The sequence below is a fragment of the Vibrio sp. TMPB1044 genome (assembly GCF_030442075.1).
GTDB classification, from domain to species: domain Bacteria; phylum Pseudomonadota; class Gammaproteobacteria; order Enterobacterales; family Vibrionaceae; genus Vibrio; species Vibrio satsumensis.
This window is the reverse complement of the sequence record NZ_JAUJED010000003.1, coordinates 57672-288357: the sequence shown is the minus strand read 5'-3', so window position 1 is coordinate 288357 and position 230686 is coordinate 57672. Positions and strand designations below refer to the sequence as shown.

Below are 230686 nucleotides of genomic sequence, written 5' to 3'. Positions count from 1 at the left end.
CATCATTTTTTATCAGTTCTCCTAGCACAGCTAAGTCATTACCTAGGTCAACCGAACCAGCCAGTCCAGTAGCAATCCCCTCAACAACGATAGTTTGAACATCATCCCCTCCATTGATTGGAATGGACAACGCAATATCTTCTCCGTCGACAGAGACCTCTATCGCATCAAGTAGCTCTGCCATTTGAGTCTCATCTTGAGGGTCTTCGACCAAATCATTGAGGTTGATCAGGTCCCCAGAACCACCTGTATAAAGCTCGAAATCTTTAATAATATCAGTACCGTTGTCGAGCGCAGAGTCTAGCCAAGTGAAAATGTTGTCTCCGCTATCTCCAATCAGTAAATCGTTACCTGACTCGGCATACAAGGGTTCATTACTCGCCGCACTAATAACGTTATATTGCTGCGGAGCTTCGATATCTATGGTGACCGTCTCTACCGTGCTTTCTGCACCATTAGAGTCGACCGCGACATAATCAAACTGCGGGTCTTCAGTTACCGCCTCGTTACCTTGAACATAGCGTAACTCCCAACTGCCCCCTGTCGATGACAGCTCCATCCCAACAATCGGATTGTCTGGTGAAGAATAACTAAAATCATACAGAATTTGGCTATTCCCTGTATCTCCTGGATCTTTTTGATATTGCTCCGTCTGAGTAGTGCCATCAGCAAAGGTATAGAGCACTTCAACATAAACGTTACTATCAGTGTTAAATGAACCACCCAAACCATCTAAACCAAAGTCAACAACCTCTAATGGATTATTAGTAAAGTCGAGGACCAAGGTCTCCTGTTTGTTCATGCCGCTACCATCGGTATCACCGATACCAAAGCCGACATGAGGTTGTTCACCTTGATACTGTTTCAACGGTTTATTATTGTTATCTTCGATCGTTAGTGTAATCGTATTACCGTTATCTAGCGTAATAAGTCTCTCTGTTGGTGAAACTTCTACACCCCAATTATAGAAACCATCAACAAGATCTGGTATATCCTCAGGATCACCACTGAAGCCCATTTCAAACATCTCTCCAGGCCCAGCTACAAAACTGATATTGTTCGGAACAAACAACACACCGTTATCGACATCAGACTGCATGATTTCTCTCGTGACGCCATTTTCATCGGTATACAAAAGGCTGCCGTTGGTTGGCAAACTTTCTATCCGAATATTAAGTGGAATGTCGTCATGGTCATCTTCTACATCTGAGATGTAATCTGGCATACCACCATCTTCAGAATCGAAGAGGATAGGTATGACCGCGTCCTGATCATTAACGACCGTAAAGCTGGTCGCTTCAGGTGCGTCATTGACACCATTGATTGTTATCTCGATAACATGCTCTACACCATCAATAGCGGTTACCACATATCGCTCAATAACCACGTCATCATCATTCAAGTATTGAACCGCATCGTTATCAACGACATAACTCCATGCCCCCTCAGGAGTAATAGTTAACATGCCCAGAGCAAGTGCATAAGTAGACCCAATAGGGGTAAACACACCATTAGGTTTAAAGGCGGGCATATCGCTGGTATCGACATCAGTAATCGTTAAAGTACCTGAAACTGAAAGTTCGTTGGTATCAGGATCGACATCGACATCTTCCGTCACCTCACCCATATCAGAATCACCTTCACCAACGGTAATCTCGGATGGATCATCGGCACCGTTTATGGTGATGGTCACTTCACTTGTGGTTCCGTCAATCGCAGTAACCGTGTAAACCTCGGTAACGAACTCATCGTCATCGAGATATTGCACGTTGTCGTTGTCTACGACATAAGTCCATTCACCATCGTCGGTAATCGTCAACATACCCAACGCAGTATCATTGGTTGAGCCTTCTGGGTTAAACGTGCCGTCCGGTTCGAAAGCTGCAACATCATTGTCGTCGACATCGGTAATGGTTAAAGTACCTGACGTCGTTAAGTTGTTGCTCTCTTGGTCAACATCGACATCCTCAGTCACTTCACCTGTGTCTGAATCACCTTCGCCAACGGTTATGTCAGATGGGTCATCGGCACCGTTAATAGTGATCGTCACTTCGCTTGTTGTGCCGTCATCTGCCGTCACCGTATAAACCTCAGTAACGAACTCATCGTCGTCTAAGTACTGAACATCATCGTTGTTAACGACGTAAGTCCAAGCACCATCAGGGTCGATGCTCAATACGCCTAGCTGTGATTCGTTTGTTGAACCTACGAGGTTAAACTCACCATCAGCTGAAAAGGTGGGAGTGTCGCTGTCTACATCTGTAATCACGATCTGACCAGACGTTACCAATTGATTGGTGATGTCATCTACATCAATGTCCTCAGTTACACTGCCTGAGTCATCAGTGGCAACAGCCGCATCATCAGTACCAATTATCGTTACAGTGATGACTTGTTCGCCTCCATCGGAGGTTTGTACTGTCGTCGTATCTTGAATTTGCTCGCCATCGGCAAGCTCATCATAAGGGCTATTGGCCACGAAGGTCCAAGTACCATCTTCGTTTACAACAAAGGTCCCGAGCTCATTATCTCCAGCGACCTCTTTGCCAATAAAGGTAACGTCCGGATCATCGCTGGTTAAAGCGCCACCTGTCTCAATTGGTTCATCCTGCTCAAACTCAATAACATTAGTTTCACCTGAAATAAGCGCAAAAGCGATGATATCAAAAAGAGCAATACTTTGAGTTTCTGACAATCCTTGAGACTCAAACCCTTCAGTTTCAAAATTCGTGGCAGCTTGAGTTTCAGCCCCAGTACGTTCAATCCTACCGCTGTTGGTCAAACTCGAGCCTTCCTCACCAGCAGCAGTATCAAACTCATCTCCTAGTTCTGTTGGATCAAATCCTTCTTCAATAGCACGCTGAACTTGAGCGACCGCGTCATCAGTATCTAGCACATTTTGTTGGCCCTGATTATCTACAAAACGTGCAGAAACACTTGGCACACTCTCTTCACTAGTATCAAAACTGATAATTACGTCGCTAGCGGCTGGTTGTTCGCCCGGAGACAAACGTCTAACTTGGCCTTGAGCGTCGAGCACTACACTCCCGCTAGCAAGACCTAGTATATTTAGGTTGATATTTCCCATATCCATATTCCCACTTCTACCCAGAACACACCAAACGCGGCTCCAATACCACTCTGCGCTGTGGCTATTTCCTACAATAAATTTAGTAGTAGCACTATTGATAATCAACTCACTAAAGTAGTACAACCAAAGCGCTTTTCAAATTAGTCAATGGCAATAGCGACTTACATTCAAAAAAAACCAACAAACTTCGCATTTTTTTGCAAATGTCCTAAGCTTCGTTTAATACCATTCACTCAATTCAGCGGTAAACGTAGGTTGGGAAACGGATGAAACATTGAAAGTAGAAGGAGAGCTACTTTGAAATTGTTCAAATTATCCATCATGTGTTGCTTAGTTGCTGCAACACCACTCGCCGCTCAAACTCTGGAACAGTCGGTGGCTATTACTTTGGCAACCAATCCTGAGATAAAAAGCATCTTTAACGAATATGTGAGCGTGAAAAAGCGTAACGATGCATCTGGAGGTGCATACAAGCCCAGTATCGATCTTGACGCCGGTATTGGTTACGAAGGCATAAACCCTGCACCAAACAACGGTCCAGATACCGATCTAACAAGAAAGGAAGCGACGATTTCCCTCACGCAATTGCTTTGGGATGGTTCCGCGACTCTGTACGACATTGATCGTACCGCCGCAGAAGCCGAGTCGGTTCGTTTACAATTGATTGCAGATGCCGAAGACAAAGCGCTGGAGGTCACTCAAATCTATTTAGATGCAGTGAAAGCCACTGAAGTGCTGGCACTGTCAGAAAGTAATCTTTCGATACACAAGAAAATCTACAAAGACATAAAGAAACGAGCTAATTCAGGCATAGGTTCAACCGCGGATGTATCTCAGGTAGAAGCTAGGATTGCAAAAGCTCATGGTAACTTGTTGGCCGCACAGAATAATTTGATCGATACACACACACAGTTCAGACGAGTAGTTGGCCAAGAACCCCTAGGCTTAATTTACCCACGAGCCGATATTTCGAGGATTCCTTTGTCGTTAACGGACGCCATTGTTGATGCCTTGGACAAACACCCCGTTATAAAAATCGCAACGGCTGATGTCGACGCAGCACATTTTCAATACAAACAATCGAAAGGCGTGAACTACCCTACGTTCTCTATTGAAGCATCACAGTCGTGGCGTGATGATGCGGGAGGCGATGAAGGCTCTAGTCAAGAGACCCTCGCGATGCTACGCATGCGATATAACTTGTACAACGGCGGAACAGACAGTGCTAATTCCGAAGCAGCTGCTTACCAATTGAATAAAGCAAAAGATCTGAGAGATCGCGCTTATCGCCAAGTGGAAGAAGGCCTTCGCCTTTCATGGAGTGCCTTAGATTTAACACTGCAACAAAAAAACTTTCTATCTGACCATGTTGATTCAGCTTCGGAGACCGTTATCGCTTATGAAAAACAATACCGAATAGGCAAACGTACTCTGCTTGACTTGCTCAACACAGAGAACGAACTATTTGAAGCCCGTAAAGACTATCTAGATGCGCATTACTCTGAGCAGTACGCTAAGTACCGTGTGATGAACGCAACCGGTTCTTTATTGAACGCTCTACTGGTCGACATACCAGAAGAGTGGACAACGGCCGTGGAGTATTAATGATGAAAATAACTTACTTATTACTTCCCGTATTAACGATGACTCTATTCGCCTGCTCTAGTCAACAGGAAGAGGCCTACATCGAGACACCTGAAGCGGAGCAGATTGCAGACCTGCAAGATGATGACAAAGATGGTGTGGTAAACGCACGCGATACCTGCCCAGGAACGCCTGAAGCATCACAAGTCGATAATGATGGCTGTGGTGAAACGATTCGTGCAGAAGAAGTCAGACAGCTAAATATACTCTTTGCTCATGACTCATTTGAAGTGAACCCAATATTTTCTGATCAAATCAGCACGATGGCAGAGTTCCTTGAAACCTACAAAAGTGCTTCTATCGAAATCCAAGGTTACGCGAGTAAAGTGGGTTCCAATGAGTACAACTTAGATTTGTCAAAGAAACGAGCGAATAATGTGCAAGACGAGTTATTGTCGAATGGTATAGAACCAGAGCGTGTCAGAATTGTTGGCTATGGCGAAGAACGCTTAGAAAGCGATGGTGATGACCCTACTTCACACGCACTGAACCGAAAGGTAACGGCGACCGTAGTTGGGTTAAGTGAGCAGATCGTTGAAGAGTGGACTATTTTTACCACACTAGAAAAGTAGCGTGACATTGTCACCGTACTTGCAAAACAAGCTATCTTACAAATAGTAGCTTAGCAACATGATCAATAAAGCCGTGATAGGGTTACCTATCACGGCTTTTTGTTCTTTGTCGTCACATAAATCGTGTGGATGACTCTGTGACTCTTCTTGCTACTCAGAAATTGACTTGTTGCTCAGGAATTGGTTCGATGGTTAATCGAACCAATTACCGATTATAGTTTTACTTCTTGATGCTTAGTTTTCGGTAGAGAAATACTTAGCAGGAAGTAACCTAAGATAGCTGCAGTTGTTGAGCCCATCAGGATACCTAATCGAGCAAGCGTATCAAAATCTGCGTTCGTTGGACCAAATGCCAGTGACGAGATGAAGATAGACATAGTAAAGCCAATGCCACACAACACAGATACCGCGAAGATGTTCATGAAGTTCACACCTTCAGGAAGCTTAGCTACACCCGTTTTCACAGCGCCCCAGCTGAATAGGAAGATACCCAGGGGCTTACCAACCAATAGACCCATAGCAATACCAAGCGGTAGCATGCCTGTAAGGTTTGAAAGTGATATTCCTTCCAGTGAGATACCTGCGTTTGCAAATGCAAAGATTGGCAAAATAGCAAAAGCTACATATGGGTGCAGTGCATGTTCTAGGTGTTTCAGCGGAGAATGTTCTCCTTTATTACCTTTTAGTGGGATAGCAAAACCAATGACTACACCAGCCAATGTTGCGTGAACACCAGACTTCAATACAGCGAACCACAGGATCGCGCCAACAATTAAGTACACGCTCAGCTTAGTTACATGCTTGTTATTTAACATGAACAACACACCAGTCGCGATGAAGCCAACCGTCAGAGCAAGCGTTGATAGGTCGCCTGAGTAGAACAGTGCAATGATAACAACAACACCTAAATCATCGATAATTGCCAATGCTAATAAGAATACCTTCAAGCTTACCGGTACACGGTTACCAAGAAGAGCCATGATGCCCAATGCGAATGCGATATCCGTTGCAGCAGGGATAGCCCAACCTTGAAGCGCTTCAGGGTTACTTGAGTTAAATAGCACGTAAATAAGTGCAGGAGCTAGCATACCGCCCACAGCAGCGATAGCTGGGAAGATTGCCGTCTCTTTAGACTTTAATGCGCCTTCTAAAAGTTCGCGCTTAACTTCTAAGCCGATTAGAAGGAAGAAGACAGCCATTAAGCCATCGTTAATCCAGTGAGACACAGACATACCAAGAACGTAACTATGAAGTACACCTTGGTACATTTCGTTCAGTGGTGAGTTTGCTACAAACATTGCGATCGCCGCAGCGATGACTAGGATGATGCCGCCAGCAGATTCCAATTTAAAGAAGTCACGGATGACGTCGGTCATGATTTCGCCCTTATATTTATTATTTAAATAAACGAATAACAAAGAATAACCCAGAGTTTATATCCAAGCTTTATCGATAGATAATCACTTCTTCGGATGTTTAACTTCGGTTTTTCCTACAAATACTAAACAATACGTCGTATATTCCATAATATTATTATGCGCCATAAAATAAGTATAGATGAGATCACCAAGGCTGTATGCACAAATAATTCGAGTCTGGTAGGAATCGCAAACATAAAAAAAGGCTATCAAATGATAGCCTTAGGTGTTTTTTAGTAGCCTGTTAACTGCATAAAGCCTGTTGCTTCATGGCTTCCGCTCGCCATAATTGGCCCTTCCCAATAGGGTATGACAAAAGGCAGCCACATATCCCTGCGCTTGATACGCGTCGTGAGGTTGATATTGTGTTGTGGCACATTAATAATCCATTGGAGTGGCATTCTTCTGCCATTCAGTAGCGTCGTATTCTGTAAAGGCTTAATAGAAATATCGGAGTCCGTGAGCTGGTACACTTTACCTGAGCGAGTGGCCAATGTTCCGAAAACATAAGGTAACTGTTGATTATGGCGGTAGCGGTTAATGCTCAGTGCTGTGCCATCATCAAGATTAAACACGAACCAATCCCAGCCTTGCTGGCCCACTCCGAGTAAGCCACTACCCCACTCTTTATGTACCCAAGCAGTGCCTTCAACTTCCTTGGCAACACCGTCCAAATTCAACACGCCACTTAGAGACAGGAACGGAGCGCTGAAGTTATAAGACGCAACAGGTAATAAATCGTGCTTTTTCTGATAGCCGTTATCGCCGTTGAGCACGTATGGGCCTTTCGCTATAGTGTCGAGTTCAAGGCCAAACGTATCAGTTTGCACTTGAAGTCGACCTGGGAATGGTGTGCTACCGAGTGCGCGCCAGTTCCAGTTATCAATCCAAATCCTAAACGGACGACTGGTCATTCCCGCCTGGCCTATGCCACCACGCGCTAAACGTTGCTCTTTCCAAACTTTGGAATCAGAGGAGATCACAACATTTGAAATATAGACCTGAGGACTTTGCCACCCTGGAGTCTCACGTTCATCAGTGGCTATACGGAAGAAGCTCCACTGCACTGAGTACTTTTTACCGTCATCCCCTTTTAGAGATGCAAAGTAATGCCACCATTCGTGTTGGAATTCTGGGTGGAACTGAAAGTCACGAGGCAATGAAACGCTGCGGTCAGGTAGCACAGGCTCAAACACATTGAAGTGTTCGCTAACAAGTACTGAGTTAACCTCGTTAACCCCCTTTTCACCAACGTCAACAAAATAAGAATAGTACGCCCAGATACCTAAAATAGTGCCAAAGAAACCAATCAGTAATAGAGAGGAAATAAATCGGTGTCTGAGTTTCGTTGAGCCGTTTCGTTGAAGCATATTAAAGCGCATCCCTCAATGATTTCATCGGGGTATTCCGAATCATTCTCATCACTGGCAAAGCACCAGCCAACATCAATGCAGCCATGGCCCATGCAAATGTCTGTAAATAGTCCCAAGGAATCACTTGTAACTCGAGAGACCAGCCAAAAGACTGCTTAATAACGATATCAACAATCAAGCTTGCTAACGCTAAACCGAGCGGAATCGCAATCAAGGAGGAAATAAGCCCAAACACAAACAACTGTAAGCTACCTGTCAGAATCAGCTCCTTCGCCGATACACCTAAACAGCGCTGCAGCGAGATATGCCTTTGTCGAGACACTTCACCAGCAACGGTTGCGAAGAAGATACCAAAGACTGCGATAACCAATGTGATGTTACCCAACGTATCAGCGATCGCGAACGTTCTATCAAACACACGCATTGCTTGACTGTGGATATTGTTGTTATCAAAAACTCGCTCAGAACCAAGCCTGAATACACTTTCCAGTCGGCTGCGAAGTCCTACTGAATTGACATCATCTTTGAGTATCACGCCAAGGCCCACATTGCCGCGCCCTGCAAATCCATAGAGCCAGTTTCGATGTGACATCATGACCTGATGGTAAGGGTTTCCATAGTCGTAGTAAACACCGACAACCTGCCAACCGGAACCGAGGTTGTCATAAAGGTCTATGTAGTCGCCTGGGCGAATCCCCAACTTAAGAGACATCGACTCACTGATCAACACACCTTTCGAGTGATGTAAGTGATACCAGTAGTTCGGAATACCTAATTTGATGGTCAGAGCTTCTAGTTCGCCTTCAGAAGGACCAGTACTGACCACTTGAATACTACCCACTGGAGAAGCTACGTCTTTTTCCCAACGCCACCAAACTGAGTCCACTTCTGGTTGGCCTGACAGCCAGTTACTCATGCGAGCAGCGGCATTGTTGGTTGGGTAGATGTAAAGATCTGCAGCCAAACGCTGTGTTAGCCATTTATCAGTGGTATCCCTAAAGCTACCTACCATGGTTTCTACACCAATGTTTGCAGTCAGCGCCAACATAAACGCCATTGTTGCTACGCCACGGTAGCTCATACTTGACGCAGCATCAGCAAAGAACCAACGAGCACGAACCCAGCGCAATGAATAAGAGAGGCTATTAAATAGCTTCCACATCAAGAATGGCGTAAACAGAGCCACACTGACGAGCATCAACGCGATAATCGCAAAACCAGACTCTTGAGTCTGAGGGGCTTGATACACAGCGACAGCTGCAACCAAGAAGCCACACCCAATCAATGCTTGCCATGTGAATTCCGTACCCGCAAAGCGCATCAAAGATAATCGAGAGGTCAAACGAATAGGTTGTGATCTAAGCAAACGAACCAGCGGCCAAGCACACGCTAAGAAGGCACCAAGTAGTGCCATTAACAAGCTGTAACCGCTCCATCGCCAATTCCAGTCAATCGTTAAACCAACATTGGCGTCATATAGGTCACCTAAGCTTGAAGATACTGCCGGTAACAATTGATTAGCCAACATGACACCGAATACATTACCGCAGATCCAGCTCAGTACTACCAATAGCAACAGCTCTAAACAAAGCGCTTTCGCCAGTTGCCAGCCCGATACACCTGTTTGTCTTAAGATTCCGACTAACGGTTGGCGCTGAATAAACGACAGCGACATCGCTTGATAGAAAATAAACAAGCCAACCACAAACGACAGCATACCCATCGCTTTAAGATTTAAGTGAAAAGCACTGGTCAGCGACTCTAGCTCCGCTTTAGAACTGCGGGTGATCGTCAGCCCATTCGGCAACATATTTTTTAGGCGCTCAAATTTCTCAGTAGACATGTCTGAGCAAGCAATCACTGAAAGTCCTGCACTGCGTTTAAGCATGCGGAGCAAGGAAATATCTGCTATTAACCTGGTGCCATTAATCAGGTTGTTTTGATCGACAACCACAGGACCAAGCTCAGAGCCATCCATCAGAGGAATGTAATCACCGTTGTTCCACTCCATGTGTTCAGCGAGATCATCACTTACAAGGATTGGATATGGCGGTTTCATGAGGTTTAAAGTGGTGAGATCTTTTAACGCAATACCCGGCTGCAATTGAAGCATAGAAACAGGGTCTATGCCGATAAGCATGAAGTTCGCGCCGTTTTCATCAGTGATACGATGGTGGTCAAAAGGAGAGCACTGTTGAAAGCCTTCACGGCGAAGCTGGATATAAAAACCTTGTGGGATCTTATTAGCGTTGTGTTTTGGACGAATACGGTAAGGAAGAGGATTCGAAAAGAGTTTTTCGCCATGTGCATAGCTTTGCTTGGCGTGTTGATTGATAGCAGTAACACCAACCAAAAGTGATACGCCGAGGGTTAAACCAAGCCATACCAAAATAATCTGCAGTGGGTAACGTCGATAGTGACCGAGTAGTGCCTTAACTACGGGCCATAACATGCAGTTGCCCTCCTTGTAGACGGATCCTGCCATCCATGTGCAGTGCTACTTTTTCACTGTGTGTCACCAGCAACAAGGTACATTCTAATTGGCGAGCCAAAGAGGTCAGCAAACGCATTACGGCTTCTGCATTACGCTCATCTAAACTACCGGTCGGCTCATCGGCCAGCAATATTTTTGGTTCCATATACAGCGCACGCGCAATTGCCGCACGTTGTTGTTGGCCACCAGACGCTTCTTCCGGGTAACGGCCAAGCAAAGGCATAAGGTCTAAAGCAGAAAGAATCTGCCTCCAGAGACCTTTGTCTTCAGGTAAGCCTTTTAACTGACGGCAAAAACGGATGTTATCGGCAATATTTAGCGTTGGCAGTAAGTTGAACTGCTGAAAAATATGGCCAATGTTGTTTCTACGATAAGCAGTGCGATCACGCTCGGTTGAGTCGTGCATATTGAAGTGAGGGAAAGCGATTTCACCTGAATCCGCAAGGTCTAAACCCGCGATAAGGTTCAGTAAAGTGCTTTTACCTGATCCGCTTTCTCCCATTAATGCTAGCTGGTCACCTTGGTTTAATGTTAATTCAGCACCTTGCAAAACAGGGTGAAACTCCCCCCCATCGACATAGCCTTTACATAGGTCTGACAACTTTAACATTAAACAGCTCGCATTAGTTAGAATTTGGAAGGAGAATCTACACTAATTCCCTGTTAGGAGGAAGTATTTTGAAAGATAGATCACACACCAATGATAAAGTGACGTGATTGGTGCGTCCTACTTCAACTTCCTATCAAGTTTTTAATCCATTTTCTTGTTTTCATGCGATAGAGCGACCCGCCCCACTTAATCACTTCTTCGGTTAGGAAAAGCAGATATACACACTCCGGTGGAAACTTAAGATAAATAGCAGCAATAGCCGCCAGTGGAATACCAATCACCCACTGAGCAATCAAGTCTTGATAGAGGCAGAACTTCACATCACCGCCCGCTCTCAACACACCAACAATCACAGTCAACGGTACCGAGCGAATAATAATACCTACACTTAGAATCAGAATAAACTTTTCTGAGAGGGCTCTGGTTTCTTCAGTCAATGCGCTAAAGGCATTAAGTATTGGCGTTTGAACGAAGTAGAGAAAAACGGCCACTACGATACTGGTTAAGAAACACAGAATCGTTAAGCCCAACGCTTGATAGTAAACCGCTTCATTGTTTTTCGCGCCAAGTTGGTTACCCACCAGAACCGCTGCCGCATTTGACAAACCAATCAATAGGCTCAATGAGATAGACTCAACCGGCGTCATTACTGAAAGTGCAGCTAAACCTTGAACGCCCGATTGTCCCATGATCGCATGGTAAGCAAACAAGCCACCCGCCCATGCTAAAAAGTTGAACGTGGTCGGCAGAGACAACTTCAAGAAGCGAACCACCTTTTCGATCGAAGCTGCCGCTTTAATATCGCAGAACTTGAAAGCTAATAAATGCTTAGATAAATAGAGATAACCAAACAAAGTCGCGACTTCAATTGCGCCACTCAGTACTGTTGCAATTGCTGCGCCTTTGATTCCAAGTGCTGGAAAACCCAAGTTACCGAAAATCAGCACCCAGTTTAAGAATATATTAGACAGGATACCGATACCGCTGAAAAAGGTACTTAGTCCAGGTTTGTGCATCGCTCTCAAACCCACAGCCATACTGCTTACGCACGATACCGCTAGCATGCTAAATGAGGTAATTACGATGTATTCAACGCCTAGGTTGATGACCTCTTGAGAGTCGGTCGTCACGCCCATGATTTGTGCAGGAAATGAAACGAAAAATGCAATGGTCAGTAACGCAAATAGGGTCGAAACCAGCCACGTCAGTGCGGTGCTTTCTCTCACACCTTGCCTGTTACCCGCTCCCCAATATTGAGCAGTAAGAAGCGCGCCGCCGGTGGTGACACCCACCAGCATAATGGTCGTCACGAACATCGCTCGGCTCGCAACACCCACAGCCGCAATGTCTGCTTCGCCAAGTTGGCCCAACATCAACACATCCACTAAGCCTCGGCTTGAAAACATAATGCTCTGCAAAGCAATAGGCAAAGCAATCGCAATAAGCCTGCGAACAAAATCACCTCGAGTATGATGAATAATTGAAGAGAGCAACATAGAGATACCTAAACGGAACGTATTGATGAATAAAGGAAAATATCCCGCCATTATATCAACGTTCGGTTTTTAACCATACATAAATAACGAGGTGAACATGAATTCCCACATAGCATCCTAATTTATGCATCATTCACTTGTTCAAATGTCAAAACTCGATTAGCCAGACAATAGTGACATAATCTTGTTCTTTACTCACCGAACTAGCAAAGCACATTCACTCAACCACTCTCTCGAACAAGGCGGAAATCATCAAATCAGCATTATTAACACAGGTGCACATATCAAAAAACACATTTGACGCTATAGGCAGGTAAATTGATTGAAATCAAAGTTAGTAGCGATCGGCATCGCGTTGTATTTGTTGCCATTTTTAACAAGCTAACATAACCAAATGAATTAAAAGGTTTTATTTCGTTAAATTATTCTCCATCTAGTTATTCGATTAATATTGATTCCTTTTTGTCATTTCATAAAGTCGCTTAAATTCAATAACTTCCTAGCCAATTCACTAGGGAGTTAAAAGATGAATAATAAAAAAATAATATTAAGTTTAGTTGGTTTAGGGATATTGGCTTATTTAGGCTCGGTGTATTGGGTCGACAAAAATGACCAAAAACTGGCCGAGCAAAACTTGGCGCAATTCTCATCACTCGATAAGTCATCTCTTGATTATCAAGCGATGAAAGTACTTACAGATAAGGGATGTAGTTATTGCCATACAGGCGACAGCGAGATGCCTTTTTATGCCAACTGGCCAATCGCTAAAAACCTTATGGATAAAGACCTTCAATCTGGTATGAAACACTTTGAAATCACTCAGCTCTTCAATGGGGTACAAGGTAAAGAACCAATATCTGAAGTGGCATTAGCTCGTATCGAAAAAGTGCTTTATGACGATTCCATGCCACCAAAAATCTACCAATCGATGCACTGGTCAGCGGGAATTTCGAAAGAAGAAAAACACACGCTTCTTAGATGGATTCGTCACACTCGTGCCACTCTTCACGCCAACTCACCGGTGCATGACGAGGGAAAAAAGCTCGCTTTGCAGCCTATCTATTCTAGCTTTGACGTTGACGAAGACAGGGCTAAGTTAGGTAAGGCCTTATATCACGATACGCGCCTGTCTGGAGATGACACCGTGTCTTGTGCATCATGTCATGGCCTCGATACGGGTGGAGTAGACAACCTCGTTGGCTCGATCGGCATTCATGGTCAAGTGGGCGGAATCAATGCACCAACCGTCTTCAACTCAGTGTACAACAAGCTCCAATTTTGGGACGGTCGAGCAAGTGACTTACAAGACCAAGCTGGCGGTCCTCCATTCAACCCAATTGAAATGGGTTCTGAAGGTTGGGATCAGATAGTTGACAAGCTTAGCCACGACCAAGAATTAGTGGCTATGTTCGACAAGACCTACGAAGGTGAAATCAGCGGCCACACAATCACTCACGCTATCGCTGAATTTGAAAAGACATTGACGACACCCAACAGCCGTTTTGACCAATACTTAACGGGTAACGTCGATGCTATAGATAGCCATGAAAAATATGGCCTAATGCTTTTCAAAAAGTATAGCTGCGGTACATGCCATGCGGGTGAAGCCATGGGCGGTGAAACCTTTGAGGCAATGGGCCTCAAAGCGGATTACTTCTCTGACCGTGGTTCTGACATCACACCAGAAGATATGGGGCGTTTCAACGTAACAGGTATCGAATCGGACCGACACAAGTTTAAAGTCCCTACACTGAGAAACATCGAGCTGACAGCGCCCTACTTCCATGACGGACAGGCAGAAACTTTAGACAAGGCGATTTTCGATATGGGTAAGTATCAAGTAGGTGTTGAAATGAGCGACCAAGAAGTTGATGCGATTAAGGCATTCCTCAAGACACTCACTGGTGAATATAAAGGTCAAAACCTTAGCCCAACCTCGTAAGTAATACCTTATGTCGCTCGTTCTTAGATAAAAGAGCAGGCTGCTCTTGAAGCTCAAAGCCAATAGGTTAATTCTATTGGCTTTTTTACATCCATCACTGGTAAATTGGTGTATAAGCAAGTTAACGCAGTTACCTTGAGTAACGTGTCCGAACTTTGAATAGCACATTACATGGAGTAACAATGAAGAAAGTACTGGTTTTAGGCGCTTCTGGATATGTTGGTTCGCAACTCCTCCCTCTTCTGCTTAAGCAAGGCTATCAAGTCACTGCAGCAGCAAGGCATATCGAGTATTTAAAGGCACGGACCGAGCCTCACGAAAACTTATCACTTAAGTATCTTGACCTGGCTGATCAAGCCGCAACACAAGCCTTAGTCCCCGATTTTGATCTTATCTTCTTCCTTGTCCATGGAATGGCAGAAGGCCACGACTTTATTGATTATGAGTTAAATCTAGCTCGCAACTTTGTCTCTGCACTTGGCCCTAAAAACCAGCACGTTATCTATCTAAGCTCGCTTCAGCCTCAAACCGGCGACTCAGAGCACCTTCAAGCGAGAAAGAAAACCGGTGAGCTACTTCGTAAAGGACCAGTACCGATAACCGAACTTCAAGCAGGCGTGATCATAGGCCCAGGCTCTGCGGCATTCGAGATCATGCGAGACTTTGTGTACAACTTGCCGATTATGATTGCGCCAAAGTGGGTCGATTCTAAAGCCAACCCGATTGCATTGCAGAACCTAAACCACTACCTACTGAAACTTGCACAAGAAACGCCTAGCGAAAGCCAAACCTTCGAGGTTGGCGGGCCGGATATTGTCTCTTATCGAAATCAATTTGCTCACATAGCCAAAACAGCCGATCGTCCACTCAGGCTTTGGGCGACATCGCTACTAACGCCGTCAATCGCTTCATATTGGCTGGGCGTGGTAACCTCTGTACCCTCTAACATAGGCAGAGCGCTTCTCGCAGGCTTAAAACACGATTTTATCGCCAGTTCGACCACCATTAGAGAAAAGTACCCTCAGAAGCTTATCTCGTTCGAGAATATGGTTGAGCAAGCTATTCATTCTGAGGGCAACTTCGTAAAGAGTAATGTGTGGGGTTTTGACAAAACCGCCTTCAAACGCTGGCAAGCTGGGTATGGCTATTACCCGAAGAAAACAGGCGCAAGTATCACCTCAAGTGCACCACTAGAATCGCTTTGGCATGTTGCTCAGCAAATCGGAAGCCCGAAGCAAGGTTACTTCTTCGCTAACACTTTATGGCGCACACGAGAATGGTTGGATGTTCTTTTCGGTGGCGGGGTACCTGTTCGTCAAATGCCAGAAGGCCCCAACCTAAAAGTCGGTGACAAAATCGATTCATGGAAGGTCATTCGCTGTGAAGAGAATCAGTTTTTATCTCTGCTTTTCGGTATGAAAGGCCCCGGTTTAGGACGACTCGAAATTACCGCCTCTGACCACGGAGACTCTCGCGAGCTGAACATTTCAGCGTGGTGGCACCCTAAAGGCTTTCTTGGATTACTGTATTGGTTCGCAATGATGCCAGCTCACCTATTTATCTTTAAAGGCATGGTGAAGGCGATTGAGAAGCAAGCAAAAGAGCAGATGCGAGATTCGAGTGTCGAGATGCGAAAAGACTAAAAGCAGATACGGGATTCGAGTGTCGAGACGCGAATAGATTAAAACGGATGCGAGATTCGGGTAACGAGATGCGAAAAGACTAAAAGCAGATGCGGGATTCGAGTGTCGAGATGCGAATAGATTAAAACGGATACGAGATTCGGGTAACGGGATACGAAAAGACTTAACAGCAAATTAGCGACACGCGCTATGATAGGCAAAAAAAGAGCGGATAATTCCGCTCTTCGTATCTCTCATCTCGTATCCCGAATCCGCTACTAGCCAATAACGCTAATTGGGATCTCAGCCAATTGGTTGCCTTGATTAGCAGGGTAAACGATGTATTCACCGTGATACTTCACTGCAGACTTATAGTCCGTTACTTTGTGAAGCATGAACCCCGCTTCCATCGCCGCTTGGATGAACTCAGCGTGGTTACCACGAACAAACCAGTTCATAGGCTTAACCATCAACTCACCGTCAAAAGAGTCGTCGCACTGTTTGCCACACAAGGCAAAAGAGTGCTCACCATCGGTGAAGAATTGGATCTTGCCGCCAGTCGTTAGCTCGTCTTCACTCGATACGCTCCACCCCATCTCGTACATTTTGTCCATGAACGCTTCAACATCACTGTCTTTTAGTGCTTTAGGCTCTTCGCCTTCAGGGAAAAAACGTCCGTAAAACGCAGAAATACGTTTAAAGGTAAAAGTTAAATCAGAGTTGTTGCCTTTTGAGCGCCCCTGTTTCTGCCAGCGAACCAAGTCTGGCACAATCACACGATCATACGCTTGAGACTTAATCGCTTTTGTTACCCAGCGAACAAGGTAAAGGTTGTTCGCGATAGGCGCATCGATCGCTTTACCTGACTTATGTAGAGCATACAGTTCGCCTAACGCATCGTTCACTAACTTCTGAATTTCAATATAGTATTTTGACATTATGCCTTCTTTCCTAATGTCCAATATAGTAATGCTGACAGTATTGCACAAACTGCCATCACCATAGCCATTGGCCCTGCAGTGTCACTTGGTAGCATTGCAACAATTGCCCCTACCACAGAACCAGTACCAAATCTTAATGTGCCCGCAAGCGAAGACGCTGTGCCGGCCATATTCGGGTATCCGCTTAAAAGCAGTGCCATTGAGTTACTACCAATAGTAGACAGTGTGCCGATAAACAGCATCACAAACGGCACAATACCCCACAAACCGATATCCAGCATCCAACCGACGAGTAGGCCTAAGCCAGCAAATAGTTGAATGGTTAAGCCCACTCTAAGCATGGCATGAGAGCCCACTTTCTTAACGATTCGACCATTGATGCTCGTCATCAAGATCATCGCAACAATGTTCAGACCGAACAGGTAGCCAAACAGATCAGGGCGAACACCATAGATATCAATGTAAACGAATGAGCCAGCCGTTAAGAACGCAAACATGCCTGAAAAAGAGAATGCACCAGAGAAAATCAAGCCCATCGCCGTTGGGTTCTTACACAAACGCGCGTAATTACGAATCGTTGTTTTAAAGCGCAGTGGCTGTCGCTTTTCTGCGGGGAGCGTTTCAGGGATCTTCATCGATACCGCTAGAATTACGATCACAGAGAAGATAGCCAGCACCCCGAAAATAGAGCGCCAACCGAACCACAACGCTAAGTAGCCGCCAATCATCGGAGCGACCAATGGCGCTACCGTCATCACTAAGGTAACGAAAGACATGGTTCTCGCGAAATCTTCACGATCGAACATATCTCTTACCACCGCTTGGATAATAACCGCTGCGGCAGCACCAGCAAAACCTTGAGCAGTACGAATGTAAGTCAGCGCTTCAATGCCGTGTGTTGTCGCACTCACCATAGACGCAATAGCAAACAAGAACACACCAATGAGCAATACAGGTTTACGACCGTAGCTATCCGCCAACGGCCCATGCAGCAACTGCCCCAGTGCGAAACCCGCGGTATACGCTGTTAGCGTAATTTGTACCTCACCCGCCGTCACACCAAGATCTTTGGCAATGGTAGGCATCGCAGGCAGATACATATCAATGGCGAGCGGAGTCAGTGCACCAATCGCACCTAGAATCAAAAACAGCACTAAGCCTAATTGAGGGGGGTCTGGTTGGGAGCTTGGGCTCTGTGGGGGCGATGTTTGCATAACTCTCCGGCTAAGTACTAGGTTTTATTTGTGCACGAGCATGCACGCAGCAATATACGAATACGCACAGTGATACACGAATATGCGCACACATACATGAACATATAGTAATAATGGCTGAAACTGTCCTAGTACCAGTCAAAATAATCAGCCGACGCTATCCTTGGTCGGCTACATCCACGATAGAAAGGATTACTTCCAGATAGAGTCGACTTCTTCTTGCGTTAGGTAGCGGTATTCACCTAGCTCTAAAGATTCGTCCATTTCAATTTCGCCAATACGTTCACGGTGCAGCGCTTCTACCTTATTACCAAGTGCAGCAAACATACGTTTAACTTGGTGGTATTTGCCTTCATGAATCGTTAGCAATACTTCGCGCTCTGCACGAACTTCTAGGTGTGCTGGAAGTGTTAGGCCATCTTCGCTCTTAAGCTGAATGCCTTCTTTGAATTTTTCAACGTAATCGTCTTCAACCGGTTCAACCAACCACACACGGTACGTCTTCTCGCACTTATGCTTTGGTGATGTGATACGGTGAGACCACTTACCATCATCAGTAATCAACACAAGACCCGTTGTATCAATATCTAGACGACCAGCGAAATGCAGCTTATCCATTTTGATTTCATCGAGTAATTCAAACGCGATACGATTTGCGCCATCTTCATGCGAACAAACAAAGCCTTCTGGCTTATAAAGCATGATGTAACGAGGGCCATGCACATTCAGTTCATTGCCTTGCCATTCGACAACACACTCTTCAGTTACCTTGAGTGAACCGCTTTTTTGAATGACATCATTAACTGTCACTGCCTTGGATTTTAATAAGTGTGTTGCTTCTCTTCGAGTGACGCCTAATGCATCGCACAGAAATTTATCTAAACGCATGAATACCTCAACTAATCTAAGTCGGGTATTATAGTCACCTTTGCTCAATTAGTTGAGCTATTTCACACTATTTGTTTTCCACCTTACAAGACGCGATATGTATACACTCCGCCCGTACCAAGCTGATTCCGTAAAATCAGTGATTCATTACTTCAGAAAACACCAAACTCCGGCTGTTCTTGTGCTTCCGACAGGTGCTGGAAAAAGCCTTGTAATTGCAGAACTGGCAAGGCTTGCGAAAGGTCGTGTACTGGTACTTGCTCACGTAAAAGAGCTGGTTGAGCAGAACCATGAAAAGTATGAAGGCTACGGGCTGAAGGGTTCGATCTTCTCTGCGGGTTTAGGACGTAAAGAGACCGACCAACAAGTCGTGTTTGCTTCGGTGCAATCCGTCGTTCGAAACCTCGACTCATTCTCTAACCAATTTTCACTATTGGTGATCGATGAGTGTCACCGTGTCCCCGATGAAAAGACCAGTAGCTATCAAAAAGTAATCACTCACTTGCGTGAGAATAACCCGGGCATCAAGGTGCTTGGATTAACCGCTACCCCTTATCGTCTTGGTATGGGGTGGCTTTACCAATACCACACACGTGGACAAGTTCGATCTGAAGAACCTCGCTTTTTCAGAGACTGTATTTTCGAACTTCCAATTCGCTACCTGCTCGACGAAGGCTTCTTAACCCCTGCACGTATGATCGATGCGCCAGTTTTAAGCTATGACTTTTCACAGTTAAAGCCAGCGAGCACTGGTCGCTATAAAGAAGCCGAACTCGACATGGTGATCGAGCAATCTAAACGCGCTACTCCACAAATTGTCGACCAAATCATTGAACTGGCCAAAGACAAACTCGGCATCATGGTATTTGCTGCGACGGTTCGACACGCACAAGAGATCCTTGGCTTATTGCCAGAAGGCGAATCATCAATTGTAATTGGTGACACGCCTACGCTAGAGCGCGATCAAATCATCAACGATTTCAAAGAACGTAAGATCAAATTCTTAGTCAACGTATCGGTATTAACCACAGGCTTTGACGCGCCGCATGTCGATTTAATAGCGATTCTACGCCCAACTGAATCCATCAGCTTGTACCAGCAAATCGTTGGTCGTGGCTTACGTTTGTCTCCTGGTAAAAAAGAGTGTTTAGTGCTCGACTATGCGGGCAACAGTTACGATCTATACCAACCTGAAGTGGGTGACCCAAAACCCGATTCTGACAGTGAGATCATCACCATTCCCTGCCCTGCTTGCGGCTTCAATAATAACTTTTGGGGTAAATTAGACAGCAACGGCTTCTTACTTGAACACTTTGGTCGTAAATGCCAAGGCTACTTTACCGACGAAGACACAGGGGAACGCGAGCACTGTAATTATCGCTTCCGAGCGAAATATTGTGGTGAATGTGGGGCCGATAACGACATTGCCGCGCGTATTTGTCATGAGTGCGATGCAACCTTAGTCGACCCAGACAAAAAACTTAAAGAGGCACTGAACCTAAAAGATGCTTTGGTATTCGAGTGCTTAGAAATGGACCTCAACGTGCTTAAAGATGATAAAGGTAAATCACAACTTAAAGTCACCTATCGCGGTGAAAACCAAGCGCAAGTGCATGAGTTTTGGTCATTAACCACCAAAAAGCAGAAGCAGAACTTCAAAGACCAGTTTGTTCGCCCTCACCTTGCAGACAGACACCGCCCTTTTGAAGAAGCGTCACCAACGAAAGTGGTTGCTCACCAACACAGATTCCGGCCACCTCAATTCGTCATCGCACGTAAAGTCGGACGCTTTTGGAAAATGAGAGACAAGATATTCGAAGACGAGCTTCAACAACGCTAGATATTATGTTCTTAACACTCAATGGTTAGTCTGCTGTTATCAAGCCTTTAACCAATAAGTTTGAAGTTTTTAGGTTCAAATTCTCATTATTAATCAGGTTCACTTTCTGTTCAGAATTACTTTTTTATACTGAACGCTATCAACCTTCTCTAGGATTCGCTATGTTTAGTAAAGCTATGATTTCTTTGTTTTCTATAAGCTTAGGCTTATTTGTTTCTGCTGGCGCATGGGCTGACTCACATCATAATGGTCACGACCTAGTACAAGACGTTCACAAAGCAGGAACTCGTATCGAATTTGAAGAAGATCAAGACGAAGTCTATGAAGCGGTTCGAGAAGGTTATATCCGCCCTTTCTCAGAAATGTATGCAGCGGTTGAAAACGATCTTCATGGTCGAATTATTAAAGTAGAGCTAGAAGAAGATGACGACATTTGGGTGTATGAACTAAAAATCAATTACCAAAACAACATCATCAAAGTCGAATACAACGCTGAGACGTTAGAAATGCTCATGATTAAAGGCCGAAACTTTAAAGACGCAATTAAGCACGGTGAATAAGTAAGAGCCGCAACTTTAAAGACACCATTAAGCACAACGAACAGTCATTACAAGAATTAAGAAGAACAATTATGAAAATTTTAGTCGTTGAAGACGAGCCTCGTTTGGGCCAACAAATTATTGAAACACTTGAGGGAGCCGACTGGGTTCCAGAGCTTTCTCAAGATGGTATTGATGCACTCTACCGTGCAACATCAGAAGAGTGGGACGCGATTGTTCTCGATTTAGGTTTACCTAAGCTTGATGGCCTTACCGTATTAAAAGGCATTCGAGACGAAAACATTAACACACCAGTAATTATCTTAAGTGCTCGTGACACCCTAACTCAGCGTGTTGAGGGCTTGAATGCAGGTGCAGATGATTACCTAACTAAGCCATTCGAAATGGTTGAACTTATCGCCCGCATTCGTGCTCAACTACGCCGAGCGTCAGGCAGTGCGGCACCGATACTTCAAATTGGTGATTTAAGCCTAGATACACGCAGTTCTAAAGTGTTATGGCAAGGCCAAGCCGTCAGCTTGACAGCATTGGAGTACAAAGTTGTTGCTTACTTCATGCATAACCAAAACAAGGTTATCTCGCGCACTGAGTTGGTTGAGCACATCTACAAACAAGACTTCGACCGCGATTCAAACACCGTGGAAGTGTTTATCGGGCGTATTCGTAAGAAAATCGCACCTAAGATCATCAAAACCGTTCGTGGCCTTGGCTACCAACTGAATGCTGAATAATGCTGTATTTAATTAAGCTAAGAGCAGTCGTCAATTTAAGCACAACCATCAATTAAGTGGACAGCCTGTGCTGACCATCGTTGTTCTCATAGCAAGATGAGCAAAGACAGGCTGATAACGTATGAATCTAAAAAAACGAACACTTAAAAACGTCAGTCTAAAAAGCCGCTTGCTCCTCGCCGCGGCTTTTTGGCTAGGTGCGATGATATTAGCAGCAGGCGTTGGAATACCTAAGTTGGTTAACGATTACTTGGTCGATGACGTCAAGCAACAGCTCAGCCTAACCATGGACGAGTTAACCGCCAACATAGAAACCAATGACAATGGTAACCTCATCATGGCAGAGCGTCTGTCTGACCCTAGGTTTAACCAACCCTACAGTGGTATTTATTGGCGAGCTGCTACCCAAGACCAGATTATTCGAGCTCGATCTCTATGGGACAAAGACCTCACCATCAAGCGTTCTCCTATCCACACATCGGTCAAAGGGCCACAAGATGAGAAGCTGATTTACATTGAGCAAGACATCTACTTACCTGAACTAAATGAGCCCGTTACCATCACCATAGGTATTGATGAAGACCCACTAGAATCCACATTGACCGAGCTTACTAGTCAAGTATGGTTGATTCTGATGTTGTTGTTTGTGGGTGTGCTACTGCTCATCGGCATTCAAGTCAGTTGGTCGTTATTACCACTCAGCAAGATGCAACGTGAACTGGTAATGTTAAGAAACGGCGAGCAACAAGGGTTAAGCGATAACTACCCGAAAGAGGTTTCTCCGCTAGTTTCTGACCTCAATGCCCTACTCTTCCACTATCAAGAGTTATTGGAGCGAGCTCGCAACCACGCTGGAAACCTATCTCACGCGTTGAAAACACCGCTTTCCGTTCTGAAAAATGAGATAGAGCGACTGCCCGAGGATGACAAAGCACTGCTGCAACAGCCCATTCATCAGATTCAAAGCCAAATAGATTATCACCTTGGCCGAGCGCGTATGGCCGGTGCAATGAACATTCTTTCTGTGAAGTCTTCACCTTGCGAGCGTGTTGAAGCTATCTCAATGGCGTTTGATAAAGTGTATGCCGCCAATGAAGTCACCATGATTAACGAGCTAGACTCTGAGATTGAAGTGGCGGTAGAAAAAACCGATCTTGATGAAATGGTCGGTAACCTACTCGAGAACAGTTACAAGTGGGCGAGCAGCATTATTCGAGTCCATGCAAATGAACTCGACGATGGCAACATAGAATTGGTGATTGAAGATGATGGCCAAGGCATTCCTGAAGAGAAACTTGAGCAAGTGACCAAACGTGGCGTTCGACTCGATGAAACCACACCAGGAACAGGCTTGGGGCTTAACATCGTAAATGAAATGGCGCACAGTTACCGAGGCAGCTTAACGCTCGGCAAGAGCTCAATGGGCGGATTAAAAGCCTCTCTGGTACTTAAAATAAGTAAAGGCTGAACAAGCTAAGTAAAAGTTAAACACAATAAGCCCTAACGTAATGCTAGGGCTTAGTTCTATCGACCTTATATACAACTCTATATATCGTTCACAGCGACATCCCAAGCTTGGGAATCATCACTCAGGGTCGTTGCTCCAATCATTAAAATTCTACCATCAGTATAATAATCATGATCTTCATCGATCACTTCCACAGTTGCCAATGGATACTTATCTAACTCAATATCAGGCAGTAACGTACGAATCTGATTAGCGAGCCTATCTCGCTCTTCATCAACATTAGGGTCAATGTTGTGAAGTATGGTCACAATACCTGAATAAGGAGTGACTTTAAGGCCATCATCATAGCTGATTGCGCCTAACCATTGAGGCTGATTAGTTTGAATATCAACACCAGCACGCCACCAGCGAATATGGCTGCGCTTCATCAGGTTACCCGGCAATTGAAACGCCATATCTTGCGGCTTGTCTCGCCAATATAAATCGGACACTGGCGGCGTTTTGTCTCTGAGCAATGCGAGATAACCAGCCCATTCAATCTCATTTCTAGAAAAGGTTTGATTCTCTATCCAGCCTAATTGCTGCATTAAATCTCTTGGGGTTGAGCCCACATAAATCACGTTGATCGCTTGTGCTGAATAGAATGACGATTTCCCTGGGAATGCTTTATAGGAAACCGAGTTCCAATCTACTTTACTAATTTGAGCCGTACCTTGTTGATTCTGAAAATCATCGGCCTTCCAGAAAAAGTGTGCGTAATTTGCAAACAATACCCACGCCAACAACAGCGCACTCGACTTAAGAACCAAGCGTCGCCACTTCATTCGGTAACCGATAATGGTGAAGACCAATACCGCGAACACACCCACGATCAAGCTATTATGCTCAGAGATAAATATCTTAAGGCTATTAAGCCACGGAAAGCTTTCAACGCCATGCGCCAGCAACATGCCCCAAGCAATGAACTGTCCACCACCAAGAACCAAACCAGTAAAGGCCAACACACTGAAATTGCGCCACGGTACACGATGCGAGCCAGCAATAAATGGTACAACCCAAGCAATAGGTCCTAACAAACGAGCAAAAAGAATGATATATGTACCTTTGCGAGCAATCAGGTAGCGGCAGCGCGCAATTAATCTTTTGGTTTTAGGGCGAAACTTAATGAGCCTTCGTTGCGCCTTAGCACCGTATTTATAACCTATAAAATAACTGAGTTGATCACCAAGCAAGCCACCTAGCATCACTAAAACTAACGCCATCCATGCACCTGAATACAATTGAAAGCCCGCTGCGATAAAAAAAGGCTCTCCCGGTACAAATAGGTTTGGGCCTATGAGAGCATCACCCAATGCTCCCAAAAACAGCCCTAATCCATCAAACATAACAACCTCAATGCTTACTGTTCTTTATAGTGACCAAACTTGTAATTCATCTCATTGTTACGCATTTCTCCTTTAAAGAAGCGTCTGACATTGGCTTTAAGGTAAGTTGAGCCTGTCTTCACAACGCCATCTTGATCTAATCGACGTGGGTCAAACCCAAAGGTCAGATTTAGAAACCTAAAGCGCCATGTCTTGCTTGCACGTTTAACGTAGTCACAATCTTCACACAGTACGATCTCTTCATCGAAACCACCGATTTCTTCATGTGCTCGTTTCGTCGAGAAAATACACGCGCCAATCGCCGTAGGAAAAAAGAACTGGGTAGTAAACAGGCCTGCGTTAAATAGCCCATAACCAAACTTGTGCACAAGCGGCAAACCTTTCGAACTCATGTACACACCTGCGACCTCAAGCTTGTTCTCTTCTAGTTCATAAAGCGCTTTTGCAAGGAAGTTTCGAGGCAAGCTCACATCGGCATCTAAAAAAAGGATTCTGTTGTACTGAGCCAAAGAAGCGCCAGTATTTCTGCCAAGGCTCACACCACGATTTTCCATATGATGAACAGTTAATTTTGGCAACGCGCTTTCATAAGCTTGTGCCACTCCTCTTGTGTTGTCTTCACTGTTCGAGTCGACAACAATCACTTCAAACTCTTGGTGGGTTTGCACGCTCAACTCTTCCATTAAGCGGCTAATACGTTTCTCTTCGTTTAGTGTAATAACGACAATGCTGACCGGTTCCATATTTTCACCTATTCATTCTGCTGTTTAATTAACACTAAGATTAACTAACCAAGCCTTAACCAAGCCTTAGCTAAGCATTCATTTTCCGTTCATTAACTTGATGATTTAGCAGCGATATAAATAGATAAGAATGGCGATGTAATAGGGGCTAAAATGGGCTCAACAAGCATTAGCGAACGTTTTATCTCCAAACGAACCCGTTATTGAAGGAAATTCACTTTGAGGTGGGCTTCTGACTTGCTCATATTGGAATGTGATGTTAGTATCCGCGCTCGCTTAAGCATGAACTCGTTTATGTCTAGGCATTACCACATACTCAAGGTCGCATTGAGGTGTGAAGTTAATTTTTACTAATTTGAGAGTAAAACTATGAAATTTGAAGCAGTAGTACGTACTGAACTAGGTAAAGGTGCGAGCCGCCGCCTACGTCACGCTGGTAAATTCCCAGCTGTAATCTACGGTGGCGAAGCAGCAGCTGTAGCTATCGAACTTGTTCACGCTGACGTGATCAACCAAATGGATAAGCCTGAATTCTACGAAGCAATCACTCTACTGATTGACGGCGCAGAAGTTAAGGTTAAGCCGCAAGACGTTCAACGTCACGCGTTCAAGCCTAAAGTTGAGCACATGGACTTCATCCGTATCTAATTCCCTACCAAGGAATAAGATTGGATTAATCCAAGCCTTCTGCATAGAAAAGATAATCGATCTTACCAGTCGAGAAATCTAGAAATTCGAAACCCCGATGCTACCAACATCGGGGTTTCACCGTTTTTGGGCCCTCAAAAACGTCTTAAACATGTTATCGAATCCAAACTAAAGATAACTACCCACTCGCTCCACTTCTCTCAAAGCAATACCATCGGCCGCTATACCAACAGGAGCAGTATTTAGCGAATACCACGCGATGCTGTCAGCTTCTTGTGCGATTATCTCCCCTTCCCATTGGGTTACCACAAAGTAATGAATCAACTGGGTCTCTGTTGTTGGGTGGTAAAGTGAACATAAGAACGTGTATTCAGTAGGAGTAACGTTGAGCTCTTCTTTAAGCTCACGAAACAACGCCTGTACCTGACTTTCACCGCGCTCAATATGACCGCCAGGTATGGTAATCAAGCCCGGATCCGTCTCTTTAGACTCGCTGCGTTTTTCTAACAAGACTTGTGATTCATTAAGCAAGATAAAAGAGACACACTCATGGACGTCCATCGATTTATCCTTAGGCCGAAGTTTAGATAATTAGACTTTCTTTACGACAACAGAGCCCGCAATGAAATCATGAATCGCTCTGCGTTTATGATTAAATAGCATGGAGATGAACTCTAAAAGAACCCATCCGATCATTGCGTACCCAACAAAAATAAAGGCCCGGCCTTGCTCTAAACTTTCCCAAGTCTGGCCGTAAAAAGACAGTTGCGCGTAAGCATAGAGACTAAAGGGTATAAGCATGATTGGGACAATATCTCTCATACAAGACTGTTTGAGGGTTAGGTTTCGACTTTCAGATACATCGACTACTTTCACTCGGGTGACCATCTTACCGATTGTTTGCCCAAATTTAGCATGCATGCCAACGTAGTAAGTGACACCAATTAGTGAATTCACCGCTCCCCAAGCAAAAATACCACCTGAACTTATCACGCCAGAAAGTACATAATCATCTATCCACTCCAAAGGTAAAAATACGATTGAATCTATCCAGATAGCGAAGAAGCGTCTCCAGAAATTAGAATACTTATTGGCATACATTTTTGTTCCTTGGTCTCTATTGGCAATAAAGCACAGACCTTACAACACATCAGTTTTTAATACATTCAACTGGCTATGATTTATAAAACAAATGCGAAGCGGCATGCATATGCCAATGATTTACCCCACCGATTTTCAGGCTCACTAAGCTCACGACAAATTCTTGCTTAGCCTTTCATACAACTCCAAGGCTTCAACTTTAGAGGTTAATTGCCCGAGAACGTATTGGTGTGCTAATTCAATATCGTCACTTTGTTCTGAATAATGACGCTTGGCTACAGCAGTACACTGGCTCAGGTTGGTGTACCAACTGCCGTCTTTCTCAGCGACAAAGTAGTACGCCGCCCGCACCAACTTCTTGCCAATCACCTTAGCGACATCCGCATCAGTCATTGTTTTAAAGGTCGAACTCATTTGATCCAGAAATGTAGACAAGTCGCCATTGAGAGCTTGGGCTATTTCACTACTAGGTTTGTAACGTGGAAAATCAATAGCTAGATCATTACCCCAAATACAACAGCAACAGTGCTTGAGCCAAAACTGCCAATGGAATTTTTCTTGTGGTTGCAACACTTCTGAAAGAAAGCCAGGGTCGATATCAAGCTTACTGACTTGGGGATATGCTTTGGGAATGGTGTCATAAAGGTGCTGAAATAGTCGCTTCTCTTTTTGACCAATAGGTGTATTGAGTACGATAGAAACATCCAAATCCGAGCGACCAACAACCGCCGTTCCTCTCGGCACACTTCCGTATAGATAGATACCATCAATTTGATTCGGAAGGCCACTTAACAACGAATCAATAACGGCACTCACAACCTCTTGGAATTCGGGAGCGATATTCTTATGAGAGTATAGGTTTTCGATGAACCCGTCTTTGTCGAGACCTCTAGTTTGATTCAGCATGCCACTTTCCAGCTAGATTAAGATCCGTTTCACAGCCCGAGATCGTACATAGAACAATGCCACTCTCTTTTGAGTTTGCACTGATCACGAGCTCTCCTTGCGAACTCCAAACCGAGCTCTTGCCACACGTTTCCCAACCTCCCGTCATAGAGATATGGTTACTCAGTAATACTGGTATACCGTGTTCCGACGCAATTCCAGATAAGATTTTAGAATCCGGATCAAAGCCATTCTCAGAGATTAAAGCGCTCGCTAAATAGATATCAGCATCTAGATGTTTAGCTCGTTGGGAGTGATCCGCCTCTATGAAGTCAGCACATATTGCTAGCGCGATTTTATGCCCATTCACATCAAATACATAATCAACATCGCCAGCTGAGCAGTATTCACCCTCACCATCATGCAGGTGCTGTTTAGAGTAGAACTCAACTCTGCCATCGGGAAAGCAAACAACGGCGCCTATGGTGGGATGGGACAAGCCAGGAACTCGCAAGGGACACCCAGCCACAACAATCATCTCACTTTGAACTGAAGCACGGGAGAGTTCTTCAAAATTTGATGGCTCAAGAGACAATGCAAGTTCTTCAGCCAAATCAAGCTCATAGCCAATCAGTGATAGCTCGGGGAAAACAACCACATCCGCATTGTACTTTGACGATTGCTCTACCATTTTTAGATGTTGCTTAAGGTTTTCTCTCCAGTTGCCTCTTACGATAGGAATTTGGGCCAAACTGATAGTGACACTCATTTCAAACTTCTCCAAAGAACAAAAATCGCTACAGAAATCTCAACATAGTTAAATGCGGTTTACGTTAAGGTGTTGTGGTTATAATTTGGCTTCAAACACTGCTAATCAAAGCGACATTAACTCTCGCTTAATTTCATTGTCCAACTTTTCAATCGCGTAACGAAAAGCCACTCTTGGTATTGCGGCATGCTTAGCATTCAGATAACCAATAACCTGTTGATGTTCTCTTTGACTGAGTACTTTAAGCATCCAACCATATCCTTTCTGCACTAAGTCATGGTTATCTTCGAGCAATAGATTCGCCACGCGAAACGGATCCAACGCAGAGTATCGATTCTTATTGATAGGATAAATTAAGATGACCGCAGCGGCCCTGCGTACAGCAAAATTCGAATGCTCGACCCATTTGGTTGTGAGATCAAACAAATCATTGTATTGAGACAGTAACTCCCCAAAAGCATGAGTACAAAAGTCGTCACAATCGCTCCAGTCTGTGACGAACTCTTTTAACCAACGCTCAAAAACAGGAAACGTGTCTCTTGAATATTGTTTTCTTACTCTAAAAGCCCAATCGTACGCGATAACTCCTAGCGCCCAATCTCTTTGTTCCAATAATTGAGTACACAGAGACAACACGTGAGAAATATCTTTGTCTTCAATAGTCTTAAAAATCTGAGCAGAAATGGAACGAACCTGAGCTGTTTTGATACCCACTTTTGGATAACCCACTTCTGAAAGATGCCGCTTTACCGTTTCGACCATATTCACTACAACAAACTCCTTGTCTATCTAAATTCAACATTCAAGTGGGATATCCGGCACTTAAGTTATGTCTCAATTGAGTTTTATAAAATAAAGCCATGTAAATCACAACATTCATAATTGGTTTATAAAATCACCCCTGAAATATAGAAATTTCCTTTGGCAATAGTCACTTATGGTGCATACTTGCCGCCTTCAAAAGAGGTGCATAATGAAAAAGAACGGTTTTACAATTATTGAGCTTGTTGTCGTTATTGTGATTCTTGGAATAATCGCCGTTACGGCAGCGCCCAGATTCCTGAATGTGAGTACAGATTCGCATATTGCAGCCGTAAAAGGTACTGGCGCTGCTTTCAAAACAGGTGTCGATCTTGCCTACTCAAAAAATTTGACCTTAAACGGTGGCGGTCCATCTACGAATATTCCTATCTATGATGATTCTGCCACTGGCCAGCTTGACTTCAATGAATGGGGATACCCAGTACAGCAATGGCCTTACGCAGAAGATTTTCCAAGGTTAGATAATCCGGAAGACTGTATTTCGGTATGGGGGGCTCTCCTGATTGATCCACCGAGCGTTTCTAGTTTCAACTCACCGACTGATACTGACTATATCGCTGAGTACATCCATACCGACCAATGCCGTTATCATTATCGAGTCGTACCGGGGATATCTATTTACTACAACTCGATGAATGGCGATGTCACCGTGGATGACGAACCAGACAACTAAGCTCTAGTTTAATACTCAACGTGTTGTTACACACAAATAAACTTAGAGAATGCCACGCATCAAGATTCAACCATCCCAGAAATTAAGATAAGCACGTTTTGGCGAAAACCAGCGTGCTGTTTAGCTTACTTGATGGCAAACACCTCACATTCGCATAGCGCACTTCTGCAGGTGACCACATCATTCCCACTCTGAGCGAAGCATTGCTAATACAACGGTATCCCACCACTTATTTTTGAAGAATCGGTGCTCTTTAAAGCAAGCTTCTTGTCTCATTCCAAGTGACGTACACAACCTTATCGCCGCTAGATTCTCACCAATGGTTTCCGCATAAATTCGATGAACCCCTAACTCTGAAAACCCAAAACCAGCCAGAGCTTTGGCCGCTTCTATGGGTAGCCCTTTCCCCTGAATTTCTCTCGCAAAAGCGCAGCCCATTGAAGCTTGCTTATTATCTTCAAGGCGTAAACACACGGTTCCGATAAACTTCCCTGACTCTTTACTTTCAACAGCTAATTGATAGGACTGGCGAGGCTCTTCCTCAGCCTGTTCAACAAACAATTGGGTGAGTTGATGGTATTTACTAGGCTCACAATCAGTCTCATCATAGAAGCGCTGATATTTAGCGTCTTGAGACATGGTAACAAAGGCGATCTCATCTTGGAGTGTCATGTCTCGAAGAATCAGTCTGCTGGTTTCGAGTTTGAACATCAAAATTCCTTTTTCACGTTAAAACAAAACGAGTTGTCACTTACTCGTATACTTTCCCATTATGCTTTAACCAACCATGAGCATGATGATTGCGAGGATCTTTGTGCGTCCAGTGCATTACGCCACCTTTCTTGTTCCATTCATATTCACCATAAAATTCAACTCGATCGCCCTTTGCCAGATCCTGAACACGAGGAGCTAAGTCAATATTATGTGCGACTAACAATGTTTGTCCGCTATCAAGTCGTAAAATGAATTTCTGATGCCGAGAACCTTTATTATCATCTGGCAGTAATCGATACACCGTACCCGATCCGCGCACCTGAACGTCGCTGTGGTGATTTTCGTAAGCTTGCTTAAGTCGCGTATCATTCGCTTGAACATGACTGATGCCGAAGCTAAGCAGCACTAAAAGTAGAGCACAAAATTGTTTCATTACCTTCATTTCTTTCATTCCCCATATCTGAGTATTGATTTGGGATACTGACTTGGCATCCCCTCTTTTAACGATGCTTGTACTGAGTTGGACAATAACCTCTCGACACTTCAGAGCTACGAAGTTTTACATGTTTTGTCGCACGACCTGCGACGCGAGCGCGCCACAATTTGAAGCTACCCGGCTTCATATGGCTACGCATAAAACGAATCACCTGTGATTCATTTAAACCAAATTGGTGTTCTATTGCCTCAAATGGCGTTCGGTCTTCCCACGCCATTTCAATAATTCTTGATTCACTTTCTCTCGATAACTTCATTGCACACTCATCCTAGTTAAACTAGACAAAAATACGCTCGTTCTCGATTTTTAGATCAAAGAGTTATCCGTTATATTTACAAGTCGTTAATGGCGTTCCAACCACTCACAACGCAACAGGCCATACTTAACTGAATCATAATACTCGCCTTTATAAAAGCGTACTTTTCTTAGTCTCGCTTCCTGTTGAAAACCCAACTTCAACGCCAGTGACATCATCCGCGGATTACCCGACCAAGTCGTTAAACCCACACGCTCTATCTGCTTATTTTCGAATAAATAAGAGACCCAAAAAGGAAGTGCTAACGCTGCAATGCCCTTACCCCAATATTTAGAATCATAAATAACAACGCCAGCTTCAAGCCAATGGGTCTCTTCACACTCCCAATAACAATTGACGGTTCCTACAGGCACACCGTCTACAACCACCAACTGTAAATCAGCTCCATTGAGTAACCGTCGGAACGAACAACTTTCAAACTGTTCAAATGATGGGTGGGAATACGGGAAATAAGGGCCGTTAAACTTCGTCCACTCATCGTTTGAGGTGACCAAAGCATAAATAGCGGCCAATTCACTTGGCATTGCTGGTCTTATCGTTATGTCCATTCACTTTCCTTATCCTGTTTTCAAACGCCATCGTACTATTTGATTATTCTCGGCATTAGCTCGACTAATTTTTGTTGGAGTCTATTAGCTTTAAATGAGTATTTGCGAACTCTCTAAGCACTCTCGCATTATTGTGATGCGCGTTATCTCCACATTGCTGTCCGTTCACTCTAATTTCAGGACTAGAGTAGGCAGGAATAATATCACGCTCATAAGACATTACAGTGCCTCTCTCTGCACATGTAGCACCGAATGAATATGCGGGCGCTTTCGGGTACCTGTCAGCGATAAAATGTTCAATAGTCGCGTAATCTTTCAACACCGTTTTATAGTCATGGTTAGCACCACTCAAATGACCAACTTCATGTTCCATTGTCGAGTCTGGGCAGTTTATCGCTAAAGAGAAAAAATAGGATACTGGAGATGAGGTACCACAATATCGAGACTCGAACGCAGAATGATAATTAGAAAACACAACCCCTGAAAAAACAGGATGACCGTCTTCTGTGATTTCTTTAATTGGCTCTTCCATCGATAATTTGAGTAGCCTCTCTGCTGCGCTCAAATCTTGAAACCAGAGGCTATCGATTACCGAGCTATAAGTCACCTTGGTTACTTTTCTCGTCATAGGAATGCATGAGTTTTTCAACACCAAATTCGAATAGCTTTCCCATGTCGCTATTTTAGAGGCTATAAATTCTTTGGAATATTCGTCTAACACCGATTCATCAACATAAAGGTGGATCTCTGTATTCAAAACCTCGCTCTGTACACAAGTAGGAAACTCTATGCTTTGAGCATGGGTCAATCGGCTAAAACTCGACACTATAATCAAAGCGTAACCAACTAGCCGGATAAGTCTCGTTAAAAAACTCTTATTTACTCGCGTATTCACCGCCACCCTCTCCCTAAGTTCAAAGTCCTAAAGACCACTATAAGTACCGTGACTTAAGATTCATAAAGATCACCATTACCAACATCGTCGTTGGCGTACAAAAGTAACCTGCTCTATCTATGTTTTTCAGAAAATAAAAAGCTCGCCAACGAGTGACGAGCCTTGTTTATTATTGAACCTAACTTTTTACGACACTCTGCTTACTAAGAAACTTGGTCTCGTAACGTCAATTCGACGTTTTTCAAAATTTTGAACTCTTCGCGAGTACAACCACGAGCCACTGATACCCAATGATCACCGGTTTCGTCTGCCCCTTTGAACTCTGCACGCAACTCGTATTTTCGCCATGAGACAAAAGCCAAAATAAAAGTCAGCGCAAGCATAGGCAGTCCAAACTGAGGAACAAACGCCCAAGTCGCAGCGGAGAGTACTAAAGCCAGTGAAACGATATTGATAGCGTTTTCTTTGAAGCCCAATTGACGAATTTCTAACTGTTTAATTTTACGCAAGCTATAAACATCTTTCTTAACTCGTAGTTCATTAGAACTGACAAGGAAGTCTGTTGCCTTATATGGTTTACGAAATCGCATTAAATTCGCTAACCCGTTGCGTGTTTGGTTCTTATTCATCGCCTTTCTCCATGTTATTTAAAGGTTAGTAAAAACTAATATAATCATGAAGTTATTGATGCGCAGAGAATTTATAAATCAAAGGAATGTTAAAATCAAGCTTATGCAATTAATAACACTTATAACAATACCCACCTAACATTGACAACCCCGATAGATACTACCGGTCGTGAAGCTTAGATTTCACCTCGAACGATAAGTTCTAAGTAGTTCGCTCCATTGATTACGAGAAAGAAGCAAAGCAAAAAATTAAGTAATGCCTAGCCGTTTTGTAACCACTTATTTCAATCCAATTTGGGTAAGAAATAACTATCGTAAAAGTTGTTGAAGCCTTGTCACAGAACACCGCCGTAATCATAACCACTGTAATGACAGGCTTTCTCGTCCATTAGCTATTTGAATGATCAAATCATTCATCCAGAGGCATTAACGCGGCTTATGAATTAAGCAATTGATCTCATAATGTAGAGTCTGTACGCTTACACTATGCACACGGTTACCTAATGGAGATCACGATGAACGAACTACTGACATGCGCAATGGAACAGAAACAACGAACAACGGTGACGAGTCTGTTCGCAAGGAATGGATTTAAGATAGCAGCTACTGACTTTGATGATGTGACTTTCGAACGTGAAAGTGTGTTGGTCAACGTTCGATTTGATTCCTCTTCTAACGTCGAATCGATTTCGGTTTTGAACGAATAACGTTGATAGACATCGACGCTAGATTACAAGCAGGTCACAGGACTCAATAGAAGGTGTGACTATCAGCACCTTCTACTATGACGAAGTACAATCACACGATAAAGCCGGTCGCCTGATCGTTCGCCCATCCCCTCAAACAATTGAGTTACAAACTCTGAAATAGCCTGAATTGGTGTACCTAACGCCTTTTCTTAGCTTGATCCTCATTCTTACTTCGCCAAAATAATATCGTTAGTGATATTTTTACCAATAATTAGCAATTCCATGAGCTTGGCTTATATTTGTTAATACCCTTTGAACAAAAATCGAAGTGATACCTATGCTCCTAACTCGGTTGATTTATGTCAGCACACTTTGCGAAAGTTGCGACTCCACGGCTTTAGACGACATCCTCAAGATTTCACACGACCGTAATAAAGAAAGCCACTTAACAGGACTCCTTAGTCACAACGACAAGTATTTCCTACAATGTATTGAAGGCTCAAGAACCGCAGTGAACCACACCTACAATCATATTCTGAATGACAAGCGACACAAAAACGTCATGATTTTATATTTCAAAGAGATCGATTGTAGGCAGTTTGGTGATTGGTCTATGGGTGATATTCCTCAGTCGAGCCTAACTGAATTGGTGAACTTACAGTTTTCGACATCGAACCAATTCAATCCATATGAGATGTCTGGAGAAAGCGCTTATCAAATGCTTCTAGAGTTAAAGCAGAATTTACCATCACAATAAACCGTTCGCTCAACTCGCCGATAATTCAAACAATAAATAGCCCCTACGTATGGGGCTTTTCGCTCTTAATCCAATTGCTACTTATCAATAAATCACTTAGCTTCACGCGCAGTTTCAATATTCGCAGCTTATCTTAGCGATCAGACAAGGTTTACTGCTGGCTACCTGAGAGCGTTTGCTGCTCAGCAGTAATATCCGACTCTTTAAACACGATAAACGCTCGACGGTTTAACGCATCCGCTTTATCTGAACGTTCATTGATTGCTGGCTGCAATTTACCGAACGATTTGACTTCCCAAATGAACTGCTTAGGGTCGAGTTTGGTTTTGAGGTATTTCACCACGCTTTCTGCTCGGCGTTCCGCTAACTTCTCGTTGTAAGAGACCGAACCGGCTTGGTCAGTATGCCCTGCCACCATGATGTTGCCTTGTAAGCCACTCAATTGAGATGCAAAGTCATCTAACTGAGTTAAGTCCTCTGGTTTTAGCACTGACTTATCAAAATCAAAGTGCGGTGTGATCGCCATATACACCTTACGTTCGGGTTTTGGTGGCTCACAGAAAGGCATCTCTTCGTATTTCTGCGCCTCTTCAAACACAATAAATGCACGGCGATTTTCCGCTCGGTCTTTATCGGTTTTACCCAACAACAGAGGCTGCGTTTCACCGAGGTGTTTCACTTCCCAATCGTAATTCTTAGGATCCAAATGCGTCTGAAGGTAGTCAGCCACTGACTTAGCGCGTCGCTGTGAAAGGCGTTCGTTATATTCCAGAGAACCTTTGTAATCAGTATGGCCGACAATCGTGATGCGCCCTTTGAGGCCTCTGATCTCTTTAACAAAGCTATCTAGGTTGATCTTGTCGAGGTCGCGTAGCTTGTACTTATCAAAAGCAAAATGCTCTGCGATAGCGATATGCACCTCACGCTCTGGCGCCAAACACTCGCTAATTAAAAACTTAGATACGTCTATGCCAGCAAACTTGTCTCGGTTCTCCTGACTCACGTACGTGTCGGTTGCACAGCCGGAAAGCAACAAAGTACTCATCACTGCGCTTATTAGGAAAATAATTGTTTTCATCTTACTCTTAACTGTCACTTCGAATTCTCAACTCTTAACTTTCAACCCACTTTTGAGCAGGCTTAGATCTTACCGACTAAGTTAATAAACACACCGGATGCGTCGTAGTCGTCATCATTGGTTAGATCGCTATCAAACGCAGAGAAGTTATAACCAATCCCCATTTTGAAGTTCTCGCCGATGTGCTTATTCACCGAAACTAACGCGCCGTGCTCTAACTCATCATTGAGTGTGTCAGTTTTCCAGTGATATTCACCCGTTACATCCCACTCTTTCATCACTCGGTAAGAAGCACTAAGTCCGTATAAATCAATGTCGCTTTTCACCATCTCATTCGCACCAGAAGCACGCTCGAAGGCCTGCTCTTTATCTTTATGCGCATACTTCGTGCCGACATCCCAGTGCTGGTCGATTGAGTAGATCGCTTCAACTTCAATGATCTGGCTGGTTTCGTCTTGATAATCCACATCGCGATCCAGTTGATCGAAGTCTGCAATATAGGTGTAACGGCTCAGTAAGTTGAGTCGATCGTTGTAGATCGGACGATACGCTAGCCCACCCGTCGCCTCGGTAAATTGCGCCATGGTTTCGCCAGTGGTTTCACTCTCTGTGATTGAGTAGTTATACTTACCAAACAGCGTGTACTCTTCCGTTAAGTGATGCGTATAACGGTTGGTCGTCACGATTTGTTGCAGCTCACGCTGTGCTATCTCTGGGTCATCTTCACTCTTATCCACTCGGTATTCAAATTTGTGGCTTAGGGTGATGTCGTCTAGGTCAATCGATGCATTGAAGCTGATGGACTCACGCTCTGTGGTGATGTTCTGGTCATCTTCAATTTCACCAAGCTGATAACCAATGCCCATCTCGACATCTTCCGTCACGTCGTAACCAAAGCCATAAGAATCGATTCGACCGTGGCCATCGTTTTCATCAACGAATTGGTTCTCTTGGTAGAAATCGACACTGCTGGTGAGGTCCGCACGTTGCCCGACAATCACGTTATTTTGGCCTTCATAATTGTCATCAACATAAGTAAGGTACGTAGAGTGATCATCCGACACATCGTAAGTCACAGTCGCTTCAGCAACTTGCCCGCGGTCACCATCGGTATATTCACCACCTAACGACAAATCTTCCAACACTTGGAACTCAGCACCAATCGAGGCACTGTCATTCTCGTCGTAATCATCCGACTGTGCGACTGTGGTTTGGCCTTTAATGTAAACGCTGTTATCGCTGTCCCACATGTATTCCAATCGCACACCCGCTAAGGTCGCATCACTTTGTTCATCATTTTGGTTGAGCTCTTCGGTTTGTTGCCCGGCCGCAGAAACCTTGATGTGCTGAGTGATTTTGACTTGGGTTTCGATCTCAATCGTTTCGGTATCTGTTTCTAGATTGCCGTCAACATCACGCTCTTCGTTGGTGGAAAAACGAGAAAGTACCGCTAAACGGTCCGTCGCTTGCAAACGAAGTTCGGCGCCATAGGCTTCTTGCTCTAGGTCATCGCTGCTGCTCGCGTAGCTGTACCCTGCATCTTTGTCTCGATACCAAAGCTTCAGGTCATTACCTACTGCGCCAAAGATGGTTGGAGCAAGGTCATAAAGGCTGGTCACCGCGGTGATTTGAACGCTGTCGCCTTCACGATCTTCTAGCGTGTCACCAATCGGCGTAAAGGTTAAACCGCCATCGATAGAGACAAAGTTAGACTCGGTTTGAGTACCTTCACTGTGGGCAAACTCGGCTTTAATGTAAGTACCTTCCGTCGCACGCAAAGTTAGGTCAGTGCCGTAAGACTCGTAATCTTGGTTATCTTTCTCTTGCGTTGCGTAAGTGACACCCACACCAACGTAATCACTGATCCAACCTTTGGCACGACCACCGTAAGACATCGCATCCAGCGAGTCTGAACCTTGTGGGACATACTCATAATCAACGACCAGAAAGTTTTCGTAGTCGTCGCCGTTTTCAATCACGCTACCGAAACTGTCAGACAAGATATTGTCGAGTGGTTTAGTCAGAATGATGCGGCCTTGGTACGGGTCGAAGTCATAGTCAACGCCCGGCTCAAGTGGGACTTCATTCTGCACTAGGCCAGATTCATCTTTTACTTTTACGTAAACTTTGTCACTTCCCGGTACCGCTTCACCATGACGAAGGAAGTACAGAGAGCCGCCCGTACCTAAGAACTCATCGTGTGCATATAAAGAGTCAGCTTCTGCCGTAAAACCAACTATATTCAATCGGTCTTCACCATATTGTGTGGTATCGCGAGTACGGTAATCAGCTTTGAAACCATAGAGGCTACGGTTGTAATCGTTGTTCTCGGTGCCTGTTAAACCCGTGTTGTAGTTACCCCACAAATATTGAGACTTATCGTATTCAACATTGAGGTAAACCTTGCCCTTGGTGTTAACCACTTTTTCGATGTTTGAGCTATCACCATAGTTGCCGTAATACAGCTCATCGTCGTCTTCGAGAATATCGAACACATCCGAATCGTCTGATGCGAACGGATGTTTAAACATGTCTTTTATCTCACTTTCTCGAGTATCGAAGTGAGTGGTCACGCGAAGCTTGTCGCCAAATTTACCCTGACCAAAGTACGCTAAACGGCCTTGGTTATAGATGTCATCTTGGTACTGGTCATCGACGCTCAGCGCACTGTTATTACCAGACACATTGTTCTTACCAACATAAAGATCAGCCAAACCCGTTTGTGCGTAGTACGTATCTGGAATACGAACGTACAGCTTGTAACGACGTTCATCACCGTTATCAAACACAACCTTGGTTGGGAAAATGTAGGAGTCTGTAGGTAAGTATTGTTCTGCGTATAAGTTGCCGTCTTCAACGTCAAATTCGTCTTCACCGATGATGACTTTATCAACGCCTTTCAAACCGGTACCAATGAACTTTGCTAAGCCCGCATTGGTCGGAATGTTGTGACGCATCAACTTAGCTTGGCCATAGCTCTTGTCTTTGCTCTCTTCATCGTCGTTATCGTTGCGATCGATATCGACTTCAGAGTCAGGCTTCACCAGATCTGTCACACCAACCGTGGTCACATCCATGTTGCCATCTTTGTCCCACGCTTTTAGGCGGAACATCAGCTGCTCACCGACTTCAAACTGGTAGTCAATATCAGTTTGACCATCCCAATTGATGTCAGAATCGTTTGCCAGTTTATCGCCATCAAGCACAGCGATTGGCTCAGACAAACCAAAGTCACCCACACGGTACACTTCCAATTGGTATTTTTTGATGTAGTAACCATAGTTGGTGGTGATGGTGAAACCGACGCTGTCACGCAGTGTGCCTTGTTCCACTTCTAACTCATCGCTGACGCTAACATCTAATACTGGGTCAAAGCGAGTGATGTCGCGGCTTGCCCAAATAGCACCTTGCTCTAGGTATATACGCGAGCTGTCCTGGTCTTGGTTCGGCTTAGTGATTTCAATGCCTGTCGTCTCAGAACCGAGTTTTTCAAGCTTACCTGTGTCTTTCGCTACCGCCATCACAGGGATGGCAGCCAACACACACGTTGCTAAACGAGACTTACTAAATACTTTCATACAATTTCCAGATACGGTTCCAATGGCTTACTGCTGTTCACTTTCTTGGTCTTTGCGATGAACGCTAAAGTTGAACTTGGTGAGCTTGTTCGGGGTAATTCGCAACACTTTCGGGTTTTCGCTCACCACTTCCATGGAGGTGGATAACGAATCAGTGTCCAACTTCACGAGGAAGTTCTTACCTTTCTTATTGAGTACCCATTGGTCGGGCACGTGGTAACGACCGTACTGGTCTGTGTAAATAACGATTCCCTCAACCGTCATTAACTTAACGCCCGGAATACCATCTTCGTAAATACCTTTGTTTTCGATAACGATTTCCCACAGGTAATCCTCGCCATCGCGATACAGGTTTCTGGTTACGTTGAGGTTTTCCGCGCTCAGTCCCTTCTTCTTATCGGATTCATGCTTAAATTGAATCTGACCTTGTGCATCAAACTCGATACGGGAGCCCGCATCGGTCGTGACATAGAAATCAAAGCTCTGTTGTGTGCGAGTCTTGAATTGAATCACCACTTTGCTGGTTTCTGGCAGCGTTCGGTTGACTGAGTGACCCCAAAGATCACCAAGGGCCAAGCCCTTCTCAAGCGCCGAGGTTGCTGTGCCAATTAAATCTTTATCTCTAACTGCAATCTCCTTACCATCTCGGAGAACGATTGTAGAACTAGCAATGTAATCCTGAGTAGGCAAACTGGCTGTTAGCTCAACATTAAATGCCGTTGCATCTGCTTGGAATCCATCTTTGTTGTGATCTTCAAAGACTTTGCCGATTATCGATGAGGTATCGAACACCTTGTCCGGTTCTACGGTCACTTTGGCGGTGTCTTCATTGGAAACTATCGCTCCATCCACTTTCGCTACTGCGGTGTTGATGTAATCACCAAACGTTGCTCCTACCGATACTCGCAATAAGTAACGAATACGCAGCTTCTCGCCCGGATCAAAGTTCAGCGACGTGAACATAAGCTTGCCGGTGTCTGACGGCTCTTGAGAGATCACTTGATCGTCTTGTGTACCAAACTCACCATCAGTACCGCTCAACACGATTTCTGACGTGTCCACGATATATTTCAGACCACTTGGGTAACGGTCCTCTACAGTCACGTTCTTAAAGTAAGATTCATTGTTGTTCTCTACGATAATCTCGTATTCAACCGCGTCACCGACTTGCGCGGTATCTTGCAACGCAGATTTCGTCAACTCGAGGACACCAGAATTATCCGGAATTTTTTTTATGTGATTGGTGACGCTATCACTGGTTTCGGTACCGTCCGATTCCTTCGCGGTGAAGGTATTGGTGATGTCGTCATCCAAACCTTTACCCAATGTACCCACAACTTCAAACGCGAAGGCATTTCGCTTTTGAGACTTAAGATTAACGGTGGTGTCTAGGTCTGTGCTTGATGGGAAGCTATGACGTTGAATCACTGCGCCCGTTTCATCAACTTCGACCCCTTCAATGGTCCAATCGGTAAACACTTCGTTGCCAGCGCTGTTTTGCAGTTCGCTGATTTCATCGGTTAGGCGAACGTTCGCAGCATTACCCAAGCCGTTATTAGTTACGGCTAAATAGTAAGTCACACTGTCATCATCTTCGGTGTATTCAGGTTTATCAGAACGCTTTTCAACAACCAGATCAGCACCCACTGGCGGTAGATCCAGAGCTGATACTTGGTCTGCTACTGCCTGCATCGAGGTTTCTGATGCCAACATGCCTTTCGATCGAGCACGCATCGTTGGGCTGCCGGTTAAATCAAGGTAGTAACCAAGCACATCGATGTTAGTCAGCATGTCTTCATTGACCGTCAATGTGAACGTGTAGTCAATCTTGCCGCCAGGCGCGATGTCGACCAACGTGAAGATATCTTTATCGTTATCAAACGTACCCGGTTGGGTTTCAGCTCCTTCTGATGATGCAGTTAGTGTCCAATCATCAAAGGCATGGCTGTGTGAACCATCAATATGGTCACCCATGGATTCAGAAAACTGAGTATAAAGCGCGACATCTTTGGCTATACCACGGCCAATGTTTTGCACCACTAAGTGATACTCAACTTGCTCACCCGGAACGTAATACGGAGCATCGGTAAACAGCTCGGCTTGAACCACAGCCGCCACAGTGTGAACTGGAGGGCTGACCACATCACCGCCGTCTACTTGCGCGGTATTAATAATGTGTCCAGTCGCGATATCGACTACGGTGCCTTTTGAGCGGAACACAACTGTGCCGTGTGGCGCGATATCTATGTTGTATTCCGTCGGGCTAACTTGCTCGGTGGTAGTGCCTATTGTGGTTGAATCGACCACCAAAGAGGTGGAACCAGCCACAAAAGCAGGCCCCGTCGAACCGTCGTAATACGACACCTCAATAGATTCCATGTCATCAACAACACTTAAGTCACTGATGTAGTTGTTCGAGGTGTTTTCTATGGTGATCAGGAACTCCAGCTCACCACCCGGCTCATACTCGGTTTGGACATTGGTTTTGGTCGCAACAAACTCAGATTCTTTCGGTGTGATCGTAACGGTAGAGTCTTGTGGGGCACCGTTGTAAGTGATGGTTGCCGTATTGCTGATATCACCAATCGCTGTCGTGCGAATTAACGCCTTAACATGGAAAGTCACTGTGCTCTGTGGCGCAACATCCATACTCACATCGATGTCTTCACTCAAGTCGAACGTCTTTGGAGTTACAACGGAGCGATCATCCGAGGCGTCAAAGCTCACTTCCCATAGTAGGAATGCCGACTCTTGTTTATCAGCCGTCGTGTCGACTTGAATGTCACTGATGATGTCTTGAAGTTGCACACCAGATGCAAACGCATCAGAGCTATTGATTACGGTGATGTCGTAGTTAATCAGCTTGGTTACTTCATACGATGGCGTATCAACCGTCTTCTTGACCGAAACCGTCGCCAACACTGGTGAACTGGTAGCACTTCCATCAAATGTTGTGCCGTCAAAGGTCGCTGATGCGATGTTAGTAATATCACCTGTCGCCAACGGATTAGTCGTCACTTGAATCGTGAAAACAATGCTGTCTTGAGGCGCAATATCGAGCGTCTCATTAAGATCTTTACCACTGGTTGCATCCGGTACTGGGGTTTCACCCGTTGTCGATACCGCAGATATTTGGATTGAAGCAGGGTCAAAAGCTTGCTCAGTCGCACCGCCTGCAATCGTGGTTTCAACCGACTTAAGCGCATCTTCAATAGCCACATCTTCAGCCCAACCTAAGCCATTATTCTTAACGGTTACTGTGTACTGAAGCGACTCTCCCGGAAGGTACTCTGCTTTATCGACGTCTTTAGTGATCTCAACTTGCGCATCTTCTGGAATGTAGGTCGCGTCTGCAGAGTGCTCACCGTCGTCGCTATCAACTTTAACGACGTTAGTGATCTCGCCTTTGGCTTTATCATTAACAGTGTTTGTCACGACAAATGAATAACTGTCACCCGGGTGAATGCTGTAAGTCGCACTATAACCCTGCGTGTTATTAACCACATCTTTGCGAGCGTTCAGGACTGGATCGCCACTGCCATCAAGCTGTTCGTCGCTAATGACCCAATTACCTGTCAACGCTTGTTCTTGATCTGGGCTGTTAGCCACCTCTGTCATGATGGTGTCGATACGATCGGTTAGGACTTGATCGACAAGGTAACCTTCACCCGTGTTAGCCACAGTGATCTTGTATGAGATTGGTTGACCTGGTTGGTATTTGGCATCGGGTTCTGCAATTGGCGTCGTTTCTTTGGTGAGCACCAATTGACCCGGTTTCGGAGTGATAAAGCCTTCACGTAAGCGAGCGATCTTCGAATCGTCCAAACCATGTCGTAGATAAACCGTATTGGTAAAACGTCCAATCGCGTCATCACGAACCTTGCCTTGAACGTGAATACGGACAACTGTGTACTTATCGCCGCCCCCCGTACCTGCATCGTCACGCCCAGCCATCTTGATCGATTCAACAGGTAAATCGATGTCTGGGCTATTTTGACCTACTAGCTTGTCGAGCTCAGAGAAATCATTAGCGTTAGGATCTGATGGCGCGGAGTTATAAAGCACATCATAATCAACCGTCCACTCCGTGAGTGCGGTTTTCATTGAGCCATCGACAATTTCAACTTCAAAGCTGCTAATGATGTCACGAATCGAGAACAAGCCAGTGTCCACATCGTTATTGGTTATATCGATGTAGTAATTAACCATTCCGCCCGGCACGTACTCAGGCGTATCTGTCCATTTATCTATCAGGATATTCGAGCGACCCGGATCAAGTATGATGTCGTTGGTGTTGCCGTTATTCACTTGTGCCGTGTTGGTGATTGTGCCTGTCGCTGATGCCGAGACCGTACCTCTCACATCAAAAACGATACGCTCACCGGGGCGAAGGTCGACAGTTGCATCCAATGGTACGCTGCCGCTGTAACTACCTTGCACGTCATAGGTACCAACAGGTTCGACCGCAATAGCCGTTGTCCAGCCAGAGAACGCATCGTCACCATCTTCGGTTTTGATTGCGTGAATAGCGTCAATAACAGGTACATTACCGGCGATACTGTCTCCGATATTCTCTAACGTAACTTGATACTCAACATCACCACGTGGTGCATAAGTACAACCGCTACCATCGTCTGAAGGAACAGAACACCCTGCCGATTCACCATCGGTATACACCAAGGTTTTGAAGTAATCGAGCTCGGCATCTTTAGGAGGAATCTCTTGCGACGTCGCTGAGTCACTTCCTGCTGTCACTCGGTTGGCATCAATAGTGCCTAAAGCATCGTCGCGAACAATACCCGTTAAGTTAAACGTCAGCACTTCTCTCGCGGCAATATCGGTTTCAATATCAAGGTTGCCACTTGTGTTGTAGCTTGGTACATAGGTATCAATATTGGCATCAATACCATTGCTAATCTCATGAGAAACATCACTGGAAACAAAAGCTGGCATTCTCTTATTATTCCCAATAACCTCGACTTCAATATCCGTTATTGTGTCTTTGATCTGAACATCGTTCGCCCAACCGTTTTCTTGGTTAGTCACAACAAATTCATACTCAACTTCGTCACCCGGAAGATAGGTATCACCATCACTGAACGGGTTGCCGTTGATCGACACCACTCGTTTTTCGACATTGGTATTATTTTCAAGCGGCAATAAATTCGCACTTTGAACACTACCGTCGTAAGTCGCTTTATTTTGAATGTCACCCAATGCATCTTCACGAATTTGAGCATGAATAGTGAACATTAGGCCTTCTTGAGGCGCGATAACAATTTCGTTATCAATATTTATGTTATTGCCCGGTACAAAATCAATCGCGTCAGTAATAGAGCCTGTCGCAGCGGTTTTATCTAGGCTAACTTCCCAGCCAGCTAAGAACGGTTGACCAACAGGATCTCCAGCTGAAGTGGTGCTGTCTTCTGCAATACGAGTTTGAATTTCCGAAATCACATCTTCTAGGCGAGAACCATATTCAATACCATCACCCGTATTCTTAATCTCAACGCGGTAGTAAACCTCACTCTCGCCAGAAGCTTGGGAATATTCAGTTTTTTGCGAAGAGAACCCAGCGTCATAAAACGCTTTTTTAGAGAACGTGACTTCAGGATCCGCCATCGTTGATGGTGGTGATACCGCGATCAGTTCATTACCATTGTCTTCATCGATGAAAGCTTTGTTGATAAAAGAACCAACCGCTTTCGGACTGATCTTGGCTTTTATGACATAGCGGACAAACGCTGCCGATGCAGCTCGGCCAAAGTTGTCTGCCGAAATATCGAAGTGAGTATCAATCGGCTTATTGTCTTGGATTGAGTTATCAACATCTGGGTTGGAAATACCTGAGCTATCAGTGAATGTTTCAATCGTCCAGCTATCAAATGCAGGGCCACGCGTTCCATCAAAGTATTGAGTGTTAATTTGATCGATGTCATCACGCAAGCTCATATCATCAACGTGGGCGCTTGCGATGTTCTCAATTAGGATTTCATATTCAACGTACCCCCCTGGCATATAATTGGTTGCGCCAACCAGTTCGTTACCATTCGTGTCGTAGTACGCCAGAATGTTTTTCTCAAAATCGACTTTACGCGCTTCTTGCTGAATATCATGAGAAATGGTGTCACCATCGACGGTTAAAACGTTAACCACGTCTCCATTGGCTTTGTCATTAATGGTCGCTACAACTTGGTACTCAAGCTTAGCGCCCATCGGGATATCGGCTTCAACATCTAGGTTACTGTTGGTTGATGTGTAAACATTGCCAGCACCTGCGCCCGCATCCACATACTCAGAATCGGTTCCGGTTGCGATCGATGTAATGGTCCAATCTGAATACGCGGGTCCTGTATTACCGTCCACTAAGCTGACCGTGATATCTTCGAGGTTATCGACGATTGGAATATCGTGAGCGTTACCTTTGCCATCATTCTCAATCACCAAGTGATAGGTCACGGTTTGAGCTGGCTCGTACACCACTTCATCGGTCGTTTTATCAAAATCTAGATGATAGTCATCGGGAATAACGACGGTATCTCGATAATGAATATCACCGACCGCATCCGGTCTTACTGTACCTGTAACTGTGTAAGTCACGTCTTCGCCAGCATCGATATCAATCGAGGTTACGATGTCAGTGTCGTTCGCAACATCACCGTCTTTGGTACCATCTGTTGTTCCTGAGTTCGCAGGATCACTCTTAGCAACCGCAACCGTAAACTTGTTTAAGCCTACTGAATCATCGAAAAATGGATTGCCTGAACTGTCATCCTGTAACTCCACTGATATCTCATTAATCAGTTCATTGACATCAACATTGTTGCGATAACCGCGCCCGTCTTGAGAGTTGTACTTGATGGTATAAGTCAACTCATCACCCGGAGAGTAACGGTTAATATTGGTTGTACGAACAACGCCACCGTTATTGTGTACCTGATGGTTTTCAGCCACAGCGCGTTTAAAATATTCGCAATCTGTCGTACACCCAGAATCTCTACTATCGAGGAGTAACGCTTCATTACGAATAACATTTAACTCATCCGCATCAACCCCATTTGACACCGCATTCTCTTTAACAAGGGCATTAATCTTTATTGTCTTCAATTCACCGGGAGCGAGTGACAGCGGAATTCTTACATCATGGGTAGATTGACTTCCATAGCCACTCCCAGTATCTATCAACCAATGCTCGAATGCAGGCTGGTTTTCTACGTCCTCAACATACGCATCTTTATCATTGGCAAGTGTTGTGAAGACCTTCGTTAGTTCGTCTCTAAGCTCAACTTCAGCGAAGTTTTCTTCATCATTGTTCTTGACCAAAATAGTATATTCAACATATTCACCAGGCATATAGCGAACTACATCCGTCGTCTTTGTAAGTGAAACATTGATATCAAAAAGGCTATCTGCGTTATCAATTTGCGCGGAAGAACTATGATCTCTGTCTGTAATCGGATCATAGACATCTACACGGTTGGATACTTGATCATGTGGATAATCGGCATTAACAATACCGCTCACCTCATAGTGAACCCACCCTCCGGGAGTGATATCAACGTCGGTATCGATGTCAGTGTCGTTAGCAATGTCACCGTAACGAGAACCCGGTTTATCTGTATTGGTCGAACCGACAATCGTCCAACTATCAAAGAACATAAGTGCTGAAATACTGTCCTGTACCGTTGCATCATTTGCGTAGCCGATGCCGCGGTTATAGATATAAATATCGAACGTAGCACGCTCTCCGACCACAAAGTCTGTATGTCGAGCAGTCTTAGCAACAACAAGGTTTGGTTCATTTGGGTAAGTACGAACCGTATCAGATAGATTGGTTTCTGGTCCCGTCACTGTTGCAGTATTGTTGAACGCTCCCCAAAGAATCTCATTGTCATCACTGCGATCCAGCTGTCCAACAATGGTGTAGGTGATAGAAGCTCCGGGAGGAATTTGTGCCGTTGCATTAAGGTCATTATTATCCGAAAAGTCACCGGGGTCGGTTACCGCTAGCACCCAAGGAGACGCCGCTTCTCTTTCAGCACTGATGGTCCATGATGAAAACACCGGCTTAGTTTCTCCCGACTCATGAAGTAACTCAGCCTCTATCGTACTGATTTCATCTTTAACATTGATATTCGATGCGAAACCATTCCCTTCTGGGTTGGAAATACTGATCGTATAGGTAATTTCGGTCGTCGTGTCGGTATAGGCATTTTGTTCATTGTGCCCATCTACACGCTTGTCCAGAGTGAGGTAATAATCACGGGGATAAGCACCTCTATCGGAATAGAGCACGCTGTCTACCGTCACTTCATTTCGAATCTCATCATCAGCAATTGGGTTTACGATCGCGGCAATGCTATAAACGATCTTATCGTGTGGGGCTAACTTAGCCTTCTCGTCTAAGATCACTTTATTATTTTGATCACCTTCAATTTGGCCAGTAAAGCCAGGATCACTGTTTGTCGAGATAGAGCCGTCAGAAGCATAAGATTTCGCAGTAATCACCCAGCTCAAATACGCTTTAGTCGGCGTATCATTAATAGACTGAGTCATGACAGAGACTAAATCATCGTAAACCGGCACATCAATCGCGTAGCCGTCACCGTTATTCTCTACCGTGATATCGTAGTTCAGGGTACCGCCAGCTGAGTAGTAACGAGAATCCACTTCCTTTTGGACTTTTAATTTCGAGTTTGGCATTTGTACACCAGAGCCCGACTCACCTAAGTTATCTCCCAAGCACAAGCCTACATCTGAACCATCATCAACAATCTGACCTACACTAGTATCAGCCACTTTTGCGGTCAACTTGTATTGAACAAAGCCCTCTGGCGCGAGGTCGACTTTTAAATCGATGTCGTTTTTAGTCCAAGATCCATAGTTAAATGAACCGTAATTAGAGCCATCACCACTTCTATCAGCGACTTCAAGTTTCCACTCGGAAAATGCTGAAGCGTTAGAGCCATCCGCTTGCTGTGTAACGATACAAGCAAATTTATCGACAACTTCAACATCGTTCGCGAAAAATTCAGCGTCCTTGTTTGAAATAACAATGTCATAGACCACTTCGTTATCACCGGATATCCCCGGTACATACGTAGTATCTGTTGTGCTCTTATTACGGGTAATTTGGCTTGATGAAGAGTTCAATACTTGTTGTGTATCTAGAGGGGCCGTTAACACATCAGTAGAACCTGCTGTGCCTTCTGCATCCACTACCCGTGCGATAACTTGAGGAATGACGCCAATTGAGACTGGGCTTACATCAACCTCCACCGAATACAGGACTTGTTCGCCAGGATAAATAGAAATTGTGTCGTTTAACGACTTATTGGATTCAATCCCAGTATCGTTCAGTTCAGAAATGCTGTTAGAACCAATAGTAATAACCTGATTGGTCCAAGACTCATATGGGTTGCCCATTGTATCGTCAGCATTCTTGTTATTGCTGACATCATTACCTAAATCGGTTTCAAGATCAGCGAGAAACTGCTGAACCGAATAATGGTAAGCAATACCCGAGTTTGCTTGGTTGGCAACCGTGACCGTATAGGAAAACTCATCATCGACTAGGTAGTTATCCGATTGGTTCAAAGTATGTGTCAGGGTGATACTAGGCTCAGTGGGTGGAGTGATAACCTCATCAACTGTGACCAAGTCATCGCGTGTTTCAGCGGTTATGTTGTCATTAACAATGTCGCCGACTAAATTGTCGGCAACGGTCGCTTGAATTTCGTAAGTCACAGACCCGCCTATATCAATCGACGCATCACTTACTGATAAGTCCCCTGATTCGGCGAAGGTGCCTGGTTCGCTCTTGCTGCCTTCAACCTTGCTGACTGAGTTAACGTTGTCAGTAAAGGCTTGTTGCAAAGCCCCTTCAATATTGAGTGCCTTTATGTCTGAAAGGATATCTTGAATGTCGAGCGTCTGAATAAACGTATCGCCAGTGTTCGAGACCTTAATCTTATAGGTGAGTTTGTTATTGAGTTGATAGCTCATCTTATCGACCGAAACAGCAACATCATGTTGGTACACACCACGCTGAATGGATTCTGTATTTGAGTCCATCGAATCCAATAGCCCAGAACTCGCCGTCGCGAAGTTATCAATCGTTCCCGCAGCCTCATCAGAAACCATTGCAGACATTGTGTAGGTCACCGAACCACCAGCGACAACACGCACGTCAGTTGCTTCTAGGTTGCCAAAACGATTAAACGTACCCGCAGATGAAAGCACCGTCGAATGCGCTTGGATCGTAGCCTGAGTAAACGCGTTAACGCTCTTGCCTTGGTCATCTGTCGTCAGAATATTGAGTAGCTCATCTTTAACGTCAAAGTCACTAATGGCTTTGTCTGACCCATTCGTTAAAACAAGCGTGTAAACCACCTCTTGTCCATTGTCATAAGATGCACTATCTACGGACAGATCCATTTTTAGCCCTGTAGTGTCAGCTTGGGCGGAGAATGGGATCAATAAAATAGATAAGAAAAAGGCAAGGTTGTATCTGAACATTAACGCGCACTTCACAGTAGATTGACAAGTCTCCAGGCTAAATGCCATAGATTTGACGTCACTAATTTGGCATTTCGCCTTTTTAGGGACATGCGCAACATACCGATCAATCAACCCAAACAATTAACATCCGTAAAAAACAAATTACCGAAGATGTTAAATAGAGAGTCTGATGTCTAAATTAGAATCGAGACATTGAGTTAATTATCAGAAGGTTAATGTTTTAATGAGTGAGTTTTCACAGTTGTTACGTAACTTCAGAAAGGAACTTCTATTTACGCAAAGAGAGTTTGCAACCTACTTAAATCAGCTGGACGATGAATTTAATGCGGTTGACGTCGTAACGATAAATCGTTGGGAAAACAATAAGGTAAAGCCAAGTACATACAAAGTACTCAAGATCTTACAGTATCTTGGCGGAGATTTGTTTGAGACAATAAAGAGCTTCAAGTCCGAACAAAAAGATACACTAATCGAAGCGTTTTTTAACGAATCCCACGGCTCATTTCAAAGTCGAATTTCAGCTCTAGCAGGCCTCAATAAAAAACAAGGCCAACGAAATTTTAAGTCACAGCCTTTAATGTCAGAGCCGTGTGACACTAGCGTTATCGACAGAATCAAACTACTTTCTAAATTCACAAAAGTCGACATTTCGCCACTGGACCAAATTGATTTATATCTCTATTACCGTGAGAAAAAAGCACACGGTCACAAGCTCATCAATACAGATGGTGACATTGTGAGTCACAACGTAGGCTTTTTCTTTGAAGACCATCAATTTGAGATATTAAAAACTCAAGAGCTAGATCTCAGAATGGCCTGCTCTTTAAATTCAGGCAAAAGCATAAATTATTTTAATATAAGCTCACACTCAGAGACAAAAGATCATGTTATTGAGCATATAGTTTCAGATATACAGTTACTTTCTCAGAACAAAAATATTAAAAAATATTCTGTTTTAGTAAAAGATCCCAACATGATGAAACTCTTGAAGGGCCTAGGGTTTGAAGTGTTTAAATTTTCAGAACCTTCTGCTAAAAAATGTAATATCACATTCAAAGATAAACATTATAGCTACTGTATATTAACGATTGATAAAATAGACTATCTGACGAATCGGAACGTAATGTCACTAATCAAAGGTGAATACTCTACCATGATGAAATTTCCGAAATTACTTCGCGAAGCGCGCAAGAAATTGAAGTTAACGCAAAAGGATTTTGCGGCATACATTAATCACTTAGATGATGAATTCAGCTCTGTAGATGTCGTAACGATAAATCGATGGGAAAATAGCAAAGTAAAGCCAAGTAACTACAAAGCCCTAAAGCTATTGGACTGCCTTGGTCTAGACTTGTATACAACGTTGAAGTCCTTTGATTCCGAAGAGAACGAAGACACTGCACTACTTGAAGATTTCCTGAGTGAACGGTTTTTTTCATTTCAAAGCCGAATATCATCTATCACTAAAGGGGATATTGAAGAAGGCTGTAACTGTAAGATCATGCCATTGATGACAGATCAGAATGACAAAGCAGTAATAGATAGAATAAAGCTGATTTCACAATATACAAAGGTGGATCCTTCAGCCCTCGATACTATCGATCTGTTTCTCTATTACAGTGAAAAAAAGGCGCATGGCAGAAAACTGGTCAATGTTAATGGCGATATTGTTAGTCATAGCCTAGGTTTTTTCTTCAACGAAGAGGTATTCGAGCAATACCAAAATAAGCATCTGCATATTAAGCAAGCCTGCTCTTTAGATTCTAATCATAACTTAAATTATATTGTGGTTAGCGGTCACTCTGAGAAGCGCGAACAATCTATTGCGAATCTAATTTCCGATATGAAGCTTCTTGCAAGAAATACTAAGATTAAAAAGTATTCCATGATCATCAAGAACCCAAGTGCATTGGAACTTATGAAGAACATCGGATTTGAAATATGGAAGTTTTCAGAACCAACAGAAGAAAAGTCGAACATCAACTTCAAAAACAAAAACTACCGCTACTGCGTACTGACTATCGACAAGATTGAATTACTGAGCAATAAACATGTTATTTCTTTTATTAGTAAATATGGTTAAACACCGGGTATTAATAGCTATGCTAAGTTCTGCTTGAGCTTCTCTTCCAACGCTTGAACACACAATTGGATAGTGATTGGCGTATTTGAAGTAAACGGATTCAATGCATAAACCGTGTTAGTGGGTAATTGAAAACTAGGAATAATGTCGACCACCTCATCGGATAGCTGATGAAGGTAGAAATCTGGAATCACACCGATGCCAACGCCCGACTTGATCAAGGCAAGGCAACTGTGAAAAGAGTTGGTGGTACAGCTGGCTTGCTGTTGGTAGACAAAGTCTTGTTCATTTTGAGAACTAAAGTGATGAGTCACCTGTTTCCCCTGCCAAGAATTTGCGATGTAAGGGATAGATTCAAGCTCTCTATCTTGCATACCTTCAACACCACACAACACATCTTTGAACTCGCCTAAGCGCTTCTGCTTAAGGTTACTGTCACGGGAGCTGCCTACTCGAACTGCGAGATCAATATCATGTTCCATGAAATCTAAGTGCTGATCATCACTGATCAGTTCTGGTTTTAGCTTTGGGTATTGCTTCATCAGCTCTGCAATAACAGGCGCAACCAATAGATCCATCAACGCATTCGGAGCCGTAATTCGAATTCGACCTTGTGGCTCTTCTAACTCAGCTTTGGCCATATCCCAAGCCGAGTCTGCAATCACGTTAATGTCTTTGCAACTTAAATAGAAACGCTCACCCATACTGGTCAGGGTTTGTCTTCGTGTTGTGCGCTTGAGAAGTGAAGCACCTAACTCTTGCTCCAAAATTTTTAGATGCTGACTGACAACAGATTTAGACAACTCTAGTTTTTCAGCCGCGGCCGATACTGAGCCTTGCTCTACGATATGAGCGAAAATCGACATCTGCTTTAGCTTACTCATTCTATTGTTCTCTTTTTACATACAGTATTTTCTATTATCTCTGTTTTTCAAATCAATTTCCAAGACTAAACTCAATCCAACTTATCGAGACACCCAAATCAAAGACACAGTGTTTGAAAGAAGACTGCTATGGAGAAAAGCAATGTTAAACAACCAAGTATTAGAAGCATGTAAGCAAGGCATTAACGCATGGCAGAAAGCATTCAACAGCCAAGATGCAAAAGGTTGTGCGGATCAGTACTCGGAGTCGTGTGTAATGGAAGCTCGCCCATTTGGTACCTTTGAAGGTCGTGAAGCGATTCAAGCGTTTTGGCAAAATATCATAGACCAAGGCTTCAAAGACGTTGATTACACCGATGTTAAGTGGGAAGAGCACCCAGAAGGCGGCTACATTCTTACCGCTAGCTGGACAATGAACAAGGCGTTTGGTGTTGTACATCGTGAGCACTGGGCACTGGAAGCGGATGGCTGCGCTCGTTTAATAAGTGATGACTTCGAAGTTCAAGGCGAACGCTAGAGCTATAACTAAAAACTAGAAGCTAGAAGCTAGAAGCTAGAAGCTAGAAGCTAGAAGCTAGAAGCTCAAGAATAGAAACAGAAAACAAAAAGCCAGCAATCTAAATTGGACTGCTGGCTTTTTTAATGTTCACTCTGTCGCCATTTCACTTGATTTGAAGGTGATTGAGTGACTCTACACAATCACTCAACACGCTCATCAAATCAAAATGTCTTGTAAGACAGAGCAAATACAAGTCAAAGTTACAGCGCTGCTTTCTTCGCTTCTGTAATCCAACCATCGAACGTACTTTGGTTCGCTTTGATCCAACCGTTTACGTGCGCTTCGATATCCGCAGAGCTGTTTTTACCTTTGCTCATCATCATGTTCTGAGCACTTACATCATTGATGTTAAGTTTGATGATTTCAAAAAGTTTAGCCGCTGATGGGTTGTTCTTAGCAAACTCTTTGTTCGCAATAATGCGCATTGAGTTCATTTCGAAGCCGTAGTTTTTACCATTAGACAAAGTAGTATCAACATTCGCACGCTCACCTGGTAGTGAAGAGAACGGAACTTCTAGCCATACTACATCTTCGTTAGGCACCAATACGCCACTCACCCAATAAGGTGTCCACGTGTAGTAAAGGATTGATTCACCTTTCTGGTAACGTGAAATTGTGTCGGCAATGATCGCCGCATAGTTACCTTGATTATGAGTTACCGTATCGTCCAGCTTGAATGCCGATAGTTGGTGTTCGATAACCATTTCACAGCCCCAACCTGGGTTACAGCCCGTAAGATCTGCTTTCCCATCACCGTCAGCATCAAACAGCTTGGCGATTTTTGGATCAGTCAATTGACCAATATTAGTGATGTTGTACTTTTCTGCCGTTTTCTTATCGATTAGGTAACCTTGAGCGGCACCACTTACATATTGGCCTTCGCGGTAGAATTTGTCATCGCCGCCCGCCATTTTGTATTTATCAGCATGAAGGGGGAACCAACCTACCGTTAGGAACGTCGCGTCACCTTTTGCGATAGAGGTGTAACCTACATTGTAATCCACTTCTTGCGTAGATTTCACGTCGTAGCCAAGCTCTTCAAGAGCGCGGTTAACAATCAACGTTTGGAATGTTTCTTCCGCAACAGACGATTGAACTGGCTGAACTGATACACCTTCACCCGGTAAGCTTGCTGCCCACACGTTCGTTGATACTGCTAATGTAGAAACGATGCTAACTGCGAGTTTGCTCTTCCATGAATTATTCATTGGTGTTTTTCCTTAGTTATAGTTCTGATTGTTTACCGCGATTTAAAGCTTTTAGCACAAGAGAAACAGGCCCCATGTGATACCAGCGTAATTTTGTATTGCCTGCATTTACCCCAAGAACTTGGGTAATGCGGTCAAGTAGGATTGCCAAAATAACAATGCCTAGACCACCAACAGCGGCCAATCCCATATCTAAACGGCCGATACCTCTCAGTACCATTTGACCTAAACCACCTACCGCGATCATTGATGCGATAACCACCATCGATAGCGACAACATTAGTGTTTGGTTTACGCCTGCCATGATGGTTGGCAACGCCAATGGCAATTGAATTCGATATAGCATCTGCTTTTTGCTTGCGCCGAATGAGTGACCCGCTTCGATCAAATCTTCCGGCACCTGTTGAATACCCAAGATAGTCAAACGTACAACAGGAGGAAGTGCGAATATGATGGTCACCACGACACCCGGAACGTTACCGATACCAAACAACATTACGATGGGTACAAGATAAACGAAGGCTGGCGTCGTTTGCATGGCGTCGAGAATTGGGCGTACGAATTTAGCCGCAGTATTACTACGCGCGAGCCATATCCCCATGGGCAAACCAATCAACAGACAGAAGAAGACCGACGTCATAACCAGTGAAAGTGTGGTCATCGCTTCAGACCAAGCGCCAATCAAGCCAATGAACGTCAACGATACTGCGGTAGCCACGCCAAGCTTCAGATTTGAAAACTGCCATGCGACGAGAAACAAGATGATCAACATAAACGGAGCTGGTGTAGACACCAACGCCGTTTCAAATGAACTTAGGATGAAATCGATAGGCACACGTATTGCTTGAAATAACGGACGTCCGTGTTCAACTAACCAATTTAATCCAGACTCAACCCAAGTATCAACAGGCAGAACTGCTTCTGCAAATGGGTTAAGTGGATCAAAAGGTGTCGTTTCGACGGTTTCGCTGCTTAGCCAATCTGCAGATGGTGAAGTATCAGCGGCTTGGCCCCAAGGATCACTTGCAGGTTGAGCGGCAGGAGTAGACTGTGACCATGGGTCATTATTTGTTTGTTCAGACGACATGATCTATCCCTTATCTAATGTTTGTAGCAGTCGTGACTTAGTCACAACGCCAAAGTAATTACCTTGCTCGTCCACAACAGGAACGGAATAAGGCACACCGCCAACAAGGCCAAGCACATCATTGATTGGTAAATCAGGGTTCAGCGTTAAACCATCATCGAGCTGCGCGCTGACGAGTGATTTGTTTTCTTTATGGGCTTTACGAAGGGAATCAATAGAGACGATGCCGGAGTAACGACTGGTCTTCTCAACTACGATGCCGTATTCGCGGTCGTTATCCATCAAGATTTGTAGAGCGGAAGCTGGGCCGTCGTGCTCTGATTTCTTAAATACCGCAGCTGGCTTCTTACGCGCAATGTCTTTCACAGTAAGCACGCTTGCTACGTTTACACCACGGAAAAAAGCTTCGACATAATCGTTAGCTGGGTTATTAAGAATATCGTCTGGAGTACCTACTTGAACCACTTCGCCATTTTGCATAATTGCAATTCGGTCACCGATACGCATCGCTTCATCCAAATCATGCGAAATGAAAACAATGGTTCGTTTATCGTCATTTTGCAGGCGAATAAGCTCATCTTGCATTTCAGTACGAATCAAAGGATCGAGTGCAGAAAAGGCTTCGTCCATTAACAGAATATCAGGGTCGCAAGCTAGAGCACGAGCCAAACCAACACGCTGCTTCATACCGCCAGACAATTCATCAGGGTAAGATTCTGAATACGCGCCAAGACCTACTCGCTCTAACGCTTCGAATGCTGACTGTTTTCGCTTATCGACTTCAACACCCGCTAGCTCAAGACCAAACGCGGCATTTTCAATTACTGTCATGTGAGGCATCAATGCGAAGTTTTGGAAAACCATTGAGATGTTGTTGCGGCGGACTTCGCGGAGTTCATCTTCTGAGATGTGGGCAATGTCTTTGCCTCGAAGAAACACATTACCTTTGGTAGGTTCAATCAAGCGATTAAGAAGGCGTACTAGGGTTGATTTGCCAGATCCTGACAGTCCCATTATTACGAAAATCTCGCCTTCTTGAATACTAAGAGAAACATCGTTAACGCCAATCGTTAAACCTGTTTCTTCGAAAACTTTATCTTTGTTCGCGCCTTCATTAATCATTGTAAAAGCACGGTCGGTGTCTTCACCAAACACCTTGTACAGTCCCTTAACTTCCAGTATGGGATCCATGTAATCTAATCCTTTCTCAGTTATTTAAACTTAAAAATGGTTATTTAAACCCGAAAAACGATTAGCACTCTAAGTAATTAACAAGTGTAAATCAAGGAGCTTCGTTCGGCAAAGAAAGGAGATAACCAGAAACCACACCAATAATGCCAAGTTCAAAAAACAAGCCAATATACGACAAGATATTGATAATTAAAAGAATAAATTAAACAAACATACGACCAATATTATGTATTGCTTACTCATAGATTATTGAATATTAATTTTACATTAGAGCAATTAATAGGCTGGATGAACCAAGAAAACCCACAATTAGTTCGTGCACAAATAATTCGAATACAAACTATTTATTAAGCTTTCATGGCGTTTCAGAGGCGAAAGTTCATTCGGCAACAAAGCTAAAATCTACTCTCAATCTCTACCTAAAAACCAAAGGTCAACCGGCTAAAGTCAGCGAGTCTAAATCAAATTTTTCAACCAAGAATTTTAATACACCACACCAACTGTGATACTTGCTGAAAACTCTCAATTGGTGATTACCTAAGCTGGACATCAACTTGTAGAGTGCTCATTGCTGAGCCATTCTTTATAAAAGAAATAAACATTTTCCCGTGACGAAATAGAGAAAAAGACAAGGAATTCGAATGATAAAAATGTTGGTGTGTGACTTTGACGGTACGCTTGATGGTGGTTCATCTCACGGTGTTAACCAGTTGTTTGATTACCTCACAGAGCAACCTGATATCCGCTTTATCATAGCGACGGGAAGAACATTACCTTCGATTCGAGTGGGTTTAGAATCGGATAACTACCCGAAACCACACAGTATTATTAGCGATGTGGGCACGAAAATTCATCATGTTCATTCCCAAAAACCAGACCATGTTTGGCATAACCAACTGGAAGCTTCTTGGAACAAATCAAAGGTAGAGACGGCTCTCGCACCACTTGATTTTATGGGTGAGCGCTTCGAAAACCATCAAGGTGATTACAAGATTACTTTTGAAGGGAAACTGTCTGATCCTCAACATGAGTTGATCGAATCAAGTTTGGAATCGCACGGATTGGATGTACATCTCACCTACTCTCACGACTGGTATCTGGACATCACCCCGAAGGGCGTCAATAAGGCTACCGCGATTCATCATCTGCTCAAACAACATGATTTGAGCGTTGCGGAAGTGTGCGTAGCGGGTGATTCTGCTAACGACACCTCGATGCTCACCATTGAGGGCGTAAACTCGATATTGGTCGCTAATCATTATCCTGAGGTTGCTCACCTATCGGATAGAGACAACGTATACACGAGTAGAGCAACACATGCTGAAGGTGTATTAGAAGGCCTTAAATACTGGCAAGGGCGTGCGTCGAGTATCCGATAAACGCCAGTTCGCCATTAACAACAGATTAGAATCAAACAGGCTTCTAGCCCTACTTCCAACCTGGGAGCCAATTTTGATTATCAGTAAGCTCTCGCCAATTGATGTTTTCTTCTCGTTTAGTCATTACTGCCTCTATCATGCAGCGCACTACTTCCCCTTCATCAAATTCAACTTCTGTGACCATAAAGTGCTTTTCTTTCTTCAAAGGGCTAACGGCCGTCCATTTACTGCGAAGTAGTTTCTTTGGATTGATTCGATTCATTGGTTCTGTCCTGTCTTAGTTTTTTAATACTTTATCTATAATCCTCAAAGAGTTAAAAAGATCACTTCAAGTTAAAAAAGCCCACGCTTCAAACCCAGGTAAGTCATAACTAAAATCAATAAAACAAATCGTAAACTCGATACAATAGTTGTCACCAGAACAGAAACCTACTTCCCATGAGCCAAACAGAATTCCAACAAAAAATAGCGAGTTTCACTGCCATCGAACAAGCGCTTGATTACTTTGAGATTGGCTTTGATAGCAAGTTCATCGACCAAAATAGAGTCGAGCTTGTGAAACGCTTTAATGGTTATCTGATTCTTGCGAAACCTGATGATTGGTTTTCTGGACGAAGGGCATTGAAAAACGCTTATTGCAAGGTGCAACGTAGCAAGTTAGATCGCCACACACGTTCTGCCTGTCGCGGGTGTACGACTTGTCAGCGCCGATAGATTGGAAGTAATTGTTCAAAATAGACAACTAAAAAGTAGATAGTTGAAATAACATCTCATTACGATTTAGTTAGTGGTTTGCTCGAAAAAAAGTGTGCTAGTCTTACGGCAACTCAACTACGAGATAAAAACTACAATGAAAATTTTCAGCAATTTCGAAAGCGGCAACATTCACGTCGTTTCAGCAGATTCACCACAAAACATTCAACTGACTATCCCAGCAGACAACCAGACTGAAATCTCTCAGTGGTTTCACTTCCGTTTAGAAAGCGATGCTCAACAAGCACACCACTTTGAAATCGGCCAACTGGCAACGTCTGCATACCCTGAAGGCTGGAAAGATTACGATGTGGTTGCATCGTATGACCGCGAAGAGTGGTTCCGTATCCCATCTCAATTCGATGGCGACACACTAAGCTTTGATATCATTCCAGAGCACGATTCAATGTACTTCGCGTACTTCGCACCGTACTCATATGATCGTCATCAAGATCTTCTGCACAGTGCTCAAACGCACCCGGCTTGTAAGCTTGAAACTCTGGGTCATACGCTAGACAACAACGACATCACTTTGCTAACTATCGGCGAGCCAAGTGAAGAGAAGAAAAATATCTGGGTTATTGGTCGCCAACACCCTGGCGAGACTATGGCTGAATGGTTGATCGAAGGTCTACTTCAACGTCTGCTTGATGAAACGGACACGGTAGGTCGTTCACTGCTAGACAGCGTAGTATTCCACGTTGTTCCTAATATGAACCCTGATGGCAGTATCCGCGGTCACCTGCGTACCAACGCGATCGGCGTAAACCTGAACCGTGAATGGCAATCACCTTCTATGGAACGCAGCCCAGAGGTATTCCTTGTTCGCGAGCGTATGCTAGAAAAGGGCGTTGACCTATGTCTAGACATTCACGGCGACGAAGCAATCCCGTATAACTTTGTTGCTGGTAGCGAAGGCACACCTTCATACAATGAGCGTATTGCTAAATTAGAGAACCACTTCAAGCAAGCGCTACTGACGATCACGCCAGAGTTCCAAGATGAGTTTGGTTACGACAAAGACGAACCAGGCAAAGCGAACATGACCGTTGGTACAAACTGGATTGGCGAGCAGTTCAAGTGTTTGGCTTACACGGTTGAGATGCCATTTAAAGATCACATCAGCCACGCTGACGAACTTTACGGCTGGTCGCCAGAGCGTAGTGCCGCATTTGGGCACGACATGCTAGCAGCAGTTTGGGCAACAGTAGACGAGCTATAGATTAGCCATGCTCTTTATTTGACTCTCTATCTAGTTTGGTCAATATAACAAAGCCCAGCACTTATGAAAGTGCTGGGCTTTTTAATCTCTGCTTAGAATAAGCTATTTGCGCCTTAAGGAACTTACGTCAGTCGCTTTTAAGCCACTCTCAGGCTTGCAAAAAATACCGGGTATCTTTGCCTAATATGCCTTTGTTCAGATACCATATCTTTGAAGCTGGGGCCTTGTGATAGCTGAACGATCACTTCATCGCCCTCTTGTCTCAATACAGCACCACTAATATCGACACTGTTGTTGTCATGCAACCTCAAGGTGCCGGCCATTGAAAAGCCACGATAAACCGGAATGATGTTGCGCATCATCAGGCGTACACCTTTTTCAGACACTTCACTGACATGAAAAAGCTCATCCTTAATTCGCATCACCGGGCGTGCCTTTTGAGGGTACTTTAAGCGGTAATATTTGCGTTTCTGGGTGAATGAATCTTCACGCATTAATGACTCCCTGTCTCGGTTATTCGGTCAAGCAATAAACTTTAGCTTCAATTGGTTTCAAACAAACACATTCACCAAATTGATAGCTGATTATTATATCGACTTGCCGGGATAATGCTTTAGAGATTTATACAGAGAAACAAGGATTGCTTAGCATTCAGTAGAAAATGAGAACTGAGACGGAAATCAGAACTGAACCGATAGCTAAATAGCCAATTCTTCACGTCGCCCCCTAAAGCTGAAACAACGCCAACTGGATGCTGAAGCCCACGAATAGAACACCACAAACGATGTTCATCATTTGTGAGGTTCGCTTTTGAACCAACAAGCGCTTAAACGTATCCGCCATTAAGATCAGAACCAAGAACCACATCGATACCACTGACGCCTGAATCCCACCAAGCATGAGACTGTCTGCCACAATCGCATCTTTTGAAACAAATGGAGGAAATATAGAAAGATAAAACAGGACGATTTTAGGATTCAGAAGATTAGTGAGGAGCCCTTTGAAAAATTGGTTATATAACTTACTTCCCGATGCACTTACCACTGAAAGTACGCCCTCTTGAGCGCGCAGTGCCGCACGAAAATGGTTATACCCAAGCCAGACAAGATAAAAAACCCCAGTCCATTTTAGCCCTTCAAAGGCCATGGGGGTGTTCGACAGTAACAGACTTATGCCGTTGGCCGAGATAAAGGCATGAAAAAAGAAACCACATGACACGCCCAACACGTTCACAAATGCGAACAGCTTCCTTTGAGTTAAGGCTGTGCTTAATACCAATAAAGCATTAGGCCCCGGAATAATGGCAATAAAAAACACGATAACAATAAACAGCCAGATACTGTCCCAACTCATTTCGATCTCATTTCATGAACATTTTTAGGGCGGACATTGTACGTCCATTCATTGCCATTACAATATGACAAACGCTTAATTATCACGTATGGCTAACATATATAATTCGCGCGTATAATCAATACGTTTATCGTGTAACGTACAAAACTGATTCTCTAACATTTGCAGCCCTGTTAGACTCCACATCCCTTTTGATACTTGGTTCATTTATGTCATTTGATAGCCTAACCCTTAACGCAAAAACCGTGTCCGCGCTCCCATCTCAATTCAATAAGCCGACAGAGATACAGCAAGCGGTAATTCCTACAATTATTACGGGGAAAGACGTACTTGCATTGGCTCAAACGGGTAGCGGTAAAACATTGGCCTTCGGCTTACCTTTGCTGAACAACATCAATCATGATGTAAATGAACTGCAAGCACTTGTTATCGTTCCAACACGTGAACTTGCGTCTCAAGTCGCTGAGTCTTTAGAACCCATCGCAACTGCTCTTAATATCAGAACGATTACGTTAACTGGGGGTGTGAACGCAGATGACCAACAACAGCAATTATTAACGGGGCCACAGCTTGCTATCGCAACACCGGGCCGATTGCTGGCTGTTATCAAAAGTGACGAATTAGAGTTAACTCAATGTGTGTCATTGGTTCTTGATGAAGCAGACCGATTGATCGACATGGGCTTTTGGCCTGATATTCAAGCGATCATCGAAGCTCTGCCAGCGAAACGACAGTCACTGCTATTCTCAGCGACACTTCCTCCAGAGTTGGTCAATCAGGCTGAAGCGCTTTTATCAAACCCAGAGAAGATCACGATTCACCAAGAAAACAGCGTTGTCGAAACCATTGAAGAAACACTGTATCTCGTGAACAAAGGCAACAAGGCTCAAGCACTGATTGCCCTACTTAATCAAAACCAATGGCCGCAAGTGTTGGTTTTTATTGGCGCCAAAGACAATGCAGACGCATTAACCAAGCGATTGAACAAAGCCAAGATCAGCGTAAGTGCGTTACATGGCAACAAGAGCCAGGAAGAGCGCATACAGGCATTAGAGAGTTTCAAAAATGGTGAAACTCGCGTGCTTATCGCAACCGATGTGATGGCTCGTGGCATACATATTGATCAGCTACCTGTTGTGATCAACTTTGAATTGCCCTCTCACTCAGCAACTTATGTACATCGCGTAGGAAGAACGGCGAGAGCAGGAAGCGCAGGCTGTGCTATCTCGCTGGTTAGCCACAGTGAAAACGAGCACCTCAATGCGATTCGAACTCTGACTAATAAGCCACTTCCGTTGCAATCGTTGGAAGGTTTCCCTGTAACTGATAAACCTGCATCAGAATCAACAGCTCGTAAGCGTCCGCCAAAAGACAAAATGGCCAATCGAAGAACAGCCAAAAAGAAGAGCATTAAGCAGTTTAAAAGCAAAACAAATAGCTCAAAGTAACCAGGAATAGCTCTAAGCAATCAGAAATAGAATGGTCAGCTCAGTTTGCACTGGGCTTTTTTATATGCAACAAAACATAAATCCACACCCAAAAACTTCCCTAAAGCTGCCAACTTAAATGACACTTTTGTGAATTACGATGCCAACGTATTGATTCTTGGTTGCTCAAAAAAAATACTATCAAATCACGTTGACGCCCCTATATCTGGCAACTAGATTTTTCTATTAGTGTCTACAACAGGAGGTCATTGAAATGAAACGTGCTAGCTCTACATATCGATTACAACTGATTAAGGAAGTGGCAACCCGCCGAGATCGTCAACGTTCCAATGACCCGATGGCAAACTACATACAAACCCTATTAGATAATAAAGATGATTGTGATACCTCGGTGGAACGCAACCAGAGGTTCAGTGGCAGTCATTTTGATGAACACATAGGTGGCTGGGTAAGCGACCACTGGGGTAATAAGTAGAACAATAAGAGTAATCCAACCAGCATAGCCGCTGTAGTATTTATCTCCGCATTAACCTATCATCTGCAACAATTCCCTATCCTAGAGTAAGCAGAAAGTGTCTGAGTTAAAAAGAGAAAAAGAAGTGATGGTTGCCTTCCAAGTAATACCTCGCGTTAAAGAAGGCAACAACTTCGAAGTGGTTGATAAAGCCATTGAAGTTGTGAAAGCATCCGATGTGCCGTTCCAGGTTGGTGCAATGGAAACCACGATGAAAGGTGAACTCAACCAATTACTCGATATCGTTAAAAAAGCAGAGCAAGCTTGCTACGATGCAGGGGCTGTTGAAGTGATCACAAACATTAAGATTCACAGTAAAACCACCGAAGCCGATGATACATTTTGCACGTATCATCGTGGTGTAACGAAAGCGAATCACATGTTTGTTTAATAATATGTTTATTTCAGAAAGCTGTTTATTTAAGAAAACAGGGGGTTAAGAAAGACTCTGAAGAACCAGTGGTGTTATTGAAAAGGCATGTCTGAAAGGTGAGAAAGGATTTCCATTCGTTCTTCTTCTGACATCGAATGCCAATCACGCGGAGCCTCTTCAGGGTCATCTTTCGCCCCGATCGTTTTACGATCCAGTGCTTTGACTGGCTCTTTTTTGAGTTTTACGTTCTTTTTATTCATACCGACACCACTCCTTCAGGTACAAAAGTACCTATCTTAATATTACACCCCAACCATTATGTAAAGTAATAGTTACGTCGGAGTTAAATAAAATCTTAATACATCCTCTTTAGCCAAAAAGATCTCTTTGGGGACTTGTATTTCCCTCTTCGTCGACCGACTTACCAACCAAGTTTTTTTGCTTCATTATTTTTCGTCTATAGCGCTGACGACACAGCTTTATCACGTGCAATTGTTCTGACGGTGTCATCGACATCCAATTAAAGCGCTCTTCTCTCTTGCGCATACAACCATTGCAATAGCCTTTGTCATCGCTTGAACAAACCCCAACGCAAGGGCTTGGAACTTGGAAAAACTCTAACTGCTCCACCGTGCCTCCTTACACATTCAAAATTACGCTTACTATCTCAAAAATAAGCGATTAATTTATCGCCTAGCTCATGAAATCCATACTAAACTATGACCTTATACTGACACATATAGTGTTTTGTAAACTATACTTTGAACCCATCAAGTTACACTTATTCGGTAACTTCGTTCTTTCCTTTGGAGCCTTATAATATGAAGTTTAGTTCAAAAAAATTACTAGCAGTAGCCGCTTTACCTATGATGCTAGCAGCATGCACAACAACAGGTGACAACGCGATGCAAGTAACACCAACCGATCTACAGCACCATAATTGGGAACTTGCGCAAATTGATGGCAAGGACATTGTGAAAAGCGAAGACCAAGCAGCTCCTCGTCTAGAGATCGGCGAAAAGATGACTGCAAACGGCATGGCTGGTTGTAACAACTTCTTCGGTCAAGGCGAGCTGAAAGACGGTCAATTCCGTATAAAGCAAATGGGCATGACAATGAAAATGTGTCACGGCTCTGCGATGGAAATCGAACAGTCGGTTTCTGCTACTCTAAGCGAGTGGAGCGACGTAACCCTAACAAACGATACGCTAGTACTGAAAAACGATGTACACACGCTAACGTACACAATTCGTGATTGGGTAAACTAATCCGTTCTCGAAATAGATATTGATTAGAGGAGCCTTCATGGCTCCTTTTTTATTGCCTTCTTACCCTCACAACACCTTCAAAATTAACACTCATCGACTACTTTTCGTACCAACCTCCAATAAACCTCAAATATCTCTCATTTAGATGCAATAAATTCACTGGTTTATCGGTCTATTGCTAGGATGGTAAGAGCCTAAAGTCTGTCGAGCTTTCGAGACGATCGCATATCAAACAAACTCAACCGCGAACTCCCTGCCTGTTCTCAAGTAATTGATTGAATTTACTGTTGAATTAGAATTTATTTGAGAAACGGATAGAATAACTATTAGGGCGTTCGAAAACACAATGCTCTTGCCCGTTCACTACCAAATGGAAAAGTTTATGAACAAGATAGTAAGTACGTTAGGAATCATGGCAACCGTTGCATACAGCGCAACCACTTATGCTGATGAAGCAACATCCACCGACAGTTGGAACCAAATAGAACAGCAGGCAGAGGGAGAAACTGTCTACTTTCACGCTTGGGGCGGTAGCCAAGAAATCAATCGTTACCTACAGTGGGCGGGCAAGAAATTACAAAGTGAGTACGGTGTTACCTTAAAACATGTGAAAGTAACCGATATTGCAGAAACTACCACTCGCTTACTCGCAGAAAAGGCGGCAGGAAAGAACACTGAAGGCAGTGTTGATATCGTTTGGATCAATGGCGAGAACTTCCGCTCAATGAAAGACAACGCTTTGTTGTTTGGACCATTCACTCAAACACTTCCAAACTGGCAGTATGTCGATAAATCTTTACCGATTGATGTCGACTTCTCTGAACCAACAGAAGGCCTTGAAGCACCTTGGGGCGTTGGGCAACTTGTCTTCATCCACGACCAAGAAACACTGCACAATCCGCCACAATCGTTTTCAGAGATGTTGAGCTACGCTCAGGCTTTCCCGAATCGCTTAAGCTACCCGCGCCCACCAGAGTTTCATGGTACGAGCTTCATTAAGTCTCTACTGATTGAGCTAACAAACAACAGTCCTGCGCTTGCTAAACCCGTTTCAGAAGATACCTTCCAAGAAGTTACGGAACCACTGTGGGCTTACTTAGATAAATTCCATAAAGTGGCATGGCGAGGCGGAAAGCAATTTCCTGCAGGTACATCTGAAAGCATTCAACTTCTGGATGACGGACAGCTCGACCTCGCGATTACGTTTAATCCAAACTCTGTTTATTCAGCACAAGCAAGTGGTCGCCTAGCGGAAACCACTAAGGCTTATGCTCTAGATAGCGGCGCTCTATCTAACATTCACTTCCTTGCGATTCCTTGGAATGCCAATGCAACCGCAGGTGCTCAAGTGACCATTAACTTCTTGCTGAGCCCAGAAGCACAGTCTCGCAAAGGTGACCTTAATGTTTGGGGCGATCCTTCGATTCTGAGCAGCAAGTACCTCACTGGCAGCGCTAAAAACACCCAGCAATTTAAATCGATTGATGAACCGCATCCTAGTTGGCAAAACGCGCTCGAGAAAGAGTGGCTTAAGCGATACGGTAACTAACCTCCATGCTACGCGCTCTATATTTTGTTGTTATAGCTGTGTGCATTATCCCAACCATCCCTGGGGTAGCGGGAGTCGTGGCTTCATCACTGAGTTTCATCCCGCCCCTAGGTTTAGATGAGCCAACACTCAACGGTTTTAGCCAAGTCTTTCAATGGGAAGGGGCTTGGCACTCTATTGGCTTAAGTCTAGGTTCAGCGATTGCAAGCAGCTATATTGCCTGCTTCCTGACCTTTTGTATTCTTCAAGCCTCTTGGGGAAACCAATTTTGGAGAAAGATTGAGTTAACGCTATCGCCAATGCTTGCCATTCCACATGTGGCTTTCGCCATTGGCTTTGCGTTTTTATTTAGCCCAACAGGCCTTGGCGCAAGAGCCGTACATCACTTACTTGGTGAATCGGCTACGAGTTCTGAATTAGCTTTGTTGGTCAAAGACCCATACGCATTCGGCCTCATCATCATGTTGGCGCTTAAAGAAGTCCCTTTCTTATTGTTGATGAGCATATCGATACTTCAGCAAATTGATGTAGAGCGTATCACTAAGGTCAGTGCATCTCTGGGTTATAGTCGTGCTCAGATCTGGTGGAAATGTATTTTCCCACAATGGTTTACTAAGCTTCGATTCCCAATGTTGGCGGTACTCGCCTACAGTGTATCGGTTGTCGATATTGCTCTGATCATTGGCCCAACCAACCCGCCGACCTTTGCCGTTTTAGTATGGCAATGGTTCAACGATCCCGATCTTAATCTACTCCCGCGAGCTGCTGCTGGTGCTATCGTTTTGTTTGGCTTAGCTTCATTGATCATCGCCTTGGCGCGTTTAGTTGAATGGGCAATTCTTAAGTACTTTCGAACTTGGCAGTATTCAGGAAGAACAGGGGCTAACTTGCCGGGGAAAACCATATTCACTGTCCTTGCTAGCCTTTCATTGCTGGTCATTCCTTTAATGGCAATTTGGAGCGTTGCTCAGCGCTGGCGTTTCCCTGATTTACTGCCGAGCCGCTACAGCGTGCGCTTCTGGGAGTTCGAGTGGGATGGCATCATGAGCACCGTTAGTCAAAGCTTATGGATTGGTCTGATTGCGGCTTCAGTCGCTTTGTTGCTTGCGCTGGTTGCTCACGAATACCGAATCAAATACAAGTGGCAAGTTCCGGGCTTTATTATCGCGATTCCCATGTTGATACCTCAACTCTCAGTATTGTTTGGCATGCAAGTGACCACCCTATACATAGGCAGCAACGCCTATGAGTTTTGGGTGATTTGGGCACACGTATTCTTCGCCTTTCCATTTGTGTACTTGTCTTTGGACGGCCCATGGAAAAGCTTCAATGATGGGCTGATAAAAGCTTCACTGAGCTTGGGTAAATCGCCATTTCAGAGTTGGTATTCAATCAAACTGCCAATTTTGCTTTCTGCTATCGCCTTTGCTTGGGCGGTCGGAATCAGCGTGAGTTTGGCTCAGTATTTGCCAACATTGATGCTCGGTGCGGGTCGCATTAACACGATCACAACCGAAGCCGTTGCCCTAACCAGTGGTTTCGACCGCAGGGTGACAGCAATCTATGCCATTTGGCAGGCCCTATTGCCTCTGTTCTTTTTCTCTTTAGCGATATTAGTCAGCCGACTTCAACTTAGATATCGCCGTCTTACTTTTAAAGGTTTCCTAAGTAATGAGTCTGTACCTCAACGACCTCACCATCCGTAAAACCGATGGCGAATCGCTGTTTTCAGCGCTAAACGTAACATTAGAATCAGGCCAAATATTGGCGTTGATGGGGCCAAGCGGCTGCGGAAAATCGACTTTGTTAGATGCCATCGCGGGTCACCTGAATGACGAGTTCTCATACTCTGGCACCGTTATTTTGAACGATATTCAGCTAGACGAGCTCCCATCACATCAGCGTGAAGTCGGCATTCTGTTTCAAGATGACTTGTTGTTTCCACACCTAAAAGTATGGGAGAACTTGGCCTTTTCGTTACCAAACTCGGTTAAGGGATCAGATCGCCAACAACAAGCAATGGAAGCGTTAAAAGACATTGAACTGACCCGCTTGGCGGAGTCATTTCCCGACCAAATATCTGGCGGCCAGCGAGCGAGAATTAGCTTAACTCGTATGCTATTGGCGAAACCGAAATTGGCGTTGCTTGATGAGCCTTTTAGTAAGCTCGACCAAGAACTCAGAGCTCAGTTTCGCGACTGGGTATTTGAGCAACTCACTAAAGCGGATATTCCGACATTAATGGTGACGCACGACCAAGCCGATGTGCCTCAAGGGGCAAAAGTTTTGTCTTGGCCATGGAGAAGTAACCATGTTGGATAAGTACTCTATTAAGGTCATTAAGTGGCCATTAAATCAATCAGCCAAACTACTTAATAGATTCGGCATCACAGCCAACCAAACCACCCTGTTTGGGTTTCTGGTTGGATGTTTAGCGTTTCCAGCATTGGCATTTCAACAATACGAATGGGCGTTAGGGTTTATTGTATTTAACAGGGTTTGCGACGGGCTTGATGGAGCCTTGGCTCGAATCCAAGGCATTAGTGATGCGGGCGGTTTCCTCGATATCAGCCTAGATTTCCTATTCTACTCATTAACCCCCTTTGGCTTTGTTATCGCCAACCCAGAACACAACGCTATTGCCGGTGCATTTTTGATTTTCTCTTTTATCGGCACAGGCAGCAGCTTTTTAGCGTTTGCGGTTATGGCTGGTAAGCGAGGCATTGAAAACCCAGTCTATAAACATAAGTCTCTGTATTACATGTCTGGACTAACCGAAGGCACAGAAACCATCGCTTGTTTCATTGCTTTCTGTATTTGGCCTCAACACTTTGCGGTTCTCGCCTACACCTTTGGTGCCGCGTGTTGGCTAACCACATTTATGCGTATCTATTTTGGATTCCAGACCCTCAAGAATCAAACCAGCTAGTATTAGTTTATAAACAAAAACGCCGCTCAGATGGGCGGCGTTTTTTTAGCTGATTCTGAAATTCAATTAAGCATCGGCAGAGGCTTTAATTTGAAATCTCAATACCTTTAGACTTGAATCAAGATCGACATCCACAAACTCAGGTGGGTTATCTAAGCGTTCAATAAACTCAACGTTTGGCGCTTCTTCTGCCATCGTCTCGATAAGGAAGTTAGGTGACACTGCAGGTGAGTTCACACACGCAATCACTTCACCGCCTTCCGTTAGAAGCTCTGGCAAACGACGTAAGATCTTTTTGTAGTCTTTAGTTAGGGCGAAACTGCCTTTTTGGAACGAAGGTGGGTCGATAATCACCAACTCATAAGGACCGCCTTTCTTGATTTTGCCCCACGACTTAAAGATATCGTAGCCAAGGAAATTCACCGAGCGCATGTCATGTTCGTTCAAACGGTGGTTATCACGGCCTTTGTTCAGTGAGCCACGTGACATATCCACGTTCATGCATTGACGGGCACCACCAGCGATAGCCGCTATTGAGAAGCCACAAGTGTATGCAAACAGGTTAAGAACGTTCTTATCCTTAGCATTATCTTGTACCCACTGACGACCATTACGCATATCTAGGAACAGACCAAAGTTCTGATTACGACCAATGTCTAACTGATACTTAAGGCCATGCTCAACAACCACTGGAGAGTCGTTAAGCTCACCCCACAGTACTTCCGAAGGTGCACCGTCAGCATAGCGATGTTGCAGAACAATGCTTGTGCCCTGCTTTGATTGCCAGATATCTTTGTCGGTGAGTTCAACCAATCCAGCTTTGAGAGATGACAAGAATTCGTCGTCTACCTCTTTAAACACGTTAACCAGTAACTGTCCATCAACCCAGTCACATGTCAGTTGCTCTAGACCAGGCCAAAACTTACCGCGGCCGTGGAAAATACGGCGAAGTTCGTTTGGCACTTCATTTAATTGCTGTTCAATATGACTAAAAAACAGAGGTAAAGCTGATGCTTCCATTATTTCACTCACTTAGTGTTTAGCTTTGGCCAACTTAATGACCAAGGTTCAAGCCAACCGTCCAAACCGCTAGATACGGTTTCTTGGTGCCACTTCTCGCCTAAAGAGTCTAGGCTCCTTGGGTCACAGACATATTCGTAGGCTTCTGATTGATAAGTAAATCGAATCGCGAAGGCGTGCAGATAACCTCTGTCAGCCTCACTCGATGGATTATAAATAGGGTCACCAACAATGGCTGAGCCGATCGATTTCATCGCGACACGGATCTGGTGAGTTCGCCCTGTATAGGGTTTGCATAACAGCAGACGTTCACCGGGTTCCGCTGTTGCAGATAGAAATTGGGTAATCGCCGGGTTTTCTTTAGTTGCCAGAAGTTTCCAGCTAGAGCGTCTTGAACGCTCCATATCACCAGAAATCAGCCCCTGCTTTTTCTTTGGCTTCTTAGAACCGAGCGCAAGGTAGTATTTCTCTACTTCACGCTTTGCAAATAGCTGTGAAAGCTCGCTCGCCGCCGACGCACTTTTTGCTAGCAGCAGAATGCCCGAGGTCATTTTATCTAACCGATGAACGAGATACAGCTTAGGCTCATTGATTGCCTTAGCAACTTCTTGAAGTAACATAGTATCGCCATCGTCTTTGTGGACGCTGACTCCTGGATGCTTATTGATAAGTAAAAAATCAGAGTGGTTCAGAAGAATATCGAACATGTAAAGGCTAGCTCCATTGTAGAACGTGGAGTATACCGTGTCTGAATCCAGATTCCAGCTACGAAAAAGCCCAACTCATTCAATAAACATTGAATCATTGGGCTTCTTTTCAACCTGTACCAGTTAGTGCCTAGTATTTGCTCGATTAGATTTAAGTAATTCGCACAAAGCAACTCGCCCTATGCAAGATTTTATTTTTCGTCGAAAATCAAATTTCAGAAATAAAAAAACGGAAGCCAATGACCCCCGTTTCTTAATTTACTTTAGCTCGCGATTGTAGCTTCTAAGAATTATGGTTTCTAAGAACTATAGCTTCTTAGAGATTACCGCAGAGCCAGCAATGATACCAATACCTAGTAGCATGATTGCACCTTTACCGCTGTCGAAGCCAGAAGAGATACCCATAAACGCAACGATAGCGATAGCTACTGGGATGATGTACTTAACTAGTGTGTACCATAAACCGAATAGTGGGAAAGATACTTCACCGTCGTTAGTGATCTCTTTCTCTAGGTCAGCGCGGTTTAGTCTCCAACCAGCGAAGATACATACCAACATACCGCCAACTGCTAGGAAGATCTTATCAGTTAGTAGGTCGAAGATATCGAATGCGCCAGTACCGAACAGTGTAGGACCGAAGCCACCAAGTGATAGAGAAGCGAAGATACATAGAATCGCCATTACTACACTTGCAGATAGTACCGCAGTCACACGCTTCATGCCTTTCTCATCGATTAGGTAAGAAACCACAACTTCAAGTAGAGATACTGAAGATGTTAGTGCCGCAACACTTAGACCAACGAAGAACATTAGAGCGAATAGAAGACCAACTACGCCGCCCATTTCAGCGAATAGCTGAGGAACAACAACGAATACTAGACCAGGACCAGCTGCTGGCTCCATACCGAATGCGAACATTGCAGGGAACATTGCAACACCAGCTAGGATAGCAACGCCTGTATCCATTGCTGTAACCATAGCTGTAGTTTGAACTAGGTTCTCTTTCTTCTTCAGGTAAGAACCGTATGTCAACATACAACCCATACCAAGAGATAGTGAGAAGAATGCTTGACCTAATGCAGCTAGGATTACACCGCTGTCTACTTTAGAGAAGTCAGGGCTGAATAAGAACTCTAGACCAGCCATCGCGCCCGGAAGCATGATGCCTTTGATGGATACTACAATCAGGATGATGAAAAGAAGTGGCATCAAAATCTTACCCGCTTTCTCAATACCTCCAGAAATACCCTTCATAACGATTACAACGTTAAGTAGTAGGTATAAGCCCATCCACATAAGTGGTTGAACTGGGTTTGAGATAAAGCCACCGAAGCTGTCACCAATTGCTTCAGGTGCGTCTAGTAGACCACCAGCAATTTTACCGATGTATGCGATAGACCAGCCACCTACTACAGGGTAGAAACCCATGATAAGTAGACCACTGACTACGCCGATAACACCAGCGAAAGTCCAACGACGGTCAGTCGATTTAAATGCACCTACCGCTGATTTTTGCGTATGACGGCCAATCGCAAATTCAGTCAGCATGACACTGAAACCGATGAAGATTACAAAAAACAGGTAAATTGCAACGAATGCACCGCCGCCACTTTCGCCTGCTGTGTAAGGGAATTTCCAAATGTTACCTAGACCAACAGCAGAACCTGCTGCAGCCATTACGAATCCTAACTTCGAACCCCAGGTATCGCGGGGTGTTGTGGTTGTATTACTAGTAGCCACGTGTACTCCAAACTTTTGTGTTGTGTGATGTTGTGTTTTGCTTTGGGTGGCGTCTTTAAAAGATAAGGTGTATAAAAAAATTTACACACTTAAAAGATTTGATTGACGCTCGTTGTGTGGCAAGTAAACCAGTTTAAGAATAAAATTGGAAGTCCGAACCGTACATATTTCGTTACCAATGTAAATTTTTATGGTTAAATGCCGTCTTTTTATACAAAACAATCGTTTTCGTCTTAAGTTAACCAAAACTTAACAACTATAACCTGTTTACAGCTTTTGCTCTATTTTGTAAATAGTTGATTCCTTAAATTCCCATATCCTCAAAATAGCATTACTATCTAAGTGTCTCTTTTTTCGAGTATTCAATGTGGAAAAGCTCTACCATTTTTTAACTTTAGCTTCCGTTGCTTTGTACTGGGTTCTCGTCGCTGGTGTGACCTTTCGTGTCGTACTAAAACGACGCTCTGTCAGCGTTTCTCTCGCGTGGTTGATGGTTATCTACATTATCCCGATTGTTGGCGTGGCCTGTTACTTCCTTTTCGGCGAGCTAAACCTAGGTAGAAAGCGGGCTGAGCGCGCACATCGCATGTTTACTCCATTCGGTGATTGGTTCCGCCAATTAAATGATTGTCAGGTTCACCTTCCAGGTAAAGTTGGATCCCCAATCCACAAGATTGATGAGCTTTGTAATAATCGAATGGGTATTCCTGCACTTAGTGGAAACACACTATCGCTGCAAGCTTCACCCAATGAGATCCTTCACGCAATTATCGAAGATATAGAAAACGCACAAACCAGTATCAAAATGGTTTTCTATATTTGGCATCCTGGTGGTCTAACCGACTCCGTAGCCTCTGCACTGATTCGAGCGGCCAAACGTGGCGTAGATGTTAAGGTTTTACTCGATTCAGCAGGTAGTCCACGCTTTTTCAAAAGCCATTGGCGTTCAATGATGAAAGACGCTGGTGTGCAAGTTGTGCAAGCATTAGAAGTAAGTCCATGGCGTATTTTCTTACGTCGCCTTGATTTAAGACAGCACCGTAAGATCATCGTCATTGATGAATCCATCGCCTATACCGGTTCAATGAACATGGTGGATCCGGCGCATTTCAAACAGAGTTCAGGCGTTGGTCAATGGATCGACGTAATGGTCCGAGTCACTGGGCCAACCGTTAACGTACTTTCGGCTATTCATGGTTGGGATTGGGAAGTAGAAACAGGCGAACGCATTCTTCCTGATTTACCTGAATGCCCGATTGAAGAAATAATGACGCACCATCCGGTTCAGGTCGTTCCGTCAGGTCCTGGTATGCCGGAATATTTGATCCTACAAGTTCTGACTATTGCCATTAATCAAGCCAATCGTTCTGTGCGCATCACTACACCTTATTTTGTACCGAGTGCCGACTTGTTAGAAACGCTAAAAATGACAGCACAAAGGGGCGTAAACGTCGAACTGGTCATTCCACACAACAACGATTCATTGATGGTTAAATGGGCTTCTCGTGCTTTCTATACAGAGTTACTTGAAGCTGGCGTTAAGATTTACGAATTTTACGGTGGCCTTCTTCACACCAAATCGGTAGTGATTGATGAAGAGTTTTGCTTAATCGGAACGGTCAATATCGACATGCGCAGCCTTTGGCTAAACTTCGAAGTGACACTAGCCGTTGATGACGTGCACTTCACCAAGCAACTGTTTGATTTGCAGCAATCCTATATTGAATCATCTCATCCAGTGGAATTGGAGCAATGGGAGCAGAGAAATTTACGTAACCGCTTCTTCGAACGATTGTTCTATTTGTTCAATCCACTGCTGTAATCCAATCAATGGACCCACTGCGACTCATATCTCTCTGCTTATCAGATTTTTGACCTTTCACGATAAACGACGTGAAAGGTTAAAAAGCGAAAGAAAAGCATAAAAACTCCCCCTCTGCTCTTGCTTTGAATGCTATTGGCATGTTTTAAATAGGACATAACCGATTGATAAGGAATTCACAGCATGTCCGAGAACAAAACCACTAAACTGATCACTGCAGGTCGTGATAAGAAGTGGACCAATGGTGTCGTTAACCCACCAGTACAGCGCGCTTCTACTGTCGTGTTCAACTCAGTAGAAGAAAAGCGTAAAGCTACGATTAATCGCGCTAATAAAACGCTTTTTTACGGACGCCGTGGAACCAACACTCACTTCGCTTTCCAAGATGCCATGGTTGAAGTCGAGGGCGGCGCAGGCTGTGCACTTTACCCTTGTGGTACTGCGGCCATTTCAAATGCCATTCTTTCTTTTGTAGAAACAGGCGATCATATTCTGATGGTCGACACCTGCTACGAACCGACGCGTGATTTCTGTGACACCATCATGAAGAAGATGGGTGTAGAGACGACCTACTACGAGCCAACGATCGGTGAAGGCATCCAAGACCTTATTAAGCCAAACACTAAGGTGCTGTTTACCGAATCTCCTGGGTCAGTCACCATGGAAGTGCAAGACATTCCAACGCTAGCGCGTATTGCTCATGAACACGACATCATCGTGATGCTCGATAACACATGGGCTGCTGGTGTGAACTTCTCACCGTTTGATTTTGGCGTTGATATCTCGATTCAAGCTGCGACCAAATACATTGTTGGTCACTCTGATGTGATGTTAGGTACGGCTGTTGCCAACGAGAAGTGTTGGGATCAACTAAGAGAACAGAGCTATTTGATGGGGCAATGTGTATCACCAGATGACGCTTACCTTGCCCTTCGTGGTATTCGTACTCTTGACGTTCGACTACGCCAACATGCAGAGAGCAGCTTGAAAGTCGCAAAATGGCTGGAGACTCGACCTGAGGTTGATCATGTTCGTCACCCTGCCATAGAGTCTTGCCCAGGCCATGAATTCTTCAAACGAGATTTCACTGGTGGTAATGGCTTGTTCTCTTTCGTGCTGAAGAACTCAAATACAAAAGCGACCACAGCGCTGCTTGATGGTATGACGCACTTTAGTATGGGTTACTCATGGGGTGGTTTTGAAAGCTTGATTTTAGCGAACGAACCGAACAGCTTTGATAGCCTAAGAACAGTAGCGAACCCTAACTTCGCTGGAACCTTGGTACGTGTTCATATCGGCTTAGAAGACGTTGACGATCTGATTGCGGACCTAGAGGCAGGATTGGAGCGTTACAACGCGCTCGTTTAATTTAAAGCGTTAGCAGACTCAGACCAAAAAGGCAGGATATTCCTGCCTTTTTTAGATTAGCGCATTAGACACATCGCTTTAAAAAGCTACTGAACGTCAAAGCACGCCCAATTGAAAATTTCAGAGCGGTGTTCATTGAACAAGTACAAAGACTGATCCTTAACTGCAATAGCGTAATCAATCGTCACCCCTTTATACTCACTATATTCATTGTTAATAATTGGATCATGGAAAGGGGTCGCCGTTCTCACATCTATAATGCTCATCGACAAATTATTCCCATCAAGCTCATAGTGCCCGAAATACAGATTTTCCATAGTACTCTCCTTACCGTCTTGCTCTGTAATCGTCACAAACTCTCTCATACTAAAGGTATGGTCAGATTGAAAAGTAAGGCTTATACGCTCATAAAGTGATTGATATGGTTGGAATGCCTGAGATAAAAAATCAGTTTTAATCGTTTTGCAATGCCATCGAGTGCCCGCTAATACGTTCTGTTCTGGCAAAAAACTTGCTGCAGAAATTACCACCAAAATGAGTAAGCCAATTAGTCGCAAAAGTAACTCCTCTTCTTCATATACTGAGCAAAGGAATCAAAAGACGACTCTACATTGAAAACCGAAGCACTATAATTCAGAGCCTCACCATCTTTCCTTTGAATCAACATGTATAACGCGTCATCTTCGGGTTGGTCGACTGATGGGTAAATACGGACAAAAACATCAACGTTACAGTGGCTCGGTATCACCGCTGTAAGCTTTTGAGTGACCGCAGGCAACGAATAGGAGTCATTATGAGCAATATGGAAGAAGTAGTGGTTGGTATTGTCGGTGTAACTGTCACGATATTCCGCTTTATCAATAAAATAAGGTAGGGGCGTATAGTAGGTTTGGAAAAGGTTGAACGCCGTTACTGCGACACAAACCAAAGCGAGTAAATAACCGGCTTTAGCGAGGTGTCTATTAGAAACAACTTTTGCAGAATCTGCATCAATCAAGACTTCATTTATTGTCAACGGGTCTTGGGATATTTCTTGGGGCATTCCTTGGGACAAAGGTACGTTTTGCTTCAACGTAGAATCGGCAAGTGGGACACCGAGTTCGCAGATTTCTTTACTCGCTTGAGAAGGCACCTCTTCAGTTACTGTGGACCGGTTCAACTCGTCGATTTCAAGAGAATACCCTGTCTTACTAACGGTACGAATCGTCGCGCAACCACAAGTTACCCTAGACAGTGTTTTTCGAATCTTTGAGATAACGTTAGTCAGCGCTTGCTCTGAAACAATTACATTACCCCAACACCTATCAAATATCAGACCTCGCTCGATGCACTCACCAGCATTTTCAAGCAAGAATAGAAACACCTTACCTTCTAACGGCGCGATAGTTTCTACGTGGCCATCTTCACGCACAAACTGCCTAAGCAAGGGATCATAACGAGCATCACATATTTGGTAGATTTGTTGTTTCACTATCGTCTTCTAGGTTTGAATTCGGTCGCATATGATATTGAATAGTTTACAAATGACCAGTAAATTTTCCAATTTTCACGCAATTATTTCGCGACGAGAAATAACACTTTTATTTGTGTGGACAACCTTCTAAATGATCATTAACCATACCTGTCGCTTGCATAAACGCGTAACAGATTGTTTCCCCTACAAACTTAAAGCCTCTTTTTTTCAAAAACTTACTCATTGCCTTAGACCGCTCAGTAGAAGCAGGAACTTGAGACATCTCAGTCCAGTTGTTTTCTATCACCTTGTTATCGACAAATTGCCATAAAGCATTTGATAAAGAGCCAAACTCTTTCTGGAGTTCAAGTGTTGCTCGAGCATTACCGTATACAGAAGCGATCTTGCCCTTATGCTTAACCACATCGAAGTTTTCAATGATATGAGGCACGTTGTCTTCGGTCATCGCTGCAAGCTTGTTGAGATCATAGTTATCAAACGCAGCACGATAGCCTTCGCGCTTTTTAAGGATAGTAATCCAGCTAAGACCAGCCTGAGCGCCTTCTAAAGTAATGAACTCAAACAGAACTTGGTCATCATAAACAGGCACGCCCCACTCTGCATCGTGATATTCCCTTTCTAGTTCGTGCTTAAGTGCCCATGCACACGTTCTATCCACTGTATTCGCTTCCATTTCGATAGTCTCTTTTAGTAATCGTACATAAAAATAATGCCCCAAATAGGGGCATTATTTCAAAGGTTAGTTGACGTTAAGCCACTTCAATTTTATGGAATAAACGATACAGCACAGGTACTACGATTAGCGTGAGTACAGTCGCAAAGCCTAAACCAAACATGATGGTTACTGCCATTGGTTTAAAGAAGATATCCGGTAGTAGAGGGATCATACCAAGAATGGTGGTGATCGCTGCCATACATACCGGACGAACACGACTCAATGCTGCATCAACTACCGCAACATAAGGGTCTTTACCTGATTTCATTTCAATCTCAATTTGATCAAGCAGTACGATACCGTTCTTAAGTAGCATCCCGGATAAACTCAAGAAGCCTAGCAATGCCATAAAGCCAAATGGTGTATTCAAGGCTAATAAGCCTGTCGTTACCCCGATTAGCGCTAATGGAACCGTTAGCCAAACAATCAGCGGCTCTTTGACCGAGTTGAACAAGAACACGGTAATCAAGAACATGAACAGGTAACCCATCGGCATAGTGGTAAACAGAGACGCTTGTGCATCAGCAGATGACTCATATTCACCACCCCACTCCAACGAATAACCCGGTGGCATCTCAATCGCTTCAATTTGTGGCTGTAAGCGTTTCTGTAACGTCGAAGCCGTTTCTTCACCCAATAGGTCGTTGTCGGCCATTACCGTCAGCATGCGCTTACGGTTCTTACGGATGATAAGTGGATCTTCCCATTCCAATTCGTAGCCAAGCGTCACTTGCTGCAACGGAATGTATTCGCTTAATGCCGGGCTCCAAATCTTCATACCTTCGATGTTGCGAATATCAATGCGCTCATCTTCAGGTAAACGAGCCACAATAGGCATCAGCGTAGTACCATCACGATACACACCAATCGACTTACCAGAGAAAGACATCGCTAGGAAATCATCAACGTCAGACTTGGTAATACCATAACGACGCGCTTGGCTTTCATTGAACTGAGGCTCTAATACCTTAGTTCTTTCACGCCAATCATGACGAACGTTAAACGCTCCGTCATCGGCACGCATGATGTCCATAACTTGAGCTGCTATTGAACGTAGCACGGTTGGATCTGAACCGACGATTCGAGCCTCAATTTTCGCACCGCCACCAGGGCCTAATTCAATTTGCTTAAGTTTGTAATCAATTTCAGGGAACTGACTGTCAACGTGTTCACGGAAGCGACGCATCAGCCCTTCAAGTACCTGATAATCTGTCACACGAACCGTGATTTCGCCATACGCGCTATAACTCTTCTCGGGTGAGTAGGTCAACATGAAACGCTGCAGACCTTTACCGGCCGTGGTCGTGATATGTTCAACTTCACTTTGTTCCGACAACCAACTCTCAAGCACTCTCAACTTGGTATTAGTTGCTCGAATATCCGTACCTTCTGGCATCCAAACATCCACTTGGAACATCGGAGTAGTTGAAGATGGGAAGAATGCTTGTTTCACAAAGCCAAAACCGTACACACTCGCACCTAAACCAATCACCAGAACGATCATGGTTAGCCACGCGCGTTTCATACAGAACTCAAGGAAGTTTTTATAGATAACAAAAACCATCCCGTTGTATGGGTCTTTGCCTTCGTTATCGGGATCAACCTTCTGTCCTCTGAAGAAGATATCGGCAAAAAACGGCGTGATCGAGATGGCGGTAAACCAACTCAGCATCAATGAAATCAATAGCACCGTGAACAAAGTGCCACAGTATTCGCCCGTTGAATCTTCAGACAAACCAATTGGAGCAAACGCGGTGACCGCAATCACCGTTGCGCCAAGCAGTGGCCATTTGGTTTGGGTCACGATATCAGTGGCGGCCTGCATCCGGGTTCGCCCCTTCTGCGTGCCGATCAATATCCCCTCCACCACCACAATGGCATTATCCACCAGCATCCCCAAGGCGATAACCAATGCACCTAATGAAATACGCTGGAGGTCAATCTTGAAGTACTGCATGAAAATAAAGGTACCGAACACGGTCAACAGCAGTATCAAACCGATCAACAGACCTGAGCGTAGACCCATGAAGAACAGTAGAACTACAATTACGATCGCAACCGCCTGCCCTAAGCTCACCACGAAGCCGCTTACTGACTTATCTACTTCCTTCGGTTGGTTGTAAACCTCTGAAATATCGATGCCGACCGGCTGTTGGTATTTCAATTCAGCAAGTCTGCGGTCAAACGCTTCACCCACTGCGACCACGTTCACACCTTGTGCAAAGGACACCCCAAGGTTAAGTGCAAGTTTACCGTTGTAACCGATGATGTTGCTCGGTACTTCAACATAGCCACGAGTGACGTCAGCTACGTCTTTCAAATAGATAAGACCTTGAGCACCGCCTTCAGTCAGAATCAAATCGCCAAGCTGTTCTACATTCTGGAACTCACCCGTTGGATGGATTCGAATGTATTCGTCACCAATTCTTACCGCACCCGCACTTGATACAATGTTTTGAGTCGATAAAAGATTAAATACCGTGCTTGGAGACAGACCTAAGGAGCTTATTCGCTTCATTGATATTTCAATGAAAACTTGCTCTTGTTGTTGACCAGAAACAGAGACCTTACTGACCCCATCAACCAACTCCAGCTCTCGCCTTAGGTAATCGATATAATCCAGCAGCTCTTTATAGCTGTAGCCATCACCCGTTACCGCCAGCAAAATACCGTAAACGTCACCAAAATCATCGATAACTTGAGGGTCATTCACGCCCGGTGGCAGTTCGACCTTCAAATCATTCACTTTTCGACGAAGTTCATCCCATATTTGCGGAAGATCATCGGGGCCGTAGTTATTCTTCATCGTTACCGTTACCTGAGACAAGCCACGGCTAGAAATAGAGTTCACTTCATCGACATAGGTAAGCTGTTGAATCGCTTTCTCTAGTGGGTAAGTCACTTCTTCTTCCACCTGCTGAGGCGTAGCCCCTGGGTACGAAGTCACTACCATTGCATCTTTGATGGTAAAGGCAGGGTCCTCTAAACGACCCAAACCGAAGAAGGCAGAAACACCACCAATAAGAAAGATCAGAGACAGCATCCAGCTGATGACTTTGTTACGTATAAAGTAAGCAGCAACACCTGTGATCTGTTCATCACCTTGTTGAGCGTCATTTTGGGGCTTGTTATTCTCTTCACTCATTGTTTGTCTCCTGAGATAGTACTTCCACTGTCATCCCATCTCGCAATCGCGATACGCCTGCAACAACCACATGCTGCCCCATTTCTAATCCTTTCGTAACCTGCAATGTTTTCTGATTTGCTTTTCCTAACACGACTTGCTGTTTAGATACAGTCTTGTCGTCGTTAAGCACCCATACATATGAGTTTTGACGAGTTAATTCATCCCCATCAGCGTTAAAAACTGCTTCAATAGGAATAAGTACACCAGCTTTTAAGTCCAATCCGATATCTCTACCGTTTGACGTCACTTCAACTGCCATACCATCAAGAATCAAATCATCTTCTGGCATAGGTAGAGCAAGCGTAACGGTGAATGTACCTGTACTTGGGTCAGGCTCAGTAGTAAACTCCTTAATACCTGCTGTGTATTCATTTCCACTGGGTACTCTAACCACAGCTTCAACGTTCGCGAGCAATTGTTCGTTAGGTTGATTCACATAGATTTGATCAGGGAGTTGAATCACAACCTCAACATCTTCAACACTGTGAATATTAACGACCTGTTGACCTACCTGAATATTTTCATATTGATCGACACTGACACGTGAAATAATCCCATCAACAGGGGCACGAAGCTTAGTGAACGACAAGCGAAGTTTTGCTAACTCTAATTCGGCATAAGCAATCTGACGTTGAGCTGCGATTTCATCAAACTGCGACTTAGCCAATAAGCCTTTCTTCACTAGCGGGCTTGAACGTCTGTATTGACTGTTGATTACCGTGTAACGCGCCTGGGCGTTGTCGACATCCAATTGATAATCGGTTGGGTCAAGCTCTGCAATGATGTCCCCTTTAGAAACACGTTCACCCTCTTTGACATCAAGCTTATTAATTTCACCAGCCACACGAAAACTGAGGTGAGCTTTCTCAGCAGCGTTTGCTACTGCTGGGAAATAGAGTTTGTCACTAAAATCGATGACTGAAATCTCGATAGCTTTAACCAAGGGCGAATTATTCACCTCTGCAGCTTGCTTATCTTTACAAGCCGTAAGTAAGACCAAACACGACAGGCCAGCGGCCACTTGAAGTATTTTCATGTTATAGCCCCCTTTCCTTTATCCACTCTCGAACTTTAATGCCCGATTCAAGACCATTGACGCCAGAAGTCACAATGCGATCGCCATCGTCCAGTCCAGAGACAATATGGCGTTTTTCATCGATGACGATTGAGACACTCTCAACAATGCCATCGCTGTTAACACGCCAAACAGATACATCATCCCCGTCGACAACCATTGCTGACGTTGGAATTTTGGTGGCGGCTGCTAACGCTGAAACCAAATTTACCGTGCCAGACATGCCCGGCAAAATACCCACATCGGTTGGTCTTTCCATTACCATAGTGACTTTGTACGAACCTGTTTTCGGGTCTGCTTCGGTATCCACTTCTTGGAAGGTTAGAGCATAAGAGTTTTCAGGAAATGCATCAAAAACCATGGTTGCATCCGTCTCAAACCCTGAAGAAAAGCGCGTAATAAGTTGGTCGGGTAGTAAGAAGACGACTTTAAGAATTTGATTGGTTTGAATATTCATCACGCCTTCTTTAGCAGCAATGTATTCATGGTTTTCAGCCGGAATAATGGAAATTGTTCCATCGTAAGGCGCAACTAGAGTGGTATAGCGAAGGTTTGCTTTGGCTTGATTAAGCATCGCTTTAGCAGAATTGTGATTGGCTTTCGCTTGATCGAAATCTTGCTCTGATACCACTCGGTCTTTACGTAGCTTAATCGAACGTTGGTATTGAACATCAGCAAGCTTAAAATTGGCTCTTGCTTGCTTCTCTAACAGCTGATATTCGTCAGGGTTGAGCGTTGCAAGCCCTTCACCTTTGCTGACCTTTTGACCAGAGGTGACATCGATAGTCTGAAGCAATCCAGGAACACGGAATGCAAGTACCGCTTTGTCACCGGCTTCAGTGGTGGCTGGAAAGCTACGTTCAAAGGCATTACTACCGACAGAGACAGTGAAGAGTTTGGCGGGTCTAGAATCAGGTTCAGGTACGGGAGGAAGCTCCTTACCACACCCAGACAACCCAGCTAAAGCTGTCAGAAGGACAACGGAGGCTCGATACATTGGTGATCATCCATATCTATAAATATTTTTATAACATAGATTAATCACATGTAACTTACCAGTTATCGTAAGATTTATTTAGACAAAATTATTAAAAAAAATAACGGCTTGGGATAAATTTTCCTAAACCGTTATCTAATCTTTTTTAGACTTATCGTTACATGTTCTTAAAAGCGCGGTCGACTTTGAAAGTGTCGGAGGTCACATAAGCTTCCATGTTGCGGACACTGGTCTCTAACTTCTGGAAATCACCCTCTAAAGTGCCCAGTAACGACTCTGCCGTTTGCCCTTTTTCCCAAGGTTTTTGCTTGAGTGTGTGCTCTTGCTTGGCTTTCATCTCATCAACATAGTGAGGTGGTTGTTTTTCAAGCATAAATGTCAAAGCTAAATACGCTAATAACACCAGAAAGCTACCACCCAGCAATGCCGCAGAGATAACTAAGATGCGAACCAACCACACTTCAAGGCCAAAGTAGTTCGCTAACCCTGCACACACACCAGACAATTTGCCGTTAATCGTGTCGCGATACAGTTCTCTACTCATAGTTTCGTCTCCAGTTAGGCGACTCCGCATCCAGTATTTTTTCTAGCGTTTTCACTCGGTCTTGCATGGATTCGGCTTGCGCAGAAAGCTTATGCAGACGTTGAAGGTCGGTTTCTGAAAGACCATTGCTGGATTTCTTCTTGCTGCGGTAATGTAAGAATAACCATAGCGGTGCCACGAAGATTAAGAAGACAATCAGTGGACCTGCAATTAGAAATGTTGACATAGACAACTCCTAAATTATTTATCGCGGTTTTCAACTTGTTGCTTCAGTTTCGCTAGCTCTTTTTCGATTTCATCTTGAGCTTGTAGTTCGGCAAACTCTTGGTCTAAAGATTTTGCGTTACCCGTTTTAGCGTAAACGTCCGCTTCAGCTTCTAATTCATCCACTTTACGCGAGAATTGCTCAAACTTCGCCATTGCTTCGTTGGTTTTGCTTGAATGCAGATGTTTTTGAACATCACGACGATTGCTCGCCGCATTATTACGAATCATTAATGCTTGTTGCTTTGCGCGAGTTTCTGCAATTTTAGTTTCAAGCTTGCCGATCTCACTGGTTAGCTTTTCGATGGTTTCATGAACCAAAGTTTGCTCGGTGTGCAGGCTCTTGATGATGTCTTCCAGTTTTTGCTTTTCGATTAGAGCCGCTCTAGCTAAATCTTCTCGTTGTTTAGTCAGTGCTAGAGTCGCTTTATTTTGCCAATCTAGAATCTGAGTTTCGATAGCTTCAACTTTACGTGCTAACTCTTTCTTATCTGCGATCGCTTTTGCGGAGTTAGTGCGAACCTCAACCAGCGTATCTTCCATTTCTTGAATAATTAGGCGAATCATCTTTTCAGGATCTTCAGCCTTATCTAATAGTGCACTGATGTTTGAATTTACAATGTCTGCAAAGCGAGAAAAAATGCCCATGAGGAACTCCTTAATTACAATGATGGCAAATGTGTTTTAAATCGTTATTCGACTCTCAATCCACTTGCTCAAAAATTTACGTTAATTGTTAAACCTACCATAAATAATCCAAGTTGCGTGCCAACTTTTAAGACATTGTTTATCAGTCACTTACGATAAAATGGTGATTAACTCGAATCATGCTATGATGAATTTAACCAAGTATTGGTATTTTTCACCACTACAGCCTTAACATGACCTTCTTCAGTACTTAAATCGCATAAGGACCCGCTATGCAGCAGAACCTCATTGGTGAGTCATCTAGCTTTCTCTCTGTTTTAGATAAAGTTTCTCATCTGGCTCCAATCGAAAGACCTATTCTGATCATTGGCGAGCGAGGTACGGGTAAAGAGCTGATCGCACAAAGGCTGCATTACCTTTCAAAACGCTGGGATCAACCGTTGATCTCATTGAACTGCTCAACCCTCAGTGAAGGTTTGATTGACTCAGAACTGTTTGGTCATGAATCCGGTTCTTTCACGGGCTCAAAAGGTCGTCATCAAGGTCGTTTTGAGAGGGCCGAAGGTGGGACACTGTTTCTGGATGAGCTCGCGACCACTCCCCTTGCCGTTCAAGAGAAATTGTTGCGCGTTATTGAATACGGGCAGTATGAACGTGTCGGCGGACAAAAAGCTTTAAGTGCCAACGTAAGACTGGTTTGCGCGACCAACGCTGACTTGCCAGACATGGCATTAAGGGGCGAATTCAGAGCCGACTTATTGGACAGGCTCGCGTTTGACGTGATTACTATCCCCCCTCTTCGAGAGCGAAAAGAAGACATCACGCTGCTGGCAGAATACTACGCCATTAAGATGTGCCGTGAATTAGAATTGGAGTTGTTTGTTGGCTTTGCTCCGTCTGCCGTTGAGGCGCTGCTGGATTATTCATGGCCGGGGAATGTTCGAGAACTCAAGAACGTCATTGAGCGTGCTATCTACCAACACGGTAAAGATCCATATCCTATTGAATCTTTGGTGTTTAACCCATTTAAGCCCGCATGGGAAACAGAGCAATATTCCACGCAGGAAACTGGCAATGAGCCGTCTAACAGCCATACTTCATCAGAGAGTTCGTTTTCTTTGCCGCTTGATTACAAAGCATGGCAAGAACAACAAGACATCAAGCTACTCAATCAAGCCCTAAAACAGAGCAAGTATAACCAGAAACAAGCCGCAGAATTACTTGGGTTAACCTACAACCAATTACGTGGAATGGTGAGGAAGTATGCGATTGTCGGACAAGCTAACGATAAATAGCTGTCCACACTTGATTATTATTTGGAGCCGAATAAATAAAATGTTAAATTGTCCGGATCTTGAGGCTCCTCTAACGCCTCGTTTCGAAAAGTATTTCTTTTTATGAAAGCACTAATAAGACTATCACTGAGCATCTGTACGCTGAGCTTTCTAGCTGGATGTGGTGAGAGTGTGAATCACGAGCAAATCCGCGAAAAAGGCTTCATTTATTGCGGCCAAGGTAATCCTAGTACCTTCAACCCACAACTGGTTGATAGTGGTATTACCGCAGAATCGCTGAGCCCTCAAATCTTCGATACACTGCTCACTCTTGATCCAATGACTTACCGACCAAGACAGAACTTGGCGACAAGTTGGTCTGTTGATAAATCAGGTACAGAGTACACTTTCAAACTGCGCCCAAATGTTGCGTTCCAAACTACAGACTGGTTCACCCCAACTCGTAGCATGAATGCACAAGATGTGGTGTTTAGCTTTGAACGTGTCATTGATAGTTCAAACCCATTTCATTATGTGGGCGGCGGCCTATATCCATGGTTTGCCGGCATCGACTTCAAAAACCTGATTGTCGATATCACTGCCGTTGACGACTTAACGGTGAAATTCCAATTAAGTCGCCCAGACAATTCATTTCTCAACAATATCGCCACCAGCTATGCGGTCATTCACTCTAAAGAATATGCCAACAAGCTCATTGCAGCGGATGAGAAAAATCAAATCGATTCCAACCCTGTCGGCACCGGACCTTTCTACTTAGATGAATACCAAATCAATGATCTAGTTCGCTTAAAAAAGAACAAGCATTACTGGAAGGGTGACGTAGAAATGGACCAAGTTGTGTTTGACACATCACAACGAGGGACTGGGACACTTGCCAAACTCCTTCGCAGTGAATGTGACGTGTTGAACTCACCGATTTCTAGCCAAATTCCTATTATTCAAGCTCATGAAGAGTTGCAGATTTCCGCCACGCCTGCGGTCAATGTCTCTTTCATCGCGCTAAATACTGAGCACCCAGCCCTGCGTGACTCTCGAGTACGTAAAGCATTGAATTTAGCCATCAACCGTCAGAACATTCTTGATTCTGTATATTACGGTACCGGTACTAAGGCCTATACATTGCTTCCTCCTACTTCTTGGGCTCACCAAAAAGACAGTGTTCAAGTTCGCTACGACCGAAACTATGCGATTGCGCTTCTTAAAGAAGCCGGTGTCGAGCCCGGATTAGAGCTTTCGATGTGGGTACCACTAGAGCCACGCGCATACAATCCAAGCCCAAGAAAAACGGCAGAGCTGATCCAAGCAAACTTGGCCGATATAGGTATTGAATTGAAACTCTATACCGACGACCGATTTGACCGCACACAATTGTCTTCTATTTCCTCAACAGATTTGTTGCTTACAGGCTGGATAGGCAATACGGGTGATCCTGATAACTTCTTACGTCCGCTTCTCTCATGCAGCTCTGAACGTGCAGGGTTAAATGTCTCTATGTGGTGTAATTCAGACTTTGATTTCCTCCTCGACTTAGCATTAGAGATCAATCAACAAAGGCACCGTGTGAACTTGTATCGACAAGCCCAAAATATTCTCAATGAAGAAGTTCCTGTTATCCCTCTGGCTCATGGCGTGCAATTCCGCGTGCACGATCGTTCGCTAACTGGTTTTAAGCAGAGCCCTTTCAATGCTCAACCTTTTGATCAAGTCAAAAGAGAGGTGCAGTAATGTTTTGGTATACATTAAGACGTGTAAACTTATTCATTATTACGTTAGGAATTCTGACATTAGTGGGTTTTGCTCTGCTTCGATTAGACCAAACCTCACCTTGGGCAATTCAAGATTTTTGGCCCGGTTGGCTTAGTTATATCACTGAATTGTCGACACTAAACTTTGGTCTAAGCAAGCATGGTGTCCCTATCATCGATGAGTTAGCCGTGGTTTTCCCTGCAACGCTAGAGCTGTGCTTCTTTGCCTTTGTGCTTGCGCTGTTTATAGGTATCCCTTTTGGCACGATTGCAGGTATGAGGCAAGGCAAGTTCGTCGATACCACCATTTCCTTCACCTCAATGGCTGGTTACTCTGCACCTATCTTTTGGGTCGCATTGCTGATGATCATGGTGTTTTCACTGCACTTTGAAATGTTCCCAGTTGGTGGTCGATACGACCTGCTTTACGAAATTGAACACGTGACTGGCTTCGCGATGATCGACGCCTTTTTTGCCGAAGGTCGCTACCGCGCACACGCATTACAAAGTGTTATCGAGCATATGGCGTTGCCTTGTCTTGTTTTAGCGCTGGCGCCAACCACTCAGGTCATCCGATTAATGAGAGCGTCAGTGGCTGAAGTAATGACGCAAAACTACATCCGTGCTGCGCGAATTAAAGGTCTTTCTACGAGAGAGATCATCACGCAGCACGTGCTAAGAAACGCGATACCTCCGATTATTCCTAAGGTCGGTGTTCAACTATCGAGTATGTTGACGCTTGCTATTATTACCGAGTCTATCTTTAACTGGCCGGGCATTGGCCGCTGGTTATTGGATGCATTATCGAATCAAGATTACGTTTCTATTCAAGCAGGCGTGATTGTGGTGGCAACCTTGGTTTTGACCGCAAACATTTTGTCCGATCTACTGGGCGCGATGATCAACCCACTGGTAAGGAAGGAATGGTATGCTAACAAATAACGTCTACCAAGAAGAACAAATTCCAACCCAGTTCGAACGTTTCTGGCGCAGCTTCCGTAGCAATAACCTGGCTATGTTTGGCTTGTGGTGTTTGGTGCTTATCATTCTGGTTACCGTCACCTCTCCGTGGCTAGCCCCCCATGATGCACAAGAACAAACCGGTCACCTATTAACACCGCCCTCTTGGGATCCTGCTGGCACGGTCGAATACTTTTTAGGTACCGATGACTTAGGTCGAGACATTCTTTCTCGCCTGATTATTGGCTCTCAGCTTACTTTCGGCGCTGCGGTGGTGATTACCTTTATCGCAGCAGTCATTGGTTGTCTGATTGGCGTACTCGCCGGGATGACTCGTGGATTGCTATCAAGCACGCTAAACCACCTGCTTGATACCGTTATGTCGATTCCATCTCTTCTGCTGGCGATTATTTTCGTGGCGTTCCTGGGCTTTGGTGAGTTTAATATCTTACTGGCCTTGTGTTTGGCATTGATTCCGCGCTTTATACGCTCAGTGTACATTGCCGTGCATGCTGAAGTAGAAAAAGACTATATTTTGGCTTCTCGCCTTGATGGCGCGAACGATTTCTATCTACTCTGGAACTCAATACTTCCTAACATTCTTACCGTGGTGGCACTTGAAATTACACTGGCACTATCAGTCGCGATTCTTGATATCACGGCCTTGGGCTTCCTAGGACTTGGCGCTCAAGCACCTAGTACTGAATGGGGATCAATCTTGGGTGATTCAGTCGAGCTGATTTACCTTGCGCCATGGACAGTAACCCTACCCGGCTTAGCTATTATGTTTACAGTTATCGTGATTAACCTCGTCGGTGAAGGTGTTCGCCAAGCGCTAAATGCAGGAATCGAATAATGCCGTTACTTGATATTCGACATCTAACTATCGAAATTGAGACTCCTCAAGGGATGGTTAAAGCCGTAGATCGAATGAGTATTACCCTCAATGAAGGGGAAATTCGTGGCTTAGTGGGTGAATCAGGCTCAGGTAAGAGCTTGGTTGCAAAAGCGATCGTCGGGGTTTGTAAAGAAAACTGGAAGGTTTCTGCAGACCGAATGCGCTTAGGTAATATCGACCTACTGCAACTGACTCCTAAAGAGCGCAGGCGTGTAATTGCTCGTGATATCGCGATGATCTTCCAAGAACCTTCTACGTGTCTTGATCCATCGGAAAAAGTGGGTAATCAGCTCATTGAAGCGATTCCTTCACACGCATTTGAAGGTCGTTGGTGGCAGCGATTTAAGTGGCGTAAGAAGCAAGCGATCGCGTTATTGCACAAAGTGGGCATCAAAGACCACTCTCGTCTAATGGACAGCTACTCTTATGAACTGACCGATGGTGAGTGTCAAAAAGTCATGATCGCAATGGCAATTGCAGCCAAGCCAAAAGTCTTGATTGCAGATGAGCCAACCAATGATTTGGATCCGATTACTCAGTCTCAGATCTTGCGTTTATTGAGCCGAATGAATCAGATCAATAACACGACCATCATTCTGATCGGCCATGACTTAACCACCATTACTCAATGGGCGACTCGCATTACCGTTATGTACTGTGGTCAGTCTGTAGAATCAGCTGATACGCAGAAGCTATTGGATGCACCCAAACACCCATATACCGTTGCTCTGCTAAAAGCGATGCCAGACTTTAACGACTGGATTCCCCACAAAGAGAAACTGCAATCTTTGCCAGGATCAATTCCGCCGCTGCAGCATCTTCCTATTGGTTGTCGATTAGGGCCTCGTTGCCCGTATGCGCAAAGGCAGTGTGTCGAGATCCCACATACCAAGCGAATCAAAAACCACAAGTTTAACTGTCACTTCCCTCTGAATATGGAGAAGAAAAAGAAATCATGAGTGCATTATTAGAAGTCAGTGATTTGTCTAAAGACTTTACGACTCGCTCTGGTCTTTTCCGTAAAAAGATCCATCAGGCGGTGAAGCCAGTTAGCTTTTCCCTCGAAGCAGGTCAGACGATAGGTTTTATCGGTCAGAATGGCTCTGGCAAATCAACATTAGCAAGAATGCTCGCAGGCATGGTTGAACCAACCGCAGGCGAGATCCGCGTGAATGGCGAAAAGCTAGAGCACAAAGACTACTCGACTCGTTGTAAGCTGATTCGAATGATCTTCCAAGATCCGAATACCTCGCTAAACCCACGCATTCAGATCGGTCGAATTCTTGAAGGTCCATTAAAACGAAACACCAACATGCCACCAGAAGCCCGTATGCGTCGTGTGAAAGACACACTACTGCGCGTGGGGCTTCTACCAGAACATGCTTACTTCTACCCTCAGATGCTTGCGGCAGGCCAAAAACAAAGGGTTTGTTTGGCTCGTGCCTTAATACTTCAGCCATCCATCATTGTCGCTGATGAAGCGTTGAATGGTTTGGATATGGCAATGCGCTCGCAAATCATCAACCTGTTCTTAGAGTTACAAGAAGAGATGGGCGTATCGTTTGTTTATGTATCCCAACACCTCGGTATTGTTAAGCACATTACCGACAAGATCATTGTCATGCACGAAGGTAATGTGGTTGAGAGTGGGGAAACGGATCAAGTGTTGACCAATCCAACTCACCAAATCACCCAAAGATTGGTTGAGAGCCATTTCTCCAAAGCGCCGAACCACTAATCTGTAATCACGCTTCATTCAGCAGAGGGGAAAAGTATGTTACGAACAGCTTCAATGCTTCCCCTCTTGTTGGTACTGTTTTCCTTTAACGCAACAAGCACACCACTCACTTGGCTAGATAGAACCTTCGTCGAAACTGCCTTTTATAACGTCGCGCTTCAACACGAATATTCCCAAGGCAACAAACCGCTCGCCAAATGGAAACAACCGATCAAGATTTGGATCGATCACCTCGTCGGTGATGAGGAACTACACCAAGAGCTCACAGAGCTTCATATCCAACACCTATCTGAAGTCACTCAACACCCGATAACAATCGTCAGTAAAGAGTCCGAAGCGAACGTTAAGTGGATATACACGAGGCAGAGCCAGTGGATATCTGAGGCGAAATCAGTGCTCAAGCTCAAATCAACTCAGCATTTAAATAGCGCCATCTGCACGGCGGGTTATCGAACCAATTCTAAAAGTGAGATTGTTTACGCTGGGATTGTAATTCCCGTTGATCAGGCAAGATCGAGAGGTAAGTTAGTCGCATGTATCGTAGAAGAGATCACACAAGCTCTAGGCCTGCCGAATGATTCAGATAAAGCCTACCCTTCTATTTTCAATGACCATACACCAGAAGACTTGATATCGCCCTTAGATGTGGTGCTACTGCAACTACTGTATGAACCCGAATTGAAAGCTGGAATGACAAAGTCTGAAGTAAAACCTATCGTTCGAAAGATACTCAAGAGATACAGCAAAACAGGTGTGCTTCAACAAGCTTCTAAAGCCGCACAACAAGCGCCCTTGTATCAGTTGATTGGGTATTGAAGAAAATACGTTGAAACAGCTTAGGTGAGATAATTGAATGATAGCGCTGCCTAAGAAAGGCAACGCTGACTTACGATGTTACAGTATTACGAAAGAACTAGCGCTTAGCAGCCTGCTTTTTCAATTCGAAATCGAACTCATCCGGGAACAAGATAACGCCTTCTTCTTGCTCGTTCGGGAATACTACAACAGCAAGCTCGTCGTCTTCTAGACCATTCGTCCAGCGACTGTGCCATTTGTTTAGCGAAATAGACTCAGCTTTACACTCAGACCAATCACCCGTTGCCCATGATTCTGCGAACTCTTGGTTTGGCCATACTGGAACACAGTCTTCATCTTCTGTGTTCAGCATTACACAACCGTGTTCATCGGTTAAGATCCATACTTCACGGTTTGCTACGATTTCTTTCACACAGTATTTCAGGCGTTGCTCGCCTGTATACTTGTTGATTTCAGCGATTTTTTTATCGTCTAGCTGTGTAGTCATCTTAATTTCCTACTTTAGTCAGTAACTTTGCTCTCAAAGCTATTCTATGCCGAGTGCTTTTAACTTCAAACATTATCGATGAAGAAGAAAATCTACTTCAAAGAAAAACGCCTGCTAAAGTAGCAGGCGTTTATTATTAAGTGACTTGATTAAACAAGCTCACCTTGCAGCCAAGGCCAGCCTTGCTTCTTACGGCTTAGTGTATTTTCCATCATCAATACGCCGTCTTTCTCGTGCTTAACCAATTTCTCAGCCCACTCACCTTTGTAAAGAAGGCGAGTTTGCGCAGTAGTGATGTCAGTTAGCATTACCGCAGCAAATGCTAGACCATCTTTCTCACAACGCTCTTCAAGATCAGCTTCTAGCGCTTCGATCATGCCGTCTACTTGCTCAAGAGTCGCAAGTTCAACTTGACCAACAACAACATCACGACCGTTGAATGGGTAGCCTTTAAGGTCTTTTTCTACTAGCTGTGCAGCAGATAGGCCTTCAATGTTTGTTTTAGCGATTAGAAGTGCTTTGATGAAAGCATCAACGTCTGTTACGCCAGCGATTTCAGCAAGCTCAGCAACAGCGTCTTTGTCTTTTTGAGTACATGTTGGAGAAGCAAAACCAACTGTGTCTGAAAGAATTGCAGACATCATTAGTTTAGCGATTTGTTGAGAGATAGCGTGACCTTCAATCTTGAACATGTTGAAAAGTACAGTGTTTGTACAACCAACAGGCCAGATCCAAGCTTCCATTGGGTTTACTGTCATCACGTCACCTAGACGGTGGTGATCGACAATACCTACGATCTCTGCATCAGCAACATCATCTGGTGCTTGTGCTAGATCTGAGTAGTCTACTAGCCAGATTTTCTCACCAGCAACAGAAGTACGAAGTTCTGGCATTTCAGCACCAGCAACTTCAAGAATGTGTTGAGTTTCGCGGTTGATCTCGCCTTGGCGAATTGGTGTCGCTTCCTCGCCACGAGCTTTAAGAAGCTCAGTTGCAACTAACGCACTACAAATACTGTCACTATCAGGGTTTTTGTGACCAACAACTAAAATCATGTTTCTTCCTATTACACTAACAATTATGACTCTACCTTTAGAGCCTCTCTTTATTACCCATACTTTACCTCATTTTTTTAGATTGGTCATGTTTCGTAGGTTTAGCCAATAGTAACAATAGATAAAAAACAACAAATGCAATTGATAATTATTATCATTCGTATATATTTATCTTAAGCCACTAATTTTGAGTAACACCTATGGATCGACTAATCTCTTTTTTACCAAGCAGTAGCGCTGCGAAAACAACTCAGTTTTCACTGTCATTTAAACGGCTACTATTACCTATCTCACTTGCAGCATTGGTTGCGGCGCCTGCTACGCGAGAACTGACGGTCACTACTTTATCTGACGCCTTCTGGGCAGTGTCATGCTATGTGGCTTTAACCTTGGCGATTTACCACTGGTTAAGCCTGTACATCAACAAAGATAACGTCTTCAACAAACTCGTCCATCAATCCCGCTCCAACCAAGTTGTCTTCGCAGCACTTATGGGGGCGCTACCCGGCTGTGGCGGTGCGATCGTGGTGACCACACAATTTATCTCAGGAAAACTCGGATTTGGTGCGGTAGTTGCTGTGCTCGTCTCCACCATGGGTGACGCCGCCTTCTTGTTGATAGCAAGTGAACCCAAAACGGGTTTGGCTATGATGGCGATGGGTGTGATTGTGGGTACTGCGTCAGGTCGAATCATTAATCTATTCCATGCGGATGACTTCTTACGTCCAAAACAAGCTGAGCAAAATGAAGCCGTTCGCAGTTGCTCATCTCAATCCCAAGACAAAGAATCCGTATCTAAAAAGGCGATCAACCTGCAAGGCTACCTATGGTCTGTACTAATTATTCCCGGCGCTGCAGTGGCCTTACTTGGCTCTTTCCAAGTAGATGTAAACGAGTTACTCGCGTTGCCTGAAATGTCGATGGAATGGACGGGAACAATTTTACTGATTAGCTCAATGTTTCTATGGGGTCTCACTCGCGAAATTGAAGATTACAAATCAGCAGTAAGTGAAGATGAGAAATGTTTAGGCTCTCATCCACTGCAAAAAACCGCTCAAGACACCAACTTTGTCACAGCGTGGGTTGTGGTTGCCTTTCTCTTCTTCGAATTTGGCTCTGTGCTAGCAAATGTGGATTTTGCGACGCTATTCTCAAGCTGGGGCATTATGCTCCCCCTGGCAGGGGTCCTGATGGGCTTGCTACCGGGCTGTGGACCACAATTATTGGTGACTAGCCTTTACCTTTCAGGTGCGCTTCCACTTTCTGCTCAGGTAGGTAATGCAATTTCAAATGATGGAGATGCGCTATTCCCTGCGATTGCGATGGCACCGAAAGCAGCACTGGTCGCAACCTTGTATTCAAGTGTGCCCGCTTTAATCTGTGCTTATAGCTATTGGTTTATGTTTGAGATCTAACTTGATCAGAGTTAACTACATAGGCTTCTGTAAGGTCGGTACTTTGTATCGGCCTTTTTGTTTCCGTCTGCTTAAGTCTTTCCACAGGTTCTTTTTACATTCCCTTCCTGCTTCACTGCTTCTACCACCTCTCTCAAACAGCGCGTTACAGCCTGCTCAAAACGCCCTCTATTAGCCCTGTTATAATGCTTATTTAGAAACACTAACACAGACATCTAAAATACAAAAAGCCCCTGTAAGAGTGCTTACAGGGGCTTTAATTCAAGCTTTAATCTTAGCTTTTAAGCGAGATGCTTAAGAAACTTCGATTGGACCACCGAATGAAGTTACTGGAGGCAGCTTGCCTTGGAACTTCTCGAAGTCGACCAAACATGTGTTTGCTGACGTTGCTTGAGCAAGTTCAGACGTACCGATGTCTTGAGTCAGTGTGTTTGGATCGCCGTATGTATCTAGCGCGCCCACTTTCTCGTTGATCGGACCGTACCAAGCACCTTCTTCGATACGAACAACACCAGGAGCATAGCTATCCATTAGAACAGCACCCGCTAGTAGTTGACCACGGTCGTTGAACACACGTACTACATCGCCATCTTTGATGCCTTTCTTCTTAGCATCTACTGGGTTGATGTAGATTGGCTCACGGCCTTGTACCGCGTAAGTCGCACGCCACTCTTCAGATTCACACATCTGAGAGTGAAGACGCTTGTCTGGGTGACAAGATTGTAGCCAGTACGGGTGTTTGTCAGAGCCAGGACCACCGTGTGAACGTTCAGATTTCTCGAACCACATTGGGTGTTCTTGACAGTGCTCGTAGCCCATATTGCCAACAGTACGGCTTGTGATTTCGATGAAACCAGAAGGTGTACCTAGTGCGTTGATCTCTGGATCTTCACGGAATGAAGCGTGACGAGTCCATGGCTTACCTTTACCGAAGTCTAGGAAACCTTTCTCCCAGAACTCAGCAAACTCAGGCATTTCGAAGCTGCCTTCATTTGAAGCGCGACATTCGTCGTACAGTGATTTAACCCACTGCATTTCGTCCATACCACGCGTGTAATCGTCGTAACGACCCCAACGCTTAGTCAGGCTAGACATGATCTCGAAGTCAGTCTTAGACTGGAACAGAGGATCCACTAGCTTGTGCATCGCGATCAAACCACGACCAGAGTATGCGCCATAACCATCAATATCGTTTCGTTCCCACTGAGTACATGCAGGAAGCACGATGTCAGAGTGACGACAAGTTGCAGTCCAAGCAAAATCAACAGCCACTACAGTTTGTAGGCTCTTGAATGCTTTACGCATCTTGTTGCGATCTTGGTGGTGGTGCCACGGGTTGTTACCACTAAATACCATCATCTTGATATCAGGTAGTGTTACCGTTGAACCATTCGCTTTGATCTTCTTACCAGGCTCTAGCAAGCTATCAACCCAACGAGCAACTGGGATTACGCGGCTGTAGCCGTTGTAATCTGTGTTGGTGTACTTAGGTGATTGACCTTGGTCGATGTTCAGCGGGAAAGAACCCGGAGCAGCGAAGCCAGTTGAAGATACACCGATACCAGAGTAGTGGTGACCGTAAGAGATACCACCGCCCGGTAGACCAATTTGGCCAACCATTGCTGCGATAACTGCACACATCCAGTAAGGCTGTTCACCGTGCTCTTGACGTTGGATACTCCAACCCACAAGAATCTGTGTACGACCGTTAACCAGCATCTTAGCGAAGTCACGGATAGAGTCCGCGCTTGCGCCACAGATAGCAGAAGCCCACTCAGGTGTCTTCTCAACTTTATCTTTCGTTTCACCTTGAACGTACTTGATGAAGTCTTCAAAACCTAGACAGTAAGTTTCGATGAACTTCTTGTCGTATAGGCCTTCGTTGTAAAGCACGTGAGCAACACCAAGCATGAACGCCACATCAGTTTGTGGGTTGATGTACATTTGCTCGTTTTCTAGGTAACGACCTGTTTTGTTTTTAACAGGGTCAACAGAAACAACGTTGATCTCTTTCTTAGCAACTTTTTCTTTCAGCTGTTCTAGGTATGCGAACGACTCGTGAGTCTCACATGTCCAACCTACTTGCAGGTTTTTAACTGGATCGTTACCCCAAAGAACAATGTTGTCACTGTTTTCTAAGATAAGTTCCCAAGATGTACCTTGTGCGTAAACTTCAGTAGAACCTAACACGTAAGGCATGATCGTTTGACCAGCACCTGTTGAGTAGTCACCGATTTTCTTCACAGAGTAACCGTGAAGTGCCATTGCACGTTGCATGTGGTTAGTACAGCTGTGGAACTGACCCGTTTGTCTCCAACCAGTTTGACCTGTGTGAAGCGCCCATGGACCGTAATCTTTCTGTACGCGCTCTAGCTCGCGGTAAACAAGGTCTAGTGCCTCATCCCAAGTCACACGAATAAAACGGTTGTTACCACGCGTGTCTGCGCTGTATTTATGCTTCTTCAACCAATCTAGGCGAACCATTGGGTAACGCACACGTGATGGGCTGTAGATAATACCTTTAATACCTTTCAACATCTCAGTTGGGTGTTGATCGATTTCTAGAGGTTTAATTTCTTGTACTTTACCCGCATAAACACGAGCTCGGAATGCACCCCAGTGAGAACCAGAGACTTTCCACGCACCGTCTGTTTCTGCTGCAGACGCTGATGCCGACGCCAATAAGCTTGGACCGATAACCGATGCCGCACTTGTAGTAGCGACACCTTTCAGAAAACTTCTTCTTGTAATTGCCATTGTGTTACTCCAATTGACGTCTTATTAGTGATGGCCTTCAGAAAAATCTGATGAGTGCTTCTGTAGATACTTAAGAACCAGTGCTTCTGTATCTGTATCGAAGTTAACGAATGCAATCATACCATCTAGCATGCCTACCCAACCGTTAGCGCTGAAGTGAGCTTCATCTGGCTGTGAGTGACACGTTGAACAGTTAGATTGGTACGCTTGACCCGCTGCGTTCCAGATTGGATCGAAGTTATCAACCATAGACTCTTTCTTCATCCAAAGTGCTAGGTTAACTTCTTCCCATGGAAGGCCAGTAAGCTCATCTTCTTTCTTCTCACCAACAGTGATAACGTCACTTTGAGATACTTCTTTCGTCAAGATTGCAGTTGAGATGTTCATACCGAAGTCTTCTTGGATTACACGTCCGAAGCCTTTCGCTTTACGCCAACCGTCGATTTGAATCTTGATCATGTCGCCTTTTTCGTCGATAACCGCAACTTTACTTGCAGGGCTTAGTAGACCCGCTTCTACTGTTGCTGTTTCATCTGTGTACATTGGTAGGTGACGAATAGAGATCACGTCAGAACCATTTGTGTAAGATGTGCTGCTTGCTACGTTTTCTAGCTCGCCAACAATGCCGCTTGCTGATGCCATATCCATTGGAAGGTTGTGAGCAATACCTTTATGACAGTCAACACAGCTTTGATCACGTTCTGCTGCATTCTTCATCTGGATACGCGCTGTTGGGCGCATGTTCTCGAAGTCCATTGAATCGTAGTTGTGACAGTTTTTACACTCTAGAGATTTGTTCGAAGAGAAACGATCCCATTCGTGTTTAGCCAGTTCGATACGACGAGCTTCGAATTTCTCAGGTGTATCTAGGTCACCAAATACTTGAGCGAATACTTCTTTAGATGCTTGCATCTTACGAGCGATTTTTGCTGTCCATTCATGTGGAACGTGACAGTCAGGACAAGTAGCACGCACACCAGAAGTGTTTTTCCAGTGAACCGTTTCTTGCAGTTCTACGTACACGTTGTCACGCATCGTGTGACAGCTTACACAGAACTCTTCTGTATTTGTGTGTTCTAGCGCTGTATTGAAACCGCCCCAGAAAATAACACCGGCGATAAAGCCACCCATAGTTAGTACACCAAGACTGATGTGTACTGCAGGGCGAGTCATTGTGCGCCATAATTTAACTAAAAATGATTTCATGTTTAGCTCTCTTAAATATTGATTTTAAAAAATGTTGTTACTAGAGGGCATTACATGCCGCCGTGAGCACCAGGAGGTCCGAATACAAACACTTGCAGTGCCCAAACTAGGAAGCCGTAACCGCCTACAAAAGCCACACTTAATATTGGAAAGAGAACCACCGCGATGAAGAGGAAAGACTTCCACTCCAACGAGCGTTTTTCGCCAGTTTCAATTTTATTAACATCACTCATACATTTTGCCTATTTTGTATTTAGTAATTTCGAGTAACCCATTCTATGGGGCTAAAGTTCTTGAGTATCTAACAACAAATTTTAGACCATACACAAAGTAGGGTTCAATCAAATCCCCCGTTATAACCCTTGCTAATCAATACTTTTTTGAGGTCATCCAAACTTGTTTTCAGTTAAACAAAGTTATTAAAAAGTATTAACAAATGTGAAGAATTAAGTATATTTCACAAATGTTAAAAACCAACATGCGCGCAACCATCTGACAACCAATTTTAACTTTTTACCTACTAAGTAGTAGCTAAAAAAGCCTCAAACAACCACTATTTTGTGTTTTGTTTGTTAAATGATTGATCATTTTTAGAATTGGTGACTTTACAGTTGAAATGCATGATTTGGTACTTTCAGATATGATGGAGACCACTTAAAAGGAATCATTATGCAAGACGTTATTGATATATCTTGGTGGCAGTTATTGTTCTTCAGCTCACTTCTCTTGCTACCCATTACCATCAACCACAAATTAAAACTCGGCCTTGGCAAAGAAGCTTCTATCAGCATAATTCGCATGGCTGTTCAATTATTTCTCGTTGGTCTTTACCTAGAATATCTGTTCACGTTGAATAGCTTGTGGGTCAATTTACTGTGGTTGCTTGCGATGATTATCGTCGGAGCAAGCTCGATTGTTGAAAAGTCTAGGCTACCAAGAAACCTACTTTTGGCTCCTGTCGCCATTAGCCTTGCGGTAACTTGTGTACCTATTGTCTTGTTCATCTGCTTTTTCATCATTAAACCAACACCGGTTTTTAACGCGCAATACCTTATCCCGATAGCAGGGATGTTATTGGGTAATAGCTTAAGCAGTAATATAGTGGCATTGCAGAACCTGTTTGATGCTTTTGAAACGCAGAAATCAGAATATGAAGCGGCAATCGCGTTAGGAGCCTCACCAAGCTATGCAGCTTCGCCTTTTGTACGTAATGCAATACAGAAAGCGATGTCTCCGATTATGGCTTCTATGGCTACGACAGGCTTAGTGACACTACCAGGAATGATGACAGGACAAATTCTTGGTGGGGCGTCACCGATGATCGCGATTAAGTATCAACTGATGATCATGCTGGCTATTTTCGTGATGATGAGTTGCTCTTTGGCACTTGCTCTTCACCTTTCATTGAAGAATTGCTTGACGAAAGAAGGACGAGTTCTCGCTAAAATACAGCCTTCGAAATAACCTCCCCACTCCCTTGAGGCCTGGTTACTCACTGAATTTGAGACAGGTTATCCACAGAAATTGTGGATAACCAAAACAATATAGATCCTTTTTTGTCCATTTCCACCCAAAGAACGATCATTACCGTTGATCCTTCGGTGTTTTCAAAGACATATACACATACGTTGAGTAATACTATTGAGCGTTCACATGACAATTTGAGAAGTGAGTGAGTAGGTTTTCCACAAATAAAAAACGGCCTGCAATGCAGACCGTCTTCTGGTAAATGTCATAAGTCAGTTCAGTATTGTCACTGAGCTTCAACTAATCTCGTAAACTGAATTAGTCACGTAAATAGATTAGCCAATACCACATACCAACAAAGATACCACCGCCAATGATGTTACCGATGGTAACGGGCAGCAAGTTGTTCATCAAAAAGTCCATCATGTTCAGGTCAACATAGTCCGCTGGGTTAGCGCCTGTCATTGTCCAGAATTCAGCTGGAGCAAATGTTTTAATGCCGATAGCTAAAGGGACTTGGAACATATTCGCAATACAGTGCTCGAAACCAGCCGATACGAACATCGCAACAGGTAAAATCATTACTGCGATTTTGTCGGTCAGTGTACGTCCACTAAACGTCATCCATACCGCGATACAAACCAATACATTACACATGATACCAAGCGCGATAGCTTGGATAAAATCGTGGTGCATCTTGTGTTGGGAAATCGCCATTGCATTTAAACCAACCTGGCCATGGTCAAACATGTACTGTTTGGTCAGAAGCATACATGCCACCAGCAACAATGCGCCAATCAAGTTACCTACATAAACCGTAGCCCAGTTCTTGACGAGCGTGCGCCAAGTAATTTTGCCACTTGCACGAGCAACCAGAGTAAGCACCGAGCTGGTAAATAACTCACCACCGGTAACAACAACGAGAATTAAGCCCAAGCTAAATGCAAGGCCACCTAATAGGCGAGTAATACCCCAAGGCAAATCACCAGCACCGGTCGTTACGATGGTGTAGAACACAAACGCAATACCGATATGTATGCCAGCGGAAATCGCTAAGAGAAAAGATTTGATTGGGTCTTTGGTTGCTTTACCTACGCCAATATCTGCAGCGCGCTCAGCCATTTGTGGCGGTAATAATGAGTCAAATTGGTTTAGATTCATGATGATTTACATTTTGAAACATGTCGTCGGGAGCGCGATAATCCTCTCTTTCATTTCTGAATTCAAGAGCTATTTTAGGCTCAAAATGCCTCTCACAGCCTTGTTGAAAGCAAATAGTCCGAGTTATTCCAAATTCATACGACTTTAGTAGTAAAAAGAAAACTCTGCTGAATGATTAGTTATCAGCATAGAAAATAACACACCTATAAATATCAACAAGTTACATTAAAACCAAAAGAATGACGTACACTATAACGACTCACTGAGCGCTTTTATTTGTAGATTTTGATATAGATCAACAGAACGCAAAAAAGCGCCCTTAGGCGCTTTTAACTCAATCACAAATAAAGAAATTAGTGATACTAAACCGAAGGTTCAATCACTCCTTCTGATGATTGTTCTAAGGTTGCATCCTCTAAATTAGATTCAATAGTCGGGGGCATCACATCAGAGTCACTTTCGTTGGCAACTTTGCCACCTAAGCTTTTCAAACTATCCACTAACTCTTCTAAGCTTTTTATGTGAGCATCACTCTTCGTAATCTGCTCACCTAGAAACTCACTGTGCTTGGTTGCTTCAGACAATTGCTGCGCTTGCTTCTGGTTTTCAGACTCCAGCAGAGCCAATTGCTCAGTTAAAGTTTCAATCTCTGACTTTAACAGCTCTGTCATATCGGAGTTTTTTAACGCTTTAACACTCGCTACAATCTTCTGTGATTGCTGACGTAGCCCAACATCACGGTAATCTTCATCATTGACGATTTGTGAAATGCTCAGTAGCTGATTCTCAGTATTCAAAACCGACTGTTCGAACTTGTCGCCTTTTACACTCGCGAGCACTTTGACTTCATGAGCGACACTGCGCACGTGATTCAATTCAAACTCTGCAGCGTGAACCGCGTCTTCAATGATCGACTTTTCACGAGGGCTGGCTTTCACTTGGCTTTCGGCCAACGCAATTTGAGATGTCGCCTTCGCAAAGGTCAGCGGAGCAACATCATCAAAATCTTCATCTTCCAAGAACTCTAATTCGTTCTTCAAAGGTTCGATGTATTTCTTATGCGCCACTTTAACTTCGAGTAAACGAGCATTGTTAAGAAATTCGACCTGCGCTTCTTGAGCGTCTTCAAGCTCATCGACCAGCACATACTCGAACAACTCACTGTATTCTGAATACAAACGTTTATAGCTCGAGGTAAACATGGTATCTGCGCCAAGGAACTTTAGGTAATCCATTTGGACAATCGAATCAGCGAGTACTCGGTCAGCCTTCTTCTTTAACACTAAGATCGAGTCATAGTTTGATTTGATCAAAGCGATTTTTTCATCGAAGGCTTCAGCGTAAGTTAGGCTCGAAAAAATGGAGTAACTCTTGGTTATTCGAGTTTCGTCTTTCAATAAGTCCGCATAAATGCTTTCAGCATCATCCCATGCGTCTAATAGTTCATTGTAATTCTCTGGTGCATAGAGAGACAATTGAGCATGGTCTTCAAGCTTAACTTCCCATTCGGAGTAAACGCTTTGGACAGACTGAAATGAACGGACTTCTATTGTAGATTCATTATTGTTGTTTGTGTTTTGGTTCGCGTCTGTCTGCTCTGAGGGTGTGCTTTGACAACCTGAGATAGCAAATAGCATACTGATCGTTAATGCTACTTTGTTCGCTCTCACTTATGCATATCCTTTTTATACAATATTCGCTCAATGCAAATTATTTCTAGTCACAATATATTACAACCACTTAGCAATAAACATCACTGATGATTTAAGTGGGTGCAAATCACCCAATATAAACAAAATAAACTCATCACTCGATGATTAATCAATCAATTTGGTATCACTTATCAATTCTCTTTATTTGCTATTGCCTGAGCCGAGAATGCGCACTAAGGTGAAGGTAGAGAACGTTATGAATATATAGGTTAATTATGAAGTACAACGCTGAACATATTGCTGATTTAAACCTCCTTCTTCAATTTGATGTAAGTAGTGCTGCTACTGGAATTAAAGTTCATCAAGAGGCTGCTCAAGAAACTCAAGACGCTGTTAAGCGCCTATTCGAAAAAAACCTTTGTACTCAGCCAGACGGCGGTTACCTAACAGATGAAGGTATTGAGATGGCAGAGCGTGCAGACAAGCTGCTTCGCGTACTTAAATAAAGCTCTATTGTACTAGCAAAAACTCCACTCGCTTCGGCCGTGGAGTTTTTTCATTTTTGGCCAAAGGTTTGTTAGGCTTATTGTAAATTCGTAATTTGCAGTTGTGAGGAACACATGGCTTCTATATTTATTGTCGGTGCAGGATGGGTAGGTGCACCTTTATCTGAACATTTAGAAAAAAATGGTAACCGAGTGGTGGTCACGAAAACGACCCAAGCGGGAGCGGAGGCCACTGGTAACGAACGAATCCCATGTGAAGTGTTTAGTTTTGATTCATCCGAGCCAGAACAGACTATCGGGCGACTCTATTCACTGTTACTCGAAAACAACACTGAGATTGTAATTGGTAGCTTCCCCCCTGGCTTTAGAAAAGGAGCCGGACAAGAGTATGCCGACTACTGGCAGCAGCTCACCAACGCATGCCAAAAGGCCAACATTAAAAAGCTCATTATGGTCAGTTCAACCACGGTATACCCAACCAAGCCGGGTGTGTTGAACGAACTGGATGCATCGCTAGCCCTTTCAACCTCAGATAACGAGCACGCGTCTTTATTTTCCGATAACGCGCGAATCATGCTGCAAGCTGAACAGTCAGTGATTGATTCAGGTATCGACTACACCATTCTTCGTTTTAGTGGGTTAATAGGCCCAAGCCGTCACCCATCACGCTTTGCAAGCAAGTTAAAACAAGTCAGCACCCAAGCTCCAGCCAATATGCTGCACCTTGACGACGCGATTGGCGCTGTCGATTTCGCTATCAGTCAACTGCACAACGAAGTGGTTAACGTGACAACACCAAACACAGTAAGTAAGGCGGAATTTTATGCCGCAGCACTGAAAAGCGCCAACAGCAGTGAGCCTCTACCCGCCGTTGTTGATACGCCAGACAAACTGATCTCTTCAAAAAAGATTCTCGACTTAGGTTATTCATTTAAATTCGAATTCACACTGGACGCACTTCATGACTGAACAATCTATAGCTAACAAAGATCCCAACATAAAACTGCATCGCTCAGTCGACACCCTTTGGAACTTTATGTCTATGGGTCACAAGGTTACGCCTTCAGACTGTATCTTTGTATTGTGCAGTAATGATACTCGCGTCGCTGAGTACGCAGCGGATCTGTATAACCAAAAGGTCGCGCCATACATCGTTTTTTCCGGTGGTGTTGGACGCTTCACTGAAGGCAATTTTGAACGTTCAGAAGCAGAAACCTTTGCCGCGATAGCGCGAGACTGTGGCGTGCCAGATTCAGATATTGTCATTGAAAAACAAGCGTCTAATACTGGAGAAAATGTCCGTTTCACATACGAGTTGCTTACTGAGCGAGGCCTATCACCAAAGAGGATGACCTTAGTGCAAAAGCCGTTTATGGAGAAACGAACCTACGCTACCTTTAGCAAACAGTGGCCTGAAGAAACGACAGAAGTCACGGTGACTTCAAAATGGCAGGATTGGGTTGATTACTTTAACGAAGAGTTGCCGTTAGACATGGTGTTAGGTGCATTAATTTCTGATTATGAACGAATCAAATCCTATCCAGAGAAAGGGTTTCAGATTGAAATGCCAATACCCGACGACGTTGATCACGCTTATCAAGCGTTGAAGAAGCTCGGATTCGAATAAATCAAAAGCTCTGATTGGAATAAAGAAACAGCACTGGCTCAATAAACAAAAACGGTGACACTTGGTCACCGTTTTTCGTTTTAGCTAGCTGAACTATAAATCGACTTATTTACCTAACGCTTCTTTGTAGTGCAGGCGGCAAACAGAAACGTATTTGTCGTTACCACCAATAGCCACTTGGTCGCCTTCAGCAATCGCGACACCGTGCTCATCGGTACGGATTACCATGTTCGCTTTACGGCCACAGTGACAAATTGTTTTAAGCTCAACAAGTTTATCTGCCCAAGACAGTAAGTAACGGCTACCTTCAAACAATTCACCCAAGAAATCGGTACGTAAGCCGTAACAAAGTACAGGGATGTGCAGTTTATCAACCACTTCTGTTAATTGGTACACCTGCTCCTTCGATAAAAATTGGCACTCATCGATCAAAACACAATGACGCTTTTCTTCCTCATTAAGCTTTTTGATCGCATCAAACATGTTGGTGTCATTTTTAAACAGCTGAGCTTCAGATTGCAGACCAATTCGTGAGCTCACTTTACCGATACCATAACGGTCGTCCAACGCTGCCGTAAAGATCACTGGCGTCATGCCACGTTCTTGGTAGTTGAATGAAGATTGAAGAAGCGTTGTTGATTTACCCGCATTCATTGCCGAGTAATAAAAATACATCTGAGCCACAGAAATATTCCTGTTAATTAAAAGTTGAAGATAGAAAGGTGAAAATAGAGAATTCGTGCTAGAAAAAAGGGCTGAAAATCAGCCCTTTTTATAAGATTTACTTACGACGCCAAGTCGTACCTTCTGGGCCATCTTCCAGAACAATACCCAACTCGTTTAGCTTGTCACGTGCAAGATCGGCGTTTGCCCAATCCTTTGAAGCACGAGAGTCGTTACGCAGTTTGATCAACGCTTCGATTTCAGCCACTTCATCGTCATTACCTGCCGCATCACCTTGTAGGAAGGCTTCTGGCTCTTGGTGAAGAATACCGATGATGTCTGCTAGTTCACGCATCAATGCACCAAGTCCACTCGCTTTTTCGATACTTTCAGGCTTGATACGGTTGATTTCACGAGCCATTTCAAACAGTACTGAATAAGCTTCAGGCGTGTTGAAATCGTCGTTCATCGCTGTAGAGAATCGAGTCACGTACTCTTCGCCACCAGCAGGAGCTGCTGTAAGGTCTAGGCCACGAAGTGACGTGTATAGACGCTCTAGTGATGCGCGAGCTTGGTTTAGGTTATCTTCGCTGTAATTTAGCTGGCTACGGTAGTGACCAGACATTAGGAAGTAACGTACCGTTTCAGCATCATAATGTGCTAGCACATCACGAATAGTGAAGAAGTTACCCAGTGACTTAGACATCTTCTCTTTGTCTACCATCACCATACCGCTGTGCATCCAAGTATTTACATACTGAGTACCGTGAGCGCAGCAAGACTGTGCGATTTCGTTCTCGTGGTGAGGGAACTGTAGATCTGAACCACCACCATGGATATCGAAGTGGTTACCAAGAATAGATGAATTCATTGCTGAACATTCGATGTGCCAACCTGGACGACCCGGGCCCCATGGCGATTCCCATGTAGGTTCACCAGGCTTAGACATCTTCCAAAGAACGAAGTCTAATGGGCTACGTTTTGCAGATTCAACATCAACTCGAGCACCCGCTTGAAGCTGATCAAGGTCTTGCTTAGAAAGCTTGCCGTATTCGTCGAATTTCTTTACTTCGAACATCACGTCGCCGTTGCTTGCAACGTAAGCGAAACCACGTTCAATCAGCTTTTCAACAAGCTCGATGATTTCAGTGATGTATTCTGTAGCACGAGGCTCAACGTCAGGACGTTTCATGTTCAATGCATCAAAGTCTGCGTGCATTTCACCGATTAAACGCTCAGTCAGAGAGTCACAAGACTCACCGTTTTCGTTAGCGCGTTTGATGATTTTATCATCGATATCTGTGATGTTACGAACGAAGTTCAAATCGTAGCCAAGGTAACGAAGGTAGCGAGTTACTACGTCGAAAGAAACGAACGTACGACCATGACCAATATGACAGAGATCGTATATGGTTACCCCACAGACATACATACCGACTTTGCCAGCTGTAATTGGTTTGAATTCCTCTTTCTGTCTTGTGAGCGTGTTATATATCTTCAGCATGATCTCTATCTATTTTATGGATTAATCAAAAATAAGCTCGCAGTATAACAAGTCATACCTTAATAGGTAATACCTTTCACCACCAAATCGGCTAAACTCCTTGTTATCTATTGACGATTTCGTATTTTGAAACTCAATCAAACTAGGCTAGAATCGCTTTTCATATTAAAAAGACAGTAAGGTAACAATCATGATCATCCTTCACACAAATTTTGGTGACATCAAAGTTCAACTTAATGAAGAAAAAGCACCAGAAACAAGCGCAAACTTTCTACAGTATTGCCGTGACGGTTTCTACGACAACACACTATTCCACCGTGTTATCGATGGTTTCATGATTCAAGGCGGCGGCATGACTTCTGGCCTTAAAGAAAAAGCGACTCGTGCAACGATCAAGAACGAAGCAAACAACGGTCTTGCGAACAAAGTTGGTACGCTAGCAATGGCTCGTACTATGGAACCGCATTCAGCGAGCTCTCAGTTCTTCATCAACGTTAACGACAACTCTTTCCTAAACTTCCGTAGCGAAAGCCTAGACGGTTGGGGTTACTGTGTATTCGCAGAAGTTGTTGAAGGCATGGACATCGTAAACAAGATTAAAGGTGTTAGCACTGGTTCTATGGGTATGCACCAAGACGTACCTCTAGAAGAAGTGATCATCACTGGTACTACAATCGAAGCTTAATTCATCGCTTTCGGTTAGTATTGATGAGCCGATAAAATCAGGATATAGGGAGCGAATCGCTCCCTTTTTTTAGACCTATGAAAACATATTTTATATCAGACTTGCACCTTGCTCCGTCACGACAAGACATCACAGACTGCTTCTTAACCTTTATGAGGAAGGAAGCCATCGAAGCAGATGCACTATACGTGCTAGGCGACCTTTTCGAATTCTGGATTGGTGATGACGACAAGAGTGAGTTCGCGACTTCTATTCGCCAAGCGTTTATCGATTTGGTGAAAACAGGCGTACCTTGTTACTTCACTCAAGGGAACCGTGATTTCCTTGTCGGTAAAAAATTTGCCAAGCAAACGGGCGTTCAACTTCTCGACGAAGTATCGACAATCGATATCTACGGGCAAAAAGCAGTGGTGTTGCATGGTGATACGCTATGTACTGAAGATGTAAAGTACCTCGCCTTCCGCGAAAAAGTGCATCAGCCATGGTTACAATGGGTCTTCAATCGAATTCCATTTTTCATCAAGAAGAAAATTGTTTCGAAGGTTCAATCTGATATCAAAGATGACAAGCAGACCAAGTCTCTCGACATCATGGATGTGACACAGCAAGAAGTTGAAGATGTGATGGAACGAAACAATGTCGCTCTGATGATCCACGGTCATACTCATCGTCCAGACATCCACACATTCAGTGCCAATAATTGCACTAAAACCCGTATCGTACTTGGCGATTGGTATACGCAAGGTTCCGTGCTGGTGTTCACGCCGCAAAGTTTTGAACTACAGAATCGAGCGTTTAGCAATAGCTTTTAACGTCACTCTTAAACTTTCAGTTTGATTATTATTGTCGGTCAGACTTTCTTAGAAAGTGTATGGTAATTTCTACTGAATTAGCTATTATCTCTCTACCAGAAATAAACCGAACACAGTACCAAGTTGAAATATTCATACGTAGCGCGTCAACCAATACTCGATACAAGCAAGAAAACCATAGGTTACGAGTTGCTATTCAGGGACGGTCCTAAGAACACTTTCCCTGAAGTAGAGCCGGAGCTCGCTACTAGCCGTTTGCTTTCCGATCACTTCTTATCAACTCACTATAATACGTTGGGTGATAAGCTTGGGTTCGTAAACTTCCCTTACGCAAGCCTAATCAACTTAGTCCCTACTCTGTTCCCCAAAGAAAGCCTCGTTGTAGAGGTTCTTGAAGACTGCGAACCAACAGACGAATTACTTGAAGCAATCAAAACAATCTATGACGCGGGTTACACGATCGCGTTAGACGATTTTGTGCCAAGTAAAGCTTGGAAACGCTTCTTACCCTTCGTTTCGATTATCAAGTTTGATATCCGTTTGACTCCAATTGCCAAAGCGGCGATGTTTATGAACTCTCTCAAAGGGCTAGATATCACGTTCCTTGCCGAAAAAGTAGAGACATACGAAGAATACCAAGAAGCGAAGAAAGCCGGCTTTACCTACTTTCAAGGTTACTTCTTTAGCAAACCAGAGATGATCCAAACCCGTGCGCTCAACCCTGCATTTCTGACTACCGTTCAACTGTTAAAAGAGATTGCACACGACCCTATCGATTTTGGTGAAGTAGAGCGTTTAATTACGCTTGATGTGACCATGTCGTATAAGCTGCTTACGTACGTAAACTCCGCAGGAGGATCAGCAACGACAATTCGTTCATTCCGCCAAGCGCTTATTTACCTAGGTGAACAGAAGCTACGTAAGTTCGTTTCACTAGTGGCTATCGCATCCGCGAAAGAAGATAAGCCCGACTCTCTTTATGGTTTAGCGGTAATACGCGCACGTCAGTGTGAACTCTTAGTCGAAAAGATGAATGTTAAGGTTGAGCCTGGACAAGCCTTTTTGACTGGTATGTTCTCTCTATTGGACTCACTCTTTGACCAACCATTGAAACAAGTACTCGATTCAGTGCCGATAGACGTAGAGATCAAACAAGCCTTAATTCAACGTAAAGGCGTGTTAGGTGCTGTATTGGCAATGGTCGTTGCTTATGAACAAGCTCGTTGGGATGAAGCGACTCGTATTCGCCAGCTTCTCAAACTGAGTGAAGCTCAACTTGGTCAAGCTTATGACGAAGCGACAACTTGGGCCCAAGAGCTATTGGCTCCAGCCCTGAAATAACATACTTCGTACTATAGCTTTAATAGTTTCAATAGAAACTAAGCTTTGGTGAGCGATCGTTTCTTGGTAAACTCCCACGTATTCATTTATGGCCTCTTAATAGAGGCCATTTTTACAGGACCTGACTATGTCTTTATGCCCATGCGGTAGCAACAATACTTACCAACAGTGCTGTGAATCAGCGCACCTTAACCACAGTGCCGTTGAAACACCAGAGCAATTAATGCGCTCTCGTTATTCAGCACACGTGCTGGGTTTGGTTGACTATGTTGTTGCGACTTACCACCCTAGCTGCAATGCAGAAGCACAAAGAGAAGGCATTGCCGAATCTATCGACAGTGACTGGGCAGGTTTAGAAGTCATCGATACCGCGGCAGGCTCGCACCAAGACGAAGGCTTTGTTGAATTTAAAGCTTACTTCAATGAAGACGGCGCGCAGTACTGTATGCAAGAGCGCTCGCGTTTCGTTCGTGAAGACGGTCTTTGGTACTACATTGATGGCACCTTCCCCGATCAAGAAAACGAACAAGAAGAAGCTGTACAACCAGAGATAGACCCTCGCTTAAACCAAACCGTTGAGAGCTTTAAGATCGGCCGCAACGACCCATGCATTTGTGGCAGTGGTAAGAAATATAAAAAGTGCTGCGGGTAACTCGTACATCTAGGAAGTCAGATTAAGAGAAGAGATTCCTGATGTCGCTTGGGCTCCTCAGAATGACAACGCCTAAAGGTGAAGAGATGTACTCAAGAATTCAACGCTAAAAAGCCCCGTAAACGACGGGGCTTTATCTATTTGTTACGTGGTTCGATTAATCCAAAGAGAGCTTACTTATGGCGCTCTTTTAATTTGTTCACCACATCGTTCATCGATAAGCCTTGGTCTTGAAGAAGAACCATTAGGTGGTAAATCAAATCTGCTGATTCACACACTAATTCCGCCTTATCGCCCGACGTCGCCGCAAGCGCGACTTCAACGCCTTCTTCGCCCACTTTTTGCGAAATACGCTTGGTGCCACGGGCATATAGGCTGGCAGTATAAGAAGACTCAGGGTCTGCGTCCTTGCGGGCAGCCAATAGCTGCTCAAGCTGATGAAGCCACACCATCTGAGACTCTTCTTGCTTGTCTCCATCCCAACACGTTGTTGTACCTGTGTGGCATGTTGGGCCAATGGGATTAACCTTAATCAGTAAAGTGTCGCTGTCACAGTCCAAGGCGATGTTTTGTAGTTGCAATACGTTGCCTGACGTTTCACCTTTCGTCCAAAGGCGCTCTTTTGTGCGAGAGAAAAACGTCACATTGCCAGTTTCACCTGTTTTCTCAAGTGCTGCTGGGTTCATGTATCCCATCATTAAAACTTGGCTCGATTGGTAATCTTGAACAATAGCTGGCACTAAGCCATCTACTTTTTCCCAGTTAATACGCTCTGACAATGCGCCTACTTCTGTTTTTGATAAGCTTGCGGTTTCAAAACTCATAGTCGCACCTCTACATCTTGTTGTTTTAAATACTGTTTAAGTTCACCAATATTGATGACTTGCTTGTGGAATACCGAAGCTGCTAACGCCCCATCCACGTTGGTCTTCTTATAGGCTTCAGCAAAGTGTTCCATTGCACCCGCGCCACCAGAGGCAATCAACGGCACATTACACACTTCACGCACCATGTTTAGCTGATCGATGTCATAGCCGTTACGAACGCCATCTTGGTTCATCATGTTTAACACAATCTCACCTGCGCCACGTTTCTGTACTTCCTGCACCCAATCTTTGGTTTCCCATTTGGTTGCTTTAGTACGCGCCTCATCGCCAGTGAATTGGTAAACCTGATATTTACCGGTTTCTTTATCGAAGTATGAATCGATACCGACAACGATACACTGCACGCCAAACTTATCAGCAAGGTCAGTGATCAGTTGTGGATTAGCCAATGCCGGTGAGTTAATAGACACTTTATCCGCACCAAACTCAAGAATGCGCGCTGCATCTTCTGCAGATTTAATACCACCAGCCACACAGAAAGGAATATCGATCACTTCTGCTACGCGTTTTACCCAGCTCTTATCAACCACGCGACCGTCACTTGATGCGGTGATGTCATAAAATACCAGCTCATCGGCGCCCTCTTCTGCATAGCGTTGTGCTAGCGGAACGATGTCACCAATAATTTCATGGTTACGGAACTGAACGCCCTTAACCACTTGTCCATCACGGACATCCAAACAAGGGATTATTCGCTTTGCCAACATGCAAATGCCTCCTCTGCGGTAAACTTGTCATCAAGTAGCGCGCGACCCACAATCACACCAGCCACACCGCTACCTTTTAGAGCTTCGATGTCTGCTAGGCTGCCAATGCCGCCCGATGATTGGAATTGCACTTGTGGGTACTGCTTACAAAGATCAACATAGAGCTCTACGTTTGATCCTTCTAGCGTACCGTCACGTGAAATATCGGTACACAGAACGTGTTTAAGGCCAACCGTGAGGTAGTCTTCAATTAGCGCTTCAATGGTCACGCCTGAATCTTCTTGCCAACCTGAAATCGCGACTTTACGTGTACCGCTTTCGTCAATGTTGATGTCCAGAGCAAGCACGATTTTTTCCGCGCCGTATTTCTCCATCCAGCCTTTCACCAACTCAGGTTGTTTTACTGCTGTAGAACCAACCACAACACGCTGTGCACCCGCTTCTAGCAGATCAACGACATCTTGTTCGTTACGCACGCCACCACCAATCTGGATATTGGCAGGCGTGCTAGCCAGTAGCTTAGCAATCAAGTTTAACTGACGAGCCGTTGTGTCTTTTGCACCCGTTAAGTCAACGAGGTGAAGCCAACCTGCACCAGCTTGGTGGTACAGGTTAAACTGCTCTGCTGGGTCTACTTTGTATTCTGTTACTTGCCCGTAATCACCTTGGAATAAGCGAACTACTTGGCCTTCAATTAAATCTAACGCGGGAATAATCATTTACATTCCTTATATGGCAACGTTAGCCGCTGCCTAATCCTTATTACAATTCCAAGAAGTTCTGAATCAGCTTAGAGCCAGCTTTTGACGAACGCTCCGGGTGGAACTGAACACCATAATAATTGCCACTTTGCACCGCTGCAGTGAACGGATTACCGTAATCACATTGTGCGATTGTGTAGTCACCCACTGGCATTGCGAAGCTGTGAACGAAATAGAAGTACTCGCCTTCTTCAATGTCTTTAAACAAAGGGTGATTCGGTGTTGCCGTTACAGTGTTCCAACCCATGTGTGGTAATGGCAAGTCGCCCGTTTCAAGTAAACGAACTTCACCATCACACAAACCTAAGCATTCAACTAACTCGTCAGCCTTTTGGCCTTTCTCTTGAGATAGTTTGCCTAACAGTTGCATACCTAAACAGATACCTAGCAGAGGCTTCTCTACTTGCTTCACAAGGCTAACAAGGTCGCGCTCTTGTAGGTTCTTCATTGCCTCACTTGCTGTGCCTACACCGGGTAGGAATAACTTATCGGCAGCAAGAACAACTTCTGGTTCTTTTGAAATTTCCACTGCGTAGCCCAGACGTTCAATCGCAAACTTCACTGAAGAAACGTTGGCACAACCAGTATCAATAATAACTACTTTCTGCTCTTTCATACCGATCCCTTACAGAACGCCTTTGCTGCTTGGTAACTCATTACCTTCAACTTTGATTGCTTGGCGAAGAGTACGACCAAACGCTTTAAACAGGCTCTCAATGATGTGGTGATCATTATTACCATTAGAAGAAAGGTGTAGCGTACAAGCCAGTGTGTCGGTTAGAGAGCGGAAGAAGTGAACCACCATCTCGGTTGAAAGATCACCCACTTGCTCACGGCTGAACTTAGCATCGAATTTCAGGTATGGACGACCAGAAAGGTCTAGCGCACACTGAGCCAAACACTCGTCCATTGGCAGGCTAAAACCAAAACGGCCGATACCACGCTTGTCACCTAGTGCATCTTTCAATGCTTGGCCTAAAGCCAGAGCGGTATCTTCTACTGTGTGGTGATCATCAATGTGCAGGTCGCCCTTCACAGTCAGATTCATTTGGAAGCCACCGTGTGTCGCGATTTGGTCAAGCATGTGGTCGAAAAAGCCCATGCCTGTATCGATCTTGTTGCCACCAGTTTCATCAAGGTTTACTGCCACCTTGATATCTGTTTCTTTAGTGGTACGAACTACCTCGGCAATACGCGCATTAACCGTCAGATCTTTAACGATTTGTGGCCAGTTAAGCGTGCCTTCAGTTTCCGCATCTGGGCCATATTGGATACCGCGGATAGCCATGTTTTCAGCCAGTTGAAGATCCGTCATTCGATCGCCAATCACAACAGAGTGTTGGAAGTCGACTTTACCGCCTTGTAGATACTCTTTAACCATACCCAGTTTAGGCTTGCGGCAAGAGCAATTGTCTTCGTCAAAGTGAGGGCAAATAAGGACTTCATCAAACTTAACGCCCTGAGATTCAAAGAACTCCATCATCATATTGTGCGGAGCATCGAACTCTTCTTGTGGGTAGCTATCTGTGCCTAGACCATCTTGATTCGTTACCATCACCAAGCGGTAACCAGCATCTTGCAGTGCAAGTAGGCTAGGAATCACTAGCGGTTCAAATTTTAGTTTGTCTAAACGGTCTACTTGAAAGTCAACTGGCGGCTCAACAATTAAGGTGCCGTCACGGTCTATAAAAAGTATTTTCTGTTGTTTACTCACTTGAACTTCCTTTTAATTTTAAATCTGGTGGCCTAGCTAAAATCAAACGCTAACCCAAAATATTGGTTTCACTTGCCAGCCTGCGATTAATCAACTCAAACTGGCAAATGTTATTACTGGTAAGCCTTTCGTTACTGATAAAAGTTACGAATGAATCCAAGTGTCTTTTCGCACTCTTCGCGGTTACCAATACTAATACGAACACAGTCTTCAATTGGTGAATTACGCAGGATGATGCCCGTATCCCAAGCCGCTTTAAACAACTCATCGCCGTTCGGGAATTTAACCAGTAAGTAGTTACCCCAACCATCAAATACCGTCACTTGAGGCATGCCTAATAGACCCGCTTGCAAATACGCTCGGTTAGCACTTAAATCCAGAACTTGGAACTTAGCTCGCGCTAGTCCTTGTTCTGAAAGTGCTTGAACGGCTATGTCAGCAACAGGGATTGGCACAGGATAAGGAGCAATCACTTTCAACAGCACATCGATAAGCTCTTTATTCGCTAGCGTAAAACCACAACGTAAACCCGCTAAAGCAAAAGCCTTCGACAAGGTGCGCAGGATCGCTAGGTTTGGATATTGCTCAAGCAAATCAACGGTTGAAGCTTCTGGACAAAAATCGATATACGCTTCATCCATCACCACAATCGCTTTGTCTTGTGTCATTTCAAGCAGCTTGATGATGTCTTTACGATCAACCAAATTACCGGTTGGGTTATTTGGACTACAAACAAAGACCACTTTTACGTTGTCGAGTTGAGCTTCAATCGCTGAAAGATCCAATTGCCATTCAGAAGTCAGAGGCACAACTTTACGCTCAACACCAATCGTCTCTGCACTGATTGCGTACATACCGTAAGTGGGTGGGCAGTAAAGAATAGCGTCTTCGTTCGGCTCACAGAAAGCACGAATCAGTAATTCAATGCCTTCGTCAGCACCACGCGTTGTCAGTGTTTGTTCTGATTTCACACCAGCGTATTGGGCGTAAGCGTCAATCAGCTCTTTTGGCTGACACTCGCTGTAGCGGTTAAGACGAGACAAGTTCAGGTTGTACTCATTATCAAACGGAGATTCATTGGCGTTCAACCATACATCTCCGCTGCCACCAATGCGTCTTGCAGACAAGTAAGGTGTCAGAGCCTGAACTTGTTTTCTTGCTAACTTTTCCATGCCCTACCCTTATTTTGCTTTATTTAACTTTTCAATTCGAATGGTCACAGCGCGTTTGTGTGCATCCAAGCCTTCGGCTTCCGCCATTGTTACTACTGTTGGCGCTAGGCCTTTCAAACCATCAGCCGTTAGCTCTTGAACCGTCATTCGCTTAGAGAAATCAGCCAAACCTAGACTCGAATAAGTCTTGGTATAGCCGTAAGTCGGAAGAACGTGGTTTGTGCCTGATGCGTAGTCACCTGCAGATTCTGGAGACCAGTCACCAAGGAAAATTGAGCCTGCATTATCTAACAATGGCAGCAATTCACGTGGATTCTTAGTTTGAACAATCAAGTGCTCAGGACCGTAGAAGTTCGAAATCGCAATAGCTTGAGTGATAGATTCAGCAATGATGATTAGGCTTGAAGCCAATGCTTGCTGAGCGATGTTCGCACGAGACAGTTCTTTCAGTTGCTTCTGAACCGCTTCTGTTACTTGGTCTGCAACCACTGGAGATGGTGTTACCAGTACAACCTGAGAATCAGGACCGTGCTCCGCTTGGCTCAACAAATCCGCAGCAATGAAGTCTGCATCTGCAGTTTCATCGGCAATCACTAACACTTCAGACGGGCCCGCAGGCATGTCAATCGCTGCGCCGCGGAAGTCATTGCTTACTTGACGTTTCGCTTCCGTTACATAGGCATTACCCGGGCCGAAGATCTTGTCGACCTTAGCCACGCTCTCGGTACCGTAAGCCATTGCAGCCACCGCTTGACCACCACCAACGTTGTATACCTCGTCGATCTTACAAAGCTTGGCGACATACAAGATTTCATCAGCGATTGGCGGAGGTGAACAAAGCACAACCTTACGACAACCTGCGATTTGAGCTGGAACACCTAACATAAGAACCGTTGACGGAAGTGGCGCACTGCCACCTGGAATATAAAGGCCAACAGTATTAATGGCGCGCGTCACTTGCTCACACACAACACCAGGCTGTGTCTCAACCTTAATTGGCTGTGGCTTTTGAGCTTCGTGAAACTTAGCAATATTGCTATAAGCTTGCTCTAACGCTTGCTTCATCTCTGGTGTTAGACGAGCACACGCCTCTTCGATCTCACCCGAGCTGACACGGATAGACTCTGGAGTCACACCATCAAACTTTGCAGTCAGCTCTCTAAGCGCGGCATCGCCTTCATTTCGTACTTTTGCAATCACATCAGAAACAGTCGCTGTGATGTTTGCACCTTCAGTAATAGCTGGACGCTCTAATACCGAGTCTTGCTGTGATTCACTTAAAGATTGCCAAACAACGGTTCTCATCGTCACTACCCCATCATTTTTTCGATTGGTAATACTAGAATCGAGCTAGCACCCAACTCTTTCAGCTGTTCCATTGTTTCCCAGAACAAGTTCTCTGTACTTACTAGGTGAACGGCAACTTTGTCTTTGTCTGTAGATAGTGGAAGAACAGTCGGATCTTCAGCTCCGGGTAATAGTGCTTTGATTTGCTCTAGCTGAGATGTTGGCGCGTGAAGCATGATGTACTTCGACTCTTTCGCTTGTTGAACACCCTGCATACGAGTCAGTAGTTTTTCAATCAATGCGGTTTTGTCTGCGTCGAACTCACCAACACGTTGAATCAGTGTTGCTTTAGATTGGAAGATAGCTTCTGCTTCTTTTAGGCCGTTTGCTTCTAGCGTTGCACCTGTAGAAACTAAATCTGCGATAGCGTCTGCTAGACCTGCACGAGGGGCAACTTCAACCGAACCTGTTAGCATACAAGTGCTGAATTCAACACCCTGCTCATCCATGTAGGCTTTTAGTAGTTGTGGGTAAGTTGTCGCAATACGTTTGCCCGCGAGATCTTGTGGGCCGTTGTATACTTCATCTTTGTTGATTGCGATAGAAAGGCGGCAACCACCGAAATCTAAACGACGTAGTGTGCGAAACTCTGATGGCTCTTTTAGAGCAACACGGTCTAGGCGAACTTCTTCTAGTTCATTTTCACCGATAAAACCAAGGTCAACCACACCATCCATGATAAGACCTGGGATGTCATCATCACGAACTAATAACAAGTCGATTGGCATATTTAATGAATGAACAACTAGGCGCTCACCCATGATGTTAAATTTAACACCACATTTTTTAAGTAGATCTTGGCACTCTTTACTTAAGCGACCTTTCTTTTGAATTGCGATTCTTAGGCGTTGTGTCTGCATTGCTGTATCCCTGTGCAAATATTTGAATTTATTGATTATTTAAAAGCGCTAAAACTAAAAAACCCTCGGAAGACTTTGTCATCCCGAGGGTTTAAATCTAAATTCTTTGACTTAACCTCCGGGAGAATTCTTGCTCCCGGGTATACGTAAATCTCCCCGAAAGACTAGATAGGGTGATGATGGTGATGAATGTTCATTACTAATTTACGCATACTTATAAGCTCTTCAGTTGTTTGCTGTCTTGTCTCCACACTAACTAAGCTGAGATCCTTTTTCAACCATTTATTCGAACTTTTTTCACGAAACTTAAAATTAAATTAACAAGCACAAAAAAGGGAGGCTAACGCCTCCCTGATAGTTTACTGATTAGCTTTCAGTTTTAGCTTTTGCACGTCGCCATTTTACAGCGAGAGAAGTAAGCCAATGCAAAACATACAGTGACAAACGTTAGAGACGCTGCGCCAAATGCGATGCTAATTGAAGATGTCATACCTAGGGTAATGAAACCAATGCACGATACGAACGCCACAGACAGCGCGTATGGAAGCTGAGTCGATACGTGGTCAATATGGTTACAACGAGCACCAGTAGAAGACAGAATCGTTGTGTCTGAAATTGGAGAGCAGTGGTCACCAAATACAGAGCCCGCAAGAACCGCACTTAGCATCGGCAAAATTAGCGCGATGTCAGATGCTGCAGCCATGTCACCCGCAATAGGTAGCATGATACCGAACGTACCCCAAGATGTACCTGTCGAGAAAGCCATCAAACCAGCAAGAAGGAACAAGATAACTGGTAGCCAGTGGTAATCAATATTGCCAGTTGCTAAAGATGATAGGTACGAACCTGTTTTCATGTCGCCGATAACAGAGCCGATAGTCCAAGCGAACACAAGAATTAGGATAGCGCCAAACATAGAGCTTGCACCGATCCACATTGTTCTTGCGATGTCTGCCATAGACAGCTTTTGCTTAAATACAGTCGCTAGCGCCACAAGTAGACCGATGATGCCACCGTAAACAAGAGACTTACCTACATCCGTGTTTTCAAACGCACCTAGAAGGTTAAATGCTTGACCATCAGCAGTAAGCGCTTGCCCACCTGTGTAAAGCATCGCGGCAACGGTCGCTACGATTAGCGATACGATTGGCATAACCAGATCAGAAACAGAACCATTCTCGCTCTCTTCAATATCTAGTTCTTCATTTAGATCATGCGCTTGCTTTTGATCGTTGTCGCCTTCAAAGCCACGGCCTTGAGATGCTTCGATCTCATGCTCACGCATTTTACCAACGTCTAGGCCGAACCACGCAACGGCAAACACCATTAACAGAGCGAATACAGCGTAGAAGTTCATTGGGATAAGACGAACGTAAGCACCCAGTGCAGAATACTCTGTCACACCGTGTGTCACTAAGATGCCACCAATGATAGTGATGATGTAAGCACCCCAGCTAGAAGCAGGCATGATCACACACATAGGAGCAGCCGTTGAATCTAGGATATAAGCAAGCTTAGCGCGAGATACGTAAAAACGGTCTGTTACAGGACGAGAGATGGCACCAACCGCTAGGCTGTTAAAGTAGTCATCAACAAAGATGAATACACCTAAGAAAGCAGCAAGTAGTTTTGAACCACGTTTGCTCTTAACGCGAGACTGTGCCCATTCAGCAAATGCGCGAGTACCGCCAGACAGTGTTAATAGTGCAGTTGTCATTCCAAGAATAATTAGGAATGCAATGATGCTCATATTCCAAGTGTTGATGCCACCATCTTCGATGAAAACACCCGATGCTTTAGTAAACACGTAGCTAGCTGCGTTACCTACTGAGTAATCAGCAAGTAGAATCGCACCCATAACAATACCGACACCCAAAGAAACCAATACACGTCGGGTAACAATAGCAAGAGTCAATGCAACCAAAGGAGGAAGCAGTGATAAAGGCGATGTTGCAAAATCTATTAAATTCATGATCTTCAAAAACCAGTTTTTTATTTGGCTAGAGATCTACTGCAGACAAACTTGATACGGCTGACCAAGTTCATGTTGAACTAAGCGAAAGGGAAGTGAACACTTCACCCAACCCTACAGTAGCGCTCCATAGTTTAAAATTAAGACTATGGCAGTGTTGTACCTATTGAGCACAACCCCAGCAAATTGCTTAGATATACAATTTACTTCGGCAATTACACCTTTCATTCCCGCTCATTGGCATCACCCCAACGGAAGTTACTTTTTATAATTGCACCTCTACGTGCGATAACATTATTAACCGTGTAAACCAGAGTTTAACAACAGATTAACCAAAGCCTCGCATCAGGTAGCCGCAATTGTACTCATGAAGAGCAACAATGCAACATATCATTCCGAGAAAAATAGCTTTTTGTTAATGAAGCAATCAATAACAGAATAGTCAACTCTAGTGAACTACTCCACCAGTCACATATCATTTTTTAAGATAATCTTAATAATTATTATAAATTCGATAGGAATACAACGTTGAGTTTTCAACTATTCATCTCACTTTTATATTTTAATATGTAATAGAAGAAATACTATTTGTTTTATTCTTAGGCTCTGTTTATTATTAGGAGGATTATTTAGTTTACCTTGATGGAAAATATCATGTCTGAATTAACAAAAACTCTATTAAATATCCGTAGCCTTCGTGCGTTCTCACGTGAATTAACTCTTGAGCAACTTGAAGAAGCGCTAGACAAGCTAACTATTGTTGTACAAGAGCGTCAAGAGTCAGAAGCTGAAGAGCGTGCGGCTAAAGCAGAACAAGAAGCTAAACTTTCTGCTATTGCTGAACAAATTGCAAAAGACGGAATTGATGTTGCCGATCTTATTGCTGCACTTTCTGGTGAAGCAAAATCTAAAACAACAAAAGCTAAACGTGCTCCTCGCCCAGCGAAATACAAATATGTAGATGCGAACGGCGACGAGAAAACTTGGACAGGTCAAGGCCGTACGCCTTCAGCTATCCAAGAACAGCTAGATGCTGGTAAATCTCTAGAAGAGTTTGCTATCTAAGCATTTAGTTTACTTAGTGAGTAATCAATTACACACTAAGCAATAGAATTAATATTTAAGTCAACCAAAGTATTATTTACGACTTCAATATATTCAGAAACAAAAAAGGCTCCTTTCGGAGCCTTTTTTATATTTATACTATCAGTATTAAAATGAGCTGATACTGATAGTACTACTGATTAAAGAAAGTAGCTTATCTTTCCCAGTACGCTTCTTCTAGGCTATCTTCTCTTTCAGGAAGGCCGCGAGATAAACGTGGAGAGTGTTGAACTAACACTTCATAGCTCGCACGGTTTGAATATTTACAAACTTGTGAGAAAGAAGAGTACGTCAAGAATGAATGTTGGTGCTTACTTGAGTTTGGTACGTTTTCTTTGTGGTACTTATTAGCAGCCATATCATGTAATAAAGCTGATAACGCAGCATCACCTGCACCGTTAGTGTTTTTGATCTTTTCAGGACCACCCATGTATGGCGCAATGTGCGAATACACTTTAGTTGGGTTTTCACATAAATCTTTATGCGCAGGACGACTAAATTCAAAACGGTTGAATTCCGCAATTGAACCTGGAAGTAAAGGCAGTGACGTTTCACGCTTAGCTGCATCTTCCGTATAGCCAGCCATAAATAGACCAACAGGTCCCGCAGTGCATAGAACAAGATCTACCCACTCTAACGCTTTATCTGATGCAGCCAGTGGATCGCTTTCACCCGTTAATGCTTCAGCTTCGTCTTCATTCATTGCAACAACCGTTACGTGTTGCTCAAGGAAATCTTTCCAGAATTCTGGATCATCTTGAATAACGAACTTAGTACCCAATGTAAGAACTACTGGCACATCGTATTTCTTCGCGTACTCGATCGCTTTCATTGTTGCTTCAGGCATAGGGTCACCTGGTTTACAACGAACTAAATAAGCCGTTAAAACTAAAGCAGAAGCACTTTTGAAGATTTTTTCAGGAATGCTTTCTGGTTTTAATTGGTTCATTTGTCCTTCGCTAATTGCGAAAGTACGTTCACCGTCTTCTGTAATTAATGCAAAACAGCGACCGATTGCACCATCTACCCCTTGTAAATGGTTCAGATCCATTCTGCTTGATGTATTACATAAATAGCGGTAACCGTAGCTACCAATCTTAATATCTTGGCTCATGACACCCAGTAGAGTAGAACGGTCATCCGCTAGCACTGAATAGTTGTGTAATGTGTTACCAATTGTGCCACCAGCGTATTCATTGGTAATCAGGCACTGTTCTTTTAATTCTTGATATAAAGATTCAGCGGCTGCGTCACCAATAACCAGTGAATGTCCCTTGCTCAAACCATACTTCTCAATAAGTTCAGAACTCACCTTTGCTTCAATATCCACCAATGTTTGGTCAATACCGATAATATGAGTGCGTGACATTCTTTTACTGCTTTGAGCTTGGCTCACTAGAGGATCACGAGCGTGAACCGGAAAGTAGTGCTTTGATTTACGTTGTCCAGGGAATTTCATAGGGCTAGTCTAAGTCAAGGGGAAATAGGTGGCGGATTCTACCGCGCTATATTTAACGCGGCAATCTTTCAAACTATAGCAAACGTTTGCTGAAGGTTTTTTTTATTCGCCTTCCATAAAGCTTAAATCAGGCAGCATGCCCAAATGCTCTGCGTAACGTTTCTGATTAAACTCCGCGCCGTTTTTCATAACGTCAAATACTTCAATTGCCAATGCACATGCCATAGCCGCAATTGCCTCTTCACGAGGAGTACCAGTCATCATTAAACGCATCAACGTCTCTTTCACTTTCACTGGCTCGCCATCTTCAAGCTGGTTCTCGATAATCTCAATCAGCTCTTCTTCTTGCATAAATTCATTTTGTTCAGACATTTTTTTATCTCAGGTCTTGGATTTCGAGCGACTATGCCACATATACTTCTGACATCCTAGCGACTCACCTCGCTCTCATGCGATTCTCTAACAAAGTCAGCGCACTATTTGTGCAAATGAAACTGTGATTCCGGTCTCGGATCTGTCACGGCGTTTCTCTTTCTGTTAGAATCTGCGACCAAGTAATAGTAACGGTGTTTAGACATGTCAGATATCAGCTCTGGAAACAGCGAAAAGAAAGTAATTGTCGGTATGTCCGGCGGTGTAGATTCGTCAGTATCGGCGTATCTTCTTCAGCAACAAGGCTATCAGGTAGAAGGCCTTTTCATGAAAAACTGGGAAGAAGACGATAACGAAGAATACTGCACGGCAGCTGAAGACCTTGCTGATGCTCAAGCGGTATGTGACAAACTAGGTATCCACCTTCACACTATCAACTTTGCAGCAGAGTACTGGGATAATGTATTCGAATACTTCCTTGAAGAGTACAAAGCAGGCCGTACGCCTAACCCAGATATCCTTTGTAACAAAGAAATCAAATTCAAAGCATTCTTAGAGTTTGCGGATGAAGTGCTAGACGCAGACTACATTGCGATGGGTCACTACGTTCGTCGTACTTTCCCAACTCAAGAAGAGCTAGACGCTGGCGTAAAACCAGAAATGCTACGCGGTCTAGACAGCAACAAAGACCAAAGCTATTTCCTATACACGCTAAGCTCAGATCAAGTGGCACGCAGCCTATTCCCTGTCGGTGAATTAGAGAAGCCAGAAGTGCGACGTATTGCTGAAGAGCAAGACTTGATCACAGCGAAGAAGAAAGATTCAACAGGCATCTGCTTTATCGGCGAGCGTAAGTTCACTGAGTTCCTAGGCAAATACCTACCAGCACAACCGGGTAACATCGAAACACCTGAAGGCCAAGTTATTGGTCAACACCAAGGTTTGATGTACCACACGCTAGGTCAGCGTAAAGGCCTTCATATTGGCGGCACTAAAGGTGGCGGCGGTAACGAAGAGCCATGGTTTGTTGGTGAAAAAGATCTCAAGCGTAATGTTCTGATCGCAGTACAAGGTAAAGACCACCCTCTTCTAAAATCAGAAGGTTTGATCGCGTCTCAGCTTCACTGGGTAAATCGCACTCCAATTACTGAAGTTATGACATGCACGGTAAAAACACGTTACCGTCAAACCGATATTCCTTGTACAATCATCCCAATTGATGATGAGAACATTAAGGTTATTTTTGATGAACCACAGATTGCTGTGACCCCAGGTCAATCGGCAGTGTTCTACCTAGACGACGTTTGTCTTGGTGGCGGTATCATCGAAAAGCGCATCTAATCGAACGAACAACAAACGATAGAAGACAACTAGGAGTTACTACGTGGCTAATACACTTTATGACCGTACGATTGCTTTCGCCGGAATTTGCCAAGCTGTGGCTTTGGTTCAACAAGTAGCGAAAGACGGCCATTGTGATAAAGATGCCTTCGAAGCTTCACTCAGTGCTATTTTAAATACCAACCCGGCGAACACTGTGGGCGTATTTGGACGTGAAGCGAACCTAAAGCTAGGTCTTGAGTGCTTAGTAAAAGGTATCGATAGTACTCCAGCTGGTAGCGATATTACTCGCTACATCATCAGCTTGATGGCTCTTGAGCGTAAGCTATCTTCTCGTAACGACTCAATGTCTCAGCTTGGCGATCGCATTCAAACTGCAGAACGCCAAACTGAACACTTTGATCTGTTTGACGAGCAAATGATCAGCAACCTAGCGAGCATCTACCTTGATGTTGTGAGCCCTATTGGTCCACGTATTCAGGTATCTGGCACACCAGCGGTACTTCAACAGACATCGAGCCAGCACAAAGTTCGTGCACTCCTTCTGTCAGGAATTCGAAGCGCTGTTCTTTGGCGCCAGGTTGGTGGTAAACGCCGCCACCTTATCTTCGGTCGCAAGAAGATGATCGAGCAGGCTCAAATCCTGCTAGCTCGAATGTAATTTATTAGCTCGCGCCTCGTCGCGAGCTTGTTTTTTGTACCAACACAACTCTCACGCAAACGATTGCGCAATGTGCGTGACAATTGAGATTGTTACTGGTATAAACCTCTCAAAATTTAGAAAACTCAATTCAGGAGAACACCATGGAACTGTCAGCATTGACTGCTGTTTCACCAGTAGACGGCCGTTACGGAAGTAAGACTATTGCATTACGCAGCATCTTTAGTGAGTTTGGACTACTAAAGTACCGCTCTATCGTTGAAATTCGTTGGTTACAAAAGCTTGCAGCAACTGATGCAATCAAAGAAGTACCAGCGTTCAGTGCAGAAGCTAACCAGTTTCTTGATGAACTAGCCGCTAACTTCAGCGAAGAAGACGCTCTGCGTATCAAAGAGATCGAGCGCACGACAAACCACGACGTAAAAGCGGTTGAGTACTTCTTGAAAGAGAAAGTTGCGGGCGTTCCTGAGCTTCACGCAGTTAACGAATTCATTCACTTTGCATGTACTTCTGAAGACATCAACAACACCTCTCACGCGCTTATGCTTAAAGAAGCTCGTGACACAGTGATTCTTCCAGAAATTCGTAACGTAATCGATGCTATCAAAGCACTTGCGAACGAGTACCGTGATATTCCTCTTCTTTCTCGTACACACGGTCAGCCAGCTTCTCCTTCGACTATGGGTAAAGAGATGGCGAACGTTGCGTACCGTATGGAACGTCAATTCAAGCAAATCGAAAGCGTTGAGATCCTAGCGAAAATCAACGGCGCTGTAGGTAACTACAACGCTCACCTTTCTGCATACCCTGAAGTTGAATGGCACCAATTCAGCGAAGAGTTCATCACTGAATCTCTTGGCGTAACTTGGAACCCGTACACAACTCAAATCGAACCTCATGATTACATTGCTGAGCTATTCGACGCTGTTGCTCGTTTCAATACAATTCTTCTAGACTTCGACCGTGACGTTTGGGGCTACATCGCTCTTGGTCACTTCAAGCAGAAGACTATTGCTGGCGAAATCGGTTCTTCTACAATGCCGCATAAAGTAAACCCAATTGACTTCGAAAACTCTGAAGGCAACCTTGGCCTAGCTAACGCAGTATTTAGCCACCTTGCACAAAAGCTTCCGGTTTCTCGCTGGCAACGTGACCTAACTGACTCTACGGTTCTTCGTAACCTAGGTGTTGGTGTTGGCTACGCAATCATTGCATACACTTCAACTCTGAAAGGTATTAGCAAGCTAGAAGTTAACCGTGAAGCGCTACTTGCTGAACTAGACAAGAACTGGGAAGTACTAGCTGAACCAGTACAAACAGTGATGCGTCGCTACGGCATCGAGAAGCCATACGAGAAGCTAAAAGAGCTAACTCGCGGTAAGCGTGTAGATGGCGAAGGCATGCGTGCATTCATCGACGGTCTTGAAATCCCTGCAGACGAGAAAGTTCGCCTGAAAGAGATGACACCAGCGAACTACATTGGTCAAGCAATCGAGCTGACTGACAAACTGTAAGATTCGAACAAACGAATAGACAAAGGCTTCCCATGTGGAAGCCTTTTTGTTGCGTAGAACAAATATCTCGAACAGCAGTGCCCTAAGTAAAGCAACAGCCGTCAATCAAACCTGGCATATCCAACTAGCCTCTCCCATTCAAGTACTGTAAGTCGTATTAAACAAACACCCGTTCCTTTTCTTAAGCAGCAAGTACAAAAAAGGCCTCCCGAAGGAAGCCTTTAGAATACATATTGCCGCTTAACGATAGCAGCTTGTGTTAGAAATTACATGTTACGTAGAGACGCAATACGTTTATCTAGCGGCGGATGGCTCATTAGAAGCTCTGTAAGAGACTTCTTACCGTTGATACCAAACGCCATCATAGAACCTTCTAATTGTGGCTCGTGGCTCACTTTTAGACGCTCTAGCGCTGCAATCATCTTCTCTTTACCTACCAAGTGCGCAGCACCTGCATCGGCATGAAACTCACGATGGCGGCTGTACCACATCGTAATGAAGCTCGCTAGGAAACCAAATACCAGTTCCAACACCATAGACACACCGAAGTACACCATCATGTTGCTGCCACCCTCTTCTTCATTGTCATTCGACGCAACAATATTCGCAATGAAACGAGATAGGAAGATAACGAACGTGTTCACAACACCCTGCATTAGAGTCATTGTCACCATATCACCATTCGCAATGTGGCTAACTTCGTGAGCTAATACCGCTTCAGCTTCGTCACGCGTCATGTTGTGTAGCAGGCCCGTTGATACTGCGACCAATGAATCGTCACGCTTAGCACCTGTAGCAAATGCGTTGATATCTGGCGAGTCGTAGATCGCCACTGTTGGCATACCAATACCAACTTGTTGAGATTGACGGCTTACCGTCTCCATCAACCAATGTTCTGTTTCGTTACGTGGGCTTTCAATGACCATGCCGCCTACAGAGCGTAGCGCCATTTTCTTCGACATCATTAATGAAATGAATGAGCCGCCAAAACCAAATACCGCAGCCATCACCAATAAGCCTGATAGGCTACCGGGTTGCATACCTGTGACTGCGTATACAATATTAAGAACAACACTTAGTACCAATACAACCGCTAGGTTGGTTGCAAGGAACAACATTACTCGCTTCATTACTTATCTCCGCATGAAAGCTGTTTTTATAAAACTTATTGTTATAGACAAGGCAGACAGCAATAGATTCCAACCTTGAAGACTTATACTTACTTATACATATAGTCTTAGATTAAGAAAACAAGGTTAAGCATTAAATTGCAACATTTGATTACGAGACTATAGCTGAGTTAATCACGGTCTATTAGACCTAAGTCGTATGGTGTCGATATAACAATCCGTTTACAGTGACTTCAGATGATTTATTGGCTAGTCCATGTACAAAAAGGGAACGATCATGGTTGAAGGTACTAACACTCAAATGGCTATCGATTTACTGTGCTGTCACCTAGGGATTACTGAAGAAGAAGCGAAAAAGCAGATCGGTATTCTTACGCCAGAAGCAGCGCAAGCAAACATCACAGAGACACAGCAAGCACTAATGAGACTCACTAAAGAGCACTAATCCCTCGCTTGACTCTATAAAGGCTTAAATAGCAAAAGGGCTGCAATCGCAGCCCTTTTCTTGTTCTATGCCCTAATAACCAATTACAGTGCTAGCAATGGTTGAACATCGATGTACTTACCAATGTTCTTAGACTTAGCTTTTGGTACGTAAGGGATCTCACCTAGCTTTGGCGCACCTAGTTTGTCTTCAAGCATCGCAATAATATCAGCGTAGTGCTCAGTGCCTGGATTAATGCGGTTTGCTACCCAACCAACTAAGTTTAGTCCGTCAGCACGAATCGCTTCTGCGGTTAACAGAGCATGGCTCAAACAGCCAAGCTTAATACCTACAGTCAGCACCACAGGAAGCTGCTCTTTCTTAACCCAGCTAGACAAGTATTCGTCATCTGAAACTGGCACACGCCAACCACCAGCACCTTCAACTAAAACGATGTCAGAGTTTTGCTTATGCTCTTCTAGCTTCGCTGATAATACCGCTTCATCAACCACGACACCGTCATGCTTTGCCGCGATGTGAGGTGATGATGGTAGTAACAGTGCGTACGGGTTAACGTCTTCGTAAGCAATGTCTTGTGTCGCCGCTTCTTGAAGATGTAATGCATCACTGTTACGTAACCCTTCAGGGTATTGCTCACACCCTGCAGCAACTGGCTTGTAGCCAATTGTTGATAAATCTTGTGCGGCCAAAGCTTGAAGAATCGCTTTTGAAACCACAGTTTTTCCCACTTCGGTATCCGTACCTGCAATGAATAATGCATCAATCATAATTGAATAACCCCTAAACAAACTTGATATGTTGCTGGTAAGAAACCTTGATGGTTTTTGAACTCTCGATATTCCCGTTCAACAAGCTGCAACATACGGCGGCTTGTTAAACCTTGTGAGCGACCACTTACGTGATTAGCGCCGATACCTTTAAGGTCGCGCATCAGTTCAAACGCAGTGTCGTACCAAACGGTGATGGTGGGCAAGTCTAGTTGATGAGCAGTACAGCTAGATTGCGCTAACGCAATTTTTACCTGATTGATTGTAATAAAATGGTTAACGTGTTGATGTGCGTCAATTTTGGACCATGACTTTTCCAGTTCAAACAGTGACCCATCAAGCAAAGTTGAGAAAATCACACGTCCACCAGCCGTTGTAACACGCTTCATCTCTTTCAAAGGCGACGATAAATCATCACACCATTGCAACGCAAGGCTAGAGAAAACGATGTCAAAACACCCATCTTCAAACGGTAATTGTTCAGCATCGGCTTGTTGATATAAAGAGACAGATGCACCACAACGCTTCTCTGCGGTTTCTAACATTCCAACAGAAAGATCAGCGCAAACCACTTCAGCGCCTCGTTTCACCATCTGTTCGGAGAAATAGCCAGTGCCACAGCCTAAATCGAGCACCTTAAAGCCTGACAGATCGCTGGGTAACTTATCCAGCAGTCTGTGGCCGACATCGCGCTGGAATTCAGCGTGTTTGTCATAGGTTGTTGCTGCTTTACCAAAGGCTTCGGCAATCGCACTTTTGTCTTGGCCGACGTAATTATCCACTATTGCTTCTTGTGACATTTACTGAGCCTCTTTAGTTGATTCAAAGCTTGGATGGATACCCGATTTAACGCCTGAGTCGATGTTTCGTTCAATGGCTTGATGCAACGACCTGGTTAACTGGAGAATCTGTTTTTGGCTATGTTTAGCCGTTAACGTGATTCGTAATCGAGCGGTTCCAGCAGGAACGGTTGGCGGCCTTATTGCGGTCACCCAAACTTGGTTTTTCTTTAACTCTTCAGCAATAGATAGTGCAGACTGGGCTTCGCCGATTAAAAACGGCTTGATCGGCGTCTGAGTATCCACAAAACCTTTCAAGCCGCTCATTTGCTCTGCATAGAGAGACCCTAACTCCGCCAGCTTTTCTCGGCGCCACTCTTGATTTTGAATCATCTGACAGGCACGAGACAAAGCCACCGCTTGTGAGGGTGGCATTGCCGTAGAGTAAACGTGATGACGAGCAAACTGAGTCAAGTAGTCACCGGCTTCTGACGAACACAAAACTGCAGCACCAGATAGACCAAATGCTTTGCCAAAAGTGACGACTAGAATATCGGGCGTTATTTGTGCCGCGCTGCAGCTCCCAGCCCCTTTATCACCCAATACCCCGATACCATGAGCATCATCAACCACCAGCCAACTGTCGTATTGATTAGTCAGGCTAGAGAGATGTTCAAGAGGTGCTTGGTCACCATCCATGCTGAATACGCCTTCAGTGACGACTAATGATTGTGGAGACCGACCTAATAACGATTCTAGGTGCTGCGTATCGTTGTGCTTAAAACGTTTCATTGTTGCAGGACAAAGCATCCCCGCTTCCATCAAAGAGGCGTGGTTAAGTTTGTCTTGCAGCAGAGAGTCGTCTTTTTCGAGCAGAGAAAACAACAAGGCTTGGTTCGCACTGAAACCAGAACTAAAGAGAATGGCACGTTCAAAACCCAACCATTCACAAAGTTGAGCTTCTAAATTTCGATGAGCAGGACTAAAACCCGTGACCAATGGCGATGCCGCACTACCAGCACCATACTGAGAAAGTCCCGCTTGCCACGCCTCCACCAATTCAGGATCACTCGCCAAGCCTAGGTAATCATTACTCGAAAAATTAATGAAGCTAGAACCTTCGCTAGTAAGCAAAGGACCATTACTGTTTTCTAACACCTTAAGTTGGCGAGTTAACCCTTGCTCACGGTGATGAGCAAGAGCTCTTTTGATACGAGATTTAAACAGTGGCATCGTAGAACATGTCATCTTTCGTTGGACGAGCAGCAACGCGCTCCACCACTTGATCTAACAGTTCGTTTTCTTGAATTTCATCAGGCTTCTGAGCCACTTGTTGGCTGTTGATCCCTAACTTCTTAAATAACTGCATGTCCGTGTCTTCATCTGGATTTGGCGTAGTCAGTAGCTTACAGCCGTAGAAAATAGAGTTCGCGCCAGCCATAAAACACATCGCCTGCATCTGTTCATTCATGTTTTCACGACCGGCAGATAAGCGAACCGCAGACATTGGCATCATGATACGAGCAATCGCAATCAACTTAATGAAGTCAAAAGATTCAACATCATCGACGTTTTCCATCGGTGTGCCTTTCACTTTTACGAGCATGTTGATTGGCACACTTTCAGGGTGTACAGGAAGGTTCGCTAGCTCTACCAGCAAGCCTGCACGGTCATTAGTACTTTCGCCCATACCGATGATGCCACCAGAACAGATCTTCATCCCGGCATCACGTACGTGAGATAGCGTATCTAAACGATCTTGGTAAGTACGAGTGGTAATAATACTACCGTAGAATTCTGGCGACGTATCAAGGTTATGGTTGTAGTAGTCCAAACCTGCGTCTGCAAGCTCACCTGCTTGATCAGGCGTTAACATACCTAGTGTCATACAAGTTTCTAGGCCCATGCCCTTCACACCTTTGATCATGTCAGTTAGGTGAGGCATATCGCGTTCTTTCGGGTTTTTCCATGCAGCGCCCATACAGAAACGAGTTGAGCCCGCATTTTTGGCTTTTTGCGCCGCATCCAAAACACGCTCAACTTCCATTAAGCGTTCTTTGTCGACATCCGTTCGGTAGTGAGCACTTTGAGGACAGTACTTACAATCTTCAGGGCAAGCACCAGTCTTTATCGATAACAGCGTACTCACCTGCACGTGGTTGTGCTCTTGGTACTGTCTATGAACCACTTGAGCTTCAAACATTAAATCCATAAACGGTTTTTCAAGCAGCGCTGTTACTTCAGCAACTGTCCAGTCATGACGAACTTCCACGTGTCGATCCTTTTTATTATTTGATGTTGCATCTCCATCACTAGAGATTGCATTTATGCTTGGCTAGTCTACCGACAAGCTTTAGACTGTCAACACATTGATAATATCAAAAGTTTACATTTGGTTATTTTTTAATCACATCAGGAATGGAAATTACTATGGATCTCGCCTTTGATCGCCAGCATATCTGGCATCCCTACACATCAACGTTGACACCTCTGACCTGCTACCCGGTCACAAATGCAGACGGTGTTTACCTAGAATTAGAAGGCGGAAAACGAATTATTGATGGCATGTCATCTTGGTGGTCAACCATTCACGGCTACAACCACCCAGAACTAAACGCTGCGGCTCACAGTCAAATTGATAAAGTTTCACACGTTATGTTTGGTGGTATCACCCATCAGCCCGCTATCGATTTGTGTAAAAAGCTTTTGAATCTAGCACCAAGTAATCTTGAACATGTATTCTTGGCTGATTCAGGTTCAGTCGCGGTAGAAGTAAGCCTTAAAATGGCGCTTCAATACTGGCATGCCAAGGGGCAACCTCGTTCGAAATTCCTGACACTCAGAGATGGCTACCACGGTGATACTTTTGCGGCGATGTCAGTGACCGACCCAGATAATTCAATGCACAGCCTCTACAAAGGCTTTCTGCCGGAACACATTTTCGCTGATTCACCAAAAACTGGCTTTTGGGATGAGTGGGACGCCAAAGACATTGATAGCTTTCGCGAAAAGTTGACCGTACACCATGAAGAAATCGCTGCCGTGATCCTAGAGCCAATTGTTCAAGGAGCTGGCGGTATGCGCATCTACCACCCTGAGTTCCTAAAACAGGTTCGATTGCTGTGTGATGAATTCAACGTATTGTTGATTTTGGATGAGATTGCAACTGGATTTGGTCGCACTGGGAAACTGTTCGCTTGTGAGCATGCCGATGTTCAACCGGACATTCTATGCTTGGGTAAAGCGCTGACTGGCGGCTACATGACCCTTTCAGCAACGCTAGCGAGCAAAGAAGTCGCTGATACGGTATGTGGTGGTGAAGCGGGCTGTTTTATGCACGGTCCCACCTTTATGGGTAACCCATTGGCTTGCGCCGTCGGCGCAGCAAGTTTATCGATCATAGAGCAAGGCCATTGGCAAAATCAGACTCAACAGATCGAACAACTCTTCTCTGAATTACTGCCACCTTTGCGAGAGCATGATCTGGTTAAAGACGTACGCTGGCTAGGAGCGATTGGCGTTGTTGAAACACACACACCTGTCGATATGGAAACCATTCAAGCTCATTTTGTTGAGCAAGGTGTTTGGATTCGCCCATTTGGTAAATTGATTTATATGATGCCTCCCTTTATTAGTAAGCCAGAACATATCGAGCAGCTTGTTTCAGCCATTGAAAGTGTATTACAGGATAATAACTGCTTTAAGTAAAACTAACGGAGTTTACTCTTATCTTCCTTTGTTAGTGAATCTCATAAATTAAAAGGCCTTACGTGAAAGTAAGGCCTTAGTATATTTTCGGTGATAGTTAACAATTTAACGTAATTGGCTATCTTTACTTGCTCGACTGTTAAACAATGAATGTCGATGTGCTGCATGCTCTAACATTGATTGGCATTCAATACAGAAACGTACGCCTTTAATCGCAAGACGTCTTTGTTCTGGTATCTCATCACCGCATTCATCGCAATAACGCAAGCTTTCTCCGCCTTGAATGTTACCTCTTACTCGAGAGATCTCATCATCTATGGTATTTTGAATTTGCTGGCTGACACTATCGTCACCAGCCCATCCTACGGCCATAAGCCCTCCTCAGTATTTGAACGAGAAAATCTATACCTACCGCGGTAAGAGCATATTATAGCCACATTCAAGGATTGTAATAATTATCAAAATTAATAAAACACTATTACGCACAGGTAACAAAAGTTATTTATTTCTCGCCACCGCACTATTCTATAGGCAATAAAAAACCCAGCCTGCTGGCTGGGTTTTATGAGCAATCTGATGCTTAATCAGTCTAATTAACCGATGTGCGTTACGCCGCCCATGTATGGCTGAAGCACTGCTGGGATAGCAATACGGCCATCAGCTTCTTGGTTGTTCTCAAGAATAGCAACCATAGTACGACCAACAGCAAGACCAGAACCGTTTAGTGTGTGTACAAGTTCAGGTTTCTTCTCGCCTTTACGACGGAAACGAGCTTGCATACGACGTGCTTGGAAATCCCACATGTTTGAACAAGAAGAGATTTCACGGTAAGTCTCTTGTGCTGGAACCCATACTTCTAAGTCGTAAGTTTTCGCAGAACCGAAGCCCATGTCACCTGTACATAGAATCACTTTACGGTAAGGAAGCTCTAGAAGTTGAAGTACTTTCTCAGCGTGACCAGTTAGCTCTTCAAGCGCTGCCATTGAGTCTTCTGGCTTAGTGATTTGTACTAATTCAACTTTGTCGAATTGGTGCATACGGATAAGACCACGAGTGTCACGACCGTAAGAACCCGCTTCAGAACGGAAACACGGCGTGTGAGCCGTCATCTTAAGTGGCAGTTCAGCTTCATCAGTAATTGTGTCACGAACCATGTTCGTTACCGGAACTTCCGCAGTAGGGATAAGCGATAGCGTCTTAAGAGGCACATCACTTACTTGCTCAGTTAGCGGGCTTGTGTGGAACAAGTCTTCGCCGAACTTAGGAAGTTGACCAGTACCGTAAAGGCTATCGTGGTTCACTAGGTACGGTACGTACATTTCTGTGTAGCCGTGCTCATCTGTGTGAAGGTCCAACATGAACTGAGCAATAGCACGGTGTAGACGCGCAAACTTGCCTTTCATCACGATGAAACGAGAACCAGAGATTTTAACTGCGCTAGCAAAATCAAGACCGCCAGACATTTCGCCAAGATCTACATGATCTTTCACTTCAAAGTCGTAAGCCTTAGGTTGACCCCAACGAGAAACTTCTACGTTGTCGTCTTCATCTTTACCATCTGGCACTTCTGCATCAGGTAGGTTAGGAATAGACATTGTGATCGTTTCTAGCTCAGATTGAAGATCAGCCAATGCTACTTTAGCTTGGTCTAGTTCTGCGCCTAAGTTGCCTACTTCTGCAAGGATACGCTCAGCTTCTTCATGGTCGCCTTTTGCTTTCGCTTGACCAATGGACTTCGATCGAGAGTTACGTAACGCTTGTAGCTCTTCAGTTTTCATCTGAAGGGACTTACGTTTTTCTTCAAGTTCACGAATTGTCTCTACATCAAGGGTGAAGCCTCGACGTGCTAATTTTGCCGCTGTTTCATCCAGCTCAGCTCGAAGTAATTTAGAATCCAGCATTGCTAATCCTATGCTTTAGTTATTTGAATATTCAGTAGTTTGCTACTGAATCACTGCTAAACCTCTAAAACTGGTGCTATTTCGACCAACTTTTAACGATTTAATTGAATTTTTATGACTAGGTAACGATATCCAAAAAAGACTACTTTTCATAGCGTTTTTGTGGGCTTTTTGCGTCCAAATCCGCCAGATAATCTAGCTTCTCGCCAATTTTGGTCTCTAAGCCTCGTTTTGTTGGGAAATAGTATTGCTTCTCTCCCATTTCAGGAGGCAGATACTTTTCGCCAGCCGCGTAGGCTCCAGGTTCGTCATGAGCATAACGGTATTCTTGCCCGTAGCCCATGTCCTTCATCAAAGTTGTGGGTGCATTCCGCAAATGATGAGGGACTTCATACTCAGGCAGATTGTGCGCGTCTGTTAACGCTTGCTTCCAAGCTGTATAAACGGCGTTACTCTTTGGTGCACACGCGAGATAAACAACCGCCTGTGCAATCGCACGCTCCCCTTCAGCAGGGCCAATACGTGTAAAACAATCCCAAGCCGACATCGCGACTTGCATTGCGCGAGGGTCAGCATTGCCAATATCTTCAGAAGCAATCGCCAGCAAGCGTCTAACGATATACAGAGGATCGCAACCTGCCGCAATCATGCGTGCCGACCAATATAAAGCGGCATCAGGGTTTGAACCACGAATTGACTTATGAACTGCAGATATTAGGTCGTACCAAATGTCGCCTTTATTATCAAAACGAGCGACCTTCTCACCGGCCACTTCAGCCAGCAACTGCAAGGTTATCGCTTTCTCGCCTTTATCGTTGTCTTCTGCCATGTCATACAGCAGTTCAAGATAGTTAAGCGACATACGCGCGTCGCCGTTAACCAGTTCTGCAAGGCGATCTAAAACATTATCAGCAAAATCAGCAGGCACATCACCTAACCCGCGTTGCTTATCTTCAATCGCTTGGCGGATAACGAGGGAAATATCCTCGGTATTGAGAGAAGTCAGTTTGTAGACACGCGCACGTGACAACAAAGCATTGTTCAATTCAAAAGAAGGGTTTTCTGTCGTCGCACCAATAAAGGTCACGGTACCATCTTCGATATGAGGCAGAAAAGCATCCTGCTGACTTTTGTTAAAGCGATGGACTTCGTCCACAAACAGGATGGTTCTGCGCCCTGCTTGCTTGTTCTCGCGCGCTTTTTCAATCGCAATACGAATGTCTTTTACGCCCGAAGTTACCGCCGATACGCGTTCAACTTCTGCATTCGCATAGTTTGCTGCTACTTCGGCTAACGTCGTTTTACCGGTGCCCGGAGGCCCCCACAAAATCATCGAGTGGATATGGCCCGCTTCCAATGCTCTGCGAAGTGGTTTACCTGGGCCTAATATATGCTGCTGACCGATGTACTGCTCGACAGTTTCCGGTCTCATACGAGCAGCAAGGGGACGAAAATCTTCGTCCCCCGCAAAATCTAAGCTGTAATTACTCAATTGCAATCTCTTGATTCGTTGATGGCATTAATGCCTATCGACGTACTACCAAACGATCTGCTTGTTTAGATCAGTTTCTTTGGTCGTCGACCTCGACACCTTCCGGCGCCACAAAAGTAAAACGGTCTGCTGCAGGTTTACCCAAGTCAACATTGCTAAAGGTAAACTCACCTTTTTGACCGTCTTGTTCAATCACATTAAAGCCCTGAACAATGCCGCTCTCGGTGATATTAATCTGGAAGTCACCCTGATTAGAGTCCGCTGCCGTTGGTGTTAGTGTAAATTGGTTACCCGTTTGCGCGACGTTGTAGTTATCCCAATCGCTTTCTTGGTTACGAGTCAGCAGTACGAAAGGCGTTTGCGACGTCGCTTGTTCTTGCCAGTAAATGCTCACTTGCTCAATGAACGGGCTGTAGTACCACAAGCTTTGGCCATCAGATACCAATAGGTTTTCATCAGGGAACGTGGTTTCCCAGCGGAATAAGCTAGGGCGCGCAATCTCTACAGTGCCCTCGCCTTCCATTACTACATCACCATCAGGGCTGGTCACAACTTGTTTAAAGTCAGCACTAAAACCTGCGTTCAATGCCAAACGGCTACTCAGCTCTTCTTTCGGAGAAGCAAATACTGAGAAGCTCATAAATAAAAGTGCAAATACTTTTTTCATCAATAATCCTGTTAAAACATAAGTCGGTCATATTCTCGATTTGACCGACTTAATGGACATAAGTTCATAGGGCGTGTTGACCTAATCTTTTGGTGGCGCTGGCGCTAAGACTTCTCGGTTACCGTTATGGCCCGGCGCACTTACGATACCTTGCGCTTCAAGTTGCTCAACAATACGTGCTGCGCGGTTATAACCGATCTTGAATCGACGCTGTACGCCAGAAACTGAACCACGACGTGAGTGAACAACGTGTTCTACTACTTGATCAAACAGAGGATCGACTTCTTCATCACCTTCCATCTTCTCGCCCGGAAGCAAGGTTTCAGGAGTTTGTTCACCGTTGGTGATTTCATCAATATAGTTTGGCTTACCACGCGCTTTCCAGTTATTCACGACTGCGTGTACATCGTCATCAGACGCAAAGGCACCATGAACACGAGTTGTATGACTAGAACCCGGCGGCAAGTAAAGCATATCACCCATGCCCAATAGTGATTCGGCACCACCTTGGTCAAGGATAGTTCGTGAATCCGTTTTGGTTGATACCGTAAAGGCCACACGAGTTGGAATGTTCGCTTTGATAAGGCCGGTAATAACATCCACCGAAGGACGCTGCGTCGCTAGGATCAAGTGAACACCCGCCGCACGAGCTTTTTGTGCCAAACGTGCAATCAGTTCTTCAACCTTCTTACCGACCACCATGATTAGGTCGGCAAATTCATCAACGATAACCACAATGTAAGGCAGCTTCTCAAGCAATGGCGCTTCAGGGTCCATGCTGTCGCCCGGCTTCCACAGTGGATCGTGAATTGGATGACCCGCTTCCGCAGCCATCTTAAGCTTATCGTTGTAACCTTTAATATTACGAACGCCTAACGCTGACATCAGCTTATAACGGCGTTCCATCTCGCCTACACACCAACGAAGGGCGTTCGACGCATCTTTCATGTCGGTTACCACTTCAGACAATAGATGAGGGATGCCTTCGTAAACCGATAACTCAAGCATTTTCGGGTCGATCATGATGAATCGAACATCTTCCGGTGATGCTTTGTAAAGCATACTCAGAATCATTACGTTCACACCTACCGACTTACCAGAACCGGTTGTACCAGCAACCAGAACGTGAGGCATTTTCGATAGATCAGCAATGACCGCTTCACCTGCGATGTCTTGTCCTAGAACCACTGTCGTCGGCGATTTCGCTTCTTGGAACTGAGGGCTAGCAACCACATCTGAGAAGAATACCGTTTGACGACTCATGTTCGGCAGCTCTAAGCCAACATAAGGTTTACCCGGAATCACCTCTACAACACGTACAGCCAATGCAGAGAGCGAACGAGCCAAGTCCATAGAAAGGCCCGAAATACGGCTCACTTTCACGCCTGGAGCCAGATCAAGTTCGAATCGAGTGATTACTGGACCTGGGAAAATATCAACCACATCAGCTTTGATCTTATAGTCCGCTAGCTTAGATTCAACAAGGCGAGCAATCGCCTCTAATGCATCACGGTCAATAAAGGTTTCACGCTTTTCAGGGTGGAATAACAATTCAAGCGTTGGTAATGGCTCAGCAGGTTTCGGTAAATTAACATCTTGTTGAACCAAGAACGGGTTCTGCGCCGCTGCCATATTCGCTTGTGCTTCAGAAACAATGCTTTGGAATGCGGCGACATCTTGATCTTGATGCGAAGGTTCTTCTTCCGTTACCTCTTCCCAAGGAAGATCAACAGCTGGTTCTTGGCTTTGCTCTGTTGGTTGTTCAGGTTCTGAATGTTCTTCTTGGTAAGAGAAAGGTTCAAACAGCTCGTCGGTTAATGCTGCGTCAGCTAACTCAGCTTCAGTCTGTTCAGATTCAAGATCTGAAGCCTGTTCGTAGCTTTGATCTTCCGTTACATCAAACGGTGAAGGTTGTGCAGAGAAATCGTCTTCCACTGTTGCTTCTGGCTCGCCTATAGGTGAAGCGTATAAAGATTCAGGCTGAACATCTTCAGCACCGAATTCGCCATTTACTTGTGGTGAGCTATCTAACTCTGGTTCAGCACTTTCAAGTTCAGCATGAGTAGGGCTAACTTCTGATTGTTCGTTCTGCATGTATTGTTGGTACGCAACCTGAGACTCATGCGCGTCGACCTGATCTTGTTCCGCTAGATCATCTTCATACATGGCCGCATTTTCTAGCTGCTCTATCGTTGCATTCAACTGCTTCGAGCGCTCAATACCTTCTTCTAATGGCTCTTCTGGCGTTTGGTAAATAGGAGCAGTAGGGATCGGTTGCTCTGGCTCAATTGCAGCTTGAAGCTGAACCTGAGGTTGTTCATGAACAGCAACATCTTGCTTCGCAGCAGCTTCGACTGGCATGTGAATATTGTAATGACGCTTCGGCGATGCAGCATTGTCTAGCGCACTTGCCGCCACACCTGAAGAATCATTAGTCGCGGAAAAGCTCATCGCAGGATCTAGCGGGTCATGCTCTGTTGATTCTTTGTTGTCTTCTAAAGCAGGAACATCACGGTAAGTCGGCTCTTGATGACGCTCTTCGATTAAATCGCGGTCTGCTGATTCTCTTAACTGAGGCTCTAGTAGCTCTTGATCTTGGCCACGAGCCATATTAACAGCAGATGTGAAGAATTTGATGGCACATTCACCCAGCCATTCCACAATGCTTAACCAAGAAATACCGGTTAATAGAGTAAAGCCAGCACCCCATAAGAAAAGAAGGACTAGCGTACTACCAAGAACATTCAACGTCGGAAGTGCAAGGCTGGTTAAGACGTCGCCCACTACGCCACCTGATGAAAAGTACCAGATGTCGTCAAAGTTGATATCCGCTAGACCACAACTAGTAAGGATTAAGATAGTCAGGCCGAGTAAGCGAGTGCCCCACAGCATGAAGTCGATCTGCTCGTCTTCATTACGTTTGCGGAATAATACCCACGCAGCAACCGTCACTAAGATAGGCAAAGGGTAAGCCAAAGAACCAAATACGAAGAAAAGCGTATCCGCCAACCAAGCACCTAGGTAGCCACCCGCATTTTGAATGTCACCACCCCACGCCGTTTGCGACCATGATGGGTCTGCAGGACTAAAAGTTAATAACGCAACGGCAAGTAGAATAGAGAAGAGAACACCGAGAATCAGACTGCACTCTTTGAGACGTTGAGAACCACTCAAACGAGGAGACTGGGGCTCTTCACTCGTTTTAATGATTGTTTCTACTTTATTACTGCTCTGCTTGAACATAAACCAACTTAATAATTAAACGGGATAAAAACATCTCGAGCGGCCGAAGCCGCTCGTTTCAATGAAACTACTGTTGATTTAACCATATCAAACAGAAAAACCCAATTCCAGAAAGCAAGAAAGCGGAACAAATGTCCGCTTTCTTTCATTTCACCAATTGTGACTAACGAGTTTTAATCACAAGTTGATTGGTTTGTTTCACTTCTTCCATTACTACGTAAGTTCGAGTGTCGTTTACGCCCGGTAGACGAAGTAACGTATCACCCAGTAGCTTACGGTAAGCACCCATATCAGATACACGTGTTTTTAGAAGATAGTCAAAATCACCCGACACTAAATGACACTCTTGGATGTCATCCAGTTTCTGCACAGCGGTGTTGAATTGTTCGAACACATCTGGCGCACCACGGTTCAACGTAATTTCAACAAACACTAAAAGTGAAGCATCAAGGTACTGTGGGTTCAGCAACGCTGTGTACCCAGTAATGTAACCTTGACGTTCTAAACGACGAACACGTTCAAGACATGGAGTCGGAGAAAGTCCTACTCGTTTTGAGAGTTCAACGTTTGAGATACGACCGTCTTTTTGCAACTCATTAAGAATGTTGCGGTCAATACGATCTAGTTCCTTGGACGGCTTCTTATAATTGTCTGCCATTTTTTATTCCACCTTATTACTTCCTTGCAAAAAAATATACTACAACTTTTTAATATTCAGTATCAAATTTTATCTGAACCTATCTATACTAGATATTAATTCGACAGAATTACCCTACACATAGATAAAACAACCAAAATAAAATGAGGAGTCAGGATGATCATTGGCGTACCTAAGGAAATCAAGAACCACGAATACCGCGTTGGTATGACCCCAGCTAGCGTGAGAGAACTAATCTCACACGGCCACCAAGTTTTTGTAGAAACCAATGCCGGTACTGGTATCGGTTTTTCAGACGATGATTACATCGCTGTAGGCGCATCCATTCTTCCTACTGCTGCTGACGTTTTCGCGAAAGCAGAGATGATTGTAAAGGTTAAAGAACCTCAAGCTGTCGAGCGAGCTATGCTTCGCGAAGGGCAAATATTATTTACCTATTTACACCTTGCACCAGATTTTCCACAAACTGAAGAGCTTATCAAGAGCAAAGCTGTCTGCGTAGCCTATGAGACTGTAACAGATAATATGGGTCGCTTGCCACTATTAGCACCAATGTCTGAAGTAGCTGGTCGTATGTCTATTCAAGCAGGTGCACAAACATTAGAGAAATCTAACGGTGGTTGTGGTCTTCTTCTTGGTGGCGTTCCAGGTGTTGAACCAGCAAAAGTTGTTGTTGTTGGCGGTGGTGTTGTAGGTGCTAACGCAGCACGTATGGCTGTTGGCCTTCGCGCTGATGTTACAATTCTTGACCGTAACGTAGATACTCTTCGTCGTCTTGATGAAGAGTTCCAAGGTCGCGCAAAAGTGGTTTATTCTACTGAAGACGCTATCGAGAAGCATGTTCTAGAAGCAGACCTAGTGATTGGTGCAGTACTAATCCCTGGTGCAGCAGCGCCTAAACTGGTTACAAAAGAGCACATCGCTAAGATGAAGCCAGGTTCAGCTGTTGTTGACGTTGCAATCGACCAAGGCGGTTGTTTCGAGACATCTCACGCAACCACTCATGCAGACCCAACTTACATTGTTGATGACGTAGTTCACTACTGTGTTGCAAACATGCCAGGTGCTGTAGCGCGTACTTCAACTTACGCACTAAACAATGCAACACTTCCTTACATTGTTAAGTTAGCGAACAAAGGCTACCGCGAAGCACTTCTGTCTGATGAAGGCTTCCTAGAAGGTCTAAACGTCATTCACGGTAAAGTAACTTGTAAAGAAGTTGCAGAGAGCTTTGACCTTGAATACGTAGATCCAGCTGAAGCAATCGCAATGTTTAACTAATGATGTAGTGGTTAACTGAACGTAATAATTTTCTCGTTGAAGCGTTCAGTTGATTGATACACATTAAACAAAAAGCCAGTACGACATTATGTCGCGCTGGCTTTTTTGCGTTTATGACTTTATTTGTATCTATAGCTTTATTTTGCATTAATGGATTTAGGTCGAAAAAACACGTAATAGTACGGTTTACCACTAGTGCTCGATTTTAATCCCATGAATCAATAGGTTTCTTGGCGTAATACTGCGTTCGCAGAACTCTTCAATCGAGGCTTCATAACCTTGCTCTTGTAGATAGATAGCGCGATCTAAAGCTAGCCATACCTCTAAAGGTCTTCTAAAGACTTGTTGAACCAAACTCAGCTTTTCCATTTCCCAGAAAAGCACTTCGCCTTGAACCAAATAAGAGTCAAAATCGATATCTGAACCAAGCGACATCTCTTTCACATCAGATGCCCAGCGGCAGAATGATTCAAAACCCTCAGCTAACTCTGATTTTTTGATGCTCGGTACAGGAATGTATTCTTCAATATGAAGTTCAGCCTTAAGTAACTGCCTGAAGCCTAGACGATAGCTCATCTCTAGTTGGCGATGTCTCTTTACTCTTTCACCACCAGTTACGGTTTCTTGAAGCGGGATTCTTAAGTCGCTCTTACTTAACGTTAATGCTGATCTTTTCGCGACAGAAGACATCGCTTGGTAGTTTTCGCTTCGAATAAGATGATAACAACAAGGGGAAATCGTGACCGCGGGTAACCCATGTGACACTGACTTTTTAACCAGCTCAACATGAAGATCGCCACAAGCATGAAGGGCTACGGCATGTTGGTTTGAGTTAAATACGTCATCGGCATCGTCAGAAAACGCATCACCTTGAACAAAGTTCATCTCTAATTTCTGGTCATCCGCAATCTTTTGTCCGCTTTCGCATAACGATTGCTGCCATTCAAAGCTAGTGACTTTTTGATCAGATTGTTGAGATAGAATTCGACCAAGAAAGCCTTTACCAGAACACCACTCGAGCCACTCTTTGCCATGGTGATGATCTAATACAGCCTCGCCCATCGCGATAACTTGATATAGCTTTCGGCCAGGAATACCCTCAGCAGTACCACGAGGGAGGTCTAAACCAACCAAAGCTGTGTTATCGAACTGGATATTCTGAGTGGCAGTATCTAATTCAGGGAGGAAGCGAGTCAGTTCCTCAACCAAAAGCTTGGGCTGCTCTTTTAAAGTTTGAATGCTTTCATTATTTAAGCTTTCTAACCAATCAACGAGTGGACGATTGACCTCTTTCCAAGGCTGCTGTTGAGTTTGGCATAGGTGAAAAGGCTCTGAACGCCAGTAAATCTGGTGCTCTAGCAAAAATGAATCGAGTATTTTAAATCGTGAATGCATGCTTCCCCCTATGATGCGTGGATTGTAGGGGGAAGAGGTCAAAATGGAAAGGGGCGATAACGAGAACTAAAACGAAAGCTAAAGCCCAAAAGAAAAACGGCCTGCAAATACAGGCCGAATAAAAATCTAGATTTACACGATGAGATTAACGAACAGGTAGCTCAATATCTTTAAACATCTCTTCGATCTCTTCATTCGATTTCAAAGAAATAGCTTGCTCAACCACTGGGCGAGTTAGGTGCGGCGCAAAACGCTCCATAAAGTCAAACATGTAAGAACGCAGGAAGGTACCTTTTCTAAAGCCAATACTGGTTGTGCTTGCACCAAATAGATGGCTCGCATCAATCGCAATCAAGTCAGTATCTTGCTCGTGGTCAATCGCCATACTTGCGATGACACCAACACCAATGCCCATACGAACGTAGGTTTTGATGACGTCTGCATCGGTTGCGGTAAACACAACGCGCGGTGTTAGACCAACTTTGTTGAACGCCGTATCAAGCTCAGAACGTCCAGTGAAACCAAATACGTAGGTCACTAGGGAATAAGCCGCAAGATCTTCAATCGTGATATTGCGCTTCTGTGCCAGAGGGTGATCTTTGGTCACGACGATCGAACGGTTCCAGTGATAACAAGGCAGCATAATTGCGTCTTGGTATAGGTGCAGCGCTTCCGTTGCAATCGCAAAATTCGCTGTCCCCTTAGCGACTGCTTCTGACATTTGGCTTGGTGTGCCTTGGTGCATGTGAAGCGATACTTTTGGATAGCGCGCCGTGAAACCTTTAATCACATCAGGCAGTGCATAACGAGCTTGAGTATGAGTGGTTGAGATATTCAACGTGCCCATCTCGGGATGAGTGTGCTCGCCGGCTACGGCTTTAATACTTTCAACACGAGCCAAAATCTCTTGAGAGATACGAATGATATCCTCACCCGCTTGGGTAACCTGTGTTAAATGCTTACCACTACGCTCGAAAATCTGAATACCTAGCTCATCTTCAAGTAATCTAACTTGCTTACTAATGCCAGGCTGAGATGTATACAAACTCTCTGCTGTCGCTGAAACATTTAGGTTATGGTTTACAACCTCAACAATGTACTTCAGTTGCTGTAACTTCATATCTAACCTCGTAATCCTTTACTCATTTCTGTGCTAACTTATTTGCAAAGAGAGCGTGATAGTCTCGTGTAATATAATCATTAGTTATAACGCTTCGAGCACAGAAATGACAGAAAAATTGAATTTTTATAGCTCAACAAACAAAAACATCACTAACGCTTTGCAACCAAGTCCTCATTCTCATACATTAGTTGGTAAATTTTGATTGCCGATTTCGCTCAACAAGAGATAATCAGAAATTGCAATTTACGAGTGCCGATACACAATGGAATCGTGTATCCTCTCTAGTTAGCTATAGAAAACAATAAGCAGACACAAATATATGAATATTGGTTTAATAATCGCCTTAGTAGCCGTTCTTTTGGTGTTGGTTTTAGGCTACAACATCATGCTTCAATACAAAGTTAAGGTAGAAACAGCGAAGAAACAGGAAGCATCTCGTTATCTAACCATTATTGACGGAACAGAAGAGCTGATTGGCAATGCTCACCATATGCCGTTTAGCCAAGATCTTCTTATATGCTTAAACAATCGAATTCTAGATGCATTAGAAAACATGTATCAGCTCGATCCTAAAAACAAGCAGCTTGCCCAACGCATTGAAAGTGTAAAACAACAGATCACGCAACTTAAAGAGAACTACCAAGGTGGTGAAAGCACTACTTTCCGCGTGCCAAGCAGTGACAAGCAAGCAATCATGATGCTTAAGCTCGTTAAGCGCCTACGTGACACGGTGCGTAACGAGCACAATAAAGGCCGCTTCGAGACTCAAGCTTATGTGGTTGAAAACGCTCGTCTAGAGACGATTCAAATTCGCATCAACATCGAAAATGTTATCAAGCGTGCAAACGACTCGATTTCTCGCGGACAACCAGGAACGGCAATTCAGTTACTGCGTAAAGGTATTGACGCACTAGCCACCAAGAACGATTCATATTCAACTCAAGCAAAAGAAAAGCTTCAGCAGATGCTTAACGAGCTTGATCAGAAGCGCCAAGATAAAAACGCGCAAGATTTACAACAGATCGAATCTAAAGAACGTGATGACGACATGGATGCCCTCTTTGGTCAGAAGAAGAAATGGTAACAGTCTAACTCAACACTTAAAGGCCGCCTTATTTACACAAATAGGCGGCCTTTTTTGTGCCTGTCGAATTTCCTTTCTCTGTATAGGGAGATCTCTTGAGCTGTGATAAAATCTCGCATTATCAACAAACTTGCCCTGACCATGTATCAAGAATTATTAGCTCCAATCCACTCTTTTCTTAAAGCTGAAACGCCAGATTCATGGATCGATGAAGCCAAAAAGCCTGAAAATCTGCACATCATTCTACGCGACCACATGCTTTGTGAACTTAAGGCGGCACAGAGTGCTTTGTTCCTTATCCGCAAGTACGCCGTTGATAAAGAAAGTGCAAAGCAACTGAATGAATGGATTTTGCCGTACGAGCAATTTGCTTACCGTCGTATCGGAGACTTAGAGTCTCTGCGTGGTAAAAGCAACGTATCCAAGCAAATCACAGCGAAAGAAGGCTGTAATTACGGTGCTGACCTGATCGATAAGATGGTACTACTGATCAAAGAAGAGCTGCATCACTTCTACCAAGTCATGGAGTTGATGGAGAAGAAAGGCGTGACTTACCAACCGATCGAGGCGGGTCGTTATGCTAAAGGCTTGATCAAACAAGTTAAGACTTACGAACCTGATGCTTTAGTTGATAAGCTTATCATCGGCGCGTTTATTGAAGCACGCTCTTGTGAACGTTTTGCAAAACTGGCCCCTTTCTTAGAAGAAGACATGGAGAAGTTTTACGTATCCCTACTTCGTTCAGAAGCTCGTCACTACCAAGATTACCTTGAGTTAGCAGAGCAAATCGCAGGTAAAGATATCTCGGAACGTATCGCCCACTTCGCTCAAGTAGAAGCGGATCTGATCACCTCAGACGACAGCGACTTTAAATTCCACAGTGGCGCACCAGTATAATCCGCTAAGAAAGCACGCTCCAATCCAAACAAAGAAGGCCAGCTATTTGCTGGCCTTCTTATTTGTTTCGCGCTAGCTATAAGAGAAAGTTAAGCTAGCGTGCCGTTGATCTCAGCAAGCACAGCTGCAGGGTCTACAGCTTGAGTAATTGGACGACCGATAACCAAGTAGTCAGAACCTGATTCAATCGCTTTAGAAGGCGTCATGATGCGCTTCTGATCACCAACATCAGCGCCAACAGGGCGGATACCTGGAGTCACTAGTTTAAACTCCTGACCAAGCGCACCTTTCAATAAAGAAGCTTCTTGTGCTGAACACACCACACCGTCGAGACCAGAGTTTTTTGTAAGAGAAGCTAAACGCATCACTTGTTGCTGTGGTTCTAGATCCAACCCGATGCCCGCTAGATCCGATTGCTCCATGCTCGTCAGTACTGTTACGCCAATCAGCAATGGACGATCTTTACCGTAAGGCTCCAAAATTTCGCGAGAAGCCGTCATCATGCGCTCACCGCCACTTGCGTGTACATTTACCATCCATACGCCTAGTTCAGCGGCTGCACGAACGGCTTTTGAACATGTGTTCGGGATATCGTGGAACTTTAGGTCCAAGAATACTGAAAAACCACGCTTGTGTAATTCACGAACAAACTCAGGACCAAACAGGGTGAACATCTCTTTACCCACTTTAAGGCGGCAAGATGCTGGGTCAATACGATCAACAAAGGCTAACGCATCCGCTTGGTTGTCATAATCCAAGGCTACAATGATTTTTTGGTCGTTCATTTCATCTCCTAACGCAGTTAACTTTCTTAAAAAATATCTATCTACCCTTGCAGGCGATATATAACAGTCATAAAAATGCAGCCCGAAAGCTGCAATTAATAATTTGGTCTTTTAATGACCACAAATCTATTCACCATCCAACCCACGAATAGGCTTGATCGTTCCCCACCCCTTACATGAAGGGCAGTGCCAATACATTGAGTGTGTTGAGAATCCACACTGACGACAACGATAATGAGGCTTAACCTTAAGCTGTTCACCAACCATAGATTGAAGCGTAGTTAAACTTTCTTTTGCTCGACCTTCTTCGGCTTCTGCTAGGTGATAATCGATTAATCGATAAAAACCTTTCATAGTTGGGTTTTTGACAAGCTGCTTGGTCAGTAACTCTTGAGCAGAACCAATGTCTTCATGATGCGCGACCAACTGAGCAAGCATCAATTCAGCGGATACACCGGCTTTATTCTGGATACACGCTTTAAGGAACTCGACCAGTAGCGCTTCTTGCCCAAGTTTGTGGTAACACTCAGCAAGGGTTGGCAACACCTCACTAATAAAATCGATATCTTGTTCGAGTACCGACTCCAGACAATCAATTGTCTTTTGGTAATCTTCATTCGCTAAGTGGAACTTACCTAAAGCAATACTGGCACGGACACATTTAGGGTCTTCAGAAAGCGCCTTCTTGAAGTGCTGAAGTGCTTTTGAGCGATTGCCATCAGCTTGTTCCTGCATCGCAAGTTCACACCAAAAATGCGCTACTGTCCCACGCATCTTCATTTTCTTCTTACCAAGCTTAACGAGGATATTTCCGTAATGGATAGCCTTATTCCACTCTCGAGTTTGCTGATAAATAGCAACTAACTGCTGCAAAGCACCCTCTTTGTGGTCGGGTTCTTCTACAAGCTGTTCAAAGATTTTTTCGGCGCGATCAAGAAAACCAGAGACCATGTAGTCTTTAGCTAATTGTTGCAGTGCGAGATTTTTCTGCTCGAGAGTAAGCCCCGAACGGGAGATAAGATTTTGGTGAATACGAATAGCGCGGTCGACTTCGCCTCTTGAGCGGAACAAGTTGCCCAAAGCCAAATGAGTATCAATAGTTTCATTGTCTACTTGAAGTAGTTCAATGAAGTGATCAACCGCTTTGTCAGATTGGTCTGACAGTAATAGGTTCAAACCCGTCACGTATTGACGGGAGATCTGGTGTGATTGCTTTTGTTTTTCTTGCTGAGCATTACGATTACCCATATACCAACCATAAGCGGCTGCGATGGGCAAAAGTAAGAACAGTAACTCTAACATCAAATATAGCCTTTAAGCTTTAGTATCAGCAGCGACCTGCTTTGATTGCTTATTGAGTTGCTTCTTCAAGCGATGAATTTTTAGCTGAGACCGCATGTGCATATTGCCAAAGACTAACCAAGCAAGGCCGAAGCCTGAAACGAACACAACGCCTAGTAAACTTGATAGATGGAAGTCACCTTGAGCTAGCAGATAGTTGAAATTCACAGTTGTTTGGTTTTGAGAGCCTAAAGCCAGTGCAATTAGGAAAAGTGCGATAACGGCGACTATTTTTATAATTTTCATAGTTCATCACTCATTGGTTAGTTAGCTGTACGATTATGCAGGAAAATTACTAATCAGACCACCATATTATGGTCATAAAAAAGCGGCATACATTATAGTATGCCGCTTTTCTTAATTCCGATAAGTAGGCTACAGTCCTGAGTTTACTCGTTCACGTAGCTCTTTACCTGGTTTAAAGTGAGGAACGTATTTGCCTTCCAACTCAACCTTGTCACCAGTTTTAGGATTACGTCCAACACGAGGCTCACGGTAATGCAGAGAAAAGCTGCCAAAGCCGCGAATTTCGATTCGATCACCACTTTCTAGTGTTGAAGCCATGTGCTCTAAAATGTCTTTTACAGCGTCTTCAATTTCTTTTGCAGAAAGATGCGTTTGCTCAGCGCATAGTCTTTCAATCAATTCAGACTTAGTCATAGTTACCCTCGTTGGTTTTCTTTTTAGAAATTATAGACCTATCGGAAAAATAAGCAAAAAAAAAGGAGCCTTACGGCTCCTTTCTTGGCTAGATAGCTATAATTCTCTTAATGAGAAGCTATTATTCGCCTTTAGCAGCTTTGAATGCGTCTGCCATTGCGTTACCGAACGCGCCTTCTTCAGACTTGTTCAGTGAAGCCATTGCTTCTTGCTCATCAGCTTCATCTTTAGCTTTGATAGATAGGTTGATTACGCGGTTCTTACGGTCTACACCAGTGAACTTCGCTTCAACGCTGTCGCCAACGCTTAGGATTAGAGATGCATCTTCGATACGGTCGCGAGAAACTTCAGAAGCGCGGATGTAACCTTCAACGCCTTCGATTAGCTCGATAGTAGCGCCTTTCGCGTCAACTGCAGTAACAGTACCGTTTACAAGAACACCTTTCTTGTTGTCAGCAACGTATGCGTTGAACGGGTCGTTTTCCATTTGCTTAACGCCAAGAGAAATACGCTCACGCTCTGCATCTACTGCTAGAACAACAGCAGAGATTTCGTCGCCTTTCTTGTATTCACGTACAGCTTCTTCGCCTGCAGCGTTCCAAGAAATGTCAGATAGGTGTACTAGACCGTCGATACCGCCTTCTAGACCGATGAAGATACCAAAGTCAGTGATAGACTTGATCTTACCAGTAACTTTGTCGCCCTTAGCTTGCATTTCTGCAAATGACTGCCATGGGTTAGCTTTACACTGTTTCAGACCTAGAGAGATACGACGACGCTCTTCGTCGATATCAAGAACCATAACCTCAACTTCGTCGCCAACATTAACAACTTTAGAAGGGTGGATGTTCTTGTTAGTCCAATCCATTTCAGAAACGTGTACTAGACCTTCAACGCCTTCTTCGATTTCAACGAAGCAGCCGTAGTCAGTTAGGTTTGTAACACGACCAGAAAGCTTGTGACCTTCTGGGTAACGCTTAGCGATTGCTACCCATGGATCTTCGCCTAGTTGCTTAAGACCTAGTGAAACACGAGTGCGCTCACGGTCGAACTTAAGAACTTTAACTAGGATTTCGTCACCAACGTTAACGATCTCTGATGGGTGCTTAACGCGCTTCCAAGCCATATCTGTGATATGTAGAAGACCATCAACACCGCCAAGGTCAACGAATGCACCGTAGTCAGTAAGGTTCTTAACGATACCTTTAACTTCAGTACCTTCTTGTAGAGTTTCAAGAAGTTCGTCACGCTCAACACTGTTTTCAGATTCGATAACAGCACGACGAGAAACAACAACGTTGTTACGCTTCTGGTCTAGCTTGATTACTTTGAACTCTAGCTCTTTGTTTTCTAGGTGAGCAGTGTCACGGATAGGACGTACGTCTACTAGAGAACCTGGAAGGAAAGCACGGATACCGTTAAGTTCAACAGTGAAACCGCCTTTAACTTTACCGTTGATGATACCAACAACAGTTTCAGCTTCTTCGCAAGCTTTCTCAAGTACGATCCAAGCTTCGTGACGCTTAGCTTTCTCACGAGAAAGTTGAGTCTCACCGAAACCATCTTCAACAGCGTCTAGAGCTACGTCTACTTCAGCACCAACTTCAACTTCAAGTTCGCCAGCAGCGTTCTTGAATTGTTCAGCAGGGATAGCAGATTCAGACTTAAGACCAGCGTCTACAAGAACGAAACCGTTCTCGATAGCTACTACAGTACCTTTAACGATGCTGCCTTGTTGGAATTCAGTTTCAGATAGAAACTCTTCAAAGAGTTGAGCAAAAGATTCAGTCATTATTTAATCTTCAATAATTAAACGTCCATGGGTATCCTACCGCATGGGGTTGATAAATTCGCCGGTCATCATCCTTGCGACCAACGTTCGTACTAGCTCGGCGAAATTACCCAGCCAGTTTCGATTCAATATAGTGTAGTGCTTTTTCTACTACCTGCTCAATATTCATTGAGGTGGAGTCAAGCACGAGAGCATCCTCTGCAGGGCGAAGTGGCGCCACTGGGCGATTACGATCTCGATCGTCTCGCTCTTGGATCTCGCTCAAAAGGTCGTCAAATTTAACATCTAACCCCTTCTGTTGCAACTGTTTAAGGCGGCGACTCGCACGCTCTTCAGCACTTGCATCTAAAAATATTTTCGCTTCAGCTTCAGGAAACACAACCGTTCCCATGTCACGGCCATCTGCAACCAAACCAGGCGCGGCGCTGAATGCACGTTGACGACGAAGCAGTGCTTCACGAACGCGAGGTAAAGCAGCAACTTTTGAAGCCGCCATGCCCGTCTCTTCTTTACGAAGTTCACCAGACACATCTTCACCTTCTAGTATAACCTTAACTAAGTCGCCTTCAGCAATAAACTGCACGTCTAAGTGTGTAGCAAGCGGTACTAAAGCATCTTCTGATTCAGTATCCACACCATGGTGAATTGCCGCTAAAGCCAATACGCGATAGATCGCACCTGAGTCTAGAAGATGAAAGCCTAGCTTATCTGCTAGCAACATACACAGGGTACCTTTACCTGCACCACTTGGTCCATCAACCGTAATCACTGGGCTTTGAGAAGGCATCTTTTACTCCACGTTTTGTCGTAAGTTTTATTCTGTACTAGCGATTCGCCACTACTTTATAGGCGGCATATTATAGAGAAAAATTGAAAGTCGAGCGAGGTAAATCTCAGATAATTCCGTGTTGATGATGCATAAACCAATGCAACCGACTCAATATCCGTTTGCTTAGGTCAATCAGACACGCATCCGCTTTTCGATAGCGTACTTTTCGATAGATAGAAAAAAGCCTCGCAACAAGCAAGGCTCATGATTTTGCATTTTTGTAGAGCAAAGAAGTAGTCGCTCAAAGAAGCTTAGCCAATAATAGCTCGAACCGCTTCAAGGTCTTCAGGCGTATCAACACCAGCAGCTGGTGCTTCAGCCGCAACATCTACATGGATTTTTTCACCGTACCAAAGCACTCGTAATTGCTCTAGGCACTCAATACGCTCAAGAGTACTTGGTTCCCAGTTGATGTAGGTATTGATGAAACCCGCTCGATAAGCATAGATACCAATATGACGCAGCAAAGGAGATTCCGCTGCAGTACCGTTGTTCGCGTAAGCATCGCGATCCCAAGGGATGGTTGCTCGGCTGAAATACAAGGCATAACCGTCTTTATCGGTTACAACTTTAACGGCGTTAGGGTTAAACACTTCATCAGCATGAGTGATTTCCACACCTAACGTTGCCATCGGAGCAGTACTGTTCGCAAGATTGTTCGCAACCTGATTAATGATCGCAGGTGGGATAAGTGGCTCATCACCCTGAACATTCACGATTATATGATCATCAGGAATATTCATAACTTCAATCACTTCAGCTAGGCGCTCAGTGCCTGACTCATGATTCGGTGATGTCATACAAACGGTCGCGCCAAATGCTTTAGCCGCTTTTTCAACTCGAGCGTCGTCGGTAGCGATAATAACGTTATCGGCACCCGCCTTCATTGACTGTTCGTATACCCATTGAATCATCGGCTTGCCACCAATGTCAGCAAGTGGCTTTCCTGGTAAACGGCTCGATTGATATCTTGCAGGTATAACAACCGTATAAGACATTACTTACCCTCATCCATAGAAACGGTGCGAGCTTCAGGTTCTAAAAGAACAGGAATACCCTCTTTAATTGGGTAAGCAAGGCGATCAATTTTACAAACAAGCTCTTGCTTATCCTTGTCAAAAGTTAGTTTACCTTTACATACAGGGCAAGCAACGATCTCAAGTAGACGGTGATCCATAGTATTCCATAACCTCTTTTATTCTTTTTAAAATTTGCTGTTGCGAACCTTCATCAAACTGCGCAGAAACTGGAAGATACCACCAGTTGTCTTGAGCATATTCCTCGCATTTTACAGCGTCTTTTTCTGTCATAATCAGATTCATGCCTTTCTTAGCTAAGGCATGAAGTTCATCTTTATCAAAATCTTGGTGGTCGGCGAAGCCCTGTGTGAAAACCACATCACCATCAAGATCGTTTAATGTTTTAAAAAAGCGTGGCGGATGACCTATTCCAGCAAAAGCCACAAGCTTCTGCAGTTCTGCTACCGATATTTTCTGACCAGTTTTTAGATTCACAGCTTGGCTTGGTTGCAAAGACATTGAAAACTCTCGCCCTTGCTCCTTTCCGCCATTATTAATCAAGAAATCTACATCATCCAAACGTGATACTGGCTCTCGTAATGGACCGAGTGGAATCAAACACTCATTACCAAAACGTCTTGCACCATCGATAACTGAAAATTCAATGTCACGTTCAAGCGCATAATGCTGGAGACCATCATCAGTGATGATGACATTAACACCTTCACTCAACAAAGCCTTTACTGCATTCGCCCGTACAGGGTCAACCGCAACAGGACAACCAGTTCGCTTTCGAATCAAACGAGGTTCATCACCCGAATATTCGGCTGGTGTATTTTCATCTAGTACGAGTGGATAGCTTGGCGCTTTAGCTCCATAACCTCGCGACACCACACCTGGTTTAAAGCCGTTGGCTTGCAACATCTCAACCAACCAAATCACAACTGGTGTTTTACCATTACCACCAGCGGTAATATTACCAACAACAATTACTGGCAGTGGTGGACGGTAGGTTTCTTTCTTCCCCGATAGATAAGCGTCACGACGTTGACCGCTGATCATTTTGAACAGCAGACTCAGTGGCCACAATAGCGGCCAGAGAAGATATTTCAAAGGGTGATTGTTAAACCAAATCTTTTCGATCACAACAAGACCTAATCTTATCCACTGAATTGAATTCGGTGTAACTGCGCATAAGCGCCATCATGTGCGATTAGTTCTGCGTGCGCGCCTCTTTCTACAATATGGCCATCATCAACCACTAAGATCTCATCGGCTTGCTCGATAGTAGATAAACGGTGAGCAATCACCAATACAGTCTTATCTTTTTGTAGTTCTTCCAATGCAGACTGAATCGCTCTCTCTGATTCAGTATCCAATGCAGACGTCGCCTCATCAAGAATCAGCACAGGTGCATCTCTTAATAGAGCGCGTGCAATCGCAATACGCTGTCTTTGACCACCAGAAAGGCTTGCGCCATTTTCACCAACAACGGTATCGATGCCATTTTCCATGCCTTCGATAAACTCACTCGCATGAGCAAGCTTGGCTGCGTGTTCAATCTGTTCACGAGTATATTGCTCTTCTGCGGCATACGCGATGTTGTTCGCGACCGTATCGTTAAACAGGTGAACATTTTGAGAAACAAGAGCAAAGTGCTCACGTAGGTTTCTCAATTCGTAATCACGAATGTCGTGGCCATCAAGCTCAATTGAACCTGAGTCTACGTCATAGAAACGAGTAAACAGGTTAGCGATGGTACTCTTGCCCGAACCTGAACGGCCGACAAGTGCGACTGTCCTACCTTTCGGAATATTGAAACTCACCTTATCAAGTGCTGGTTTCTCTGCACCATCATAAGTAAACGTCACATCTTTTACTGCAACTTCACCAGTTACGGTTTCAGGTTTCAACGTGCCTTTGTTTTGTTCTGTATCTAGATCCATCAAACCAAATAGCGTGGTACTTGCTGCCATACCGCGTTGGAATTCAGACGTTACGTTAGTTAGTGCTTTTAGTGGACGCAACAAACCAAACATTGCAGAGAACACAACAGTGAATGTACCCGGCGTTAGTTCTGCTTTGATAGAGTCGACACTCGCCAAGAAAAGAACCACTACAATCGCAACCGAAGCGATCATTTGAATGATCGGGTTAGCAGCGGCTTGAGCGGTGATTAACTTCATGCTTTGTTGGCGCATCTGGTTACTTACTTTGTCAAAGCGGTGTTTTTCTAGATCCTGACCACCGTAAGTAAGAACCACCTTGTGGCCTTTTAACATTTGTTCCGCAGAAGAAGCAACGTGGCCCATGCTAGTTTGCATGTTTTTAGAAATCTTTCTAAATCGCTTCGATACAATGCTGATCGCCCACGCAACAAGAGGAGCAACCGCAAATAGAACCAAAGACAACTGCCAGCTGTTCCAGAACATCAATGTTAGCAAGCCAATAATGCTTGCACCTTCACGCACAATGCTGACTAGCGCTTTACTCGTCGCGGCAGACACTTGCTCAGAATCGTAAGTAATTCGAGATAGCAGCGCACCTGTCTGTTCTTTATCGAAGAAAGAAACAGGCATGTGCATGAAATGACTGAAAATTTTGCGACGAATTTCCATAACCACATTGCCAGAAACCCAGCTCAAGCAATAGGTTGAGACGAAACCACTGACACCACGAATGAACATCATGGCAAAGATAATGATTGGAAGCGTGCGTAAAAAGTCAGATTCAGCATTACCAAAGCCTTCATCAAGTAACGGCTTTAGTAAGGAAATCATATAAGTATCAGAGACGGCATTTATAATAAGCGCAATAACCGCAACACCAAGGCCGGCCTTATATAGTCGAATATAAGTCCAAAGTCTTTTAAATGTGACCCAGGTAGTTTCATCTGTTTGTGTTGACATAGAATCGCTTAATTTTCTCACAATAATCTATCTATTCTACTCCCTTACGAAGCATCTGCCTATACCACTGCCTGCCTTGTTGTTCTCTAATCGTATGATATTGCCAACCTTCTTCACTAAGAGTGATGGTTATTTGTCCACTTTCTCCAGTATCAAGCCAGGTACTCCCTGCTTCCTGATAACGTCCCACAACAGATCTGCTCGGCATTCCCCACTGATTGCCTTTGGCCAAAGAAGCTATCGCTAGCTGAGGTGACACGGCCTCAATAAACGGTTTAATCGACGACGAGTCACTACCATGATGCGGAACAAGCATTACATCACTCCTGAGCTGCTCACCTTCACGAGCTAGTAACCACTCACTTACCAGTTCAATATCACCAGTGAGTAACATCGAAAACTCTAAACTGGGTGCCGAGAGCCTGACCACACACGAATGTGGGTTATACGCCCTCTTCACTTGTTTGGGAGGCCACAACACCTCAAAAAAAAGAGCTTGCCAGTTCCAAGCCTCTCCAATAGTACATGCTTGAATATTTGACCGAGTTTGAGTGGTATATTGTGTTTGTTGATTAATATTCTGACTGGTTCTTATCCACTTAGGAGCGTAGCTCTCAAGTAACGCCGGATAGCCACCAGCATGGTCAGAATCAAAATGACTCACAATCACGCCTTCTAATTCATAAATCCCCCTCTGATTCAAAGTAGGAATCAACAAGGATTCGACAACCGAACCTTCTGGCCATGCATTACCAAGATCGTAAACAATGACTTGATTGTTCTTTTCCAATACCAAAGACAACCCATGTCCGACATCTAATATATCTATGGTTAATTTTCCTTGCTGGGGTTTGCCGAATTCCCACCACAGCACAAATACTGCAATGACCAATATCGATACTGTTCTCTTGAGATATCGACTAACAAAACCCAAAAACAAAATAAGGAATACAGATAGCGCAATCACATGATTATCGACTTGAATCCAAAATGGCTCAGAGAAAGGAAGGCTAAATACGAGAGGCTCAAGCGACAAGTCGACCAACTTCCACAGCTGACTAACCAAACCATTGTCTAGCGCTGTTATACCAACCAAGCCAGACACTGACTCCGATATTAAGCTGAGAAACATTGCCAAAAACAACAGCGGGATTGTCACCATCGATATCCAAGGCAAAAGGAGTAAATTGTAGAAAACAGAGACTAAGCTAACTCCGCTAAAGAACATCATCGAAAACGGTGTGATCAGGAATGTCAGCATTAGCTGAATCTTGAAGAGCTGTAGTGCTCGGTCGATAAATGTTGAGTTTGAATAGGATGGCTGACTATTCAACGCAATATAAAGAACGGCGCCCAACGCGCCAAATGACAACCAAAAGCTGCTCGACAATGCTGAAAATGGCCAAATCAGCAGAACCACGCACAAGCTTAAACCAACATATCGGAGCAAACTGATATTTTGTCCACGCCATAAAAAGTAACTTGCGATGACACACATCACCAAAGCTCTTAATGTAGGTAGCGTGAATCCAGCAAACCAACTATAGAAATAGGCTAAACCGAGCCCGAATATTGTGGGTAACCAAAGAAATGAAGGTGACAGTAACCTGAATATCTTTCCGACCTGATAACCGATACCAAAGGCAATCCCAATATGGAGCCCCGAGATAGCCATCAAGTGGATCAAGCCACTACTTTTAAGCAAATCCCAACGCTGAGGATTAATTAGAGCTCGATAGCCAAAACTTAAAGCCATAATGAGGTCTTTGTTTTCTAGCTGGCTTAACCTTCCAAGGCTGGTTTCAAACCATTGAGATCGCAAGCTCGTGCTAGAGTGAATCCGATATTTGGTATCGGCTCTGTAAGTTGCATTGGCAACCACGCCGGAACTAAACAAGTACTTTTCTAGATCAAAGCCCGCTTCATTGAGTTTGCCCCATACCGGCTTTATGGACGCAGATAAGTAGACGTCATCTCCGAGCGTTAACTTAAAAGGAGTAAATAATCGTAATTTTATCAATTGAGGAAAGATTAATTTTTCGCCGCCAATTGATCTGGCTACTATTACACTTTCAAAACCGTGGCTATTTTCACTAAAAAGGCTAACAACCGAAGCATTTATGGTAGTATTCTGCCCAGATTGAAATAATCGACTTGTCTGTATTTCAATTGTATTCCCAAGGCAAATAACTAGTATCAATGCTGTTACTGGACCTCTTGCACTCCGGAAAACGCTATACTTTGTTGATGCTATAAGTAACAAAAGCATCAATGATGCCCAAACCCAATGTGGCATCACAGGCCAAAAGCTGGCAGACACAACTGTCGCAGCAAATGAAATCAAGAACCAAGTGTTAAACAAGAGAGTAGCTTCCTCCTATGCCAAGAAAGTTTATCAAACGATTTATGCCTGACCATGAGCTAATCAAGCGTCAGAAAGCATTGAGAGTTTTTGGCAATGTTTTGTACAACCCCAACTTATGGTGCCTTAATCGTCGCTCTGCGGCCGGCGCGTTCGCTGTTGGGTTATTCATGGCGTTTGTCCCTCTACCAAGCCAAATGATTATGTCTGCAGGCCTTGCTGTCGCATGTGGCGTTAACCTACCTTTGGCTGTCGCACTTGTTTGGATCAGTAACCCAGTTACCATGCCCGTTCTCTTCTACTTTGCTTATAAAGTTGGGGCTTTTGTTATGCATGTGCCACCTCAAGCTTTTCATTTCGAACTGTCTTGGGACTTCATCTTGGCGCAAATGAGCACCATCGGGCCTCCATTCCTGCTAGGGTGTATGATTTGTGGCGTGGCTTCAGCGATGATTGGCTACTTTGGTATCCGCGGCTTATGGCGCTATTCAGTAGTAAGAAGTTGGAAGAAGCGACAAGCAAGGTACTGAACAACTTTTCCTTGTTATCCAATCTATCCTTGTATGTGCCTTACTTAAAACACACACAAGTTAAAGTCAGATGAACAACAGAACTCTGCAATATTGGTATGTAACCAAAGTCGCAAACAACACGAATTGAATTCAATAAAAAAGGATCCCATCAGGGATCCTTTTTTGTTTACGCCGTTTATATATCGCAAATAATTACAGGGCGTATTACTTAGACCATGGCTTCGAGCATTACTTTGAACTAAGCACCGAGGCTGGGTTTAACTTCGCCGCCCGTGATGCTGGGTACCATGTTGCCAGCAAGCTCAACACAATCGCTGTCCCTGAAACGACAATTACATCCATCATATTCAGTTGTGATGGCAAGAAGTCGACAAAGTAGATATCACCCGACAAGAACTGGTGATCGACCAACTTCTCAAGCCCTTTGATAAGCGTGGTGAGATTAAGTGCCACCAACACGCCGATCGCACTCCCCACTAAACTGCCTAACACGCCTGAGAATACGCCCTGCCAAACAAAGATGCGCTTCACAAGGCCGTCTGATGCGCCCATTGTTCTTAAAATTGCGATCTCTGATGCTCTGTCTTTCACTGCCATCATTAAGGTCGAAACTATGTTGAAACAAGCCACACCAATAACCAGTACCATCACTAGATACATGATAGTGCGAACCAACTGGATATCTCGATACAAGAAGCCAAACTTCTGTTGCCAGCTTCGCAGGTACACATATACATCGAGCTGGTTACCAACTTCACGCACAATCGAGTTTGCGTTCAGAACATCGGTCACTTTTAAGGAAACTCCAGTCACCGCTTCACCTAAGTTCGCGTAAACTTGAGCATCACCAATAGGGATGAGAGCCAAGCTGTGATCTATCTGTCCGTTAAGCCTCAGTAAGCCAACCACTTTCACTCGAACACGTTTTGGCGCCTGGACCTTCACAGAACCATTCACCGTTGGAATCATCAAAGTCAGATAATCACCGACTTTCGCACCCAACACATTAGCTACACCAGAACCCAAGATAATCTGTTGTTGCCCTGCCTTAAAATCGCTCCAAGCTTGCTTATCAATAAAACTCGATAAACTCGAGACTTGTTGCTCAAGTTGTGGGTCAACGCCTCGAACTTCGATCGCTTTCAGCTCTTTACCCTTTTCTGCAAGCGCAGTAATTTTTACATAAGGCGCCGCAGCAATGACTTTATCGTGCTTTACCGACTCCTCAATAACATGTTCCCAACGAGTCACAGGCTTATTCACACCTTCAAACTCACCGTGAGGAATGACAGAAAGTACTCGCGATTCAAGCTCTCGTTCAAAACCATTCATGGCAGATAAACCGATAATGATCACGGCTACGCCAACCGCAATACCAATCGTCGAAGACAAAGAGATAAACGACACCATTTTGTCTCGTTGTTTCGCTCGGCTAAAGCGACCGCCTATCAATAAAGATAAAGAAGAAAACACTTAGCTCTCCTCTTTTTCTACGTTGACCAGTAAACCGTCTTGCATGTGAAGTTGGCGGTCCATTTTTCCAGCCAGCTCACCATCATGAGTGACCACCAAAAAAGCAGTATCGTACTCACGGTTCAGTTCGCGCATTAAGTCGTAAATAGAAAGTGCGGTGTTGTGATCGAGGTTACCGGTTGGCTCATCCGCCAAAACCAAAGCAGGCTTATTCACCAATGCACGAGCAATCGCCACTCGTTGTCTCTCACCACCAGAAAGTTCTGAAGGTCGGTGGTCGACACGATGACTCAATCCAACCTTATCAAGCAAACGCTGCGCTTCTTGTTTTGCTTTAGCTGGCTTTTCACCACCAATCAACAACGGCATTGCTACATTTTCTAACGCTGAAAAATCAGAAAGAAGGTGATGGAATTGATAAACAAAGCCAAGATGCTGGTTGCGAAGCTTGGCCTGCTTATTCGAACTCAAAGATGCTAGGTCCTGACCAAGAAAGCTCACCCTGCCCGCAGAAGCGTCGTCTAATGCGCCTAAGATATGCAGCAAGGTACTTTTGCCCGAGCCAGAGGTACCGATGATTGCTACTAGCTCACCCTTTTCGATTTCAAAGCTGACTCCCTTGAGCACCTCAGTATCTAACGAGCCTTCACGGTACGTTTTACGGATATCATTACATTGAAGAAAATTACTCATAACGGAGGGCCTCAGCAGGTTTCACAGACGATGCACGATAAGAAGGGAATACAGTGGCAATCAGGCTAAGTGCAATAGCCAAAACCACAACAACAGCGATTTGAATCGGATTAATCAAAATTGGTAGCTGGCCACCAAATGAGAACAGAGCAACCCCCATCGCCTCTAAAATAGTATTCAAGTTCATGGCTAATACAACGCCTAACACGCCACCCGATAGCGCGCCAATCACGCCGCTACTTGCACCTTGAACCATAAAGATCCCCATCACTTGACCATCGGTCATGCCTTGGGTCTTAAGAATCGCGACTTCAGATTGCTTCTCCATCACCACCATGATAAGCGCGGAAATAATATTGAAAGCAGCAACACCGATAATAAGCCCAAGCATTAAGCCCATCATGTTTTTTTCCATACGAACGGCTTGGAATAGCTCACCACGTTGGTCTCGCCAATCACTCCACAACCAACCTTCAGGTAATGGTTGAGTCGATAACTCCGCGACTTCAAACGGGTCTTCAAAAAACAGTCTCCAGCCTGAAATGGTACCTGATTTGTAGCGCATCAAACGCCCAGCATCTTTAATATCGGTCACCATCAATTGAGCATCGATATCAGAGCCCGTATTGAAAATACCAGCAACGGTGAAATTTCGTTGGCTTGGAATACGTCCGAGCGGTGTGTATTGGCTAGCGCTGGTCACCATCAGGCGAACTTTATCCCCCATAGATACCTTTAGGTTTCTCGCCAAAGTATGACCGAGGAACAACTGGTATTGCCCCGCTTTAAGTGAAGACAATCGACCTGCAATTAGATGGTCTTGAAGAGGGTCATCAGAATTAGGTTCAATACCGATTAACAGCCCTGCAGATAACTGAGCAGGACTTTGAATTACCGCCTCACTGCGGACAATCGGTTCAACGTGACCATTAAGCGAGATTTGCTCTGCAAAATTAGGCGCTTGAGCAGAAAGAGAGGTGGTACCGCCCTGTTCATAAACCACCGCTTGAGGAAGAACACCAAGAATTCGGTCTTTTAACTGCGCTTCGAATCCATTCATTACCGATAAAACAGTAACCAAAGACAAAACGCCAATGGTGATACCTGCCGTCGACATATAAGAAACAAAACGGCTAAAGCGATCACCTGAACGGCCTTTCAAATAACGTAGGCCAACAAACAACGAAATAGGATGAAACATACTTTGAACCATCTAAAAGGGATGCGGGTTAATGTAACGGGTATTGCTGTTACTGTGTAGGGGGTAATTGAAAATATAGAGTGAATTAACTCAATTAGTTAGGCTTGAAAAACAGAACCTTGTCAAATAGCCAAATTTCAAACAACTATTTGAGACTTTCAATTAACTGACCTTGATTACTGCGGCCACATAGCGATAATCAATAGATCACTTCAAGGAACTAACGCATGACAGAACAAGAGTTTTTCACCGTTCACCACAGCCTTACCGCGAATATTGAACCAATGGACAGCGGCTTCACTTTACCTTCTCAAATTCAATTCGAATCTGAGATCCCAGCCCCGTTTGTAGTGGCAAGTGAATTTAGCCAATTGGATCTGCTAGCTGACAGTGCTCGTGCTGAACTGAAAAACAGCGACTTGAAGAATGTCACCAGTTTATTGGATGCACAGAACTCCAAATTAAACCTGCTGTTGAGCTTTATGTTATCGCAGCAAGATGATGAGAAGTTTCGAACTCACACCTACTCCTTCGGTGCGAGCCAATTTTCCTGTTTTGCTAAGACAGACATCGAGCCGGGTCGCTTAGTAAAAGCTAAGCTGTTCTTGGAGCATCCTGCCGCAGCGATTTACTGCTACGCGGAAGTGTTTGCAAGCCAGCCTAAAGATTCAGGTTTCGAAATTAACTTCAAATACGCTCATCTTCGCGATACCGACCAAGACCTGCTGATCAAAGCGGCGCTTCATCAACAACAGAAACTTTTGCGTCAACGCTCTCTAGACCGAGATAACAAGTAAATTAACATGACCAAACAATCTATTTTTACCCTACCAACCCTCAAAGGAGCCGGTGACAAAAAGCACATTGGTAACCTTGTTGGTTCGTCTCTCGCTCTTGCTATCGCTAAACTCGCAGAGCAACACAACAGTCATACTGTACTTGCTGTGCCAGATCCACAAATCGCACTCAAGCTGCAATCTGAAATTGAACAGTTTACGGCGAGTGAAGTTGCACTATTCCCAGACTGGGAAACTTTGCCTTACGACAGCTTCTCACCACACCAAGAGATCATTTCTGATCGTATCGCGCGCCTTTATGCCTTGCCGACCTTAAAAGACGGCATCACGATCGTGCCGATCAGCACGCTACTCCAGCGCCAATCACCACGTGACTTCTTGCTACAGCACACTCTAATGGTGAAAACTGGTGATCTTTACTCACTAGAGAAACTGCGCCTGCAGCTTGAAAAATCTGGCTATCGTTACGTTGATCAGGTATTTGGCCCGGGCGAGTACGCAAGCCGTGGCTCTATTCTTGACCTGTTCCCGATGGGCAGTAAAGACCCTTATCGTATCGACTTCTTTGATGACGAGATCGACACCATTCGAACCTTCGATCCAGAGAACCAACGTTCTATCGAAGACATCTCTGAAATTCGACTATTACCCGCGCACGAGTTCCCAACTTCGGAAACAGCAATTGAAGATTTCCGTATTCGTTGGCGTCAACAATTCGATGCACGACGTGAACCAGAATCGGTTTACATGCAGGTATCAAAAGGTACATGGCCTGCTGGTATTGAGTATTGGCAGCCTCTATTCTTTGATCACACAGAAACCTTGTTTGATTACGTTGCCGATGAAGCGCAAATTCTCGTTCTAGGTGATGTTGAAACTGCAGTTGATGCTTTCCTCTCAGATGTTGCTCATCGATACGAACAGCGTGGTGTTGATCCATTACGACCACTGCTTACTCCTGAACAACTGTGGCTCCAAAAAGACGAACTGTTCGCACACTTTAAGCAGAAGCCGCAGGTAAACCTAAGCTTAGATTCGATTGAAGAGAAAGCCGGACGTACCAACCTTCCGGTTGTGTCTCTGCCTGATCTCAGCGTTCAACATCAGAATAAAGAGCCACTCGCAAACCTAAGAAAGTTCACTGAAGCCTTCGACGGTAAAGTCGTCTTTTCGGTTGAATCTGAAGGTCGCCGTGAAGCACTGAGTGAATTACTTCGAGGCATCAAAGTTCGCCCTAGCGAAGTTGAAAACCTCGATACAGCGATTAACGGCAAAGACAAGTTCAGCCTGATTCTCGGTTCCGCTGAACATGGTTTTATCCACGAAGAACAAAACATCGCCCTTATCTGTGAAAGCGATCTATTAGGCGATCGTGTTATTCAACGCCGTAAGAAAGATAAGAAAAGCGTAAACAGCGATACTGTAATCCGTCACTTAGCGGAGCTTAAACCGGGTCAACCGGTTGTTCACATTGACCATGGTATTGGTCGCTACATAGGCCTGCAAACACTCGAAGCCGGTGGCATGAAAACCGAGTACGTAACCCTTGAGTATCAAAACGATGCCAAGTTATACGTACCTGTTGCTTCTTTGAACTTAATCGGACGTTACTCTGGCGGCGCAGAAGACTCTGCACCACTGCATAAACTCGGTGGCGAAGCGTGGCAAAAAGCTCGTAAACGCGCCGCGGAGAAAGTACGTGATGTTGCAGCGGAGCTGCTTGATGTTTACGCTAAGCGTGAGCTGAAACCTGGCTACAAATTTGTGCTCGACCGTGGCCAATACGCGACTTTTAAGTCTGGTTTCCCATTTGAAGAAACCGATGACCAAGCAATGGCCATCAATGCTGTTATGTCAGACATGTGCCAAGCAAAAGCCATGGACCGTTTGGTGTGCGGTGATGTTGGCTTTGGTAAAACTGAAGTCGCGATGCGCGCGGCATTCGTATGTACCGACAACAGTAAACAAGTAGCCGTGTTAGTGCCAACCACCCTGCTTGCTCAACAACACTTTGAAAACTTCCGAGACCGTTTCGCCAACTTACCGATTCGTGTTGAGGTACTGTCTCGATTTAAATCAGCTAAAGAGCAAAAACTGATCATGCAAGATGTCGCCGAGGGTAAGGTTGACATCTTGGTGGGTACTCACAAGCTGCTTTCTAGTGATATTAAGTTTAAAGACCTTGGCTTGCTGGTTGTCGATGAAGAACACCGCTTCGGTGTGCGTCAGAAAGAGAAAGTGAAAGCGATGCGTGCGGATGTCGACATCCTAACGCTCACTGCTACACCAATCCCGCGAACGCTGAACATGGCAATGAGTGGTATGCGTGATTTGTCTATCATCGCAACACCACCCGCACGACGCTTGGCAATTAAAACCTTCGTTCGCGAGAGTGATGATGCGATCGTCAGAGAAGCGGTGCTGCGTGAAATTATGCGTGGTGGTCAGGTTTACTTCCTGCACAACCAAGTCGACACGATTGAGAAAACAGCAGAGTCACTACAGAAGCTGATTCCAGAAGCGCGCGTTACCGTGGCTCATGGCCAAATGCGAGAGCGCGAACTGGAACGCATCATGAATGACTTCTACCACCAGCGTTTTAACTTGCTAGTGTGTACAACCATCATCGAAACCGGTATCGATGTACCAACGGCCAATACCATCTTAATGGACAGAGCCGATAACCTTGGTTTAGCACAGTTGCACCAATTGCGTGGGCGTGTGGGGCGATCTCACCACCAAGCTTATGCCTACTTGCTAACACCTCCCCCGAAAGCAATGACCAAAGATGCCGTCAAGCGATTAGACGCGATAGCTTCACTTGAAGACTTAGGTGCAGGCTTTACGCTAGCAACCCATGACTTAGAGATTCGTGGTGCAGGTGAGCTGTTAGGCGATGAGCAAAGTGGTCAAATCCAGTCGGTTGGCTTCACCTTGTACATGGAAATGCTTGAACAAGCGGTTGAAGCATTGAAGGAAGGTCGAGAGCCATCACTTGATGACCTACTGCGTGAACAAACTGAAATTGAGATGCGCCTGCCTGCACTGTTGCCTGATGACTACATCCCAGACATCAATACACGTTTGTCTACCTATAAGCGTATTGCGAGTGTGAGTGACACCGACGAATTGGCCGAGTTGAAAGTCGAGCTAATTGATCGCTTCGGCCTTCTGCCTGATGCAACCAAGAACTTGTTGTCAGTTTCTGAGCTAAAATTAGCCGCGGCGTCAATCAAAGCGAAGAAAATTGAAGCGCACGATAAGGGTGGATTCTTAGAATTCTACCCGGATGCTGACATAAACCCGGCCTACCTTGTTAAACTGTTGCAATCTCAACCGCAAAAGTTTTCAATGGAAGGACCAACAAAGTTCAAGTTTACGATACCATTGGTCGACAGACGGAAACGAATTCAATTTGTTAGTGATATATTGGGCGAATTCAGACAAAACTTGCTGCCTTCAGCATAAGACCCAATCCACTGCACATATAAATTATCCGGCCGGTAGTTCGGCTGGAAGACGGAGTAAAAATGAAAAGACTGATCCCACTGCTACTATTGTTCGTCTCACTGCCAAGCTTGGCGCAGAGACAATTTGATATAGAAGTGATCATTTTCAAGCGCGCAGTTGATGCAGAGAAAGTGAATGAGTCTTGGCCAAATACACAGCCAAAGATTTCGCTTGAACGCGTTGGTTCATTTCAAGACACCCAATACCGAGCAAAGAAAGGCGTAAAAATGCTTCCTTATTCGGAATACAAGTTAACACCTCAGAAAGACAAGCTACGTAAACACGCAGGCTTTGAAGTCCTGATGCATACGGCTTGGCGTCAAGGTGACCAAGGTAAGAGCTCAGCACCTGTTTTCCACATTCAAGCAGGTAAAGACTTCTCTAAACAGTTTAATGCTGACGGTTCTGAGAAAGGTGCAGTAACTACAGAAAATGCCGATGGCTTCCAAGAAGAGACTATTGATAAGCCACTCTACGAATTAGACGGTAAGCTGCAAATCTACGTACAGCACTACCTATATGCTGAAACGACCCTAGATTTAAAAGCACCAAGCGTTCGTGAAGTCACTCTACAAGAACAACAAATCGAGCTAGACTCACCAGTAAGCGGTGCCGAAAGCAATGTTCAGGTGGGTAATCTAACCGAAATCTCTCCAACCGTTGAAGTGGAAGAGTTCCTTAAGAGCTACCGCATGGACCAAAAACGTCGTATGCGCAGTACAGAAACTCACTACCTTGACCACCCGCTTCTTGGCATGGTGATTCAAGTTCGTCGCGTCGCTCAGTAACCAGCCCAGAGATATAGCGACTGAACCAGTTACTCTGTTGGCGCCCAAGCTATACTCATATTAATCATTCAAAACGCCCTCCATTGTGAGGGCGTTTTATTAAGTGCTGGCTACTTTCAGCAGGTACTTATAAATTTAATTGGTACACCCTATGAGCCCTGAATTTCAGATCAACACACAAAACCTCAGTCTGAAGATTATTGAAGCTTCCGATGCTCAAAAGTTTTCACAGCTCATCAAGTCCTCCCCTAGCTTGCTGCCATGGGTCGACTGGTGCCACGATGAGTTTTCTATCGTCGAAGCAGAAAAATTCATTCTGGCAACTCGTTTAAATTGGGTCAAAGCCGACGCGTTTGGCTTTGGTATCTTTGAGCGAGAAAGCGATAAGCTTGTCGGCATGGTGGCGATCAATGAGCTTTACCACACCTTTAATATGGCGAGTTTAGGTTATTGGGTTGGTGATGAATTTCAAAGAAAAGGGATCGCCAAAGAAGCGATGCTAGCCCTATTCGAATTTTGCTTCGCACAACTGAAGTTAACGCGTTTAGAGATTGTCTGTGATACCGAGAACTTACCCAGCCAAAAGCTGATAGAGAAGTGTGGAGCCGAAAGAGAAACCATTGCCAAGAATCGATTTCTGTTTAACGGTAAGCCAAAAGATGGCGTGGTTTATTCTGTGCTACCTCCAACCTCTTAACGCTTTAGTTAGTTTGCAACCAGCGATAGCACGTAATCGACACGATCAAAAAAGAGCTCCGAAGAGCTCTTTTTTATTATCAGCGTAAGCCCCTTAGAGGGCTTACCTGATTAGTGAAGCTTTAGGTTTGGACGAAGTACACGGTTAATACGACCAACCAACATCATCAGTGATGTTTTGATTAAGCCGTGAAGCGCCATCTGGTGCATGCGGTACAAAGAGATGTAAACCACACGAGCAATACGACCTTCAACCATCATCGAACCTTTGGTCAGGTTACCCATCAAACTACCTACTGTAGAGAAACGGCTTAGTGAAACCAGCGAGCCTTTGTCTTTGTAGAGGTAGTCTTTCAGGTCACGACCATTCAACTTAGCAATGATGTTGCTGAATGCACAACTTGCCATTTGGTGAGCCGCTTGTGCACGTGGTGGTACAAATGAACCATCAGCTTGGGTACATTGTGCCAAGTCACCGATAGCAAAAATGTTGTCATCCAGTGTCGTTTGCAGCGTATTTTTCACAACCAGTTGGTTGATACGGTTAGTCTCAAGACCACCGATATCTTTCATGAAGTCCGGCGCTTTAATACCTGCCGCCCATACCATGATTTGAGCAGGGATCTTATCACCGTCTTTGGTTGTTAGACCATCAGCATCAGCTTGAGTCACCATAGTATTAGTACGAACGTTCACACCAAGCTTTGTTAGCTCAGAATGTGCAGCACTTGAAATTCGAGGAGGTAGCGCTGGAAGAATACGCTCACCTGCTTCAACAAGGTTAACATTCAGCTTGCTTGAATCTAGATCACCGAAGCCGTAGGTGCGAAGCTCTTTAACTGCGTTGTGTAGCTCTGCAGAAAGCTCAACACCTGTCGCACCTGCACCAACAATCGCGATGTCTACCGTACCTTGACCGTTCTTAGCATGAAGCTTTAAGAACTGGTTGTTCATTTCAGTACGGAAACGGTGCGCTTGTTCTGGGCTATCAAGGAAAATACAGTTGTCACGAACACCTGGAGTGTTGAAGTCGTTCGACGTTGAACCTAGCGCCATAACAAGAATATCGTATTCAAGTTCACGGCTTGGCATCAGCAGTTCACCGTGCTCGTCGGTCAACTCACTCAATGCAATCACTTTACGATCACGATCGATGTCGTTCAGGCTGCCCATTTGGAAATCGAAGTAATGGTTTTTTGCGTGTGCGCGGTAGCTTAATGCATCAACACCTTCATCCAGTGAGCCAGTTGCTACTTCATGAAGTAATGGTTTCCATAGGTGGCTTGCTTTACGGTCTACCAGAGTGATCTGGGCACGTTTCTTACGACCTAAAGTTCGGCCTAGCTTAGTTGCTAGTTCTAAACCACCAGCACCGCCGCCTACTACGATAATTTTTGTCACAATGACAATCCTCTACAAAATGAATAAATGGGGTTCGGTCCGATTACTCCAACCGATAAATTCTATGTATCTACTCGGCCTTGTTGATAAGGCTGTGACATATTGGATAACCGCGAAAAAGAATAACGACAGCTCACCGAGTAGTTAGAGGGGTTACAAACAACAAACATTCGTTTGTCGCTTTGCTCACATGGATAAAAAGGCGTCTAGCTGAGAGATAGAGCGCAAATAATGGGCAAGTTTTTCACTCGCTCTCAATTTTTTTTGATATTTGTCAAAATATTTTGCTTGGGAACATTATATATAGCAAAAAGATGACCGCAACAAAAATCCTTATCCACAATGAGGATTCGCCACAAAATAGTTAACGTTTGCGCAAGCTCGCTAACATAGCGGCTACGATAGCATCATCAATAGTAACCTTTGTTATCCAGATACAAAAAAGCAGCACCCAAATGAGTGCTGCTTTTATAAAATAACCAGAATAATTTAAGCGTTTTTAAATGCTTTCATTGCCTGAAGATGTTGAGAGATCTTTTTGAATTTATGACTCTCTTTATCGTCCCAGATTACGTCGTAGTAATCTTCTAGCGCTGCAGCCGTTTTGGAGTTATCGTGAATTTCGTCTTCACGAGAAAGCACCACTAGGCAGCGACCTTTGTTTTTCATACGGTACTGCTCAACACACTTGGTCGCAATATCTTCGTACTCTTCAGGACGGTCAATTCGACCTACCATGTTGTTTTCAGGTTGCAAGTTTGGATTGAAAATCACCTGCTTAATACCACACAAGAAACCAATGCGCTCAGACCAAAAGCCACCTAAGCCTACACCACAAATAATTGGATGCGGATCGTCGGATTGCTCTATCACTTTATGCACTTCTTTAAGCAAATGTTGCATATCGTGTTTTGGATGCAAAGTACTGTAGTTGATGAAACGAACGTCATCATCAATGAATTGCAACTGCAGTATTTTTTCGTGATTGCCCGGGCTTGTTGAGTCGAAGCCATGTAGATAGATAATCATTGTACCTCCCCCATTGAATATTGGTACGTTTTGATCAATCTAACACGAAAAACAAGGTTTTAAAGGGAAGACCACCGAAATTATATTTTTCACTTCCTAAACGTGATCCTAGCTACATAAAGTGTGACTTAGAGCCTCTGCTTCCTGCAAATAACTTTCATCGCCCCAAAGCTGATGAGCAAGTAAATACCAAAGCATTGCCATCATTTGGCTTCTCGGTAACCACGCTTCTACACCATCTAGCCAAGGCTGAACATCATGGATGCCTCGCAGCTGGCAGTACTTCTCAACCGCTTCATTGGCCTGCACTCCAGTAACCGCAATGGTCAGGGTTAAGTCGAGCCTAGGGTCGGCTAGCGCGGCGTATTCCCAGTCGATAATCTTAATACCGTCACTGTTTCTCACTAGGTTATAACCACCTAAATCAAAATGGCACAAAGACAGGTCGACATTGGTAACACTCGGGGCCACGCGCCACTCTTGATAAATCTTAGTGCAGGTTTCGGTCTTATGAATCGCATCAAGCTGAAGCCAATAGTGGTCGACTCGCGCTGTGAAACTGAAAGGTTGGAGCGGCAATCGCGCAGTGTTAACCAGATGCACTGAGATCAACGTTTTCAACAGGTCTTCAATGTCTAACCCTTCATAAAGAGTCTCACCATCAATCCATTCAACCAATAACCCTTGCTCATTCACCACCATCGGGCTTGGGCCAATACCAAGACGCTCAATCGTCGAGAGCACTTGATACTCTTCATGACGAGAGATGAAGAACGCTTTGGTGATAGGTGTGGTTGGCCGCCAAACGTAAGCAGTGCCATCGGCAGCTACTAGCTTCCAACATCGATTGGTCAATCCACCAGTTAGTGTCTGCGCTCTGGCTGGAGGCTCAGAAAAGTAACCATCAAGCGAACTCAAACTGGTATCAAGAAGCTTAGCCTCAGACCAAGAAAAAATTGCCATTGCTTATTCCCTATAAACGTCTTCATTTCCCTACAAAAAAGACACTGACCAAAAGCCAGTGTCTCTTAATAAACAGCGCATCATGTGCTGCATTGGCGTACGACCAACCTATATGCAGCCAAGATTGAGCACTGTCAAGCTTATGGTCAGCCAAGACTAGACGCTGTCAAAACTGGCTGCGCATAGTTGGCGAGTAAGCGAGATTAAAGACCCAGTAGGCTCTTAGATTGTTGCTTACGGATTTCGGTCTCGTCAGCCCATTCAATCAAGCCAGACTCAAGGTCCATCAGACGCATAGTCATTTTGTAGTACACGTCTTCGTCGCTACCCGCTTTCTTAACGATGCTTGATAGGTTGCCGTACAACATATACTGAGCACCAACCATTTTACCGAACTGGATTGCTGAGCTTTGGTTTACTAGCTCATCATTGTTTTGGAAGTTCAGTTGGTCACGAACAGACTCTACACGGTCCATATCAACGAAACGGAACTTACCAGAATTCAGCATTTTAGTACTGATTGTGTCTGTGATTGACTCAGTATCGATGTGCTCGCTTGTTTTGTTCTTGATACGCTCAACGAACACGATTGGACGCTGTTCACGAGTAATGTAAGCCACTGAACCAGACGCCATCATGCTATCGACCATTTCACCCGCAATCGTTTGAAGGTCAGTTGAACCGAAATCGATTGTCGTGGTTTCTACTGCTTGTGCATCACCGTAGCTTACCTTGTTCGAACAACCGCCTAAAATAACCGCTAAACCTAGTAGCGCAATGACACTCTTTTTCATTTTGTTTCCTCAACTTATCACTGAGTGGGGTTACCCACACTCTTAAATTCTTGTATTTACGAATCATTAGACCCGTTTAATCTAACTTACTGCTCTCGGAACTGGACTCTGAACTGAGTCGCTTTCGGGTTTAACGACACTTCCGACAACGAAATACTTTCAAAACCACGAACAATCGCTTGCTTCCAAGGGCCTTGCTTTAGGTTGACCTCAAGCCCGGCATCGTCGTACCAGTAAAAACGATAAAGGATATGTTGATCGCCCTTATAGTTACTGTTTAAACGAACGATTCCTCGCGTATGACCGTCGACCAGATCAGTGCGGATATCTTCAACCTGTAAACGGCTGCCCAATACCTTGTCACCAAAGAAAACGTTCTGAGTCAGGCTATCGACCCTTACGCCAGCTGTATTATCTGCACAACCAGCCAGAGCCATCACCGCTGCTAAGCTCACTAACCACTTTTTCATTACAGCCTCCCTAGCTGTTTATGCCACATTGTTGCGTTGTTTCCTTGTCGAGAAATCCACACCAAGGTAGTTTGCCCTTCTCGAATATCAAAGTCATACGTTTTAGCGCCCGCTTCCAACGTATATTGACCGTTGTTTGCTACAAACGTGCTGCTCTTAATCTCTGCAGGTAATGATTGCCAACTACGTGTGTCTGGTTGCTCTGTCAGTGTGTTCCACACGTTGAACAAAATATTGCCGACATCATCGCCTTTGGTGGCTTCTTTACGAATGCGATCTTTCGCGACTACGCGTAGCGCTTGGCGAATAACAATGCTCGTCATACGCTCGGATAAATCATTCTGCGCCATTGCATTTACGTCAGTGATCAAGTGCTCTTGTAGCGGTTGCCCACTGATTCGCAACGCAGAAAAACGCTCTACGTTTTGGCTTGGGTAATATGGCAGCGCAAGAGAGTATATTGCTCCCTGATCGCGACTGTCATAAACAGGTAAATCTAGTCGCCAACTGTCCATAGCTTGCACAGCGCTCTGCTCTTGGAGAACAATTACTCGCCCTTCTCCTGCACCAAGCTTAGATGATTGCTTGTAACGCTTTTCCAATGTCGCTAAATCTTGTCGCATCCCTAAACGAGCGGCTGTTGCCATGGTTCTATCTATAATTTCTTGGTTGTTTGGCATCACAGCCAAAGCACGACGATAGTCAACATAAGCGCTGTTTAGATCATTCGAAGCTTCATAAAGCAGACCAGACAAGAACATCAGATACGCATTTTGTACCGACTGCAGTTTTTTACCCGCATCAGGATAATTAGAAAGGATGCTACCCACATTGGCAGACAAACCCTGCTTCTTCGCATCGTTGGCTGCGCGATCTAACTCGGCTTCACGTTGCTTCTTTGCTTGTTCTTGAACTTGATTGGCGCGACGCATTTCGATCACCGCACCTTCTAAATCATTTTTCTTAAGGTAATTTAATCCGAGATATAGATGAAGAAAGCCCAACTCATAATCGGCTGGCACATACTCGGTAATATTGTCATTCACTGCCAACGCACCAACACTGGTTGCGCTGTCTGAGATTGAGATCACCGCTTTTCGTTGCTGCTCGGTTACTGCTTGATCAGCCACTTCAAACGAAGACTTACTCTCAGGGTATTTTTGATCCAGCAGATTAATTCTGCCTCTTTCAAAATTATCAAGGATGTCGCCTGCCGTGTAATCTGGTAGATCTTGCTGAGCCTTTGAATAATCTCCAGACTTAACGGCTTGGTAGATCGCTTTGTTTTGCGCACTGTAATGACTGAACAGGCTTCCTGCAGACATACTCGCACAACCCGCGGTCAACGCTGATAACAGGGCAATGGAAGCGAATCTAAACTGTTGCTTCACTTATCGTCTCCGTGCATGTTTAAAATGCCAACTTTAGTTAGTTGTCTCATTATCAAAACGAAACGTGTTGTAAAAAGGATCTCAAGCCAGTTGAAACCCTACCGATTTAGCCTCGGCCTAGGCGATGCCGACATTCAGACAACAGATAGAACTTAAAGTTGGCATACAAACTACAAATTTTCCAACTAACTACTTGCGTTAGCCCGCTAATGAGCTCGCTTAAACTAGCTCATTAGCTTTCATTAACTCGTTAGCTTTTTATTAGCTCATTAATAGGGGACCAAGTGGACGACCACCAACCAAGTGCATGTGAATATGGTAAACCTCTTGGCCACCGTGAGAGTTACAGTTCACGATAAGACGATAGCCATCTTCTGCGATGCCTTCTTCTTTTGCTAACTTGCGTGCAACGGTAAACATACGTCCCATCATCGCTTCATCTTCTACTTCAACATCGTTAGTTGTTGGAATCAGCTTATTAGGAATAATTAGAATATGGCTTGGCGCGCGAGGGTTAATATCGCGAAAGGCCGTTACTAAATCGTCTTGGTATAATAAATCTGCTGGAATTTCTTTATTGATGATCTTACTAAAAATGGTTTCTTCAGCCATGTTTCTCTCCGATAAAACATTTATTTTTTAATGCTTTGAGTATGCGCTATGCCGCATCAAACCACAATAAATCTGCTTTAAAGCATAATAAAAAACACCGTTCAAATCAAAGAAAACGAGTCTTAGTTCTCAAGAATGGCATGTTGGTTATAACTGAGGGTTATTTTTGACGTGTGCGTCATAAAATGCGTAAGCCGAGCTCAATAGAATGCTGATAATTTTGTTAGTTTTACTTTGACCTGACATTAGGTCTGCATTTTTATTTAGGGAGAAAGCCATGAAGGGATCTGTGATCAAGCGTATGTACGCTGGTTTCGCACTGATCATCATCATGTTCGCAGTCACGATAACTATCATGATGAACAGCATGAATCAGATACACAGCAATTTTGAGAGTGTCTCAGAAACCTCATTACCACTTGTCGCGCTTTCAAATCAAACAAGTGTTCAATTGCTTTCTGCTGATAAGTCATTCAAAGATTTCTTAACCACACAAAACGCTGAACGCATGTCTGCAATGCGTACAGAGTTTGCTGCATCACAAAACTCGTTTTCTGAAGTGCTAGGTAACTTAGAAGCAGCGAGCCAAGACAATGTTTCGCTCACCGAACGTATCGCGCAATTAAGAGCGATGGAAGAGCGCTACTTCGCCGAAGCAGACGAAGCGATGAACAACTACGTCGCAATGTTTGAAGCACAAGAGCAGGTACAAAAAGCCTCTCGTGACTTCCAACGTCTGCATTCAGAATTAACTGTTGGCATGAAAGAATACGTTGCCGATCAAAAAAGCATCTCTGTAAAAGTGATGGCAAAGAGCTACTTCATTAAACTGCAAGACGCAGAAGTCATTACCTCTGATGCGCTTGCTAGCTCTGATGTTGCCTTCGTTCAGAAAGCCGTTAACCAAAACAAAAAGGCCGTTACTCACCTTAACTACGCTTATCGCGGCCTATCCACACAACTACCAGCGCTTAAAAATGTCTTCGATGAGTCGGTTCAGAAATTCACCAAAGACGTCGGCCAAAAAGGCGGCGTGTTAGACAAACACAACAACTACCTACAAGCCAAGCAAGCGCTGTACGTGAACATCGCCAACCTAGCCGTAGAAGTTGACCAAGCGATGGCCGTTTTAGACTCATTCAACGTGACCGCTGAAGAGCAACTCAACTCGTCGTTAGCTGACGCAAGCAGCATCTACGACAAAGGCCTATTCAACGCAATCGCAATTGGCATCATTGTGACCGTATTCGCTGCAGCGATTGGTTACCACATTGCACATAGTGTAAGAGAACCACTAACTCGCATTCTCGGGACATTAGAAGGCCTGACTCAAGGCGATATGACTCAACGTATCGATATTCGATACGACAACGAATTCAGCCGTGTGAGTCGTCACATCAATACCTTGGCTGACAATTTGCACAATATTCTCGTGAAGCTAAATGACGCTTCAGATGACCTAACCAAGACCGCAAGCGTAAACCAGAAGACTTCTTCTGAAACGCAAGCTCAGCTGAACAGCCAACGTGAACAAACCGCTACCGTTGCGACCGCAATGACAGAGATGTCTCATTCTGTACAAGAAGTGGCAAACAGCGCGCAAAGCTCACTAACTATGGTTCAACAAGTAGAATCGGCTTCTGAATCTGGTCGTCAGATCATGAACACCAACATTAGCACCATTAATCAGCTTGAGGTTCGCCTTACTGAATCAGTGGGTGCGGTGGGCGAGCTACAGCAAATGAGTAGTCAGATTGGTTCAATCCTTGACGTTATTCGTGGCATTGCTGAACAGACCAACTTACTTGCACTCAATGCGGCAATCGAAGCAGCGCGTGCTGGCGAACAAGGTCGTGGCTTTGCAGTTGTTGCCGATGAAGTACGAGTGCTAGCGCAAAAAACTACCCAATCAACCTCTGAAATCGAGACCATGATCAGCAATCTGCAGTCAAGTTCGAAAACCGCAAGCAACGTAATTGAAAGTTGTATGAGCGATATGGACATGTCGGTTCAACAAGCTTCAAGTGCAAACAGTGCGATGGAAGAGATCCAAGCCTTGATTCTAGAGATCAGCCACATGAGCACGCACATCTCTCAAGCAGCCGCAGAGCAGAGTGAAACGTCTGGTGATATCGCACGTAATATCGAAGACATCAACCACATCGCAGATAAGAGTTACCAAGCGATGTCTTCAATTGCGGAAGCAAGCCAAAACCTAACAATTCTGGCAAATCAGCAAGGTGATTTAGTACATCAGTTCAAACTATAGATAAATAAAGAATCGATAGATATTTAGTGAGATTCTTGAGACTTCATACCCAATAGTGGTAACTAATTGAGCTAGGGCAACTTTTATCAAGGGTTGCCCTTGTTTTTTATGAGCTTTGTCATTATATGATTATTAAGGCTTGCTGCTTCCCGTTTTTTCTTTCACCTTTATGAGCGAGCCGCTATTAAGGAATTTATATGGCTGTTCATGTTGGCATTATCGATCAAGACCCCATTCGCTTGCTCACCCCTTTACTTGATAACCGAACGGTCAGCACTCATATAGTGTTTATCGGCGACAAAAATCAAGTCAGTATGTACAAACGTTTAGACAGCGTTTTGCAGAAGCGCGACATTACCAGTGAGTTTTTCGAAATTCCGACCATCGTAAATACGTCCGTCATTAAAGAATCTATCCAAACCCTTGCCGAAGACCTGAAAGCACGCGGTCAAGAAGTGAAACTCAACGCGAGTTGTGGCCTTCGTCATCGTCTACTTTCCGTCTACGAAGTATTCCGTACTTATCACTGGCCAATCTTTGTTGTCGAACCAAACAGTGACAAGCTGTGCTGGTTGTATCCAAATGGCAAAGAAGACGCACAAGTTCAAGACCGCATTACTATCGACGACTACCTAACGGTATTTGGTGCTCGTGGTGAATTCAGCGATGTACAACTATCGCCGCAACTTGATCAGAAGCTTTATGAGTTAGGTGAGCGCTGGGCAAGTAACGCACTCGAATTAGGCCCTGGCCTTGCGACATTGAACTACCTTGCAACGACCTGTCGTAAAGAACAGAAGCTTGATGTTGAGCTCTCTGAGAAGCAACAAGGCTATCGCGAACTGAACATGCTGCTGAGCGATTTGGTTGAAGCTAAGATTGCGACTTACAACAATGGTATTTTAACCTTTACCAATGAAGACGCGCGACGCTTCTCAAACGGTGAATGGCTTGAAACATTAGTTCACAGCACAGTTAAGCAGATCCAAGATGACATGCCGACCATTCAAGACCGTTCTTTGAATGTTCAGGTGTACCGTCAACTCGGTGAGCGTGAGGTTCGAAACGAGCTTGATGTTGCATCTGTGGTGAACAATAAGCTGCACATCATCGAATGTAAGACCAAAGGCATGCGTGACGATGGTGATGACACCTTATACAAATTAGAATCGCTGAGAGACCTGCTAGGTGGCCTACAAGCACGTGCAATGTTGGTGAGCTTCCGCCCTCTTCGCCATAACGATATCACTCGAGCAGAAGATCTTGGTCTTGCACTGATTGGCCCTGACGAACTAAAAGACCTTAAAACACATCTAACGGCATGGTTTACAGCTGCTGGCGGTAATGAAGATCTAGAGTACTAAAAACAAATAAACTCATGAGAGCTAAACGCTCTAAAGCAGATTATAAAAAAGGCGAATGACCATTAAGTCACTCGCCTTTTTCTTGTCTATTCTCTCTATCGATTACTTTAAGACGACATAAAAAAATGGCCACATCATTCGATGCGGCCATTTTCAAAATTTGAAGTCAGTTTAAGGCTTAATGCTCTCTACTACTCAGAGCACTTTAAGACTTAAAGCATTTTACGAGCAGCTTCTACAACCACTTTGATTGAACGAGCTTCTGTTACTTTTAGTGTATCGTGGTCTGGAATCTCTTTTTGAGTACGGTTGATGATTACACCAGCAACACAACCCGCTTTAAGGCCAGAGCTTGCACACATTGTTAACAGCGTTGCAGATTCCATTTCGAAGTTCAGAACACCCATGTCTTGCCATTCTTGCATAGAACCTTGGAAGCGCTTAACTACGCGACCAGAGAACGTGTCGTAACGCTCTTGACCTGGGTAGAAAGTGTCACTTGAAGCTGTTACGCCCATGTGAACTGCTGCACCTGATTCTTCAACTGCCGCTTTCATTGCTGTTGCCACTTCGAAGTCAGCAACTGCTGGGAACTCCATTGGAGCAAAGTGCAGGCTAGCGCCGTCTAGACGAACAGAACCAGTAGAAACAATCATGTCACCCACGTTTACGTGAGGTTGGATAGCACCCGTAGTACCAACACGCAGGAAAGTGCGAACACCCAGTTGAGCTAGCTCTTCTACAGCGATAGAAGTCGATGGACCACCGATACCTGTTGAACATACAACAACTGGCTTACCGTCTAGTTCTGCGCGGTAAAGTGTGTATTCACGATGGCTAGCAAGAAATACTGGATTCTCCATCTCTTCTGCAATTTTTTGTACACGAGCAGGATCACCAGGGATGATCGCAAGAGTAGCACCGTTAAGATCTGCTTCAGTAACACCTAAATGGAAAACAGCTTGAGACATAGTTCGCTCCTTTTGGCTTATTGGGCTTTTTACCCTTATTTAAGCTCATAGTAAATTCGTGGGGTACGAACACACTCTAACCAAGCTAACCACAAAATGAAGTGATACTCGTCACACGAATAGTCGCAACAAGATTCCAATTTTCACGAAAAAACGATTGGCATCACAAAAATAAGCAATCCATACGCCTATGTTGCATACTAATGAGACAAAAAGCGCCTTTACCGTATTACCGCTAAAGGCGCTTTTTATATTAAGAATGCTCTATGTCGGTGAGCTCGACTTAATCCGCTTTAGATTTGAATCGAAGCAGGCGCAGTGCGTTTAATGTCACCAAAGCTGTCGCACCACTATCAGCTAACACAGCAACCCATAAACCGGTAATACCAAGCAAACTGGTCACCAAGAATACACCTTTCAAACCGAGCGCTAGAGCAACGTTTTGACGGATGTTGTTCATAGTTGCTTGCGATAGCTCAATCATCGCTGGCAATTCTGTTAAGCGGTTATGGGTTAGTGCTGAATCCGCCGTTTCCAAGGCAACGTCAGTCCCTCCGCCCATTGCGATGCCGACATTCGCCGTTTTCATTGCTGGCGCATCATTGATGCCATCACCAACCATTGCAACGTGCGACTGTTGAGATAACTCCTCAACGTAAGATACCTTGTCGCTTGGTAATAGACTTGCCTTGTACTGCATACCAATCTTGCTACTGATCGCTGCGGCACTGCGTGGGTTATCGCCAGTCAGCATGATAGATTGAATGCCCAAGTCATTAAGTCGCTCAATCGCAAGCTTAGCGTCACTGCGCAACGTATCTTGCCAAGCAATCAAACCAATTGGAGTCGCTTGCTCTGTTGATACTTCTTGCTCTTTAAGCTCAAGAGCAACCACAACCGTCTTACCCTCACCTTCTAATGCTTCTATCTGAGAAACAACATCGGTACCAAGATCGATGGTTACTTTAGACGGTGACAGAACCTGATATTTAACACCATCAACATCGCCTTCAACACCGCTACCAATCAGCGCTTTCTTATTGTGAGATTCTGGAATCTCAATATTCAGCTCTTTTACTTTCGCCACTAGCGACTGCGCCAATGGATGAGTAGAGCCAACTTCGATTGCACCAACCACACGTAGCATCGCATCTTGTTGCCAACCCGATAAAGGCTGAATATCCGTAACCTGGGGCTTACCTTCGGTCAGTGTACCCGTCTTATCGAAGGCAATAGTTTGGATTTTGCCAAGCTGCTCCAGTGCTGCACCGCCTTTAATTAGTGCACCACGTTTCGCTGCTGCCGCTAAACCAGAAGTAATCGCTGCTGGCGTCGAGATAACTAACGCACACGGACAAGCAATCAACAATAACGCTAGGCCACGGTATACCCATGTTTCCCAAGGTTGAGCGAACAATAATGGTGGCGTGATAATAACGAGCAAAGCCACCACCATCATCAATGGCGTGTACCAACGGCTGAACTTATCAAGGAAACGTTCCAGCGGTGCTTTACGAGACTCTGCTTCTTCAATCAGGTGAAGAATACGGTCGATTGCGTTTTCACCTTGTTTTGAAGTGATGGTTATACGAACCACTTTGTCCACAACGACGGCACCAGCCATAATGCTGTTACCTTCGGTGTGTTCAACAGGAACAGATTCACCGGTTAACGCACTTTCATCAAAGCTTGCCGCGTCTGTAATCAATTTGCCATCAGCAGGCAAGCGAGAACCCGCTGCGACTTCAATGATATCACCAGGAACAAGCTCGCTTACTGCCACTTCAACACGTTCACCGTTGATAATCTTGGTCGCGTTCTCTGGCACTAATGCCATTAGCGCTTGAACGCCACTTCTTGCTCTAGATGAAGCAAACGCTTCTAAGCGCTCACCAATCAAGAACAATAATAGAACCATCGCCGCTTCCGCGGTTTCACCCAGGTACAAAGCACCCAGCGCGGCAACACTCATTAAGGTTTCAATAGCAAACGGTGTACCTGAGCGTGCCAACTGAACCGCTTTCTTCGCCACCGGATATAAGCCAAGCAGACAAGTTACCGTAAACAAGCCTTCACTTAATTGAGGAGAGGTACTTTTCAGAAGCGCAGCAAACAGCATTGCCGCTGCAATCGCGATAATCTGTAAATTAGGTTGGATATGAGCTTGCCAAAAAGTCTCAGGCTGTTGTTTTTCTTTCTTAGAACCGACTTCCGTTAATGGGAAGCCAGTTTTGATAGAGACCTGTTCAATAGTGTTGGCAAGGCTTTCATTATCGAATTTCACAACCAGCTTTTCGGTAGCAAAGAGAACCTTCGCTTGAATAACACCGTCAATATTGCTGATCGCGTTTTCTATTTTTCTTGCACAAGCTGGGCAGTCCATTCCGGCAACCAACCAACTTTTGGAAAATTGGGCGTCGAGAGATAAGGTTGAGGACTGACTGTCTTCTTCTCCACTATCCGACGAACTACAACAATCATCTCCAGACGGTGACGGAGCAGCAGAAGAGCTACAACAACCAGATGAGGTACCTGCTGCTGTGATACTTGAAATTTTAGGGCTAGAGCAACTTGCTCCTGCCGCTTGAGGTTGAACGTCCACTTTTGCTGAGCGGCACGCTGCATGTTTTGCGCACATAATGTATCTCCTTAATACTCAAAAGCCTTGAGGTTGTTGCTAACTCACGAGCAACAGAACCTTAAGTTCACCAAAAGTATAAACCTTGGAGGCTACTCCAAGGTCAAGAAGAAGTTATCGAGAAAACAAAAATATTATGCCAGCGCCAATGGCTTACGGAGATTTAAGCTCCGCACACTCTTCACGATTCGCCGATACATCATCAATAAGAACCGCATCGTGTGAACAAAACGGCTGTGTGTTCAAGCTGACAATCGACACATCGTCTTCAACTGGATCAACTTGAGAACCTTGCATCAGCTCAGTAATATGATGTCGAAGTACCAAAATACCTAAAATCCCGAACAGAACATTACCTAACGCTTGTCCGTACAAAACCCCCAAAGCGCCATACCACTGAGAACCTAGATAGACGAATGGTAAAGTACCTAACGTCGCTTTGCCCAAATTCAACGCCGTTGAGTAAAGCGGTTTACCTAGATTATTAAAGGAGGTATTGGCAACAAATAGCGCGCCGTTAAAGGTGAAGGTTAACGCCACATAGGTACAGAAAGCCGCCACAATGATTGCCGCATCACCTTGTAAGCTAAAGCCTTGAATGACATAACCTTGAACGAGGTACAACAGAATACAAACGGCAATAGTATAAAGTGTCGTCACCAGCAATGAGTTATTAAGTGTTTCTTTAACTCTGTCCATGCGTTCTGCACCAAAGTTCTGACCAATGATTGGTCCCACAGCGCCAGACAAGGCAAAGATAACCGCAAAACAAACCGGTGTTAGACGACCGATCACGGCAAAACCCGCGACAAAATCCTCACCATATTGTGCGATACCTGTCGTCACAATCGCATTACCGATAGGCGTTGCGGTATTGGTGATAATCGCAGGCAGCGCAATCGCCAATATTGGTCGAATATTAAGGCGCCATTGCACAAACGAAGGTGGAGCCACCAGCTGATGGCTGCGAATCAAAGGATAAAGCGAGAAGAACAGCACCGAGAAGCGAGCAACAACCGAAGCGATAGCTGCCCCTTCGATGTTCCAACCAAAACCAAAAATAAACAGAGGATCGAGAATCGCGTTAACAATACCGCCCGACAAAGTCGCCCACATCGAGCGTTTCGCATCTCCTGCCGCTCTTAAGCCCGCACCCGCCGCCATCGCTAACGCCAAAAATGGACCACTCGGTAGCAAAATCTGTAGATACGCTTGAGCACGCTCAGCAGCAATCCCTTTTGCGCCTATCGCGGCTAACAGCTCTGGAATATAAGCGAACATGATTGCAGTTACGGTGGAACTGATAACAAACGCAGTCAGCATGATGCTGGTGCTTAGATTTCGAGCGTGTTCTTGATTCTTTGAGCCAATAGCTTTGGAGACTAATGCGCCCATGGCAATCGAAGTACCAATCGAAACAGAGGTAGAGAAAAAAGTCAGCGTACCTGCAAAGCCCACTGCCGCGGCCAATTCAACCTGCCCGAGCATACTGATGAACAGCATGTCGAGTAAATCTACGACAAATAACGCCATCAAACCGACAGAGCCAGCCCCCGACATCACCAATATATGGCGCATCGTTGAACCTTCAACAAACTTTGCCGTTTGATTTGACATGAAACCTCCAAAAGTTGGCATACCGCAAACTAAAGCTTAATAAACTAGTCAACCACAAGTTGGGGATCCACAAAGAAAGGATCTATCTAGAAAAGCTCTATACAGAAAAAAGGCGCTAGTGCGCCTTTTGTCAATTATGGATATTGATAAAAATAATCGTTCTTAACACCTTACTATACAGGATGTTTGAAACATTCATCTAAGTTCTTGCCGATTGCTCTCAAAACATCGGTTCGGGTGATCATACCGACCAGCTTCCCGTTATCAATTACTGGGTATGCCTTAGGTTTACCAACTTGCATCATGTCCGCCAGCTCAATAATAGATAATTCAGGTGAGACAGACAGTACTTCTTGATACATGCAGTCACCCACAATGTGTGTGTCTTGGCAGAAATAGCTCACCTTCACCAGCTTCTCGAGTAAATCTTGCTCAGAAAGGAAACCAATCACTTGCTCATTATCGTCAATTACGGGTCCCCCCATATGGTGGCTACGCATCACTTTGTCTAACGCTAGACTTAACGGCATATCAGGAGTAAATGTCACAACCTGTTGCGTCATATAATCTTTCACTTTAATAGAATGCATTGCGTTCTCCCTAAATACTTTGCGTTATATATTTTTCTATCTTGTTAAGTTAATTGTTGTCTAAAATCTTGATTTTACTAAATGGATTTCAACAATTTTATTGATAGGCAAAACCTAACAAGACAACAAAGCGAGACAAACAAAGGCTTGAGCACGTTTTAGACCACCAGAAAAAAGGGGGAAAAGAGCCCTTACAAAGCCTTACTTTTCCTTGCTTAACCTTACTTAGCCGAACTAGCCTGAGTAGATAAACCCTGTAATCTTCACCGCACTAATAATTAGAAATCCGGATTTAGGAAGTTTATGCAACACGACAACAACATGTACGCGTATGTTTATGCAGGTAACGACGGCACAGAAAACACACTCATCGCCACTATCGATAATCAAGAAAAACCGCTTATTTCAAGCTGCGTTGATGAGATAAAACGCATGTCGTGCTTAGCCATTGACTTAGCAGCAAAACACGACCTAAGAGTGAAGCTGGTGAAATACCAAAGAGAACAAGAGGTTGACTTCGGCTTGTTCGTTAAATAGCAGACTCATCACACATGTCTTGACAGTCAAGCTCAACAAGCATTGTCAGCGACACATGAATACCGTATTTTGTGGCAAGTTCTTGAGTAGGTAATCACATTGACGATGGTTACCTGCTTTAACCGATAAGCGCTCGAATTGGACACATCCGTCGCACCGCTTTTCATTGTCTAAACGGTTCACTATGACTTTGCTTCGTTCTCCTCAAACTGTTCTATCTCACTTTATACCTAAGCTAAAAAGCTACTTTAGCGAATTGTTAGATTTCCAATCACGTATTTGGGTGGTTCATATCTTTGAAGACTCCTTCACCGATCAGTCCTTTGTGATTAATGAAGATGGCTTTAAAGAGCCGTTAGAGTGGATGAAGAAGCGAGCCTATCAAGCAGCAATGCTTGAACGAGTTGAGAAAATGAAAATTTCACAAGTCATTGAGATTCAATTTGAAGGCAAGATGCATCGATTGATGCGAGTAAAGTAACTCTTATTGCTTGAGCATTCACGAAAGCCCTTTGCTAGAAATCAAGCACAAAAAAGGCCAGCACACGCTGACCTTCTCTCATTGGTTAAAAACCATCATCTAACTCGCACAATACTCATGCCACAGGCGCACCGCTTTCTGGTATGCCTCAGTTTTATCGTGCGTTTCTGCAAAGAGAATAGCTGTCATGCTGTCAACAACGGTATTCGCCATTAACGCCATCTCTTCAGCCGGTGTACCAAGTACACATTGACTAGGAATTGGCAGCTCTAGGTTCATCATCTCTTCCCAGTAGAACGATTCAACTTTGTCAGGAGAGCTCATCCAAACCGTTTGGCTAACTTTAGGGTTATATTCCGACTCACCATTCATCCCTTTGAATGAAATCACCGAGTGGGATTTATTGCCAATGACATGCTCAACTTCCGCATGAAGCTGTGGGAAGCCAGGATGGAAACTGCCACGCAGACCTAAACGGCCACCACCTGGGTTCAATGCTCGAACCACAGTGTTGATTGGTGTGCGCAAACCGTAACGGTGTTTCCAGCCGATCATGGTCTGAGCTTCTGGTGCAAAGTTGGCAAGCGGTAAATAGGCGATACCATCAGATTCAAGGATCTGCTTCGCGTCGTGTGGATCTTTCGCACTACGCACACCGACACACTCAAGGTGAGTCTCTACGTGCGTGCGGCCACTTGGTTTATCCATATAGCCATGCATCAATACCTTATAACCGTCGTCAGCCAATATCTTCGCAGCAAGCAAATTCCACGGCTTACCACTGGCAGTATCATTACGTTTACCGGCGTAACACGGCCAGTCAATATCTGCGCCTAAGTCTGGCACTCGTGACTGAAAGGCTTTTACAAAGCCAGCAATCTCTTCATTGGTTTCATTCTGCACACGAATCAACATCAGTAGCATCGCCATTTGGTCGTCACCGACCTCTCCGCTTAAATACTCATCCATGATGCGGTAGGCTTGTTCGAACGACAAAGGCTTACGCCCTCTTTCTCCTCGTCCAACTGTACGAATACACTCTAAAATACTACTCATTGATTGTTTATTCTCTTCCGTTGATATCAATAAAATTCGAATACGTTTTCGATTCTATGATACCCGCAGTCCATTGCAAAGCGATTCAACAGCTGCTCCCTAATTATCAATACACGGATTGAGGTAAAATTAACGTATGCAGCGCACCTTGATAGGTCAAACAAAAATAGAACCCTGGCAAGTTTCATCGGGTTTGATTAGAGATGCTGAAACAAGTCGTGTATTATCGGAACGTTTGCACTTTACCTATTTTATGGTTAGCGGTTACACAATTTTATTCGCACCAACACACGTTCATATACCAAGACTAAGAATTGATGCCAAAGTTGATTAACAAAATTTGGGTACACGCTTTCATGCTCTTCGCTATGCTAATGGCCACCATTAGTGTGGACAGCATCGCGAGCAGCAATGCTCTGCAAGCCCCTCAAGCTCAATCAACTTCCGCCAATAGCTTCTCTTTCTCTGCTTCTAACATCAGTTCTGTAGAAAGCGCCCCAACACCTTTTCCCAACGCACAACCCAACGTTGAACACCATTGCTGTGGATCAGTCTGTCTACTGAAAATGCCACCACTTATCGTTTCTGAATCTTTCGATACGCAGATTGAATCGCTGGCATTGATAGAAAAAGAGCCTTCACACAAAGCGATCATTGCACCACAAGCGCCATATCGCCCTCCTATTTCTTAATCGTTTGTCCCTATTTGGCAATATCTGCCGCCAAGATATAACAGCGCATTTGCTGTATCTAATGACATCCGAATTTAGGAAATGAACACATGAAAAAACTATTTAGCCTCTTTGCCGCTCTTATCTTGAGCGCTTCAGTAAACGCCGCACAATTTGAAGAAGGCACGCACTACAAAATCCTTGATGTAGCGAAGGCCGACAAGCCTGTCGTAACCGAATTTTTCTCTTTCTATTGCCCACACTGTTACAAATTTGAAGGGGTGATTAAGTATCTAAAAGAAGACTTACCAAAGTCAGCAAGCTTCCAAAAAGTACATGTCGCTTTTATGGGTAACAACATGGCAGTGCCAATGGCAAAAGCTTACGCGACCATGATTGCTCTAGACGCTGAAGAAAGTATGGTTCCTGCGATGTTTGCTCAAATCCATGAGAAGCAACAAACACCAAAAAATGAAGTAGAGCTGCGTAAAGTTTTCATTGATAACGGTATCGATGCGAAGAAGTTTGATGCGGCATACAACAGCTTTGCAGTGAACTCGATGCAAAAACGTTTCGATAAAGAGTTTGAACAAAGCACACTAACAGGTGTTCCTGGAGTTCTGGTTAACAACAAATACATCGTGAAACCGGACCAAATTAAGAGCTACGAAGAGTACAACCAACTAGTGAATTACCTGCTAACTCTTTAGCAATAACTAGGGCCTATTTTAGATATCTCAAAGTCAGCGATTTCATCGCTGGCTTTCTTATATATGATGTTTCCTAGCCACTCACCAATCCCGTCAATACGCTTGGGAAGTATTGTTAACTGGCATCCTCCATAATTTTTCATATACTGCACTCAATTAAGCTATCCACTGTGCTGTAGCATTCCAAATAATAGCACTCAAATATTGGGACCTTTATGATCATTCTGACCACTAACTTTGGCGACATTGAAATTGAACTGAACCTTGAAAAAGCGCCAGTAACGTCGAAAAACTTCCTTAAATACTGCCAAGATGGCTTCTACGAAGGCACGACATTTCATCGTGTTATTGAAGGTTTCATGATTCAAGGTGGTGGGCACACTATTGACATGACAGAAAAACCAACTCGCGCACCCATCGTCAATGAAGCAAACCGTGGCTTAAAAAACGTGATCGGCTCTGTCGCTATGGCTCGTACCGACGCCCCACATTCTGCAACAGCGCAGTTCTTCATCAACCTTGATGACAACGACTTCCTAGATCATACCTCAACGACGAATGCTGGTTGGGGTTACGCGGTATTCGCTAAAGTTTCAGCAGGTATGGACGTGGTAAACAAAATCGCTGTAGCGCCAACAACCACTCGCTGGGGACACGAAGATGTGCCTTGCGAAGATATTGTGATTACTAAAGTCACCATCAGCGAGTAAAAAGCACGGGGTCACAAGTAACAAACGCCCCCCTGCCCACCATCCCGAAGTGGTGAGAACTTTTCTCACCATTTTTTATTGTCGATGTTATCAACTGTACTCATTTCTGTACGGTATATTTATAGGGTCAACCATTCCCTTACTATTAATCAGTATAAATGACGTGTTATGCTCCAGATCCGCAAGCTCCCATAGCACTGCGGTCAACCTTACATTGGACGTAACTCTCTACATGATTCGACACTCTTTTTGGACAACAGCCCTTTTCTCTTCTGTTGCCAGTTTCTCTAGTTCAGCATTCGAAGTTGATACGCGAGAATCCCAAGAACCAGAACTCGATGACCAATTTCGTGTTATCGCGATCCCCTTTTATGACCCGAGTGTAGATACCGGGCTCTCTGTGGTTCCCATCTATAACTTCTACGCCGATGGCGAAACTAAGAACGCTTCCACGTTATCAGCGACACTGACTTACACACAGAACGACAGCTATTACATCAAAGGTAATGCGGAACTATTGCTGAAAGGAGATTCGGTGAGATTCAGTGGCGAAATGGGGTTCTCTAGCACTAACATAACCTTAGTCGACCTTGTTGATACCAACCATCAAGAGTACGCGTTCGATGGCGATTTCTACTTCAAAGTATATGACAATATCTATCTAGGTATGGGGTTAGACTTTTCCACGGCTCGCTATTTGGCAGACACTCCCCGCAACAAATTGTTGTTGAAGTTGACGGGTTTTAGCGAAGAATATGAAGCCGATACTGGCGCTAAACTTTCATTCTTATGGGATGAGCGAGAGCATTACTATTATCCGTATCATGGCTTTTTGTTTGAGCTCACGTATGAGAACCACGGGACTTGGTTAGGCAATGATGAAGATGCTACCTACTCTTCACTGTTTTCAGACTACCGTTTTTTCTACAGTTTAACGCACAATGACAACCACATTATTGCCAGCAGGTGGGTTACTCGCTACCTACTTGATGCTGAAAATGCCCCAAGCAGTGCATACAGCACTTACGGGCGACAAGGTCGTAACGTGCAACGAGGCTTTGTTGCAGGGGATCACATTGCCTCTCATATGACCAACCTAGAAATGGAATATCGCTACTCACTTTCTGGCTCATCGATCAACTTTCTAAACAACGTGTCCGTGGTCGGGTTGACCGGTGTCGGCAAAGTATTTGGTGAGAGACTCAGTCCAAAAGATCCCTATCATAGCTTTGATGATGGTGATCTTTTATCGATGATTGGACTTGGCTTACGCTATCGCTTGATGCGTCAAGAGCGTATTAATGTGCGTATGGATTTCACCTACAACAGCGAAGATGAAGTATTGGCGTACTTTAGCTTGGGTGAGAACATCTAGTTTCGGTGTCACTGAGTCAGGATCCAATAGACAGGTTCCCAATGTATTAGCTATCCAGAACCCTCTTAAAAACTTTCTGCGTAGAAAAGTCCAATCAACACCGATAGCTCTCGCCATACTCTCCGGAAAACAAAATCATTGAGAGTCAAAGGATCATTTTAGAAATGGCAGTCAATTAGCTTTTTCATCAAATAGAAAAGTATTGTTGATGCTAATTGCGTTCATATTAGTTACGATGACAATAGTTGTAATGTCATCGTAAGAATTAGGTACAAGCAGATGTCAGTAGAATTTGATAGACAAAATAGCTTTGGATGGATGATCAATGTAATCGCCAACAAAGCGAGTAAAGATTTCGACCTAGAGCTGAAGAAGCACGGCCTAACCATCGCATTGTGGCCAACATTGATGTGTCTATGGGAAGAGGAAGGTATTACTCAGCGTGATATCGCGGCAAAATCCAAGGTCGAAAATTCAACCACGACACGCACACTAGACAAGTTAGAGAAGCTAGAGTTGGTTGAGCGTAGAGCCGATCCAAATAGCCGTCGCTCTTTCCGAATCTACTTAACCGAAAAAGGCAAAGCTCTCGAAGAACAACTCATCTCTATCCCTGCTCGTTTAAACAAAGAGTTAATGAGCGAGTTGGACGAGCAAGAGCAACAACAAATACTCAAACTACTTCAGAAAATGGTCGCGGCGATTTAAGCGTACATTAGAGAACAAGCAACACTCGGTCTCGCACCGAGTGTTTTATTGTCGTCTCGACCACTTAATATAGCAGAACAGTGAAGCAATAATCACAGCCCCACCTAGCAGCTTTTGCATCTCTACACTTTCACCTAACACACTCACACTCAGTAACAGCGTCCATACTGGCTCAAGAATCATGATCAATGCCGCTACTTCCATGTTGACAGAATGTTGGCCGACGGTTTGAAGCAAGTAACGAATAGAAGTCGCAATAACCGCAGACACGATGAACCAGAAAACTAAGGTTTTGGTTATCTCGAACTCCGGTTGAGCGGTCATAGAAGCAAAGGCTAAACCACTCACACCCACCACAAACAACTGCACACAGATTGATGCGATAGGTTTGATATTAGTAATCACGCGCTTGTTCATCACAAAATGAACGGACAACAACATCGATGCTAGCAGAAAGTAAATCTGACTCTGCTCGACATGCCAACCGTTACCCAAAGTCAGCAACAGCATGCCGATAATCGCGATAGGGAACGACATCCAAAACGCACGATTAGGCTTAACTCGAAACAAAATCCAAGACACAAACGGTGCAATGATCATCGCGAGGCTCATGATGAACGCCCCTTCCGACAAGCTTTCTGTCACCGATACCGCAAACACCCATACCTGCAATGAGGCGGACAGCAACAAACCCACTCCGCAAAGAGAAAGTATCTGCTTAAACGAAAGCTTACGAATATGATGAATACAAAACGGAAGTAAAATCAGGCTTGCCACAACAAACCGCACACCAATGAACACTGGTCCGGGCATTTCTAATACCACCAGCTTAGATGCAATCCATCCAACCCCGGCTAACAGGGTGGCAAATAGGAGATAAAGTTCCCCACGCATCGCTTTCACGTTCATCATTTTATTCGGTCCAATAACGAAAAAAGCAACCTGGCTCTGCCAGGTTGCTTTTTATAAACATTCAACAGGATCAAGATACTATCTCAATACTCTGCTTCAGGCAGCTGTTTTTAGCCTGCGTATTCTGGGTAATCCGTTAAACCTTTTTCAGCACCACCGAACAATGTGTTTGGATCGTGCGCCGCAAGTGGGTAACCATTTTGAATACGAGCAGGTAAGTCTGGGTTAGCAACGAACGGACGACCAAAACCAACCATGTCAGTTACGCCTTCAGCAACCGCTTTTTCGCCACGCTCGCTATCGTATTTACCCGCATAAATCAGGACACCTTGATAAGCATTACGTACTGCTGATTTAAAGGTTTTTGGTGTTTCAGGTGCATCGTCCCAATCGACTTCTGCAATGTGCAGGTAAACAATTTTGTATAGATTAAGTAGTGCTGCCGCCGCTGTGTAAGTCTCTACTGGCGTAGCATCAACGGTGCCATTCAACGATGTAAACGGAGCAAGACGCACACCAACGCGGTCAGCACCAATCGCTTCAACCATAGCCTCAACCACTTCACCTAGGAAACGTAAACGGTTTTCGATTGAACCACCGTATTCGTCAGTGCGATTGTTTGCTTCAGAATCGATGAATTGGTTGATTAAGTAACCATTCGCGGCGTGAAGTTCAATACCATCAAAGCCCGCTTCAACCGCATTCAAAGCCGCTTGGCGATACTGTTCAACCACTTGTTTGATGTCTTGTTTCGTCATCTCACGAGGTTCAACCACATCTACAAAGCCCGGTTCATCAGTGCCGTTATCGATGAATACTTTTACGTTTTCTGCTTTAAGTGCAGAAGACGAGATTGGCTGTTCACCGCCGATGTTATCTGGGTGTGTTACACGGCCTACATGCCAAAGTTGAGCGAAGATAACACCCTCTTTGTCATGTACTGCATCGGTGACTTTTTTCCAACCAGCAATCTGCTCATCAGAATAGATACCCGGAGTCCAAGCATAGCCTTGACCCATAGGTGAAATTTGCGTGCCTTCAGCGATAATCAAACCTGCAGAAGCGCGTTGAGCGTAGTAAACCGCCATCATGTCGTTTGCTGAATTACCAGGTTGCGTTGCACGAGAACGCGTCATCGGTGGCATAACAATACGGTTTTTAAGCTCGATATTACCAAGTTGAATTGGTTGAAATAATGCGTTTGTCATTGTTATATCCTCGATTAACCTAGTTGAATCAGTTCGATTTGGTAGCCGTCTGGGTCAGTAATGAAGGCAATGTGTGTTGAACCGCCTTTCACTGGACCCGCTTCGCGAGTGACGTTGCCACCTAGCGATTTGATCTTGTCACATGCTGCGTAAATATCTTCTACACCCAATGCCAGATGACCAAACGCGCTGCCCATCTCGTACCCATTCGTACCCATTCGTATCCCAGTTGTACGTTAGCTCGATAGTCGTGCCGCCTTGCTCGTAACCAACAAAAACCAATGTGTAGCGGTAGTCTTTGTTTTCATGGCGTTCAAGTTCCTTCATTCCCAATACCTTGGTGTAGAACTCGATAGACTTGTCTAAATCAGTAACTCGGATCATTGTGTGTAGGAATTTCATATTTCACCCTTATTAGCACCACAAGCATGGAGCCGTTATTATTTTGAGTGGAGGTTAGCCACTAATCTCTGAGTGAAATAATACGATTCAGCGAGGAATTAATGAAATTATCAAAAATTCTCAATGTGATAATTTTTTGTTATGAACTTTATGACTAACACGAACTCAATGACACAAAAAAGGGAAGCCAATGCTTCCCTTCGAGTTAGATTCTCAATTAAAACCGCAAGCGCCTATCTTTAAGCGCCTTCGACATTGCATCTGACGTACTGATGACTTGTTCTCTGAACCATTTATGAGCAGGGTCACTGTTCTGCTTCTTCAACCAAATCAGGTAGTGAGATATCGGCTGATATTCAAAGGGTGGTTTGAACAGCTGCAAACTTAACTTTTCTTGGAACTGCACGGCCATAGATAAAGGCACTACAGTAATGTAATCGGATTGGCTACACAGCAAGATATTACTGAACAGCGAGCGTCCATGAAACACGATTTTACGTTGGGATAAATCCAAAGACGTGTAGTGATTCAAACTGCGAACTTTGCGTCGGGTTCTGTCTAGTACAGCATGTTTTTCACTGAGGAACTGCGCTTCGCTGATTTCACCTTGGATTCGCGGGTGATCAGCTCGACACACGATCACAAACTCGCCCTCATAAAGTGTTTCACTGACGATACTTGGGTGTTCAGGCACCACAATATCGATCATCGCATCGAATTCTTGAGTCAAAAGATCTTCGTAAATTCGCTCATCACTGTCTGGTTGATCAAAGACTTCTAGCGACAAGTTTTGATTAGGAAGCGCCGCGAAACTATTGAGCAGCACCCACTGTAAGTGCTCAGGCGCAGAAATCACAAACTTACGCTCAGAGGATTGCTCATCAAAATTAGCCATCGACTGAAACACGCCATTGAGTTCATTGATCGGCGCTTTTATCTGTTCGTATAAGCTTTGGGCATAAGACGTAGGCGCAACACCTCTTCCTTTACGAACAAAAAGCTCTTGGCCGATCTCTTTTTTTAGGCGCGCTAATGCGGTACTGATGGTCGATTGATTGGTACTGAGTTGATCCGCAGCCTTACTCAAACTGCCCTGCTCCATCACCGCAGAAAACACGGCAAGTAGGTTGAAGTTGGGAATGTCATTGCTCATATATCATTACTCATTACTCATTACTCATTACTCATTACTCATTACTCATTACTCATTACTCATTAGGCGACCATGAGCACTATGCTATCGTAAAAACGATTAAATAAAATAACAATCCCTCGTTTGACGTCGCAAATTGAGACAGTAGCACCCCTTCATACCGATCACTTTTGAAGAAGGGCCTCATCGATGAGTGATTCTCCAATAACAACGAAAAATGCACAATTGTCTCGTTTGTCATGACACTGTGTTGAGTGTCATTGAGATATACATTTGAGTAACTAGCGCTACAATATTCAAATTGAATCTTCTACGAAGGGAGCTTATCTAAAAACTAAACCCATATATTTGACACATCATCGGTATAATTTTCTAACCTTTAGTGAATATTTTTCCGACAGGCAAAACTTATTATCAGTCATCTATAATTCATCATTCATATCCATCACTCCTTTTATTGTAAAAACTGTGTAAAAAGATTAATTTCGACAAATTACTTATTGATGCTTTTATTAATCATTTCATTGATCCAAGCCAATTTAACTCACAATGTTTTAAAGCCGAATTTGAGCGCTAGCAAATAATTCAACCTGCCAATTCAGAACCACAACAACTCATCGTAATTACGATATTATCAAATCGTATTTCTGGGTAGATACCGCTCAAAACTCTTCCTATTATCCTGCCAACAAATCAATTATTAACCCAAACAGAAAGCTGACGAATATTTTTACTGCAATGTGTCAACTGCCATGGAAGAGCCCCTCGATAATTGAGGTATTACACATAATAACGACAGCGGCTAATAAAACAGGTCGAATATATTTTCGATAGCCAAATAGCCATTCAGTTTACGTCTGCCAACAAGGATTGATTTGTAATGAAGCACATTAGCTTCTTGATACCGAGAATCCGTTGTCTGGACTGCGTAGTATCACTTTAAATACCATCTAATACTTTTGTTTATTATGCGCATCAATCAACCCACATAATAAACACCTACTTTTTAAGATGTTGTTAAAGTTAAACTTCTAGGCTGCAAATTCTCTCTTCTTATTTATGTAGGTTGAGATATGAACTTTATAAAAATCGTTTTCCAGAAAATCTGGGCCATTGTGATGGTCTTGGTCAAATTCTGTCTGTTTATGGCAGTGATGTTTGCTGGTGCATGGGCGCTTGCACCATTAGGCACAATCCACTCTAAAGACATCGACATGTCTCAGTTCAACAACCACCCCAATGAAATGATGATGAACTTCTTCCAGATGGAGTACTTCTCTGGCTACTTGTTCTCAGTGACAATTGCTGTGGTATTAGCCGGTGTTTACGGCATGTGGCAGTTACATGAACTGGGTGTGCATAAAGCAAAAGAACACAAAAGCGCTCACGTTCAAATCGTGTTTGCACTGTCACTTTGCGGACTCTTCATCAGCAAAACATTCTGGGTTATCGCCTTGGTTATCGCGCTAGCGAACTGGAAACATATTGGTCAATCACTGAGTGATGTGATTCGCCGTGGTGTACAACCTAAACGAGACGCGACTAATACAGAGGCCTCCGTAGTCCACGTATCACCTGAAGAACCAGTAACGGAGCCGTTTCAAACCAAACAATCTCCAGTAGAACAGTCTCCAGAAGCTCAGCCTTCAAAAGAAAAGACTCCAACAAATAAAGAGGTCGCATAATGAAAGAGATGATGATTCCATACATCCTAATTGTATGGTCACTATTTGCGACAGGCGCACTTAAGAAGAACTTCAAGAACTACACCTGGGCTGCCATTGGGGGTGTAACGATTCTTGCAGTATTAGCAGTAATCTCTCGCTTGTGGGCACCCGTTGATTTAACCAACTCAACCACAGTCAAAGCACCACACGCGGTGATGTCACCTATCTTTGGTCAGCAGATCGACCAAGTGCTTGTTGAGCACAACCAAATGGTTAAAGAAGGCGACATAATCTACACTCTCGTCGACATCAATTCTGCCGCAGATAAAGCCAAGATCGAATCTTCAATTGTTCAGAAAGAAGAACAAATCAAGCAGATGGATCGCGATTTAGAGCGTGCTGAAACGTCACCTGAAATCTTCAATATGCGTGACGTAGAAAAGTACGACTCAGATCTTCGAGTACTGCACGCTGAACTTGTGTCGCTAAAAGCCGATCTACAAAAAGTAAATTGGGCGCAAGAGAAGAAAACCATTAGAGCGGAATTTGATGGCCAGGTATCGATAGTGAACATTGCTGAAGGTTCTGTAATGGGTAATATGCACCTCTACAACACCAGCAAAAAGTTTCTTGAGATGCGTATTTCAGACCAAACTTACGGCTATGTTCAAGTAGGAGATTTCGCTGAATTCTTCGTTGATGCATACCCAGGTCACGTGTTCCGAGCAAAAGTACACAGCTTTAATGCAGGTACCGGTGAGTCGAGTATTTCTCCACTTCAGGGACCACAAAGCGTTGGCCAACACGTGGTAAGAAACGGCAATGGTTTAGGTCGAACTATCGTACTTGAGATCATCGAACCTGAAGGTTACAACATCCCTATAGGTTCAACTGGCGCGGCTTGGATTTCTGCTGAGAAACCACATCCGTTCTGGGGCTTCATTGATGTAATCGGCGCAGCAACGGTTCGCTTACAATCTTACAAGTCATACTTAGGTGCTTGGTAAGCTCTTAGTAAACGATTAGCTCTTGGTAAACGAATAAGTCATCAATGATGTGACTGTTATTCTCTCGTATAACAGCCACTCATTAACCTGCGACTAGTTTCCTCAAAATGCCCCGAAATTCGGGGCATTTTTGTATCTGTTGCAAGCCCCTGTTACTAATTGATTTAGATCAATATAAATCGCCAATATAATCATTAGATAAATAAACCATCGAAAAAGCGATAGATTGAAATCCTTTTACCGCGTAGATAGCGGCCTCTTCCACCTTTATCATTTGGCTCAAGAAATCCAATTCCTGTATCCAAATATAAGGTCACTACCATGACTAATACATTTAAGAAAATGGCGCTTCCTGTTGCTATCGCAAGCGCTTTATTTGCTGCTGGTTTTGCATCTGCAACGCCAACTGTAGAAGCGACATCGAAAGTAGGCCAAGAACTTCAGACAGCAAATGCTGCGCAATACCAAGACATTGACCTTGATGCTCGCTACAAAAGCGAGGTTCTATTCGAACACAAATCAAACATGTTCTGGGGCACAGGCGAGCGTATCCAAGTTGTTTCTAAAACTGGCCACTCTCTGGCCTACACAGAAGAATCTGACCACGTTCATCCAACTCTAACTAAGCATGGCCGAAAAATGGACCAAGCAATCATCAAAGTTGATGACAACATTTACCTTGGTTACGGTTTTGGTCTCGATACACCAGTAATGATCGAAGGTACTGACGGTATCATTATTGTTGATCCAGGTGAGTCGGTAGAAATGGCTCAATCGGTTAAAGAGCAGTTTCGTCAAATCACAGACAAGCCAGTTAAAGCCATCATCTACTCTCACAACCACATCGACCACATCTCAGGTGTGCGTGCATGGGTAACGGATGAAGAAGTGGCATCAGGTGAAGTGAAAATCATCGCAGAAGAAGGCCTAACCGCGGCAGTGGCTAACTGGTCTTCAAACCTAGGTACTCTATTTGGTCACCGTACTTCTTACACAGGCGCTAAGCACGTAGAAGAAGGCGAGCACGGCACAGTAAACGATGGCCTTGGTCCACGCTTCATGCAAGGTGCTATCTCGTTCATTGAACCAAACCTGCTTGTACCAAGCCAAAGCCACATCGAAATCGAAATTGCTGGCGTGAAAATGCACATCGAGAACGTGCCATCTGAAACCAAAGATGAGCTAGTGGTTTACTTCCCAGAGCAAAAAATCCTGCACGCGGCTGAAGTACTTCAAGGAGAGAACTTCCCTAACCTTCACACCATCCGTGGTACTAAATTCCGTGACCCATCAATGTGGTTCAAGGGCATCGACGTAATGCGTAAGTTCGACACTGAGATCATGATTAACTCTCACGGTCGTCCTGTTGAAGGCAAAGAAGCGGTATCTGACGTATTAACGGCTTACCGTGATGCGATTCAATACACGCATGACCAAACTATCCGTTACATGAACAAAGGTATGACGCCAGATGAGCTAGTTGAGGTCGTTAAACTTCCGAAGCACCTTGCAGAACACCCGTGGTTAGGTGAGCACTACGGCACTGTTGCACACGCCGTGCGTCAGATTTACGTAGGTTACAACGGTTTCTTCGAAGGTGACCCATGGCAGCTAGAGCCAATGGCTTACGAGCAACGCGCTAAAGCCTTCGTAGAGGTCATGGGCGGTCGTGACAACATCCTTACGACTGCACAAGCAGCAATTAAGGCAGAAAATTACACATTTGCAGCAGAAATTCTTTCTTACCCGATCACGGTAAACAAGCAAGATATGGAAGCTCGCGAAATGAAAGCACAAGCTTACAAAGCATGGGCTGCTGACCAAGTGAACATCAACTGGCGTAACTGGGCACTTAACGCTGCTGCTGAACTTGAGAACAAGCGTGACTTCTCTAATATGATCAACTTCGCTTCTGTTGACGTTCTTACTGCGCTACCAAGCAAGCAGATCTTCGACATGATGACCTCAACGCTTATCGCAGAAAACTCGTTAGACGTAAACATGATGCTAACGTACAACTTCTCTGATACGAACGAAGCATTCACTATCGAAATCCGTAACGGTATTGCTCAGTTACACGAAGAAGCAGTGAAAGGTGCAGACGTTCAAATCGACACTACTCGTGCCGTACTGAACCAAATATTGATTGCGGGTCCAAACGCTCAACAAGTGATTGGTACTAACCTACAGTCTGGTGCATTCAAGTTCTCGAATGGCGACATCAAAGGCTTCGGTCAATTCATGAGCTACTTCGATAAGCCAATGACTCCAGAAGAGATCAAGCTCATCGTTCGCTAATAATCAAAGGCTGCTAAGGATGGCGAGTCGATAACTTAGGGACCCATTGTGGTCCCTTTATCGTTTATTTATTGGTACAGTTCGCAACCTTAACTCAACGATCTAGGTCTATTGTTGGAGTAAGGAAACTGCCCTGCTTCTTTTAAGGTTCACACATGCTAAAACGTTTTGTTCTTTTGCTTTCACTCAGTTCTTCTCTGGTATTAGCTTGCGGATTACACCAAGAAACCGGATTTAGTTTAGTGACAGAGCCCGGTTCACTGGAGGTATTTGGCAATGTCATCACAGCAAGGCAAGATGACGAGTTCGGAAACCTAGATAAACCGGATCATTTCAAACTGTTTTCGATAAAGTCAGCACTCGCAAAGGCGCATCTGAGTAAGATTGAATTCAACTTATTTGAAGCGATTAAAGGTCACTACAGCCAAATCAGCATTGAAAAAGGCGTGAACATTTCAGGAAGAGACACTTTGCCGACAGAGAACGATTTATTGCTTATTACAGAGCTCGACGTGTTCGATGCATTAGCGAACGGAACGATCTCTTGGGATCAAGCGACACTGAATGGATTAGTGGTAATCAATGGCCCTCAAGACAAACGAGAGCAGCTTGAAGATTGGCTTAGTGATATTTTTGAAGGGTAATAGCTTAAAGCGGGACAGATAAAAAGTCGTCAAACCCTCGGACTTCAGAACATTGAGGGTTCAACGACAAACTTAAATCAAAAAAGCGTAGGCAGCGGAATCAGTTCGAGCCCTAGTACGCCACTGATGCCCATCACCACCAGCAGAGAGACCTTGAAAACGGTCTTTGACCACTGAATGTAGTTGAGGCAATCGACCTTGCGGAATGTCACTTTGGTCCACATAAAGCAAACGGCCGCCGACACCGCTAGGTATTCATAACCCGCCTCTCCGAGTAAGAACAACGCCAGAGCAACTGCGCCAAACGCTACTACATACGCTTTCATGTGCTGATGTGCTTTGTCGACGCCCTCTTTCACCGGTAACACAGGTATACCTGCATCGCGGTAGTCTTGAATGCGGAACATCGCAATCGCATACGAGTGTGGCATCTGCCATAAGCAGAACATGATGAACAGCAGAACGGCTTCTAAGCTCAAGTAATTCGTCACACCAAGGTAACCAACTAATGGCGGAACTGCGCCAGAGATACTGCCAACTAAGGTGCCGTAAACCGAATTACGCTTGTACCACATGGTGTAGAAAAAGACGTAAAACACATAGCCAAGCAACACCACCACCGCAGACATCGGATTAACGAATTGAAACAGCAACGCCGTGCCAGCCAACAACATGACTAACGCATAAATAAATGCGACGTCTATGTTGATGTTGCCCTGAACCAATTCGCGGTTCTGGGTACGTTTCATTTTCTGGTCGATATCTCGGTCAAAGATGTTATTCACCACACAACCTGATGCAATCACAAGCCCTACACCCGCTAACGTCGTCAGTAACAACATCGCACTGGCTGGTTCTGTTTTTGCGGCGAGGAAGAACCCCGCCGCAACAGAAATCAGGTTGCCGAAAATGATGCCCGGTTTGGTAATAGACAAATAACTTTTCAGCATACCCGAGCCTACAACTTCATGTTGACGTTCATGTTGTAGATGATCCACACCGAGCCAGCGATAAGGATCAATACAACAATGGCGGTAAACATCAGTGATACCAAGTTCCAGCGCCCATCGGAAGATTTCGCTTCCATGTGCAAGAAGTACTTAAAATGCACAAAGATTTGCACCAGCGCGCAACCGAACAAGATCACGTAAGTTTCAGTGCTTGGCAGCGCATGTTCCCACACAATGTAGAACGGAATAATGGTCAGAATCAGTGACGCAATAAAGCCTTTCACGTAATCCGTTGCACCGCTATCTAGATGCTGTTCCATTACATCACCCCCATTAAGTACACGATGGTAAATACACAAATCCAAACGATATCAAGGAAGTGCCAGAACAAGCTCAAGCACTGGAAACGCATCGATATGTTGTCGTTCAAGCCTTTGGTTGAAAGCTGGTGATACGCCACCGCCATCCAGATAAGACCGAACGTTACGTGCAAACCGTGTGTACCAACCAAGGTAAAGAACGCAGAAAGGAACGCACTCTCTTGAGGACCATAGCCTTCTGCAATCAAGTGGTGGAACTCATACACTTCCATACAGATAAAGGCTAAGCCCAATACGAAAGTAACTTTGATCCATCGCTTGAGTCCTAGAACGTCTTTGCGCTTCATCGCAATCATGCCAAAGCCGAAGGTGATACTACTGAACAGCAGCATCATGGTTTCGACAAACACGAACGGCAGTTCAAAGATGTCTTTACCTGTCGGCCCAGCGATTGAGCCACTCTCAAGCACGGCATAAGTCGCGAAAAGCGTGGCAAACAGGACACAGTCACTCATCAAGTAAACCCAGAAGCCAAACAACTTGTTGCCCGCGGCTTCGTGGTGATGATCATGCGAGTGTGCAAGATCATAAGTGTGTGACGGAGTATTAGCTTGCATACGTCGTCTCCAAATCATCTTTATTTTCGTTGTTATCACTGTCACCGTCAGCGCTGTTACCACGACTAGAATTGTCGCTTTTCACTGACTGTTTCTTCGCTTCTTCAAGCTGTGCACGTCGAGCCGCTTCAATCGCTTTGATCTCTTCAACTTCCACGTAGTAGTCCACATCGTCGTTGTAGCTGTGTTGAATACACGTCACCACGATGCCCACTAGGCTTGCAGCTGCTAACCACCAGATGTACCAGATCATTGCGAAGCCAAATGCCAACGCCCATGCAGACACATAAATACCTGTTGGTGTGTTCTTTGGCATATGAATACGTTCGTATTCTTCTTCCTGAGTTGGGTCAAACTCGCCACTTTGCTTTTGGTACCAGAACGCATCTAATTCATCGCCCTTAGGCAGTTTTGCAAAGTTGTAGAACGGCGGTGGTGAAGACGTTGCCCATTCGAATGTACGTCCACCCCATGGGTCACCGGTTAGATCTCGGTTTTGGTCGCGGTCACGAACACTCACGTAAATCTGAACGAACTGACAAACAACACCCATCGCAATCACGCCCGTACCTGCAGCCGCAACCGCCAGTAGTGGGAAGAATTCAGGGTTGATGTCTTGGCTCAAACGACGCGTCATGCCCATAAAGCCCAGAGCGTAAAGCGGCAAGAACGCCATCAAGAAACCGATGATCCAGCAGTAGAATGCGCGTTTACCCCAAAGCTCGTTCAGAGTGAAACCGGTCGCTTTCGGGAACCAGTAACCAATCGCAGCAAAACAACCGAACACAACACCACCAATGATTACGTTGTGGAAGTGAGCAATCAGGAATACTGAGTTATGCAGTATGAAGTCTGCACCCGGTACCGCCATCAACACGCCTGTCATACCACCAACAGTAAAGGTGATAAGGAAGCCAACTGTCCACAGCATAGGTGTTGTGAAACGGATGCGACCTTTGTACATGGTGAACAGCCAGTTGAAGATCTTAACCCCGGTTGGGATAGAGATAATCATGGTTGCGATGCCGAAGAAGGCATTCACATTTGCGCCTGAACCCATAGTAAAGAAGTGATGCAGCCAAACCACAAACGCAAGGATGGTGATAGCGACCGTCGCCCATACCAGCGAGGTATAACCAAACAGTTTTTTACGTGAGAAGGTTGCCGTCACTTCAGAGAACACACCGAAGATAGGCAAGATTAGGATGTACACTTCAGGGTGTCCCCATGCCCAAATCAGATTCACATACATCATCACGTTGCCACCAAGGTCGTTGGTGAAGAAGTGCGTGCCGATGTATCTATCCAAAGTCAGTAGCGCGATGGTCACCGTTAGGATAGGGAAAGAGATAATGAGCAGGATGTTGGCACACAGCGATGCCCACGTGAATACTGGCATCTTCATCATTGGCATAGACGGAGTACGCATGCGCAAAATGGTCGCGAAGAAGTTCACACCCGTTAACGTGGTACCCACACCGGATATTTGCAGTGCCCATATCCAATAGTCGACCCCCACTCCAGGGCTTGCCTCAATGCCGGAAAGCGGTGGATACGCCAACCAACCCGTACGGCCAAACTCACCTAAGCCCAACGACATGTTGGTTAGGATGATACCCACCACAAACAGCCAGAAGCTCAGGTTATTCAGATAAGGGAATGCAACATCACGAGCACCAATTTGTAGCGGCACGATGATGTTCATCAAGCCAATAACCAAAGGCATCGCGACGAAGAAAATCATGATCACGCCGTGAGCCGTGAAGATCTGATCGTAGTGATGTGGCGGTAAATAGCCCGTCTCACCGGCTGCAGAAAGCAATTGCTGGCTACGCATCATGACCGCATCGGCAAAGCCACGAACTAACATCACCATCGCTACAGCAATGTACATGAAGCCCAATTTTTTGTGGTCTACAGACGTAAACCATTCATTCCAAAGGTATTGCCACTTACCGGCTTTGGTTACCGCGTACACCACTAAGCTGCCCACTAGAGCGATCATGGTTAACGTGACCAAAATAATGGGTTCGTGGTAGGGAATTGAGTCTAGAGTTAATCTTCCAAACATGACGATTATCCTTGGGTTTCCGGCAAACAGTTCATTGAACCAGGGTGCTGGGTCACGACATCAGTGAATAAAAATGGTGGGATACTGGAGAACAAAGTCACAGGTTCAGCCACACTCGGCGCAGCCAATGAACGGAACTGCTCCCAATCTTCAATACGATCAGGACTTGCTTTCACTTTTTCCACCCAGTTTAAAAATGCCACTTGATCAGGCATAGCCGATGCGGTGAATTTCATCTGTGAGAACCCTTTGCCACTGTAGTTTGATGCAAAACCTTTAAAGTCACCTTCATGGTTTGCAATCAAATTCAACTTAGTCACCATTCCCGGCATCGCGTAGATCTGCGAACCAAGACGCGGGATAAAGAACGCGTTCATGATGTTGTCTGAGGTTAGCTTAAACGTCACCGGTACATCTTTCGGGAACGCAACATAGTTAACCGTCGCAATGTTTTGCTCCGGATAGATGAACAGCCACTTCCAGTCCAGAGAGACGACTTCAATCACCATAGGCTGCACTTCACTTTCCAGAGGCTTTGAAGGCTCCAGCTCGTGTGTTGTTCGCCAAGTGATGGTGGCAAGAATCGCGATGATGATGATTGGAATCGTCCATACCACCACTTCGATCTTGGTTGAATGCGCCCAATCAGGTGCATACTCTTCTGTGGTATTACTTTCGCGGTATCGGTAAGCAAAGTAGATGGTCATCAGAATCACAGGGATGACAACAATCAGCATCAGCAAAAGAGCCGTGATAATCAGCTCTTTTTCCTGAACGCCAACGCTACCTTTTGGGTCGAGCAATGCGGAGTTACATCCTTCGAGCATCAGGACGGTTCCCACCAAACCAATCCTCGACAGATTTGCTCTCGATAAAATGCGTTTATATCTTGAAGCTTCCATTAACTTTCTCGATGGTTATCCAGCCTCAGAACGAACGCCCGAGTACTGGTTGTCATGGTCATTAGAATATTTATGTGTTGAGCATGTGAAACGACGTATCTCAGAGTGAAACGGAATTAGCCACTATCTTGAACAGTGGACAGTTAAACAGTCGACCGTTGAACAGTTGAACAGTTGAACTGCCAAGTTAAAACGACAGTGCTGCGCAGCCGAAACATTGCCGCACGGTTAAAACCACACAAAAAATATGACTTAATTGTTACACTTTGAAATACATTGTTACATTTGGCGCATTATGAGGAGTTGAAATTGAAAGCTCACCAAACAAACTTGGAAACTAACCTTCCAATTATGAAAGTAAGATGTGGGAAATTGATGCAATTCAGACGCACAACATGAACGTGCCACACGAGTCAAGCCATGTGCGGAAAAGGATTAAAGAGAAACGGGAGTGAGAAAAGTAAACACGCAGTAGAAACAACAATGATTGATTACATTAGAAAGAGCGAATTAAATAAAGCGTGATGAACATCAAATTTATGAATTCACCTGTAATTTTAAAGGTATTTAGAAAAGATATTGCTTTGACCGGCAACCCATTAGGTATTCGAATGGCACACTGCTTTTTATCGATAAGAATGCCAGTGATGTAGTAACAAGTAATGGCCAAGATCGATCTAGAAAGCCGATTTAACGAGTATTTTAAAGTGTTTTAAGCGGGTATTACTCCCCTCCAAGGAGAGGAGTAATAGTCATTAATAGAGATATTATGCTGTTGCTGTGACGACTTTCTTGTGCTGGTTTTTAGTCATTAAGTGATAAACCACAGGCACAAAGTAGAAAGAAATCAGCGTGGTTAATACCGTTCCGCCAACAATCGCAACCGCGAACGGAGGCCAGAAACCACCACCAGCAATGATCAATGGCATGAAGCCACCAACAGTTGTAATTGTGGTCGAACTGATATGACGCGTACACGACATCACCGCCTCAACAACTGCATCGACATTCCCAGAAGAAGCTTCCGTGTCTAGCTTCAATTCGGTCAGAATCACGATAGCCGCGTTGATAGCCAAACCCGCTATCCCGAGCATCGCAATGATCACCGTAAAGCCAAATGGATAACCGAAGATCCATACCGACAGCAACCCTAGACCACCAGCCAGTCCTGCTACCATGAAGATGATGCTACTCATTCGGAACGAGTTGAACGACATAACCACCACCAACACCATCAATACCACCACAACGGCGACATTCGAGATCAGGCTATTGACTGAATTGTCTCGTTCCGCTGATTCGCCACCAAAGCCAATCGTGTAACCCGATGGCATCTGATAGCTTTCTAAACGTTTTTGGAACTCATTAAGCACGGTTTGAGGCAAGACACCCGCTTCAATATAGCCCTCGATGGTATTCACACGCTGCCCGTTACGACGAGTAATCGCACCACGACTTGTGGTTAATTCAAGTTCGGCGAGTGTCGATACGTTAATACCTGTCGAGTACACCTCAGAACTGATTGGCAATCGAATATTGCTTAAATGCGCCAAGTTTTCACGCGCATCATCCGCGACGCGAACACGAATCGGCACCGATTCACTACCCTCAATTACAGATCCACTTTCACGACCAGTCAGCGTGGTTTGCAACATGCCCGCAAACTGGTTCAGCGAAATACCGTTAAGTTTTGCCGTACCTTCATCGACCTTCAACCACACCTTAGGCGTACCCGGTTGCAATGTTTCTCGCGTGTGAGTGACATGAGGCACACCTGCCAGAATCAAGCGTACATCTTCACCAATCGCTTTTAACGTATCGAGGTTTTCACCATAAACACGCAGCTCAACTGGCGCGGTAAATGGAGGCCCTTGGTTAAGCTTTCGTACCAAGATTTGTGCTTCCGGTACCTCTTCATCCAACACCTTTTGCAGTTCTGGAATCAGCGCATTGGCTTGGTCAAAGTTATCTGTTTTCACCATGGCTTGCGAGAAGTAAGGCGCGTTGTTTTGCCTTGCCTGCAAGTTGTAATAGAAAGATGGGAAATTAGCGCCCACTAGCCAATCAATGCGCTCCACTTCAGGGTAACGATGAATGATGTCATCGATTTTTTCAGAGGTATTTTTGGTCGCATAAATGCTCGCTTGCGGTGGCATGTAAACTTGAATCTCAAACATATCTCGGTCTGATGGCGGGAAGAATTGCTCAGTCAGTTGAGACATGCTCCAGTAGCCAGTAAACGGCACCAACAATACCAACGCAATAGTGATGATTGGATGTGTGACACCAAAGCGAACAGAAGATGAGAACCAACGTGTTAATGCAGGAATTCTTAAGCCTGTCATATACCAGTGATGTTGCCCTTTCTTATCGACATCACTGAGTTGTTTCGGCAGTAACTTGGTCGCTAAACCTGCAATCAAGGTATGCGAAATCACATAAGAACCGATCAGTGAGAAAGACACAGTAATCGCGATACCACCGACAAACTCACCCGATGCACCCGGCATCAGAATGATCGGCGCAAACGCCAATACGGTGGTTAATGTTGAGCCCAGCAAAGGCACCCACAAGTGCTTCAAGGCATTCATGGTCGCTTCCGCTCTGTGCTGCCCTTTCAAACGATACGCCTGAATGGTATCAACCATTACCACCGCGTTATCCACCATGATCCCGAGCGCGACTATTAAGCCCGTCACCGACATCTGGTTGATTGGTACACCGGTCATTTTCATGATCGATAGCGTAAGTAGTGAAGTGAGTGGCAGAGAAATCGCCACCAATATTGCAGCGCGCACACCTAAAGTCACAAACAGCACAATTAAGATCAAGCCAAAACCAATCATCAAGCTTTTGCCTAAATCATCTAAACGAGTTTCGGTATAGCCTTGCTGATTGAACAACACGGTGACATCGATATTGCTTGGCAGCTCTTGTTGAAACTTCTCAATCAGAGCATTTGCTCGCGACGTCCAGTTATCGACTCGAAGATCAGGATGCATTCTTGCTGCGACAATCACTCCCGGCTCACCATCAATAATGGCAATCTGATCTTGGGGAGTTTTCTCGCCACGCCTCACCGATGCAATGTCTTCCATGCGGATGATGTGACCATTGCTGTCGGTCGCGATTGGGACTTGCTTAATACGTTCAATGGAGTCAAGTTCCGATTCAATCTCTAAACCAAAACGAGAATAAGCACTGACCAATTCGCCCGCCGAGTTCTTTGCATCCGCCCCTTCTAGCGACTCAGCGATATTGGCACTCGAACGCCCAAGTGCTGCGGCATCAGCTGTTCGTAGACTTATCTGGATTTCTTCTTGTGGCATCCCGTATTCATCAACGAATTCGGTCCCCGATAGTGTTCGTAATCGCTTAGCCAGTTCTTTAGCATAACGCCCGAAGGTCAATCGGTCTGGCTCGCCTGCACCCGACCAAGTCAGAGATGCAATGGTGGTGAAAGCGTAGGTATGGTCACTGTCGAGATCGGGAGAATGCGCACCCGCAGGTAAAATGGATTCGATGTCAGACAGTTTGTCACGCGCTTGCGACCAAACCGGTTCAGGCTCGGTGATAGTATCATTAAGTTCTAGCGTAACAATCGACACACTCGGCCTTGAAGTTGAGCTCACCAGTTTAACTTCACTCAGCTCACGCAGCTTGTTCTCAATCACCTCTGTAACTAAGGTTTCAACTCGCTCGGCACTGGCACCGGGAAAGCTGGTTGTGATATTTGCATAACGGTTGATGATCACTGGGTCTTCTGCGCGGGGTAGCGTCATAAACGCAGAAATACCACTCACCATCAGTAGCGCTGTCATCAAGATGAGCAGTCGAGTATTGGAAATAGTCTCTATGATTTTCATACTATTTCCTATTCAGCAGTAACGCTGGCTGGCTTCACGGTTTGACCGGGAACCAAGCGATGTAAACCACTCGCAATCACCTGTTCACCATCCTCAATTGCACCACTCACGTACGCTTGTTGATTGTTGGCAAATAATACCTGAACACTGCGGCGCTCGACCTTATTGTCTTCTCCTACCACAAAGATGTTCCACACACCGCGCAGACCATCAATCAAACCCGTTAATGGCACCCAATAACCTTGGTCGTCGATTTGCTCGTCAAACTTAAGGTAAGCAAGTTGACCTTCTAAAACAGTCGCTTGCTCAGGGAAAAGATAACGTAAGCCAACACTGCGAGATTGCGTGTCGACCATGGCACCCGGATTCAGCAGCGTCACTGCATAATCATCTCGCCCAACACGAATACTTGGCGAAGAGAGTGAGGTTACCTTTGTCATCTGATGAGCAGGAATGCCGATAAAGGCTTCTTTGCCTTCCGATGCAAGTAAGGTAAGAGTTGGATTGCCAACATTGACCACATCACCTAGCGACACAAAACGCGTTGCGATGGTGCCCGAATACGGCGCAAGAATCGTCGATTTAACCAGTTTGAGATCGTTGCCTTTTACGGAGGCATCAATACGCAGTAAGTTCGCCTGCAACACGCGCTGTTCACTGGTTAACGAATCAATTTCAGCTTCGGCACTGAAGCCTTTCGCTTTCAATGAGCGCTGACGCTTTAAGTTCGCCGCCACAAGACTCAGTTGAGCTTTCACTTCTTCGGCTTGTGCTTTTAATTGGCTCGATTCAGTCTGCAACAGTTGAGTGTCTAATCGAATCAGGGGCTGACCTTCGGTTACTGTGTCACCTACATCAACGAGAATCTCATTCACTTTACCCGCCAGTTCGAAACCTAAGTTGGCTTGCTGACCCGCCTTAACCACACCAACATATTCACGCTGCACGGCATAAGAGGAAGACAGCGCTAAGGCCATCGTTTCTACAGTTAAAATAGTTTGGACGCTCGAAGCCGTTTGATTGGTTGAATCAACCGAATCTTGGGCTTGTTCCTTTTCGCCACATCCAACAAGAAAAGCCGATAGAGACAACGCCACCGCACTTCCCTTCATCAATTTATACATACTTACTGTTCCTATGCGGTACTCAATTATGTTCTTTTTTTAGACTAACCAAACCAAACTAGACTGTCTAGTTTGATTATGTTAAAAATAAGTTTCATCGTTAATGATTGATAAAACCATCACAAAAAGCATAATGCTTAGCGCAAAACCAAGTGCATAAAGCTGAGCAACACTAAGTACCAAGCAAGTAACGAGAAACAACACGTGACTAAAATCATCAAGAGTGAACAGAAGAGATCGCAGATCTTAACCGCAGCAAGCCAACTTTTCTCTGAGCATGGCTTCAAGATCAATATGGATCAGATAGCCAAAGCGGCGAACGTTTCCAAGCAAACGGTCTACTCTCACTTTAAAAACAAAGACGAACTTTTCGAAACCTGCATGCAAACCAAGTGTGCAGAGCGCGAACTGAGCCCTGCTGCCTTTGATATGAACGCGACGGTGGGTGATGAGTTGGTGAAATTTGGTGTGAAGTTTCAGGATTTGCTGCTTGATGAGCAGTCACGACAAACCTTTCAGAACGCGGTGAGTCAATCCAACACGCATCCAGAAATTGCCTCTATTTATTTAGAAACGGGGCCACAAAAGACCACAAAACTACTCGCCGATTACTTGCAGACTAAAATAGAATCTGGCGACTTAACGCTCTCTTCTACAAGCTCGCCAATCATAGCGGCGCGCCAACTGCTGCTGATGTTTCATGGCAAATCGGCATATTGGTCATTCTTCGGTCACGATAGCGGAGAGTCCGAAGAAGAAAGGCTTCACTACACTCGTGAATGTGTCGCGCTATTCTTGAATGGCAATCAGCCTCGTTAATAGCTCATAGTTCATAGTTCATAGATCATAACTAAGTTTCTCATAACACTGAGTCCGCATTCTGGGCTGACTCAAGAAGCAGTTCATAGAAACGTTTTGCGGCTGGGCCAGTCTTCGCACCTTTCGGCAAAGTCAGATGCAGCGGCACGTGATAGCCACTGCCATTTTCCACATTTAACACGGTGAGCTTGTCACTTCCTCGGCTATCAACAATATGTTTAGGCAACCTGCAATACCCCACACCCTGCTCTACCGCTCCAAAGGCATGGTCGAAATTATCGACCGTAATACGCTGGCTCGACTTCAACCAACCCACATCCTTTTTCTCTCCCAACTTTTCAACCGAGCCTAAATCTCGCACCACTATTTGTGGCAGCGACGACAACTGGTTGAGCGATATGGATGACATGTTAGCCAAAGGGTGCGAACTTGCGACAACAGGCTCCATCTTTGTAAAGCCAAAGGCTTCAGCCGAGTAATTGGTTATGGGTAGGTTAATAATGGCAACATCGGCTCGTTCTTGAGTGACCATTTCGGTGGTCTTCGACAGTGACGTTTCAACCACTTGTATCGACGTACTGTTGTTCTCTGTCATAAACGCAGCCATCGGCTTATAAAGACGCTCAAGGCAGCACAAATGATCAACCGCAACCACGATTTCAGATTCGACTCCCTTTGCCAACTGCTCACTGATCAGCTCCAATTCTCGCGCTTGCTCTAGCATGCTGCTCGCCCTACGCAATAAGGCTTTGCCGTCTTCCGACAATACCGCCCTGCGTCCTTCAACTTGAACCAAAGACACGCCCAATTGATCTTCCAGTTTTCTCAACGCATAAATCAACGTGGTGTGACTCTTATTCAATTGCAGTGCCGCCGCCTGAATGCTGCCAGCGCGGTCTATCTCATAGAGTGTTTGCCATTGGTCGAGGGTGGTCTTCAATCTCATCGGTCTAAAATCCTGACAGTTAATGGCAACATTATGAACTTTTCTGTCTGTTTTTTACAGGTAATATAAATCTCAACAACAAACGAGAATGGCTTGTTTGTCTTAAACACCTATTTTTTATAGCGGATTTTGTTAAACGAAATTTGTTAAACGGAGAAACACCATGAAACTACTACAAGTTGATTTTGAATTTAACGGCCCTTTCGGTGAGGAGATGTCGAACGCACTCGTAGACCTAGCTAAGTCCATCAACAACGAACCGGGCATGATCTGGAAAATCTGGACAGAAAACCAAGCCGAAAAACTAGGCGGTGGTGTCTACCTTTTTGAAGATCAACTCAGCGCTGAGGCTTACTTGACCATGCATGCTGCTCGCTTGAGAGAGATGGGCGTAGATGAAGTTCGCGGCGTGATTTTTGACGTAAACCAGCCATTAACTACCATTAACAAAGGCCCAATCAACGGCTAATGAAATGAATAAAGAATTGGCGAAAGGCACGAGATAGAGAGATAACAAATGAACAATAAAACGTTTTTAAGCCTACACGGCATCATTTACGCAGGGTTTGCCTTCGCGTTGTTTTTCCTACCAACAGTCATGTGGCCCATGTACGGTGTGGAAATTAATGATAAGTACGCGTATTTTCTCTCTCAACACACCAGTATCTTCCTTGGCGGTATTGCAGCGATAACATGGTTACTGCGAGATATTGAAGCAGGAGTCAGCGCTAAAAAGCTCATCCAAGGTTTGGTTGTCACCAATATGCTGGGTGCGATCATCACACTGTATGCTGCTTTTACGGGTATCTTTGTTGGCTTTGGTTGGAGCGACCCAGCGTTCTTCCTTTCACTATCAGTACTGAGCGTATTGCAAGTGCGTAAGCAAGACTAACTCTCAGATAATTAAAAAGGCACAGAGAAATTCATCCTCTGTGCCTTATCAATCACTCTCACCAATAACAGCGATCGGTTTATTGGGTATGTTCCACAACGATCAGCTCATCGGTATTGAACCCACGATCTTTCGACATCGCTTTAAACTTCTCCATCACTTCTGGTGCGACTTCAGGAGTTCTTGCTAGTAGCCATAAGTAATCAGTGTCTGGCCCAGAAACGAACGCGTATTGGTATCCTTCCTCTTCCAATTCAAACACCACATAGGCACCATAAAACGGACCGAAGAACGACACTTTTAAGTAACCTTGGTCGCTACCTTCAACAAAGTACGCTTTGCCTTCAGCCTCATTCCATTCGCCCTCTTCAGCCGAATAGCCGCGGTTAATCACTTTCACGCCGCCATCGTCGCGTAGGCTGTATTCAGCGCTCACATTATTTAAGCCGCGTTCAAACGAGTGGTCTAAGCGAGCCACTTCGTACCATTTCCCTAAATATCGATCCAATTCAAACTGCTGAACTGGCTTGACGGTTTCTGGCATGCCAACGCATCCGCCCAATAAAATCACACTCAGCAGCAAAAGTATTTTCTTCATCCTAACCTCGACTTGTTTTAATCGTAATACGAGTAAGTCATTTGAGTCTTAACTTACGTCCTTGTTAATACGTGAACCCCATTAGCATGGTTCATATAACATTAAATTATTCAGACGTTTATGGAAATCGTTTCGTTGGTGAATAAATCAAAGTCGCTTCATTGACTCTCGATATTGAGTAGGAGTCACCTGCTTATAAGATTTGAACTGGCGATTGAAGTTAGCTTGGTTGTCATAACCGACTTTTTCCATAATCAGATTCACAGGCAGAGGTGTATTTAGCAGTAAATCACACGCCACATTTAATCTAATTTTCTTCAACCGCTGACTGAAGCTCTCGTTGTAGTGCTTTTGAAACAGGCGCCTGACGCTACTTTCACTAACATACAAATGGCTAGCTAAGTCATTTACTGAAATATCGTGGATAAAATGATTCATCAGAAAGGCTTCGACCTTATCTAGTTTGTCGCTGACTTCGTCTTCTTCAACCGAGTTAAAAGTTGGGTTAATTAACTGCACGACTTCTTGGTCATCAATCAGCAGAGCAAACAGAGAGAATAGAGTCAGTAGCTGTTGATGAGGAGGCTGAACCATCACCTTATCTAGCAGTTGTGTTGCCCTCTCAGCGGTACTAGGAGAAAACTGCAATCCTTTCTTTGAATCTTCCAACAATGCACGTAACGGTTCGAGCTCGCGGCAGCACGCGATTAATTGCTCTATCCAGTCTTTGCGAAACCAAATCACATGGGTTTCGCAAACACGTGAGTCATCAGTGCTCTCATCCGAATAAATGGCATGAGGCAAGTCTGGACCAACCAAAATCATATGGTTATGAAACACATCGCTTTGGTGGTGCCCAATAAAACTGTGCCCCGAGAAGTAACGATGAATCGCTATCTCATACTCTTCATGTCGGTGCCAACCATAGCTCTTACAGCCTTCTACTATTTTCTTATACCGCCATGACGCACCAATCCGCTGCGGCACCTTTTCTAAGTAACCTTTCATTACGACACTCAATGACCCTTTAATACTGAAAGTATACCCATCAAACCACTCAAATAAGCACTTTGACTGAAAAGTATTGGACATTGCGCTAACGGTACTCTTCCGACTTTCTCCGCTAAATATACTGCAGGTGAACTTAATCAGGAGAGCAACTATGGACACTTTATTATTAAAAATACGCGATATGATTCATGCAACACGTCAGCAGTGGATCGGAGAAATCACCTACAGCCAAAATATTAAAGGTGATCACACGTGGAAACTCTATGGCTACAACTCTTATGACGAATACAAAAAAGATCTGCGTAAAAGCCTGAGGCAAGAGTCGTAATTAAAGGCTCATTCAAACGACAGCTTGTTGATTAAATACCGTTTTTATTTGTCATTCATGTAGAGTTTCACACTGACCACCCGCTTTCTATACTTATTACACAGTGGAACATGGAAGACACAATAATGAACAACAAGCTCACCCTGCCACACACTGCATTGGCCATCTTAATCGCAAGTCTAAGTGCTGTATCACCGGCTCTTGCACAAGCCAACGCAGCCAATCAAGACCAAGCGGCTGACCAAATCTTCACTAATGCCGATATATACGGGCATCGACAGTCAGACTCGATCGTTACCCATAACGGCAAGATCATATTCATTGGTGACCACGAACAGGCGCAGACTTTTAAAGGGCTGAATACCGATGTCATAGACTTGGAAAATGCCTTTGTACTACCGGGCTTCATTGACAATCATAACCATGTTTTTGAAGCCGCCTCGGAGCTGGGTGGTAATTGCGAACTGGATTCGGAAGCCACACTCGAAGAGCAAATCCCTTACTTAGAAGCGTGTAAAATCAATGCCGAAACCAATGGTCGAGGTTGGCTGATGGGTTATGGCTTTTCTCTGGAGTCTACACTCGACAGCGATTCGGAATACACACCACTTGAGATCATCGATAGTGTCTTTCCCGACCGACCTGTCGTGATCATGGAGCAGACTTCACACTCAATGTGGGTTAACTCAAAAGCACTAAAAATCGCCCGAATTAGTCCGCAATCGTCAGATCCACAAGGCGGCGCCTATTTAAAAGACCAAGACAGCGGCAAGCTCAATGGCATCTTATTGGATAATGCTGGCGACCAAATTATGGAGATGGCGTGGAACAGCCAAAGCGAACTGTTTGAGCAAAGCTACCAAGGCTTAGTGTACGGACTTGAAGAAGCAGCAGCACACGGTATCACCACCATAGGTGACGGTCGACTGTACTGGAAACGCGGTTGGTATGATGTTTGGCTCGAAGCGGAGCAAAACCAGGATTTGACTGCTCGCGTGTCATTACGCCCTTGGGTTTACCCATCAATGGCAATGCCCTCTCAATTAGAAGTGTTTGAGAAGATGTATTCCGATGACAAAAACCGTCTACTGCTGGTCGATCAGGTGAAAATGTACAGCGATGGCATCTTTATCAATGGCACAGCAAAAACGCTCGCTCCTTACTTAGATACTTACTTACCAAGCTTTCCTAATGGCTTGAACTACATTCCACCAGCACAGATGAAACAGTGGTTAACGGCCCTAGAAAAAATCGGCTTTAGTGCCCACATACATGCCATTGGTGACGGTGCGGTTCGAGAGTCTTTAGATGCCATCGAGAGCGTACGTAAACAAGGTTCGCAAAAGCCATACACGCTAACCCACGTTGAATTGATCAATGATGAGGACGTTCCACGCTTTAAACAACTCGATGTTTCGGCGGACTTCCAGGTCGGGTCAGACTACGTAGCACAGCACGATCACGAATGGGCTAATGCCTTCTTAGGTGCGAGACGCGCAAAAGCCATGATGAACCTCGACGCAATACTCAAAACCGATGCCAATATCACATTGAGCAGTGATTGGAATGTGCACGACATCAACCCACTGGTGGGCATTGCTAATAGCTTGATCATGGGCAAAACCGGTCTAACCGATATCTACACAGCCATCGACGCTTACACGCTCAACGCAGCTAAAAGTCTAGGAATTGACGATATAACGGGAACGATTGAGGTAGGCAAGTCAGCGGACTTCGCCATTCTCGACCGTGACATCACCACTTTATCAGCAAGAGGCATTGCCAAAACGCAGGTGTTGATGACCATATTACGTGGAGATGTGGTTTACGATGTCTCTAACTAAAGAGGTAACGTAAAAATTTAAATATAATAATTTGTCAAAAGGGTTGGTATTTAATACTAACCCTTTTTTAGTTAACGATTATTTACAGCGAGCGAACAAATGTTAAATAAATTATTAATTTAAGCAGTAATATTAAAACTATTGAATACCGTAGAAATTAACAAGTCGCTCACTGTAACCAAAGTTAGCGGGTGTGTGATTAATTTCCACTATAATATTCCCAGACAGTTCTCCATCTGTTTTATACACTGGACATGATGCAATATCGGATAAGTATGACTCTTCTGTTGGAGCGCTGAAGTAATAAATTTTTTGTAGATTACATTCACCTACCTTCATTCCCAACGCTTCAACTTCAGAACGCTGACGGTAGTAATGAGGACCGATATCAAGAAGATACTCAGGACTATGTGTATAGATCTCGCTAGTGTAGCGCTCGGTAAACTCACTCTCCGCAATAAAGTGTTCATTTTCCATGCTGTAAAGCACATTCAGGTGCCAGTAGATCAACTCAGATTCATCACTTGTTGATACTCCCGGCTTGGAGTAAACACACTGGATCTGGCTATGGGGAACTTCAAAGCTCTGATTAGATTGGACATTGTTACGAAGGGCCTTGATACCACAGCGATGCATCGTAAAGCCATCTTGCTTCATCGATTCAGTCACTTGATTCATCGATTGGTATTGAACGTAGACACCTTCAGGCGATTCACCGGTGATAACGTTACTATTATCAGCATAAGCAAACGGACTTAGGCAGGCAGTTACAGACACTAACGCTATTGTTTTTTTCATTATTATTTTTCCTTTTTGATTGGCGGCAGGAAAATAACCCAGAAACCAAGAGCGCAATAGGTTGCATATTAATATTTGTGATCTTGGTTGAAGCAATGATTGGTTTTGTGAATATTTCAATTTGTGGTTTTTATATGGAAGAACAAGAATCCCATAAATTAGCCATACTAATATAAAGGCCTTATAGTTAACAAAGACTAAATTATTGAGTATTCTGTTTAAATGGACATGTAGAACCAATTAACGAGAGGGGTACCCACTTACAAAGAGATATGCATGGATTAATTAATAGATTAATTTTACAATCCTGGATTACTCTAATGAGGAATATCGTGTACGTGGGTGGTATTTACCTATAAGTGTTCAGTAAATAGAATTGATAATATACCTCCTTTATACTAAATTAATATATCACCGATAACATAGTGTTATCGGTATCTAAAAGACAAAATGAGCTGGGGAAATACAATGAAAAAACTCGTACTAGCAATCATCTTGATATTATCATCAACAAGTACATTCGCAGATCAGAATACTCAAAATGATAAAGGTGGTTTTACCGGCCCAAGTGCAGTGAAAGTAAAGACTGTTGAGATGGCTTTAGAAGCAGAAAACGACACACCAGTAATATTAACAGGTCATATTGTTTCTTCATTGGGTGATGAAGAATACCAATTTAAAGACTTAACCGGCGAGATGGTTATTGAGATTGATCAACGTGATTGGAACGGTATTGAAGCAACACCCGACACAAAACTCATAATTCAAGGGGAAGTTGACAAAGACTGGGAAGATACCGCTATTGATGTGAACACGATTAAACTAGCAAAATAATTTTCAACCCTAGTGAAAAAGAAAGAGGTCAGAAGTAATTATCTGACCTCTTTTGTATAAACTAGGAACCAAAACCACATGACTCACGTTTCGGGAGCAATCTACCTAACTTCATTTTTAGATACTGATTGAGGTTTTGATAAAGAAAGAGATACACCAGAAAAACTTCGGAACGCATTGATCATGATGTAGAGATCTTCATCAGCTCTAGGCACCTCGCAAGTTTCAAAGTTGCCAGAGCGATAAGGTCGGCAATCGTAAGTACTTTTCGTTGGTTGCGCGCCAGAACGAATGTAGAGATCAGCATCCCCTACTCCAGACTTGATAACGATATTCACGTCCGTGGTGCGATTTGCTGCTTTAAGCACAAACAGTTTCTGTTGTCCGGACGTCGCGGCAAGATCGGTAGTCACGCTTCCTAAAGTGACCTCAGGAATATCATTGTTCGGCTCACCGACTGAGCCATCTGGCAACGTATCACCAAAGTATGAAGACACGAGTGGCCAAATCTTACTCATTTTCACGCCTTGGTTTTCACAACCTCCAAAATGATGCAGCGCAATCGCTTTGTTATTGTCGGTGCGTAAAACGGGTGAACCGGATGAGCCACCAATGGTGTCACAGAAGTAGCCAGTGTCAGTATTGGTACCTCTACCACCAGTTGAAGCTACATCAATCTGACACATTCCGGAGCCATTTTGGTCACTTTCAATTGCCAGTTCTTTCGGTTTGCCTGCTCCGTGTTGAGGAATGTATATACCATCTCCAAAGATGGGTTCTTGGGCATCTAGGCCTAGATAACCAAACGACGCTATTTTGGCGAAATCATCAACGGTGAAAAGCGTGTAATCCAAATCATAATCGGTGCTGAGTATTTTGCTCCCCATCACTTTTACCATGGTGGCCATAGATCCATCACAAGTGCGACGCTGATAATTAAACCACACCTCTGTATTTCTCAATTCAGACTCAGATGCGACACAATGGTTATTGGTGAACATATGGTTATTAGGCCCAACGCGCCACGCGGTACACAAACTACGCCCATTAATTAAAAGCCTTGCAACGGGTGTTGTCCAAGCCACTTTACCTGGATGAGAGTCTTCCCAGCAAGCAACGTCTTTGCGTTCATTCACACCACAGGTCGATAGCGTCGCTAAGGCCTCTTCGTCTGCACTTTTACCAGCCATGTAATAATTAATTTCAAACTGAACATGCTGCCCGTTTGAATTGGAGGTTGATTCAATAACGACAGAATCACTGGAAATCGATTGAGCGAACCAATCTATTTGGCTCTCACGATACTCCACAACCTCACCAGTAATGTTTGACTTAATACGTAACACGCTCCCTTTCGGTACAGTAACAAACTTGAAATGAAGCTTAATGAATGACGCACCAGCGTGTTCAAGTTGCAGTGTGTGTGTACCACCCGATGTCTCAACCAACTCTTGGTTCGACAACTGATGTTTCACTTCATCGGCAATAACCGGAAGATCTGGTTGAACGGGAGGATACGGTTGAACGGAAGGGTGCGGTTGTGCATTAACGAGCGAAGAAAAGAACCATATTATCGCAAGCCCAAGGTTAGATAAGATTACTTTCATTGGATTTCCTTTATCGGTTAGTGGTGTTCCCTTCACAAACATATGTGTAAAAAATACATGTGACACAAAATGCATATTAATTTTTGAGTAAAGAAATATCGACACCAATGACAATTGAGAGCATTCAATAACATAGCTCTCAACAGTACTTATTCGTACCTCTCTAGCTGTACAAATTGATGAGCAACTTGAAGACAAAAAGAATCATGGATAAGCAGCGAATTTTGCTATTCTGAAGATAGTTTCGGCAGAGCTATACTCTTCATATTGCCAATAGGGGAAGACTTTAACTGGCAAATAGAGCTGCGAGGATTAGATTCGTAAGAAGTAAATAAATGGAATGCAGATAAACAGAAACAAAAAAGGGCCAGCAAACCTGCTAACCCTTCTCAACCAAGAGTTCGTTTCAAACTCTTTACTTAGCTTCCGCTTAGGCTGTCTTTTCATTCAAGTTTGCGTCTGGCTTATCATCCAGAGCAAAGTAGATCTTCGATACAATCACTTCAGCAATCAGAATCGTAAATACCACGGCGAAGAACGCCACTACACCATTCCAAGGGCCTGTGAAGCTCACCTTGTCACCGAACATAAGGTTTATCGCTTCTAGCATAACGAATTTTGAGCCAACAAGAATAATGTATGTCGACAGTGCTCGATACACCTTAGGTGCCGTTCCAGATTTCTGTTTAAAGTAATCCGCTACCTTGTGCTCTAAGCCAATAGAGAGCTTCAACAATAACTGCAGTAACAACGCCGCTATCAAAGAAATAGTGAAAGATTCAATGTTGACGAAGTCCCAGTACTCATCGAAAAAGTTAAGCACTACTAAGTCCACCAGCACGGCTAACGTGTAACCTACGAATAGACGTTGTGGTGTGTTGAACCCGTAAACTTTGTCTGATTTAGTCATTCTGTCTCTCTCTCTAATTTGATAAGTAGCCTTGATTTGAAATACATCTTAGCGTTCGAATCGAAGCAAAACTTACCATTTGATGACACCACAACAATTCCATTCGAAATTATTAGTTTTTATAGATTGATCATTTCTCACACCAATAATTCACTCCCCTCTATAAAGCAATTTTCAAAAATATAGAAAAGCACCAAAAAATAAGTCTCATCATTGCTTGTCACCAAATGGCCATTATTCAAATTCTGCGCGCCATAAGATGATTCCATCAGCGACACACACTCATTTGAAAAAGGTGCAGACTATGAAAAAGCTAATCACTAACGCGAACGTATTTAACGGTGTTGATAACAACCTAATCGAGAACGTATCTATCCTAATCGAAGATAATCTTATCACTCAGATTGGAGATATTGACCCAACGGTTGCCGATGAAATTATTGATGCTCAAGGTGGCACAGTAATGCCCGGCCTGATTGACGCCCACGTTCATATCACGCTATCTGCCCCTTTCAATGTCATTGATACGATGACTCGTGAAGAAGTAGCGATTCGCTCAGCGAAGATTTCAGAAGAGATGCTGATGCGCGGCTTTACTACTATTCGTGATGTAGCGGGTAACACGCTTGGTCTTAAGAAAAGTATCGACAACGGCTACGCGACTGGTCCACGTATTCTTCCTTCAATGGCGGCTATCTCGCAAACGTGTGGTCACTCGGATTACCGTCAAAACCAAGCACAAGAACGTTTAACCAATGGACACGAAGACTCACCAATGATGAAGCAAGGCTCAATGAAAGTGGCCGATGGGCGTTCAGAAGTATTGAAAGCGGTGCGTGAACAGCTATTCATGGGCGCGTCACAAATCAAGATCATGGCTGGCGGTGGTGCATCTTCAACCTTCGACCCGCTAGACACATTGCAATTTACATCAGACGAGATGAAAGCCGCAGTTGAGGCCGCTTCTGACTACGGCACTTATGTCGCCGCGCACATCCACACCTCTGATGCGATGCGCAGAGCAGCAGAAGCAGGCGTGATGTCTTTCGAACACGCGACTATCATGGACGACGACATTGCAGAGATCATTAAAGAGAAAGGCATCTGGGTGATTCCTTCTTACTTTACTTCTTCATTGATTGCAGAGCGCAAGATCCCGTTGCCAAATGAAGAGACGTACCGCAAGACAGAACGAGTGGGCAAAGCCATGTTCAAATCGGCAGAACTGATTAAGAAATACGATATTCAGAACATTGCTTTTGGTACTGACTGTGTAGGCGAAACCAATGTGCATGCGACACAGTTGAACGAACTGGGTGCGATTGAGCAAGTATTCGATACCATCACCGCACTTCGCATGGCGACATCAAACTGTGGACGTTTATTCGAAATGTCAACTTACCAACACCCTTATCAAGAAGGCAAACTAGGCCAAGTAGTTGAAGGGGCATATGCCGACCTATTGATCATCGACGGTAACCCTTTAGAAGGCGTTGCATGTGTAGCGAACACAGAGAGTCAAAAACTGATCATGAAAGACGGCAAGGTGTATAAAAACACGCTTTAACCTCTGAACCCTCTCCCCAAAAATAAACCTAGGGCAAATAACCGAGACTGTTGACTTGGTTGTTTGCCTTTTTAGTTCAGAGGTACAAATCAAGACCCAAACGTTTCCTTTTCCTGCACAAGTCATTGAGTGAATAGCACGAGCTAAATACATGCTCAAAAATAACACATAAGATTACTCTGTATTTTCTTGCTACTATTAAAAACAGGTTGTTGAATTAAGGATAAAATAGCAATGAAGCTAATACTTACTGCACTATTGCTCGGTACCTTGCTGTTACTCAGCTCAGTGCTATCAGGATGCAGTAACTTTAGAAACCTATCTCATGAAATAAAAGAAATTGATTCTATAACCAATCAATACCAGCTTATCTTGAACCAACCAGCCACAGACTCAGCCGTAGTTATTGAACAAATCAAAGACATCAATAAAAGCGAAGTGGATGGTTACGACGGAATAATCGCTAGTGACCGTATCGACTTACAGCTATCGAACAACATCCATTATCTACTTGTCTTTGAAGATAGAAATCAAGACTTAACCCTACAAGCAGACGAAGCATTCAGTGTCATTAACCTTCGTAACCATCAAGACAAATCCACCATTGAAGTATCCCTGGAAGTTAATGAAAATGAAGTCCCAAGCGCGTTTGTTGATCGCTCACTCTCTTCACTGTTGAAAATCGAACTGGATCTTGTCGATATTGGCACTGTCGTGAGCCTAGAAGATCCTCCTTTTGACAGAAAAAACGCCAAGCTCGGGATGTGGCAGCCACTAACATTCTTGCTCGAGCATAATGCTGGGGTCTACTTTTTATCAGAGTACGACCCGAACAAAATCCCTGTATTGTTTGTTCATGGCATCAATGCCACCGCGTTAGACTTTGCTCCGCTGATTGAAAAAATCGACCAATCTAAATATCAAATATGGGTATTTAACTACCCTTCAGGTTTGTCTTTGGCTTTGAACTCAAAGGGCCTGAATAACCTAATGCACACTGTCGTCACTCAATACAAGATTCAACAATTGCATGTGGTCGCGCACAGTATGGGCGGGCTTATCGCCACCAACAGTCTCCGTCAGTGCAGCATTGGGCAGTTGTGCGACTTTGTTAGCAGCATTACCACCATATCTTCCCCATTTGGTGGCGTGGCATCAGCCAAGCAAGGTATTGAATACGCCCCTGTCGTGATGCCTGCTTGGATAGATTTAAACCCAGACGGTAAGTTTATCGCTGATTTGTTTTCTGATAACAATGACAACAACACGCCACATTTTCTCGCGTTTGGCTATAACTCGGGCGAGCTGTTCAATACCAAAAGTAATGATGGTGTCATCGACCTTTCGAGCCAATTATCGCGTCCAGCTCAACTGAATGCTGAACAAATTCTCGGCTACGATGAAGACCATACCAGCATCTTAGACAACAATGACCTGTTTGAAGACCTATCCGACTTTTGGTTGAGAGCAGAGCAATGACCCTTCCCTATACATAACCCGACAAACCAGTTGGCGTGAATGGTATGAACATTGGCGGTATTTGCACTGCAAGCCAGCACACCAATCTTTATTCTACTCCCATAAATAAGCACACGGAGCGAAGCTAAACCTAGCGAGCTAGGTTTCAAAACAAGGATAGTGACTTTCTAACTTGGGATAGAAACGATGACTATCAATGAATTAAAACGCAGAGATTTTTTCAAAGTTATGGGGAAAGGTGCAGTTTCAGCTGCGGCTATCTCTCTGCCTACCTTAGCGAATGCAACGCCAACTTCGCCAACAAATTTACTTTCAGATCACCAAACCATTGACTCGCCGCTGGATGCGACCGAGATGGCGAATCTGATAAGAGACAAAAAAGCCTCGCCAAAAGAATTCGTACAAGAAGCAATCTATAAAATTCGCCAGACAAACGATCAGGTTAATGCCGTTGTTTCTGAGTGCTTTGAGTTAGCACTAGAGCGTGCCAACTCATTTAACCCGAACTCACCTTTTGCCGGCGTGCCTTTCTTAGCGAAAGACTGCGTTGATGTTGTCGGTCTTGAATGCACCATGGGATCAAAACTAAACCAAGGTAGAAAGCCCGATACTACTTCTTGGTTTATTCGTGCAACACAGAATGCTGGGCTCAACACTATTGGCATGACGAACATCCCTGAGATGATGACATTAGGCTGCACGCAAAATCCACTTTATGGCGCGACGCGTAATCCGTGGGCTCTAAGCCGAGGTGTTCACTCATCAACTGGTGGTGGCGCAGCAGCCATCGCAGCTGGCTATGTACCCTTAGTACATTCAACTGATGGCGGCGGCTCTTCGCGCATGCCTGCTTCGGCAACAGGAATTTTTGGCTTTAAACCAAGTCGAGAATCTTTGGTCTCAGGGTTAACTGATGGCTCAACAAACGAAGATTTTACTCATCAATCGTTTATGTCGAGAACCGTTCGTGATACTGCATTGGCAGTGTCCGTCACAGAACATCATACAAAAAATGACTTTGAGACGCCTTTTCCTCGAACCCCTATAGGAATGGTTAATGCACCTCTTAACCGTCAGGTAAAAATTGGCGTCACCCTCAAAGATGTCCACGGCAGGCTTCCCGATGAAGATACGCTCGCAGCTATTCGTTCGACGGTCTCTTTGCTCGAGAGCCTTGGACATATCGTTATCGAAGTTGAGCAGCCAATCCAAGATGGCGATGTATTCATGCGTAACTATATGGGCGTATTTGGCAACAAGATGGCAAGCTTTGCTGAGCAGTTCGACCGCCTAGGTATGCCGCTAGAATCGATACCAGACAAAGTGAGCGATAACGTCGTCTATTTAGCTCGTAAGATGCAAGCGCGCTTAAAAGCCACTCCTAGCCTGTATATCGACTCTCAAGAACGATGCCGAAATTTCGCAATTAACCACAACCGAGAGTTCTTTAAAAACATCGATATTTGGCTGACTCCTTGTGCAAACCATGTTCCTTTGGACATCGAATATTTCGACCAAAAAGCGCACTCCGGCAAAGAGATATGGGCACGTTCAGAGAAATTAATGTCCTACACGCCAATCGAAAACGTGGCAGGTAATCCGGCAATGTCGGTTCCCTTGTATTGGAACAAACAGAACCTTCCAGTCGGTAGCCACTTTTCTGCAGCAAGGGGCAACGACCGCCTGTTATTTGAATTGGCCTATCAACTAGAACACGCCAAGCCTTGGGCAAACAGAAAAGCCCCAATTGCGCTTTAAAAAGCGATTCACTCTCAAAGCAGCTCAATTTAGAAAACCATTCAAGTACGAGTCTATTGATGAAACATATTATTTTCCTATTCTTGGCAAGTCTGACGCTTGCGCCTTACTCATACGCAGCTCTAGCACCAAGCGAAGGTTTTAGTGGCAACATGACCTTCCTAACAGGCTTCACCGCAAACTCAAGCAACCTCGATGTAGGGCAAAGCAATCATCAATCTCAAGCCGATTTAATGTCGTCAGGTAACACGGAAGCAGAGGGAATGGTCGCTGTTTTGGGTTCAATGCAATACACCTTTGGCGCTTTGAATCACAAACAGTTTTTCTTAGGTACCTCAAGAGACGACATCATCACAGGTACGTTAGCATTTGAAATTGGATATAGGCAGCAAGTGGAAAACGGCATGGTGGTCGATTTTTCTATCTTACCAACTCTGATATCAGGCGAAGTATGGGATGACCCTTATGCTGTTGACTCGAATAGAAAAGAAACCGACCTCACTGGCACTGTGGTTCGAATGCAGCTTTCAAGAATAATGGGTTCGAACTTTAATCTCGATGTCGCTTCTGGTGAGTCAGACGTTAAAAAAGAAAACACCGGTCTAAAAGGACTTGGGTTAACTGACGAAGAACGCGCACTGATGACTCGAGAACGAAAGTACTTTTATCTCAAGTCTGGTTACCAGTACTTCTTGAAAGATGGGTCAGGTATTCTCACACCTTCGATGAATGTTTTCTCTTCAGATTCAGAGGGTGATGCACTATCGTTCTTGAGCCTTGGCGCGGAAATCAACCTAGCGAAAAGATACGGAAATCATGGTCTTGCTTTAACACTCAATGCAGCAAAACGCAGCTATGATAAAGAGAATCCAATCTTTAATAAGACACGTGAAGACAAAGACTTTGGAGCCTTCGTTGCTTATGAATACGCCAATATCTTTGATGCAAAAAACTGGTCTCTGGTGTCACTACTCGGCGCGAAGACAACGAATTCAAATATTGAGTATTACCAATCATCACAATATGTGGTTTCAGTAGGTGTTGATTACAAATTCTAAGATTGAACTGAGGTTTTCATTGCTTGTAACCCGTAAACAAATCCTTTAATTTGGGCATATTACCGAGAAGAACATTCTTCAATCGCCAGCAATAACAGGGAGTTATGGTGGAAAGTTTTAGTACTCAATTGCCCATATTTTGGTTTAAAACTTTAGATTCTGCTATTCAGGCTAGAATTGGAGACAGCAGCGATATCTGGTCGGGAGCGGAGGTCTATAAACAACTTTGCTCCGCCGAATCGATCTCGGCTTATCAGCTTCAAACCGCCATCAACAATATCTACCAACGTTTTGATCATGAGCTGATCGACTTATTTGATGAATCGGCTCGCTACTTCGATGAGCTTGAAATGGGCGCTCCGGTAATGGCCATGCTCACCGCGCCAAACCTCACCAGCTTTTGCCAACTTCTGAGTCGATACTCCATTCATATACATCCGCTACTAAAAATATTCAGTCGTGAAACAGAGAGTGGAGAAGTCGAGCTTTGGGGAGTGACACCCGAGTACATTGACGAAACTACACTGATGACACACATCAGTTTAGGGCTCTATTTCAGTATTATGATCAAGCTCGTTCGCAAATACCTTAATGCGCCGAATCAAAAGCTCGCCATTCACATCCACAAGAACACCATCGGTGATGAGTTCTTGAGCATCTATGAGCGTGTCTTTAATGTGGAAATGAAGGAAGGCTTCCCCGCCCGCTATCTCCTTTTCCCTAACAATCTTGTCCAGGCTAAACCTCGTCAATTCCAAGCTGACTTTCATGCAGAGTTAGTACGAATCGCCGACCAACAGATGGAAAAAACGTTAAAAACCAACTTAATCTACAAAGTGAATGAAACGTTCAAAGTGCTCGCGGTGAAAGACACCAACCTAGATAGCGTGGCAAATAATCTTCACATCAGCCCTCGAACCCTGAATCGCAAACTTAAACAACAAGGTGTGAGTTTTCGTCGTTTGTTCGATAAATACCGCCTCGAACTGAGCATGACGCTACTGAATCAAAACGACGGCAATATTACCTATGTGGCTCATGAGCTTGGCTTCTCTGACTCAAGCGCATTCAGTCGAGCATTCAAAAATTGGACTGGGCACTCTCCTACCGAACTAAGATCGTAACAGCAGCTCTCCCAACCAATACTATATAACTAAGCATCAAATGGCCCTTGATATAGAAGCCAATCAACCTAAGCCTGAATCGTCGGCAGCATCATTAAAGCGCATCGAGCTAACCCACTTTCGACTTATTCAAATGAGAAAAGGGACCGGTATTTCTACCCGTCCCTTTTTCTTTTCGCTTAACTTCGGATCCTATGAAAGCTACAAAGATAAGTACGGCTTAGTGAACAAACTTCAGTTTTTAATGCTAAATGAGACTGACAACTTAAAGCGCAATGTTTATGAGATATGTAAGGGTATCCGATACTTTCCTAGCGAGTCACCTCAACTGCCTCCCAGAAAGTTCGGATTTTACCTTGTACATCGCTACTGGACAGCACATCTATGTGGTTTTCATTCACACCGTAAAGTGAGTGGGCTTGGTTTACCGCTTCTAGGCGTAATTGGCTACTTAACAATATGGTGCCATCACTGCTCTCACCTCGTGTTGACGGGGACTTTTGATAAGCAAAGACTAATAGATGCGGCGGAATACTTTGTTGTGCCGGAGAAGAGAATAAGTTTTGAATAGCCTTTCCGCTAGGGGATAAATCTCGCCAAGACGGCATAACAACGGGGGAATACTTAACCCCAGCTGCAGCAGACGAGACTCCGTTGAAAGGGGAGGCAATTGAAGTAAATGAATTCACAAGATCACACCTGTTACTGCTACTGCATATATCAAGGTATCTTTTTACTATGACTCCTCCCATACTATGGGCCACTATATGGATAGGCGGGTAGTCGTGGTTTTTATGTAGTTGTCGCATGATGCCCGCGATGGAATGAGCAA

Annotated in this window: 203 protein-coding genes, 1 pseudogene, 1 riboswitch and 1 other annotated feature (2 of these 206 only partly in view); of the genes and pseudogenes, 81 read left to right on the top strand and 123 right to left on the bottom strand. The window is 44.4% G+C overall.

Annotated elements, in window-relative coordinates:
- Positions 1-3088, bottom strand: the 5' portion of a protein-coding gene (locus QQ041_RS01665) for a VCBS domain-containing protein (protein ID WP_285952968.1). It extends 8 nt beyond the left edge of the window; only the first 3088 of its 3096 coding nucleotides appear in the window; the start codon lies at positions 3086-3088; the stop codon falls past the left edge of the window.
- Positions 3089-3388: 300 nt separating this feature from the next.
- Here QQ041_RS01665 and QQ041_RS01660 point away from each other — a divergent pair, with 300 nt between their 5' ends.
- Positions 3389-4696 (top strand): TolC family outer membrane protein, encoded by a 1308-nt coding sequence (locus QQ041_RS01660; RefSeq protein WP_060982749.1) that lies wholly within the window; start codon positions 3389-3391, stop codon positions 4694-4696.
- Entirely contained in the window at positions 4696-5307 is a 612-nt protein-coding gene (locus QQ041_RS01655) for an OmpA family protein (protein WP_285952967.1), read from the top strand. The genes QQ041_RS01660 and QQ041_RS01655 overlap by 1 nt, the downstream gene beginning before the upstream one ends.
- A gap of 212 nt (positions 5308-5519) precedes the next feature.
- On the opposite strand, the gene nhaA is transcribed toward QQ041_RS01655, so the two are convergent.
- The 5 genes from nhaA to QQ041_RS01630 all read right to left on the bottom strand — a co-directional run bounded on the left by nhaA (position 5520) and on the right by QQ041_RS01630 (position 12698).
- The gene (nhaA, locus tag QQ041_RS01650; protein WP_060982751.1) at positions 5520-6683 is read right to left on the bottom strand and encodes a Na+/H+ antiporter NhaA; all 1164 of its coding nucleotides are present in this window, start codon (positions 6681-6683) and stop codon (positions 5520-5522) included.
- Between the two features lie 275 nt (positions 6684-6958).
- On the bottom strand, positions 6959-8107 hold the full coding sequence (locus QQ041_RS01645; RefSeq protein ID WP_060982752.1) for a lipocalin-like domain-containing protein: 1149 nt from the start codon (positions 8105-8107) through the stop codon (positions 6959-6961).
- A complete protein-coding gene (locus tag QQ041_RS01640) occupies positions 8097-10550 on the bottom strand; it encodes an ABC transporter permease (RefSeq protein WP_146492368.1) in 2454 nt (817 codons plus the stop codon). Before QQ041_RS01640 ends, QQ041_RS01645 begins: the two co-directional genes overlap by 11 nt.
- Positions 10531-11202 (bottom strand): ABC transporter ATP-binding protein, encoded by a 672-nt coding sequence (locus QQ041_RS01635; protein ID WP_017060385.1) that lies wholly within the window; start codon positions 11200-11202, stop codon positions 10531-10533. The genes QQ041_RS01640 and QQ041_RS01635 overlap by 20 nt, the downstream gene beginning before the upstream one ends.
- Before the next feature lie 122 nt (positions 11203-11324).
- Positions 11325-12698 (bottom strand): MATE family efflux transporter, encoded by a 1374-nt coding sequence (locus tag QQ041_RS01630; protein ID WP_285952973.1) that lies wholly within the window; start codon positions 12696-12698, stop codon positions 11325-11327.
- A gap of 526 nt (positions 12699-13224) precedes the next feature.
- Here QQ041_RS01630 and QQ041_RS01625 point away from each other — a divergent pair.
- Both QQ041_RS01625 and QQ041_RS01620 read left to right on the top strand, forming a co-directional pair.
- Positions 13225-14640 (top strand): cytochrome c peroxidase, encoded by a 1416-nt coding sequence (locus QQ041_RS01625; RefSeq protein ID WP_285952966.1) that lies wholly within the window; start codon positions 13225-13227, stop codon positions 14638-14640.
- A gap of 182 nt (positions 14641-14822) precedes the next feature.
- Entirely contained in the window at positions 14823-16283 is a 1461-nt protein-coding gene (locus QQ041_RS01620; RefSeq protein WP_285952965.1) for a DUF2867 domain-containing protein, read from the top strand.
- Positions 16284-16540: 257 nt separating this feature from the next.
- Here QQ041_RS01620 and QQ041_RS01615 read toward each other — a convergent pair whose 3' ends face one another.
- The 3 genes from QQ041_RS01615 to rsuA form a co-directional block, all read right to left on the bottom strand.
- Entirely contained in the window at positions 16541-17200 is a 660-nt protein-coding gene (locus QQ041_RS01615) for a DUF2913 family protein (protein ID WP_010441495.1), read from the bottom strand.
- The gene (locus tag QQ041_RS01610) at positions 17200-18417 is read right to left on the bottom strand and encodes a Bcr/CflA family multidrug efflux MFS transporter (protein WP_285952964.1); all 1218 of its coding nucleotides are present in this window, start codon (positions 18415-18417) and stop codon (positions 17200-17202) included. The genes QQ041_RS01615 and QQ041_RS01610 overlap by 1 nt, the downstream gene beginning before the upstream one ends.
- A 192-nt stretch (positions 18418-18609) precedes the next feature.
- Complete coding sequence (gene rsuA, locus QQ041_RS01605; RefSeq protein ID WP_017060380.1) at positions 18610-19305, bottom strand: 16S rRNA pseudouridine(516) synthase RsuA; 696 nt, start codon at positions 19303-19305, stop codon at positions 18610-18612.
- Positions 19306-19402: 97 nt separating this feature from the next.
- Between rsuA and QQ041_RS01600 the strand changes: the two genes are divergently transcribed.
- The 4 genes from QQ041_RS01600 to QQ041_RS01585 all read left to right on the top strand — a co-directional run bounded on the left by QQ041_RS01600 (position 19403) and on the right by QQ041_RS01585 (position 23904).
- Positions 19403-21145, top strand: a complete 1743-nt coding sequence (locus QQ041_RS01600) for a DEAD/DEAH box helicase (RefSeq protein WP_146491929.1) — start codon at positions 19403-19405, stop codon at positions 21143-21145.
- Positions 21146-21306: 161 nt separating this feature from the next.
- A complete protein-coding gene (locus QQ041_RS01595; protein WP_017108242.1) occupies positions 21307-21705 on the top strand; it encodes a PepSY domain-containing protein in 399 nt (132 codons plus the stop codon).
- Between the two features lie 71 nt (positions 21706-21776).
- On the top strand, positions 21777-22436 hold the full coding sequence (locus tag QQ041_RS01590) for a response regulator transcription factor (RefSeq protein WP_017060377.1): 660 nt from the start codon (positions 21777-21779) through the stop codon (positions 22434-22436).
- Between the two features lie 121 nt (positions 22437-22557).
- On the top strand, positions 22558-23904 hold the full coding sequence (locus QQ041_RS01585; protein WP_123325945.1) for an ATP-binding protein: 1347 nt from the start codon (positions 22558-22560) through the stop codon (positions 23902-23904).
- Between the two features lie 77 nt (positions 23905-23981).
- On the opposite strand, the gene QQ041_RS01580 is transcribed toward QQ041_RS01585, so the two are convergent.
- Together QQ041_RS01580 and QQ041_RS01575 are read right to left on the bottom strand one after the other, a co-directional pair.
- Positions 23982-25289, bottom strand: a complete 1308-nt coding sequence (locus QQ041_RS01580; RefSeq protein ID WP_285952963.1) for an LssY C-terminal domain-containing protein — start codon at positions 25287-25289, stop codon at positions 23982-23984.
- Between the two features lie 14 nt (positions 25290-25303).
- Positions 25304-26032 (bottom strand): glycosyltransferase, encoded by a 729-nt coding sequence (locus QQ041_RS01575; protein WP_146491927.1) that lies wholly within the window; start codon positions 26030-26032, stop codon positions 25304-25306.
- 369 nt (positions 26033-26401) lie between these two features.
- On the opposite strand from QQ041_RS01575, the gene rplY reads away from it, so the two are divergent.
- Positions 26402-26680, top strand: coding sequence for a 50S ribosomal protein L25 (gene rplY / locus QQ041_RS01570; protein WP_010441516.1), 279 nt, complete (start codon positions 26402-26404; stop codon positions 26678-26680).
- 168 nt (positions 26681-26848) lie between these two features.
- Here rplY and QQ041_RS01565 read toward each other — a convergent pair whose 3' ends face one another.
- From QQ041_RS01565 to QQ041_RS01545, 5 genes are all read right to left on the bottom strand, one after another.
- Entirely contained in the window at positions 26849-27241 is a 393-nt protein-coding gene (locus QQ041_RS01565) for an NUDIX hydrolase (RefSeq protein WP_146491910.1), read from the bottom strand.
- Positions 27242-27271: 30 nt separating this feature from the next.
- Positions 27272-27781: an RDD family protein gene (locus QQ041_RS01560; RefSeq protein ID WP_285952962.1), complete on the bottom strand. Its 510-nt coding sequence runs from the start codon at positions 27779-27781 to the stop codon at positions 27272-27274.
- A 150-nt stretch (positions 27782-27931) separates the two neighbouring features.
- Entirely contained in the window at positions 27932-28687 is a 756-nt protein-coding gene (locus tag QQ041_RS01555) for a nucleotidyltransferase domain-containing protein (RefSeq protein WP_285952961.1), read from the bottom strand.
- Positions 28671-29435 (bottom strand): carbon-nitrogen hydrolase family protein, encoded by a 765-nt coding sequence (locus QQ041_RS01550; RefSeq protein ID WP_285952960.1) that lies wholly within the window; start codon positions 29433-29435, stop codon positions 28671-28673. Before QQ041_RS01550 ends, QQ041_RS01555 begins: the two co-directional genes overlap by 17 nt.
- 105 nt (positions 29436-29540) lie before the next feature.
- Entirely contained in the window at positions 29541-30203 is a 663-nt protein-coding gene (locus tag QQ041_RS01545) for a DNA alkylation repair protein (protein WP_285952959.1), read from the bottom strand.
- 205 nt (positions 30204-30408) lie between these two features.
- Here QQ041_RS01545 and QQ041_RS01540 point away from each other — a divergent pair, with 205 nt between their 5' ends.
- The gene (locus QQ041_RS01540) at positions 30409-30930 is read left to right on the top strand and encodes a prepilin-type N-terminal cleavage/methylation domain-containing protein (RefSeq protein ID WP_285952958.1); all 522 of its coding nucleotides are present in this window, start codon (positions 30409-30411) and stop codon (positions 30928-30930) included.
- A 180-nt stretch (positions 30931-31110) separates the two neighbouring features.
- On the opposite strand, the gene QQ041_RS01535 is transcribed toward QQ041_RS01540, so the two are convergent.
- The 6 genes from QQ041_RS01535 to QQ041_RS01510 all read right to left on the bottom strand — a co-directional run bounded on the left by QQ041_RS01535 (position 31111) and on the right by QQ041_RS01510 (position 34528).
- Positions 31111-31641, bottom strand: a complete 531-nt coding sequence (locus QQ041_RS01535) for a GNAT family protein (protein ID WP_285952957.1) — start codon at positions 31639-31641, stop codon at positions 31111-31113.
- Positions 31642-31681: 40 nt separating this feature from the next.
- A complete protein-coding gene (locus QQ041_RS01530; RefSeq protein ID WP_285952956.1) occupies positions 31682-32077 on the bottom strand; it encodes a DUF3465 domain-containing protein in 396 nt (131 codons plus the stop codon).
- Between the two features lie 67 nt (positions 32078-32144).
- Positions 32145-32396, bottom strand: coding sequence for a TIGR03643 family protein (locus QQ041_RS01525; protein ID WP_285952955.1), 252 nt, complete (start codon positions 32394-32396; stop codon positions 32145-32147).
- 86 nt (positions 32397-32482) lie between these two features.
- On the bottom strand, positions 32483-33004 hold the full coding sequence (locus QQ041_RS01520; protein ID WP_285952954.1) for a GNAT family protein: 522 nt from the start codon (positions 33002-33004) through the stop codon (positions 32483-32485).
- A 64-nt stretch (positions 33005-33068) separates the two neighbouring features.
- Positions 33069-33899, bottom strand: a complete 831-nt coding sequence (locus QQ041_RS01515) for a hypothetical protein (protein WP_285952953.1) — start codon at positions 33897-33899, stop codon at positions 33069-33071.
- A gap of 203 nt (positions 33900-34102) precedes the next feature.
- Entirely contained in the window at positions 34103-34528 is a 426-nt protein-coding gene (locus tag QQ041_RS01510; RefSeq protein WP_048658365.1) for a hypothetical protein, read from the bottom strand.
- 515 nt (positions 34529-35043) lie between these two features.
- Here QQ041_RS01510 and QQ041_RS01505 point away from each other — a divergent pair.
- Positions 35044-35235, top strand: coding sequence for a hypothetical protein (locus QQ041_RS01505; protein ID WP_029405569.1), 192 nt, complete (start codon positions 35044-35046; stop codon positions 35233-35235).
- Positions 35236-35554: 319 nt separating this feature from the next.
- Positions 35555-35974, top strand: a complete 420-nt coding sequence (locus tag QQ041_RS01500; RefSeq protein ID WP_019824217.1) for a BLUF domain-containing protein — start codon at positions 35555-35557, stop codon at positions 35972-35974.
- 151 nt (positions 35975-36125) lie between these two features.
- Here the strand turns inward: QQ041_RS01500 and QQ041_RS01495 are convergent, their stop codons facing one another.
- The 3 genes from QQ041_RS01495 to QQ041_RS01485 all read right to left on the bottom strand — a co-directional run bounded on the left by QQ041_RS01495 (position 36126) and on the right by QQ041_RS01485 (position 51067).
- Positions 36126-37052 carry an OmpA family protein gene (locus QQ041_RS01495; protein ID WP_285952952.1) on the bottom strand — a complete coding sequence of 309 codons (927 nt, stop codon included), beginning with the start codon at positions 37050-37052 and terminating at the stop codon, positions 36126-36128.
- 62 nt (positions 37053-37114) lie between these two features.
- Positions 37115-40630 (bottom strand): hypothetical protein, encoded by a 3516-nt coding sequence (locus tag QQ041_RS01490; RefSeq protein ID WP_285952951.1) that lies wholly within the window; start codon positions 40628-40630, stop codon positions 37115-37117.
- A gap of 27 nt (positions 40631-40657) precedes the next feature.
- The gene (locus tag QQ041_RS01485) at positions 40658-51067 is read right to left on the bottom strand and encodes a hypothetical protein (protein ID WP_285952972.1); all 10410 of its coding nucleotides are present in this window, start codon (positions 51065-51067) and stop codon (positions 40658-40660) included.
- A 307-nt stretch (positions 51068-51374) separates the two neighbouring features.
- Here QQ041_RS01485 and QQ041_RS01480 point away from each other — a divergent pair, with 307 nt between their 5' ends.
- Entirely contained in the window at positions 51375-53234 is a 1860-nt protein-coding gene (locus tag QQ041_RS01480; RefSeq protein ID WP_285952950.1) for a helix-turn-helix transcriptional regulator, read from the top strand.
- A gap of 17 nt (positions 53235-53251) precedes the next feature.
- Here QQ041_RS01480 and QQ041_RS01475 read toward each other — a convergent pair whose 3' ends face one another.
- The gene (locus tag QQ041_RS01475; protein WP_285952949.1) at positions 53252-54118 is read right to left on the bottom strand and encodes a LysR family transcriptional regulator; all 867 of its coding nucleotides are present in this window, start codon (positions 54116-54118) and stop codon (positions 53252-53254) included.
- A gap of 142 nt (positions 54119-54260) precedes the next feature.
- Between QQ041_RS01475 and QQ041_RS01470 the strand changes: the two genes are divergently transcribed.
- Entirely contained in the window at positions 54261-54635 is a 375-nt protein-coding gene (locus QQ041_RS01470) for a nuclear transport factor 2 family protein (RefSeq protein ID WP_146491895.1), read from the top strand.
- Positions 54636-54877: 242 nt separating this feature from the next.
- Here QQ041_RS01470 and proX read toward each other — a convergent pair whose 3' ends face one another.
- Genes proX through proV form a run of 3 tightly spaced genes read right to left on the bottom strand, consistent with a single transcriptional unit; the run spans position 54878 to position 58163 of the window.
- A complete protein-coding gene (gene proX, locus QQ041_RS01465; RefSeq protein WP_285952948.1) occupies positions 54878-55885 on the bottom strand; it encodes a glycine betaine/L-proline ABC transporter substrate-binding protein ProX in 1008 nt (335 codons plus the stop codon).
- 16 nt (positions 55886-55901) lie between these two features.
- On the bottom strand, positions 55902-56972 hold the full coding sequence (proW, locus tag QQ041_RS01460) for a glycine betaine/L-proline ABC transporter permease ProW (protein WP_285952947.1): 1071 nt from the start codon (positions 56970-56972) through the stop codon (positions 55902-55904).
- Between the two features lie 3 nt (positions 56973-56975).
- Positions 56976-58163: a glycine betaine/L-proline ABC transporter ATP-binding protein ProV gene (gene proV / locus QQ041_RS01455; protein WP_285952946.1), complete on the bottom strand. Its 1188-nt coding sequence runs from the start codon at positions 58161-58163 to the stop codon at positions 56976-56978.
- Between the two features lie 641 nt (positions 58164-58804).
- On the opposite strand from proV, the gene QQ041_RS01450 reads away from it, so the two are divergent.
- The gene (locus tag QQ041_RS01450) at positions 58805-59542 is read left to right on the top strand and encodes an HAD-IIB family hydrolase (protein WP_146491891.1); all 738 of its coding nucleotides are present in this window, start codon (positions 58805-58807) and stop codon (positions 59540-59542) included.
- A 49-nt stretch (positions 59543-59591) separates the two neighbouring features.
- Here the strand turns inward: QQ041_RS01450 and QQ041_RS01445 are convergent, their stop codons facing one another.
- Positions 59592-59804 (bottom strand): TIGR02450 family Trp-rich protein, encoded by a 213-nt coding sequence (locus QQ041_RS01445; RefSeq protein WP_017065368.1) that lies wholly within the window; start codon positions 59802-59804, stop codon positions 59592-59594.
- A 176-nt stretch (positions 59805-59980) separates the two neighbouring features.
- On the opposite strand from QQ041_RS01445, the gene QQ041_RS01440 reads away from it, so the two are divergent.
- Together QQ041_RS01440 and QQ041_RS01435 are read left to right on the top strand one after the other, a co-directional pair.
- Entirely contained in the window at positions 59981-60256 is a 276-nt protein-coding gene (locus QQ041_RS01440; protein ID WP_146491890.1) for a nitrogenase-stabilizing/protective protein NifW, read from the top strand.
- A 136-nt stretch (positions 60257-60392) separates the two neighbouring features.
- Entirely contained in the window at positions 60393-61517 is a 1125-nt protein-coding gene (locus QQ041_RS01435) for a M14-type cytosolic carboxypeptidase (RefSeq protein ID WP_285952945.1), read from the top strand.
- Between the two features lie 137 nt (positions 61518-61654).
- On the opposite strand, the gene QQ041_RS01430 is transcribed toward QQ041_RS01435, so the two are convergent.
- Complete coding sequence (locus QQ041_RS01430; RefSeq protein ID WP_048658352.1) at positions 61655-62011, bottom strand: hypothetical protein; 357 nt, start codon at positions 62009-62011, stop codon at positions 61655-61657.
- A gap of 232 nt (positions 62012-62243) precedes the next feature.
- Positions 62244-62870: a LysE family translocator gene (locus QQ041_RS01425; RefSeq protein ID WP_285952944.1), complete on the bottom strand. Its 627-nt coding sequence runs from the start codon at positions 62868-62870 to the stop codon at positions 62244-62246.
- Positions 62871-63079: 209 nt separating this feature from the next.
- Here QQ041_RS01425 and QQ041_RS01420 point away from each other — a divergent pair, with 209 nt between their 5' ends.
- The 3 genes from QQ041_RS01420 to QQ041_RS01410 all read left to right on the top strand — a co-directional run bounded on the left by QQ041_RS01420 (position 63080) and on the right by QQ041_RS01410 (position 65223).
- Complete coding sequence (locus tag QQ041_RS01420) at positions 63080-64318, top strand: DEAD/DEAH box helicase (RefSeq protein WP_285952943.1); 1239 nt, start codon at positions 63080-63082, stop codon at positions 64316-64318.
- A 253-nt stretch (positions 64319-64571) separates the two neighbouring features.
- Positions 64572-64793: a hypothetical protein gene (locus tag QQ041_RS01415; RefSeq protein ID WP_146491886.1), complete on the top strand. Its 222-nt coding sequence runs from the start codon at positions 64572-64574 to the stop codon at positions 64791-64793.
- 127 nt (positions 64794-64920) lie between these two features.
- On the top strand, positions 64921-65223 hold the full coding sequence (locus QQ041_RS01410; protein ID WP_061018985.1) for a thiamine-binding protein: 303 nt from the start codon (positions 64921-64923) through the stop codon (positions 65221-65223).
- A 74-nt stretch (positions 65224-65297) separates the two neighbouring features.
- Here QQ041_RS01410 and QQ041_RS01405 read toward each other — a convergent pair whose 3' ends face one another.
- Positions 65298-65465, bottom strand: a complete 168-nt coding sequence (locus QQ041_RS01405; protein WP_186728085.1) for a hypothetical protein — start codon at positions 65463-65465, stop codon at positions 65298-65300.
- Positions 65466-65574: 109 nt separating this feature from the next.
- Positions 65575-65835 (bottom strand): DUF1289 domain-containing protein, encoded by a 261-nt coding sequence (locus tag QQ041_RS01400; protein WP_032545919.1) that lies wholly within the window; start codon positions 65833-65835, stop codon positions 65575-65577.
- Positions 65836-66026: 191 nt separating this feature from the next.
- Here QQ041_RS01400 and QQ041_RS01395 point away from each other — a divergent pair, with 191 nt between their 5' ends.
- The 5 genes from QQ041_RS01395 (at position 66027) to QQ041_RS01375 (ending at position 70951) form a co-directional block, all read left to right on the top strand.
- Positions 66027-66473 carry an META domain-containing protein gene (locus tag QQ041_RS01395; RefSeq protein ID WP_004734625.1) on the top strand — a complete coding sequence of 149 codons (447 nt, stop codon included), beginning with the start codon at positions 66027-66029 and terminating at the stop codon, positions 66471-66473.
- A gap of 382 nt (positions 66474-66855) precedes the next feature.
- Positions 66856-68022 carry an ABC transporter substrate-binding protein gene (locus QQ041_RS01390; RefSeq protein WP_285952942.1) on the top strand — a complete coding sequence of 389 codons (1167 nt, stop codon included), beginning with the start codon at positions 66856-66858 and terminating at the stop codon, positions 68020-68022.
- A gap of 5 nt (positions 68023-68027) precedes the next feature.
- On the top strand, positions 68028-69728 hold the full coding sequence (locus QQ041_RS01385) for an ABC transporter permease (protein ID WP_285952941.1): 1701 nt from the start codon (positions 68028-68030) through the stop codon (positions 69726-69728).
- Positions 69694-70344 carry an ATP-binding cassette domain-containing protein gene (locus QQ041_RS01380; RefSeq protein WP_146491883.1) on the top strand — a complete coding sequence of 217 codons (651 nt, stop codon included), beginning with the start codon at positions 69694-69696 and terminating at the stop codon, positions 70342-70344. The genes QQ041_RS01385 and QQ041_RS01380 overlap by 35 nt, the downstream gene beginning before the upstream one ends.
- Positions 70334-70951, top strand: a complete 618-nt coding sequence (locus tag QQ041_RS01375) for a CDP-alcohol phosphatidyltransferase family protein (protein ID WP_285952940.1) — start codon at positions 70334-70336, stop codon at positions 70949-70951. Before QQ041_RS01380 ends, QQ041_RS01375 begins: the two co-directional genes overlap by 11 nt.
- A gap of 66 nt (positions 70952-71017) precedes the next feature.
- On the opposite strand, the gene QQ041_RS01370 is transcribed toward QQ041_RS01375, so the two are convergent.
- The 3 genes from QQ041_RS01370 to QQ041_RS01360 all read right to left on the bottom strand — a co-directional run bounded on the left by QQ041_RS01370 (position 71018) and on the right by QQ041_RS01360 (position 74418).
- A complete protein-coding gene (locus QQ041_RS01370; protein WP_146491881.1) occupies positions 71018-71971 on the bottom strand; it encodes a class I SAM-dependent methyltransferase in 954 nt (317 codons plus the stop codon).
- Positions 71972-71979: 8 nt separating this feature from the next.
- Positions 71980-72678: a TIGR01621 family pseudouridine synthase gene (locus tag QQ041_RS01365; protein WP_146491880.1), complete on the bottom strand. Its 699-nt coding sequence runs from the start codon at positions 72676-72678 to the stop codon at positions 71980-71982.
- 306 nt (positions 72679-72984) lie between these two features.
- A complete protein-coding gene (locus QQ041_RS01360; RefSeq protein WP_285952939.1) occupies positions 72985-74418 on the bottom strand; it encodes a sodium-dependent transporter in 1434 nt (477 codons plus the stop codon).
- Between the two features lie 367 nt (positions 74419-74785).
- On the opposite strand from QQ041_RS01360, the gene cls reads away from it, so the two are divergent.
- Entirely contained in the window at positions 74786-76240 is a 1455-nt protein-coding gene (gene cls, locus QQ041_RS01355; protein ID WP_285952938.1) for a cardiolipin synthase, read from the top strand.
- Between the two features lie 183 nt (positions 76241-76423).
- Positions 76424-77608 carry a cystathionine beta-lyase gene (locus QQ041_RS01350; RefSeq protein ID WP_171314779.1) on the top strand — a complete coding sequence of 395 codons (1185 nt, stop codon included), beginning with the start codon at positions 76424-76426 and terminating at the stop codon, positions 77606-77608.
- 86 nt (positions 77609-77694) lie between these two features.
- On the opposite strand, the gene QQ041_RS01345 is transcribed toward QQ041_RS01350, so the two are convergent.
- From QQ041_RS01345 to pspA, 9 genes are all read right to left on the bottom strand, one after another.
- Positions 77695-78165: a hypothetical protein gene (locus tag QQ041_RS01345; protein WP_102560079.1), complete on the bottom strand. Its 471-nt coding sequence runs from the start codon at positions 78163-78165 to the stop codon at positions 77695-77697.
- Positions 78156-79079: a winged helix-turn-helix domain-containing protein gene (locus QQ041_RS01340; protein WP_285952937.1), complete on the bottom strand. Its 924-nt coding sequence runs from the start codon at positions 79077-79079 to the stop codon at positions 78156-78158. Before QQ041_RS01340 ends, QQ041_RS01345 begins: the two co-directional genes overlap by 10 nt.
- A gap of 109 nt (positions 79080-79188) precedes the next feature.
- Complete coding sequence (locus QQ041_RS01335) at positions 79189-79755, bottom strand: DNA-3-methyladenine glycosylase I (RefSeq protein ID WP_285952936.1); 567 nt, start codon at positions 79753-79755, stop codon at positions 79189-79191.
- A 76-nt stretch (positions 79756-79831) separates the two neighbouring features.
- Positions 79832-82942: an efflux RND transporter permease subunit gene (locus QQ041_RS01330; RefSeq protein ID WP_285952935.1), complete on the bottom strand. Its 3111-nt coding sequence runs from the start codon at positions 82940-82942 to the stop codon at positions 79832-79834.
- Positions 82935-84020: an efflux RND transporter periplasmic adaptor subunit gene (locus QQ041_RS01325; RefSeq protein ID WP_146491874.1), complete on the bottom strand. Its 1086-nt coding sequence runs from the start codon at positions 84018-84020 to the stop codon at positions 82935-82937. The genes QQ041_RS01330 and QQ041_RS01325 overlap by 8 nt, the downstream gene beginning before the upstream one ends.
- 1 nt (position 84021) lies before the next feature.
- Positions 84022-85056: an efflux RND transporter periplasmic adaptor subunit gene (locus QQ041_RS01320; protein ID WP_146491873.1), complete on the bottom strand. Its 1035-nt coding sequence runs from the start codon at positions 85054-85056 to the stop codon at positions 84022-84024.
- Positions 85057-85213: 157 nt separating this feature from the next.
- Entirely contained in the window at positions 85214-85600 is a 387-nt protein-coding gene (gene pspC, locus QQ041_RS01315) for an envelope stress response membrane protein PspC (protein WP_029405576.1), read from the bottom strand.
- Complete coding sequence (gene pspB / locus QQ041_RS01310) at positions 85593-85826, bottom strand: envelope stress response membrane protein PspB (RefSeq protein ID WP_004734605.1); 234 nt, start codon at positions 85824-85826, stop codon at positions 85593-85595. Before pspB ends, pspC begins: the two co-directional genes overlap by 8 nt.
- Before the next feature lie 14 nt (positions 85827-85840).
- Entirely contained in the window at positions 85841-86512 is a 672-nt protein-coding gene (pspA, locus tag QQ041_RS01305; protein WP_010440091.1) for a phage shock protein PspA, read from the bottom strand.
- A gap of 272 nt (positions 86513-86784) precedes the next feature.
- On the opposite strand from pspA, the gene pspF reads away from it, so the two are divergent.
- From pspF to QQ041_RS01270, 7 genes are all read left to right on the top strand, one after another.
- Positions 86785-87807, top strand: a complete 1023-nt coding sequence (pspF, locus tag QQ041_RS01300) for a phage shock protein operon transcriptional activator (protein WP_285952934.1) — start codon at positions 86785-86787, stop codon at positions 87805-87807.
- 102 nt (positions 87808-87909) lie between these two features.
- A complete protein-coding gene (sapA, locus tag QQ041_RS01295) occupies positions 87910-89532 on the top strand; it encodes an ABC transporter substrate-binding protein SapA (RefSeq protein ID WP_285952933.1) in 1623 nt (540 codons plus the stop codon).
- Positions 89532-90494 (top strand): ABC transporter permease subunit, encoded by a 963-nt coding sequence (locus tag QQ041_RS01290; protein WP_060982810.1) that lies wholly within the window; start codon positions 89532-89534, stop codon positions 90492-90494. The genes sapA and QQ041_RS01290 overlap by 1 nt, the downstream gene beginning before the upstream one ends.
- Complete coding sequence (gene sapC / locus QQ041_RS01285) at positions 90481-91368, top strand: putrescine export ABC transporter permease SapC (protein ID WP_060982811.1); 888 nt, start codon at positions 90481-90483, stop codon at positions 91366-91368. The genes QQ041_RS01290 and sapC overlap by 14 nt, the downstream gene beginning before the upstream one ends.
- Positions 91368-92369 (top strand): oligopeptide/dipeptide ABC transporter ATP-binding protein, encoded by a 1002-nt coding sequence (locus QQ041_RS01280; RefSeq protein WP_060982812.1) that lies wholly within the window; start codon positions 91368-91370, stop codon positions 92367-92369. Before sapC ends, QQ041_RS01280 begins: the two co-directional genes overlap by 1 nt.
- A complete protein-coding gene (locus QQ041_RS01275) occupies positions 92366-93148 on the top strand; it encodes an ATP-binding cassette domain-containing protein (protein WP_017060304.1) in 783 nt (260 codons plus the stop codon). The genes QQ041_RS01280 and QQ041_RS01275 overlap by 4 nt, the downstream gene beginning before the upstream one ends.
- A gap of 36 nt (positions 93149-93184) precedes the next feature.
- The gene (locus QQ041_RS01270; RefSeq protein WP_285952932.1) at positions 93185-93964 is read left to right on the top strand and encodes a DUF2927 domain-containing protein; all 780 of its coding nucleotides are present in this window, start codon (positions 93185-93187) and stop codon (positions 93962-93964) included.
- A gap of 97 nt (positions 93965-94061) precedes the next feature.
- On the opposite strand, the gene QQ041_RS01265 is transcribed toward QQ041_RS01270, so the two are convergent.
- Positions 94062-94451 carry a DUF2750 domain-containing protein gene (locus QQ041_RS01265; RefSeq protein ID WP_004734596.1) on the bottom strand — a complete coding sequence of 130 codons (390 nt, stop codon included), beginning with the start codon at positions 94449-94451 and terminating at the stop codon, positions 94062-94064.
- 149 nt (positions 94452-94600) lie between these two features.
- A complete protein-coding gene (locus QQ041_RS01260; RefSeq protein ID WP_215403179.1) occupies positions 94601-95506 on the bottom strand; it encodes a manganese-dependent inorganic pyrophosphatase in 906 nt (301 codons plus the stop codon).
- A gap of 200 nt (positions 95507-95706) precedes the next feature.
- On the opposite strand from QQ041_RS01260, the gene QQ041_RS01255 reads away from it, so the two are divergent.
- On the top strand, positions 95707-96921 hold the full coding sequence (locus QQ041_RS01255) for a putative manganese transporter (RefSeq protein ID WP_285952931.1): 1215 nt from the start codon (positions 95707-95709) through the stop codon (positions 96919-96921).
- Positions 96922-97215: 294 nt separating this feature from the next.
- On the opposite strand, the gene torA is transcribed toward QQ041_RS01255, so the two are convergent.
- From torA to torE, 3 genes are read right to left on the bottom strand one after another with little or no spacing between them, the layout of a single operon-like run.
- Positions 97216-99678: a trimethylamine-N-oxide reductase TorA gene (gene torA, locus QQ041_RS01250; RefSeq protein ID WP_146491867.1), complete on the bottom strand. Its 2463-nt coding sequence runs from the start codon at positions 99676-99678 to the stop codon at positions 97216-97218.
- A 24-nt stretch (positions 99679-99702) separates the two neighbouring features.
- On the bottom strand, positions 99703-100884 hold the full coding sequence (gene torC / locus QQ041_RS01245; protein ID WP_146491866.1) for a pentaheme c-type cytochrome TorC: 1182 nt from the start codon (positions 100882-100884) through the stop codon (positions 99703-99705).
- A gap of 50 nt (positions 100885-100934) precedes the next feature.
- A complete protein-coding gene (torE, locus tag QQ041_RS01240; RefSeq protein WP_008222628.1) occupies positions 100935-101117 on the bottom strand; it encodes a trimethylamine N-oxide reductase system protein TorE in 183 nt (60 codons plus the stop codon).
- A gap of 436 nt (positions 101118-101553) precedes the next feature.
- Here torE and QQ041_RS01235 point away from each other — a divergent pair, with 436 nt between their 5' ends.
- Entirely contained in the window at positions 101554-102348 is a 795-nt protein-coding gene (locus QQ041_RS01235; RefSeq protein ID WP_146491865.1) for an ABC transporter permease, read from the top strand.
- Positions 102349-102669: 321 nt separating this feature from the next.
- On the opposite strand, the gene focA is transcribed toward QQ041_RS01235, so the two are convergent.
- Positions 102670-103512, bottom strand: coding sequence for a formate transporter FocA (focA, locus tag QQ041_RS01230; protein WP_048614492.1), 843 nt, complete (start codon positions 103510-103512; stop codon positions 102670-102672).
- Between the two features lie 362 nt (positions 103513-103874).
- Positions 103875-105182 carry an ATPase gene (locus tag QQ041_RS01225; RefSeq protein ID WP_146491864.1) on the bottom strand — a complete coding sequence of 436 codons (1308 nt, stop codon included), beginning with the start codon at positions 105180-105182 and terminating at the stop codon, positions 103875-103877.
- A 257-nt stretch (positions 105183-105439) separates the two neighbouring features.
- On the opposite strand from QQ041_RS01225, the gene QQ041_RS01220 reads away from it, so the two are divergent.
- The 3 genes from QQ041_RS01220 to QQ041_RS01210 all read left to right on the top strand — a co-directional run bounded on the left by QQ041_RS01220 (position 105440) and on the right by QQ041_RS01210 (position 107297).
- Positions 105440-105670, top strand: coding sequence for a TIGR02647 family protein (locus QQ041_RS01220; RefSeq protein ID WP_017630468.1), 231 nt, complete (start codon positions 105440-105442; stop codon positions 105668-105670).
- Positions 105671-105784: 114 nt separating this feature from the next.
- Entirely contained in the window at positions 105785-106639 is an 855-nt protein-coding gene (locus QQ041_RS01215) for an NAD(P)H-binding protein (RefSeq protein WP_285952930.1), read from the top strand.
- The gene (locus QQ041_RS01210; protein WP_285952929.1) at positions 106632-107297 is read left to right on the top strand and encodes a YdcF family protein; all 666 of its coding nucleotides are present in this window, start codon (positions 106632-106634) and stop codon (positions 107295-107297) included. The genes QQ041_RS01215 and QQ041_RS01210 overlap by 8 nt, the downstream gene beginning before the upstream one ends.
- A 105-nt stretch (positions 107298-107402) precedes the next feature.
- Here the strand turns inward: QQ041_RS01210 and QQ041_RS01205 are convergent, their stop codons facing one another.
- A complete protein-coding gene (locus tag QQ041_RS01205) occupies positions 107403-107981 on the bottom strand; it encodes a thymidine kinase (protein WP_017060277.1) in 579 nt (192 codons plus the stop codon).
- A gap of 97 nt (positions 107982-108078) precedes the next feature.
- Positions 108079-109464 carry a cysteine--tRNA ligase gene (cysS, locus tag QQ041_RS01200; RefSeq protein ID WP_017060276.1) on the bottom strand — a complete coding sequence of 462 codons (1386 nt, stop codon included), beginning with the start codon at positions 109462-109464 and terminating at the stop codon, positions 108079-108081.
- Between the two features lie 190 nt (positions 109465-109654).
- On the opposite strand from cysS, the gene QQ041_RS01195 reads away from it, so the two are divergent.
- The 4 genes from QQ041_RS01195 to QQ041_RS01180 all read left to right on the top strand — a co-directional run bounded on the left by QQ041_RS01195 (position 109655) and on the right by QQ041_RS01180 (position 112954).
- Complete coding sequence (locus QQ041_RS01195) at positions 109655-110149, top strand: peptidylprolyl isomerase (RefSeq protein ID WP_017060275.1); 495 nt, start codon at positions 109655-109657, stop codon at positions 110147-110149.
- A gap of 77 nt (positions 110150-110226) precedes the next feature.
- Positions 110227-110961 carry a UDP-2,3-diacylglucosamine diphosphatase gene (lpxH, locus tag QQ041_RS01190; RefSeq protein ID WP_146491861.1) on the top strand — a complete coding sequence of 245 codons (735 nt, stop codon included), beginning with the start codon at positions 110227-110229 and terminating at the stop codon, positions 110959-110961.
- A 123-nt stretch (positions 110962-111084) separates the two neighbouring features.
- Positions 111085-112302, top strand: a complete 1218-nt coding sequence (locus tag QQ041_RS01185) for an EAL and HDOD domain-containing protein (RefSeq protein WP_285952928.1) — start codon at positions 111085-111087, stop codon at positions 112300-112302.
- A gap of 127 nt (positions 112303-112429) precedes the next feature.
- A complete protein-coding gene (locus QQ041_RS01180; RefSeq protein ID WP_285952927.1) occupies positions 112430-112954 on the top strand; it encodes a YchJ family protein in 525 nt (174 codons plus the stop codon).
- A gap of 173 nt (positions 112955-113127) precedes the next feature.
- Here the strand turns inward: QQ041_RS01180 and hisIE are convergent, their stop codons facing one another.
- The 9 genes from hisIE to QQ041_RS01135 all read right to left on the bottom strand — a co-directional run bounded on the left by hisIE (position 113128) and on the right by QQ041_RS01135 (position 122374).
- Entirely contained in the window at positions 113128-113778 is a 651-nt protein-coding gene (gene hisIE, locus QQ041_RS01175) for a bifunctional phosphoribosyl-AMP cyclohydrolase/phosphoribosyl-ATP diphosphatase HisIE (protein WP_146491859.1), read from the bottom strand.
- Complete coding sequence (hisF, locus tag QQ041_RS01170) at positions 113775-114548, bottom strand: imidazole glycerol phosphate synthase subunit HisF (RefSeq protein ID WP_017060270.1); 774 nt, start codon at positions 114546-114548, stop codon at positions 113775-113777. The genes hisIE and hisF overlap by 4 nt, the downstream gene beginning before the upstream one ends.
- Positions 114530-115267 carry a 1-(5-phosphoribosyl)-5-[(5-phosphoribosylamino)methylideneamino]imidazole-4-carboxamide isomerase gene (gene hisA / locus QQ041_RS01165; protein WP_285952926.1) on the bottom strand — a complete coding sequence of 246 codons (738 nt, stop codon included), beginning with the start codon at positions 115265-115267 and terminating at the stop codon, positions 114530-114532. The genes hisF and hisA overlap by 19 nt, the downstream gene beginning before the upstream one ends.
- Positions 115268-115310: 43 nt before the next feature.
- Positions 115311-115925 carry an imidazole glycerol phosphate synthase subunit HisH gene (gene hisH / locus QQ041_RS01160; RefSeq protein ID WP_060982828.1) on the bottom strand — a complete coding sequence of 205 codons (615 nt, stop codon included), beginning with the start codon at positions 115923-115925 and terminating at the stop codon, positions 115311-115313.
- A 9-nt stretch (positions 115926-115934) separates the two neighbouring features.
- Entirely contained in the window at positions 115935-117023 is a 1089-nt protein-coding gene (hisB, locus tag QQ041_RS01155) for a bifunctional histidinol-phosphatase/imidazoleglycerol-phosphate dehydratase HisB (protein ID WP_285952925.1), read from the bottom strand.
- A 131-nt stretch (positions 117024-117154) separates the two neighbouring features.
- On the bottom strand, positions 117155-118195 hold the full coding sequence (gene hisC, locus QQ041_RS01150) for a histidinol-phosphate transaminase (RefSeq protein WP_285952924.1): 1041 nt from the start codon (positions 118193-118195) through the stop codon (positions 117155-117157).
- A 9-nt stretch (positions 118196-118204) separates the two neighbouring features.
- Complete coding sequence (hisD, locus tag QQ041_RS01145) at positions 118205-119506, bottom strand: histidinol dehydrogenase (RefSeq protein ID WP_146491855.1); 1302 nt, start codon at positions 119504-119506, stop codon at positions 118205-118207.
- Positions 119506-120402 carry an ATP phosphoribosyltransferase gene (gene hisG, locus QQ041_RS01140; protein ID WP_048617711.1) on the bottom strand — a complete coding sequence of 299 codons (897 nt, stop codon included), beginning with the start codon at positions 120400-120402 and terminating at the stop codon, positions 119506-119508. Before hisG ends, hisD begins: the two co-directional genes overlap by 1 nt.
- 53 nt (positions 120403-120455) lie before the next feature.
- Positions 120456-120591, bottom strand: a sequence feature (His leader region).
- A 190-nt stretch (positions 120592-120781) separates the two neighbouring features.
- Positions 120782-122374, bottom strand: coding sequence for a Na+/H+ antiporter NhaC family protein (locus QQ041_RS01135; protein ID WP_285952923.1), 1593 nt, complete (start codon positions 122372-122374; stop codon positions 120782-120784).
- A gap of 112 nt (positions 122375-122486) precedes the next feature.
- Positions 122487-122664: riboswitch (Lysine riboswitch) on the bottom strand.
- 364 nt (positions 122665-123028) lie between these two features.
- Here QQ041_RS01135 and QQ041_RS01130 point away from each other — a divergent pair.
- The gene (locus tag QQ041_RS01130) at positions 123029-123439 is read left to right on the top strand and encodes an H-NS family nucleoid-associated regulatory protein (RefSeq protein WP_017060262.1); all 411 of its coding nucleotides are present in this window, start codon (positions 123029-123031) and stop codon (positions 123437-123439) included.
- 193 nt (positions 123440-123632) lie between these two features.
- Here QQ041_RS01130 and QQ041_RS01125 read toward each other — a convergent pair whose 3' ends face one another.
- Entirely contained in the window at positions 123633-124937 is a 1305-nt protein-coding gene (locus tag QQ041_RS01125) for an inosine/guanosine kinase (protein WP_017065317.1), read from the bottom strand.
- Positions 124938-125039: 102 nt separating this feature from the next.
- On the bottom strand, positions 125040-125309 hold the full coding sequence (locus QQ041_RS01120; RefSeq protein ID WP_010439986.1) for a hypothetical protein: 270 nt from the start codon (positions 125307-125309) through the stop codon (positions 125040-125042).
- A 204-nt stretch (positions 125310-125513) separates the two neighbouring features.
- Between QQ041_RS01120 and mnmA the strand changes: the two genes are divergently transcribed.
- From mnmA to purB, 3 genes are all read left to right on the top strand, one after another.
- Positions 125514-126650 (top strand): tRNA 2-thiouridine(34) synthase MnmA, encoded by a 1137-nt coding sequence (mnmA, locus tag QQ041_RS01115; protein WP_048609389.1) that lies wholly within the window; start codon positions 125514-125516, stop codon positions 126648-126650.
- A 43-nt stretch (positions 126651-126693) separates the two neighbouring features.
- Positions 126694-127311: a high frequency lysogenization protein HflD gene (hflD, locus tag QQ041_RS01110; protein WP_009848813.1), complete on the top strand. Its 618-nt coding sequence runs from the start codon at positions 126694-126696 to the stop codon at positions 127309-127311.
- A gap of 143 nt (positions 127312-127454) precedes the next feature.
- Positions 127455-128825 carry an adenylosuccinate lyase gene (purB, locus tag QQ041_RS01105; protein WP_019822492.1) on the top strand — a complete coding sequence of 457 codons (1371 nt, stop codon included), beginning with the start codon at positions 127455-127457 and terminating at the stop codon, positions 128823-128825.
- A gap of 266 nt (positions 128826-129091) precedes the next feature.
- Here purB and htpX read toward each other — a convergent pair whose 3' ends face one another.
- Positions 129092-129955: a protease HtpX gene (gene htpX, locus QQ041_RS01100; RefSeq protein WP_060982833.1), complete on the bottom strand. Its 864-nt coding sequence runs from the start codon at positions 129953-129955 to the stop codon at positions 129092-129094.
- A gap of 277 nt (positions 129956-130232) precedes the next feature.
- Here htpX and QQ041_RS01095 point away from each other — a divergent pair, with 277 nt between their 5' ends.
- Entirely contained in the window at positions 130233-130400 is a 168-nt protein-coding gene (locus QQ041_RS01095) for a hypothetical protein (RefSeq protein WP_285952922.1), read from the top strand.
- Between the two features lie 83 nt (positions 130401-130483).
- Here the strand turns inward: QQ041_RS01095 and bioD are convergent, their stop codons facing one another.
- Genes bioD through bioB form a run of 4 tightly spaced genes read right to left on the bottom strand, consistent with a single transcriptional unit; the run spans position 130484 to position 134218 of the window.
- Positions 130484-131167 (bottom strand): dethiobiotin synthase, encoded by a 684-nt coding sequence (bioD, locus tag QQ041_RS01090; RefSeq protein WP_285952921.1) that lies wholly within the window; start codon positions 131165-131167, stop codon positions 130484-130486.
- Positions 131164-131967, bottom strand: a complete 804-nt coding sequence (gene bioC / locus QQ041_RS01085) for a malonyl-ACP O-methyltransferase BioC (RefSeq protein ID WP_285952920.1) — start codon at positions 131965-131967, stop codon at positions 131164-131166. The genes bioD and bioC overlap by 4 nt, the downstream gene beginning before the upstream one ends.
- Positions 131968-133179: an 8-amino-7-oxononanoate synthase gene (bioF, locus tag QQ041_RS01080; RefSeq protein WP_285952971.1), complete on the bottom strand. Its 1212-nt coding sequence runs from the start codon at positions 133177-133179 to the stop codon at positions 131968-131970. It abuts the gene before it with no gap.
- On the bottom strand, positions 133166-134218 hold the full coding sequence (gene bioB / locus QQ041_RS01075; protein WP_016792500.1) for a biotin synthase BioB: 1053 nt from the start codon (positions 134216-134218) through the stop codon (positions 133166-133168). Before bioB ends, bioF begins: the two co-directional genes overlap by 14 nt.
- A 158-nt stretch (positions 134219-134376) precedes the next feature.
- On the opposite strand from bioB, the gene bioA reads away from it, so the two are divergent.
- Positions 134377-135654 carry an adenosylmethionine--8-amino-7-oxononanoate transaminase gene (gene bioA / locus QQ041_RS01070; RefSeq protein WP_285952919.1) on the top strand — a complete coding sequence of 426 codons (1278 nt, stop codon included), beginning with the start codon at positions 134377-134379 and terminating at the stop codon, positions 135652-135654.
- 105 nt (positions 135655-135759) lie between these two features.
- Here the strand turns inward: bioA and QQ041_RS01065 are convergent, their stop codons facing one another.
- The 6 genes from QQ041_RS01065 to lrp form a co-directional block, all read right to left on the bottom strand.
- Positions 135760-136026 (bottom strand): DksA/TraR family C4-type zinc finger protein, encoded by a 267-nt coding sequence (locus QQ041_RS01065; protein WP_285952918.1) that lies wholly within the window; start codon positions 136024-136026, stop codon positions 135760-135762.
- A 221-nt stretch (positions 136027-136247) separates the two neighbouring features.
- Complete coding sequence (serS, locus tag QQ041_RS01060; RefSeq protein WP_048658298.1) at positions 136248-137555, bottom strand: serine--tRNA ligase; 1308 nt, start codon at positions 137553-137555, stop codon at positions 136248-136250.
- A 142-nt stretch (positions 137556-137697) separates the two neighbouring features.
- The gene (locus tag QQ041_RS01055; RefSeq protein ID WP_279626287.1) at positions 137698-139053 is read right to left on the bottom strand and encodes a replication-associated recombination protein A; all 1356 of its coding nucleotides are present in this window, start codon (positions 139051-139053) and stop codon (positions 137698-137700) included.
- A 64-nt stretch (positions 139054-139117) separates the two neighbouring features.
- Positions 139118-139714: an outer membrane lipoprotein chaperone LolA gene (lolA, locus tag QQ041_RS01050; RefSeq protein WP_285952917.1), complete on the bottom strand. Its 597-nt coding sequence runs from the start codon at positions 139712-139714 to the stop codon at positions 139118-139120.
- An 81-nt stretch (positions 139715-139795) separates the two neighbouring features.
- Positions 139796-142957 carry a DNA translocase FtsK 4TM domain-containing protein gene (locus tag QQ041_RS01045; protein WP_285952916.1) on the bottom strand — a complete coding sequence of 1054 codons (3162 nt, stop codon included), beginning with the start codon at positions 142955-142957 and terminating at the stop codon, positions 139796-139798.
- Between the two features lie 163 nt (positions 142958-143120).
- Positions 143121-143615, bottom strand: a complete 495-nt coding sequence (gene lrp, locus QQ041_RS01040; RefSeq protein WP_004734558.1) for a leucine-responsive transcriptional regulator Lrp — start codon at positions 143613-143615, stop codon at positions 143121-143123.
- A gap of 156 nt (positions 143616-143771) precedes the next feature.
- Between lrp and ald the strand changes: the two genes are divergently transcribed.
- Positions 143772-144896 carry an alanine dehydrogenase gene (gene ald, locus QQ041_RS01035; RefSeq protein WP_017060246.1) on the top strand — a complete coding sequence of 375 codons (1125 nt, stop codon included), beginning with the start codon at positions 143772-143774 and terminating at the stop codon, positions 144894-144896.
- Positions 144897-145088: 192 nt separating this feature from the next.
- On the opposite strand, the gene QQ041_RS01030 is transcribed toward ald, so the two are convergent.
- Positions 145089-146291 (bottom strand): methyltransferase, encoded by a 1203-nt coding sequence (locus QQ041_RS01030; RefSeq protein WP_285952915.1) that lies wholly within the window; start codon positions 146289-146291, stop codon positions 145089-145091.
- A gap of 145 nt (positions 146292-146436) precedes the next feature.
- Positions 146437-147411: an HTH-type transcriptional regulator CysB gene (cysB, locus tag QQ041_RS01025; protein ID WP_061039392.1), complete on the bottom strand. Its 975-nt coding sequence runs from the start codon at positions 147409-147411 to the stop codon at positions 146437-146439.
- A gap of 322 nt (positions 147412-147733) precedes the next feature.
- Between cysB and QQ041_RS01020 the strand changes: the two genes are divergently transcribed.
- Together QQ041_RS01020 and QQ041_RS01015 are read left to right on the top strand one after the other, a co-directional pair.
- Positions 147734-148498: a DNA repair protein gene (locus tag QQ041_RS01020; RefSeq protein WP_146491842.1), complete on the top strand. Its 765-nt coding sequence runs from the start codon at positions 147734-147736 to the stop codon at positions 148496-148498.
- A gap of 102 nt (positions 148499-148600) precedes the next feature.
- Positions 148601-149395 carry a tRNA-(ms[2]io[6]A)-hydroxylase gene (locus QQ041_RS01015; RefSeq protein ID WP_285952914.1) on the top strand — a complete coding sequence of 265 codons (795 nt, stop codon included), beginning with the start codon at positions 148601-148603 and terminating at the stop codon, positions 149393-149395.
- 89 nt (positions 149396-149484) lie between these two features.
- Here QQ041_RS01015 and pyrF read toward each other — a convergent pair whose 3' ends face one another.
- The 11 genes from pyrF to QQ041_RS00960 form a co-directional block, all read right to left on the bottom strand.
- Positions 149485-150180 (bottom strand): orotidine-5'-phosphate decarboxylase, encoded by a 696-nt coding sequence (gene pyrF / locus QQ041_RS01010; RefSeq protein ID WP_061031782.1) that lies wholly within the window; start codon positions 150178-150180, stop codon positions 149485-149487.
- 126 nt (positions 150181-150306) lie between these two features.
- Entirely contained in the window at positions 150307-151482 is a 1176-nt protein-coding gene (gene lapB / locus QQ041_RS01005; RefSeq protein ID WP_285952913.1) for a lipopolysaccharide assembly protein LapB, read from the bottom strand.
- Positions 151483-151494: 12 nt separating this feature from the next.
- Positions 151495-151767, bottom strand: coding sequence for a LapA family protein (locus QQ041_RS01000; protein WP_010439925.1), 273 nt, complete (start codon positions 151765-151767; stop codon positions 151495-151497).
- Between the two features lie 129 nt (positions 151768-151896).
- Entirely contained in the window at positions 151897-152181 is a 285-nt protein-coding gene (gene ihfB / locus QQ041_RS00995) for an integration host factor subunit beta (protein ID WP_010439923.1), read from the bottom strand.
- A 121-nt stretch (positions 152182-152302) separates the two neighbouring features.
- A complete protein-coding gene (gene rpsA / locus QQ041_RS00990) occupies positions 152303-153973 on the bottom strand; it encodes a 30S ribosomal protein S1 (RefSeq protein WP_010439921.1) in 1671 nt (556 codons plus the stop codon).
- A gap of 106 nt (positions 153974-154079) precedes the next feature.
- On the bottom strand, positions 154080-154760 hold the full coding sequence (gene cmk / locus QQ041_RS00985) for a (d)CMP kinase (protein WP_017060237.1): 681 nt from the start codon (positions 154758-154760) through the stop codon (positions 154080-154082).
- A gap of 293 nt (positions 154761-155053) precedes the next feature.
- On the bottom strand, positions 155054-155800 hold the full coding sequence (kdsB, locus tag QQ041_RS00980; protein ID WP_146491841.1) for a 3-deoxy-manno-octulosonate cytidylyltransferase: 747 nt from the start codon (positions 155798-155800) through the stop codon (positions 155054-155056).
- Positions 155800-155979, bottom strand: coding sequence for a Trm112 family protein (locus QQ041_RS00975; protein WP_004736429.1), 180 nt, complete (start codon positions 155977-155979; stop codon positions 155800-155802). The genes kdsB and QQ041_RS00975 overlap by 1 nt, the downstream gene beginning before the upstream one ends.
- A complete protein-coding gene (gene lpxK, locus QQ041_RS00970) occupies positions 155960-156967 on the bottom strand; it encodes a tetraacyldisaccharide 4'-kinase (protein ID WP_146491840.1) in 1008 nt (335 codons plus the stop codon). Before lpxK ends, QQ041_RS00975 begins: the two co-directional genes overlap by 20 nt.
- Positions 156968-156981: 14 nt before the next feature.
- On the bottom strand, positions 156982-158730 hold the full coding sequence (gene msbA / locus QQ041_RS00965) for a lipid A ABC transporter ATP-binding protein/permease MsbA (protein ID WP_285952912.1): 1749 nt from the start codon (positions 158728-158730) through the stop codon (positions 156982-156984).
- 31 nt (positions 158731-158761) lie between these two features.
- Positions 158762-161092, bottom strand: a complete 2331-nt coding sequence (locus tag QQ041_RS00960) for a DNA internalization-related competence protein ComEC/Rec2 (RefSeq protein WP_285952911.1) — start codon at positions 161090-161092, stop codon at positions 158762-158764.
- A 17-nt stretch (positions 161093-161109) separates the two neighbouring features.
- Between QQ041_RS00960 and QQ041_RS00955 the strand changes: the two genes are divergently transcribed.
- Positions 161110-161622 (top strand): DUF2062 domain-containing protein, encoded by a 513-nt coding sequence (locus QQ041_RS00955; protein ID WP_060982848.1) that lies wholly within the window; start codon positions 161110-161112, stop codon positions 161620-161622.
- A gap of 231 nt (positions 161623-161853) precedes the next feature.
- On the opposite strand, the gene lolE is transcribed toward QQ041_RS00955, so the two are convergent.
- The 3 genes from lolE to lolC are packed head-to-tail and all read right to left on the bottom strand — an operon-like array spanning position 161854 to position 164992.
- Entirely contained in the window at positions 161854-163098 is a 1245-nt protein-coding gene (gene lolE, locus QQ041_RS00950) for a lipoprotein-releasing ABC transporter permease subunit LolE (RefSeq protein ID WP_285952910.1), read from the bottom strand.
- Positions 163099-163791, bottom strand: a complete 693-nt coding sequence (lolD, locus tag QQ041_RS00945) for a lipoprotein-releasing ABC transporter ATP-binding protein LolD (protein WP_146491837.1) — start codon at positions 163789-163791, stop codon at positions 163099-163101.
- Positions 163784-164992, bottom strand: coding sequence for a lipoprotein-releasing ABC transporter permease subunit LolC (lolC, locus tag QQ041_RS00940; protein ID WP_285952909.1), 1209 nt, complete (start codon positions 164990-164992; stop codon positions 163784-163786). The genes lolD and lolC overlap by 8 nt, the downstream gene beginning before the upstream one ends.
- Positions 164993-165219: 227 nt before the next feature.
- On the opposite strand from lolC, the gene QQ041_RS00935 reads away from it, so the two are divergent.
- The 4 genes from QQ041_RS00935 (at position 165220) to QQ041_RS00920 (ending at position 170784) form a co-directional block, all read left to right on the top strand.
- Entirely contained in the window at positions 165220-165789 is a 570-nt protein-coding gene (locus tag QQ041_RS00935) for a PilZ domain-containing protein (RefSeq protein WP_285952908.1), read from the top strand.
- Between the two features lie 6 nt (positions 165790-165795).
- Complete coding sequence (gene mfd, locus QQ041_RS00930; protein ID WP_285952907.1) at positions 165796-169257, top strand: transcription-repair coupling factor; 3462 nt, start codon at positions 165796-165798, stop codon at positions 169255-169257.
- 62 nt (positions 169258-169319) lie between these two features.
- Positions 169320-170087 carry a peptidoglycan binding protein CsiV gene (locus tag QQ041_RS00925; RefSeq protein WP_146491833.1) on the top strand — a complete coding sequence of 256 codons (768 nt, stop codon included), beginning with the start codon at positions 169320-169322 and terminating at the stop codon, positions 170085-170087.
- A 151-nt stretch (positions 170088-170238) separates the two neighbouring features.
- Entirely contained in the window at positions 170239-170784 is a 546-nt protein-coding gene (locus QQ041_RS00920) for a GNAT family protein (protein WP_146491832.1), read from the top strand.
- A 110-nt stretch (positions 170785-170894) separates the two neighbouring features.
- On the opposite strand, the gene QQ041_RS00915 is transcribed toward QQ041_RS00920, so the two are convergent.
- The 7 genes from QQ041_RS00915 to hinT all read right to left on the bottom strand — a co-directional run bounded on the left by QQ041_RS00915 (position 170895) and on the right by hinT (position 177443).
- Positions 170895-172184, bottom strand: coding sequence for an NAD(P)/FAD-dependent oxidoreductase (locus tag QQ041_RS00915; RefSeq protein WP_285952906.1), 1290 nt, complete (start codon positions 172182-172184; stop codon positions 170895-170897).
- 489 nt (positions 172185-172673) lie between these two features.
- Positions 172674-173213, bottom strand: a complete 540-nt coding sequence (gene ycfP, locus QQ041_RS00910; protein ID WP_060982857.1) for an alpha/beta hydrolase YcfP — start codon at positions 173211-173213, stop codon at positions 172674-172676.
- A 108-nt stretch (positions 173214-173321) separates the two neighbouring features.
- Complete coding sequence (locus QQ041_RS00905; protein ID WP_146491831.1) at positions 173322-174176, bottom strand: phosphotransferase; 855 nt, start codon at positions 174174-174176, stop codon at positions 173322-173324.
- Between the two features lie 203 nt (positions 174177-174379).
- The gene (lpoB, locus tag QQ041_RS00900; protein ID WP_048658277.1) at positions 174380-174970 is read right to left on the bottom strand and encodes a penicillin-binding protein activator LpoB; all 591 of its coding nucleotides are present in this window, start codon (positions 174968-174970) and stop codon (positions 174380-174382) included.
- 86 nt (positions 174971-175056) lie between these two features.
- Positions 175057-175440, bottom strand: a complete 384-nt coding sequence (locus tag QQ041_RS00895) for a YcfL family protein (protein WP_285952905.1) — start codon at positions 175438-175440, stop codon at positions 175057-175059.
- Complete coding sequence (locus QQ041_RS00890; RefSeq protein ID WP_146491830.1) at positions 175440-176831, bottom strand: COG3014 family protein; 1392 nt, start codon at positions 176829-176831, stop codon at positions 175440-175442. Before QQ041_RS00890 ends, QQ041_RS00895 begins: the two co-directional genes overlap by 1 nt.
- Positions 176832-177092: 261 nt before the next feature.
- Positions 177093-177443: a purine nucleoside phosphoramidase gene (gene hinT, locus QQ041_RS00885; RefSeq protein WP_004736268.1), complete on the bottom strand. Its 351-nt coding sequence runs from the start codon at positions 177441-177443 to the stop codon at positions 177093-177095.
- A gap of 277 nt (positions 177444-177720) precedes the next feature.
- Here hinT and QQ041_RS00880 point away from each other — a divergent pair, with 277 nt between their 5' ends.
- Both QQ041_RS00880 and QQ041_RS00875 read left to right on the top strand, forming a co-directional pair.
- The gene (locus tag QQ041_RS00880) at positions 177721-179712 is read left to right on the top strand and encodes a methyl-accepting chemotaxis protein (RefSeq protein ID WP_146491829.1); all 1992 of its coding nucleotides are present in this window, start codon (positions 177721-177723) and stop codon (positions 179710-179712) included.
- Between the two features lie 197 nt (positions 179713-179909).
- Entirely contained in the window at positions 179910-181076 is a 1167-nt protein-coding gene (locus tag QQ041_RS00875; protein WP_146491828.1) for a DUF1887 family protein, read from the top strand.
- Between the two features lie 212 nt (positions 181077-181288).
- On the opposite strand, the gene udp is transcribed toward QQ041_RS00875, so the two are convergent.
- The 4 genes from udp to QQ041_RS00855 all read right to left on the bottom strand — a co-directional run bounded on the left by udp (position 181289) and on the right by QQ041_RS00855 (position 186892).
- Positions 181289-182047: a uridine phosphorylase gene (gene udp / locus QQ041_RS00870; protein WP_061018938.1), complete on the bottom strand. Its 759-nt coding sequence runs from the start codon at positions 182045-182047 to the stop codon at positions 181289-181291.
- Positions 182048-182330: 283 nt separating this feature from the next.
- Entirely contained in the window at positions 182331-184685 is a 2355-nt protein-coding gene (locus tag QQ041_RS00865) for a zinc/cadmium/mercury/lead-transporting ATPase (RefSeq protein WP_285952904.1), read from the bottom strand.
- A gap of 153 nt (positions 184686-184838) precedes the next feature.
- The gene (locus QQ041_RS00860) at positions 184839-186302 is read right to left on the bottom strand and encodes an MATE family efflux transporter (RefSeq protein WP_285952903.1); all 1464 of its coding nucleotides are present in this window, start codon (positions 186300-186302) and stop codon (positions 184839-184841) included.
- 173 nt (positions 186303-186475) lie between these two features.
- Positions 186476-186892, bottom strand: a complete 417-nt coding sequence (locus QQ041_RS00855; protein ID WP_060982864.1) for a CBS domain-containing protein — start codon at positions 186890-186892, stop codon at positions 186476-186478.
- 303 nt (positions 186893-187195) lie between these two features.
- On the opposite strand from QQ041_RS00855, the gene QQ041_RS00850 reads away from it, so the two are divergent.
- Together QQ041_RS00850 and QQ041_RS00845 are read left to right on the top strand one after the other, a co-directional pair.
- Positions 187196-187429 (top strand): hypothetical protein, encoded by a 234-nt coding sequence (locus QQ041_RS00850; protein ID WP_285952902.1) that lies wholly within the window; start codon positions 187196-187198, stop codon positions 187427-187429.
- 184 nt (positions 187430-187613) lie between these two features.
- A complete protein-coding gene (locus tag QQ041_RS00845) occupies positions 187614-187910 on the top strand; it encodes a hypothetical protein (RefSeq protein ID WP_285952901.1) in 297 nt (98 codons plus the stop codon).
- Between the two features lie 99 nt (positions 187911-188009).
- On the opposite strand, the gene QQ041_RS00840 is transcribed toward QQ041_RS00845, so the two are convergent.
- Positions 188010-188996, bottom strand: a complete 987-nt coding sequence (locus tag QQ041_RS00840; RefSeq protein ID WP_285952900.1) for a glycosyl transferase family protein — start codon at positions 188994-188996, stop codon at positions 188010-188012.
- A gap of 287 nt (positions 188997-189283) precedes the next feature.
- On the opposite strand from QQ041_RS00840, the gene QQ041_RS00835 reads away from it, so the two are divergent.
- From QQ041_RS00835 to QQ041_RS00815, 5 genes are all read left to right on the top strand, one after another.
- Positions 189284-189658 carry a hypothetical protein gene (locus tag QQ041_RS00835; RefSeq protein WP_146491822.1) on the top strand — a complete coding sequence of 125 codons (375 nt, stop codon included), beginning with the start codon at positions 189284-189286 and terminating at the stop codon, positions 189656-189658.
- An 89-nt stretch (positions 189659-189747) separates the two neighbouring features.
- Positions 189748-190347 carry a thiol:disulfide interchange protein DsbA/DsbL gene (locus tag QQ041_RS00830; RefSeq protein WP_285952899.1) on the top strand — a complete coding sequence of 200 codons (600 nt, stop codon included), beginning with the start codon at positions 189748-189750 and terminating at the stop codon, positions 190345-190347.
- Between the two features lie 215 nt (positions 190348-190562).
- A complete protein-coding gene (locus QQ041_RS00825) occupies positions 190563-191057 on the top strand; it encodes a peptidylprolyl isomerase (protein WP_285952898.1) in 495 nt (164 codons plus the stop codon).
- A 232-nt stretch (positions 191058-191289) separates the two neighbouring features.
- Positions 191290-192432, top strand: coding sequence for a BamA/TamA family outer membrane protein (locus tag QQ041_RS00820; RefSeq protein WP_285952897.1), 1143 nt, complete (start codon positions 191290-191292; stop codon positions 192430-192432).
- Positions 192433-192711: 279 nt separating this feature from the next.
- Positions 192712-193140 carry a MarR family winged helix-turn-helix transcriptional regulator gene (locus QQ041_RS00815; protein ID WP_052879847.1) on the top strand — a complete coding sequence of 143 codons (429 nt, stop codon included), beginning with the start codon at positions 192712-192714 and terminating at the stop codon, positions 193138-193140.
- A gap of 45 nt (positions 193141-193185) precedes the next feature.
- On the opposite strand, the gene QQ041_RS00810 is transcribed toward QQ041_RS00815, so the two are convergent.
- The 4 genes and pseudogenes from QQ041_RS00810 to QQ041_RS00795 all read right to left on the bottom strand — a co-directional run bounded on the left by QQ041_RS00810 (position 193186) and on the right by QQ041_RS00795 (position 196815).
- Positions 193186-194052 (bottom strand): DMT family transporter, encoded by an 867-nt coding sequence (locus tag QQ041_RS00810; protein WP_060982872.1) that lies wholly within the window; start codon positions 194050-194052, stop codon positions 193186-193188.
- Positions 194053-194162: 110 nt separating this feature from the next.
- Positions 194163-195260 (bottom strand): alkene reductase, encoded by a 1098-nt coding sequence (locus QQ041_RS00805; protein ID WP_285952896.1) that lies wholly within the window; start codon positions 195258-195260, stop codon positions 194163-194165.
- A 14-nt stretch (positions 195261-195274) separates the two neighbouring features.
- Positions 195275-195662 (bottom strand): annotated as a pseudogene (gloA, locus tag QQ041_RS00800) (lactoylglutathione lyase).
- A gap of 217 nt (positions 195663-195879) precedes the next feature.
- Positions 195880-196815, bottom strand: a complete 936-nt coding sequence (locus tag QQ041_RS00795; protein ID WP_285952895.1) for a LysR family transcriptional regulator — start codon at positions 196813-196815, stop codon at positions 195880-195882.
- Positions 196816-197888: 1073 nt separating this feature from the next.
- On the opposite strand from QQ041_RS00795, the gene QQ041_RS00790 reads away from it, so the two are divergent.
- The 4 genes from QQ041_RS00790 (at position 197889) to QQ041_RS00775 (ending at position 202431) form a co-directional block, all read left to right on the top strand.
- Positions 197889-198500, top strand: a complete 612-nt coding sequence (locus tag QQ041_RS00790; RefSeq protein WP_285952894.1) for a magnesium transporter — start codon at positions 197889-197891, stop codon at positions 198498-198500.
- Positions 198500-199489 (top strand): efflux RND transporter periplasmic adaptor subunit, encoded by a 990-nt coding sequence (locus tag QQ041_RS00785; RefSeq protein ID WP_017060202.1) that lies wholly within the window; start codon positions 198500-198502, stop codon positions 199487-199489. Before QQ041_RS00790 ends, QQ041_RS00785 begins: the two co-directional genes overlap by 1 nt.
- A 321-nt stretch (positions 199490-199810) precedes the next feature.
- The gene (locus tag QQ041_RS00780) at positions 199811-201787 is read left to right on the top strand and encodes an alkyl sulfatase dimerization domain-containing protein (protein ID WP_285952893.1); all 1977 of its coding nucleotides are present in this window, start codon (positions 199811-199813) and stop codon (positions 201785-201787) included.
- A 155-nt stretch (positions 201788-201942) separates the two neighbouring features.
- Positions 201943-202431 carry a hypothetical protein gene (locus QQ041_RS00775; protein ID WP_285952892.1) on the top strand — a complete coding sequence of 163 codons (489 nt, stop codon included), beginning with the start codon at positions 201943-201945 and terminating at the stop codon, positions 202429-202431.
- Positions 202432-202508: 77 nt separating this feature from the next.
- Here the strand turns inward: QQ041_RS00775 and cyoE are convergent, their stop codons facing one another.
- From cyoE to QQ041_RS00740, 7 genes are all read right to left on the bottom strand, one after another.
- A complete protein-coding gene (gene cyoE / locus QQ041_RS00770) occupies positions 202509-203381 on the bottom strand; it encodes a heme o synthase (protein ID WP_285952891.1) in 873 nt (290 codons plus the stop codon).
- Positions 203382-203389: 8 nt separating this feature from the next.
- Entirely contained in the window at positions 203390-203701 is a 312-nt protein-coding gene (gene cyoD / locus QQ041_RS00765) for a cytochrome o ubiquinol oxidase subunit IV (RefSeq protein ID WP_114633190.1), read from the bottom strand.
- A complete protein-coding gene (gene cyoC / locus QQ041_RS00760) occupies positions 203701-204318 on the bottom strand; it encodes a cytochrome o ubiquinol oxidase subunit III (protein WP_285952890.1) in 618 nt (205 codons plus the stop codon). Before cyoC ends, cyoD begins: the two co-directional genes overlap by 1 nt.
- Positions 204308-206389, bottom strand: a complete 2082-nt coding sequence (gene cyoB / locus QQ041_RS00755; protein ID WP_285952889.1) for a cytochrome o ubiquinol oxidase subunit I — start codon at positions 206387-206389, stop codon at positions 204308-204310. The genes cyoC and cyoB overlap by 11 nt, the downstream gene beginning before the upstream one ends.
- A 5-nt stretch (positions 206390-206394) precedes the next feature.
- The gene (gene cyoA, locus QQ041_RS00750; protein ID WP_285952888.1) at positions 206395-207291 is read right to left on the bottom strand and encodes a ubiquinol oxidase subunit II; all 897 of its coding nucleotides are present in this window, start codon (positions 207289-207291) and stop codon (positions 206395-206397) included.
- Between the two features lie 767 nt (positions 207292-208058).
- Positions 208059-211157, bottom strand: coding sequence for an efflux RND transporter permease subunit (locus tag QQ041_RS00745; RefSeq protein WP_285952887.1), 3099 nt, complete (start codon positions 211155-211157; stop codon positions 208059-208061).
- A gap of 8 nt (positions 211158-211165) precedes the next feature.
- Positions 211166-212281: an efflux RND transporter periplasmic adaptor subunit gene (locus QQ041_RS00740; protein ID WP_285952886.1), complete on the bottom strand. Its 1116-nt coding sequence runs from the start codon at positions 212279-212281 to the stop codon at positions 211166-211168.
- Positions 212282-212485: 204 nt separating this feature from the next.
- On the opposite strand from QQ041_RS00740, the gene QQ041_RS00735 reads away from it, so the two are divergent.
- Positions 212486-213100, top strand: coding sequence for a TetR/AcrR family transcriptional regulator (locus QQ041_RS00735; protein ID WP_285952885.1), 615 nt, complete (start codon positions 212486-212488; stop codon positions 213098-213100).
- A 40-nt stretch (positions 213101-213140) separates the two neighbouring features.
- Here the strand turns inward: QQ041_RS00735 and QQ041_RS00730 are convergent, their stop codons facing one another.
- On the bottom strand, positions 213141-214046 hold the full coding sequence (locus tag QQ041_RS00730; protein WP_285952884.1) for a LysR family transcriptional regulator: 906 nt from the start codon (positions 214044-214046) through the stop codon (positions 213141-213143).
- A gap of 163 nt (positions 214047-214209) precedes the next feature.
- Between QQ041_RS00730 and QQ041_RS00725 the strand changes: the two genes are divergently transcribed.
- Positions 214210-214515 carry a monooxygenase gene (locus tag QQ041_RS00725; protein ID WP_285952883.1) on the top strand — a complete coding sequence of 102 codons (306 nt, stop codon included), beginning with the start codon at positions 214210-214212 and terminating at the stop codon, positions 214513-214515.
- 48 nt (positions 214516-214563) lie between these two features.
- Positions 214564-214938 (top strand): hypothetical protein, encoded by a 375-nt coding sequence (locus QQ041_RS00720; protein WP_215403286.1) that lies wholly within the window; start codon positions 214564-214566, stop codon positions 214936-214938.
- Positions 214939-215017: 79 nt separating this feature from the next.
- On the opposite strand, the gene QQ041_RS00715 is transcribed toward QQ041_RS00720, so the two are convergent.
- Entirely contained in the window at positions 215018-215536 is a 519-nt protein-coding gene (locus QQ041_RS00715) for a lipocalin family protein (RefSeq protein ID WP_285952882.1), read from the bottom strand.
- A 147-nt stretch (positions 215537-215683) separates the two neighbouring features.
- The gene (locus tag QQ041_RS00710) at positions 215684-216544 is read right to left on the bottom strand and encodes an AraC family transcriptional regulator (protein WP_285952881.1); all 861 of its coding nucleotides are present in this window, start codon (positions 216542-216544) and stop codon (positions 215684-215686) included.
- 154 nt (positions 216545-216698) lie between these two features.
- Between QQ041_RS00710 and QQ041_RS00705 the strand changes: the two genes are divergently transcribed.
- Positions 216699-216875 carry a hypothetical protein gene (locus QQ041_RS00705; protein WP_285952880.1) on the top strand — a complete coding sequence of 59 codons (177 nt, stop codon included), beginning with the start codon at positions 216699-216701 and terminating at the stop codon, positions 216873-216875.
- A gap of 125 nt (positions 216876-217000) precedes the next feature.
- A complete protein-coding gene (locus QQ041_RS00700) occupies positions 217001-218719 on the top strand; it encodes an amidohydrolase (RefSeq protein ID WP_285952879.1) in 1719 nt (572 codons plus the stop codon).
- Between the two features lie 138 nt (positions 218720-218857).
- Here QQ041_RS00700 and QQ041_RS00695 read toward each other — a convergent pair whose 3' ends face one another.
- Positions 218858-219517 carry a hypothetical protein gene (locus tag QQ041_RS00695; protein WP_285952878.1) on the bottom strand — a complete coding sequence of 220 codons (660 nt, stop codon included), beginning with the start codon at positions 219515-219517 and terminating at the stop codon, positions 218858-218860.
- Between the two features lie 468 nt (positions 219518-219985).
- On the opposite strand from QQ041_RS00695, the gene QQ041_RS00690 reads away from it, so the two are divergent.
- Positions 219986-220351, top strand: coding sequence for a YgiW/YdeI family stress tolerance OB fold protein (locus QQ041_RS00690; RefSeq protein ID WP_285952877.1), 366 nt, complete (start codon positions 219986-219988; stop codon positions 220349-220351).
- A gap of 101 nt (positions 220352-220452) precedes the next feature.
- On the opposite strand, the gene QQ041_RS00685 is transcribed toward QQ041_RS00690, so the two are convergent.
- Both QQ041_RS00685 and QQ041_RS00680 read right to left on the bottom strand, forming a co-directional pair.
- A complete protein-coding gene (locus QQ041_RS00685) occupies positions 220453-221958 on the bottom strand; it encodes a serine protease (RefSeq protein ID WP_285952876.1) in 1506 nt (501 codons plus the stop codon).
- A 430-nt stretch (positions 221959-222388) separates the two neighbouring features.
- Positions 222389-222868, bottom strand: coding sequence for a hypothetical protein (locus QQ041_RS00680; protein ID WP_146491799.1), 480 nt, complete (start codon positions 222866-222868; stop codon positions 222389-222391).
- A 304-nt stretch (positions 222869-223172) separates the two neighbouring features.
- Between QQ041_RS00680 and QQ041_RS00675 the strand changes: the two genes are divergently transcribed.
- The 5 genes from QQ041_RS00675 to QQ041_RS00655 all read left to right on the top strand — a co-directional run bounded on the left by QQ041_RS00675 (position 223173) and on the right by QQ041_RS00655 (position 229854).
- On the top strand, positions 223173-224435 hold the full coding sequence (locus tag QQ041_RS00675; protein WP_285952875.1) for an amidohydrolase family protein: 1263 nt from the start codon (positions 223173-223175) through the stop codon (positions 224433-224435).
- Between the two features lie 234 nt (positions 224436-224669).
- Positions 224670-225914 (top strand): alpha/beta fold hydrolase, encoded by a 1245-nt coding sequence (locus QQ041_RS00670; protein WP_146491797.1) that lies wholly within the window; start codon positions 224670-224672, stop codon positions 225912-225914.
- A gap of 186 nt (positions 225915-226100) precedes the next feature.
- Entirely contained in the window at positions 226101-227672 is a 1572-nt protein-coding gene (locus QQ041_RS00665; protein ID WP_285952874.1) for an amidase, read from the top strand.
- A 59-nt stretch (positions 227673-227731) separates the two neighbouring features.
- The gene (locus QQ041_RS00660; RefSeq protein WP_285952873.1) at positions 227732-228730 is read left to right on the top strand and encodes a DUF2860 family protein; all 999 of its coding nucleotides are present in this window, start codon (positions 227732-227734) and stop codon (positions 228728-228730) included.
- Between the two features lie 104 nt (positions 228731-228834).
- On the top strand, positions 228835-229854 hold the full coding sequence (locus QQ041_RS00655) for an AraC family transcriptional regulator (protein WP_285952872.1): 1020 nt from the start codon (positions 228835-228837) through the stop codon (positions 229852-229854).
- A 311-nt stretch (positions 229855-230165) separates the two neighbouring features.
- Here QQ041_RS00655 and QQ041_RS00650 read toward each other — a convergent pair whose 3' ends face one another.
- Positions 230166-230686: the 3' portion of an alpha/beta fold hydrolase gene (locus tag QQ041_RS00650; protein WP_285952871.1), read on the bottom strand. It continues 721 nt past the right edge of the window; the window shows 521 of its 1242 coding nt (coding positions 722-1242); the start codon falls outside the window, past its right edge — the gene reads right to left on this strand; its stop codon occupies positions 230166-230168.

Bases quoted from the DNA above. Each gene is read 5' to 3' on its own strand.
- QQ041_RS01655 (WP_285952967.1), top strand. From the start codon at position 4,696: ATGATGAAAATAACTTACTTATTACTTCCCGTATTAACGATGACTCTA.
- nhaA (WP_060982751.1), bottom strand. From the start codon at position 6,683: ATGACCGACGTCATCCGTGACTTCTTTAAATTGGAATCTGCTGGCGGC.
- QQ041_RS01645 (WP_060982752.1), bottom strand. From the start codon at position 8,107: ATGCGCTTTAATATGCTTCAACGAAACGGCTCAACGAAACTCAGACAC.
- QQ041_RS01640 (WP_146492368.1), bottom strand. From the start codon at position 10,550: ATGTTATGGCCCGTAGTTAAGGCACTACTCGGTCACTATCGACGTTAC.
- QQ041_RS01635 (WP_017060385.1), bottom strand. From the start codon at position 11,202: ATGTTAAAGTTGTCAGACCTATGTAAAGGCTATGTCGATGGGGGGGAG.
- QQ041_RS01630 (WP_285952973.1), bottom strand. From the start codon at position 12,698: ATGTTGCTCTCTTCAATTATTCATCATACTCGAGGTGATTTTGTTCGC.
- QQ041_RS01625 (WP_285952966.1), top strand. From the start codon at position 13,225: ATGAATAATAAAAAAATAATATTAAGTTTAGTTGGTTTAGGGATATTG.
- QQ041_RS01620 (WP_285952965.1), top strand. From the start codon at position 14,823: ATGAAGAAAGTACTGGTTTTAGGCGCTTCTGGATATGTTGGTTCGCAA.
- QQ041_RS01615 (WP_010441495.1), bottom strand. From the start codon at position 17,200: ATGTCAAAATACTATATTGAAATTCAGAAGTTAGTGAACGATGCGTTA.
- QQ041_RS01610 (WP_285952964.1), bottom strand. From the start codon at position 18,417: ATGCAAACATCGCCCCCACAGAGCCCAAGCTCCCAACCAGACCCCCCT.
- rsuA (WP_017060380.1), bottom strand. From the start codon at position 19,305: ATGCGTTTAGATAAATTTCTGTGCGATGCATTAGGCGTCACTCGAAGA.
- QQ041_RS01600 (WP_146491929.1), top strand. From the start codon at position 19,403: ATGTATACACTCCGCCCGTACCAAGCTGATTCCGTAAAATCAGTGATT.
- QQ041_RS01595 (WP_017108242.1), top strand. From the start codon at position 21,307: ATGTTTAGTAAAGCTATGATTTCTTTGTTTTCTATAAGCTTAGGCTTA.
- QQ041_RS01590 (WP_017060377.1), top strand. From the start codon at position 21,777: ATGAAAATTTTAGTCGTTGAAGACGAGCCTCGTTTGGGCCAACAAATT.
- QQ041_RS01585 (WP_123325945.1), top strand. From the start codon at position 22,558: ATGAATCTAAAAAAACGAACACTTAAAAACGTCAGTCTAAAAAGCCGC.
- QQ041_RS01580 (WP_285952963.1), bottom strand. From the start codon at position 25,289: ATGTTTGATGGATTAGGGCTGTTTTTGGGAGCATTGGGTGATGCTCTC.
- QQ041_RS01575 (WP_146491927.1), bottom strand. From the start codon at position 26,032: ATGGAACCGGTCAGCATTGTCGTTATTACACTAAACGAAGAGAAACGT.
- rplY (WP_010441516.1), top strand. From the start codon at position 26,402: ATGAAATTTGAAGCAGTAGTACGTACTGAACTAGGTAAAGGTGCGAGC.
- QQ041_RS01565 (WP_146491910.1), bottom strand. From the start codon at position 27,241: ATGGACGTCCATGAGTGTGTCTCTTTTATCTTGCTTAATGAATCACAA.
- QQ041_RS01560 (WP_285952962.1), bottom strand. From the start codon at position 27,781: ATGTATGCCAATAAGTATTCTAATTTCTGGAGACGCTTCTTCGCTATC.
- QQ041_RS01555 (WP_285952961.1), bottom strand. From the start codon at position 28,687: ATGCTGAATCAAACTAGAGGTCTCGACAAAGACGGGTTCATCGAAAAC.
- QQ041_RS01550 (WP_285952960.1), bottom strand. From the start codon at position 29,435: ATGAGTGTCACTATCAGTTTGGCCCAAATTCCTATCGTAAGAGGCAAC.
- QQ041_RS01540 (WP_285952958.1), top strand. From the start codon at position 30,409: ATGAAAAAGAACGGTTTTACAATTATTGAGCTTGTTGTCGTTATTGTG.
- QQ041_RS01535 (WP_285952957.1), bottom strand. From the start codon at position 31,641: ATGTTCAAACTCGAAACCAGCAGACTGATTCTTCGAGACATGACACTC.
- QQ041_RS01530 (WP_285952956.1), bottom strand. From the start codon at position 32,077: ATGAAACAATTTTGTGCTCTACTTTTAGTGCTGCTTAGCTTCGGCATC.
- QQ041_RS01525 (WP_285952955.1), bottom strand. From the start codon at position 32,396: ATGAAGTTATCGAGAGAAAGTGAATCAAGAATTATTGAAATGGCGTGG.
- QQ041_RS01520 (WP_285952954.1), bottom strand. From the start codon at position 33,004: ATGGACATAACGATAAGACCAGCAATGCCAAGTGAATTGGCCGCTATT.
- QQ041_RS01510 (WP_048658365.1), bottom strand. From the start codon at position 34,528: ATGAATAAGAACCAAACACGCAACGGGTTAGCGAATTTAATGCGATTT.
- QQ041_RS01505 (WP_029405569.1), top strand. From the start codon at position 35,044: ATGAACGAACTACTGACATGCGCAATGGAACAGAAACAACGAACAACG.
- QQ041_RS01500 (WP_019824217.1), top strand. From the start codon at position 35,555: ATGCTCCTAACTCGGTTGATTTATGTCAGCACACTTTGCGAAAGTTGC.
- QQ041_RS01495 (WP_285952952.1), bottom strand. From the start codon at position 37,052: ATGAAAACAATTATTTTCCTAATAAGCGCAGTGATGAGTACTTTGTTG.
- QQ041_RS01490 (WP_285952951.1), bottom strand. From the start codon at position 40,630: ATGAAAGTATTTAGTAAGTCTCGTTTAGCAACGTGTGTGTTGGCTGCC.
- QQ041_RS01485 (WP_285952972.1), bottom strand. From the start codon at position 51,067: ATGGATCTGTCCGTAGATAGTGCATCTTATGACAATGGACAAGAGGTG.
- QQ041_RS01480 (WP_285952950.1), top strand. From the start codon at position 51,375: ATGAGTGAGTTTTCACAGTTGTTACGTAACTTCAGAAAGGAACTTCTA.
- QQ041_RS01475 (WP_285952949.1), bottom strand. From the start codon at position 54,118: ATGAGTAAGCTAAAGCAGATGTCGATTTTCGCTCATATCGTAGAGCAA.
- QQ041_RS01470 (WP_146491895.1), top strand. From the start codon at position 54,261: ATGTTAAACAACCAAGTATTAGAAGCATGTAAGCAAGGCATTAACGCA.
- proX (WP_285952948.1), bottom strand. From the start codon at position 55,885: ATGAATAATTCATGGAAGAGCAAACTCGCAGTTAGCATCGTTTCTACA.
- proW (WP_285952947.1), bottom strand. From the start codon at position 56,972: ATGTCGTCTGAACAAACAAATAATGACCCATGGTCACAGTCTACTCCT.
- proV (WP_285952946.1), bottom strand. From the start codon at position 58,163: ATGGATCCCATACTGGAAGTTAAGGGACTGTACAAGGTGTTTGGTGAA.
- QQ041_RS01450 (WP_146491891.1), top strand. From the start codon at position 58,805: ATGATAAAAATGTTGGTGTGTGACTTTGACGGTACGCTTGATGGTGGT.
- QQ041_RS01445 (WP_017065368.1), bottom strand. From the start codon at position 59,804: ATGAATCGAATCAATCCAAAGAAACTACTTCGCAGTAAATGGACGGCC.
- QQ041_RS01440 (WP_146491890.1), top strand. From the start codon at position 59,981: ATGAGCCAAACAGAATTCCAACAAAAAATAGCGAGTTTCACTGCCATC.
- QQ041_RS01435 (WP_285952945.1), top strand. From the start codon at position 60,393: ATGAAAATTTTCAGCAATTTCGAAAGCGGCAACATTCACGTCGTTTCA.
- QQ041_RS01430 (WP_048658352.1), bottom strand. From the start codon at position 62,011: ATGCGTGAAGATTCATTCACCCAGAAACGCAAATATTACCGCTTAAAG.
- QQ041_RS01425 (WP_285952944.1), bottom strand. From the start codon at position 62,870: ATGAGTTGGGACAGTATCTGGCTGTTTATTGTTATCGTGTTTTTTATT.
- QQ041_RS01420 (WP_285952943.1), top strand. From the start codon at position 63,080: ATGTCATTTGATAGCCTAACCCTTAACGCAAAAACCGTGTCCGCGCTC.
- QQ041_RS01415 (WP_146491886.1), top strand. From the start codon at position 64,572: ATGAAACGTGCTAGCTCTACATATCGATTACAACTGATTAAGGAAGTG.
- QQ041_RS01410 (WP_061018985.1), top strand. From the start codon at position 64,921: ATGGTTGCCTTCCAAGTAATACCTCGCGTTAAAGAAGGCAACAACTTC.
- QQ041_RS01405 (WP_186728085.1), bottom strand. From the start codon at position 65,465: ATGAATAAAAAGAACGTAAAACTCAAAAAAGAGCCAGTCAAAGCACTG.
- QQ041_RS01395 (WP_004734625.1), top strand. From the start codon at position 66,027: ATGAAGTTTAGTTCAAAAAAATTACTAGCAGTAGCCGCTTTACCTATG.
- QQ041_RS01390 (WP_285952942.1), top strand. From the start codon at position 66,856: ATGAACAAGATAGTAAGTACGTTAGGAATCATGGCAACCGTTGCATAC.
- QQ041_RS01385 (WP_285952941.1), top strand. From the start codon at position 68,028: ATGCTACGCGCTCTATATTTTGTTGTTATAGCTGTGTGCATTATCCCA.
- QQ041_RS01380 (WP_146491883.1), top strand. From the start codon at position 69,694: ATGAGTCTGTACCTCAACGACCTCACCATCCGTAAAACCGATGGCGAA.
- QQ041_RS01375 (WP_285952940.1), top strand. From the start codon at position 70,334: ATGTTGGATAAGTACTCTATTAAGGTCATTAAGTGGCCATTAAATCAA.
- QQ041_RS01370 (WP_146491881.1), bottom strand. From the start codon at position 71,971: ATGGAAGCATCAGCTTTACCTCTGTTTTTTAGTCATATTGAACAGCAA.
- QQ041_RS01365 (WP_146491880.1), bottom strand. From the start codon at position 72,678: ATGTTCGATATTCTTCTGAACCACTCTGATTTTTTACTTATCAATAAG.
- QQ041_RS01350 (WP_171314779.1), top strand. From the start codon at position 76,424: ATGTCCGAGAACAAAACCACTAAACTGATCACTGCAGGTCGTGATAAG.
- QQ041_RS01335 (WP_285952936.1), bottom strand. From the start codon at position 79,755: ATGGAAGCGAATACAGTGGATAGAACGTGTGCATGGGCACTTAAGCAC.
- QQ041_RS01330 (WP_285952935.1), bottom strand. From the start codon at position 82,942: ATGAGTGAAGAGAATAACAAGCCCCAAAATGACGCTCAACAAGGTGAT.
- QQ041_RS01325 (WP_146491874.1), bottom strand. From the start codon at position 84,020: ATGAAAATACTTCAAGTGGCCGCTGGCCTGTCGTGTTTGGTCTTACTT.
- QQ041_RS01320 (WP_146491873.1), bottom strand. From the start codon at position 85,056: ATGTATCGAGCCTCCGTTGTCCTTCTGACAGCTTTAGCTGGGTTGTCT.
- pspC (WP_029405576.1), bottom strand. From the start codon at position 85,600: ATGAGTAGAGAACTGTATCGCGACACGATTAACGGCAAATTGTCTGGT.
- pspB (WP_004734605.1), bottom strand. From the start codon at position 85,826: ATGTCAACATTTCTAATTGCAGGTCCACTGATTGTCTTCTTAATCTTC.
- pspA (WP_010440091.1), bottom strand. From the start codon at position 86,512: ATGGGCATTTTTTCTCGCTTTGCAGACATTGTAAATTCAAACATCAGT.
- pspF (WP_285952934.1), top strand. From the start codon at position 86,785: ATGCAGCAGAACCTCATTGGTGAGTCATCTAGCTTTCTCTCTGTTTTA.
- sapA (WP_285952933.1), top strand. From the start codon at position 87,910: ATGAAAGCACTAATAAGACTATCACTGAGCATCTGTACGCTGAGCTTT.
- QQ041_RS01290 (WP_060982810.1), top strand. From the start codon at position 89,532: ATGTTTTGGTATACATTAAGACGTGTAAACTTATTCATTATTACGTTA.
- sapC (WP_060982811.1), top strand. From the start codon at position 90,481: ATGCTAACAAATAACGTCTACCAAGAAGAACAAATTCCAACCCAGTTC.
- QQ041_RS01280 (WP_060982812.1), top strand. From the start codon at position 91,368: ATGCCGTTACTTGATATTCGACATCTAACTATCGAAATTGAGACTCCT.
- QQ041_RS01275 (WP_017060304.1), top strand. From the start codon at position 92,366: ATGAGTGCATTATTAGAAGTCAGTGATTTGTCTAAAGACTTTACGACT.
- QQ041_RS01270 (WP_285952932.1), top strand. From the start codon at position 93,185: ATGTTACGAACAGCTTCAATGCTTCCCCTCTTGTTGGTACTGTTTTCC.
- QQ041_RS01265 (WP_004734596.1), bottom strand. From the start codon at position 94,451: ATGACTACACAGCTAGACGATAAAAAAATCGCTGAAATCAACAAGTAT.
- QQ041_RS01260 (WP_215403179.1), bottom strand. From the start codon at position 95,506: ATGATTTTAGTTGTTGGTCACAAAAACCCTGATAGTGACAGTATTTGT.
- QQ041_RS01255 (WP_285952931.1), top strand. From the start codon at position 95,707: ATGGATCGACTAATCTCTTTTTTACCAAGCAGTAGCGCTGCGAAAACA.
- torA (WP_146491867.1), bottom strand. From the start codon at position 99,678: ATGGCAATTACAAGAAGAAGTTTTCTGAAAGGTGTCGCTACTACAAGT.
- torC (WP_146491866.1), bottom strand. From the start codon at position 100,884: ATGAAATCATTTTTAGTTAAATTATGGCGCACAATGACTCGCCCTGCA.
- torE (WP_008222628.1), bottom strand. From the start codon at position 101,117: ATGAGTGATGTTAATAAAATTGAAACTGGCGAAAAACGCTCGTTGGAG.
- QQ041_RS01235 (WP_146491865.1), top strand. From the start codon at position 101,554: ATGCAAGACGTTATTGATATATCTTGGTGGCAGTTATTGTTCTTCAGC.
- focA (WP_048614492.1), bottom strand. From the start codon at position 103,512: ATGAATCTAAACCAATTTGACTCATTATTACCGCCACAAATGGCTGAG.
- QQ041_RS01220 (WP_017630468.1), top strand. From the start codon at position 105,440: ATGAAGTACAACGCTGAACATATTGCTGATTTAAACCTCCTTCTTCAA.
- QQ041_RS01215 (WP_285952930.1), top strand. From the start codon at position 105,785: ATGGCTTCTATATTTATTGTCGGTGCAGGATGGGTAGGTGCACCTTTA.
- QQ041_RS01210 (WP_285952929.1), top strand. From the start codon at position 106,632: ATGACTGAACAATCTATAGCTAACAAAGATCCCAACATAAAACTGCAT.
- cysS (WP_017060276.1), bottom strand. From the start codon at position 109,464: ATGCTGAAGATATATAACACGCTCACAAGACAGAAAGAGGAATTCAAA.
- QQ041_RS01195 (WP_017060275.1), top strand. From the start codon at position 109,655: ATGATCATCCTTCACACAAATTTTGGTGACATCAAAGTTCAACTTAAT.
- lpxH (WP_146491861.1), top strand. From the start codon at position 110,227: ATGAAAACATATTTTATATCAGACTTGCACCTTGCTCCGTCACGACAA.
- QQ041_RS01180 (WP_285952927.1), top strand. From the start codon at position 112,430: ATGTCTTTATGCCCATGCGGTAGCAACAATACTTACCAACAGTGCTGT.
- hisIE (WP_146491859.1), bottom strand. From the start codon at position 113,778: ATGAGTTTTGAAACCGCAAGCTTATCAAAAACAGAAGTAGGCGCATTG.
- hisF (WP_017060270.1), bottom strand. From the start codon at position 114,548: ATGTTGGCAAAGCGAATAATCCCTTGTTTGGATGTCCGTGATGGACAA.
- hisA (WP_285952926.1), bottom strand. From the start codon at position 115,267: ATGATTATTCCCGCGTTAGATTTAATTGAAGGCCAAGTAGTTCGCTTA.
- hisH (WP_060982828.1), bottom strand. From the start codon at position 115,925: ATGAAAGAGCAGAAAGTAGTTATTATTGATACTGGTTGTGCCAACGTT.
- hisC (WP_285952924.1), bottom strand. From the start codon at position 118,195: ATGGAAAAGTTAGCAAGAAAACAAGTTCAGGCTCTGACACCTTACTTG.
- hisG (WP_048617711.1), bottom strand. From the start codon at position 120,402: ATGCAGACACAACGCCTAAGAATCGCAATTCAAAAGAAAGGTCGCTTA.
- QQ041_RS01135 (WP_285952923.1), bottom strand. From the start codon at position 122,374: ATGAATTTAATAGATTTTGCAACATCGCCTTTATCACTGCTTCCTCCT.
- QQ041_RS01130 (WP_017060262.1), top strand. From the start codon at position 123,029: ATGTCTGAATTAACAAAAACTCTATTAAATATCCGTAGCCTTCGTGCG.
- QQ041_RS01125 (WP_017065317.1), bottom strand. From the start codon at position 124,937: ATGAAATTCCCTGGACAACGTAAATCAAAGCACTACTTTCCGGTTCAC.
- QQ041_RS01120 (WP_010439986.1), bottom strand. From the start codon at position 125,309: ATGTCTGAACAAAATGAATTTATGCAAGAAGAAGAGCTGATTGAGATT.
- mnmA (WP_048609389.1), top strand. From the start codon at position 125,514: ATGTCAGATATCAGCTCTGGAAACAGCGAAAAGAAAGTAATTGTCGGT.
- purB (WP_019822492.1), top strand. From the start codon at position 127,455: ATGGAACTGTCAGCATTGACTGCTGTTTCACCAGTAGACGGCCGTTAC.
- htpX (WP_060982833.1), bottom strand. From the start codon at position 129,955: ATGAAGCGAGTAATGTTGTTCCTTGCAACCAACCTAGCGGTTGTATTG.
- QQ041_RS01095 (WP_285952922.1), top strand. From the start codon at position 130,233: ATGGTTGAAGGTACTAACACTCAAATGGCTATCGATTTACTGTGCTGT.
- bioD (WP_285952921.1), bottom strand. From the start codon at position 131,167: ATGATTGATGCATTATTCATTGCAGGTACGGATACCGAAGTGGGAAAA.
- bioC (WP_285952920.1), bottom strand. From the start codon at position 131,967: ATGTCACAAGAAGCAATAGTGGATAATTACGTCGGCCAAGACAAAAGT.
- bioF (WP_285952971.1), bottom strand. From the start codon at position 133,179: ATGCCACTGTTTAAATCTCGTATCAAAAGAGCTCTTGCTCATCACCGT.
- bioA (WP_285952919.1), top strand. From the start codon at position 134,377: ATGGATCTCGCCTTTGATCGCCAGCATATCTGGCATCCCTACACATCA.
- QQ041_RS01065 (WP_285952918.1), bottom strand. From the start codon at position 136,026: ATGGCCGTAGGATGGGCTGGTGACGATAGTGTCAGCCAGCAAATTCAA.
- serS (WP_048658298.1), bottom strand. From the start codon at position 137,555: ATGCTGGATTCTAAATTACTTCGAGCTGAGCTGGATGAAACAGCGGCA.
- lolA (WP_285952917.1), bottom strand. From the start codon at position 139,714: ATGAAAAAAGTATTTGCACTTTTATTTATGAGCTTCTCAGTATTTGCT.
- QQ041_RS01045 (WP_285952916.1), bottom strand. From the start codon at position 142,957: ATGTTCAAGCAGAGCAGTAATAAAGTAGAAACAATCATTAAAACGAGT.
- lrp (WP_004734558.1), bottom strand. From the start codon at position 143,615: ATGGCAGACAATTATAAGAAGCCGTCCAAGGAACTAGATCGTATTGAC.
- ald (WP_017060246.1), top strand. From the start codon at position 143,772: ATGATCATTGGCGTACCTAAGGAAATCAAGAACCACGAATACCGCGTT.
- QQ041_RS01030 (WP_285952915.1), bottom strand. From the start codon at position 146,291: ATGCATTCACGATTTAAAATACTCGATTCATTTTTGCTAGAGCACCAG.
- cysB (WP_061039392.1), bottom strand. From the start codon at position 147,411: ATGAAGTTACAGCAACTGAAGTACATTGTTGAGGTTGTAAACCATAAC.
- QQ041_RS01020 (WP_146491842.1), top strand. From the start codon at position 147,734: ATGAATATTGGTTTAATAATCGCCTTAGTAGCCGTTCTTTTGGTGTTG.
- pyrF (WP_061031782.1), bottom strand. From the start codon at position 150,180: ATGAACGACCAAAAAATCATTGTAGCCTTGGATTATGACAACCAAGCG.
- lapB (WP_285952913.1), bottom strand. From the start codon at position 151,482: ATGTTAGAGTTACTGTTCTTACTTTTGCCCATCGCAGCCGCTTATGGT.
- QQ041_RS01000 (WP_010439925.1), bottom strand. From the start codon at position 151,767: ATGAAAATTATAAAAATAGTCGCCGTTATCGCACTTTTCCTAATTGCA.
- ihfB (WP_010439923.1), bottom strand. From the start codon at position 152,181: ATGACTAAGTCTGAATTGATTGAAAGACTATGCGCTGAGCAAACGCAT.
- rpsA (WP_010439921.1), bottom strand. From the start codon at position 153,973: ATGACTGAATCTTTTGCTCAACTCTTTGAAGAGTTTCTATCTGAAACT.
- cmk (WP_017060237.1), bottom strand. From the start codon at position 154,760: ATGCCTTCTCAAAGCCCAGTGATTACGGTTGATGGACCAAGTGGTGCA.
- kdsB (WP_146491841.1), bottom strand. From the start codon at position 155,800: ATGTCTTATACGGTTGTTATACCTGCAAGATATCAATCGAGCCGTTTA.
- QQ041_RS00975 (WP_004736429.1), bottom strand. From the start codon at position 155,979: ATGGATCACCGTCTACTTGAGATCGTTGCTTGCCCTGTATGTAAAGGT.
- msbA (WP_285952912.1), bottom strand. From the start codon at position 158,730: ATGTCAACACAAACAGATGAAACTACCTGGGTCACATTTAAAAGACTT.
- QQ041_RS00955 (WP_060982848.1), top strand. From the start codon at position 161,110: ATGCCAAGAAAGTTTATCAAACGATTTATGCCTGACCATGAGCTAATC.
- lolD (WP_146491837.1), bottom strand. From the start codon at position 163,791: ATGAGTAATTTTCTTCAATGTAATGATATCCGTAAAACGTACCGTGAA.
- lolC (WP_285952909.1), bottom strand. From the start codon at position 164,992: ATGTTTCATCCTATTTCGTTGTTTGTTGGCCTACGTTATTTGAAAGGC.
- QQ041_RS00935 (WP_285952908.1), top strand. From the start codon at position 165,220: ATGACAGAACAAGAGTTTTTCACCGTTCACCACAGCCTTACCGCGAAT.
- mfd (WP_285952907.1), top strand. From the start codon at position 165,796: ATGACCAAACAATCTATTTTTACCCTACCAACCCTCAAAGGAGCCGGT.
- QQ041_RS00925 (WP_146491833.1), top strand. From the start codon at position 169,320: ATGAAAAGACTGATCCCACTGCTACTATTGTTCGTCTCACTGCCAAGC.
- QQ041_RS00920 (WP_146491832.1), top strand. From the start codon at position 170,239: ATGAGCCCTGAATTTCAGATCAACACACAAAACCTCAGTCTGAAGATT.
- ycfP (WP_060982857.1), bottom strand. From the start codon at position 173,213: ATGATTATCTATCTACATGGCTTCGACTCAACAAGCCCGGGCAATCAC.
- QQ041_RS00905 (WP_146491831.1), bottom strand. From the start codon at position 174,176: ATGGCAATTTTTTCTTGGTCTGAGGCTAAGCTTCTTGATACCAGTTTG.
- lpoB (WP_048658277.1), bottom strand. From the start codon at position 174,970: ATGAAAAAGAGTGTCATTGCGCTACTAGGTTTAGCGGTTATTTTAGGC.
- QQ041_RS00895 (WP_285952905.1), bottom strand. From the start codon at position 175,440: ATGAAAAAGTGGTTAGTGAGCTTAGCAGCGGTGATGGCTCTGGCTGGT.
- hinT (WP_004736268.1), bottom strand. From the start codon at position 177,443: ATGGCTGAAGAAACCATTTTTAGTAAGATCATCAATAAAGAAATTCCA.
- QQ041_RS00880 (WP_146491829.1), top strand. From the start codon at position 177,721: ATGAAGGGATCTGTGATCAAGCGTATGTACGCTGGTTTCGCACTGATC.
- QQ041_RS00875 (WP_146491828.1), top strand. From the start codon at position 179,910: ATGGCTGTTCATGTTGGCATTATCGATCAAGACCCCATTCGCTTGCTC.
- udp (WP_061018938.1), bottom strand. From the start codon at position 182,047: ATGTCTCAAGCTGTTTTCCATTTAGGTGTTACTGAAGCAGATCTTAAC.
- QQ041_RS00865 (WP_285952904.1), bottom strand. From the start codon at position 184,685: ATGTGCGCAAAACATGCAGCGTGCCGCTCAGCAAAAGTGGACGTTCAA.
- QQ041_RS00860 (WP_285952903.1), bottom strand. From the start codon at position 186,302: ATGTCAAATCAAACGGCAAAGTTTGTTGAAGGTTCAACGATGCGCCAT.
- QQ041_RS00855 (WP_060982864.1), bottom strand. From the start codon at position 186,892: ATGCATTCTATTAAAGTGAAAGATTATATGACGCAACAGGTTGTGACA.
- QQ041_RS00850 (WP_285952902.1), top strand. From the start codon at position 187,196: ATGCAACACGACAACAACATGTACGCGTATGTTTATGCAGGTAACGAC.
- QQ041_RS00845 (WP_285952901.1), top strand. From the start codon at position 187,614: ATGACTTTGCTTCGTTCTCCTCAAACTGTTCTATCTCACTTTATACCT.
- QQ041_RS00835 (WP_146491822.1), top strand. From the start codon at position 189,284: ATGCCAAAGTTGATTAACAAAATTTGGGTACACGCTTTCATGCTCTTC.
- QQ041_RS00830 (WP_285952899.1), top strand. From the start codon at position 189,748: ATGAAAAAACTATTTAGCCTCTTTGCCGCTCTTATCTTGAGCGCTTCA.
- QQ041_RS00825 (WP_285952898.1), top strand. From the start codon at position 190,563: ATGATCATTCTGACCACTAACTTTGGCGACATTGAAATTGAACTGAAC.
- QQ041_RS00820 (WP_285952897.1), top strand. From the start codon at position 191,290: ATGATTCGACACTCTTTTTGGACAACAGCCCTTTTCTCTTCTGTTGCC.
- QQ041_RS00815 (WP_052879847.1), top strand. From the start codon at position 192,712: ATGTCAGTAGAATTTGATAGACAAAATAGCTTTGGATGGATGATCAAT.
- QQ041_RS00810 (WP_060982872.1), bottom strand. From the start codon at position 194,052: ATGATGAACGTGAAAGCGATGCGTGGGGAACTTTATCTCCTATTTGCC.
- QQ041_RS00805 (WP_285952896.1), bottom strand. From the start codon at position 195,260: ATGACAAACGCATTATTTCAACCAATTCAACTTGGTAATATCGAGCTT.
- QQ041_RS00795 (WP_285952895.1), bottom strand. From the start codon at position 196,815: ATGAGCAATGACATTCCCAACTTCAACCTACTTGCCGTGTTTTCTGCG.
- QQ041_RS00790 (WP_285952894.1), top strand. From the start codon at position 197,889: ATGAACTTTATAAAAATCGTTTTCCAGAAAATCTGGGCCATTGTGATG.
- QQ041_RS00785 (WP_017060202.1), top strand. From the start codon at position 198,500: ATGAAAGAGATGATGATTCCATACATCCTAATTGTATGGTCACTATTT.
- QQ041_RS00780 (WP_285952893.1), top strand. From the start codon at position 199,811: ATGACTAATACATTTAAGAAAATGGCGCTTCCTGTTGCTATCGCAAGC.
- QQ041_RS00775 (WP_285952892.1), top strand. From the start codon at position 201,943: ATGCTAAAACGTTTTGTTCTTTTGCTTTCACTCAGTTCTTCTCTGGTA.
- cyoE (WP_285952891.1), bottom strand. From the start codon at position 203,381: ATGCTGAAAAGTTATTTGTCTATTACCAAACCGGGCATCATTTTCGGC.
- cyoD (WP_114633190.1), bottom strand. From the start codon at position 203,701: ATGGAACAGCATCTAGATAGCGGTGCAACGGATTACGTGAAAGGCTTT.
- cyoC (WP_285952890.1), bottom strand. From the start codon at position 204,318: ATGCAAGCTAATACTCCGTCACACACTTATGATCTTGCACACTCGCAT.
- cyoB (WP_285952889.1), bottom strand. From the start codon at position 206,389: ATGTTTGGAAGATTAACTCTAGACTCAATTCCCTACCACGAACCCATT.
- cyoA (WP_285952888.1), bottom strand. From the start codon at position 207,291: ATGGAAGCTTCAAGATATAAACGCATTTTATCGAGAGCAAATCTGTCG.
- QQ041_RS00745 (WP_285952887.1), bottom strand. From the start codon at position 211,157: ATGAAAATCATAGAGACTATTTCCAATACTCGACTGCTCATCTTGATG.
- QQ041_RS00740 (WP_285952886.1), bottom strand. From the start codon at position 212,281: ATGTATAAATTGATGAAGGGAAGTGCGGTGGCGTTGTCTCTATCGGCT.
- QQ041_RS00730 (WP_285952884.1), bottom strand. From the start codon at position 214,046: ATGAGATTGAAGACCACCCTCGACCAATGGCAAACACTCTATGAGATA.
- QQ041_RS00725 (WP_285952883.1), top strand. From the start codon at position 214,210: ATGAAACTACTACAAGTTGATTTTGAATTTAACGGCCCTTTCGGTGAG.
- QQ041_RS00720 (WP_215403286.1), top strand. From the start codon at position 214,564: ATGAACAATAAAACGTTTTTAAGCCTACACGGCATCATTTACGCAGGG.
- QQ041_RS00715 (WP_285952882.1), bottom strand. From the start codon at position 215,536: ATGAAGAAAATACTTTTGCTGCTGAGTGTGATTTTATTGGGCGGATGC.
- QQ041_RS00710 (WP_285952881.1), bottom strand. From the start codon at position 216,544: ATGAAAGGTTACTTAGAAAAGGTGCCGCAGCGGATTGGTGCGTCATGG.
- QQ041_RS00705 (WP_285952880.1), top strand. From the start codon at position 216,699: ATGGACACTTTATTATTAAAAATACGCGATATGATTCATGCAACACGT.
- QQ041_RS00700 (WP_285952879.1), top strand. From the start codon at position 217,001: ATGAACAACAAGCTCACCCTGCCACACACTGCATTGGCCATCTTAATC.
- QQ041_RS00695 (WP_285952878.1), bottom strand. From the start codon at position 219,517: ATGAAAAAAACAATAGCGTTAGTGTCTGTAACTGCCTGCCTAAGTCCG.
- QQ041_RS00690 (WP_285952877.1), top strand. From the start codon at position 219,986: ATGAAAAAACTCGTACTAGCAATCATCTTGATATTATCATCAACAAGT.
- QQ041_RS00685 (WP_285952876.1), bottom strand. From the start codon at position 221,958: ATGAAAGTAATCTTATCTAACCTTGGGCTTGCGATAATATGGTTCTTT.
- QQ041_RS00680 (WP_146491799.1), bottom strand. From the start codon at position 222,868: ATGACTAAATCAGACAAAGTTTACGGGTTCAACACACCACAACGTCTA.
- QQ041_RS00675 (WP_285952875.1), top strand. From the start codon at position 223,173: ATGAAAAAGCTAATCACTAACGCGAACGTATTTAACGGTGTTGATAAC.
- QQ041_RS00670 (WP_146491797.1), top strand. From the start codon at position 224,670: ATGAAGCTAATACTTACTGCACTATTGCTCGGTACCTTGCTGTTACTC.
- QQ041_RS00665 (WP_285952874.1), top strand. From the start codon at position 226,101: ATGACTATCAATGAATTAAAACGCAGAGATTTTTTCAAAGTTATGGGG.
- QQ041_RS00660 (WP_285952873.1), top strand. From the start codon at position 227,732: ATGAAACATATTATTTTCCTATTCTTGGCAAGTCTGACGCTTGCGCCT.
- QQ041_RS00655 (WP_285952872.1), top strand. From the start codon at position 228,835: ATGGTGGAAAGTTTTAGTACTCAATTGCCCATATTTTGGTTTAAAACT.